Source organism: Lachnospiraceae bacterium KGMB03038 (assembly GCA_007361935.1).
In the GTDB taxonomy this organism is placed as follows: Bacteria; Bacillota; Clostridia; order Lachnospirales; family Lachnospiraceae; genus Massilistercora.
On the sequence record CP041667.1, the window covers coordinates 1313185 to 1543870 of the forward strand.

The 230686-nt window shown below is 48.4% G+C and carries 212 protein-coding genes, 2 tRNA genes, 1 other RNA gene and 4 pseudogenes (2 of these 219 running past the window's edge); 191 read left to right on the top strand and 28 right to left on the bottom strand.

Features of this window, described 5'->3' with window-relative positions:
- From FND36_06260 to FND36_06350, 19 genes are all read left to right on the top strand, one after another.
- Positions 1-817: the 3' portion of an MBOAT family protein gene (locus FND36_06260; protein ID QDW73671.1), read on the top strand. It extends 557 nt beyond the left edge of the window; the window shows 817 of its 1374 coding nt (coding positions 558-1374); its start codon lies beyond the left edge, outside the window; its stop codon occupies positions 815-817.
- Positions 818-825: 8 nt separating this feature from the next.
- On the top strand, positions 826-1920 hold the full coding sequence (locus tag FND36_06265) for a hypothetical protein (protein QDW73672.1): 1095 nt from the start codon (positions 826-828) through the stop codon (positions 1918-1920).
- A 14-nt stretch (positions 1921-1934) separates the two neighbouring features.
- The gene (locus FND36_06270) at positions 1935-2756 is read left to right on the top strand and encodes an aldo/keto reductase (protein QDW73673.1); all 822 of its coding nucleotides are present in this window, start codon (positions 1935-1937) and stop codon (positions 2754-2756) included.
- Positions 2757-2846: 90 nt separating this feature from the next.
- Positions 2847-3629: a transketolase gene (locus tag FND36_06275; protein QDW75558.1), complete on the top strand. Its 783-nt coding sequence runs from the start codon at positions 2847-2849 to the stop codon at positions 3627-3629.
- The gene (locus tag FND36_06280) at positions 3598-4515 is read left to right on the top strand and encodes a transketolase (protein ID QDW73674.1); all 918 of its coding nucleotides are present in this window, start codon (positions 3598-3600) and stop codon (positions 4513-4515) included. The genes FND36_06275 and FND36_06280 overlap by 32 nt, the downstream gene beginning before the upstream one ends.
- A 1-nt stretch (position 4516) precedes the next feature.
- Positions 4517-4930, top strand: a complete 414-nt coding sequence (locus FND36_06285) for a MaoC family dehydratase (GenBank protein QDW73675.1) — start codon at positions 4517-4519, stop codon at positions 4928-4930.
- A gap of 142 nt (positions 4931-5072) precedes the next feature.
- Entirely contained in the window at positions 5073-6302 is a 1230-nt protein-coding gene (locus FND36_06290) for a glycosyltransferase family 4 protein (GenBank protein ID QDW73676.1), read from the top strand.
- A complete protein-coding gene (locus FND36_06295; GenBank protein ID QDW75559.1) occupies positions 6302-7162 on the top strand; it encodes a 2-C-methyl-D-erythritol 4-phosphate cytidylyltransferase in 861 nt (286 codons plus the stop codon). Before FND36_06290 ends, FND36_06295 begins: the two co-directional genes overlap by 1 nt.
- A gap of 83 nt (positions 7163-7245) precedes the next feature.
- On the top strand, positions 7246-8670 hold the full coding sequence (locus FND36_06300; GenBank protein ID QDW73677.1) for a LytR family transcriptional regulator: 1425 nt from the start codon (positions 7246-7248) through the stop codon (positions 8668-8670).
- A gap of 163 nt (positions 8671-8833) precedes the next feature.
- The gene (glmS, locus tag FND36_06305; protein ID QDW73678.1) at positions 8834-10660 is read left to right on the top strand and encodes a glutamine--fructose-6-phosphate transaminase (isomerizing); all 1827 of its coding nucleotides are present in this window, start codon (positions 8834-8836) and stop codon (positions 10658-10660) included.
- 123 nt (positions 10661-10783) lie between these two features.
- A complete protein-coding gene (locus FND36_06310) occupies positions 10784-11500 on the top strand; it encodes a 2-C-methyl-D-erythritol 4-phosphate cytidylyltransferase (protein ID QDW73679.1) in 717 nt (238 codons plus the stop codon).
- Positions 11493-12506, top strand: coding sequence for a ribitol-5-phosphate dehydrogenase (locus FND36_06315; protein QDW73680.1), 1014 nt, complete (start codon positions 11493-11495; stop codon positions 12504-12506). Before FND36_06310 ends, FND36_06315 begins: the two co-directional genes overlap by 8 nt.
- Positions 12507-12516: 10 nt before the next feature.
- Positions 12517-13497 (top strand): glycosyltransferase, encoded by a 981-nt coding sequence (locus FND36_06320; protein QDW73681.1) that lies wholly within the window; start codon positions 12517-12519, stop codon positions 13495-13497.
- An 8-nt stretch (positions 13498-13505) separates the two neighbouring features.
- Complete coding sequence (locus FND36_06325) at positions 13506-14582, top strand: glycosyltransferase family 4 protein (GenBank protein ID QDW73682.1); 1077 nt, start codon at positions 13506-13508, stop codon at positions 14580-14582.
- A 1-nt stretch (position 14583) separates the two neighbouring features.
- On the top strand, positions 14584-16104 hold the full coding sequence (locus tag FND36_06330) for a hypothetical protein (GenBank protein ID QDW73683.1): 1521 nt from the start codon (positions 14584-14586) through the stop codon (positions 16102-16104).
- A 3-nt stretch (positions 16105-16107) separates the two neighbouring features.
- Positions 16108-17205 carry a UDP-galactopyranose mutase gene (gene glf, locus FND36_06335; GenBank protein QDW73684.1) on the top strand — a complete coding sequence of 366 codons (1098 nt, stop codon included), beginning with the start codon at positions 16108-16110 and terminating at the stop codon, positions 17203-17205.
- 72 nt (positions 17206-17277) lie between these two features.
- A complete protein-coding gene (locus FND36_06340; GenBank protein QDW73685.1) occupies positions 17278-18465 on the top strand; it encodes a LytR family transcriptional regulator in 1188 nt (395 codons plus the stop codon).
- Positions 18466-18550: 85 nt separating this feature from the next.
- Positions 18551-20125: a hypothetical protein gene (locus FND36_06345; GenBank protein QDW73686.1), complete on the top strand. Its 1575-nt coding sequence runs from the start codon at positions 18551-18553 to the stop codon at positions 20123-20125.
- 144 nt (positions 20126-20269) lie between these two features.
- Positions 20270-20863 (top strand): YdcF family protein, encoded by a 594-nt coding sequence (locus tag FND36_06350; GenBank protein QDW73687.1) that lies wholly within the window; start codon positions 20270-20272, stop codon positions 20861-20863.
- A gap of 66 nt (positions 20864-20929) precedes the next feature.
- On the opposite strand, the gene feoB is transcribed toward FND36_06350, so the two are convergent.
- Together feoB and FND36_06360 are read right to left on the bottom strand one after the other, a co-directional pair.
- Positions 20930-22972 carry a ferrous iron transport protein B gene (gene feoB, locus FND36_06355; GenBank protein ID QDW73688.1) on the bottom strand — a complete coding sequence of 681 codons (2043 nt, stop codon included), beginning with the start codon at positions 22970-22972 and terminating at the stop codon, positions 20930-20932.
- A 3-nt stretch (positions 22973-22975) separates the two neighbouring features.
- Complete coding sequence (locus FND36_06360) at positions 22976-23197, bottom strand: ferrous iron transport protein A (protein ID QDW73689.1); 222 nt, start codon at positions 23195-23197, stop codon at positions 22976-22978.
- Positions 23198-23340: 143 nt separating this feature from the next.
- Between FND36_06360 and FND36_06365 the strand changes: the two genes are divergently transcribed.
- The 9 genes from FND36_06365 to ssrS all read left to right on the top strand — a co-directional run bounded on the left by FND36_06365 (position 23341) and on the right by ssrS (position 32976).
- Complete coding sequence (locus FND36_06365; GenBank protein QDW73690.1) at positions 23341-24132, top strand: hypothetical protein; 792 nt, start codon at positions 23341-23343, stop codon at positions 24130-24132.
- Positions 24133-24400: 268 nt separating this feature from the next.
- Positions 24401-25924 carry an isopeptide-forming domain-containing fimbrial protein gene (locus tag FND36_06370; GenBank protein ID QDW73691.1) on the top strand — a complete coding sequence of 508 codons (1524 nt, stop codon included), beginning with the start codon at positions 24401-24403 and terminating at the stop codon, positions 25922-25924.
- A 20-nt stretch (positions 25925-25944) separates the two neighbouring features.
- Complete coding sequence (leuC, locus tag FND36_06375) at positions 25945-27222, top strand: 3-isopropylmalate dehydratase large subunit (protein ID QDW73692.1); 1278 nt, start codon at positions 25945-25947, stop codon at positions 27220-27222.
- A complete protein-coding gene (gene leuD / locus FND36_06380; GenBank protein QDW73693.1) occupies positions 27219-27707 on the top strand; it encodes a 3-isopropylmalate dehydratase small subunit in 489 nt (162 codons plus the stop codon). The genes leuC and leuD overlap by 4 nt, the downstream gene beginning before the upstream one ends.
- A gap of 12 nt (positions 27708-27719) precedes the next feature.
- The gene (locus FND36_06385; protein QDW73694.1) at positions 27720-29015 is read left to right on the top strand and encodes a Na+/H+ antiporter NhaC family protein; all 1296 of its coding nucleotides are present in this window, start codon (positions 27720-27722) and stop codon (positions 29013-29015) included.
- On the top strand, positions 29012-30511 hold the full coding sequence (locus tag FND36_06390) for a threonine synthase (GenBank protein ID QDW73695.1): 1500 nt from the start codon (positions 29012-29014) through the stop codon (positions 30509-30511). Before FND36_06385 ends, FND36_06390 begins: the two co-directional genes overlap by 4 nt.
- 42 nt (positions 30512-30553) lie before the next feature.
- Positions 30554-30895: a hypothetical protein gene (locus tag FND36_06395; protein ID QDW73696.1), complete on the top strand. Its 342-nt coding sequence runs from the start codon at positions 30554-30556 to the stop codon at positions 30893-30895.
- A 218-nt stretch (positions 30896-31113) separates the two neighbouring features.
- On the top strand, positions 31114-32718 hold the full coding sequence (pckA, locus tag FND36_06400; protein QDW73697.1) for a phosphoenolpyruvate carboxykinase (ATP): 1605 nt from the start codon (positions 31114-31116) through the stop codon (positions 32716-32718).
- Positions 32719-32796: 78 nt separating this feature from the next.
- Positions 32797-32976, top strand: a non-coding RNA gene (gene ssrS / locus FND36_06405) — 6S RNA.
- Between the two features lie 105 nt (positions 32977-33081).
- On the opposite strand, the gene FND36_06410 is transcribed toward ssrS, so the two are convergent.
- A complete protein-coding gene (locus FND36_06410; GenBank protein QDW73698.1) occupies positions 33082-34680 on the bottom strand; it encodes a hypothetical protein in 1599 nt (532 codons plus the stop codon).
- Positions 34681-34883: 203 nt separating this feature from the next.
- On the opposite strand from FND36_06410, the gene FND36_06415 reads away from it, so the two are divergent.
- The 9 genes from FND36_06415 (at position 34884) to FND36_06455 (ending at position 43914) form a co-directional block, all read left to right on the top strand.
- Positions 34884-36143, top strand: coding sequence for a cytosine permease (locus FND36_06415; protein QDW73699.1), 1260 nt, complete (start codon positions 34884-34886; stop codon positions 36141-36143).
- A gap of 5 nt (positions 36144-36148) precedes the next feature.
- Entirely contained in the window at positions 36149-36937 is a 789-nt protein-coding gene (locus tag FND36_06420) for a carbon-nitrogen hydrolase family protein (GenBank protein QDW73700.1), read from the top strand.
- Positions 36938-36996: 59 nt separating this feature from the next.
- The gene (locus tag FND36_06425; GenBank protein QDW73701.1) at positions 36997-37668 is read left to right on the top strand and encodes an AroM family protein; all 672 of its coding nucleotides are present in this window, start codon (positions 36997-36999) and stop codon (positions 37666-37668) included.
- Positions 37669-37695: 27 nt separating this feature from the next.
- A complete protein-coding gene (locus tag FND36_06430) occupies positions 37696-38475 on the top strand; it encodes a carbon-nitrogen hydrolase family protein (GenBank protein QDW75560.1) in 780 nt (259 codons plus the stop codon).
- A 46-nt stretch (positions 38476-38521) separates the two neighbouring features.
- Entirely contained in the window at positions 38522-39589 is a 1068-nt protein-coding gene (locus tag FND36_06435; GenBank protein QDW73702.1) for a hypothetical protein, read from the top strand.
- Between the two features lie 22 nt (positions 39590-39611).
- Positions 39612-40406 (top strand): hydantoin racemase, encoded by a 795-nt coding sequence (locus tag FND36_06440; protein QDW73703.1) that lies wholly within the window; start codon positions 39612-39614, stop codon positions 40404-40406.
- Positions 40407-40408: 2 nt separating this feature from the next.
- Positions 40409-41812, top strand: coding sequence for a dipeptidase PepV (gene pepV, locus FND36_06445; GenBank protein ID QDW73704.1), 1404 nt, complete (start codon positions 40409-40411; stop codon positions 41810-41812).
- A gap of 100 nt (positions 41813-41912) precedes the next feature.
- Positions 41913-42899: a hypothetical protein gene (locus tag FND36_06450; protein QDW73705.1), complete on the top strand. Its 987-nt coding sequence runs from the start codon at positions 41913-41915 to the stop codon at positions 42897-42899.
- 70 nt (positions 42900-42969) lie between these two features.
- Entirely contained in the window at positions 42970-43914 is a 945-nt protein-coding gene (locus tag FND36_06455) for an InlB B-repeat-containing protein (protein ID QDW73706.1), read from the top strand.
- Positions 43915-43980: 66 nt separating this feature from the next.
- On the opposite strand, the gene FND36_06460 is transcribed toward FND36_06455, so the two are convergent.
- Positions 43981-45981, bottom strand: a complete 2001-nt coding sequence (locus FND36_06460; GenBank protein QDW73707.1) for an FAD-dependent oxidoreductase — start codon at positions 45979-45981, stop codon at positions 43981-43983.
- Between the two features lie 189 nt (positions 45982-46170).
- Between FND36_06460 and FND36_06465 the strand changes: the two genes are divergently transcribed.
- Complete coding sequence (locus FND36_06465; GenBank protein ID QDW73708.1) at positions 46171-47055, top strand: LysR family transcriptional regulator; 885 nt, start codon at positions 46171-46173, stop codon at positions 47053-47055.
- Here FND36_06465 and FND36_06470 read toward each other — a convergent pair.
- Positions 47052-47933, bottom strand: a complete 882-nt coding sequence (locus FND36_06470; protein QDW73709.1) for a LysR family transcriptional regulator — start codon at positions 47931-47933, stop codon at positions 47052-47054. The genes FND36_06465 and FND36_06470 overlap by 4 nt on opposite strands.
- A 154-nt stretch (positions 47934-48087) precedes the next feature.
- Between FND36_06470 and FND36_06475 the strand changes: the two genes are divergently transcribed.
- The 17 genes from FND36_06475 (at position 48088) to thiI (ending at position 67329) form a co-directional block, all read left to right on the top strand.
- A complete protein-coding gene (locus tag FND36_06475) occupies positions 48088-48963 on the top strand; it encodes a shikimate dehydrogenase (GenBank protein ID QDW73710.1) in 876 nt (291 codons plus the stop codon).
- A gap of 15 nt (positions 48964-48978) precedes the next feature.
- On the top strand, positions 48979-50172 hold the full coding sequence (locus FND36_06480; GenBank protein ID QDW73711.1) for an MFS transporter: 1194 nt from the start codon (positions 48979-48981) through the stop codon (positions 50170-50172).
- 20 nt (positions 50173-50192) lie between these two features.
- Positions 50193-50954, top strand: coding sequence for a type I 3-dehydroquinate dehydratase (locus FND36_06485; GenBank protein QDW73712.1), 762 nt, complete (start codon positions 50193-50195; stop codon positions 50952-50954).
- A 28-nt stretch (positions 50955-50982) separates the two neighbouring features.
- Positions 50983-51468 carry a TRAP transporter small permease gene (locus FND36_06490; protein QDW73713.1) on the top strand — a complete coding sequence of 162 codons (486 nt, stop codon included), beginning with the start codon at positions 50983-50985 and terminating at the stop codon, positions 51466-51468.
- Between the two features lie 3 nt (positions 51469-51471).
- Entirely contained in the window at positions 51472-52749 is a 1278-nt protein-coding gene (locus tag FND36_06495) for a TRAP transporter large permease (protein QDW73714.1), read from the top strand.
- A 19-nt stretch (positions 52750-52768) separates the two neighbouring features.
- Entirely contained in the window at positions 52769-53758 is a 990-nt protein-coding gene (locus FND36_06500; protein QDW73715.1) for a TRAP transporter substrate-binding protein, read from the top strand.
- Positions 53759-53918: 160 nt separating this feature from the next.
- Positions 53919-55286, top strand: a complete 1368-nt coding sequence (locus FND36_06505) for a SpoIID/LytB domain-containing protein (protein ID QDW73716.1) — start codon at positions 53919-53921, stop codon at positions 55284-55286.
- 45 nt (positions 55287-55331) lie between these two features.
- Positions 55332-56288, top strand: coding sequence for a leucine-rich repeat protein (locus FND36_06510; GenBank protein QDW75561.1), 957 nt, complete (start codon positions 55332-55334; stop codon positions 56286-56288).
- Positions 56289-56319: 31 nt separating this feature from the next.
- A complete protein-coding gene (locus tag FND36_06515; protein ID QDW73717.1) occupies positions 56320-57669 on the top strand; it encodes a metallopeptidase in 1350 nt (449 codons plus the stop codon).
- Complete coding sequence (locus FND36_06520; protein QDW73718.1) at positions 57659-59176, top strand: AAA family ATPase; 1518 nt, start codon at positions 57659-57661, stop codon at positions 59174-59176. The genes FND36_06515 and FND36_06520 overlap by 11 nt, the downstream gene beginning before the upstream one ends.
- A gap of 21 nt (positions 59177-59197) precedes the next feature.
- On the top strand, positions 59198-60418 hold the full coding sequence (locus FND36_06525) for an N-acetylmuramoyl-L-alanine amidase (GenBank protein ID QDW73719.1): 1221 nt from the start codon (positions 59198-59200) through the stop codon (positions 60416-60418).
- Between the two features lie 19 nt (positions 60419-60437).
- Positions 60438-62297, top strand: coding sequence for a VWA domain-containing protein (locus tag FND36_06530; GenBank protein ID QDW75562.1), 1860 nt, complete (start codon positions 60438-60440; stop codon positions 62295-62297).
- 313 nt (positions 62298-62610) lie between these two features.
- The gene (locus FND36_06535) at positions 62611-63177 is read left to right on the top strand and encodes a manganese efflux pump (GenBank protein QDW73720.1); all 567 of its coding nucleotides are present in this window, start codon (positions 62611-62613) and stop codon (positions 63175-63177) included.
- Between the two features lie 30 nt (positions 63178-63207).
- Entirely contained in the window at positions 63208-64167 is a 960-nt protein-coding gene (locus tag FND36_06540; protein ID QDW73721.1) for a 50S ribosomal protein L11 methyltransferase, read from the top strand.
- A gap of 4 nt (positions 64168-64171) precedes the next feature.
- Positions 64172-64909: a 16S rRNA (uracil(1498)-N(3))-methyltransferase gene (locus FND36_06545; protein QDW73722.1), complete on the top strand. Its 738-nt coding sequence runs from the start codon at positions 64172-64174 to the stop codon at positions 64907-64909.
- A gap of 40 nt (positions 64910-64949) precedes the next feature.
- Positions 64950-66107, top strand: coding sequence for a cysteine desulfurase (locus FND36_06550; protein QDW73723.1), 1158 nt, complete (start codon positions 64950-64952; stop codon positions 66105-66107).
- Between the two features lie 40 nt (positions 66108-66147).
- On the top strand, positions 66148-67329 hold the full coding sequence (gene thiI / locus FND36_06555) for a tRNA 4-thiouridine(8) synthase ThiI (protein ID QDW73724.1): 1182 nt from the start codon (positions 66148-66150) through the stop codon (positions 67327-67329).
- A gap of 86 nt (positions 67330-67415) precedes the next feature.
- Here the strand turns inward: thiI and FND36_06560 are convergent, their stop codons facing one another.
- A complete protein-coding gene (locus tag FND36_06560) occupies positions 67416-67649 on the bottom strand; it encodes an HPr family phosphocarrier protein (protein QDW73725.1) in 234 nt (77 codons plus the stop codon).
- A 99-nt stretch (positions 67650-67748) separates the two neighbouring features.
- On the opposite strand from FND36_06560, the gene mtaB reads away from it, so the two are divergent.
- The 33 genes from mtaB to FND36_06725 all read left to right on the top strand — a co-directional run bounded on the left by mtaB (position 67749) and on the right by FND36_06725 (position 100724).
- Positions 67749-69044, top strand: a complete 1296-nt coding sequence (mtaB, locus tag FND36_06565) for a tRNA (N(6)-L-threonylcarbamoyladenosine(37)-C(2))-methylthiotransferase MtaB (GenBank protein QDW73726.1) — start codon at positions 67749-67751, stop codon at positions 69042-69044.
- Positions 69045-69101: 57 nt separating this feature from the next.
- Complete coding sequence (locus FND36_06570; GenBank protein QDW73727.1) at positions 69102-69365, top strand: IreB family regulatory phosphoprotein; 264 nt, start codon at positions 69102-69104, stop codon at positions 69363-69365.
- Entirely contained in the window at positions 69365-69832 is a 468-nt protein-coding gene (gene ruvX, locus FND36_06575) for a Holliday junction resolvase RuvX (protein QDW75563.1), read from the top strand. The genes FND36_06570 and ruvX overlap by 1 nt, the downstream gene beginning before the upstream one ends.
- A complete protein-coding gene (locus FND36_06580) occupies positions 69832-70092 on the top strand; it encodes a DUF1292 domain-containing protein (GenBank protein ID QDW75564.1) in 261 nt (86 codons plus the stop codon). The genes ruvX and FND36_06580 overlap by 1 nt, the downstream gene beginning before the upstream one ends.
- A gap of 6 nt (positions 70093-70098) precedes the next feature.
- A complete protein-coding gene (locus FND36_06585; GenBank protein ID QDW73728.1) occupies positions 70099-70584 on the top strand; it encodes a transcriptional repressor in 486 nt (161 codons plus the stop codon).
- Between the two features lie 2 nt (positions 70585-70586).
- Positions 70587-72254 carry a ribonuclease J gene (locus FND36_06590; protein ID QDW73729.1) on the top strand — a complete coding sequence of 556 codons (1668 nt, stop codon included), beginning with the start codon at positions 70587-70589 and terminating at the stop codon, positions 72252-72254.
- A gap of 93 nt (positions 72255-72347) precedes the next feature.
- Positions 72348-72995 (top strand): O-methyltransferase, encoded by a 648-nt coding sequence (locus FND36_06595; GenBank protein ID QDW73730.1) that lies wholly within the window; start codon positions 72348-72350, stop codon positions 72993-72995.
- Positions 72996-73011: 16 nt separating this feature from the next.
- Complete coding sequence (locus FND36_06600) at positions 73012-74259, top strand: U32 family peptidase (protein QDW73731.1); 1248 nt, start codon at positions 73012-73014, stop codon at positions 74257-74259.
- A gap of 79 nt (positions 74260-74338) precedes the next feature.
- A complete protein-coding gene (locus FND36_06605) occupies positions 74339-74962 on the top strand; it encodes a sigma-70 family RNA polymerase sigma factor (GenBank protein ID QDW73732.1) in 624 nt (207 codons plus the stop codon).
- 176 nt (positions 74963-75138) lie between these two features.
- Positions 75139-77091, top strand: a complete 1953-nt coding sequence (locus FND36_06610; GenBank protein QDW73733.1) for a DUF5107 domain-containing protein — start codon at positions 75139-75141, stop codon at positions 77089-77091.
- A 172-nt stretch (positions 77092-77263) separates the two neighbouring features.
- Positions 77264-78799, top strand: a complete 1536-nt coding sequence (locus FND36_06615; GenBank protein ID QDW73734.1) for a YifB family Mg chelatase-like AAA ATPase — start codon at positions 77264-77266, stop codon at positions 78797-78799.
- Positions 78800-78804: 5 nt separating this feature from the next.
- A complete protein-coding gene (dprA, locus tag FND36_06620; GenBank protein ID QDW73735.1) occupies positions 78805-79884 on the top strand; it encodes a DNA-protecting protein DprA in 1080 nt (359 codons plus the stop codon).
- Between the two features lie 38 nt (positions 79885-79922).
- A complete protein-coding gene (gene topA, locus FND36_06625) occupies positions 79923-82010 on the top strand; it encodes a type I DNA topoisomerase (GenBank protein ID QDW73736.1) in 2088 nt (695 codons plus the stop codon).
- A 67-nt stretch (positions 82011-82077) separates the two neighbouring features.
- Positions 82078-82860: a GTP-sensing pleiotropic transcriptional regulator CodY gene (gene codY / locus FND36_06630; GenBank protein ID QDW73737.1), complete on the top strand. Its 783-nt coding sequence runs from the start codon at positions 82078-82080 to the stop codon at positions 82858-82860.
- Between the two features lie 62 nt (positions 82861-82922).
- On the top strand, positions 82923-83228 hold the full coding sequence (locus FND36_06635) for a hypothetical protein (protein ID QDW73738.1): 306 nt from the start codon (positions 82923-82925) through the stop codon (positions 83226-83228).
- Positions 83229-83344: 116 nt separating this feature from the next.
- Positions 83345-83629, top strand: a complete 285-nt coding sequence (locus tag FND36_06640) for a co-chaperone GroES (GenBank protein ID QDW73739.1) — start codon at positions 83345-83347, stop codon at positions 83627-83629.
- Positions 83630-83665: 36 nt separating this feature from the next.
- The gene (groL, locus tag FND36_06645) at positions 83666-85291 is read left to right on the top strand and encodes a chaperonin GroEL (protein ID QDW73740.1); all 1626 of its coding nucleotides are present in this window, start codon (positions 83666-83668) and stop codon (positions 85289-85291) included.
- A gap of 112 nt (positions 85292-85403) precedes the next feature.
- Entirely contained in the window at positions 85404-85895 is a 492-nt protein-coding gene (locus tag FND36_06650) for a hypothetical protein (GenBank protein QDW73741.1), read from the top strand.
- A 76-nt stretch (positions 85896-85971) separates the two neighbouring features.
- A complete protein-coding gene (gene guaB, locus FND36_06655; GenBank protein ID QDW73742.1) occupies positions 85972-87426 on the top strand; it encodes an IMP dehydrogenase in 1455 nt (484 codons plus the stop codon).
- A 105-nt stretch (positions 87427-87531) separates the two neighbouring features.
- Complete coding sequence (locus tag FND36_06660) at positions 87532-90570, top strand: DUF4981 domain-containing protein (GenBank protein QDW73743.1); 3039 nt, start codon at positions 87532-87534, stop codon at positions 90568-90570.
- A gap of 19 nt (positions 90571-90589) precedes the next feature.
- The gene (locus FND36_06665; protein QDW73744.1) at positions 90590-91618 is read left to right on the top strand and encodes a galactose mutarotase; all 1029 of its coding nucleotides are present in this window, start codon (positions 90590-90592) and stop codon (positions 91616-91618) included.
- Between the two features lie 89 nt (positions 91619-91707).
- A complete protein-coding gene (locus FND36_06670) occupies positions 91708-92397 on the top strand; it encodes an N-acetylmuramoyl-L-alanine amidase (protein ID QDW73745.1) in 690 nt (229 codons plus the stop codon).
- A gap of 165 nt (positions 92398-92562) precedes the next feature.
- On the top strand, positions 92563-93348 hold the full coding sequence (locus FND36_06675) for an AAA family ATPase (GenBank protein QDW73746.1): 786 nt from the start codon (positions 92563-92565) through the stop codon (positions 93346-93348).
- The gene (locus FND36_06680) at positions 93348-93881 is read left to right on the top strand and encodes a YqeG family HAD IIIA-type phosphatase (protein ID QDW73747.1); all 534 of its coding nucleotides are present in this window, start codon (positions 93348-93350) and stop codon (positions 93879-93881) included. The genes FND36_06675 and FND36_06680 overlap by 1 nt, the downstream gene beginning before the upstream one ends.
- Positions 93882-93943: 62 nt before the next feature.
- Entirely contained in the window at positions 93944-94501 is a 558-nt protein-coding gene (efp, locus tag FND36_06685) for an elongation factor P (protein QDW73748.1), read from the top strand.
- 155 nt (positions 94502-94656) lie between these two features.
- Positions 94657-95541 carry a hypothetical protein gene (locus FND36_06690; protein ID QDW73749.1) on the top strand — a complete coding sequence of 295 codons (885 nt, stop codon included), beginning with the start codon at positions 94657-94659 and terminating at the stop codon, positions 95539-95541.
- An 89-nt stretch (positions 95542-95630) separates the two neighbouring features.
- Positions 95631-95702, top strand: a tRNA-Arg gene (locus FND36_06695).
- 39 nt (positions 95703-95741) lie between these two features.
- A complete protein-coding gene (locus FND36_06700; GenBank protein ID QDW73750.1) occupies positions 95742-96383 on the top strand; it encodes a hypothetical protein in 642 nt (213 codons plus the stop codon).
- Positions 96384-96479: 96 nt separating this feature from the next.
- Positions 96480-97184, top strand: coding sequence for a branched-chain amino acid ABC transporter permease (locus FND36_06705; GenBank protein ID QDW73751.1), 705 nt, complete (start codon positions 96480-96482; stop codon positions 97182-97184).
- Complete coding sequence (locus FND36_06710) at positions 97175-97507, top strand: branched-chain amino acid transporter AzlD (GenBank protein ID QDW73752.1); 333 nt, start codon at positions 97175-97177, stop codon at positions 97505-97507. The genes FND36_06705 and FND36_06710 overlap by 10 nt, the downstream gene beginning before the upstream one ends.
- A 134-nt stretch (positions 97508-97641) precedes the next feature.
- The gene (locus FND36_06715; protein QDW73753.1) at positions 97642-98895 is read left to right on the top strand and encodes a PDZ domain-containing protein; all 1254 of its coding nucleotides are present in this window, start codon (positions 97642-97644) and stop codon (positions 98893-98895) included.
- Positions 98896-99006: 111 nt separating this feature from the next.
- A complete protein-coding gene (locus FND36_06720) occupies positions 99007-100245 on the top strand; it encodes a serine hydroxymethyltransferase (GenBank protein ID QDW73754.1) in 1239 nt (412 codons plus the stop codon).
- A 74-nt stretch (positions 100246-100319) separates the two neighbouring features.
- A complete protein-coding gene (locus tag FND36_06725; GenBank protein ID QDW73755.1) occupies positions 100320-100724 on the top strand; it encodes a hypothetical protein in 405 nt (134 codons plus the stop codon).
- A gap of 61 nt (positions 100725-100785) precedes the next feature.
- Here the strand turns inward: FND36_06725 and FND36_06730 are convergent, their stop codons facing one another.
- From FND36_06730 to FND36_06740, 3 genes are read right to left on the bottom strand one after another with little or no spacing between them, the layout of a single operon-like run.
- A complete protein-coding gene (locus tag FND36_06730) occupies positions 100786-101394 on the bottom strand; it encodes a manganese catalase family protein (GenBank protein QDW73756.1) in 609 nt (202 codons plus the stop codon).
- A gap of 3 nt (positions 101395-101397) precedes the next feature.
- Positions 101398-101676 (bottom strand): spore coat protein CotJB, encoded by a 279-nt coding sequence (locus FND36_06735; protein ID QDW73757.1) that lies wholly within the window; start codon positions 101674-101676, stop codon positions 101398-101400.
- The gene (locus FND36_06740) at positions 101673-101951 is read right to left on the bottom strand and encodes a spore coat associated protein CotJA (GenBank protein QDW73758.1); all 279 of its coding nucleotides are present in this window, start codon (positions 101949-101951) and stop codon (positions 101673-101675) included. The genes FND36_06735 and FND36_06740 overlap by 4 nt, the downstream gene beginning before the upstream one ends.
- Before the next feature lie 139 nt (positions 101952-102090).
- On the opposite strand from FND36_06740, the gene FND36_06745 reads away from it, so the two are divergent.
- From FND36_06745 to FND36_06840, 20 genes and pseudogenes are all read left to right on the top strand, one after another.
- Complete coding sequence (locus tag FND36_06745; protein QDW73759.1) at positions 102091-103971, top strand: site-specific DNA-methyltransferase; 1881 nt, start codon at positions 102091-102093, stop codon at positions 103969-103971.
- A gap of 34 nt (positions 103972-104005) precedes the next feature.
- Entirely contained in the window at positions 104006-106630 is a 2625-nt protein-coding gene (locus FND36_06750; protein ID QDW73760.1) for a restriction endonuclease subunit R, read from the top strand.
- A 118-nt stretch (positions 106631-106748) separates the two neighbouring features.
- Complete coding sequence (gene fba, locus FND36_06755; protein QDW73761.1) at positions 106749-107684, top strand: class II fructose-1,6-bisphosphate aldolase; 936 nt, start codon at positions 106749-106751, stop codon at positions 107682-107684.
- Between the two features lie 190 nt (positions 107685-107874).
- Positions 107875-110106: a formate C-acetyltransferase gene (gene pflB / locus FND36_06760; protein QDW73762.1), complete on the top strand. Its 2232-nt coding sequence runs from the start codon at positions 107875-107877 to the stop codon at positions 110104-110106.
- Between the two features lie 56 nt (positions 110107-110162).
- The gene (locus FND36_06765; protein QDW73763.1) at positions 110163-111326 is read left to right on the top strand and encodes a cell division protein FtsW; all 1164 of its coding nucleotides are present in this window, start codon (positions 110163-110165) and stop codon (positions 111324-111326) included.
- Positions 111327-111442: 116 nt separating this feature from the next.
- Positions 111443-112282 (top strand): DegV family protein, encoded by an 840-nt coding sequence (locus tag FND36_06770; protein ID QDW73764.1) that lies wholly within the window; start codon positions 111443-111445, stop codon positions 112280-112282.
- A 57-nt stretch (positions 112283-112339) separates the two neighbouring features.
- Positions 112340-112621, top strand: coding sequence for a hypothetical protein (locus FND36_06775; GenBank protein QDW73765.1), 282 nt, complete (start codon positions 112340-112342; stop codon positions 112619-112621).
- A 246-nt stretch (positions 112622-112867) separates the two neighbouring features.
- Positions 112868-113308, top strand: a complete 441-nt coding sequence (gene mraZ, locus FND36_06780) for a division/cell wall cluster transcriptional repressor MraZ (GenBank protein ID QDW73766.1) — start codon at positions 112868-112870, stop codon at positions 113306-113308.
- An 11-nt stretch (positions 113309-113319) separates the two neighbouring features.
- Positions 113320-114255: a 16S rRNA (cytosine(1402)-N(4))-methyltransferase RsmH gene (gene rsmH, locus FND36_06785; protein QDW73767.1), complete on the top strand. Its 936-nt coding sequence runs from the start codon at positions 113320-113322 to the stop codon at positions 114253-114255.
- A gap of 23 nt (positions 114256-114278) precedes the next feature.
- On the top strand, positions 114279-114797 hold the full coding sequence (locus FND36_06790) for a hypothetical protein (GenBank protein QDW73768.1): 519 nt from the start codon (positions 114279-114281) through the stop codon (positions 114795-114797).
- Positions 114798-114808: 11 nt separating this feature from the next.
- Complete coding sequence (locus FND36_06795; GenBank protein ID QDW73769.1) at positions 114809-116641, top strand: penicillin-binding protein 2; 1833 nt, start codon at positions 114809-114811, stop codon at positions 116639-116641.
- 68 nt (positions 116642-116709) lie between these two features.
- The gene (locus FND36_06800; GenBank protein ID QDW73770.1) at positions 116710-118431 is read left to right on the top strand and encodes a peptidoglycan glycosyltransferase; all 1722 of its coding nucleotides are present in this window, start codon (positions 116710-116712) and stop codon (positions 118429-118431) included.
- A gap of 80 nt (positions 118432-118511) precedes the next feature.
- Positions 118512-119468, top strand: coding sequence for a phospho-N-acetylmuramoyl-pentapeptide-transferase (locus FND36_06805; GenBank protein ID QDW73771.1), 957 nt, complete (start codon positions 118512-118514; stop codon positions 119466-119468).
- 20 nt (positions 119469-119488) lie between these two features.
- The gene (locus FND36_06810) at positions 119489-120841 is read left to right on the top strand and encodes a UDP-N-acetylmuramoyl-L-alanine--D-glutamate ligase (protein QDW75565.1); all 1353 of its coding nucleotides are present in this window, start codon (positions 119489-119491) and stop codon (positions 120839-120841) included.
- A 15-nt stretch (positions 120842-120856) separates the two neighbouring features.
- Positions 120857-121939 (top strand): cell division protein FtsW, encoded by a 1083-nt coding sequence (locus FND36_06815; protein QDW73772.1) that lies wholly within the window; start codon positions 120857-120859, stop codon positions 121937-121939.
- A 75-nt stretch (positions 121940-122014) separates the two neighbouring features.
- The gene (locus FND36_06820; GenBank protein ID QDW73773.1) at positions 122015-122809 is read left to right on the top strand and encodes an FtsQ-type POTRA domain-containing protein; all 795 of its coding nucleotides are present in this window, start codon (positions 122015-122017) and stop codon (positions 122807-122809) included.
- Positions 122810-122938: 129 nt separating this feature from the next.
- Positions 122939-124171, top strand: coding sequence for a cell division protein FtsZ (gene ftsZ, locus FND36_06825; GenBank protein ID QDW73774.1), 1233 nt, complete (start codon positions 122939-122941; stop codon positions 124169-124171).
- Positions 124172-124344: 173 nt separating this feature from the next.
- Positions 124345-125167 (top strand): annotated as a pseudogene (locus FND36_06830) (sporulation factor SpoIIGA).
- On the top strand, positions 125133-125873 hold the full coding sequence (gene sigE / locus FND36_06835) for an RNA polymerase sporulation sigma factor SigE (GenBank protein ID QDW73775.1): 741 nt from the start codon (positions 125133-125135) through the stop codon (positions 125871-125873). Before FND36_06830 ends, sigE begins: the two are co-directional and overlap by 35 nt.
- 50 nt (positions 125874-125923) lie before the next feature.
- Positions 125924-127534: an MBL fold metallo-hydrolase gene (locus tag FND36_06840; GenBank protein ID QDW73776.1), complete on the top strand. Its 1611-nt coding sequence runs from the start codon at positions 125924-125926 to the stop codon at positions 127532-127534.
- 112 nt (positions 127535-127646) lie between these two features.
- Here FND36_06840 and FND36_06845 read toward each other — a convergent pair whose 3' ends face one another.
- The gene (locus tag FND36_06845) at positions 127647-129269 is read right to left on the bottom strand and encodes a Na/Pi cotransporter family protein (GenBank protein ID QDW73777.1); all 1623 of its coding nucleotides are present in this window, start codon (positions 129267-129269) and stop codon (positions 127647-127649) included.
- 202 nt (positions 129270-129471) lie between these two features.
- Between FND36_06845 and sigG the strand changes: the two genes are divergently transcribed.
- The 3 genes from sigG (at position 129472) to FND36_06860 (ending at position 131330) form a co-directional block, all read left to right on the top strand.
- Complete coding sequence (gene sigG, locus FND36_06850) at positions 129472-130248, top strand: RNA polymerase sporulation sigma factor SigG (GenBank protein ID QDW73778.1); 777 nt, start codon at positions 129472-129474, stop codon at positions 130246-130248.
- A 112-nt stretch (positions 130249-130360) separates the two neighbouring features.
- Complete coding sequence (locus tag FND36_06855) at positions 130361-131017, top strand: HAD family hydrolase (GenBank protein ID QDW73779.1); 657 nt, start codon at positions 130361-130363, stop codon at positions 131015-131017.
- Positions 131018-131066: 49 nt separating this feature from the next.
- Entirely contained in the window at positions 131067-131330 is a 264-nt protein-coding gene (locus FND36_06860; GenBank protein ID QDW73780.1) for a glyoxalase, read from the top strand.
- Positions 131331-131405: 75 nt separating this feature from the next.
- Here FND36_06860 and FND36_06865 read toward each other — a convergent pair whose 3' ends face one another.
- Positions 131406-131840, bottom strand: a complete 435-nt coding sequence (locus tag FND36_06865; GenBank protein ID QDW73781.1) for a hypothetical protein — start codon at positions 131838-131840, stop codon at positions 131406-131408.
- Between the two features lie 153 nt (positions 131841-131993).
- On the opposite strand from FND36_06865, the gene FND36_06870 reads away from it, so the two are divergent.
- From FND36_06870 to FND36_06880, 3 genes are read left to right on the top strand one after another with little or no spacing between them, the layout of a single operon-like run.
- Positions 131994-132578, top strand: a complete 585-nt coding sequence (locus FND36_06870) for an aminoacyl-tRNA hydrolase (GenBank protein QDW73782.1) — start codon at positions 131994-131996, stop codon at positions 132576-132578.
- Between the two features lies 1 nt (position 132579).
- Positions 132580-135924: a transcription-repair coupling factor gene (gene mfd / locus FND36_06875; GenBank protein QDW73783.1), complete on the top strand. Its 3345-nt coding sequence runs from the start codon at positions 132580-132582 to the stop codon at positions 135922-135924.
- A gap of 53 nt (positions 135925-135977) precedes the next feature.
- Positions 135978-137036, top strand: coding sequence for a peptidyl-prolyl cis-trans isomerase (locus FND36_06880; GenBank protein ID QDW73784.1), 1059 nt, complete (start codon positions 135978-135980; stop codon positions 137034-137036).
- Positions 137037-137122: 86 nt separating this feature from the next.
- Here FND36_06880 and FND36_06885 read toward each other — a convergent pair whose 3' ends face one another.
- Positions 137123-137569 (bottom strand): GatB/YqeY domain-containing protein, encoded by a 447-nt coding sequence (locus tag FND36_06885; GenBank protein QDW73785.1) that lies wholly within the window; start codon positions 137567-137569, stop codon positions 137123-137125.
- 137 nt (positions 137570-137706) lie between these two features.
- On the opposite strand from FND36_06885, the gene spoVT reads away from it, so the two are divergent.
- The 12 genes from spoVT to aspS all read left to right on the top strand — a co-directional run bounded on the left by spoVT (position 137707) and on the right by aspS (position 152818).
- Positions 137707-138255 carry a stage V sporulation protein T gene (spoVT, locus tag FND36_06890; GenBank protein ID QDW73786.1) on the top strand — a complete coding sequence of 183 codons (549 nt, stop codon included), beginning with the start codon at positions 137707-137709 and terminating at the stop codon, positions 138253-138255.
- Between the two features lie 62 nt (positions 138256-138317).
- Complete coding sequence (locus FND36_06895; GenBank protein ID QDW73787.1) at positions 138318-138692, top strand: TIGR04086 family membrane protein; 375 nt, start codon at positions 138318-138320, stop codon at positions 138690-138692.
- Positions 138693-138764: 72 nt separating this feature from the next.
- Positions 138765-138908, top strand: a complete 144-nt coding sequence (scfA, locus tag FND36_06900; protein QDW73788.1) for a six-cysteine peptide SCIFF — start codon at positions 138765-138767, stop codon at positions 138906-138908.
- A gap of 97 nt (positions 138909-139005) precedes the next feature.
- Complete coding sequence (gene scfB, locus FND36_06905) at positions 139006-140394, top strand: thioether cross-link-forming SCIFF peptide maturase (protein QDW73789.1); 1389 nt, start codon at positions 139006-139008, stop codon at positions 140392-140394.
- 35 nt (positions 140395-140429) lie between these two features.
- Positions 140430-142688, top strand: a complete 2259-nt coding sequence (gene secD / locus FND36_06910; GenBank protein ID QDW73790.1) for a protein translocase subunit SecD — start codon at positions 140430-140432, stop codon at positions 142686-142688.
- Between the two features lie 110 nt (positions 142689-142798).
- The gene (gene recJ / locus FND36_06915) at positions 142799-144559 is read left to right on the top strand and encodes a single-stranded-DNA-specific exonuclease RecJ (protein QDW73791.1); all 1761 of its coding nucleotides are present in this window, start codon (positions 142799-142801) and stop codon (positions 144557-144559) included.
- 95 nt (positions 144560-144654) lie between these two features.
- Positions 144655-145179 carry an adenine phosphoribosyltransferase gene (locus tag FND36_06920; protein QDW73792.1) on the top strand — a complete coding sequence of 175 codons (525 nt, stop codon included), beginning with the start codon at positions 144655-144657 and terminating at the stop codon, positions 145177-145179.
- 78 nt (positions 145180-145257) lie between these two features.
- The gene (locus FND36_06925; protein ID QDW73793.1) at positions 145258-147606 is read left to right on the top strand and encodes a bifunctional (p)ppGpp synthetase/guanosine-3',5'-bis(diphosphate) 3'-pyrophosphohydrolase; all 2349 of its coding nucleotides are present in this window, start codon (positions 145258-145260) and stop codon (positions 147604-147606) included.
- 22 nt (positions 147607-147628) lie between these two features.
- Complete coding sequence (locus FND36_06930; GenBank protein QDW75566.1) at positions 147629-148249, top strand: MBL fold metallo-hydrolase; 621 nt, start codon at positions 147629-147631, stop codon at positions 148247-148249.
- Between the two features lie 9 nt (positions 148250-148258).
- Positions 148259-149713 (top strand): coproporphyrinogen dehydrogenase HemZ, encoded by a 1455-nt coding sequence (gene hemZ / locus FND36_06935; GenBank protein ID QDW73794.1) that lies wholly within the window; start codon positions 148259-148261, stop codon positions 149711-149713.
- Positions 149698-150969, top strand: a complete 1272-nt coding sequence (gene hisS, locus FND36_06940; GenBank protein QDW73795.1) for a histidine--tRNA ligase — start codon at positions 149698-149700, stop codon at positions 150967-150969. The genes hemZ and hisS overlap by 16 nt, the downstream gene beginning before the upstream one ends.
- A gap of 49 nt (positions 150970-151018) precedes the next feature.
- Positions 151019-152818, top strand: a complete 1800-nt coding sequence (gene aspS / locus FND36_06945; GenBank protein ID QDW73796.1) for an aspartate--tRNA ligase — start codon at positions 151019-151021, stop codon at positions 152816-152818.
- A 94-nt stretch (positions 152819-152912) separates the two neighbouring features.
- Here aspS and FND36_06950 read toward each other — a convergent pair.
- Positions 152913-152985, bottom strand: a tRNA-Gly gene (locus tag FND36_06950).
- A gap of 531 nt (positions 152986-153516) precedes the next feature.
- On the opposite strand from FND36_06950, the gene FND36_06955 reads away from it, so the two are divergent.
- From FND36_06955 to FND36_07010, 12 genes are all read left to right on the top strand, one after another.
- Positions 153517-154803 (top strand): homoserine dehydrogenase, encoded by a 1287-nt coding sequence (locus FND36_06955; GenBank protein ID QDW73797.1) that lies wholly within the window; start codon positions 153517-153519, stop codon positions 154801-154803.
- Between the two features lie 260 nt (positions 154804-155063).
- The gene (locus FND36_06960) at positions 155064-155624 is read left to right on the top strand and encodes a folate family ECF transporter S component (protein ID QDW73798.1); all 561 of its coding nucleotides are present in this window, start codon (positions 155064-155066) and stop codon (positions 155622-155624) included.
- A gap of 39 nt (positions 155625-155663) precedes the next feature.
- Positions 155664-156095 (top strand): MarR family transcriptional regulator, encoded by a 432-nt coding sequence (locus FND36_06965; protein ID QDW73799.1) that lies wholly within the window; start codon positions 155664-155666, stop codon positions 156093-156095.
- A gap of 173 nt (positions 156096-156268) precedes the next feature.
- A complete protein-coding gene (locus FND36_06970; protein ID QDW73800.1) occupies positions 156269-156865 on the top strand; it encodes a DUF3793 family protein in 597 nt (198 codons plus the stop codon).
- 16 nt (positions 156866-156881) lie between these two features.
- Positions 156882-157310 (top strand): flavodoxin, encoded by a 429-nt coding sequence (locus FND36_06975; GenBank protein QDW73801.1) that lies wholly within the window; start codon positions 156882-156884, stop codon positions 157308-157310.
- Positions 157311-157314: 4 nt separating this feature from the next.
- Positions 157315-157596 carry a DUF2325 domain-containing protein gene (locus FND36_06980; GenBank protein ID QDW73802.1) on the top strand — a complete coding sequence of 94 codons (282 nt, stop codon included), beginning with the start codon at positions 157315-157317 and terminating at the stop codon, positions 157594-157596.
- Between the two features lie 107 nt (positions 157597-157703).
- Complete coding sequence (gene thyA / locus FND36_06985; GenBank protein QDW73803.1) at positions 157704-158552, top strand: thymidylate synthase; 849 nt, start codon at positions 157704-157706, stop codon at positions 158550-158552.
- An 11-nt stretch (positions 158553-158563) separates the two neighbouring features.
- Complete coding sequence (locus tag FND36_06990) at positions 158564-159055, top strand: dihydrofolate reductase (GenBank protein QDW73804.1); 492 nt, start codon at positions 158564-158566, stop codon at positions 159053-159055.
- Positions 159052-160302: a glycosyltransferase family 4 protein gene (locus FND36_06995; GenBank protein QDW73805.1), complete on the top strand. Its 1251-nt coding sequence runs from the start codon at positions 159052-159054 to the stop codon at positions 160300-160302. The genes FND36_06990 and FND36_06995 overlap by 4 nt, the downstream gene beginning before the upstream one ends.
- A 380-nt stretch (positions 160303-160682) precedes the next feature.
- Positions 160683-162404, top strand: coding sequence for a biosynthetic-type acetolactate synthase large subunit (gene ilvB / locus FND36_07000; protein ID QDW73806.1), 1722 nt, complete (start codon positions 160683-160685; stop codon positions 162402-162404).
- Between the two features lie 18 nt (positions 162405-162422).
- On the top strand, positions 162423-162935 hold the full coding sequence (gene ilvN / locus FND36_07005; protein QDW73807.1) for an acetolactate synthase small subunit: 513 nt from the start codon (positions 162423-162425) through the stop codon (positions 162933-162935).
- A 111-nt stretch (positions 162936-163046) separates the two neighbouring features.
- The gene (locus FND36_07010; protein QDW73808.1) at positions 163047-164072 is read left to right on the top strand and encodes a branched-chain amino acid aminotransferase; all 1026 of its coding nucleotides are present in this window, start codon (positions 163047-163049) and stop codon (positions 164070-164072) included.
- Positions 164073-164134: 62 nt separating this feature from the next.
- On the opposite strand, the gene FND36_07015 is transcribed toward FND36_07010, so the two are convergent.
- The 4 genes from FND36_07015 to FND36_07030 all read right to left on the bottom strand — a co-directional run bounded on the left by FND36_07015 (position 164135) and on the right by FND36_07030 (position 167454).
- Positions 164135-165211, bottom strand: coding sequence for a dipeptide epimerase (locus FND36_07015; GenBank protein ID QDW73809.1), 1077 nt, complete (start codon positions 165209-165211; stop codon positions 164135-164137).
- A 90-nt stretch (positions 165212-165301) separates the two neighbouring features.
- Positions 165302-165583 carry a hypothetical protein gene (locus FND36_07020; protein ID QDW73810.1) on the bottom strand — a complete coding sequence of 94 codons (282 nt, stop codon included), beginning with the start codon at positions 165581-165583 and terminating at the stop codon, positions 165302-165304.
- Between the two features lie 75 nt (positions 165584-165658).
- Entirely contained in the window at positions 165659-166522 is an 864-nt protein-coding gene (locus tag FND36_07025; protein QDW75567.1) for a sortase B protein-sorting domain-containing protein, read from the bottom strand.
- Entirely contained in the window at positions 166519-167454 is a 936-nt protein-coding gene (locus tag FND36_07030) for a hypothetical protein (GenBank protein QDW73811.1), read from the bottom strand. Before FND36_07030 ends, FND36_07025 begins: the two co-directional genes overlap by 4 nt.
- A gap of 664 nt (positions 167455-168118) precedes the next feature.
- Here FND36_07030 and FND36_07035 point away from each other — a divergent pair.
- Positions 168119-168379: a hypothetical protein gene (locus FND36_07035; GenBank protein QDW73812.1), complete on the top strand. Its 261-nt coding sequence runs from the start codon at positions 168119-168121 to the stop codon at positions 168377-168379.
- Entirely contained in the window at positions 168366-169265 is a 900-nt protein-coding gene (locus FND36_07040; GenBank protein ID QDW73813.1) for a CtkA family protein, read from the top strand. The genes FND36_07035 and FND36_07040 overlap by 14 nt, the downstream gene beginning before the upstream one ends.
- Before the next feature lie 119 nt (positions 169266-169384).
- On the opposite strand, the gene FND36_07045 is transcribed toward FND36_07040, so the two are convergent.
- From FND36_07045 to FND36_07055, 3 genes are read right to left on the bottom strand one after another with little or no spacing between them, the layout of a single operon-like run.
- Positions 169385-170038 (bottom strand): ABC-2 transporter permease, encoded by a 654-nt coding sequence (locus FND36_07045; GenBank protein QDW73814.1) that lies wholly within the window; start codon positions 170036-170038, stop codon positions 169385-169387.
- On the bottom strand, positions 170035-170886 hold the full coding sequence (locus FND36_07050; protein ID QDW73815.1) for an ABC transporter ATP-binding protein: 852 nt from the start codon (positions 170884-170886) through the stop codon (positions 170035-170037). The genes FND36_07045 and FND36_07050 overlap by 4 nt, the downstream gene beginning before the upstream one ends.
- Positions 170887-170889: 3 nt before the next feature.
- A complete protein-coding gene (locus FND36_07055) occupies positions 170890-171261 on the bottom strand; it encodes a GntR family transcriptional regulator (GenBank protein ID QDW73816.1) in 372 nt (123 codons plus the stop codon).
- A 218-nt stretch (positions 171262-171479) separates the two neighbouring features.
- On the opposite strand from FND36_07055, the gene FND36_07060 reads away from it, so the two are divergent.
- The 5 genes and pseudogenes from FND36_07060 (at position 171480) to thpR (ending at position 176152) form a co-directional block, all read left to right on the top strand.
- Positions 171480-172214 carry an RNA polymerase subunit sigma gene (locus tag FND36_07060; GenBank protein ID QDW73817.1) on the top strand — a complete coding sequence of 245 codons (735 nt, stop codon included), beginning with the start codon at positions 171480-171482 and terminating at the stop codon, positions 172212-172214.
- Positions 172215-172879: 665 nt separating this feature from the next.
- Positions 172880-173008, top strand: a pseudogene (locus FND36_07065) (ATPase).
- A 23-nt stretch (positions 173009-173031) separates the two neighbouring features.
- Positions 173032-173790, top strand: a pseudogene (locus tag FND36_07070) (hypothetical protein).
- 287 nt (positions 173791-174077) lie between these two features.
- Positions 174078-175565, top strand: coding sequence for an AAA family ATPase (locus tag FND36_07075; GenBank protein QDW73818.1), 1488 nt, complete (start codon positions 174078-174080; stop codon positions 175563-175565).
- 101 nt (positions 175566-175666) lie between these two features.
- A complete protein-coding gene (gene thpR, locus FND36_07080) occupies positions 175667-176152 on the top strand; it encodes an RNA 2',3'-cyclic phosphodiesterase (GenBank protein ID QDW73819.1) in 486 nt (161 codons plus the stop codon).
- 162 nt (positions 176153-176314) lie between these two features.
- Here the strand turns inward: thpR and FND36_07085 are convergent, their stop codons facing one another.
- Positions 176315-176929, bottom strand: coding sequence for a hypothetical protein (locus tag FND36_07085; protein ID QDW73820.1), 615 nt, complete (start codon positions 176927-176929; stop codon positions 176315-176317).
- 137 nt (positions 176930-177066) lie between these two features.
- Between FND36_07085 and FND36_07090 the strand changes: the two genes are divergently transcribed.
- Positions 177067-177276 carry an XRE family transcriptional regulator gene (locus tag FND36_07090; protein ID QDW73821.1) on the top strand — a complete coding sequence of 70 codons (210 nt, stop codon included), beginning with the start codon at positions 177067-177069 and terminating at the stop codon, positions 177274-177276.
- A 46-nt stretch (positions 177277-177322) separates the two neighbouring features.
- On the opposite strand, the gene FND36_07095 is transcribed toward FND36_07090, so the two are convergent.
- On the bottom strand, positions 177323-177547 hold the full coding sequence (locus tag FND36_07095; GenBank protein QDW73822.1) for a hypothetical protein: 225 nt from the start codon (positions 177545-177547) through the stop codon (positions 177323-177325).
- Positions 177548-177885: 338 nt separating this feature from the next.
- Here FND36_07095 and FND36_07100 point away from each other — a divergent pair, with 338 nt between their 5' ends.
- The 4 genes from FND36_07100 (at position 177886) to FND36_07115 (ending at position 181973) form a co-directional block, all read left to right on the top strand.
- Positions 177886-178644, top strand: coding sequence for a class I SAM-dependent methyltransferase (locus FND36_07100; protein QDW73823.1), 759 nt, complete (start codon positions 177886-177888; stop codon positions 178642-178644).
- 28 nt (positions 178645-178672) lie between these two features.
- On the top strand, positions 178673-179548 hold the full coding sequence (locus FND36_07105; GenBank protein ID QDW73824.1) for an Hsp33 family molecular chaperone HslO: 876 nt from the start codon (positions 178673-178675) through the stop codon (positions 179546-179548).
- A 14-nt stretch (positions 179549-179562) separates the two neighbouring features.
- Complete coding sequence (locus tag FND36_07110; GenBank protein ID QDW73825.1) at positions 179563-181473, top strand: NAD(+) synthase; 1911 nt, start codon at positions 179563-179565, stop codon at positions 181471-181473.
- Between the two features lie 80 nt (positions 181474-181553).
- On the top strand, positions 181554-181973 hold the full coding sequence (locus FND36_07115) for a C_GCAxxG_C_C family protein (GenBank protein ID QDW73826.1): 420 nt from the start codon (positions 181554-181556) through the stop codon (positions 181971-181973).
- Positions 181974-182011: 38 nt separating this feature from the next.
- On the opposite strand, the gene FND36_07120 is transcribed toward FND36_07115, so the two are convergent.
- A complete protein-coding gene (locus FND36_07120) occupies positions 182012-182749 on the bottom strand; it encodes a S1 RNA-binding domain-containing protein (GenBank protein QDW73827.1) in 738 nt (245 codons plus the stop codon).
- A 199-nt stretch (positions 182750-182948) separates the two neighbouring features.
- On the opposite strand from FND36_07120, the gene FND36_07125 reads away from it, so the two are divergent.
- A complete protein-coding gene (locus tag FND36_07125; protein QDW73828.1) occupies positions 182949-184595 on the top strand; it encodes a putative manganese-dependent inorganic diphosphatase in 1647 nt (548 codons plus the stop codon).
- A gap of 10 nt (positions 184596-184605) precedes the next feature.
- Positions 184606-185187 (top strand): flavin reductase family protein, encoded by a 582-nt coding sequence (locus tag FND36_07130; GenBank protein QDW73829.1) that lies wholly within the window; start codon positions 184606-184608, stop codon positions 185185-185187.
- A 92-nt stretch (positions 185188-185279) separates the two neighbouring features.
- Here FND36_07130 and FND36_07135 read toward each other — a convergent pair whose 3' ends face one another.
- Positions 185280-186662 (bottom strand): MATE family efflux transporter, encoded by a 1383-nt coding sequence (locus FND36_07135; protein QDW73830.1) that lies wholly within the window; start codon positions 186660-186662, stop codon positions 185280-185282.
- Between the two features lie 125 nt (positions 186663-186787).
- On the opposite strand from FND36_07135, the gene FND36_07140 reads away from it, so the two are divergent.
- Genes FND36_07140 through FND36_07150 form a run of 3 tightly spaced genes read left to right on the top strand, consistent with a single transcriptional unit; the run spans position 186788 to position 189600 of the window.
- Entirely contained in the window at positions 186788-187501 is a 714-nt protein-coding gene (locus FND36_07140; GenBank protein ID QDW73831.1) for a polysaccharide deacetylase family protein, read from the top strand.
- 11 nt (positions 187502-187512) lie between these two features.
- Entirely contained in the window at positions 187513-188229 is a 717-nt protein-coding gene (locus FND36_07145; protein QDW73832.1) for a tRNA threonylcarbamoyladenosine dehydratase, read from the top strand.
- Positions 188230-188283: 54 nt separating this feature from the next.
- Positions 188284-189600, top strand: a complete 1317-nt coding sequence (locus FND36_07150; protein ID QDW73833.1) for a replication-associated recombination protein A — start codon at positions 188284-188286, stop codon at positions 189598-189600.
- A gap of 15 nt (positions 189601-189615) precedes the next feature.
- On the opposite strand, the gene FND36_07155 is transcribed toward FND36_07150, so the two are convergent.
- Positions 189616-190344, bottom strand: coding sequence for a 4Fe-4S dicluster domain-containing protein (locus FND36_07155; protein ID QDW73834.1), 729 nt, complete (start codon positions 190342-190344; stop codon positions 189616-189618).
- Positions 190345-190460: 116 nt separating this feature from the next.
- Here FND36_07155 and FND36_07160 point away from each other — a divergent pair, with 116 nt between their 5' ends.
- The 31 genes and pseudogenes from FND36_07160 (at position 190461) to FND36_07310 (ending at position 224676) form a co-directional block, all read left to right on the top strand.
- Positions 190461-191126, top strand: coding sequence for a Crp/Fnr family transcriptional regulator (locus tag FND36_07160; GenBank protein ID QDW73835.1), 666 nt, complete (start codon positions 190461-190463; stop codon positions 191124-191126).
- Between the two features lie 125 nt (positions 191127-191251).
- Positions 191252-191545, top strand: coding sequence for a hypothetical protein (locus tag FND36_07165; GenBank protein ID QDW73836.1), 294 nt, complete (start codon positions 191252-191254; stop codon positions 191543-191545).
- A 255-nt stretch (positions 191546-191800) separates the two neighbouring features.
- Entirely contained in the window at positions 191801-192844 is a 1044-nt protein-coding gene (gene hrcA / locus FND36_07170; GenBank protein QDW73837.1) for a heat-inducible transcription repressor HrcA, read from the top strand.
- Positions 192845-192894: 50 nt separating this feature from the next.
- Positions 192895-193560: a nucleotide exchange factor GrpE gene (gene grpE / locus FND36_07175; protein ID QDW75568.1), complete on the top strand. Its 666-nt coding sequence runs from the start codon at positions 192895-192897 to the stop codon at positions 193558-193560.
- Between the two features lie 66 nt (positions 193561-193626).
- Positions 193627-195510, top strand: a complete 1884-nt coding sequence (dnaK, locus tag FND36_07180) for a molecular chaperone DnaK (protein ID QDW73838.1) — start codon at positions 193627-193629, stop codon at positions 195508-195510.
- A 115-nt stretch (positions 195511-195625) separates the two neighbouring features.
- Entirely contained in the window at positions 195626-196825 is a 1200-nt protein-coding gene (dnaJ, locus tag FND36_07185) for a molecular chaperone DnaJ (protein QDW73839.1), read from the top strand.
- A gap of 184 nt (positions 196826-197009) precedes the next feature.
- Positions 197010-197771: a sugar ABC transporter ATP-binding protein gene (locus FND36_07190; protein ID QDW73840.1), complete on the top strand. Its 762-nt coding sequence runs from the start codon at positions 197010-197012 to the stop codon at positions 197769-197771.
- Complete coding sequence (locus FND36_07195; protein QDW73841.1) at positions 197768-198718, top strand: ABC transporter permease; 951 nt, start codon at positions 197768-197770, stop codon at positions 198716-198718. Before FND36_07190 ends, FND36_07195 begins: the two co-directional genes overlap by 4 nt.
- A gap of 3 nt (positions 198719-198721) precedes the next feature.
- Entirely contained in the window at positions 198722-199666 is a 945-nt protein-coding gene (locus tag FND36_07200; protein QDW73842.1) for a carbohydrate kinase family protein, read from the top strand.
- Between the two features lie 41 nt (positions 199667-199707).
- Complete coding sequence (locus FND36_07205) at positions 199708-200796, top strand: substrate-binding domain-containing protein (GenBank protein ID QDW73843.1); 1089 nt, start codon at positions 199708-199710, stop codon at positions 200794-200796.
- Positions 200797-200820: 24 nt separating this feature from the next.
- Positions 200821-201858 carry a hypothetical protein gene (locus FND36_07210; protein QDW75569.1) on the top strand — a complete coding sequence of 346 codons (1038 nt, stop codon included), beginning with the start codon at positions 200821-200823 and terminating at the stop codon, positions 201856-201858.
- A gap of 1 nt (position 201859) precedes the next feature.
- Complete coding sequence (locus FND36_07215) at positions 201860-202900, top strand: hypothetical protein (GenBank protein ID QDW73844.1); 1041 nt, start codon at positions 201860-201862, stop codon at positions 202898-202900.
- On the top strand, positions 202882-203649 hold the full coding sequence (locus tag FND36_07220) for a hypothetical protein (protein ID QDW73845.1): 768 nt from the start codon (positions 202882-202884) through the stop codon (positions 203647-203649). The genes FND36_07215 and FND36_07220 overlap by 19 nt, the downstream gene beginning before the upstream one ends.
- 17 nt (positions 203650-203666) lie before the next feature.
- On the top strand, positions 203667-204437 hold the full coding sequence (locus tag FND36_07225; protein QDW73846.1) for a CoA activase: 771 nt from the start codon (positions 203667-203669) through the stop codon (positions 204435-204437).
- 16 nt (positions 204438-204453) lie between these two features.
- Positions 204454-205605, top strand: a complete 1152-nt coding sequence (locus FND36_07230; GenBank protein ID QDW73847.1) for a 2-hydroxyacyl-CoA dehydratase — start codon at positions 204454-204456, stop codon at positions 205603-205605.
- A 180-nt stretch (positions 205606-205785) separates the two neighbouring features.
- Complete coding sequence (gene glgX, locus FND36_07235) at positions 205786-207897, top strand: glycogen debranching protein GlgX (protein ID QDW75570.1); 2112 nt, start codon at positions 205786-205788, stop codon at positions 207895-207897.
- Between the two features lie 24 nt (positions 207898-207921).
- Complete coding sequence (locus tag FND36_07240) at positions 207922-209103, top strand: iron-containing alcohol dehydrogenase (protein QDW73848.1); 1182 nt, start codon at positions 207922-207924, stop codon at positions 209101-209103.
- A gap of 78 nt (positions 209104-209181) precedes the next feature.
- Positions 209182-210132 carry an ornithine cyclodeaminase family protein gene (locus FND36_07245; protein QDW73849.1) on the top strand — a complete coding sequence of 317 codons (951 nt, stop codon included), beginning with the start codon at positions 209182-209184 and terminating at the stop codon, positions 210130-210132.
- 3 nt (positions 210133-210135) lie between these two features.
- Entirely contained in the window at positions 210136-210510 is a 375-nt protein-coding gene (locus tag FND36_07250; protein ID QDW73850.1) for a regulator, read from the top strand.
- A gap of 56 nt (positions 210511-210566) precedes the next feature.
- The gene (locus tag FND36_07255) at positions 210567-211397 is read left to right on the top strand and encodes an Mrp/NBP35 family ATP-binding protein (protein QDW73851.1); all 831 of its coding nucleotides are present in this window, start codon (positions 210567-210569) and stop codon (positions 211395-211397) included.
- A 230-nt stretch (positions 211398-211627) separates the two neighbouring features.
- Positions 211628-212923, top strand: a complete 1296-nt coding sequence (locus FND36_07260; protein QDW73852.1) for a sugar ABC transporter substrate-binding protein — start codon at positions 211628-211630, stop codon at positions 212921-212923.
- Positions 212924-212986: 63 nt separating this feature from the next.
- The gene (locus tag FND36_07265) at positions 212987-213871 is read left to right on the top strand and encodes a sugar ABC transporter permease (protein QDW73853.1); all 885 of its coding nucleotides are present in this window, start codon (positions 212987-212989) and stop codon (positions 213869-213871) included.
- A gap of 12 nt (positions 213872-213883) precedes the next feature.
- Positions 213884-214687, top strand: a complete 804-nt coding sequence (locus FND36_07270; GenBank protein ID QDW73854.1) for a carbohydrate ABC transporter permease — start codon at positions 213884-213886, stop codon at positions 214685-214687.
- 6 nt (positions 214688-214693) lie between these two features.
- Entirely contained in the window at positions 214694-215770 is a 1077-nt protein-coding gene (locus tag FND36_07275; protein QDW73855.1) for an MtaA/CmuA family methyltransferase, read from the top strand.
- 1 nt (position 215771) lies between these two features.
- Positions 215772-216650: a methylcobamide--CoM methyltransferase gene (locus FND36_07280; GenBank protein QDW73856.1), complete on the top strand. Its 879-nt coding sequence runs from the start codon at positions 215772-215774 to the stop codon at positions 216648-216650.
- 30 nt (positions 216651-216680) lie between these two features.
- A complete protein-coding gene (locus tag FND36_07285) occupies positions 216681-217334 on the top strand; it encodes a cobalamin-binding protein (protein QDW73857.1) in 654 nt (217 codons plus the stop codon).
- Positions 217335-217358: 24 nt separating this feature from the next.
- Positions 217359-218378 (top strand): MtaA/CmuA family methyltransferase, encoded by a 1020-nt coding sequence (locus FND36_07290; protein QDW73858.1) that lies wholly within the window; start codon positions 217359-217361, stop codon positions 218376-218378.
- A 3-nt stretch (positions 218379-218381) separates the two neighbouring features.
- Positions 218382-219996, top strand: a pseudogene (locus tag FND36_07295) (DUF4445 domain-containing protein).
- A gap of 112 nt (positions 219997-220108) precedes the next feature.
- Complete coding sequence (locus FND36_07300) at positions 220109-221419, top strand: putative DNA modification/repair radical SAM protein (GenBank protein ID QDW73859.1); 1311 nt, start codon at positions 220109-220111, stop codon at positions 221417-221419.
- Positions 221416-222186, top strand: coding sequence for a DNA metabolism protein (locus FND36_07305; GenBank protein ID QDW73860.1), 771 nt, complete (start codon positions 221416-221418; stop codon positions 222184-222186). The genes FND36_07300 and FND36_07305 overlap by 4 nt, the downstream gene beginning before the upstream one ends.
- A 111-nt stretch (positions 222187-222297) precedes the next feature.
- Entirely contained in the window at positions 222298-224676 is a 2379-nt protein-coding gene (locus FND36_07310) for an ATP-dependent DNA helicase (GenBank protein QDW75571.1), read from the top strand.
- A 75-nt stretch (positions 224677-224751) separates the two neighbouring features.
- On the opposite strand, the gene FND36_07315 is transcribed toward FND36_07310, so the two are convergent.
- From FND36_07315 to FND36_07325, 3 genes are read right to left on the bottom strand one after another with little or no spacing between them, the layout of a single operon-like run.
- On the bottom strand, positions 224752-225579 hold the full coding sequence (locus FND36_07315; protein QDW73861.1) for a hypothetical protein: 828 nt from the start codon (positions 225577-225579) through the stop codon (positions 224752-224754).
- On the bottom strand, positions 225573-226274 hold the full coding sequence (locus tag FND36_07320; GenBank protein ID QDW73862.1) for an ABC transporter ATP-binding protein: 702 nt from the start codon (positions 226272-226274) through the stop codon (positions 225573-225575). Before FND36_07320 ends, FND36_07315 begins: the two co-directional genes overlap by 7 nt.
- Before the next feature lies 1 nt (position 226275).
- Entirely contained in the window at positions 226276-226644 is a 369-nt protein-coding gene (locus FND36_07325) for a GntR family transcriptional regulator (protein ID QDW73863.1), read from the bottom strand.
- Between the two features lie 156 nt (positions 226645-226800).
- On the opposite strand from FND36_07325, the gene FND36_07330 reads away from it, so the two are divergent.
- From FND36_07330 to FND36_07350, 5 genes are all read left to right on the top strand, one after another.
- Positions 226801-227649 (top strand): HAD-IIA family hydrolase, encoded by an 849-nt coding sequence (locus FND36_07330; protein ID QDW73864.1) that lies wholly within the window; start codon positions 226801-226803, stop codon positions 227647-227649.
- The gene (locus FND36_07335; protein QDW73865.1) at positions 227646-228587 is read left to right on the top strand and encodes a metallophosphoesterase; all 942 of its coding nucleotides are present in this window, start codon (positions 227646-227648) and stop codon (positions 228585-228587) included. The genes FND36_07330 and FND36_07335 overlap by 4 nt, the downstream gene beginning before the upstream one ends.
- Positions 228588-228624: 37 nt before the next feature.
- Entirely contained in the window at positions 228625-229374 is a 750-nt protein-coding gene (locus FND36_07340; GenBank protein ID QDW73866.1) for a segregation/condensation protein A, read from the top strand.
- Between the two features lie 27 nt (positions 229375-229401).
- Positions 229402-229971, top strand: coding sequence for an SMC-Scp complex subunit ScpB (gene scpB / locus FND36_07345; GenBank protein QDW75572.1), 570 nt, complete (start codon positions 229402-229404; stop codon positions 229969-229971).
- 73 nt (positions 229972-230044) lie between these two features.
- Positions 230045-230686: the 5' portion of a D-alanyl-D-alanine carboxypeptidase gene (locus FND36_07350; GenBank protein QDW73867.1), read on the top strand. The gene runs 594 nt beyond the window's last position; only the first 642 of its 1236 coding nucleotides appear in the window; it begins with the start codon at positions 230045-230047; its stop codon lies beyond the right edge, outside the window.

Below are 230686 nucleotides of genomic sequence, written 5' to 3' on the forward strand. Positions count from 1 at the left end.
GGCATATGCGTTTCAGTTATATGCTGATTTTTCGGGTTGCATGGATATTGTATTAGGAGCTTCACAAACTTTCGGGATTTATCTTCCCGAAAATTTTCAGTCGCCATTTTTTTCGGCAACACTTTCTGAATTCTGGCGCAGATGGCATATTACTTTAGGGTTATGGTTTAAAGACTATCTTTTTTATCCTATTTTAAAATGCAATTTTATGCAGAAAATTGGAAAAATCAGCAAGAAAACATTTGGAAAAAGAAGAGGGAAAAAGATACCTACTTATTTAGGGCTTATTTGTATATGGATGGCAATCGGGTTATGGCATGGAGGAACTGCTATGTATTTTCTTGCCTCTGGTATTATCCCTGGAATTTACCTGATTGGCAGTGAACTTTTTCAGCCGCTTTTTAAGTGGCTTATTTCAGCTTTGCGTATTAATACGAACTGTGCAAGCTATCGCTATTTTTGCCGCATTCGGACAATATTATTGATGTGTGTATGCTGGACTTTCGTATGTGCAGGGAGTGTGAGCGAAGGTGTTTTGGCAATTGAGAGAATGTTCGATGTGTTTAATCCTTGGATTTTGTTTGACGGTTCGTTATTAACTATCGGTTGGACAAGCACCATGCATGTCATCATAGTACTTTTAGGAATTCTTTTTATATTGTATTTGGATAAATTGAACTATAGTAATGAAAATCTTTATATAAAATTGGAAAAACAAAATATTGGATTTCAGTGTGTGTTTTGGTGGGGAATTATATTTGTGATTATGTATTTCGGAGTTTTTGGCCAATCTTCCTTTATTTATTTCCAATTTTGAGGTGAGAAATGAAAAGACTGATATGTTTTTTGCTTTTTTCGATTCCTGTTTTGAGTTGTTTGATTTTTGTAAATTATAAAGCCGATCCAGGAAATCTTTTTGGAACTGCATCTGAAAAAATGGTAGAATTATTTATGGATGGGAAAAGTGCGTATGTAAAATCCGGGAATGTGGAAGAAAGAGAAGTAGATAAAAAAATCATTGAAGCTCTTGAAGAGTCTCCAGAATGTATTGCGGTCGGGCCTAGCCTTGTGCGGTGGGTAAATTCTGATATGGTAGGAAGTGAAGATTTCTATAATTTAGGAATGTCTTCCGGAAATGGTTACGATGTTTTAGCCATATTTGGGCAACTTGAGCGGAATGACAAAATGCCAGATAAAGTGCTGTTTTGTGTAGATACCCTCTTTTTTGATAAAACTATTATGGAAAACAACAAATCATGGCTTTCTTATGAAGCAGATGTACAGTTAGCATTAGATATGATAGGAAGTTCAACAGAATTAAAGGCTTCTAAGCTGGAATTTATATCAACTAAAACCAAAAAACCAAGACAACTTATTTCTCTAACATATTTTCAAAGTAGTATGCAGTATATTAGTGAAAATGGTATTTCTAGTGAGGAGAAGATTGGGGAGCCAAAGTCTGATTACAAAGGTGCGTATTACCTAAAGGATAATGCAAGGGTATCTGCCTATTCGCAAGAGAATATATCTAAAAAAGACGTAGAAGAAGCGATGAAGAAGTATGTTTCTGGAGAATCAAATTCAAATTTGGAGGCCGCAATTACACCTAATGTTCATTTGGATTCTGAGCAAATGGATAATTTTAAGAAATTAGTTACGTATCTTCAGAGTAATAATATTGAAATAAAATTTTTCCTTCATCCTTTTCCGCCTATTGTTTGGGATTATATTGTTGAGAGTGAGAAATTCCCTATGGTGACAGAATTGGATACTTTTATTCATGAATATTCTCGTGAAAATAATATTCCTATTACGGGATCTTATAATCCATATGATATTGGGTGTAAAAATGAAGATTTTCAGGACTATAGACATATGAAAGCAGAGAAACTGTATGAATATTTTGATTTTACATTTTAAAGAAGGACGCTATAATGGAACAAAAGGAACATACAATTGGTTTTGGAACTTGGAAGATTACAGAGGCGGATACGGACATTGCGATTGAGACTGCACTTGAATGTGGATATCGTCATTTTGATACAGCCGCAGCTTATGGGAATGAAAGGGCTATAGGAGAGGCTTTAAGAAAAAGCGGTGTGGACAGGGAGAAGATTTATATTTCAGGAAAACTCTGGACAACAGAACGTGATTATGAAAAAGTTTTGGTAGCATGTCAAAACACTATGAAAAATCTAAAAGTAGATTATCTTGATTCTTATCTGGTACACTGGCCGGCAGCCGCACATATGCATGACGATTGGGATAAAATTAATTCGGAAACATGGAAGGCGTTTGAAAAGCTCTATGATGACGGATATGTTCGTAAAATTGGAGTGTGTAATTGCAAACCGCATCATATAGAATCTTTTGCTAAATATGCGAATGTAAAACCTATGGTTAATCAGATAGAGTTCCATCCTGGCTATAATCAGTTGGAAATTGTTGATTATTGTTATAGTGAAAAGATCGATTTGGAGGGATGGAGCCCTTTGGGAAACGGGAAAATGATGAAAAGAGAACCTTTGCGAAAGATGGCGAGGCACTATGATAAAACAGTAGCTCAGCTTTGTTTGAGATATTGTATTCAGAAAAAAATTATACCTCTTCCTAAATCGGTGAATCCAGAAAGAATAAAGGAAAATATTGATATTTTCGATTTTGAAATTACCAAAGAGGATATCGACGAATTGGATAAGATGCCTTATATGGGCGGATCAGGTCTGGATGCAGATACAGTTACTATTTTTGGATAGGTTATGGAGGAAGCTTTTATGAAACAAGAAGACATAAACAATCTGAAGCAGTTGAGAAAAGAGATATTTTTAGCAGCATATGCGGGAGGAATGGGACATCTTGCATCCGCATACTCGAGTCTTGAGATTTTGTATACCTTATATGCAAAAGATATTTTGAGATACGAAAAGGACAGGTTTGATGAAGATATTCATGATCATCTTGTACTTAGCAAAGGACATGCGAGTTTAGCGTTGTATAGTGTGCTATATCAATCGGGATTTTTTGGAAAAGATGTTTTGTATAGCTTTTCTCAACCGGGATCGATTCTTGGTGGGGAGCCGGAGCGAGGGAAAATACCGGGAATAGAAACATCTACGGGTTCTCTTGGACATGGAATGTCTATCGGTGAAGGAATTGCTCTTGCTGATAAGATTAAAAAGCGAGGGACGAGAACTTATGTTTTAATTGGAGATGGAGAGTGCCAGGAGGGAAGTATATGGGAAAGCGCATTGTCTTGCGCAGGATTAGGGTTAGATAATATTATTGTTGTTTTAGACTGCAATCATATACAAAAAATGGGAAAAGTCTCAGAGGTTATTGGGAATGAAAACTGGAAAGAGAAGTGGGAAGCTTTTGGATGGCAGGTAGATGAAGTGGATGGACATGATGTAGATGAGCTTGAAAACTGTTTGAAGAAGGAGTCTCAAAGGGGACCGAGAATTATACTGGCAGAAACAGTAAAAGGTAAAGGGATTAGTCTGATGGAAAACAATCCGGCTTGGCATTGGCGTATGCCGGGAAAAAGAGAACGCAAAGTTTTCATGGAAGAATTGGGAATTGCGGAGGAGGAACTCAAATATGCAAAAGGCTTATATAATGGCACTATATGAACTTGTGAAAAAGGATAAGAACATTATTTCTTTGCTATCAGATAGCGGAACAGAATATGATGAACTTTTAAAAAGAGAGTTCCCGGAGCAGTGTGTGAATCTAGGTATTGCAGAAGAGAATCTTGTGGGAGTGGCTTCTGGAATGGCAATTGGAGGGTTAATTCCTTTTGTATATACATCTGGAGCATTTCTGGCCTATCGAGCATTTGAATTTATACGAGACGATGTTTGCTTTCAGAATTTGAATGTAAAAATAGTAGGTATGGGTAGCGGGCTTGCTTGGAGTACATTAGGCCCTTCGCACCATACAACAGAAGATATTAGTGCCTTGCGTGCGTTGCCTAATTTGACTATTTTTTCTCCGGCATCTCCTAAGGAGGTCGAAAAAGCTGTGGCAGCAGCTTACGCACTTGAGGGCCCTGTTTATATCCGATTAGGTATGAGTAAAGAAAAGGAGATTTATACAGATGATATCAGTTTTATTCCAGGAGATAGTATTGACCTTTTTAGCGGAACGGATTATGCGGTTTGTGCGACAGGGAGTATTATAGAAGAAGCGGTAGAAGCGGTTGGCAGATTGCAGGATGAAGGGAAGTCTGTAAAGCTTATTAATATCCATACATTAAAACCTTTAAATAAAGAAAATCTTGTTTTGAAATTAAAAAATGTAAAGAAAATAGCTACAATAGAAGAGCACAATATTATAGGTGGTCTTGGAGGAATTTTGGCAGAGATTATTTCTGAGGAAAATCTGCAGATACCTTTGATTCGTTTAGGACTGAACGACTGTTTTGCTTCGGGATTTGGGACTCAAAGGAATGTGCGCGCAGAGAACAATTTAGATAGTGGAAGTATCTATCGAATATTGAAGAAGGAGTTCCAATAGGATGAATCATTATCGATATGACGAGATTATAGTTGGAATGGAAGAAAAGTTTTGTGTTCAAATAACAAAAGAAATGTTGGACCTGTTCGGAGAAATAACTGGTGACAACAATCCATTGCACTGTGACGAAGAGTATGCAAAAGCAAAAGGGAAAAAAGGGCGAGTTGTGTATGGTATGCTTACAGCCTCTTTTTTGTCTACTTTAGCAGGAATGTATCTGCCAGGAGAAAAAAGTTTGGTACAAGGTGTAGACGTAAAGTTTCTAAAACCTGTGTATATAGGAGATGTATTAGAAATAAAAGGTATTGTGCAAGAAAAGCATGACATTTTTCAGAGAATAGATTTAAAAGTGATAATAACTAGAGAGGATACGGAGAAAGTTTTAAAGGGAAAAATGAAGATAGGACTTGAGTAGAAGCAGATAAGATAACAGGGGATTTAGAAATTAACTAATAGTTGCTTAAAGAATGTAATGATTATATTATTGTGTAAAAACTAAGTAAATGGTATAATCCTTTCAGTAATTCTATAAAACAATAATGGGAAGTATATATTTTATGAAAAGAATCGCAATTATTACTATGGGAGTAAAATTAAATAACGAGAACGGCTACACTCGTTTCCGTTTTCTTTCTGAATTTCTGGCTTCAAAGGGGTATCAGGTGGATTTGATCACAACTTCATTTCAGCATTGGGCGAAAGCCCAGCGTGATCTTCAGCAAGTGAAACAGGATGAGTATTCGTTTTCCCTTCGATTCATAGAAGAACCGGGATATAAGAAAAATATCGATCTGCGCCGGATTTGGAGTCATCATATTGCGGCTAAGAATTTGACTAAAATGCTTGAACAGGATGGAGATTACGATTTGATCTACTGCGAGATCCCTCCTAATGATGTTGCTCTTGCGGCGGCGGAGTTTGCGAAAGCGAAGGGAATCCCCTTCGTAGCGGATGTAAACGATCTTTGGCCAGAGGCTATGCGGATGGTATTGGATGTTCCCGTGATCAGTAATATTTTGTTCCATCCTTTTTTGAGAGATGCCAAAAGAGTTTATGATCTTTGCTCCGGCGTAGTAGGAACCTCGGATGAATATGCGGACAGGCCGTTTAAGCATAGGATCCAGGATATTCCAAAGATCACGGTGTATGTGGGCAATGAGCTGTCTGTTTTTGATAAAGGAGCGGCGGACCATATAAAAGAAATCGACAAGCCTGAGGGAGAATTCTGGGTTACCTATGCGGGAACTATTGGTACCAGCTATGATATTCGGACTATGATTTTGGCGGCAGATGTATTGAAAGCAAGAGGGTATTCGGATATCCACATCAAGATTCTGGGCGGCGGTCCCCTGAAAGAAGAATTGGAAGAACTGGCAGGGACTCTGAATGGCAACGTAGAATTTGTGGGATATGCTCCTTATGAGAAAATGGCGGCTTATCTGAAGAAATCAGATATTCTGGTCAATTCATTTGTAAAGAAGGCGCCCCAGAGTATTGTGACCAAGATCGGAGACTATCTGGCGGCGGGAAAGCCAATGATCAATACCTGCAGCAGCCCGGAGTTCCGGAAAAAAGTGGAAGCTGACGGGTTTGGTATGAATATTGAGGCGGAGGACAAACTAATACTGGCAGATGCGATCCAGATGCTTTATCAGGATGAGCAGAAGAGACGGACAATGGGAGAGAAAGCAAGAAAGATTGCCAAGGAGCAGTTTGATCGGCCCAATTCCTATGAAAAGATCGTGGAATTGATGGAAAAGCTGATGGGGGAGTCAAAAAGAGTATGATGCATTATAGCCAGGAAGAACTTGAGAGAATCCAGGCGAAAAGCCTGGAGATGGCTTTATATTTTAAGAAAATCTGTGAAGAAAATAATCTGATGTTTTATTTCTGCGGAGGCTGCTGTATTGGAGCGGTGCGCCATGGAGGATTTATTCCTTGGGATGATGATGTGGACGTGTTTATGCCAAGGAAAGACTATGAGATCCTAAAACGCATCTGGAAAAAACGGGCAGATACCGACCGCTATGCTATTGAGAACTCGGATGCCTACCATATTGACCACAATCTGTTTTTGAATATCCGAGATAATACGACTACATTTATCCGACCGTATCAGACGGATCTGGATATCAGTCATGGGCTGATTTTGGACGTGCTTCCGCTGGATGGCTGTCCTTCCGGGAAGATTCGCAGAAAACTGCAGTTGATATGGGCGGTCATATATTCGGTCTATCGGTCGCAATTGGTTCCGGAAAATCATGGGAAATTAATGAAACTGGCAGGAAAGCTGGCGTTAGGGATTGTTCCTTCGCAGAAAACGCGATACCGGATCTGGCGGTTTGCGGAGCGGCAGATGACGAAATACAAGATGGAAGATTGTGAATATGTGACGGAACTGTGCGCAGGCCCCCATTATATGAAAAACCGTTATCCAAGAGAAGCTTTTGAAAAGGCTGTTTACCGGCAGTTTGAGGGATACTCTATGCCAATCCCCCAGGGATACGATGCATATCTGAAGACCGCATTTGGGGATTATATGAAACTGCCTCCTAAGGAAAAGCAAGTTGCCCATCATGACGTGGTGCTCTGTGATTTGGACAATAGTTACAAAAAGTATAAAGGCACCTATTATTGTGCCCAATAATACTTGATGAAATGCGTGATTTGGTGTATTATATATCGGAATATGGTAAATTAATGTACCTGAGATAAATTAAGAGGTGTATTATGGCGAAAAGAAGACACAGGAGAGGCAGAAGAAAGAAAAACTGGTTTCTCAGACTGAGCGGACCTAAGAAAGCGGCTGTCTGTCTGGGAGCGATGGTGTTAGCTCTTCTGGCATCGGGCGTTGTTTACGCGGCGTCTAAGCTGAACCAGATTGATACCCAGGAAATCCCGCAGGAAAATATCGTGATCAATCAAGAGGCGGAAGCCGCAGGAGAGGGCTACACGAATGTGGCGTTATTTGGCGGGGATTCCAGAACTGGAGAATTGGAAAAAGGAGTTCGGACGGACACGATCATCGTGGCAAGCTTGAATAATAAGACGAAAGAGATCAGAATGGTCTCGGTCTACCGGGATACACTTCTTGATATCGGGGACGGGACTTTGCAGAAATGCAACGCGGCGTATAGTTTTGGAGGGCCGGAGCAGGCCATCAATATGCTGAACCGGAATCTGGATCTGGATATCCAGAAATATGTTACGGTCGATTTTGGAATTGTCGCTGATGTGATCGATCTTCTGGGCGGCGTTGAGATTGATGTGAAAGAAGAAGAAGTTCAATATATTAATGAATTTATTGACGAAACAGGGCAGGTGGCCGGAAAGGAAGTAAACTACGTCCAGAGCGGCGGAACCCAAGTTCTGGACGGAGTCCAGGCGACTACTTATGCCAGGATCCGTTCTACAGCCGGAGGGGATTTTACTCGTACAGAACGGCAGAGAACGGTGATCGAGAAAATGGTAGAGAAAATCAAGCAGAGTGATCTGGGGACGATCAACAGTATTATTGATGAAGTCCTTCCGACAATTTCAACGAATTTTACTTCTGCGGAAATTCTTTCTTACGCCAAGGATTTTGCCAAATATACGTTAGGTGAAAACGCTGGATTTCCTTTTGACAAGACCACAGATACAGTATCTGGGCTGGGGAGTATCGTCATCCCTGTATCTTTGACTTCGAATGTCCAGCAGCTTCACGAGTTTTTATATGGAACGACAGATTATACAGTTTCCTCGGAAGTATCCAGCATCAGCGGCGCGATCGTGTCCAGAGTAGGAGAGAGGGAAGCTACGGACGATGAAACCCTGCGGAGTCAGACCTATACCGTAGCACCGGAAGATGAGGCTCAGGAATCGGGCAGCTATACCGGCGGAGGAAACAGCGGAACAGGTAATAACAGCGGCAATAGTGACGCAAACACCGGCGGCGGAAGTGGCGGTGGTAACGGCGGAGCGAATACCGGCGGCGGAGACAATAGTGGAACCGGCGGCGGAGACAATAGCGGAACCGGCGGCGGAGACAGCAGCGGAACCGGCGGCGGAGACAATAGCGGTGCCGGCGGAGGCGAAAGCGGCGGCGACAATGGCGGAACTGGCGGCGGAGATGGAGAAACCACGGAGCCTCCCGTAGATGAAACGGTACAATAGATGAAGGTAAAGAGAACAAGGCCAGGCATTGCCTGGTCTTGTTTTTGTTCAAAGAGAGGTTTACAAATTATTACAAATTTGTTACAATAACTTCGTTAGTGCAAAAAAAATCTCATTTTGTGCAAATAAGACTTAAAATGATTATAAACTGGAGGTATGACATATGTGTGGAATCGTGGGATATATTGGGACTAATCAGGCGGCGCCGATTCTTTTAGACGGTTTGTCAAAATTGGAGTATCGAGGATATGACTCGGCGGGAATTGCGGTGTACAACGGCGAAAAGATCGATGTAGTCAAATCAAAAGGAAGATTGAAGGTTTTAAATGAGCTGACCCATGGCGGGGAAACTATGCCGGGCACACTGGGAATCGGACATACCCGCTGGGCTACGCATGGCGCGCCTTCAGATACCAATGCCCATCCTCATTTAAATGGAGATGAAAGCATTGTGGTAGTCCACAATGGCATTATTGAGAATTATATAAAATTGAAAAAGAAACTTGAGAAAAAAGGATACCAGTTTGTCTCGGATACAGATACAGAAGTGATCGCTCACTTGCTGGATTATTATTATCATGGCAATCCTTTGCAGGCAGTCACAAAAATCATGCATAGAATGGAAGGCTCTTATGCGCTGGGGATTATTTTTAAGGACCATCCGGATGAGCTTTACGCAGTCCGCAAAGACAGCCCCCTGATCGTGGGAAAGACGAAGGACGGAAATATTATTGCTTCTGATGTGCCGGCGGTATTGAAATATACCAGAGATGTCTTTTTTATTGAAAACGAAGAAATCGTGCGGATGACCAGAGATACCATGGAATTCTTTAATGTGGATGAGGAGCCCATCGAGAAGGAGTCCGTACGGATTGAGTGGGACGTAAACGCCGCGGAAAAAGGCGGCTATGAGCATTTTATGCTGAAAGAAATGTATGAGCAGCCCAAAGCGATCACAGATACATTTTCCCCCAGGATCAAAGACGGGAAGATTATGATCGATGAGCTGAATATGACGGATGAAGAGATTCAAAAAATCCAGAAGATTACCATTGTGGCCTGTGGATCCGCGTATCATACGGGGGTTACCAGTAAATATGTGTTTGAAGGACTGGCAAGAATTCCTGTGGAAGTAGACCTGGCTTCTGAGTTTCGCTATAGAGATCCAATCTTGGACGAAGGAAGCTTGGTCATTGTGATCAGCCAGTCAGGGGAGACGGCAGATACGTTGGCGGCCCTCCGTGAATCTAAGGCCAAAGGCGCCAGAGTGCTCGGCATCGTGAACGTAGTGGGGAGTTCCATTGCCCGTGAAGCGGATAATGTAATGTATACTTGGGCGGGACCTGAGATTGCGGTGGCCACTACCAAAGCTTACTCTGCTCAGCTGATTGCGCTCTATCTGCTGGCAATGAAATTCGCGTACGTGAGAGGAAAATTAAACGATGCCGGCTTGGCGGATATGCTGGAGGATATGAAGAGTCTGCCGGCGCAGGTAGAAATGCTGTTAAATAATAAAGAGCGGATCCAGAAATTCGCCAACCGGTACCTGGCGGCGAAAGATATTTTCTTTATCGGCCGAGGTATTGATTATGCGATTTCCATGGAGGGGTCTTTGAAACTGAAAGAGATTTCTTATATCCATTCGGAAGCATACGCGGCGGGAGAGCTGAAGCACGGAACAATTTCCCTGGTTGAGGAAGGAACTCTGGTGGCTTCAGTACTGACCCAGAAGGATCTTTACAAAAAGATGATCAGCAATATGGTGGAAGTGAGCACGAGAGGAGCTTTTGTTCTGGCTGTTACTATGGAAGGCAATGTAGAGGTGGAAAAAGCGGCTGATTACGTGATCTACATTCCAGAGACAAACAAATACTTTACCAATTCGCTGGCGATCATCCCGCTTCAATTATTCGGCTATTATGTGGCTGTGGGAAGAGGCTGTGATGTGGATAAGCCGAGAAATCTGGCGAAATCTGTCACGGTGGAATAAAAAAGGAGATAGATGAGGCATGGGAGACCATGCCTTATGCTTTGGCCTGGGTTGTAGGAAAACGGGAAATTTGGTATAATAGCAAAAGATATGTAAACCTTTTGTAAAATAGGAGAGAAAATCATGATATTTGGCGGTATTTTGGCAGGAGGGACAGGCACCCGGATGAATATGGCGGACATGCCCAAACAGTTCCTGGAATTGGGAAGCAAACCAATGGTGATCCATACATTGGAAAAATTTTTGCTTTGTCCCAGGATGGATCAGGTCTACATTGGGGTCCATCCCAATTGGGTGCTTCATATGGAAGATCTGGTAGAGAAATATATTGGTATACGGAAAGAGAATGTGCATATTGTAGAAGGCGGACATGACAGAAATGAAACGATCATGAATATTGTCGCCGCTATTGAAAAAGACTATGGAGAAAGTGAAGAGCATTATATCATCACGCATGATTCGGTCAGGCCTTTTGTAACCTCCAGAATCCTGGAAGACAATATAGAAGCCGTTCAAAAATTTCAGGTGTGCGATACGGTGATCCCGGCTACGGATACTATTGTGGTTTCAGAGGATGGAGAGAGTATTGCTGAAATTCCAGTAAGAGACCGGATGTATCAGGGCCAGACGCCTCAGAGTTTTCAGATCCGTCTTTTGAAGGAGTTGTACGAATCCCTGGGAGAGAATGAAAAGGCAATCTTGACAGATGCATGTAAGATGGCCGTTGTGCGGAATCACAAGGTGAGCTTGGTAAAGGGGGAACCGTCAAATCTGAAGATAACCACAGTAAGCGACTACAAGATCGCTCAAGCTATGGTCGGAGGAAAGATCATTGATTAACTATGTTTACCAATTGGCTGCGCCAAGAACCTTTTCTGTAAAATATGAGGAATTCCCGTTTAAGGAAGAAGTGATTATAAAGCCAAGATACATGTCGATCTGTCATGCGGACCAAAGATATTACACCGGCCAGCGCCAAAGAGAAGTTATGGAACGGAAACTTCCCATGGCATTGATCCATGAATGCTGCGGAGAGGTTTTGTCAGATGCGACCGGGGTATATAGACCGGGACAGAAAGTGGTAATGATTCCAAATGTTCCTGGCGAGGAAAACAGCGAAATCATGGAAAACTATGCCAGGGGGGCGCAGTTTTTGTCCAGTGGAAGAGATGGTTTTATGCGGGAGTATATTGGCCTGCCGGCGGACAGAGTGGTTTCCTGTGAAGGGATTGCGGAACGAGTAGCCGCGGTGATGGAATTTGTCAGTGTGGCGGCCCACAGCATCCGTCGATTTAAGGGGATGGCTCACAGCCAAAGAAACCGGATTGGAATCTGGGGAGACGGGAGTCTTGCGTTTGTTGTGGCGAATCTTCTAAAACGAGAATTCCCTCAGAGCAAACTGGTAGTGATTGGGAAAAATCCTTCAAAACTTTCCTATTTTTCTTTCGCGGATGAAGCCTACCTTAGAGAAAATCTTCCGAAGACACTATCGGTGGATCATGCTTTTGAGTGCTGCGGCGGTGACGGAAGTTATTATGCGATCGATGATATCATCCGTTTGATCAATCCCCAAGGGACAGTTATGCTGATGGGAGTTAGTGAGAATAAGATTGCCATAAATACAAGAGATGTGTTGGAAAAAGGATTGATCGTGGTGGGAAGCAGCCGGTCGGGAAGGAAAGATTTTGAAACGGCGGCGGGCTATATGCGGGAAGCAAGGTTTCAGAGACGGCTGGAGTTGATCATCTATCAAGATAGAAAGGTGGCTTCCATCGAAGATATCCATAGAGTATTCCAAACGGATTTAAGTACACCGTTCAAGACCGTCTTTGAATGGGGATTATAAGGAGTAAATCATGCCTTTGATAAGTGTGATCGTCCCGGTTTATAATGTAGAGAAATATTTGGAGAAATGCCTGGATTCTATTTTGAGCCAGACATTCCGGGATTTTGAGGTTATTCTGATCGATGATGGATCGGGAGACGGAAGCGGAGAAATCTGCAGGCGATATGCACAAGAGGATAAACGAGTGCGCTATGTACGGCAGGAAAATGGTGGGGCTGGACAGGCTAGAAACTATGGAGTTAATCTTGCTCAAGGGAAATACATAGCATTTGTCGACAGCGATGACTATATTGACGCCCGCATGCTGGAAGTGCTTTATGAAAATATAACGCGAAGCGGAGCTGACGTGGCATCCTGCGGGGTATATAATGTTTTCCAGCAGAAACAAACCCCTCAGTATGATAGAATAGAGACTTTTCTCGCGCCGGCGGAAGAGGCATTTGGTCTGCTCCTTCTGGGAGAAAAGATTCCTGGAAGTCCATGTAACAAATTGTATTGTTCTTGGATTTTTCAAAAAGTTCGATTTCCAGTAGGGATTTTCTATGAAGATGTAGTCTTTCATACAGAGCTTATGCAGGAAATAAAAAATGTCTGCGTAGACACAACGCCGTTATATTATTATGTGCATCGCCAGAACAGCATTACGACTCAAAAATTTGATTCCAGAGCAATGATGTTTATTCATACGTATGAAGAAACATTGAAAGTGGTTCGGGATAAATATCCTTCGATTCTCCCGCAAGCGGAGTTTAAGCTGACATGGGCGTATTTTTCGATTTTGGACCGAATGCTGCAGGAAGAAGATTATAGAAAGATCCGAGAGTTTCCAAAGGTAAGAACCTTTTTAAAACGAAACACATTTCGGATCCTCCGGAGTCCTTATTTCCACAAGGCAAGAAAAATCGGAGCGGCGGCATTATTATTGAATGTAAGGCTGTACCGCTGGATGATCCGGATGAATGAGCGGAAGAATAAGAGTATATTTTCGTAGGTGAAAGAATGAAACGAATTTGTCTGGTAGATTTTGATATGGCAGTTACCGGCGGCGTAGAGTGTGTGACCGCATCCCTGGCGAATGCTTTTTGTGAAGATCATGCCGTATACATTTTTGAAATCAATCACACCGGACCCTGTGCGTACACATTGGATAAGAGGGTTCGTTTTACGGAAGGGGTACAAGGGGAAAACAGGCTTAGGGGAATGATAAAGAGCTGTGTGCCTGCCTTTATCCGCTTTGTGAAGAAAGAAAAAATAGATGTGATCCTTCTGATGGGAAATTACCCTGCGCTGGTGGTTTCTTTTGCCCGTTTTTTTACGAAAGCAAAGTATGTTTACTGTGACCATGGAGGATTGATGAATCAATGGCGCCAGAAGGATATAACGGCGATACGGTTCTGGGATGCGTTTTGCGCTCATAAAGTCGTGGTTTTGACTGATAAGACTCAGAAGGATTATGTGGAGAAATTTCATCTGAAGCCTGAGAAAGTACAGAGGATCTATAACTGGGTGGAAGACGAAATCATCAGTCAAAGGCAAGAATATCGTCCGCAGAGCCGCAAAATCTTGTCGGTAGGACGATTTGGAAAAGAAAAGGGATATGACTTGCTGGTGAAGGTGGCGGAAGAAATACTCCCTAAATATCCTCAGTGGAGCTGGGATATCTATGGAACGGGAGAGACGTTTGATGAGATTTCGGAAAAAATTCAAGAGGCAGGTTTGGAAAATCAGGTTTGTCTGAAAGGGAATGTAAAAAATGCCTATCAACTGTATCCGGAATATGCGTTTCTCGTCCTGACTTCTTACCGTGAAGGCTTGCCCATCGTGCTGCTGGAGGCTCTTGCTCTGGGGATACCAATGGTTAGTTTTGATATCGAGACGGGGCCAAATGAGATCATCGAAGATGGGAAAAACGGATTCTTGATTCCACCCTATGATCTGCAGGTTATGGGGAAACGGATTGAGGAATTGATCCAGAATGAAGAACTGCGGAGAACATTTGCCCAGTATGGGGGGCGGAGAGAAAAATTCAGTAAGAAAGAGATTCTGAAAGAATGGATAAAGGTGATAGAAGAATAGTATGAGAAGCAGACAGGCAGCAAAAAATATGATCGCCAGTATTTTTCTGCAGGGCGTCGTTTTTTTGTCGGGAATTATTCTTCCCAGGTTTTTCCTGCAGGAATATGGTTCAAATATAAACGGAATGGTGACATCCATCAATCAGTTTCTGGTCTATCTTGGCCTTGCGGAGGCCGGGATTGGAACCGCGTCCCTGGTGGCGCTGTATACTCCTCTGGCGAATCATGACCAGGAAGAAATCAATGGCGTTTTGTCGGCGTCCCGCAGATTTTATAATCGTTCTGGTTATCTGTTTGGCGCGCTGACAGCAGGACTGGCCCTGATCTATCCATATCTGATCACCCAGCAGTTAAGCGCCTCCCTGGTAAGGACAATGATCCTGATTCTGGCCAGCAGTACGCTGGTGGACTATTTCTGCCTTGGCAAATACAAAGTTTTGCTGACGGCAGACCAGAGAGGATATGTTGTCTCTTATATCCAGGCGTTTGGAACGATTTTGAATATGCTGGTGACGATCCTTTTGATCGCTCAGCACGCAAATGTATTGATCGTAAAAGCGGCGGCGACTCTGGTATATATTCTGCGGTTTTTCTTTGTGAGAGCTTATGTAAGAAAGCATTATAAAGAAGTTGACTATCATGTGCCGGCCAAGATGGACAGACTGAAGCAGAAAAATGCCGCGTTGCTCCACCAGGTAGTAGGAGTGATCGTAAATAACACGGACGTAGCGCTTCTGACGATCTGTCTGGGAAGCAGATCCCTTTTAGAGGTCAGTGTATATGGAACTTACAATATGGTGGTTTACGCGGTCAATCTCTTCCTGAACTCTTTCTCCAACGGATTGACAGCAGGTTTTGGCGAAGTAATCTCCAAAAAAGAGAAAGAAGTGCTAAAGCAGAGCTTTTCCAGTTATGAATATGTGTATATGATGGTGGTCTTCGGTATTTTTATCTGTGTGTGGATACTTATCCTTCCGTTTATCGCGGTATACACGTTAAACGTTACAGATACAGACTATATCAGACCTGTTTCAGCAGTGCTGTTTACATTGATCGTACTGCTTCAGAATATCAGGATCCCTGGATTGACGATCATCTGCGCCGCGGGACATTTCCGTGAAACCAGACATCAGGCGGTGCTGGAGGCGGTGATCAATATTGTTGTTTCGCTGGCGTTGATTTGGAAATATGGGATGAATGGCGTGCTTTTTGGGACGGTGTGTTCTTATGGTTATCGGTCGGTGGAAATTATGATCTATAACAGCCGATATTTGGTGGGAGGCACCGGAAAGACTACCCTTTACAGAATACTTAGAAATGGGTGTGTATCTGCGGTTTTGATCGGAATCGGAATACATTTTGTTCCGCGGCAGATGACTTCCTTCTGGATATGGGGATTATATGGCGCTGCTGTATTTGCGGCAGCGGCAGTCAGTCTGGGTGTGATCAACTATTTGTGCGAACCAAAAGAATTTCAAAAATTATTTCAGCGTTTTCAAAATATAATTCAGAAAGGAAAGTAAAAAATGTTTGATTATTTGATCGTAGGATCGGGATTGTTTGGCGCTGTGTTTGCTTATGAGGCAAAGAAGGCAGGGAAAAAATGTCTGGTGGTAGAGAAGCGGGGCCATATCGGAGGAAATATCTACACAAGAGAGGTCGAAGGAATCCAGGTGCATCAATACGGCGCCCATATTTTCCATACCAGCAATAAGCGGGTATGGGAGTATATGCAGAATTTTGCGGAATTTAACCGTTATACCAACAGCCCGGTGGCATATTATAAAGGGGAGATCTATAATATGCCGTTTAATATGAATACATTTAATAAAATGTGGGGGGTTGTCACGCCAAAAGAAGCGAAAGCGAAGATAGAAGAACAGATTCGGATGTATGGAGTGGAGACGCCAAAGAACTTGGAAGAGCAGGCGATCAATCTGGTAGGAAAAGATATTTATGAAAAATTAGTAAAAGGTTATACGGAGAAACAGTGGGGACGCAGAGCGACGGAACTTCCGCCGGAGATTATAAAAAGACTGCCGGTCCGTTTGATCTATGACAACAATTATTTTAACGATCTGTACCAGGGAATTCCGATCGGAGGATATACGAAGATCATTGAAAAAATGCTGGACGGCATTGAGGTAAGACTGAATACGGATTATCTTGAAAACAAAGCGGAATTGGACAGCCTGTGTGAGAAAGTGGTATATACCGGTCCGGTGGACGCCTATTTTGATTATAAATTTGGCGAGCTGGAATACCGGTCGGTAAGGTTTGAGACGGAAATTCTGGATGAAGACAATTATCAGGGCAATGCGGTCGTGAATTATACAGAACATGAAGTCCCTTACACACGTATCATAGAACATAAGCATTTTGAGTTTGGAACCCAGGAAAAGACGGTAATCTCCAGAGAGTATTCCGCGGCCTGGAAAAAGGGCGATGAGCCTTATTATCCGGTAAATGACGCGAAAAACAACCTGCTTTATCAGAAATACGAGAAAGAGACTGCCAAAGAAAAGAATGTGATCTTCGGCGGAAGATTAGGGAAATATAAGTACTATGACATGCATCATGTAGTGGCGGAAGCATTGGAGTGCGTCGAAAAAGAGCTGAAATAAGTTGCTTTTTTCGACAGAGTATAGTAAGATGTTGTAGATATTTTTTAGACCATAGAAAAAGTGAGGCTGATCATGGCGAAAAAAAAGAAGCAGCTAAAATCCGTGCAGGCGGCAAAAATGAGGAAAAAGCGAAGAAACAGAAGGCGGAAAAGAGCTATTCTTCTTGCTTTTGAAGTCATTATTTTGGTAATGCTGCTGGGAACAGCATATGTGATGGCTAAATACGATAAATTCCAAACGGTGGCGATAGACACAGAAGATATCGAGATCAACGAAGGGGCAGAGAAAGAGGGATATACAACGATCGCCCTGTTTGGAGGAGACTCCAGAGACGGACAGCTGGAAGAAGGAACCCATGCGGATACTATGATCATTGTATCGATTGATAACCAGACAAAAGAGATACGGATGGCATCCATTTACCGGGATACGCTTTTGCAGCAGATGGATCAAAAATATAATAAAGCGAATTATGCGTACTTTCACGGCGGTCCTAAGGAAGCGATCAATATGCTGAATAAAAATCTGGATCTGGATATTGAAGATTATGTGACCGTTGATTTTAAAGCTCTTGTCGATACCATCGATCTGCTGGGCGGAATAGATATTGAGATCAAAGAAGAAGAAGTAGATGAGATCAATGAATATATGTGGGAAACCGCTGAGGTGGCAGGTACAGAACAGGATCTTATCAGTCATGCGGGAGAACAGCATCTGGACGGTACGCAAGCTGTAACTTACGCCAGAATACGTTCCACGGCGGGAGGCGATTACACCAGGACGGAAAGACAGCGTCTGGTGGTCGAGAAGCTGTTTGAAAGGGTCATCCATACAAATCTGGGAACGATCAACGAGATCATTGACACGGTATTCCCGCAGGTGTCTACCAGCTTTGGATTGAATGAGATCATAGGGCTGGCCGCCGGCATGACGGAGTATGAGCTTGGAGACAGTACAGGATTTCCTTTTGATAAAACAGACGGAATTACATACGAAAAGGCAGGCAGTGTAGTGGTTCCGGTCGGGCTGAAGGAAAATGTAGAGCAGCTGCATGAATTTTTGTATCCGAAAGAGACGAAAACGGGAGTCTCTGATACAATCGAGCAGATTTCGAATGATATCTCTTATTTGACAGGTGTGGTCCGTACAGCTGATTATGATCAGACGGAAGAGGAAGGGACAGAAGAGACAGAGGATGGGGAGACGGATACCTCCGATACGCCGGTTATTACAGAGAAGTCTGAAGAAGGATCGGAGTAAGACGAGTAAAATTTTGTAAAATTCCGTCATATATGGTAAAATAACGTATTATGTAAAAGATTCACGGAAGAAAGAGGAAAAAACCATGAAGATAATCAAAAAAATCGGTATTATGTTTATGAGCCTATGTCTGTGTATCCCATGCTTTTCTATGGTGGCTCACGCGGAAGACGGACGGATCTCTTTTACAGATCCGCAGACAACGGTAGGCGCTATGGTAGAGGTGACCTGCGCGGTAAGGTCTACTTCCGGAAATGTAGGAGATGTAGAAATCAGTCTGACCTATGACAGTTCATATCTAAGGTTTGATTCGGGAGACGGCGTGACCGCGGACGGTGATGGAGCCTTAACATACAGTGGATCTGGAAGTTCATCGGAGCTTACATTTACTATGACCTTCCAGGCCCTGCAGGAAGGAACGACAGAGATCGGGATTTCCAGCGCGACGGTTTCTTCTGATGACGGCTCCACATTGACCATGACTGAGGGGCAGTCTGCGGTGGAGATCGGGGAAGGAGATCCGTCCCTGATCACAGAAGGTTCATCCACATCGTCTTCCAGCGCGGAGGATGTCCAGGTGGAAGTAAACGGGACAACCTATACGCTGACAGATGAGTTTGCAGATGCGGACATTCCAAGCGGCTATGCCAGGACTCAGGTGGAACTGGACGGGCAGCAGCGTCAGATGGTGACAAATGAGACCAGCGGGGCGACTCTTGGGTATCTGCTGGATTCCGAGGGAACAGGAGACTTCTTCCTGTACTCGCAGGACAACGCGACTTTTTCTCCTTATGAAGAGATTACGATATCTGATACGACTTCGATCATCGTGTTGAGCGATACTTCTCAGGTGAATCTTCCTTCTACCTATCAGGAGGCAAATCTGACTCTGAATGGGAAGGATTTCCCGGTGTGGCAGGATACCACACGGGATGGTTTTTATGTATTGTACGCTATGAACAGCAATGGCGAGACCGGATATTACCAGTATGATCAGCCGGAGAATACTTATCAGCGGTTCCAGGTGTCAGACGGGGCGGACAGCTCCCAGGATCAGGGCGACTCTTCTTCACTGCTGGGCAGACTGAGAAATTTTGTAAATGATCATTTTAGTCTGCTGTTTATTCTTGGCGGCCTGGCGGCGCTGATCATTTTGATCATTTTGATCGTGATTGCTGTAAAACTGCATAATCGGAACGCGGAAATCGATGAGCTGTATGATGAGTACGGCATTGATCTGGAAGAGGAAGAGCCGGCCAAACCAGCGGTGAAAGAAAAAAAATCCAGATTCGGACGGCGGGCCAAGGAAGATGAAGACGACTTTGATGACTTTGGCGAGGAGGATTTTGAAGAAGCGGATTTTGAAGAAGATGATTTTGCAGAGTCGGATTACGCGGAAACCGATTTCGATGAAGATGATTATGATGAATTTGATGAAGATGACTTTGGCGAGCCAGATCTGGATGACGATCTGTCGGATCTGGACTATGATGAAGGAGCCGGAGCATACGAAGACGAGATGGGTTATACGGGCAAAGGACTTGCGGATGAACTTCCAATTGATGATCTGGATGAACTGCTTGGAGAGAGGCCAAGAAAGAAACGGGGTCATATGGAAGACGATGATACCTTTAAAGTAGATTTTGTGGATCTTGATTAGGCGGCTTATAGGTATGAGAATCAGAGAAATATGAGGAAAGCGTGTGCGGGAGGCCGGAAAATACTGGCGTCCCGCATATATTTTTTGCAGAGCTTCCTTTATGGAAAGGGAGTTCTAAAAAATAGCCTGGAAGCGGAGGGAAAAATGAAAGAGCAAAAGAGAGCGAAAAGGATTTTGAAAATCACTGCCGCCTTTTTCCTTTTTTTTCACTGGACAGTTTTTTCACTGGTATTTCGCTGGCCTGTAACCAAGTGGAAAAAATCGGAATATGACTGCGCGGTGGTCTGCGGATATCCTGCTGATCGAGACGGAAAGCCCTCGAAGATCATGCGGACTCGTGTAGAGAAAGCGGCAGAACTGTGGAAGGATGGAAAAGTAAAAAAATTGTTGTTCTCAGGAGGAGCAGTATTTAATTCTTTCAAAGAAGCAGAAGTAATGAAAAAATACGCGGAAGAATTAGGAGTGAAAGAGGCGTATATCCTGACGGAAGACCAGGCGGTCAGCACTTATCATAACATGATGTACGCCAGAGAAATCATGGAACAAAATGGTCTGAGAAGCTGTGCGGTGGTGACAAACCGATGGCATCTGCGCAAGGCCGATCATTACGCAAGAAAATTTGGAATGGATTATGTAATGTGTCCGGCCAGGAATGGAGAGCGGTGGATAAACGCGCTGTATCGCTGGATCAGTACGAATGTGCATATGTATATGAATCTGTATCGGGGGTATTACTGATTAAATTGGGGACGTAGTAAAATTCAATTTTACTACGTCCCCAATTTAATAATGCCCTGTACCCAATTAGAACAAAAGCCCGATATGATACACAATGCAGCTCATTCCCCAGGCTGCCAGCAGCTGGAATGAGATGATGCCGATGGTCTGTTTCCAGCTCCCCAATTCCCGGTGAATAGTTGCGATGGTAGCTGTGCACGGAATGTACAGCAGGCAGAAGACCATCAGCGCATAGGCGTTTGCGGGTCCAAAGCCCATGGTGGCAAGTATGGCGGACAGCGCTCCCATGCCCTGGTCGGTGGCGATGTTTTGGATACCGAATAAGACGCCGCAGCTGGATACTACCACTTCTTTGGCGGCTATGCCGGCGATGAGAGCTACAATGATCTGCCAGTAGCCAAGACCCGCCGGGCGGAACAGGGGAACTGCCACCCGTCCGATCACAGCGCCAAAGCTTTCGCTGATATCGGTGACATATCCCTGCGGACCAAAGTTTAGGATGATCCACATGATGACGGAGGCGACAAAAATGACGGTTCCGGCGCGGGTCAGATAATCTTTTACTTTCTCCCAAACATAGATGCCGATGGTCCTGGCATTGGGAGATTTGTATTCGGGCAGTTCGATCAGAAGGGCGTGTTCTGCCCGGCTTCCATCTATCTTTGAGATGATAAAAGCTGTGGTGATCGCCACGACAATTCCAAGCAGGTACATAGAATAACATACGATCATGGCATATTTTCCAAAAAACATAGAGGAAAACAGTACATAGATCGGAAGTCTGGCGCTGCAGGACATAAACGGGGTGATCAAAATAGTCTTGAACCGGTCTTTGTTATGTTCCAGGGTCCGTGAGGCCATGACAGCCGGCACGGAACAGCCAAATCCTACCAGCAGGGGAAGGAAGGCGCGGCCTGAAAGCCCCAGGCGACTCATGATATCATCCATGACGAAAGCGACTCTGGCCATGTATCCGCTGTCTTCCAATAAGGCGAGAGCCAGAAATAAGATGAAAATGTTGGGCAGGAAGGTTAAGATTCCGCCTACGCCGGCGATCACGCCGTCCACCACCAGAGAAGTTAGAAGAGGACTTGTGTGAACGGCGGCAAGGCCGTCTGCCGCGGCGCCTGAGAACAGCTCCAGCACAGTCTCGAAATATCCCTTCAGCCAGTCTCCGACAGTAAAGGTAAAGAAAAACACCAGCGCCATGATAAGCAGAAAAATTGGCAGGCCCAGCCAGCGGCTGGTCAGATACCGGTCGATCTTGTCGGTGGAAGCTTCTTTTTTGCTTTTGTTTACCAGGACTTCTCCGATCACTTCTTCGATAAAGTCATATTTCTGATTGATAATGTCTTTCTCATAGCTGCGGTCAATGATTCCGGACAGTTCCAAAGGATAGGCCTGGGAAATGTTTTTGTCGCCCTCCAATAATTTGATGGCGTACCAGCGCTTGTTTTCCAGGCTGGGATACTGATCTTCCAGCAGATGCATGAGCTGGTCGATCTTATCCTCAATGTAGTCTTCATAGACCATGGCATATTCTTCGTGATGATTATGCGGATGGGAAGAATGTTTGTCCTTGTGATGATGGATGAAGGGGCCCTGGCTCTGATATTCTGTATGATGAGCAACAGCGTGCATCAGAATAGAAAGACCGGTCTTCTTCCGGGCGGAGACTGGAATGGCCGGAACTCCCAGCATCTCCGGAAGCCGGTGAAGATCGATCTCCATTCCCCGTTCCTCTACAATATCCATCATATTTAAAGCGAGGACCACAGGTTTCCCCAGTTCGATCAATTGGAGCGTCAAGTACAGGCTGCGCTCCAGGCAGGAGGCGTCTGCCACATTGACGATCACGTCTACCTCTCCGCTCATGATACATTCTCTGGCCACCGTTTCCTCCATAGTGTAAGAGGTCAGGCTGTAGGTGCCGGGAAGGTCGATCAGTTTAAATCCCTGTCCCTGGTAAGTGGTCCGCCCCTCCTTTTTCTCTACGGTGACGCCAGGCCAGTTTCCCACTTTTAGATTGGCCCCGGTAAATGCGTTAAATAATGTGGTTTTTCCGCAGTTTGGATTACCGATAAATCCAACGGTGATTTCCTTTCCCATTGTCTAAACCTCCCCAACTTCAATATGATCCGCGATCCGTTTCCCGAGAGCGAACCGGGCGCCCCGGAATTTGGCGGTTAGAGAGCCTTTTTTATCATTGTTTAATATGGTGACCAGAGTCCCTTCCGTAAGGCCAAGGGCCTCCAGCCGGCGTTCCACTTTCAGATCAATATCAATGGAAAGAACGCGGTAGGTTTTATTGTTTTGTCCTTCTTTTAGCGTCATGTCATACACCTCTGTCCATTTTTCTCTTGTGTTTTCGATAATAATTCTCTATAATAATAGCATTATTTGACACATCTGACAATGTGAAGTATCCTTGACAATGCGATCTGTTAATGGAAGGATGCCGAGGTGGAGATATGAAGATGGAAATCTACTATTTTTTACTGTCGTTTTTCGTATATGGATTTCTTGGATGGTGTACAGAAGTAGCGTTTGCGGCTGTTAAGACAGGAAGATTTGTAAACAGGGGATTCCTAAACGGGCCCATCTGTCCAGTCTATGGGGTCGGAGTCGGGATGGTGGTATGGATTCTCGCCCCGCTGGAAGATTATCTGATCCCGCTGTATATGGCTTCTGCGCTCCTGGTGACTTTGCTGGAGTGGATGACAGGCGTGATCCTGGATCGGATCTTTCATCATAAATGGTGGGATTATTCCGATCAGCCATTGAATATCGGCGGCTATGTATGTCTTCCATTTTCGCTGGTCTGGGGAGTCGGATGTGTAGTGATCATGAAGATCATCCATCCAGTGGTTCGGAAAGGGATGGAATTTCTGCCCGTCCCTCTGGGGATCGCGCTTCTGGTTCTTTTAGGAGCGGCGCTGGCGGCTGATCTGTCTGTGACAGTCTCCGCGATCCTGAAGCTGAACCGCCAGCTGGAAGCTATGGAAAAGGTGGCGGAAGAACTGAGGGAGCTGTCAGATAAAGTGGGAAGCAATATCTACGAAAATGTGACCGATGCGATAGAAAAGCAGGAAGAAGGGCGGAAACGCCTGGAAGAAGCGATGCGCAAACTTCGGATCAGATACGAGGAGCTGTCTCTTCCTAAGACCAGAGTCAGCGCCAGACTTTTAAAGGCATTCCCGAAAATGGAGTCCAGAAACCACAAAGATATGCTGGAAGAAATCCGAAGACGGATGAAAAACAAAAGATAGAATCAATCCAAAGAGGGGACTTTCCAAAAGAAAGCCCCCTCTTCTATTGACAAACGTTTGAAATCCATTTATGATAATAGCACTCGTCTAAGAAATTTATTCAATTCTTTTTTTCACGGGGTATCCCCAGAGGGAGTCGTCATCCCTGATTTCCAAAGCGAGCAGTCAGAGAAAGAAAGGGGGCATAGTTTTTCGTCAGTAACTATCAGGTCATGAGAAGAGACTGACGGCAGGATCCGTCTGTCTCAAAATGGAGAAAGGAGAACATATGAAGAAGAAATGGTCGTTATTTGCAGGCGCCCTGCTGGCTTTATGCATCTGGAGCGGATTAGGAGAGATGTTTCAGATGGAAGCCCAGGCTCAGACGGTGTCGCTGGAGCGGGGCGAAGAGGTTTTTTACGAAGGATATTCCACGTTTTACTATTATATTGATGGAGAATTGGGGTATTGCCTGGAGCCGGACAAAGATTCCCCTCACGGCGGGTCTTTTCCGGCGGATCTTTTGGACAATGATTCGCTTCTTGCCAAGGGATTGTATTATGTCTACGGCGGGCCAGGATATCAAGAGTATCTGGCCAAGGAATATCCAAGCGGGTGGACGGGAAAGGAAGGGGCTTACTGCTTTTCCCACTGCCTGCTGTCCTACATCTATGGAGGATGCACCGGCGGAAGCGATGTGTTCCTGGGATTGAGCAAGGAGACACAGGCGGAGATTATCAGGTGTGCCAATGTGATCAAACAACTGCCGGAGATTCCAGAACCGGATCTGAGCTTTTCAAAGTCAAAATTGACCGCGTATTTCAGCCCGGAAGAGAAGGTACAGCGGACGGAGCTGGTCCTTTGCGGCGGTGATCCGGGCAATCAGGTGGAGATTCCCCTGCCGGAAGGGGTAACGCTGGTCAATGTGACCAAAGGTACGAAGAGTCAGGGTAAAGCGGCGGTCAGCGGCGGCGACCAGTTTTATCTGAGCGCCGATGCCGGATATTGCAATGGCGGCAGCTTCCGGACAGGTAACTTGTACGGGAAGAACCGGCAGAAATGGAGGGCTTTGGTCTTTGAGACCGGAAGCGGGGGACAGCATATTGGGACAGGAACATTGGTAACGGCCCAGGTGAAGCCGGTTTCCCTGGAGACGGCCTGGATTCCGGCCCCGGAGTTGGAAATTCTAAAAGAGGCAGACAAATCCGGGAAAAAATACGAGCTGGGAGATCTGATCACGTATTCCATTGACGTGACTCAGCGGATCCAGGATGCAGTGGCCAAAAATGTAGTTATTACAGATACCATTCTTACAGACGGAGTAAAGCTTCAGAAAAATTCCGTCGTCTTATTAGATCAGGATCAGCGCGTCATATCCGGCGCGAAAATCACAGTCCAGGGAAATTCATATACCATCCGGCCGGGGGAATTCTTAAGAGGCCCTGAAAGCGGAGAAAAGTATACGGTGGAATACCAGGTGGCCATTACCAATGAATCGGTTATCGGGCGGGAAATTGAAAATGAGGTGGTCGTGCGGGCAGATAACGCGGAAGAGGAAAGAGACCGGGAAATCGTAGAAGTGGAAGAACCAGAGCCGGAACCGGAAATAGAAAGAACGCAGCCAGAGCCGGAAGAACCAGAAGCGGAAGAGCCGCGTCCAGAACCAGAGGCGGAGAAACCGGCCGCTCCAGAAGAACCCTCCCAGGCCCCGGAGACGGGAGATGAAGGGAACTTGATGGTTCTTGCCCTATTGTGCATCTTTTCTTGCGCCCTCTTGATTATCTGTGTTAAAATATCCTGTAAGACTAAGTAGAAGAACAGGAGGTTGTCGTGATGGGAATGACAATGACGCAGAAGATCCTGGCTGCTCACGCGGGCCTGGACTGTGTGGAAGCCGGCCAGTTGATCGAGGCAAAGCTGGACGTGGTTATGGCAAATGATATCACCGGGCCAATGGCGCTGCCGATTTTTAGTCAAATGGCGGAACAGGTATTTGATAAGGATAAGGTAGTCCTGGTACCGGATCATTTTACTCCGAATAAGGATATTAAATCAGCGGAGAATTCAAAAGCGATCCGCGAGTTCGCGAAAGAGCAGGGATTGACCTGGTATTTTGAGCAGGGCAAATCCGGCGTAGAGCACGCGATCCTTCCTGAGGCGGGCGTGGTGGCCGCCGGGGAGTGCATCATCGGCGCAGACTCTCATACATGTACTTATGGAGCTCTGGGAGCATTTTCGACAGGTGTGGGAACGACGGATATCGCTACTGGAATGGCAACGGGAGAACTGTGGTTCAAGGTTCCCAGCGCCCTGAAATTTGTGCTGACAGGAAAACCAAGCCCTTATGTAAGCGGCAAGGATATCATCATCCATATCATTGGAAAGATCGGAGTGGATGGGGCCCTTTATAAATCTATGGAATTTACCGGAGACGGAATCGCGAATCTTTCTATGGACGACCGTTTTACCATGGCCAATATGGCGATCGAGGCGGGAGCGAAGAACGGGATTTTCCCGGTGGATGAAAAAGCGCAGGCTTATTTGCAGGAACATACCAAGAAAGAATATAAGATCTACGAAGCAGACGCGGACGCCAAGTATGATGAGGTGATCGAGATCGATCTTGCAAAGGTCCGTCCAACGGTGGCTTTCCCTCATCTGCCGGGCAATGCTAAGACTATCGATGAGATCGAGGCGATGGATCCGATCAAGATCGATCAGGTAGTGATCGGCTCCTGTACCAATGGCCGGATGGATGACATGCGCAAAGCCGCGGCGATCCTGAAAGGACATACGGTCCATAGAGACGTGCGCGTCATGGTCATTCCCGCCACACAGAAGATTTATAAACAGTGTATGAAGGAAGGACTTCTGGATATTTTTGTAGATGCGGGATGCGCGGTCAACACTCCAAGCTGCGGCCCTTGTATGGGCGGCCATATGGGCGTGATGGCGGCAGGAGAGAAATGTGTGTCCACCACAAACCGGAATTTTGTGGGCAGAATGGGACATGTAGACTCCTTGATCTATCTGGCGTCCCCGGAAGTGGCGGCGGCCAGCGCGATCGCGGGCTATATTGCCAATCCAGAGAAAGTAGGTGACAGAGCATGAGAGCAAAAGGACATGTATTTAAATATGGAGACAATGTAGATACGGATGTGATCATCCCGGCCAGATATCTGAATTCTTTTGACGCAGAAGAGCTGGCGAGCCACGCAATGGCAGACATCGATCCGGAGTTTGTCAATAAAGTGCAAAAAGGAGACATGATCGTGGCCAATAAAAACTTTGGCTGCGGTTCTTCCAGGGAACACGCGCCGCTGTGCCTGAAAACGGCCGGGGTAAGCTGTGTCATCGCAGAGACCTTCGCCAGGATCTTCTATCGGAACGCCATCAATATCGGACTGCCGATCATTGAATGTCCGGAAGCGGCACAAGAGATCGAAGCAGGAGATGAGGTGGAAGTAGATTTCGATACGGGTACGATCTATGACCATACCAAGGGAACCCAGTACAAGGGACAGCCCTTCCCGGAATTTATGCAGAAGCTGATCGCGGCCGGAGGCCTGGTCAAATATACCAACAGTAAGAAATAAAGGAGAAAAGACGTGGGGAATGAGAGAGGGAATGGAGCAGCATTGCTGCCCATAGGTGTATTTCTGATAATATTTCTGGGATCTGGGATCCTGACAGGGGATTTCTACGCAATGCCCGCGATCGTAGCGTTTTTGATCGCTCTGGCGGTAGCGTTTCTGCAGAACAGGAATCTGGACTTTGCCCAGAAGATCACGATTATCTCGAAAGGCGTAGGGGATGAGAATATTATTACAATGTGTCTGATCTTTCTGTGCGCCGGCGCTTTTTCCGGCGCGGTGACCGCGGCAGGCGGCGTGGACAGTACGGTTAATCTGGGACTGTCCATACTTCCGGCAAAGGTTGCGGTAGCAGGCCTTTTTGTGATCGGGTGCTTTATCTCCGTTTCTATGGGAACATCTATGGGGACGATCGCGGCTCTTGCGCCGATCGCCGCGGGGATCAGTGAGAAGACAGGATTTGACCTGGCCATTTGTATCGGAGCGGTGGTATGCGGCGCTATGTTTGGCGATAATTTGTCTATGATCTCGGATACCACCATTGCGGCGGTAAAAACTCAGGGATGTGAGATGAAGGATAAATTCAGGGAGAACTTTCTGATCGTTCTTCCGGCGGCTCTGATCACGATCGTCTTGTTTTTTGTCACTACCATGCATGGGGATTTTGAACTGACAGAGGAATTGACCTACAATATCTGGAGAGTCGTTCCATACATCCTGGTGCTGGTAGGAGCGCTGATCGGGATCAATGTGTTTGTAGTATTGCTGGGAGGCACTGTGGTGTCCCTGGCAGTCGGCGTTGCCACGGGAAGCTTAAGCCCGGCTACGATGTTTTCAGCGGTGGGAGAGGGAGTAACGGGAATGTATGACATTACGGTAATTTCTATCGTAGTGGCCTGCATTGTATCCCTGGTGAAAGAAGCGGGAGGGATCCATTTTATCCTGAATCTGATCCGAAAGCGGATCAAAGGGACTAAAGGAGCGGAGGCCGGAATCGCGGGACTTGCCCTTTTGGTGGATCTTTGCACGGCTAACAATACAGTGGCTATTGTTATGTCAGGGCCTATCGCGAAAGAGATCAGCGAAGAATTTGGAGTATCGTCAAGGCGTTCCGCTTCCCTGTTGGATATTTTTACCTCTGTAGGGCAGGGACTGATCCCTTATGGAGCCCAATTGTTATCGGCGGCCAGCCTTACCGGGCTTACACCTTTTGAAATCCTGCCGCATCTGTATTACCCCATATTGATGGCAGTGAGCGCGGCCCTATTTATTGTGTTTCGAAGGACAGGCAAAGAAAAGGAGAAAGCATGAGTCTGTATTATCAAAGTACAAGAAATTCTAAGGTCAAAGTAACAGCATCGGAGGCGATCCTTACCGGCCTTGCGGCGGATGGAGGATTGTTTGTGCCGGAAGAGATTCCAAAGCTGGATGTGAGCTTGGAACGCCTGAAGGGTATGGACTACCAGGAGACAGCTCTGGAAGTCTTGAAGCGGTTCCTGACGGACTTTACAGAAGAGGAGTTAAAAGACTGTATTCAGAAAGCTTATGACGAAAAGTTTGATACAGAGGTGATCGCTCCCCTTGCCAAGGCGGGAGATGTGTATTATCTGGAACTCTTCCATGGGGCGACGATCGCCTTTAAAGATATGGCTCTTTCAATCCTGCCCCATTTGATGACGGCGGCGGCGAGGAAAAATCAGGTGGACAAGGAGATCGTAATTCTGGCGGCTACTTCCGGTGACACGGGGAAGGCTGCCATGGCGGGATTCGCGGATGTAGAAGGAACTCGGATCATCGTCTTTTATCCAAGGGATGGCGTCAGCCAGGTCCAGAAGCTGCAGATGATCACCCAGAAGGGGAAAAATGTGGATGTGGCCGCGGTGACAGGTAATTTTGATGATGCCCAGAGTGGAGTAAAGGCTTTGTTTGAAGATAGAGATCTGGCTAAAGAACTGGCAGAAAGAGGCTATCAGTTTTCTTCTGCCAACTCGATCAATATCGGCCGGCTGGTGCCTCAGATCGTATATTATGTCTATGCTTACGCAAAACTTCTGGAAAATGAAGAAATTGCTTCGGGAGAAAAAATAAACGTGGTGGTGCCGACAGGAAACTTTGGGAATATTCTGGCGGCCTGGTACGCGAAACAGATGGGGCTGCCCATTGATAAGCTTGTCTGCGCTTCCAATGACAATAAGGTCCTGTTTGATTTTTTTCAGACCGGAGTCTACGATAAGAATCGGAAGTTTCAGGTGACCATATCGCCATCTATGGATATTTTGATTTCCAGCAACTTGGAGAGGCTGATCTATGAGATTTCTGGAAGAGACAGCGAGAAGACCCGGAGATGGATGGAAGAGTTAAAAGTATGCGGACATTATGAGATTCCAGAAGAAATGCGCGGAAAACTGGGAGATTTTCTGGCTGGATACGCCACAGAGAAGGAGACAGCCTCCTGGATCCGTCAGGTCTATAAAAAAACAGGATATCTCATAGATCCTCATACGGCCGTGGCGGCAAAAGTATGCGAAGAAGTGAAGGCGCAGGATAGAACGGTTGGGAAATATGTAGTCATTTCCACCGCAAGTCCCTATAAGTTCGCAAAGACAGTACTGACGGCAGTTGCTGAGCAATACAAAGATGTGGATGAGATAGAGCTTTTGCCTGAATTAGAGAAGGTGTCGGGAATTCCTGTGCCAAAGGCTGTCCGGGAAATCTTAGGCGCGAAGATCCGGCATAAAACAGAGTGCGGGCCAAAAGAGATGAAGGAAACAGTAAAGCAGATCCTGGGACTGCAGAAATTGGGCTAAAAAGATTGTAAGAATTATTTCAAAAAAAGGAGTAAACATAAGATGGAAGGTTTGTTTGGCATTGTTGGTGTTGGATGTGGACTGTACTGTTTATATGGATATTATCTTCTGAAATTTAAGGGAGAGATCAGTACGTCGATCCTGCTCCCAAAAGATGTGAATCCGAAAAAGTGCAAAGATTTTAAGGGATATTGCAAAGAGGTCCAGTGGCCTCTTCTGATCCTCGGGATCATCGCCACACTTTACGGAGCGGTAGACCTGTATAACGTGTATATTGGAGGAGCAGATCAGCTGTTTTTGATCATGATGATACTTCTTTTCGCTGCCCTGGTGATCTATGTGATCATGATCCGTAAAATCAACCAGAAGTATTTCGGGATCTAAAATGCAAGTTTTTTGGAATGGACTTGCATTTTAATAGATTTTTTGCGGCTATTTTTCGAGGGAATAAAATATAAATGAATAATGGAAAAGAAAAACTTTCGAAAAAAGATTGTTAAAGTATTGACTTTTTTGCGAAGCAATGCGATAATAATAAAGAATGTTGCCCGCATACAAAGTGCAGGGGAATGAAAAATAAAAGAAAAGAGGTTGAGTGTAAGATGGCGAACATTGATTTGAGCAAGTATGGTATTACCGGAACTACAGAAATTGTGCACAATCCTTCTTATGAACTGTTGTTTGAGGAAGAAACAAAGCCGGAATTGGAAGGTTATGAAAAAGGTCAGGTGACAGAGCTTGGCGCAGTCAATGTCATGACAGGTATTTATACGGGACGTTCTCCAAAAGATAAGTTCATTGTCATGGATGAGAATTCCAAAGATACTGTTTGGTGGACTTCCGATGAATACAAGAATGACAATCATCCGGCTTCCCAGGAAGCATGGGATACAGTAAAAGATATTGCGATCAAAGAGCTTTCCAATAAGAGACTTTTTGTAGTGGACGCATTCTGCGGCACCAATAAAGATACCCGTATGGCAATCCGGTTCATCATGGAAGTGGCCTGGCAGGCACACTTTGTAACGAATATGTTTATCCGTCCCAGCGCGGAAGAACTGGAAAACTTCGAGCCGGATTTCGTAGTTTATAATGCTTCCAAGGCAAAAGTAGAGAACTACAAAGAGCTTGGACTGAATTCTGAGACGGCAGCAATGTTCAATATCACGAGCCGGGAGCAGGTAATCGTGAACACCTGGTATGGCGGAGAGATGAAAAAGGGTATGTTCTCTATGATGAACTACTACCTGCCGCTGAAAGGCATCGCATCTATGCACTGCTCTGCAAATACAGATATGAACGGAGAGAACACCGCAATCTTCTTCGGACTTTCCGGAACTGGCAAAACAACGTTGTCTACAGATCCAAAGCGACTCCTGATCGGCGATGATGAGCACGGCTGGGATGACAATGGCATCTTCAATTTTGAAGGCGGCTGCTACGCTAAGGTCATCAACCTGGACAAAGAGTCTGAGCCAGATATTTATAACGCCATCAAGCGCAACGCGCTTCTTGAAAATGTAACGGTAGATGAAAACGGAAAGATTGATTTCAATGATAAGAGTGTGACAGAGAATACTCGTGTGTCTTATCCGATCGATCATATTGAGAAGATCGTGCGTCCGGTTTCCGCCGCTCCGGCAGCGAAAGAGGTCATCTTCCTGTCCGCGGACGCGTTTGGCGTGCTGCCTCCGGTTTCCATCCTGACTCCAGAGCAGACACAGTACTACTTCTTGTCAGGATTTACCGCAAAACTTGCGGGAACAGAGCGTGGGATCACAGAACCTACACCTACCTTCTCCGCATGTTTCGGACAGGCGTTCCTGGAGCTGCATCCGACCAAATATGCGGAAGAACTTGTGAAGAGAATGGAGGAAAGCGGAGCGAAAGCTTATCTGGTAAATACGGGATGGAACGGAACCGGCAAGCGTATCTCTATTAAGGATACTCGTGGAATCATCGATGCGATTCTGAACGGAGATATCCTGAAGGCGCCTACAAAGAAGATTCCATACTTCAACATCGAAGTCCCGACAGAGCTTCCCGGCGTTGACGCTAATATCCTGGATCCTCGCGATACTTACGAAGATGCGTCTCAGTGGGAAGAAAAGGCAAAAGACCTGGCTGGAAGATTTATCAAGAACTTTAAGAAATATGAAGGAAATGAAGCTGGAAAAGCTTTGGTTCCTGCAGGCCCGCAGGTTTAGGAAAGAAATTTCCCAAAATCTGAATTTCCTGCAAATGAGTTGTAAAATCTATGTAAATGCGTTATAATACTTTCAGATGGAAACCTGGGATGTACGACAACTCCTGTAATTTTGAACCTACAAAACTTTAAACGGGACTCTTATATCTCTGTAATATGTCAAGCCTCCAAAGGCAGAGGAAGACAAAAAAGCAGATGCGGACACCCACCTGGCTGCGGCTAGGAGTCAAAATACAGGAACCGGCATTTTGGGCTATACAAAAGAGAAGTTGGTGTCGCGGATCAGCGGCACCTCTTTTTTATTTTCTGAAATACTTAGTCCATTTTTGGCTTTTCAAAGGATATTGCAACTTGTGAGAGGCTCTTATTCTAATATCTTGTGAAGTTTTAGGGCAATTTGCAAAATAAGTCGGTTTTCAGAGTTGTCAATATCGAAATCTAGCAGTAAATTCAGTTTGTTTATCCGTTTGTATAAAGTATTGCGATGAATATAAAGCCGGTCAGAAGTTTGTGAAATACTGAAGTCACAGTCAACTAACATTTCTAAAGTTTTAAGAAGCGCTGTGTTGTTTTCGAGATCATATTTTTGAATCCGTTCTATTGTATTTTTATGAATTTTAGACAAAGTAGGATGGTCTGAAATTTCATATAACAAGTGGTAAATCATAAAATTATCATAGAAATAGATACCGTCCTGTTGTGCGTAGAGTTTTTTGCCTATTTTTATTGCGAATAAAGCCTCCTCATGCGCGTAATTCAAATATTTTAAAGATTGACAGGCTTTTCCAATTCCAATTGAAAAATGTTCTGCTGGGAATCTTTTTTTGAGATTCCCCAAGATACTTTGAAAACAAGATTCATATGTTTTTTGGATATTCTGAGAATTTTTTAGCTCAAAAATTAAGGTGGTTTGATTTCCATGCTTTTGACCAATGAAGTGGTAAGTATATGCTGCTAGAGCAGATGTGATTTTTTCTCTAAAAGTATGAAATTCATCATCTGTTTTTATCGTTGTATCTATTACACAAACAAAGCGAGAAGCTCGAAAATCTATGTTCAAATAAGAAGCATCTTCCTTTAGTCTGAGTTCATTTCCGGTATATGTTCCGTCTAAGATATTTAGGAAAAAATCATCTGCAGACTTATAGTATTTTGCAGATGTGTGCAAATTTGTCAGCAAATAGATGCAAACAGTTGGGAGGACCTCATTAATAAGGATTTCATTAACAGGAGTTAATAATTGCCCGTATTCCATGCGTATACAGAGAAAAGCCAGAACTTCTGCCAGACTTTCTACTTTAAATACTGCATAAGAGACCGTATCTGATGAAATCTCAAAAGGACGCTCTGCTACATATATTTGAGATATGTTATCAAGGATACTCTTTTTAAGTGCAGTATTATCTACGTTATCAGTATTATTAATAAGACTTAAATTACTTGCCCAGTATAAGAAGATTTTTTGGTTTGTATAGTCTTCAATTAATCGGATTAGAGAGGTGATGTTGAAATTTGTCCTTTTTAATAAATTTAATTCTTCGCGGAGTTTTTTGACAATATAATATTGATAACTGTCCTCGCCTTTTAATTTGTTAAGAATGGGAAATACCATACTGTTATAGGTAAAGGCGAGAGGAATACTGATGATTGGGAAATTGTGCTCATTTGCATAATCTATTATTTTCTCGGGAAGTTTCTCAATATATTTCCCAATTTTAATGCCCAATGCAGCGGCTTTGCGTGATATCATGATTTGAATCATGTTTTCGATAGATATTTCTTTTGTCATTAGGGAATATCCGGTTGTAATAACAAAATTATCCGGATTAATCCAATAGATACCGTCAGGAACTTCCATAATGACGACATCCTTTATTTCATTATCCAGTCCTTTGGCGCCGGCTAAAAGTCGAAATTCTTTAAAGACTTCGGCGTTTAAACTAAATAAATCTCGTACCGTCATACTTTCTGTAACTCCTTTAAATATTATGGTATTTAATAAATTTTACCAAAAATATACGAATAATTCAAATTGCAATTTGGAATGGTGTATGATTTGTATATTTATATTCGATATTTGTGTAAACATATACACCATGATTGTGGATTTGTTCATGATATAATACAAAAAAAGAAAATCAAACGGAAAAGAAAGGAGTTGCGAAAATGGAGAAAGCTATTCAAAAGGAAAACATTGATAAAGAACGGATTCCGGATGAAGAACGGCAAGGGTTATCAGGACCGCTTTTTGCGATGTTGGGTATGAATGTAGCAGTTTCTACACTTATGGTAGGCGGAGGGTTAATCGAGAAACTGACTCTACAGGAATCAATATTTGTGATCATTGTAGGAAATTTGATACTAGTGGCTATTTTTTACATTCAAGGAATTATTGGAATGAGAGAGGGGTTGACCACTTACAAACTAACAGAGATGGCATTTGGGAAATATGCAAATAAGTTTCTTGTATCAGGTGTTATGTGTATTTCATTGTTTGGGTGGTTTGGTATTCAGACAAGTTTGGCTGCTTTGTCTGTTCAGAAAATTTTTCCTCAGATGGACAACTATAAATTGATTGTAGTTATCGCTGGAATTATTATGACGATTTTTGCGGCAAAAGGGTTTAATTCAGTTGCGTGGGCCAATTACATTTTGATACCGCCAATACTGATTCTTATTGTATGGGGATTAATAAAGACATCCAACACATATGGCCTTGCGGATATATGGAGTTATGTTCCTAAAGAGAATATGGGGATCATGAGTGGATTAAATATGGTTGTGGGGTTGATTATGTGTGGGTCGATAATTTCCTGTGATTATACCAGATTTTGTAAGAAAAAGAAAAGTCACATTGCAATTATCAGTTTGATTGGCATCGGAGGGATTGCGGCAATTCAGGAGATTGGAACGGCAATTATAGCAATGACTGCGCCGTCATATAATATTGTCGATGTTCTATATGAGCTCGGGTTTAATTGGATAGCATTTGTTATCCTAATAGGTGCCGCATGGTCAACGAATCTAAGTGGGGCGTATTCTGGCGGATTAGCATTGAATAATATTTTTCCAAATCAAAAGAGGAGTACATTGACTTTTGTAGCAGGCATGATTGGAACAGTTCTTGCTATGTTCAATGTAATCCAGTATTTCCAGAGTTTTCTTAATTTGATCAGTGTGATTTACGGTCCGATTGCAGGTGTACTTTGGGTTGAGTACTATCTTATACATAAGAAGAAATATGTGGTTGAAAGAAATTTTAATACAGCAGGGGTTATCTGCTTTCTAATTGGAGCAGTTACGTGTTATATAACTTCATTTGTCATTGTGATAGGAGTATCCGCGGTGAACGGTCTTATTGTAGCGGGAGTAACTTATTATGGATATTATGTTTTAACAAAAAAGAGTCATGAAGCGGGAGAGTGATTACTGTGGAAAATAAAAAAATCAAATTGGTCATGGTACAAATGGGAGTAGCAGAAGGAAACGCAGAGTATAATATGGAAAAAATCCGTTCTATTATGCAGACTCAAAAAGGAAAAGGCGCGGACATTATTTGTTTTCCCGAACTTTGTGTAAGAGGATATGACTTTGAAAAAACAGCGGCTACTTCAATAGATGAGAAAGCTTTTTTTAGTGAATTAGCGATAGAAAACAAAGTGGCGATTGTTGCGGGAATTGCAGATGAAAGAAAAGGAAAGCATTTTGATACGGTCTGCTTTTGGGATGAGAACGGGCAAATGCTGCACTGTTTTGACAAAATACATCTTTGGGGAGAGGAACGGGAATTTTTTGAGCCGGGTTCCACAGTAGAAATTTTTACATATAAAGGATGGAAGATTGGTCTGCTGGTGTGCGGAGATCTGGGATTCCCAGAATTGAGCAGGATACTTGCGGCAAAAGGTGCACAGCTTCTTATTTATTCAAGCGCATGGCCGCATCCATATCAGAAATTTTGGTCAACGATGCTTGCATCAAGGGCAGCAGAAAATCAATTATATGTGGCGGGTGTAAACAGGGCAAAATACGAAAGCGATCGCTGTGGATTCTCCACAGTTGCAGACCCATCTGGGCAGATAATAAGTTGTCTTGATAGCGATGAAGAAGGGATAAAAGAAATAGAACTTTCCACATGCGTTGTAGAACAAAGAAGAGAAGAGATACCTTATCTTAAATATAGGCTGCCAGAGCTTTACAGCGATATTTGTAAAGTGTTCTGAGGTCAGAGAAAAGATTTTTGGATGTATTTAGAATTTGATACGAGAAAGCAGGTGTGATTATGAAAATAGGAGCAGTAACAATAGGACAATCTCCGAGAACTGACGTTATGGGCGATATGAAGAGAATTTTGGGAGAAGAAGTCGAAGTTTTGGAAGCAGGAGCTTTAGATGGACTTTCAATGGAAGAAATTAAAGAAATGGAGCCCCAAAAGGATGATTATGTGCTTGTGTCCCGTTTGCGAGACGGCGGATTTGCAAAATTTGGTGAACGGTTTATCCTAGAGCGGTTACAGGAATGTATTACTCAGTTAGAGAACGCTGGAGCAGAATTGATAGTCTTTTTATGCGCCGGATCTTTTCCAGATATATTTAAAGCACAGGTACCATTGATCTATCCGTCTAAGATTTTGAACGGAATAGCAAAAGCGGTCAGCGAACGCTCGAATATGATATTGATTACACCTGAGGCAGAACAGATACAGCAGGCATATGATCAATGGGGAACCATTATGGAGCAGGTTACTCCAATAGCCGCGAATCCTTATGGTGATCAGGAAGAATTGGTCAAGGCTGCGCAGAAGGCAAAAGAAATTGATTCTGACTTAATTGTGATGGATTGTATTGGATATACAGAAGAGGCAAAAAAGATGGTGAAAAAGATTTCCGGAAAGCCTGTAATTTTATGCAGAACCATACTGGCGCGGGTTATTAGCGAATGGCTAGATGTATAGCAGACAGGAGGGAGCAGAATGTTAAAGATTGGGCTTGTTCAGCTTTCTGTAATAGAAGGAGATATAAAAAGGAATTGCGCACATTTAAGAAAATTAACGGAAGCATATGCAAAAGATGACATTGATCTTTTGTGCTTTCCGGAATTATGTATCAGTGGATATGAATTTGACAGTGCTAGTAGGTCAAAAGAAGAAGAAAAGTTTTTTGAGGCGTTAGCAAAGGAATACGGTATTGCGATAATGGCGGGAATTAATATTTATCGAGAGGGAAAATTCTATGATGCTGCATGCCTTTGGGATGAGACGGGAAAACTTTTAGGTGAATTTAAAAAAATCCATTTGTGGGATAAAGAGTGTGATTTTTTTAATAAAGGGACCGAGCTTGCAGTAATTCCGTTTAAAGGATGGAATATTGGATTGCTGATTTGTCAAGATATGCGATTTTTTGAAGTATCGACGCCTTTGGTTAATATGGGCGCAGATGTAATTCTGTATCCAAGTGCGTGGATCAAAGGATGGAAAGAACTTTTTCTATTATGTGCCAGAATGCGTGCTGCCGAAAATCAGGTTTATGTAGTGGCCTTAAACCGCGCTTCTGGAGATGTTGATTATTGTGGTGCGACTTCTGTTGTAGACCCATATGGGAATATTGTCCAGGGAGCTATGGGAGATGGAGAAACATACATAAGAGCTGTGATACGGAAAGATAAGATTCGGGAGACAAGAGAAAAATTAGAATGGGAAAGTTTAAAGCTTCCTGATATTTATGAAAAGTACGAGCAATACAGATTTAGAAATGCAAAATAAATAAAAAGTTACAGAAAAAATTTGAATTGAATAAGGAGATATTTTTATGGAATGGAATATTGGCGTAGAAATGAGAGATGAGTATCGCCGGCTGGAATTAGCGAAAGGAGCGATGAAACTGGTACATGATATTATGTTATGCAGACCAGGGGAGAACTTGGTAATTACTTACGATACTTGTGTGGATGAGAGGGTTGTTCATGCATTGACAGAAGCGGCATATGCAACAGATGTTATACCTACGGTTCTCTACTACCCGACGGCTGACGGATTCTATGCAGATCCGCCGCAGCCAGTGGCAGAGGCCATTGCCTGTGCTGATGTGTGGATTGAACTGGCGTATGCTTCTATCATGCATGGGCCAGCCTATCGAAAAGCGGTAGACCAAAACGGAGCCAGGTACATTTGTGCGACAGGACTTGATACTCAGATGTTGGTAAATTGTATCGCCAAAGTAGATGTAGATAAAGTAATCGAGCTTGGAGAATATTTTAAAAAACGTTTGGAAGCAGCTGATGAAATTCATGTGATGACCAAAAAGGGAATGGATCTCAAAGGACGATTGGGAGGACGAAAGATTCGGCATTCTGGAATTAAGGCCACGCAGAAGGGATATCCGGTTATGCTTAGTGGACAAACGAGTTTTTGTCCGTTGGAAGAAACTATTGAAGGAATACTTGTATTTGACGGAGCAGTATTTCCGCCAGATACTTTGGGCATTCTGAAAGAACAGATTAATATTGAATTTAAAGAAGGGCGAATTGTAGATGTGACTGGAGGAGAAGAGGCTCGAATTTATAAAGATTGGCTGTATTCTTTTGATGATCCAAACATGCTGCGGCTGGCACATTATTCTCAGGGGTTTAATCCGGGGGTACGTGCGGTAACGGGCCGGATTGTAGAGGATGAAAGAGTGTTTGGATGTATGGAATTTGGAATTGGAAGCCAGGGGATCACTATTGGCGGCAAACATTGGAGTGCTGCTTCTCATACGGATGGCATTGTCCTGAATCCGACTATCATTTTAGACGGAGAAGTATTGGAGGAAGATGGAGTTTACAAAGATCCAGAAGTGAGGAAAATCTGTTCAGAACTGGGAATTGCGGGATATTAATAAATTAGTGGAGGAATGACTGATGAAAAGACGAAGACTGCTGTATTTGAAATCAGTGGCTTATGACTCTATGAATCAGGAGATTTTAGATTATCTACGGCCATTTCTTGATGAGAAGACCGACCTTGAGGTAAAGAGTATTATCAAAGGAACTAGCCATATGGAATACCATTTTTATCAGGCCGTTAATCAAAGAGAGATATTGAAGGAAATTCTTCAGGCAGAAAAGGATGGGTTTGATGCCTGTATCATTAGCTGCTTTGATGACCCTAGTCTTTATGAAGCCAGGGAAATCTCAAAAGATATCATTGTGACAGCACCGGGAGAAGCAAGCGCGTATCTGGCGGCTGTTTTAGGGGATAAATTTTCTGTGATTGTAGGAAGGAAGAAATGGATTCCTCAGATGGAAGAAAATATACATAAATATGGCCTGGGGCGGAAGCTTGCTTCTTTTCGAAGTCTTGATCTTGGAGTGCTGGAGTTTCATGAAAATGAAGCTGAAACTCGAAGTCGGATGGAGGAGGAGATCTGTAGAGCGGTAGAGGAAGACCGAGCAGAGGTGATTATTCTTGGTTGTACTATGCAGTTTGGATTTTACCAAGAGATGCAAGAAAAGTTTCATATTCCAGTTATAGATTCGATGGTAGCGGCGGTGAAGCAAGCGGAGTATCTTGTCGAGATGAAAGAAAAGACAGGATGGACATTCAGCCGAATCGGACTGTATGAACGACCTCCGGAAGAAGAAATGAAAGCCTGGAATTTGGAACAGGTGTGTGATCTGGAAGGGCTGCTTTATAGAGAAGGAGAAAGAAGTTAAAAATGGAGGAAAGAATTGATGCGCTTATAAAGTCTTATCAGAACGATATGATTGAGTCATTGGAATCACTAGTTAAAATTCCAAGTGTGCTCAGTCCAGAGAATGCGGAAGAGGGGGCTCCATTTGGACAGGAGATCAGGAACGCGCTAAACGAACTTATAAAATTAGCTGAGAAACTAGGTTTTGAAGTCAGGGACTATGATGGTTACGCTACTGTTGTAGATTTTGGAATAAAGGGAAAGGAGATAGGAATTTTATCTCACATCGATGTGGTCCCGCCGGGGAACGGCTGGTCAAAGCAGCCTTTTGTTCCAGAAATTGAGAACGGGAAAATGTACGGAAGGGGCACGATTGATGACAAGGGCCCGTTGGTTGCCGCACTCTATGCAATGAAAGCTGTGAAGGAAAGCGGCCTGCCTATTAAGAATCATGTACGACACATCATTGGCTGTGATGAGGAGACAGGCCACCGTTGTATCAAGTATTATCTGACAAAGGAAAAAGGCCCGGATCTTGGGTTCTCCCCAGATGGGATGTTTTCTGTCATCCATGCGGAGAAAGGGATCTTGCGATTCCAGATCGAGACGGAACGTGAGTTGCCAAATCCGAAGGAACTTTGCGTGACTCGAATCACAGGCGGAACAGTTGTAAACGCAGTACCCAATATTGCGGAGGTATGGATTGGCGGTCCCAGGGAGCAGCTGGAAGAGATTCATAAGAAGTTCCAGGAAAAGATTCCCGGAGGGACTGCGAAGATAGGCGAGGGAAATCTTTATCTTGCGTTTCCTGGTGTCAGTGCCCACGCTATGCAGCCATGGCTAGGAGAAAACGCAATTCTGTCCATGCTCCGGTTTCTAAAGGATCTGCCGTTTGCGGATTATAAGACTAGGGGGTATTTCAAAAATCTAGATGCCCTGTTTGGAGACGGCTGGGAGGGAAGAAATCTGGGAATTGCCTGTGAGGATCAGCTTTCAGGAAAACTTAGTATGAATCTGGGAATCCTGAATGTGGAAGAAAAGCACAGTGAACTGAAGGTAGATATCCGTTGTCCTGTCCATGTTGATTTGGATACAGTCTGGAAGACTATCTGTTTGACCTGCGAGAAGTATGGATTTCGCCCGGAATACTGGCAGAAACGGCCGCCGCTTTATGTGCCAAAAGATGCTCAGCTTGTACAGATTCTTCTGGATGTTTACGAAGATGTGACCGGGACGAGAGAAGAGGCGATCACTATCGGCGGCGGAACCTACTGCCGTGATGTGGAGAATTTTGTTTCTTTTGGGCCGGTATTTCCGGGCGAACCGGAATTGGCTCACCAGGCAGATGAATTTATTGATTTGAATGAACTGATGCAGTGCGCAAGACTATATGCGCAGGCACTGTATCAGTTGCTGCAGGTCGACTAGAATTGTAAAATTTCAAGAAAGTGGTGTTTTGATGTGTCAAAATGCCACTTTTTTTCTTGTTAGTCAAAAGATATAATGAAAGTATAAGGCAGGTGATGAAATGGAGATTGCGGCAGAAAGAGGAGAAAATTGGGCGGAAAGAACCAGTGGTCGGCAGAACAGAAAGAAAGACTGGAATCTGGCGTTTCTGGGTTTTGGAGCTGTCTTGTTCTTGCTGACAGTCAGTTATGGCATGATAAGACAGACGGAGCAGCTGATACCTTTGGATATGGGAAGGACAGGAGGAAAACAGACACAGTTGGAAACCGATTGCCTGACAGTTATTGGAACGGCCGTACCTGACGGGAAAAGCATTGTGGAAAAGGCGGCAGTAGATAGGAGCGTATTCTTTGCGGCGCTTGGGAGTGCAGAAGAGGAAGGAAAGGGTGTTCCAGGGACTGGAAGGGCAAATATGGAGCCGGAAGGGCGCACAGAAGGCCAGACCATAAACAGGGGCTCTTCGCTGGTGGAATCCACAGCAGAAGAGAAAGAGGAGTCCCCTCCGGTTCCGGCGGAAATAGCATTGATTCTATACGGAAACGGCGGATTGCCAGAACGTGCGGATTATATGTTTGAACCGGGAACTTTCAATTTGGAAGAGGTAGAGGGGCCAAAGCGCCTGGGTAAAATCTTTGACGGATGGTATCTGGATCCAGAGTGTACAATGCCTTTTTCCGGAAGGATGGAGGAGGGGACGGCGATAGAATTGTACGCTGGATGGAAGGAATTTCCGGGGTATATCTGTGATGAGATGGGATATGTGATCGGCTGTTCCGATATAGGATTCGTATTAACGGATGGCTTGGTGGCGCTTCCTACCCATGAAAGCTGTGTGGGGCTCAGGGCAGGAGCGTACGCCGGGGTTGAGGAAGAAATTTTCGAGGTGTATGTGCCGGCCAATATCACAGAGATTGAAAAGGGCGCCTTTTCTTCCATGCCAAATCTACTGTTTATCCAGGTGGCGGAAGGGAATCCTGCTTATTACAGCGAGGATGGGATTTTGTATCGGAAAGATGGAAGTTTGGAAGCCATACCGCCGGGGAGATAAGACGAGCGGGAGAAGGAAGTTTCGGAAAAAACGGAATATGTGTTATATTGAGTGAGAGGTAGGGATGGATATGGAAATAGTACTGGAACGTTGGAAAGTGCTGCAGGAATCGAAAAGAGCAGAAACGTATTGGAACCGGCTGGTCTTGTGGCTGGAAATAGGGCTGTTCTGTCTTTTGGCTCATTGTATGACAGGATTTCAGACGTTTGCCCTGGAGCTTCAGCTTCCTGTATATGACCAGTGGGAGACAAAGACCGATCAAATAAATGTGCTGTCAAAGCTCCCTGAAAAGGAGAGTTTTGGAAGAAATAAGGAGTGGATTGAGAAGGCGGTCAATTTGCCTTTGGCGGAAACGGCTGCTCCAACAGCGCGGGAAGAGGCCAGGGAACGAGCCGGCGGCCGGAAGGTTCCAGCTTCTGTGTCCGCGCTTTCAGACAGAACAATGGAAAAAGTGTCAGAGGAGCCGGCGGCTGTCACGGATATCCAGGTGATTATCCACGGAAACGGAGGACAGCCGGAGCGAACGGAACAGATTTTTGAAATTGGCACATTCAGCCTGGAAGCGTTAGAGGAGCCCAAGCGTTTGGGAAAAGCGTTTGACGGATGGTATTTGGATCCGGAGTGCGAGATGCCGTTTTCGGGGGCTGTGCAAGAGGAAAAGGCTGTGGAATTGTATGCGGGGTGGAAGGAATTCCCCGGATATTTTTGTGACGGTACGGGGTACGTGAGCGGTTATTCGGATAGGGCGCTGGTATTGACAGATGGCTTAGTAGCGCTCCCTGCCCATGAAAGTTGTGTAGGACTGAGAGAAGGAGCATATGCGGGAATCGAGGAAGAAATATTTGAAGTGTATATTCCAGCCAATATTACAGAAATTGAGGCGGACGCGTTTTCAGCGATGCCAAATCTGCTGTTTATCCAGGCGGCGGAAGGAAATCCTTCATACTATAGTGAAAATGGGATATTGTACCATAAAGACGGAAGCTTGGCGGCGATGCCGATGGGGAGAGGTTGATCTGAGAAAGTGTTTCAAAGGGGCTGGAGCGGCTGGCGCTCCAGCCCCTTTCTGTTAGAAAATGTTTTACAGGTATCCGTGCTTTTCCAAGGTGTTCAGGATATTGCGGCCTTCGTCAGTACCTTCAATGATCCTTCTGGCGCGGACGCTGTCGCCTATATTAACGATCTCTACCTTATTATCATCCTCGAATGTCTTTTTAAGATCAGCCAGCACCGGGGCGTTGGCTTTCATGCCCAGACAGACGAAGCCATAGTCGAAGTCCAGTACTTCCTGCCCTTCTTTGGTCTCTACCAGGAAAGAGTCCGGGCGTACTTCCTTGAGCGCGGTATTTGGCATCTGGCGTACACCATATTTCTCCATTAAGGTGAAAGTACCTACCTTTGAGATTGGATCGATGCCGTTCCCAATGGCGGGGAGCATCTCTACAATAGAGACCTGGGCTCCTTTAGGGGCAAAGAATTCCACTACATCAAGGCCAACGGCTCCGCCGCCGATCACAACAACTTTCTTTCCCTTCATGTCTTTCGGGTAATCCTTGATCTGAGAGATCATATCAAAGATGGAGTATACATGGCTTCCTTCTTTGCCCAGGTTTTCATGGAGACCGGGAATCGGGGGCAGCAGGGGTAGGGAACCAGTGGAGTTGACGATAATGTCAGGCTTCAGGTTTTTTACAAAGTCGGCTGTGGCATCTGTTTCGGTAAATACAAATAGATTTTTGAGTTTTTGCGCTCGATGGATCAAATAGTTGGGGAAGTCTGCCAGCCGTTTTTTGTCCGGGATTTTGGAAATTTCTGCCGCAAGTCCGCCAAGATAAGGTTTCTTTTCAATAAGGAAGGTGGTGCAGCCTACTTCCGCGGCAGTACAGGCGGCTTCCAGTCCGGCGGTCCCTCCGCCGATGACGGCTACATTGCACGGCTTGGAGATCTTTTGCTTTTTATATCCTTCTCCAGTGGGCACGGCTGGGTTTACCGTACAGCGGATGGGACGGTTGATGCCGATGCGGTTTCCGGCGCAGCCGATGTTGCAGGAAATGCATTTCCGGATATCGCAGATATCTCCAAATTCCACTTTATTTACCCAGTCTGGATCCGCGATAAGACCGCGGCCCATTCCAATGATGTCCGCATCCCCTTGGGCCAGGATGCGTTCCGCGACGTGGGGATCCCGGATATTTCCGGTAGTGACGCAGAGCTTTCCATATTTTTCTTTTACGGCTTTCGCCATGTAGGAACGCCAGCCATCCGGCAGATAGTTGGCATCGATCTGGTACTGGAGGGAACCATTCAGACCCGCGGATACGTCGATCACATCCGCCTCTTCCTGGAAATACTGGAGATAGTCCAGGGTGTCCTCCAGAGAGTTGCCGCCTTCTAGAAATTCATCCGCGCTGATCCGCACAAAAACAGGAAAGAAAGGCCCTACCTGCGCCCGGACTTCCTCCAGGACCATACGGGCGAAACGCGCCCGGTTTTCTGGAGTTCCTCCGAATTCATCAGTCCTGTGGTTTGTGAGAGGAGAGAGAAACTGACTAAGAAGGTAGGAGTGGCCGGCATGGACCTCTACCGTGTCAAAACCCGCGATCTGCGCCCTTTTGGCCGCTTCACCGTATTTTTTGACGATGCGCAGGATCTCTTCCTTCTTCAGAGGACGGGGAACATCGCCGCCTTCTTTGGAAGGAATATCGGAAGCGGATACTGGCTGCATGTTGGTTCGTACGGATTGGGCAGAGGCGCCCGCGTGGTTGATCTGGATCCCAATGCAGGCGCCGTGTTTGTGCACCGTCTCCGTCAATTTAAACAAACGGGGGATGTAGTTGTCGTGGTCGATTCGAAGATGTGTCGTTCCGTTGGAACCCTCCGGGGAATCTACACTGGCGTTTTCTACCATAATGAGACCGGTTCCGCCTTTGGCTCTTTGTTCGTAGTAATTAATATGGAGAAAACTCATTTCTCCGCTCTGCTCCCCATAATTGGTTCCCATGGGGGTCATCATGATCCGGTTTTTCATTGTCATCCGCCGGATAGTCAATGGTTCAAAGATATGTTTATACTCGTTTTTCATAAGAATCCTCCTAAATATGTGAATAAAAAGGGAAAGAGGTTGTTTACTGACAGATTTGATATTTGATTAACAATCTGTTTTCTGCTCACATTATAGGAGAAAAGAAACCAGAGGACAAATATATATATCATGGGAAATCTATAGAAATGGACTATGAATTGTGCTATTTTATATAAAAGGAGGGATTCGATGAATTTAAGTCAGTTGAAATATTTTGTTACGCTGGCCCGATTGGAGCATTATACAAAGGCGGCGGAAGAATTGGAGATCTCCCAGCCGTCTCTGAGTTATGCTATGACGATGCTGGAGCAGGAACTGGGCACAAAACTCTTTCAGAAAAAAGGGAGGAATATTGTGCTGACAAAATATGGAAAGTTTTTCCTGGACTATGTGGAGCAGTCTCTTCAGACGCTGGAACTGGGAGTCCGCAAGACAAAAAGTATGACCGGGCAGACGAAGGGACGTATCGATCTGGCATACATCTATACTCTGGGGAGCGAGTTTGTCCCAAGGATCGTGGGGGATTTTCTTCGGAGCCATGAAGAACTGGATATCCAGTTTCATTTCACAGTGGGAAATACTTCTGAATTGCTGAAAGGATTGAAAGAAGAAACCTTTGATCTTGCTTTTTGTTCGATGCCGGAGAAAGAAGCGGGGATCGAGTTCTTTCCGGTTGCAAGGGAAACCCTGGCGGTGGTGGTGCCAAAGGGGCATCCTCTTTCCGGCCGGGGGGAAGTGGATCTGGAAGAGACGGCCCCCTATCCTCAGATCTTTTTTACCCAGAGCAGCGGACTTAGGCCGGTGGTGGAAAGTTTATTTGAGACAGCAAAGATCAAACCCAAGATTGCTTATGAGATTGAAGAGGACGGTTCCATGGCCGGACTTGTGGCGCAGAATTTTGGGATCGCCGTCATGCCGGACATTCCGATCTTAAAGACGCTGAATGTGGACGTGCTGGCACTGCGGTCGCCGCGGTACCGGAGATATGTCTATATGGCCAGGTCCAAAGATAACTATGAGACGCCGGTAGTAAAGAAATTCGCGGAGTACGTAAAGAGAGTGTGCCATTGTTAGGGCATAGATTCTTTTCGGATAAACTGGATGAAATTTTTAACAGCAGGGATCAGATACCGGTCCTTCATATGCGCCAGGTACACGGTATGGACTAACGTGACATCAGACAGAGACAGGATCTGGACATTCCTTTCGCGGATGGCATCTACATCGGCCACCAGAGCAATGCCAAAATTCTCCTCGACCAGAGCGGATATGGCATTCTCGTCAGGAGACTCACAGATGATATCCGGCGTCAGATGATGGGAGGCATAAAGACGGTTTGTAAATTTTCCAAGACCGGAGGTCTTGTCGTATCCGATCAACGGGTAATCGTTAAGATCGCGGAGGATCAGGTTCTCTTTTTGCGTGATCGGATGGCCTTGGGGGGCGATGACGACCATTTTTTGGCGGATAATAGGAATAAATTGGATATCCGGCTCGTTCTCTACATAAGAACAGAAGATCAGGTCAAACCGTTCCTTTTTCAGACCCTCGATCAGCGCGTCGGTGTGCAGCTGGTGAAAGCCAAAAGAGATGTCCTGATAAGACCGCTGGCTGAGAAAACGGCGGACCATGTGGGGAATATAGCGTCCGGCCAGCGGGAACACATAGGCAATATCAATCCGGCCTTCGCCGCCGGCGAGCTGGCGCATCTGGGATTTGGCGGTTTCTACATCCTGGAGGATCTTGTCAACATGCTCCAGAAATATGCGGCCATATTTGGTAAGGCGGACGTTCCTGCCCTGCCGTTCAAATAGGATAATGCCCAGTTCTTCCTCTAAAGCGGAGATAGAACGGCTGAGGGAAGGCTGGGAGAGATTCAGCTTGGCCGCCGCCTGGCGGAAGTGGGAGAGCTTGGCGATGGTCTGAAAATATATGAGTTGGTTTAAAGTCATGGTATGCGCCTCCTTTGTGCAAAGTATAACATAAATGATAATAAAAAACTATCAAAAATAATTAAAAGATATATTAGAACTATCATAGCGGATAGGATATAATGACGGTAAGAGGTTGTTTATTAATTAACAAACAAAAATGGAGGACAAAACGATGTCAGAGAGAATTACAGGTCACACAGAGTTGATCGGGCTGATGGCGTATCCTATCCGTCATTCCAGCTCGCCGGCGATGCAGAATGAAGCGTTTGCGAAATTAGGGCTTGATTACGCCTATCTTGCGTTTGAGGTAGATAATGAAACCCTGGAGGATGCGATCACAGGGCTTCGCGCGTTAAAAATGAGAGGTTCTAATGTATCTATGCCGAATAAAACAGTAGTCCATAAATATCTGGACAAGCTTTCCCCGGCAGCCCAGATGTGCGGAGCGGTCAACACGATCGTCAATGACGATGGCGTACTGACCGGCCATATTACAGATGGAGTTGGATATATGAAGGCTCTTCAGGATAATCAGATTGATGTGATCGGAAAAAAGATGACGATCGTGGGCGCGGGGGGAGCCGCCACAGCGATCGAGATCCAGGCGGCCTTGGATGGAGTGAAAGAGATATCTATCTTTAATCAGAAGGATAAGTTCTGGGAAAACGCGAAGGAGACGGTCCGCAAGATCAACGAAAAGACAGAATGTAAAGCGGCTTTGTACGATCTGGAGGACCTTGGAAAGTTGAAGGAAGAGATCGAGGATAGTTATCTGTTTGCCAACGCTACAGGGGTAGGGATGAAGCCTCTGGAAGGTCAGACCTATATCCCGGACAAATCTTTCCTAAGACCAGACCTGATCGTGACGGACGTGGTTTATTTCCCAAGAGAGACGGCGCTTCTTAAGATGGCGAAAGAAGTGGGATGTAAAACGATGAACGGCCTTGGCATGATGCTGTTCCAGGGCTCAGCGGCCTTCGAGCTGTGGACAGGCCAGCCTATGCCCATTGACTATATGAAGGAAATCCTAGACATCAGATACGAATAGAAAAGGAGAGTAAGTGTGGAAAAGAAATACATACCAAGCGCGTTGATCTTATATCTGAATTATTTTATCCACGGGATCGGGTGCTCCATCTTAAGCCAGCAGGTGGTGAAGGAAGAGCTGGTAAGTCAGTGGGGGCTCTCGGATGTTATGACGGTCACTTCTGTGGCGGCGGCCCTGGGTCTTGGCCGATTGATCTCTCTTCCCTTTGCCGGCCCGGTCTCAGACAAATTGGGGAGGAAGCTCTCCGTGCTGATCGGTGTGGCCTCCTATGTGATCTTCTTTGCAGGGATCACATTTTCCCCCAATATGCAGTTTGCCTATGTGGCGGCAGTCCTGGGAGGGATCGCTAATTCGTTCCTGGATACGGCGACCTATCCGGCAGTCACAGAGATCATTTACCGCTATACCGGAATCGCGACTATGGGGATCAAATTCTTTATCTCGATCGCCCAGCTTCTGATGCCATTTTTCTTGGGAGTGGCGGCAGGGACACAGATGTCTTATCTGGCGCTTCCGCTGGTGTCGGGGATCGCCATCGCGGTACTGGGGATCCTGGCTCTTTTTGCCCCATTGCCCGCCAAGCCAGAAAATGAGAAGTCGGAGTCCTTTATCGATAATCTCAAGAACGCGCATTTCTCCCTGGAAAGCGCGGCGCTGATCCTGATCGGGTTTACCAGTACGGCTACCTTCCAGCTCTGGCTGAACTGCGCCCAGACCTTCGGGACGGAAGTGGCTGGTATTCCTTCCGCCTCGGTTTCTATCATGCAGACGTATTATTCAGCCGGGACTATGGCGGCTCTGGTGATCACCAGCATTCTGATCGTCAAATTCCGGCAGGTAAGATTCCTGGTAATCTATCCGGCGATCTCCCTGGTCATGCTGATCTTAGTGTATCTGATACGGACACCGATGATCTGCAATATAGGGGCGTTTGTGATCGGCTACTCTGCGGCGGGAGGCGTACTTCAGATGGCAACAGCCACAGTCAATGATCTGTTCCCCAAGATCAAAGGGACGATCACCAGCCTTGTCATGATCGCGTCCAGTTTGTGCAACTACACCATTCTGAGCGCGGCTTCCAAGATGTCCGCGGAGAATGTGATCGTGATGAATCTGGCGATCACTGTGATCGGTGTGCTTCTTGCTTTATTTGTAAACCTGAGATATGAAAAATTGCTGGCTGCCGTGGAAAGTCCCGGACGGCAGTAAGAAAAAGGAGGAAATAAAAAATGAGACCAGTAGTGGTGAGAAATGTAAAAATCGGGGAGGGTATCCCGAAAGTCTGCGTACCTATCGTAGGGACAACAAGGGAGGAAATCTTGGAAGCGGGGGAAAAAATCCTGGATCTTGGCGCGGATGTGGCAGAATGGCGCGTAGATTGGTATGCGGATATTTTTGACGCGGATCAGACAGAAGAGACGGCAAAGGGGCTTCGGAAGGCTTTGGGAGACATCCCCCTTCTCTTTACCTTTCGGACCGCTAAGGAAGGCGGGGAGAAGGAAATCGAGACGGCTGCCTATGCGGAACTGAATAAGAACGCCATCAAAACAGGATTGATCGACCTGGTAGATGTGGAACTGTTTACTGGGGAAAAGGAAGTTCAGGAGATTATTGAAACAGCCCATGCCTGTGGAGTGAAGGTGGTGGCTTCCAATCATGATTTCCAGAAAACCCCGGATAAAGAGGAGATCCTATCCCGCCTTTGCAAGATGCAGCAGCTGGGAGCGGATATTCCTAAGATCGCTGTCATGCCCCGGAATAAGAAAGATGTCCTGACACTGCTTGCCGCTACCCGGGAAATGGCTGAAGAATACGCGGACCGGCCGATCATCACCATGTCTATGGGAGGAACCGGCGTTATCAGCCGACTGTGCGGCGAGGTGTTTGGCTCAGCGCTGACGTTTGGGGCGGCAGGAAAAGCTTCCGCCCCAGGACAGATGGGAGTGGAGGAATTAAAGACAGTGCTTGGACTTCTGCATGAAAGCTTATAGTTGAGGCAGCGGAAAAGTGAGGTGCTCTATGAAAAAAGGATTGCGGTGGCTGGACCAGAACCTGGAGGAATGTCTGATGGTGTTCCTCCTGGCGGCTATGACGGTGATCATGGGGATCCAGGTGTTTTCCAGATATGCGCTTGGCATGTCTCTTACCTGGTCTGAGGAACTGACCAGATATCTCTTTATCTGGGCCGGCTTCTTAAGCGTCAGCTATTGTACGAAGAAGTGTATCTCGATCAAGATCGAACAATTTGTGGCATTGTTTCCAAAGAGGGGGAAAGCCCTCTTTAAAGTGGTGAATCACACGCTGGAACTGATCCTGTTTTTCTATCTGATCCCCTGCGCGTGGAAGTATTTCCATACGGCCATCGCAAGCGGGCAGACGAGCCCGGCCCTGGGACTTCCTATGTACGCGGTGCAGGCGGCGCCGCTTTTGGGGTTCCTTCTTGCCGCTGTCCGGGTGCTGCAGAGATGGATCGTGGAGTTCCGGGCTGTGCGGGGAAAGGAGTAGATCATGCCGACTGTTATTGTATTTCTTGTATTTATAGTCTGTCTGGTCATTGCGATTCCGGTTTCCATTTCCCTTTCGGCGGCATCCGTCCTGCCGGGGATACTGGATTCTTCCTTTGCGGCAAGCGGGACGTTTGTCGTCCGCTCCATGCTGGGAGGACTGGACAGCTTTCCGCTGCTGGCGGTACCGATGTTCGCGCTGTCGGGGATCCTTATGGCAAAAGGAGGGATTTCGGAGAAATTATTTCATGTATTTGCGTATTTCATGGGGAAGCGGACGGCTGGGCTGCCCTGCGCGGTGATCGTTACCTGTCTGTTTTACAGGGCTATTTCCGGTTCCGGTCCAGCCACGGTGGCGGCGGTGGGAAGTATGACGATCCCGATCCTGATCCGTATGGGTTATGATAAGACCTTTTCCACGGCGATCGTGGCGGTGGCGGGAGGGCTGGGTGTGATCATCCCGCCCAGTATTCCCTTTATCATGTACGGAATTGCCTCCGGCGCATCTGTAAGCGACCTGTTTGTGGCGGGGATCGTCCCGGGTATTTTTATCAGCCTCTTATTGATGATGTATGCGGTGTTTTACTGTAAAAAGCATGGGGAGGATGAGAAGAAAAAGCAGGAGTTGGTAGGCGCTCTCAGAGAGAAAGGGTTCCTCTGTGTCCTGAGGGAAAGCGCGTTGGCGCTGCTAAGTCCGGTGATCATCCTGGGATGCATCTACGCAGGCATCGCCTCCCCTACGGAAGCGGCGGTGATCTCTGTATTCTATGCGCTGTTCATCAGTCTGTTTGTGTATAAAAGCATTTCCGTGGGAGATATCTGGGGGATCCTGGTGGAAGGGATCCGTACTTATACGCCGATTCTGTTTATCCTGGCGGCATCGGTGGCCTTTTCCAGGGTGCTTACGCTCCTGCAGGTGCCCCAGGGAGTCAGCGACTGGATTTTAAGCCATGTTGCAGACCCGGTGATTCTTCTGCTGGTCATCAACGGGTTCCTTCTGGCGGTAGGGATGATCATGGATACGACCCCGGCGATCCTGATCCTGCTTCCGATCGTGACGGAAGTGGGAGTAGATCCTATCCATTTTGGGATCATCATGGTGGTGAATCTGGCCATTGGTTTTGTGACACCGCCTATTGGGGTCAATCTGTTCGTGGCGTCTTCGCTGTCAGATATTCCGGTGATGGAGATTGCCGGAAAGGCAGTGCCGATGATCGGATATTTTCTGCTGGCGCTTCTGGTGATCACGTTTGTGCCGGCTGTCAGCCTGATACTATTGTAGTTTCAACTTTGGAGGAAATATGAAGAGATGGAAATACGCGCTTCTGGTCTCTTTGTCCGCCGGAATCCTGGCGGGATGCGCGGCAGACCAGGAAGAACAGACATACGCGTACCCTTTGGCCACCGCAAGTCCGGAGGATACGGTGACGCAGATCTACGCGGAGAAATTTGCGGAAGAAGTAGACCGTTTAAGCGGCGGGCGGATTGAGATCCAGATCTATCCCAACAGTGTGCTGGGCGGAGACCGGGAACTCTTAGAGAGCTGTTACGACGGGGATATCCCCTTTGTCGTGCAGAATACGGCCCCTCAGGTCAACTTCATTCCGGATACGGCAGTTTTCGACAGCCCCTGTGTGTTTGACAGCCTGGAGGAAGTAAGAGAGACGATCGATGAGCCGGAATTCCTGGATCTCATCCGCCGGTCCTACCGGGAAGCCGGATATGAGCTCCTTGGCTTCGCGGACCAGGGCTTTCGCGTGATGTCGACGAATCAGAAGGCGGAATCCTTCGAGGACTTTGCGGGGCAGAAGATACGGACGATGGAGAACCAGTATCATCTGGAATTCTGGAAGGCGCTGGGGGCCAATCCTACTCCGATGAATTTCAGCGAGGTTTACATCGGCCTGCAGCAGAATACGATCGATGCCCAGGAGAACCCGTATGAAGTTATTGTGTCCAATCGGCTTTATGAACAGCAGGACTATGTGGTAGAGACGAACCATCTTCCACATCTGATCTCGCTGATCGTCAATGAGGGATTCTACGCCAGTCTTTCCGACGAGGACCAGGAGATCCTGCGAAAAGCGCAGGAGTCTGCGCAGTCATACGCGCGAGAGGCTTCCGATGAAAGGATCGCGGAACGTATCCGGGAGATCGAGGAAAGCGGGACTCAGATCTTAAGCCTGGACGAGGAAACAAAAGCGGCGATGATCGAGGCATGCGAACCTGTCTATGAGGAGATACGCGAGGTGGTTTCAGAAGAAATCGCGGCCGCTTATATGGGAGAGTAGAATAGAGTGGGGACAGCCGCGGGGCACAGGAAAATCCTGTGCCCCTATTTCTTTTTTAAAGAAAAATGGTATAATCAAAAAGAGTTGGCAAAGAGCGGGCCAAGTTCTTTTTTTACCACAGGAGGAATATAGATTTAGAAAAGCGGACAAGGATTTTACTATGAAAAGAAAACGTACTTCATATAGATACTCTAGAAAACCCCAGAGGCGCAGAGGGTACATAAGCGGCGCCAGAAGACAGACCAAGCGGCGGAAGCTCTGGTTGTGCGGCTCTATTCTGGCCAGTGTGTTTCTGATCGTTCTGGCGGCGCGCTGGCTGCCTCAGACGGCGGAAGAACTGGGGAAAGAAAGGGAAAAAAATAAGACTCCCCAGACAAGAGAAGAGACAGGGAATGAAAATCCAAATATCCGGGTGCTGCTTATGACGGACGGATATCAAAATGAAACTCATCCAAAGGCAGTACTGTCTTCAGACAGCGGGCTGGTGGTCTTCTGGGGAGACCAGGAGGAGGAAGCGGAGGGGAAACTTACGATCGAACCGGATGATGAGCGGTTTCAAAAAGGAGCGGTCCGGGTTTGGGCAAAGGAGGGAAAGGTTACGGTAGAGACCTTGAACCGGGGATATGGGACTCCTTCTTACGCGGGAGTGATCGAACTTCGGACGACGGCGGAAGGCCTGGTGCTGATCAACGAGCTTCCTGTAGAAACCTATCTGTGCGGCGTGGTGCCAAGTGAGATGCCATCCTCCTATGAACTGGAAGCTTTGAAAGCCCAGGCGGTGTGCGCCAGAAGCTATGCCTACCGCCAGATAGAAAGTTACGGATACCCGGAATATGAGGCTCATGTCAATGACAGTACGGCTTATCAGGTGTATGGAAATTCAGCGCCGGCAGAAAGCGCCCAGGAGGCGGTGGAGGCCACGGCAGGAGAGACAGTGCGTTATGAGGGAAAAGTGGTGACCACCTATTATTATTCTACCTCCTGCGGTCATACAACCAGCGCAGAAGCGTGGGGGACCGCGCCAAGCAAAGAAAATGCTTATCTGCAGTCTGTGGAGGTCTGCGGGGAAAATGGCGACTATGAAAAGGATCTTCCCTGGTACCGGTGGGAAGCCAGGATTCCTGTACAGACCTTATCGAATCTGATCGGGCTGAATACAGGCACGGATATTGGAACGGTAAGTGAGATCCAGGTGACAAGACGAGGACCGGGAAATGTGGCGCTGGAGATCCAGGTGTCAGGCGAGAAAGGACGCGTCACTGTAGAGACGGAAAATAAGATCCGCAGGGCTCTTGGGGGAGAAGGCTATGAGATCACAAAGCAAGACGGATCTGTGGCCGCGAGTTCGGAACTTCTGCCCAGCGCTTTTTTTACGATTGAGAAATCCGGGGATCTGTTTGTGATTCAAGGCGGAGGTTTTGGACATGGTATTGGGATGAGCCAGAACGGGGCGAATGAGATGGCGAAACAGGGGATGGACTATCGAAAGATCCTGACCTTGTTTTACCAGGGCGTGACCATTGAATAAATGTACAAAAAGGATGAAGGAACTGTGATCGAAAGAAAGACAGACATGATCATTTCTTACCCAGAGATCCATTATCAGAAAGAGAACGGCGGGATACGGATCACCGCTTGTTATGGGGAAGATGGCCGCGTATTCCTTCCAGAGCGGATCGAAGGACAGCCGGTGACCGCTATTGGGGCGTACGCGTTTTCAGAGGGCGGGGAATCCCCGGAAGATCTGGTGTGGGGACAAGAAGGAAAGCAAGAGAAGCTGAAGGCTGAAAGGATACAGGAGCTCCATCTGCCGGACGGCGTATGCAGGATTGGCCGGTACGCCTTCTACCGCTGCCGGAATCTTGCGAAACTGACGCTGTCAGATGGGATTTTAGAAATCGGCGGCGGAGCTTTGACAGGCTGCAGGCCGGGGCAGATTGAAATCCACCTGAGGCGGGGAGAACAGTCGGCTTTAAAATCGATTTTGGACGAAGTGCGGTTCGCGATTCGGGCGACTCTTTATTATCACCGGGCAGAGGGGAAGATAGAAGTGGCGAAGGTGTTGTTCCCGGAGCACTATGAAGAGGCGGTGGAGAATACGCCGGCCCGGCTTTTATACACCAGCCACCACGGAGCGGGGGGATACTACCGTCAGTGCTTCTATGACCGGAAACTGGATTTCCCCAAATATGATGCCCTGCTTCCAAGGGCGGTAGCGGAAGAGACGCCGGAAACGGTGACGGAGCTTGCCATTCAAAGACTTTTGTTCCCGGTAGGGCTTTCTAAGAAGGCAAAGGAAGAGTACGAGACCTTTTTAAGAGAGCATGGAGGGCAGGCGGCCGCGTTTTTGGTGGACAAGGAAGAACTGGACGGGCTGCGTCTTTTAATGGATGGAGGCCTGCTGGAGGAAGCGGCTTTTGAGATCGGGATAGAGACCGCTTTAAAACAGGGGAAGACGGCGCTTGTCAGTCTTTTGATGGAGGAGAGGAGCCGCAGGTTTCCGCGGAAGAAGAAAACCTTTGAGTTTTGAGCAAAAAGAATAGAAATTGGAGAAGATCAGCATGAGAGACAGAGAGAACGATATAGTGGAACAATTGGAGCAGATCGGACGTCAGATCCTTATCGTTTCCAGAAATGAACTGTATCTTTCGATGCGATTTTTGGACGTGGCTTTAAGCAGCTTTACTTTTGTGCTGGATGAAGGGATAGGCACCATTGGAACAGACGGCTTTTCCATCTTTTACGGGCCTGCCTGGCTGGGCGGGATGTTCCGGGAGAATCCCGTCTTCGTAAACCGGGCGTATCTGCACATGGCGCTGCATGGAATCTTCCGGCATATGACCGGGAGAGGGGGAAGGCAGAAGAGATACTATGATCTGGCCTGTGATATCGCGGTGGAATCTGTGATCGATGGAATGACCTGCCGCTGTGTGCGCCAGCCCCGGTCGTTCCTTCGCAGGGAGACGTACCGGAAGCTGGAAGAGGCTATGAAGGTACTGACAGCCGGAAAGATCTGTCAATGCCTGTTGTCCTGGGATCTGTCGGAAACAAAGCTGGAACGGCTGGAAGCGGAGTTCCAGGTGGACAGCCACCTATACTGGCCGGAAGATGATCCAAAGAAGCGTCAGCAGATTGAGAATCAATGGCAGGATATCAGCGAGAAGACCGAGATGGAAATGGAAGGGTTTTCCAGTGAAGCGTCCTCCCAGTCAGGCAATCTGGCCAAACAGATCAAGGTGGAGAACCGGCAGCGGTTTGACTATCGGAAGTTCCTGCGTAAATTCGCGGTCCTCAGGGAAGAGATGGCGGTGGATCCGGACTCCTTTGATTATGTATTCTACAGCTATGGACTGCGGCTGTATGGAAATCTTCCATTGATCGAGCCCCAGGAGTGGAAAGAAGAAAAGAAGATCGAAGAGTTTGCGGTAGTCATCGATACTTCCATGTCCTGTTCCGGAGAACTGGTGCGCAAATTTCTGGAAGAGACTTATACCGTTCTAAGTGAAGAGAATAGTTTCTTTCGAAAGGTTAACATCCATATCATTCAGTGCGACGAAGAGATCCAGACTGATGTGACGATCACGAAGGCGAAAGATCTGGCCGCGTATATGGAGCAGTTGGAATTAAAGGGAGAAGGCGGAACAGATTTCCGGCCGGCTTTTGCCTATGTGGACAGGCTTCGTGAGGAGCAGGCATTTTCGAACCTGAAAGGCCTTATATATTTTACAGACGGGAAAGGAATCTATCCGGAGAAAATGCCGCCCTATGAAACGGCCTTTGTATTCCTGGAGGAAGATTATGAGGACAGAGAAGTTCCTCCCTGGGCGATGAAGCTGATCTTGGAGGAGGAGGATCTAGACAGAAAAGATCTGGAAGAACGAAGAAGAAAAGGAGAAGATTATGCATATTAAACGAGCCAAGCAGGAAATCAAAGATTCGATAGAGGCATATCTGAAAAAGGATGCTTACGGGGAGTATGTGATCCCATCCATCCGCCAGAGACCGCTGCTCTTGATGGGGCCTCCGGGGATCGGGAAGACCCAGATCATGGAGCAGGTTGCAAGAGAATGCGGCATTGCCCTGGTTTCTTACACCATCACCCATCATACCCGGCAGAGCGCCATTGGCCTGCCGTTTATCAAGGAGCGGATGTTTGGGGGGACCGCTTATCAGATCACTGAGTATACCATGAGCGAGATCATCGCTTCTGTATATGAGAAAATGGAGAAGACAGGATTGAAAGAGGGGATCCTGTTCATCGACGAGATCAACTGTGTGTCGGAAACACTGGCCCCGGCTATGCTGCAGTTCCTGCAGTGCAAGACCTTTGGAAACCAGAAAGTGCCGGAAGGATGGATCATCGCGGCGGCGGGAAATCCACCGGAGTATAACCGGTCGGTCCGGGAGTTCGATGTGGTGACTCTGGACCGGATCAAGCGCATCGATGTGGAAGAAAATTATGACGTGTGGAAGGAGTACGCCTATAAGGTCGGTATCCATCCAGCCATCCTTTCTTATCTGGATCTGAAGAGAGAGCATTTCTACCGGATGGAGACGACACCGGATGGAAAAGCGTTTGCTACGGCAAGAGGCTGGGAGGATCTTTCTGAGCTTTTGAAGGTCTATGAGTCTCTGGGAAAGAAGGTGGACCGGGAGGTGGTCCATCAGTATATCCAGCACTGGAAGATCGCCAAGGATTTCGCGGTATACCTGGAACTTTATGAGAAATACCAGAAGGATTACGGTCTGGAAGATATTTTCAAAGGCCAGTGGGAGAAAGGAACTTTGGAGAAGCTTTCTTACGCCGCTTTTGATGAACGGCTCAGCGTGGTGGGAATGCTGTCCGGGAGACTCCAGGAATTCTTCCGCCGGTATGGGTTCCTGGACGCCTATGTGACCCGGCTTTACGAGACGGTAAAACGGGCGCAGAAAGAGATGAAACATATGGAGCAGATATGCAGGGAGGAAGAGGAAACTTACGAGAAGCTGCGCGCGGCAGAGCAGCTTACCAGAGAAGAAGACCATCTCTGGCGGAAGGTACTGGATACCCTGGAAGACTGGAAACGGCTGGTAAAAGAGGAACATTTGTCAGGGGAAGACGCTTTGGGGCTGGTCAGGGAACGGTTTCAAAGGGAAGCATCCCGCCGCCAGGAGGCTGTGGATGAGACGGAGGAAGCGCTGGACCATGTGTTTGATTTCCTGGAAGCGGCCTTTGGAGACAGCCAGGAGATGGTGGTGTTCGTGACAGATCTGAATACGAATGCTTACAGTATCCAGTATTTGAAAGAAAATGACTGCCCAAAGTATTACCGCTATAATAAACGGCTTCTGTTTGATGAGCAAAGAGAAGAAATACTTTCCCAGATGGATGGGGTGGAAGACAGGCTGATTGACTTAGATAGGAAGAGGGGAGTATAATGGGGGAGTGAGGAATGAAACATGAAGACAAGAACCAAAATACTGCTCCTGGCGGGAGCCGGTATCCTGCTCCTTGGGATCGGGATTTTCGCGGGCTGGCATTTGAGCCGTCAGCAAAATAGCGGAGAATGGAAAGAAGAGGCAAAGAAGCAGGTAAAAGAAGAAACGGATATGACAGAGAAGCAGAAAGTCCGGGTGGAAGAGATCGGATTTTCCAGGATCTCCGGCCAGGAGATCCAGATCCAGTGGCCGGACCGGTGGGAGCCTTACGTAGAGGAATATCAGATCCAGCGGCGGAAGAGCGGAGAGGATACCTGGCAGCAGGTAGGGACTCTGGCCTCTGATCAGAGGGTAGAGGATACGGCGCTTGCCTGGGTGGACACTCTTGAGGAAAGCGCCGTCCAGCAATATGAATACCGCGTGGATGTAAAAGTGACGGATCCAGAGAAGTATCAGGCGGAAGAAGGGAAAACGGTAATGGCCAGCAATCTTCTGGTGTGTATCGATCCGGGACATTACAGCGGGAAGAATACGGTGGAAAGTGGAACTGCCTATGCGGAAGGGGATTTCACCCTGCAGCTTGCAAAAGAACTTTCGGGAGTTTTGAAGGAAGACTATGGGGTGACTTCTATATTGACGAGAGACTCCGGAAGCATTTCTATAGACGGGTATACAGATAATGCTTTGGATTCTGGCCACATCAGTCTGAGAGGGGAATACGCGGAAGGGACAGACTTGTTTCTTTCGATCCATACCAACGCAAATTTGGAAGGGGCCAATGGCTGTGAGACGGAAGAGCAGCCCATTTCTATCAATAAGCCGATTCTGATCCTGAATGAAATTGCCTGTGAGCAGGAGCAGGCGGTGAAAGTCGCAAATGGGATCGGAAGTCATCTGGCGGAAACCAGTTATCAACTGGGGATCGCGGCGGTGGGTACGTTCTGTGCCGTCGAGGAAAGCGGGCAGATCCGGGAGTGGACGGATGCTTACAATGACCAGACGGATGTGGAAGGAACGGTATGCCGCAGGAGCGGAGAACACGGAGATTATTACGGAGTGCTCAGAGGAGCCGCGAATGTGGGGGTGCCGGGGATGATCATCGAGCATGGATTCCATACAGTACCGGAAATGCGCCAGATGGCGGCGGCAGGAGAACTGGCGGGAGCCTGGGCGAGAGCAGACGCGGAAGGAATCGCGGAAGGATTTGGATTCGAGAAATATCTGGAAACAAAACAGGAATAAAGGAATGGAGGAATGAGAGATGTTTTGTGGGAATTGTGGACATAAGCTGCAGGATGACTCGATCTTTTGTCCCAATTGCGGGGCAAGGGTAGACGGGGAGGAAACGCCCGTCGGCGCGGGCCAGCCGGAAAAGGCTGTTTTGCCGAAGGCGGAGAGGAAACCGGCGGCAAAGAACAAGAATAAGAAACATTCGAAAAAGCCGGTGATCGCAGCAGTGATCGCAGCGGCGCTTCTGGTGCTTGCGCTGGGAGGAGGAACGGTTTACGCAACGGCAGGACTGAGTATGCAAAAAGACCGGGCGCTGGACAAGATTAAGGACTGTGGATTCCCGGAATATGAAGAAGAGGCCAAAAGCGCGGCCGAGCAGTGGGATGGTTTGGGAATCTTGGATATAGGAGAGAAACAGGATGTGATCCAGGAGTTAAAGTCTGTGCAAAAAGATCTGGACAGCTTTATTGAAGACCAGATCAAATTCTACGAAAGTGTGGACATGTCTGAGGCGGAAGAAGCGGAAGTTTCGTCTTATGAATCAGAGATGAAGACCATCGGGCAGCTGACCAAGAGCGATGACCGGGACTATGGGGCGATCAAAGAGGCGTTTGATAAAGTGGATGACGCCGTCTACATGTACATAGAATCGGAAAATGAATTGAACGTGGAGGTACAGCAGGTGGACGCTTCCGAATTTCCGAAGGTCCGACTGTATGTGAACGTGGAAGATCCTTCTACGGGAGAAGTGCCGGAGAATCTGGACGAAGCAATGTTCTATATCCGAAAGGAAGACGCCAACGCGAAATTTGTCAGACAGACGGTGACAGAAGTGAACCAGCTGAACGAGGCGGAAGCCTTGAAGGTGGATATGGTGGCAGATGTGAGCGGAAGCATGAGCGGAAGCCCGCTGGACGAAGCGAAATCCATTATGAATAATTTTATTAATAGTGTGCAGTTTGATGCGGGAGACTTGGTAGAACTGACTTCCTTTGCCACGGGAGTCCGCCTGGAACAGGAATTCTGCGATGACCCCGCCCTTTTGACCCAGAAGGTGAACCAACTGGATACAGGAGATATGACCAGTCTGTACGATGCTCTTTACACAGCGGTAGAACGGGTGGCGGCCCAGACAGGAGCCAGATGTGTGATCGCCTTTACCGATGGAAACGACAACTACAGCAACTGTACTCAGGAAGACGTGATCCAGGTAGCCAACCGCTATCATGTGCCGGTGTTTATCATTGGTATCGGGTCCATTGATGCCTCTGAGATCAATTATATCGCGGAGCAGACGGGAGGCGCATACTACAGCGTCAATGATGTCTACTCTATGGAGAGTATTTACCAGGAGATCTATGAGATGGAGAAAGAACTCTATCTGCTGGAATTTGAGGACAGCACTGGAGCGACGGTAGATGACGAAGCGAATATCCAGGTGGGATATCACACTCAGGAATACGGCGGAGAATGTGATTACACCTATCAGCCGAATGTACTGCTGAGCGCGAAAAGCGCGGATATCTACACAGACGGGCCGGAAGCCGTGGTAGAGCAGTATCTGAAGAACTTCCCTGCCGCAGTGACCAACAGCGACTTCTCTCTGATCGCGGATTATATGAAGGCGGGGAGCGATATCTATAATGAACAGGAGAAATACGTTCAGAGAGATATCACAGAGCAATTGGATACCTATGAGCTTACAGACGTAACTTACAGCGATGAAAACAACTGTGTGATATCCACAAGAGAGACTTACTATGTACAAGTGGAAGGAAAAGCCCTGCAGCTGATGACACAAGAGTGTCAGTACGCGTTGGAGAAGACGGGAGACAAATGGGAAATGACGGCTTTCGTAGATTTGAAAGTGGTGTCCAGGATTAAACAATAGTCAAATGGGGCCGGGGGATTTTTAAAAATCCCCCGGCCCAAATAAAAAATGCCCTGTCCCCAATTGACATCTATCTCCAAAATCTTTATAATAGCACTTAATGATAAGGGAGTAGTTGGCGCAAAAAGCGTAGTTTTGTCAACATACTGGCACGAAAGAAGAGCCTGGCATTACTTTAAATGATGAGACTTATTCATGGGATACCATGAATAGGTCTTTTTTTGGGCGATTATTCAAAAAGGGACAGGGCTTTTTCAATCTGGTCCGGGGGATTTTTAAAAATCCCCCGACCCCAACTACAAAGGAGGTACAAATGGGAATTCTTGAGCTTTTTCTGATCGCGGTAGGTTTATCTATGGACGCCTTTGCGGTGTCCGTCTGTAAGGGCCTTGCGATGAAGCGGTGTACGTGGAGCAAGGCAGGGATCGTGGGATTGTATTTTGGTGTGTTTCAGGCGCTGATGCCGGCCATCGGGTATCTTTTGGGCGTGCAGTTTAAGGATGTGATCACATCGGTGGATCACTGGATCGCGTTTGTTTTGCTGGGGGTCATCGGAGGAAATATGGTCCGGGAAGCGGTGAAGGGAGACGACTCCTGTGATTCTTCCGGAGCTTCTCTTGACGTGCGGACTATGCTGGCTCTTGCGGTAGCCACCAGCATTGACGCCCTGGCGGTTGGAGTGACCTTTGCGTTTCTGTCTGTACAGATTGTTCCGGCGGTCAGTTTTATCGGCGTGACTACATTTACAATCTCGGTGATCGGTGTTAAAATAGGCAATATATTTGGAACCAGATACAAATCAAAAGCAGAGCTGGCAGGAGGTGTGATCCTCATACTGATCGGCTGCAAGATCCTGCTGGAACATCTGGGGATCCTGTAAGAGAGAACCGGAAGAAAAGGAGAAACGATTATGAAATGGAACCAGTTTCGTCTGAAAACGACTACACAGGCGGAAGATATTGTCAGCAGCATGCTGGCGGATCTTGGCATTGAAGGGGTGCAGATCGAGGATAAGATCCCTTTGACCGCCCAGGACAAAGAGCAGATGTTTGTAGATATCCTGCCGGATATTCCAGAAGACGACGGCACCGCCTATCTGACCTTTTATTTGGAGGAAGAGCAGGATAAAGGAAGCATCTTACAGCAGGTGCGCCGGGAATTGGAGGAGCTGCGCGCATTTATAGATGTGGGAGAAGGCAGGATCGAAGAGTCTGTGACGGAAGACGTAGACTGGGTGAATAACTGGAAGCAGTACTTTCATCAATTTACCATTGATGATATCCTGATCATTCCTTCCTGGGAGCAGGTAGAAGAAAAGGACAGCGGGAAAATGGTCATCCACATTGATCCGGGAACTGCCTTTGGGACAGGTATGCATGAGACGACCCAGCTATGCATCCGGGCCTTGAAGAAATATGTCCGCAAAGGAGACCTGGTGCTGGATGTGGGATGCGGCAGCGGGATCTTAGGGATGCTGGCGCTGAAATTTGGAGCGGCCCACAGTGTGGGCACGGACCTGGATCCCTGCGCCATTGACGCCACCCATGAAAATATGCAGGCAAACGGCATTGATGGGGGCCAGTATGAAGTGATGATCGGCAATATCATTGACGACCCGGCCGTCCAGGAGCAGGTGGGATATGAAAAATATGATATTGTGGCGGCCAATATCCTGGCGGATGTGCTGGTTCCGCTGACGCCAGTGATCGTCCATCAGATGAAACCAGGCGGCATCTATATCACCAGCGGCATCATTGAAGGAAAAGAAAACTTGGTGGCCCATGCGGTGGAAGAGGCGGGACTGGAGCTTGTCAGCATTGAGCACCAGGGCGAGTGGGCTTCTGTGGTAGCAAGGAAGAAGGGAAACTAGAGGTATGCAGCATTTTTTTGTACCGCCCTCTCAGGTAGGAGAAGGCGGGATCCGGGTTGAGGGACCGGATGTGAATCATATGAAAAATGTCCTGCGGATGCGTCCGGGAGAGGAACTGATGGTCAGTGACGGCGACAACCGGAAATACCGCTGCGCGGTAGAACGGTATGAGGAAGGCGCCGCTTATCTTAAGATCCTGGAGGAAGAAATGGCAGATACTGAACTTCCCTCTAAGATTTATCTTTTTCAGGGGCTGCCCAAACAGGAGAAGATGGAGTGGATCGTCCAGAAGTCGGTGGAACTTGGCGTCTGCCAGGTGGTTCCGGTGCTGGTCCGCCGCTGTGTGGTGAAGCTGGACGAAAAGAAGGCGCAGAAGAAGGTAAGCCGCTGGCAGCAGATTGCTGAAAGTGCGGCAAAGCAGGCGGGAAGGGGTTATATTCCCAAGGTAGAGCAGGTTCTGCCGTATCAGGAAGCACTGAAAATGGCAGACGGGCTGGATGTACTGCTGATCCCCTACGAGTTGGAGCGAGACGTGGAAGGGTCAAAGGAAATCATCCAGGCGATCCGGCCGGGCCAGTCGGTAGGCATCTTCATTGGCCCGGAGGGCGGATTTGAGAAAGAAGAAGTGGAAGCCGCCATTGCGGCAGGCGCCACGCCGATTTCTCTGGGCAGGCGCATCCTGCGCACAGAGACGGCAGGGCTGACGGCTTTATCGTTGTTGATGTTCCACTTGGAAGCGTAAGCACATAATCTAGTAGTAAGAAAAATCAGGAAGTGAATTTATGAAAGAAGTATATTTGGATAATTCCGCCACAACCAAAGCCTACGACAGCGTGGGAGACCTAGTGCGCAAAGTACTGTGTGAGGATTATGGGAACCCCTCATCCATGCATGCCAAAGGCGTGGCGGCGGAACACTATATAAAAGAAGCCAAAGAGACATTGGCAAAGCTTTTAAAAGTACAGGAGAAAGAAATCTATTTTACCTCCGGCGGAACCGAAAGTGATAACCTGGCGATCATGGGGGCGGCAAGAGCCAATCGGCGCAGGGGGAATCACCTGATCACCTCAGCGATCGAGCATCCGGCTGTGATCAATACTATGCGGCATCTGGAGGAAGAAGGGTATAGGATCACCTTCCTTCCGGTGGACCGGTACGGGAGGATTCGGCTGGATGCTTTGAAAGAAGCCCTTTGTGACGAGACTATCCTGGTTTCTGTCATGTATGTAAATAATGAGGTGGGATCCGTGCAGCCCATTGCTGAAGCGGCCAGTATGGTGAAGGCATATAATAAGGAGATCTTGTTCCATGTGGATGCGGTGCAGGGATTTGGCAAATACCGGATTTATCCAAAGAAATTAAATGTGGATATGTGCGCCGTCAGCGGCCATAAGATCCATGGGCCGAAAGGCACGGGCGCTCTCTATGTGGGAAGCCATGTGAAGATCCAGCCCATTTTATTTGGGGGAGAGCAGCAGAAAAATGTCCGGTCAGGCACGGAAAATGTCCCGGGCATTGCGGGACTGTCCCTGGCGGCGCGGACTATTTACCAGGACCTGGATAAGAAAGTAGCGGCTATGCGGGAATTGAAAGAGCGGTTTATCCAAGGCGTGCAAAAGATCGAGAATACCACGATCCACGGTCTGTATGATGAAACGTCGGCGCCTCATATCATCAGTGTTGGGTTTGCCGGGATCCGCAGCGAGGTATTGCTCCATGCGCTGGAAGAAAAAGGAATCTACGTATCTTCTGGGTCCGCGTGCGCTTCCAATCATCCCCAGGTCAGCGGGGTGTTAAAGGGCATCGGCGCGGAACAGGAATATCTGGATGCTACTTTGCGGTTCAGTTTGTCTGAGTTTACGACCCAGGAAGAGATTGACTATACTTTGGATACGCTCTATAATATAGTACCAGTACTTCGGAAATATACCCGGCATTAGCAGACGCTGCCGGAAGTTGCAGGACGGGAGAAAGTAAAGGATGAGATTTCATACATTTTTATTAAAATACGGAGAGATCGGGATCAAAGGGAAAAATCGGTATCTTTTTGAAGATGCCCTGGTGCGCCGGGTGAAAAAGGCGCTGGAGGATGTGGACGGAACGTTCCAGGTCTATAAATCCCAGGCAAGGATTTATGTGGACTGCGGGGAAGAGTATGACTATGAGGAAGCGGTAGAGCATTTAAAGAGAGTATTTGGCTTGGTTGGAATCTGTCCGGTAGTCCGCATGGAGGATCGGGGCTTTGATCAGCTGAAAAAAGATGTAGTAGCCTATATGGATGAAGTGTATCCAGATAAGGATCTGACTTTCAAGGTGGAAGCCCGGCGGGCTAAGAAAACCTATCCAAAGACTTCTATGGAGATCAACTGTGATCTGGGAGAGGCCATTCTTGAGGCGTTTCCGCAGACCAGAGTAGATGTGCACCGCCCAGATGTAATGCTCCATGTGGAAATTCGGAATGAAATCTATGTGTATTCTCAGATCATACCGGGAGCAGGCGGGATGCCGGTGGGTACCAACGGGAAAGCGACCCTTCTTCTGTCCGGCGGCATCGACAGCCCGGTTGCGGGATATATGATCGCCAAGCGGGGCGTTGAGATCGAGGCGGTTTACTTCCATGCGCCGCCGTATACCAGCGAACGGGCTAAGGAGAAGGTGGTGGATCTGGCAAAACTAGTAGCCAGATACGCAGGACCGATCAAGCTTTATGTGGTAAACTTTACAGATATCCAGCTGTACATTTATGACCAGTGCCCGCATGACGAGCTGACGATCATCATGCGCAGATATATGATGCGGATCGCGGAACATTTTGCCAAACAAGACGGCTGCCTGGGGCTGATCACCGGGGAGAGTATCGGGCAGGTAGCCAGCCAGACCATGCAGAGCCTGGCGGCTACCAACGATGTTTGTACACTGCCGGTATACCGGCCGCTGATCGGTTATGACAAGCGGGAAATCGTGGAGATCGCGGAGAAGATCGATACTTTTGAGACCTCCATCCAGCCCTATGAAGACTGCTGCACTATTTTTGTGGCAAAACATCCTGTGACAAAACCCAATGTGGAAGTGATCCGGCGTTCGGAAGAGCGGCTGAAGGAGAAAATTGAAGAGCTTGTCCAGAAAGCGGTGGATACAGTCCAGATCATTGAGGCGGAATAAGAAAATAAAAAAAGATTGCGCGGAATACGCGCAATCTTTTCCTGCAAGGATTTGCCGCTTAAGTATACGAAATAGAGATATGTGTTTTACACAAGATAAGGCTCTAATACTTTCATTACATCAGTGAGCTCTTCTTCGCTGGCGTGAATGGCCAGTTCGATAGGGCTGTTCAGGTCGAGACTGAAGATTCCCATGATGGATTTTGCATCGATTACATATCTTCCGGATATCAGATCAAAATCATAGTCAAATTTCGAGATTTCGTAAACAAAAGATTTCACTTTATCAATCGTATTTAAAGAGATTTTTACGGTTTTCATTAAAATGACCTCCCTGATTTCTTTAATATTTCTATAAATATCTTAAGAGCAGGCGGGGGAAAAGTCAAGGAATAAATTGCCAGAGAAAGGAACAATCATATGAGAAAAGCTGCGCTGCATAATCTGGGCTGTAAGGTAAACGCTTACGAGACGGAAGCAATGCAGGAAATTTTAGAACAGGCGGGGTATGAGATCGTACCCTTTGAGGAGCAGGCGGACGTATATGTCGTCAATACCTGTACGGTTACCAATATGGCGGACCGCAAATCCAGGCAGATGCTGCACCGGGCCAAGAAAAGAAATCCCTCTGCCGTAGTAGTGGCCGCAGGCTGCTATGTCCAGACGAAAGAGCCGGAAGAAAGCTTGGATGCAAGTATTGACATCGTGATAGGAAACAATAAGAAGAAAGAAATCGCCCATATCCTGGAAGGGTATTTCCAGAATAGAGGACAGGCGGGAGCCCGGATAGAGCGGCTGGATATCAACCTTGAAAGAGAGTATGAAACCTTGGAAGTCAGCCATACGGCCGGTCATACCAGGGCCTTTATCAAAGTGCAGGACGGGTGCAACCAGTTCTGTTCTTATTGTATCATTCCTTATGCCAGAGGGCGGGTGCGCAGCAGAAAGCAGACAGAAGTTGCGGCGGAAGTAGAACGGCTGGCCGGCCAGGGCTACCAGGAAGTAGTACTGACCGGGATCCATTTAAGCTCTTACGGAACAGATACGGGAGAGGATCTGCTTTCTTTGATCCGGCAGGTCCATAATACAGCAGGGATCCGGCGGATCCGGCTAGGTTCTCTGGAACCGGGGATCATTACGGAGGAATTTGCCCGGAGTTTGGCAGAACTTCCGAAATTCTGCCCGCATTTCCATCTGTCCCTGCAAAGCGGCTGCGATGCGACACTGCGCCGTATGAACCGGAAGTATGATACGGCCCAGTATTACGAAAAATGTCAGATTTTGCGCCGGTTTTTCCAGAATCCCGCGCTGACTACGGATGTGATCGTCGGTTTTCCGGGAGAGACAGAAGAAGAGTTTCAGGCTTCTTTTGCTTTTATCGACCGGGTGGATTTCTATGAAACCCATATCTTTAAGTATTCCAAACGGGAAGGAACAAAGGCGGCCGCAATGAAAGACCAGGTGCCGGAACCGGTAAAAACACAGCGAAGCGGGGTCCTTCAGGAACTGGATCATAGAAAACGGGAAGCGTATGAGAAACGGCTGATCGGTACAGTACAGGAGGTCCTGATGGAGGAAGCCGCAGTTATAGATGGAGAGACCTACCAGGTGGGACATACTAGAGAATATGTAAAAATTGGACGAAAAACCCAGGAAGATCTGTCAAATCAACTCATAAATGTAGAAATTGAGAGTCGTTCACAAATAATACATTGAATTTTGGACGGCTTTAAGGTAGAATAATCATGAAGTATTTTTGGAGGACGTGAGTATATGAAGGATTTAAGCAGCACCCAGTTTTTTCAGGTAGAAAGCGGCCCGCAGATTCAGGCAAAAGATATCCTTGAGATTGTGTATAAGGCATTGAGCGAAAAAGGTTATAATCCGGTCAATCAGATCGTTGGATATATTATGTCGGGAGACCCGACTTATATTACCAGTCATAATGGGGCGAGAAGCCTGATCATGAAAGTGGAACGGGATGAACTGGTAGAAGAACTGCTCAAAACGTATATTGAGCACAATGGATGGGCATAATGTCTGTCAGGATCATGGGGCTGGATTATGGTTCCAAAACAGTAGGAGTGGCGGTCAGCGATGCCCTTGGCATTACAGCTCAGGCGGTAGAAACAATCTGCCGCAAGGACGAGAACAAGCTTCGAAAGACGTGCGCCAGGATTGAAGAGCTGATCAAAGAGTATGAAGTGGGGAAGATTGTCCTCGGCCTTCCAAAGCATATGAACAATGATATCGGAGAACGGGCAGAGCAAACCATAGAGTTTGGTGAGATGCTGCATCGGCGGACCGGCCTTGAGGTCGTGATGTGGGATGAGCGGCTCACTACAGTAGAAGCGGAACGGACATTAATGGAAAATGGGATCCGGCGTGAGGATCGAAAAAAATATGTAGACCAGATCGCGGCAGTTTTTATTCTGCAGGGATATCTGGATTCTGTCCAGATGCGAAAAGCGGGATCGTCCATGCCTGAAAGAGGTGTTGAATGATGGAGAAAATTACATTCATGTCTGGAGAAATGCAGGAAGAAGTTGAGTTTTTTGTACTGGAACAGACAAAAGTAGGCGGGGTGTCTTACATTCTGGTCACAGATTCGCAGGAAGATGAGGCGGAATGTTTTATTTTAAAAGATACAGCATCAGAGGAAGCATTGGAAAGTCTCTATGAATTTGTAGAGGACGAGGAAGAACTGAACGCGGTTTCCAGAGTATTCGAGGAACTTCTGGAAGATGTGGAGATTGAAAGGTAAGAGTCTATGTCGATCAGTCAGGAAAAATTCAAGAAGATGCTTAAAGAAAAAGGTCTTAAGGTAACCAATCAAAGGTTGCTTGTATTAGAGGTACTCGCAGAAAATCGTGACAAACATATGACTGCGGAAGACATCTATGAACTGGTAAAGGAAGACTATCCGGAGATCGGACTGGCTACTATTTACCGGACAGTGCAATTGTTGCTGGAAATGCAATTGGTGGATCGTATCAATTTGGACGAGGGATGCGTGCGTTATGAAATCGGGGAACTCTTCGACGGAGAAGGGAAGCACCATCACCATCATTTGATATGTAAGACTTGTGGGAAAGTCCTGCCTTTCCGGGATGACCTCCTGGACGGGCTGGAGCGTCATATTGAGGAGAAGACGGGTTTCCACGTGTTAGACCACGAATTAAAGTTCTATGGACAATGCCGGGAATGCCTGGGGAAGGCAGAAGAAAACAGTACGGAAAAACACGTGGAGGTGTAAGTTTGAAAAAAGAAAACAATGGAAAATTGCGAATCATTCCGCTCGGAGGTCTGGAGAAGATCGGAATGAACATTACTGCCTTTGAATATGAAGACAGTATTATTGTCGTGGACTGCGGTCTGGCCTTTCCGGAGGACGACATGCTTGGAATCGATCTGGTGATCCCTGACATTACCTACCTGAAGGAAAACAGTCAGAAAGTCAAGGGATTTGTGATCACCCACGGCCATGAAGACCATATCGGCGCTCTTTCTTATGTGCTGCGGGAGATGAATCTTCCGATCTATGCGACTAAGCTTACGATGGGTATCATTGAGAGGAAACTTGGCGAACACAATCTTCTGCGCAGCACCCGGAGGAAAGTGGTGCGCCACGGACAATCCATCAATCTGGGCCAGTTCCGGATTGAATTTATCAAGACGAACCACAGTATTCAGGATGCGGCGGCTCTGGCGATCTATTCGCCGGCGGGGATCGTGGTGCACACAGGTGATTTTAAGGTGGATTATACGCCGGTATTCGGGGATGCCATTGATCTTCAGCGGTTTGCGGAGATTGGAAAGAAAGGGGTACTGGCGCTGATGTCCGACAGTACCAATGCGGAACGGCCGGGATTTACCCAGTCGGAACGGACGGTGGGAATTACCTTCGACCACATTTTCGCGGAACATCAGAATACCCGGATCATTATCGCCACCTTTGCGTCCAATGTGGACCGGGTGCAGCAGATCATCAACTCTGCCTGCAAATATGGCCGGAAAGTAGTGGTGGAAGGACGGAGTATGGTCAATATCATCCAGGTGGCTCAGGAGCTGGGATATCTGAATGTACCGGATAAGACCCTGGTAGAGATCGACCAGTTGAAGAATTATCCGCCGGAGAAAACGGTATTGATCACTACAGGAAGTCAGGGCGAGTCTATGGCGGCTCTGTCCCGAATGGCGGCGGATGTGCATAAAAAAGTAACGATCATGCCCGGAGATACGGTCATTTTCAGCTCTAACCCAATCCCCGGAAATGAGAAATCTGTATCCAAGGTGATCAATGAGCTGTCCTCCAAAGGCGCGAACGTGATCTTCCAGGATGCCCATGTATCCGGCCATGCCTGCCAGGAAGAACTGAAACTGATCTACTCCCTGGTAAAACCTAAGTATGCCATTCCGGTGCATGGAGAATACCGGCACTTAAAGGCGAACGCGGGAATTGCAAAATCCCTGGGGATTCCAAAAGAGAATATCTTTATCCTTCAGTCCGGCGATGTGCTGGAAGTAAGCGGCGAGGAAGCCAAGGTCGTAGATAAAGTCCATACAGGAGAAATCCTGGTAGACGGTCTGGGCGTCGGAGATGTGGGAAATATCGTTCTTCGAGACCGGCAGCATCTGGCGGAAGACGGAATCTTGATCGTAGTGCTGACTTTGGAAAAACGCAGCAATCGGCTGTTGGCCGGACCGGATATTGTGTCCCGTGGATTTGTCTATGTGCGTGAGTCAGAAGGATTGATGGAAGAGGCGCGGCAAGTGGTGACAGAGGCAGTGGAGAATTGTCTGACCCACCAGAGAAACGCGGACTGGAGCAAGATCAAGCTGGTGATACGGGATACCATGAACGAATTCATTTGGAAGCGGACCAAGCGCCGGCCGATGATATTGCCGATTATTATGGATGTGTAAATAATTTTAATTTAGGACGTAGCATTTTGCAAAAGGGCTACGTCCTAAATTGCAGTTTGCGGTGTACCAAAATGAAAAAAGGGGTGTACCAAAATGATTGTTGATGAGAGATTTACCACTTATGTACATTCACTGGAAGTGCCGGAAGATCCGCTTTTGGAGCGGATCGAGCAGGAGGCGCTGGATGGAAGGGTGCCGATCATCCGCAAGGAGACGCAGAGCTTTCTGAAAACCCTGCTTTTGATCCACAGACCCAGAAGGGTTTTGGAAATCGGGACGGCGGTTGGCTTTTCCGCACTTTTGATGAGTGCGTATCTGCCCAAAGAAGGGCATATTACTACGGTTGAAAACTATGAAAAGCGGATTCCTATTGCCAGAGAGAATTTCCGGCGCTGCGGAAAGGAAGAAAAGATCCGGCTGATCCAGGGAGATGCCCTTGCGGTCATGAAGGAGCTGGAGGGGCCCTTTGATTTTATTTTCATGGATGCGGCGAAGGGGCAGTATATTTACTATCTGCCGGAAGCGGTGCGTTTGTTGACGCCCGGCGGTGTGCTGATGTCTGATAATGTGCTGCAGGATGGAGACGTGCTGGAGTCCAGGTTTGCGGTAGAGCGGAGAAACCGGACGATCCACAGCCGGATGCGGGAGTATCTTTATGAGTTAAAGCATCACCAGCTTCTCCAGACTTCCATTCTCCCCTTGGGAGACGGAGTGGCCCTCAGCGTAAAACAGATAGAGTAAAAAGGAGAAAATTAGGATGAAAAGAAGAGGTCCAGAGCTTTTGATCCCGGCCAGCAGCCTGGAAGTGCTGAAGACGGCGGTAATCTTTGGCGCTGATGCGGTATATATCGGCGGGGAAGTCTTTGGCCTGCGGGCTAAGGCAAAGAATTTTTCCATGGAAGAGATGAAAGAAGGGATCGCGTTTGCCCATGAACATGGAGCGCGGGTCCATGTGACGGTGAATATCCTGGCCCACAATAGAGATCTTCCGGGAGTGGAGGAATATTTAAAAGAATTAAGGGAATTAAAGCCAGATGCCCTGATCATTGCGGATCCGGCTATTTTTGAACTGGCCAAAGAGATCTGCCCCCAGATTGAACGGCATATCAGCACCCAGGCTAATAACACCAACTACGGAACGTACCGGTTCTGGTGGAACCAGGGAGCAAAGCGTGTGGTGTCGGCAAGGGAATTATCTCTTGCTGAGATCCGGGAGATCCGGGAGAAGATTCCGGAGGAAATGGAGATTGAAAGCTTTATCCACGGCGCTATGTGCATTTCCTATTCGGGACGGTGTCTTCTGAGCAATTATTTTACCGGAAGAGATGCCAACCAGGGAGCCTGCACCCACCCCTGCCGCTGGAAATACGCGGTGGTGGAGGAAACCAGACCGGGAGAATATATGCCGGTCTATGAAAATGAGAGAGGGACTTTTATTTTCAACTCTAAGGATCTGTGCATGATCGAGCATATCCCGGAGATGATCGAAGCCGGCATTGACAGCTTTAAGATCGAAGGCAGGATGAAGACCGCCTTATATGTGGCGACGGTGGCAAGAACTTACCGGAAAGCCATTGATGATTATCTGGAAAGTCCTAAGAAATATGAGGAAAACATGGACTGGTATCTGGAGCAGATCGGAAGCTGCACTCACCGGGAGTTTACCACCGGATTCTATTTTGGCAAACCAGGAGAGGAAAGCCAGATCTATGACGCCAGTACTTATGTAAAAGAATATACTTACCTCGGAATGATCGGCGATGAGCGGGATGGCCTGTGTCGGATCGAGCAGAAAAACAAGTTTTCTGTTGGAGAGAAGATTGAGATCATGAAGCCGGACGGCCGCAATGTGGACGTGACGGTAAAACGGATCGTAAATGAAGAAGGACAGGAGCAGGAAAGCGCCCCCCACGCAAGACAGATCGTATATGTGGAACTGGATGAAAAAGCAGAGCGCTATGATCTTCTAAGGAGAGCGGAAGAAGCCGACACCTTTATCCCATAAATGCGGGACAAGGGGAATTTTGTATGGAAAAGCACAAAAGAGTCGTATTTTACATAGAATATATTAAATACGCTTAGAGGTGCTTTTCTTGAAATCTTTTCCCCAACCCCTCACTGCTGCGGAAGAAAGGTATTATTTGCAAAGATATACGGAGGGTGATCTCGAAGCAAAGCATATCCTGATCGAACGGAACCTGCGCCTCGTTGCACATATCGTAAAGAAATACCAGTCTTATGAAGACGATACGGAAGATCTTCTGTCCATCGGGACGATCGGGCTGATCAAAGCGGTGGTCACATTTAACCCCGATAAATGTGTCCGGCTTGGAACCTACGCGGCCCGATGCATCGAAAATGAAGTGCTGATGCATCTGCGGGCAAAGAAGAAATCCTCGCGGGAAATCTCTTTATACGAACCTATCGGAACTGACCGGGAAGGCAATGAGATCCAGCTGTTTGACATCATCGAGACGGAAGATGATGCCCACCGGAAAGCAGAACTGAAAGAAGACATTAAAACACTGTACTCGCGGGTGGAATCAGAACTGTCTCCCAGGGAGAGGCTGGTCTTGAAAATGCGCTACGGACTGTATCATGAAGAAGAATATACCCAGCGGGAGATTGCCGGAATCCTGGGCATCTCTCGTTCTTACGTTTCCAGGATCGAAAAAAGCGCTATCGAAAAACTGCGGGAATTTTTTTGAAATTGGTAGTTTTTTCAAAAAGGGACAGGGCATTTTCAATTGGGGCCGGGGGCTTTTTAAAAAGCCCCCGGCCCCAATTGAAAATACCCCTCCAATATGATAAAATGGCTTTGCGATTGTCAGAGGAAATGTCTGTCTGGCACCGCCAATTCATATGAGAATGTGGAGGAGCTTTTATGAGACCAGAATTGAGATTTGAGACACAAGTTATGAAAGCGGGAAGATTCGGAGAATCCACCAGCGTGCCTGATCTTGCGGGAAAGGCGGCGCTTCAGAACAGTTTGGAATTTTTCCTGGAAGAAGATGATGAGATTTACGAAGGATTTGGCCAGAGAAGGAATTCCTTCCCTTACCGTCAGGTCCAGGCTTATGATAGAGAGTTGAAAGATGTGGAGGTAAAAACAGCAGTACTGGAAAATGATTTCCTAAAGGCTGTATTTCTTCCGGAACTGGGAGGCCGCTTGTGGGAGCTTACGGATAAGAAGACGGGCAGGAACCTTTTGTATACAAATGATGTGATCCGTTTCAGCAATCTTGCTATATGCAACGCCTGGTTCAGCGGAGGCGTGGAGTGGAATATCAGCATGATCGGCCATACGCCGTTTACCACCCGGCCTTTGTACACGGCCAGTCTGGAGAAAGAAGATCAGACTCCCGTGCTCAGAATGTATGAGTATGAGAGAGTCCGGGGCGTAGAGTACCAGATGGATTTCTGGCTGGATGAGGGAGACCGGAATCTGAACTGCCGGATGCGGATCGTAAATTCTGGGGACAAAGTGGTGCCCATGTATTGGTGGAGCAATATGGCTGTGCCGGAATACGAAGAAGGACGGCTGATCGTTCCGGCAAAGGAAGCCTATACCGGAGATTATCAGAAGGTATATAAGGCGAAGATCCCGGAAGTAGACGGGGTGGACGTGACTCGGTACGAAAGGATCCCGGCTCAGGTAGATTACTTCTTCAATATTCCGGAAGAGAAACCTAAATATATCGCGAATATTGGAAAAGACGGTTATGGTCTGCTTCAGTATTCTACGAAGAGACTGCGGGGAAGAAAGCTGTTTTCCTGGGGACATAAAAAGGGCGGCGACCACTGGCAGGAGTTCCTGACGGAAGAAGCGGGACCTTACGTAGAGATCCAGGCGGGCCTTGGAAAAACCCAGTACGGCTGTATCCCTATGCCGCCTCACAGCGCCTGGGAATGGCTGGAACAGTACGGAAGCGTACAGCTTTCCGAGGAAGAACTGGCGCTTCCTTTCGAAGAACTGCGGGACGAGTTTACAGAGAAAATGGCGGAGAGGATCCGAGAGGAAAAACTAGAAGAAAGACTGGCGGAAACCAAAGAAATGGCGAAAAGCAGCGCCAAACTTGTCTATGAAGGCTGCGGTTACGGAGCACTGAAAAGAGAAGAGCGGCAGATCGCTGGAGACCGCCCCCTTTCCGAACATCTGGAATATCACTTTACCAAACCGCATCAAAAAGCGTGGGCAGATTTCTTAAAGACCGGAAATCTGGAGACGCCGGATCCAAAGACCAGACCGGACGGATTCATGTATGGCCAGATGTTCTATGAGAAACTGCGGGAAGGGGTACAGGGACAGAACCGGGGAAACTGGTACGCCCATTACCAACTGGGACTTCTGCATCTGGAATACCAGGAAATGGACCTGGCCAAGCAGGAACTTCTGGCTTCCTGGAATCTGGAAAAGACAGCCTGGGCCTGCCATGCCCTTGGATCTTTGTATACACTGACAGGAAACAAGGAAGAAGCGGCCTCGTGGCTGGCAAAAGGAATCGAAAAACAGCCGGAAGACCTGTCTTATGTAAAAGAAGGATTCCGTCTGCTCCTTTCTCTGGAAGCTTATGGAGAGGTCGTAAGATTGTATCCGATTCTGTCTGACCAGGTTCAGCGGGAAAGCAGAGTACTTTTCGATTATTATGCGGCTCTTGGTGAAACGGGAGAATGGCAGCAGGTGTATGACTTCCTGAGCAGCCGCCCGGACTTTGTCTTGGAAGACCTGCGGGAATGTGAGGATAATCTGGCAGAGCTGTGGGGAAAAGCCTGCCGGGCCCTGAACGGGAAAGATCTGGTGAAAATGCCGGAACAATGGGATTTCGAAGCTTTATAAAATTCAAGTTGACAAACGGAGAAGATTTAAGATAAGATGTGTTTACATCGAAATCGGAAATCTTCTCCGATTTTTGTATCTGGCCGGTTCGGCCTTTATTTCCTAACCATTATCTATGTAAAATTCAGCTGCGTTTTCATCACAGAAAGCGATCAGAGAAAGGAGTGACGCAATGGCATTTTGTACTATTTTGTCCGCGGCTCTGCGGGGACTGGCGGCGGAGCCGGTGCAGGTGGAGGCGGATATGAGCAATGGCCTGCCGGTTTTCCTTATGGTGGGCTATCTTTCGTCCGAAGTAAAGGAAGCCGCGGCGCGGGTAAGAACAGCTGTGAAAAACTCCGGCATCCAGCTTCCGCCGCGAAGAATCGTGGTGAATCTGGCGCCCGCCACTTTGCGAAAGAGAGGAGCGTCTTTTGACCTGCCTATTGCTCTGGCGGTTATGGGGGCTATGGGACTGTATGATCCGGCAAAGCTTGACGGGACGCTGGTCATCGGTGAACTGAGCCTTGACGGGAGCGTCAGAGAAGTGCCGGGCATACTTCCTATTATGCTGGCGGCAAAAGAATATGGCTGCCATACCTGTATCCTGCCAAAAGGAAACGGGGCGGAAGGGACGTTGGCAAAAGGGATCCGGATCCTGGGAGTAGAAAGTCTGGAAGAAGCAGGCCGGTATCTGCGGGGAGAGACAAAGATCCGTCCGGCAGAACAGGGAAAGACAGTACCATCTAAGTGCCTCCAGGAAGCGGGGCTGGACTATAGAGACGTCCAAGGGCAGGAACATGTCAAACGGGCTGCGGAGGTGGCAGTGGCGGGAGGCCATAACCTTCTGATGATCGGTCCGCCAGGAAGCGGCAAATCGATGATCGCCAAGCGGCTGCCGACCATCCTTCCGCCGCCCAGCCTGGAGGAAAGCATGGAGATCACTAAGATCTACAGTGTGCTGGGGATGGTAGACGAAGAACGGCCGCTGGTCACCGGCCGCCCTTTTCGGAGTGTTCACCATACGATCACCAGAAGCGCGCTGGCAGGGGGCGGCAATATTCCTATGCCGGGGGAGATCAGTCTGGCCCATGGAGGTGTCTTATTCCTGGATGAACTGGCAGAGTTTTCGAGAAATGTGCTGGAGGCGCTGCGCCAGCCTTTGGAAGAAGGACAGGTCCGCATCACAAGAAGTCATGGGAATTACCTGTTTCCGGCGGACTTTATCCTGGCCGCGGCCATGAACCCATGTCCCTGTGGGAATTACCCAAATATAGAAAAATGTACCTGCACGCCGTCTCAGGTCCAGCAGTATCTTGGCCGGATCAGCCAGCCGCTGCTGGATCGGATTGATATCTGCGCTGAGACGGCAAAAGTCCCTTATCAGACATTAAGAGGAAAGGGAGAGAGGGAAAGTTCAGAAGCGATCCGAAAACGAGTGATGGCGGCAAGAAAGATCCAGGAAGAACGCTATAAGAGCGGACCTACCAGAACAAATGCCGGACAGACGCTAGGCGAACTGAAGCGTTTCTGCGCTTTGGGACCTAAGGAGGAAGTCCTGATGCAGCAGGTGTTTGACCGCATGGGACTGACCGCCAGGACCTGCCATAAGATCCTGAAAGTGGCTCGGACGATCGCGGACTTGGAAGGAGAAGAGAAAATCCGGGAGTCTCATCTGCTGGAAGCCATAGGATACCGGACAATGGATAAAAAATACTGGGGGAGGTAGCGGATATGCTTTATGAACATTGGCTGTCAGGAATTCCAGGAATCTCCGGGGCAAAAAAACGCAGATTGCGGGAATATTATGAAAATGGAAAGAACATATATTATATAGAAGAAAAGAAGTTGGGACAGGAAGGAATCCTGACTGAGAAGGAAAAGGCTTCGCTGATCCAGGCAAGAAAGGACCAGAATCTGGAAGAGGATTATAGGAAAGATCAGGCGGCGGGAATCCGATTCATTCCGTATTTTCAAAAAGATTATCCAAAACGGCTGAGTGAGATTCCGGATCCGCCGTTTGCGCTGTATGTGAAAGGAAAACTTCCCAGAGATGACCGGCCCTCGGCGGCGATCGTGGGAGCCAGAAAATGTACGCCTTATGGGGAACAGGCGGCTTTGGAGTTTGGTTATGAGCTGGCCCGTGCCGGTGTGCAGGTGGTAAGCGGCCTGGCAAGGGGAATCGATGGGGCCGCCCAAAGGGGAGCCCTGAATGGGGGAGGAGAGGTGTTCGCTGTGCTGGGCTGCGGAGTTGACATCTGTTATCCCAGAGAACACATTGGATTGTACACGGATATCCAACGGACCGGAGGAATTCTTTCAGAACTAAAAAGAGATAGTCCGCCCCTTCCGGCGCATTTTCCCGTCAGAAACCGTATTATCAGCGGTCTGGCAGATCACATTCTGGTCATGGAGGCCAGAATAAAAAGCGGTTCCCTGATCACGGCGGATCTGGCGCTAGAGCAGGGGAAAGACGTGTACGCTCTTCCGGGCCCGTTTTCCAGCTCTCTAAGCCGTGGATGCCATCTGTTGATCCAGCAGGGGGCGGGTATCCTGGTGTCGCCCTCTGATTTTTTGGAAGGAATTGGAAGACCGGCGGTAAGAAATGGACAAAAATCTGACAAAAATAAAAAAATACTTGAAAGTCCCGAAAATATGTTGTATAGTTGTCTCGATTTCTTCCCAAAGAGCATAGATCAGCTTCTGGATGAGACCTCATTCGCCCCCGGAGAACTCCTGGGGCTTTTGACGGCGCTGGAACTGAAAGGATACGCAAGGGAAGTTTCCAAGAACTATTATGTAAGGGTCCGCTGAATAAAAGCGGCGGGTCCTAAATGGAGGATACAAGTTTTATGGCACGTTATCTTGTAATCGTGGAGTCTCCGGCAAAAGTAAAGACAATCAAAAAATTTTTGGGAAAGAATTATGTTGTCACCGCCTCCAACGGCCATGTGCGCGATCTGCCTAAAAGTCAGCTAGGTATTGATGTGGAACATGATTTTGAACCCAAATACATTACCATCAGAGGGAAAGGCGAACTGCTGGCAGGACTGCGAAAAGAAGTAAAAAAAGCAGACCGGGTCTATCTTGCTACGGACCCGGACCGGGAAGGGGAGGCTATCTCCTGGCATTTGAGCAAAGCGCTGAACCTGGAGGATAAAAAGACTTATCGGATCAGTTTTAATGAGATCACAAAAAACGCGGTAAAAGAATCTTTGAAAAATGCCAGAGATATTGATATGGATCTGGTTGACGCTCAGCAGGCCCGCCGTATACTGGACCGGATTGTGGGCTATAAGATCAGCCCCCTGCTGTGGGCCAAGGTAAAACGCGGACTTTCCGCCGGCCGTGTTCAGTCGGTGGCCTTAAGGATCATCGCGGACCGGGAGGAGGAGATCAGCGCGTTTATCCCGGAGGAATACTGGACTTTGGACGCCCAGCTAAAAGTTCCCGGCGAGCGTAAAAGCGTCACTGCCAAATTCTACGGGACCGGGGATAAGAAGAAGACCATCTCTTCCAAAGAGGAACTGGACCAGATCCTGCAGGAGATCCAGGATGCCCGCTATTACGTAGAGGATGTGAGAAAAGGAGAACGGATCAAAAAGACTCCGGTGCCTTTTACCACCAGTACTTTGCAGCAGGAAGCCTCCAAAGCTTTAAATTTTGCTACGGCAAAGACCATGAGGATTGCCCAGCAGCTTTATGAAGGTGTGGATATCAAGGGGAATGGGACGGTAGGTGTGATCACTTACCTGCGTACCGATTCTACCCGGATATCCGATGAGGCGGACGCCAATGTAAGAAGCTATATCGCGCAGCAATATGGAGAGAAGTTTGTTGCTCCCGGAAGTAAAAGCGGTGGGAGCGGCAAGAATATCCAGGATGCTCATGAGGCGATCCGGCCAACGGATGTGGCCAGAACGCCGGCGCAGATGAAAGAGTCCCTTACCAGAGATCAGTTCAGGCTGTATCAGTTGATCTGGAAACGGTTTGTGGCAAGCCGGATGCAGCCGGCCAGATATGAGACTACTTCCGTGCGGATCGGAGCGGGAGACTACCGATTTACGGTGGCGGCTTCCAAGATTGTATTTGAAGGTTTCCGAACGGTATACACGGAAGCGGGAGAAGAGAAGGAAGAGAAGAATGTTCTGCTTAATGGTCTGGAGAAAGGGATGGAGCTCACCAGAGAAAGTTTTGAGACCAAACAGCATTTCACCCAGCCGCCGGCTCACTATACAGAAGCGGCCCTGGTTAAAACATTGGAAGAGCTGGGCATTGGACGGCCAAGCACTTACGCGCCCACGATTTCCACTATCATTGCCAGGCGCTATGTGGCTAAAGAAAATAAAAACCTTTATCTGACTGAGATCGGAGAGGTTGTGAACAATATTATGAAGCAGTCCTTCCCAAGTATCGTGGATGTGAATTTTACCGCTAATATGGAAGGGCTTTTGGACGCCGTAGCAGAAGGAAAAGTGGGATGGAAGACGATCATCGAGAACTTCTATCCGGATCTGGAGGCGGCGGTAGAAAAGGCGGAAAAGGAGCTGCAGGCGGTCAAAATCGAGGATGAAGTAACAGACGTGATCTGTGACCAGTGCGGCCGGAATATGGTGGTCAAATACGGCCCTCACGGGAAATTTTTGGCCTGTCCCGGATTCCCGGAATGCCGCAACACCAAGCCTTATCTTGAGAAGATCGGCGTAAAATGTCCGATCTGCGGCAAAGACGTAGTCTTGCGCAAGACGAAGAAAGGCCGGAAATATTACGGATGTGAAGGAAACCCGGAATGTGAATTCATGTCCTGGCAGAAACCTTCCAAAGAGCGCTGCCCAAGGTGCGGCTCTTACATGGTAGAGAAAGGGAACAAACTTTGCTGCAGCAATGAACAGTGCGGGTTTGTGGAAAATAAAGAAAATTCCGAAAAAGAAGAAAAATAATCGATAAATTCATTGAATGTTTGAGAAATGTATGATAATATAACATTCAAAGGATGGAGGAATGCAGATGAGCGTACAATTATTGGATAAAACCAGAAAAATCAACAAATTACTGCATAATAATAATTCGAGTAAAGTAGTGTTTAATGACATCTGTGCGGTTTTGGCTGAAATATTGAACTCAAATGTATTTGTAGTAAGCAAGAAGGGAAAGGTCCTCGGAGGAAGCAAATACGATACAGTTCCATATATTGAGGAACTGATCGAAAAGGATGTGGGAAAACATATCGATGAAATGTTGAACGAACGTCTTCTGAGCATTCTTTCCACGAAAGAAAATGTCAATCTGGAAACCCTGGGATTCTCGGAAGAGGCGGTGAAAGGCTACCAGGCGATCATAACCCCCATTGAGATCGCGGGAGAGCGGCTGGGCACCTTGTTTATTTACAAGCAGGGAGAGATGTATGAGATTGACGATATTATCTTAAGTGAATATGGAACTACGGTTGTAGGTTTGGAGATGCTCCGGTCTGTGAATGAAGAAAACGCTGAAGAAACCAGAAAAGAACACATTGTACAGTCGGCGATCAGCACGTTGTCTTATTCGGAGCTGGAAGCCATCATCCATATCTTTGATGAACTGGATGGGACAGAAGGAATCCTGGTGGCGAGCAAAATTGCCGACCGGGTGGGGATTACCCGGTCGGTGATCGTAAATGCCTTGCGCAAGTTTGAGAGCGCCGGGGTTATCGAATCCCGCTCTTCCGGAATGAAGGGTACATACATCAAAGTAGTAAACGATTATGTATTTACAGAGCTGGAGCGGATCAAGAAAGAAAAAAACAACTAAGGAAAAGGGTATCGGGAAACTGATACCCTTCCTTGTGAATACGGGAAGGGAGCGAAAACGATATGTATGAGGACTGCCCTGCAAAACTAAAGATGGAACGGATGATTTTAAAAGACGGCTTTTTCGATGAGACAGTCCACCACTGCAAGGTGATCTCGTATCATCCGGAGAGGGAAATGGTCTACTTACTGACGGGAAAGACAGAGCTTCCCGTTTTTTCTCTGGACGCTTTATATACTTGTATAATAGAGACTGAGGAAGAGGCAATCTGCTGCGAGGGACAGATCCGGGAACGCTATTGGAGCAAACTGGGAAGAGTGATCGTGTTCCATATCCAGAATGGATTTTATAAAAATCTCGTAAAGTGAATAAAGGCTGTTGACAAACGAATCAGAGAGTGCTATTTTATATCTAGAGTCTTTTAGCACTCTCTTTTTATGAGTGCTAACAACCCTGAAGATAGATGTTTAAGGAGGCATAAATTATGAAATTAGTACCATTGGGAGACAGAGTCGTATTGAAACAGCTTGTCGCGGAAGAGACAACAAAGTCAGGGATCGTGATTCCTGGACAGTCTAAAGAGAAACCACAGCAGGCAGAAGTGATCGCCGTTGGACCTGGCGGAGTGGTTGATGGAAAAGAAGTAGCGATGAACATCTCAGTCGGACAGACAGTTATCTATTCTAAATACGCGGGAACAACCGTAGAGATTGAAGATGAAGAATATATTATTGTAAAGCAGGATGATATCCTGGCAGTAGTTGAATAAAGCAAAACAGATTATTTATTTAGGAGGCATGCAGCTATGGCAAAAGAAATCAAATATGGGGCTGATTCAAGAGCAGCACTGGAAGTAGGAGTAAATAAACTGGCAGATACCGTAAGAGTAACCCTGGGACCAAAAGGAAGAAATGTGGTTCTGGACAAATCTTTTGGCGCTCCGCTGATCACCAATGATGGTGTGACTATCGCAAAAGAGATCGAACTGGAAGACGCTTTCGAGAACATGGGAGCTCAGTTGATCAAGGAAGTGGCTTCCAAGACTAACGACGTGGCAGGAGACGGCACAACCACAGCTACCGTTTTGGCGCAGGCAATGGTACATGAAGGAATCAAGAATCTGGCGGCGGGAGCAAATCCGATCATCCTCAGAAAGGGAATGAAGAAAGCTACAGATACAGCGGTAGAAGCGATCGCTAAGATGTCCAGCAAGGTTACCGGCAAGGAGCAGATCGCGAGAGTCGCGGCGATCTCCGCTGGTGATGAGGAAGTAGGCGAGATGGTAGCGGATGCTATGGAAAAAGTTTCTAACGACGGCGTGATCACCATCGAAGAATCTAAGACGATGAAGACAGAACTGGACCTGGTAGAAGGTATGCAGTTTGACAGGGGCTATGTTTCCGCGTATATGGCTACCGATATGGATAAGATGGAAGCAAATCTGGAAGATCCATATATCCTGATCACAGACAAGAAGATCTCCAACATCCAGGATATCCTTCCGCTGCTGGAGCAGATCGTACAGTCCGGCGCAAGACTTTTGATCATTGCTGAAGATATCGAGGGAGAGGCTTTGACCACTCTGATCGTCAACAAACTTCGCGGAACCTTTAACGTAGTGGCTGTAAAAGCTCCCGGATATGGAGACAGAAGAAAAGAAATGCTCAAAGATATCGCCACACTGACAGGCGGACAGGTAATCTCCGATGAGCTTGGCATGGATCTGAAAGAGACTACTATGGATCAGCTTGGACGGGCGAAATCTGTAAAAGTCCAGAAAGAGAACACAGTGATCGTAGACGGACTGGGAGACAAAAAGGCAATTTCTGACCGGATCGCTCAGATCAAAGCTCAGATCGAGGAAACAACTTCTGATTTTGATCGGGAGAAACTGCAGGAAAGACTTGCGAAACTGGCAGGCGGCGTTGCTGTGATCCGCGTAGGCGCGGCTACCGAGACAGAGATGAAGGAAGCAAAACTTCGTATGGAAGACGCTCTGGCAGCAACGAGAGCGGCGGTTGAGGAAGGAATCATCGCCGGCGGCGGTTCCGCGTATATCCACGCGGCAAAAGAAGTGGCGAAACTGGCGGAGAATTTGGAAGGCGATGAGAAGACGGGCGCAAGAGTCGTTCTGAAAGCGCTGGAAGCGCCTCTGTTCCATATCGCGGCAAACGCGGGACTGGAAGGCTCCGTGATCATCAATAAGGTGGCAGAGTCTGAGGCAGGCATCGGATTCGATGCTTTGACGGAAGAATATGTAGATATGGTAAAACAGGGAATCCTGGATCCTGCAAAGGTTACAAGAAGCGCGCTGCAGAACGCTACCAGCGTTGCCTCTACACTGCTTACGACAGAATCTGTTGTGGCAAATATCAAAGAAGAGACTCCTGCAATGCCGGCAGGCGGCGGAGCAGGAATGGGTATGATGTAATCCGCTCTGCGCAGATGAAATTTTTGAAAACTCCCCTTCAGGGGAGTTTTCTTTTTGTGCCAAAATGTGCTACAATGGTCTAAATCAATAGTTTGGTTTGGAGGAAATAATAATGAGTGACTATTATACAGAACAGCTGATCAAAAAGCAGACAACCATGAAGGATATATGTATCAAAGCGCTGCTGGTATCATTGGCGATCGTATCCGTTCTGGTGATATTCCTGTTCCCGCTGGGGATCATTGTTCCGGTGGCGGTAATTGCCGGAGTGGTTTTCCTGTTTAGGAGATTGGATGTGGAGTACGAATATCTCTATGTGAATGGAGATTTGGACATTGACAAGATCATGCATAAGGCAAAAAGAAAACGGATCTTCTCTATGAATGTGAACGATCTGGAGGTTCTTGCTCCGGCGGACTCCGGAGATCTTCGGCAGTATCAGAGGGCCAAAACCTATGATTACACTTCTGGTTCCGGCCAGGGACGGATCTACGCTCTGGTAGTGACGGAACGAGGACAGACGAAGAAAATTCTTTTTGAGCCAAACGATACGATCATTGAGGGATTCTATCTTCTGGCGCCCAGGAAAGTGGTCCGTGGATAAAGAAGTGGTTGACAGACTAAGATGGAATTCGTTATTATAGCATTTATAGTACGAACAGAGAAAGAGAGGGAATATCATGGGAAAGATTATCGGAGAGGGAATTACTTTTGACGATGTGCTGCTGGTTCCGGCTTATTCAGAGGTGATTCCTAATCAGGTAGATCTGTCTACCAATCTGACAAAAGCGATCAAGCTCAATATTCCGATGATGAGCGCTGGAATGGATACGGTGACGGAGCATAGAATGGCCATAGCTATGGCGCGCCAGGGAGGAATCGGAATTATCCATAAAAACATGTCCATCGAGGCCCAGGCGGAAGAAGTAGATAAAGTAAAACGTTCTGAGAATGGAGTTATTACAGACCCCTTCTATCTTTCGCCAGAGCATACATTGGAGGATGCCAATAATCTGATGGCGAAATTCCGGATTTCTGGCGTGCCGATCACAGAAGGAAAGAAACTGGTGGGGATCATTACCAACCGTGACCTGAAGTTTGAAGAGGACTTCTCTAAGAAGATCAAAGAGTCTATGACTTCAGAAGGGCTGATCACAGCGCCGGAGGGAATCACTTTAGAGGAAGCAAAACGGATTCTGGCGAAAGCAAGAAAAGAAAAGCTTCCGATCGTAGATAAGGATTTCAACTTGAAAGGACTTATCACCATCAAGGATATTGAGAAACAGATCAAATATCCTCTTTCTGCTAAGGATGGACAGGGAAGACTTCTGTGCGGAGCCGCGCTTGGAATTACCGCTAACTGCCTGGAGCGGGCGGCGGCCCTGGTAGAAGCGAAGGTGGATGTGGTAGTCATGGATTCCGCTCACGGACATTCTGCCAATGTACTGCGTACGGTGGATATGGTGAAATCCAAATTCCCAGAGCTTCAGGTGATCGCGGGGAATGTGGCTACCGGAGCAGGCACAGAGGCACTTATCAAAGCAGGCGCGGATGCGGTCAAAGTCGGGATCGGGCCAGGGTCTATCTGTACGACCAGAGTCATCGCCGGTATTGGCGTTCCTCAGATCACGGCCGTTATGGATTGCTATGAGGCGGCAGATAAGTATGGCGTTCCGATCATTGCCGATGGCGGGATCAAGTATTCCGGAGACATGACAAAGGCTATTGCCGCGGGAGCCAATGTATGCATGATGGGAAGTATGTTTGCCGGATGCGATGAGAGCCCGGGGACCTTTGAACTGTATCAGGGAAGAAAATATAAAGTCTACCGTGGAATGGGCTCCATCGCCGCTATGGAGAATGGAAGTAAAGATCGGTATTTCCAGACCGACGCAAAGAAACTGGTGCCAGAAGGCGTAGAAGGCCGGGTGGCTTACAAAGGCAGCGTGGAAGATACGGTTTTCCAATTGATGGGAGGCTTACGTTCTGGTATGGGCTACTGCGGCGCGGCAACGATCGAGGATCTGAAGACAAAGGGACAGTTTGTGAAGATTTCCTCCGCATCGCTGAAAGAAAGCCATCCTCATGATATCCATATTACAAAAGAGGCGCCAAATTACAGTATCGAAGAATAGATCAAAGACAGTCGATCAAAACGGGACCGTCAGGACAGATGAACCAGCCCGAAAGGGGATCTTGTCCGGGGTCCCGTTTTTTCTGCGGGAGGAGGAAGTGTGAAGATGAAAGCGGAAAAAGCGGAAACCGCCTGGCTGGAAGACCCGGAAGTGTTTGAAGTAAATAGGATCCCAGCTCATTCAGATCATAGATTTTATGAACAGACAGAAGAAGCTAAGAAGGAAATCCCGATGCCTCTGAAGCAGAGTTTGAATGGAGAATGGAGGTTTGCCTGGGCGTCAGATCCAAAGAAAAGGCCGGGAGACTTTTACAAGATGGACTTTGACCACAGCGGTTTTTCTAAGATCCAGGTACCGGGCCATATAGAGACCCAGGGATTTGGGCGGAACCAATATGTGAATTCTATGTATCCCTGGGACGGCGTGGAGGAACTGCGGCCTCCTAAGGTGCCGGAGAAAGCCTGTGCGGTGGGGTGTTATCTGCGCTGTTTTACCCTCAAAGAAGATCTGAAAGGGAAGAGAGTGTTTGTGTCGTTTCAGGGAGTTGAGACGGCTTTCTACGTATGGCTGAATGGAGAATTCATCGGATACAGCGAGGACAGCTTTACACCGGCGGAATTTGAATTGACGGATAAGCTGGCGGAAGGCGAGAATAAGCTGGCTGTGGAAGTTCATCAAAGGAGCAGCGCAAGCTGGCTGGAAGATCAGGATTTCTTCCGGTTCTCTGGGATCTTCCGGGAAGTGTTCTTGTACGCGGTGCCCAGGACGCATATCCGGGATCTCTTTGTGAAGGCGGGGCTTCAAGAAGACAATCGGACGGGGATCTTGCGCGCGGCCGTAAGTCTGGAAGGAGAACCCGGCTGTCAGATCAGGCTGCGGCTTTGCGATGAGACGGGGAAGACACTTTTTGAAACAAAGAAAAAAGGAAAAGAAAAATTGGAGTTTTGGACAGAGGTAAGCGGGATACAGCCTTGGAGCGGCGAGATCCCATGTCTGTACCGGCTTTTCCTGGAAGTTGAGGGAGAAGAAGGAGGAGGTATTGAGACGGTGTCCCAGCGCATCGGGTTCCGGCGGTTTGAGATGAAAGAAGGGGTGATGTGCCTGAATGGAAAGAGGATCATTTTCCGGGGAATCAACAGGCATGAGTTTCACGCCCGGAGAGGCCGGGCGATCACAAAGGAAGATATGCTCTGGGATATCAGGTTTTTGAAATCCCATAACATTAACGCGGTAAGGACTTCCCATTATCCCAACCAGAGCTTTTGGTATGAGCTGTGCGATGAGTATGGCATATATCTGATCGACGAGGCAAATCTGGAAAGCCATGGTTCCTGGCAGAAGCTGGGGAACTGTGATCCGTCCTGGAATGTGCCGGGAGACTGTCTCAAATGGCGGGGAGCGGCGCTGGACCGGGCCGCTTCCATGTTCCACAGGGATAAAAATCATCCGTCTGTTTTGATCTGGTCCTGCGGAAATGAATCCTACGCGGGGAAAAATCTGGAAGCAATGTCAGAGTATCTGCACAGACAGGACGATACCCGTCTGGTTCATTATGAAGGGGTGTTCTGGAACCGGAAATACAGCCATATCAGCGATATGGAAAGCAGGATGTACGCAAAGCCGGAAGAGATTGAGAAATATTTAAAGTCTGATCCTAAGAAATCCTATATCAGTTGTGAGTACGCACATTCCATGGGCAATTCCACTGGCGGTCTGTGTCTTTATACAGCGCTGGAGGACCGGTACGACAAGTATCAGGGAGGGTTCCTCTGGGATTATATGGATCAGGCTCTGTACCGGATCAATGATCAGGGAGAAGAAGTGCTGTCCTATGGAGGCGATTTTGACGACCGCCCTACAGATTATGAATTCTGCGGAAATGGCATCTTGTTCGCGGACCGCGGACTTTCGCCTAAGGTTCAGGAAGTAAAGGCCCTTTATGCCCCTCTTAGGATCTATCCTGGAGAGAAGGAGGTAAAGATCCAGAATCGGAATCTGTTCCAGGATACTTCCGGATACTATTTTGACTGCCGGCTGATGCGGGAAGAGAAATGCCTGTATCAGACTACTGTTTGGGCAGTGATCGCGCCAGGGCAGACTCAAAGGGTTCCCGTGGACGTTCCATGGCCGGAGGCTCCGGGAGAGTACGTGTTCCAGGTAAGCGCAAAGCTTGCGGAGGATACCCTCTGGGGGAAAAAGGGAGAGGAATGCTGTTTTGGGCAGAAGATCTGGAAGAAAAAAGCTGGAAATGAAAAGGGGAGCAGAGGCGGCGGCCCCATCGAAGTGATCCGGGGAGACGTAAATATTGGGGTAAAAGGGAAGGGATTTTCCGCTCTTTTCTCTAAGGCTCAAGGAGGAATCGTCTCTTTGTGTTATCAGGGAAAGGAGTATCTGGCCGGGCCGCCGGAATTAACGTTCTGGCGGGCGCTTACGGACAACGACAGAGGCGCGGGGCTGGGATTTGACTGCGCGCCCTGGATGACGGCGGGAAGATTTGCGAAACACAGCAAGACCCAAATAAAGGAAGAAGAAGGAAAAGTCACGCTTACATTTGTATTTTTACTACCCCGGCCTCTTGAGACGGAAGCGGAGGTGGAGTACCAGGTGGAAACAGGCGGCAGAATCCGAGTAAAGGCTGTTTATCACGGACGGCAGGGTCTTCCCTGTCTTCCGGCTTTTGGAATGGAGTGGAAATGCAAGCGGGACACCAGATGGTTCCGATACTATGGGTATGGACCGGAGGAAAATTATAGAGATCGCAGAGAAGGAGCAAGACTGGGAGTCTTTGCAGGCAGCGCCGATGGGAACCTGTCTCCCTATCTAAGACCGCAAGAGTGTGGGAATCGAACGGGAGTCAGATGGTTGGAACTGGCGGGAAGAGAGGGGGCAGGAATACGATTTTCCGCGGCGGACGCCCCCTTCGAGTCCAGCGTCCTGCCCCATTACACCCTGGAACTGGAGACAGCCTCCCATCAGGAAGAGCTGCCCATTCCTCATTATACCTGGCTGCGGATCCTGGCAGGCCAGATGGGAGTGGGAGGCGACGACAGCTGGGGAGCCCCTGTGCATAGCCAATATCTTCTGTCTTCCGAGAAAGACTGGAAGACAGAGTTTGTAATAGAACAAAAAGGAATCCATAATTGATGAAAAAGGAGGAAAGGCAATGGCACAACTGTTCGGAACAACGAAAAAGGGAGAAAAAAGCTGGATTTACAGGATGAAGAATCAAAAAGGGATGGAAGTCCTGGTCAGCGATTACGGAGCTTCTATCGTAAGTCTGTACGTGCCGGACCGGCAGGGGCATCCCGTTGACGTGGTGCTGGGATATGACAGTGTGGAAGGTTATGAACAGGGGACATTGTTTTTTGGCGGTGTGATCGGAAGAGTCGCCAATCGGATCGGAGGGGCCCGGTTTTTGTTAAATGGGAATACCTATCCGTTAACGGCAAATGATCACGGAAATACGCTCCATGGAGGCCGGGATTTTACCAATCAGAGAATCTGGGAAACTTTGGAAGCAAAGGAACAGGAAGTGACTTTTTCCCTGGTGAGCCCAAATGGAGACCAGGGATTCCCAGGAGAGGTCCAGATCCAGGTGATCTATGCGCTGACAGACGACAATGAACTAAGGATCCGCTATCAGGGAAAGGCCAGGGAAGATACGGTTTTGAATCTGACCAATCACAGCTATTTTAATCTGGCGGGGCATGCAAGCGGCAGTGTAGAGGATCAGGAAGTCCAGATCCAGGCGCAGGCATTTACCCGGACAGATGCCTGTTCGATTCCTACAGGAGAGTTTGTTCCTGTGGATGGGACACCTATGGATTTTCGCAGGAGAAAGAAGATTGGAAAAGAGATAGAGGAAGATTATGAAGCCCTCAGCCTGGCGGGAGGTTATGATCACAATTATGTATTAGACGGCGTTGGATTGCGCAAGGTGGCGCTGATGTATGCCCAAGAGACGGGGATTGCCATGGAGGTTTCTACAGATCTTCCGGGGATGCAGTTTTATACCGCCAACTTTGTCGCGGGAGAGCGGGGCAAAGAAGGGGCTGTTTATGAAAAGAGAAGCGGAGCCTGTTTTGAGACTCAGTATTTCCCGGATTCTGTGAACCAGCATTCTTTTGAGACACCGTTGGTTCGGGGAGGGGAAATGTATGATACGGTGACGGTATACCGGTTCGTATCATGAAATTCTTACAGAATCTTAAGTAACTCTTCAGATTTTAGGGGGAAAATTGTGATAGAATAGTTCCAGAAATACGAACGGAGCGGGTATGAATGAAAAAGAAGGGGTACAAAAGAATCAGCTTGGCGCAGCAAAAGAGAAGAATGCGGCGAAATATCCATCTGGGCATCATGATCCTGATTTTTGTGTTATTGGCTGTGGGAGTCCTTAAAATAGCGAAACCAGACTGGTTTGGCCGTGGATATTTTGAACTGACGGGAGAAAAGATCGATGCGTCAAAGCCGGAAATTGATGTGGAACTTTTGACGGTGAATCCTTATTCCAGACCAGGAACGGAAACCGACCGGATCACAGGGATCGTGATTCACTATACAGCGAATCCGGGAGCGACAGCTATGGAAAACAGGAATTATTTTGAAGGACTGAAAGACAGCCACACAACCAGGACCAGCAGTAATTTTATTGTGGGCCTGGACGGGGAGATCGTTCAGTGCGTGCCTACCTGGGAAGTGGCTTACGCTTCTAATGACCGGAATCATGACACGGTATCTATCGAGTGCTGTCATCCGGATGAAAGCGGAAAGTTCAATGAAGCTACTTATCGTTCCATGGTACAGCTTAGCGCCTGGCTCTGCCTGAAGTTCGATCTGGGACCGGAAGATGTGATCCGCCACTACGATGTAACCGGGAAGAACTGTCCGAAATACTTCGTAGAAAACGAGGATGCCTGGAAGCGGTTCCGAAGCGATATCCAGAGCGCCCTGGACGAGAGCGCGGAGTGATCAGGCAAAAGAGAAAGCGGGGAACAGGTTTTGAGAAAGAGATAGACAAGTACCTTGCGCAGTCTGCGGAATACTGGTATAATACACAGGCGGCGCTCAATGGATCAGGCGCTGTCCCCTTTGCGGAAAGAGCGAGAGAGTAAGAGCAGGAAATGGGAGAAAAACATGAATGATTTAGAAATGTATAGGGAACAGCTGGCGCTTTGCGATGATAAGGTCATCGACGCGCTGGTGGAGAGAAACGCGATCGTAGAAAAGATCATGTCTTACAAGGAAGAATACGGAATGTCGATCCTGCAGCCCCAGCAGGAAGAAAAGCAAAAGCGGCGGCTGGAGGAAAAATTAACGGATAACAAATATAAAGAAGAGATTTATGACGTTTTCCGCTGTATCTTAAAAAACAGTAAGCGGATACAGGCTAGGAAGCTGTTTGATTATAATATTGTTTTGATCGGATTTATGGGAGCTGGAAAGTCTACCGTATCCGATTATCTGAGCACCATGTTCGCTATGGATATTGTGGAAATGGACCAGGTGATCGCGGAACGGGAAGAGATGAGCATTACCGATATTTTTGAGACTTATGGAGAAGAATATTTTCGAAATCTTGAGACAGAGCTTCTCAAAGAGATGCAGAACGGGAAGAATACCGTTATCTCCTGCGGGGGCGGCGCGGCGCTGAGAAGCCAGAATGTGGAAGAAATGAAGAAAAACGGAAGAGTAGTGCTCTTGACCGCAAGTCCGGAGGTAATCTTCGAGCGGGTAAAAGATAATGATGAAAGGCCGATTCTGGAAGGAAGGAAAGGTGTGCGGGAGATCGCGCAGCTTATGGAAGAGCGCCGGGAAAAATACGAAGCGGCGGCAGATATCGTGGTGAATACAGACAATAAAACGGTGCTTCAGGTCTGTGAAGAACTGGTACGGCGCCTGATGGAAATGGATGGAGAATAATGTTTGAGAGATTTTTCCCTGACCGGTATGTGGCATCTACTTATGTTATTGATTTTGAGAAACTTTATGAAAAAGGGTTCCGGGGCCTGATTTTTGATATTGATAATACGCTGGTCCCCCATGGGGCGCCGGCGGATGATCGGGCAGTAAAACTGTTTGCGGGACTTAAAAGGATCGGTTTTTGCTGCTGTCTGATCTCCAATAACCAGGAGCCCAGGGTAAAGATGTTTAATGAGAAGATCCAGGTGGACTACATTTATAACGCGCACAAACCTTCTGTGAAAAATTACCGGAAGGCAATGGAGATCATGGGAACAGACACAAGCAATACAGTTTTTATCGGAGACCAGCTTTTTACCGATGTCTGGGGGGCAAAGCGGGCCGGGATACCCAGTATCCTGGTAAAACCGATCCATCCAAAGGAAGAGATCCAGATTGTGCTGAAGCGCTTTCTGGAAAGGATTGTCCTGCGCTCTTATGAGAAAAGCCAGAAGAAAGAAAAAAAGGTTGAAAAAAGCCGAAATCTATTATAGAATGAAAAGAGTGAGTAAGAACGTAAAATGTGCGGTGTTCCGCACGATTAAGGAGGATTATAATGGTATCAGCAGGTGATTTTAAAAATGGTCTTACCGTAGAGATTGAGGGAACGGTATATCAGATTCTGGAATTTCAGCACGTAAAGCCAGGGAAAGGCGCGGCTTTTGTTCGTACAAAGCTGAAAAATATCATCAACGGAGGTGTGGTTGAGAAAACCTTCCGTCCGACAGAAAAGTTTGAGAACGCTCATATCGACCGGAAAGAGATGCAGTATCTCTATAATGATGGAGATCTGTATTATTTCATGGATACAGAGACGTTTGACCAGATTGCGGTCAATGCGGATACAGTCGGAGATTCTCTGAAGTTTGTGAAAGAGAATGAGAATGTAAAAGTAAGCTCTTACCAGGGAAGCGTATTCGCGATCGAGCCGCCGCTCAACGTAGAATTGGTGATCACAGAGACAGAGCCGGGATTCAAGGGCGATACAGCTCAGGGAGCCACAAAGCCGGCGATCGTAGAGACAGGGGCTCAGGTAATGGTTCCGCTGTTTGTTGAGCAGGATGATAAGATTAAGATTGATACCCGTACCGGAGAGTATCTGTCAAGGGTATAGAGAAAATGTCAAAAAAGCCTTGCATTTTATGCAGGGCTTTTTTATAATCAAAACTACCATAATATTCTTGTTTTGATTTCAAAATATCTCAGGCAGAATTCCTGCAATATTCCTAAGAAAGCAAAAGACGCGCCGCCTATTAAGAAAGGAGATCTATGACTTATTATCAGTTTGTACGGGCGGTAGAAAAGAAAGTAAAGTCACAGGTAAAAGAAAGCCACGCGGTCCATATCCATACAGCGCAGAAAAATAACGGGGTATGGAGAAAAGGGCTGACCATTGAGGAGAAGGGGATCAATATCGCGCCGACGATCTATCTGGAAGAGTATTACCAGCAGTTTCAGCGGGGAAGCTCTCTGGAAAGCATTGCGGCTGATATTATGAATCTTTATAGCGAACTGCGCTTTCAAACACCCTGGAAGAGTGAGAAATTAAAGACCTATGAGGAGGTCAGAGAGAAAATCGTCTATCGCCTGATCAGCAGGGAAAGAAACCAGGAATTATTGACAAGGGTTCCCTATGTGCCTTACCTGGATCTTGCCGTTGTGTTTGCGGTTATCCTGGAGATCAGCCAGCATGGGATCGCAACCATGTTGATCCAGGAAGAACACTTAAAAGAATGGGGCATTGACCGGGAAGAAATATACCGGAGGGCCAGTGAAAATACCTGCCGGCTGCTTCCTGTGGATTTTCAGACCATGGGCGCGGTGATCGAGGAATTGACGGCGGTTCCCCAAATAGAGGACGAACTGAACATGTGCGTGCTGACGAACCGGATGAAGAATTACGGGGCGGCCGTTGTGCTTTACAAGGGAGAGCTTGAAGCGGTGGGCCGGATGCTGGAAGAAAATTATTATCTTCTGCCAAGCAGCGTACATGAGATGCTGATCCTGCCGGAGTCCTGCGCGCCAGAGGCGGAAGAACTGAACCAGTTGATCGTGGAGATCAATGAGGCGGTGGTAGACCCGGAAGAAGTCCTTGGGGATCACGCGTATTATTATGACAGAGAGAAAAATGAGGTTTGCTGGGAAACAATATAAAGACTATAAAAAATTCTCTCCAGGATTTTCTTTACTTTATGTAAAATTTGTGGTAGTATAACTAAGGCGGTTTTAGAAAGCCGCCATACGCACCCGTAGCTCAGGGGATAGAGCACCGCCCTCCGGAGGCGGGAGCGGCGGTTCGAATCCGCCCGGGTGTGTACCTTTAAAAAAGTGCATAGTACGCGGAGGTAGTCTTTATGAAAGGAAGACAGAAGGGCTGCCGTAAACGCCGGACAAGTATTCAAAGAAGCCGTGTAACAACGGCTCTTGTGATTCTTGCGCTGGCGGTTGGGGTGGCAGGTTTTTGTCTTACCGAAGAGAAAGAGCAGAAGATACGCAGGACAGGCAGTATCGAAGCGGTCAAGATCAAGATTTCCGGGCGGGAGAGTATGGCGCTGAATCCATTGCGCCAGGAAGAGGAAGATTCCAAGATCCGTACTGCTGTAAAGAACTACTACCAGGAAGAAAAAGCAAAAGAAGATTTTGTGGAGGCTTATGAAGATATCCAGGTCTATACAAAATACGGAGCGTACAAAGATACATATGTGGCGTTTGTCAGATATGGAATGAAGATCAAAGATATTTATACAAAGGTACCGGGACTGGAAACACTGTATGTAGAGAAGAAAATGGACAGTGGAGATTACCAGGTCTTGACGGAGAATCTGGACGAGGATACCAAAGATTATATACAGACGGTGGCTGAGCATGAAGATGTAAGAGATCTGTTTGCTCAGATGGAGGAAGAGTATCAGAAGGCGCTGCGGTCCGATGCCCTGCTCAGGGAAGCGCTGATGGATCTGCAGAATGCTTATGAAGGTTCCGCCGGAAATGAATGAGAAATGAAAGAGGATCAGGTCCTGCAAAGGGTCTGATCCTTTTCGCGGTTTTTGGATGCTGTTGAGATATGGAGAGGAAGGGAAGAGAAGAGACAGATGGGTTATAAACAGGCGTTTAAAAAAGCGTTCCCCTATACCATACCGGTTCTGACCGGATACTTATTTATTGGGATCGCATTCGGCGTGATGTTCGCGGAAAAGGGATATTCTTTTCTTTGGGCGGTTTTGATGAGTGTTTTGGTCTACGCCGGATCGGGGCAGTATCTGGCGGTGAATTTTTTCGCGCCAGGCGTGTCGCTTCTGCAGGTGTTTTTCCTTACGCTGATGGTCAATGTACGCCATATTTTCTACGGGATCTCCCTGCTTGAGAAATTTCACAGTATGGGTGGGAAACGCTGGTACATGATCTTTGGATTGACGGACGAGACCTATTCTCTTTTGTGTACTACAAAAGTACCGGAGGGAGTGGAAGAGGATAAATTTTTATTTGCGATCTCGCTCATGAATCAGTCCTACTGGGTCATTGGGTCTGCCATTGGAGGCTTAGCGGGGGCTATGCTTCCGGTCAACTCGGAAGGAATTGATTTTGCCATGACGGCGTTGTTTGTGGTGATCTTTGTGGAACAGTGGTTTGAGAAAAAGAACCGTCTTCCGGAGATGATCGGAGTGGCGGCGGCTTTTGTATGTTTACAGATCTTTGGAGCGGACGGGTTTGTGCTCCCTTCCATGCTTCTGATCGTGCTGGTTCTTTTTGTTGGAAAGACCAGAATGGAAAGGCAGGTGGATGAAGCATGCCAGTAAGTGTGGGAATGTCTCTTTTGATCATTCTGGTTGTGGCGCTTACCACTTTTGGCACCAGAGTAGTCCCTTTTTTGATCTTCCCCAAGGGGAAAGAAGTGCCGCCGGTGATCCAATATCTGGGAAAAGTGCTGACTCCCGCGGTCATCGGGCTTTTGGTGGTCTATTGTCTGAGAGAAACGCCGGTGCTCGCGGCGCCTTACGGGATTCCGGAAGCCTCCGCGGTAGCGGTCACGGCGATCCTGCATGTATGGAAGAGGAATAATCTTTTGAGTATTGGTGTGGGAACCGTGCTCTATATGTTTTTGATCCAGGTTGTTTTTTGAGTTTTAAAATCTGATTTAATTGTTTTGTCATGGTTTCATCACAATTTGAACACAATTGAAAGTTAAACTACTCTATGTAAACGGAAAAGGATAACTGTCCAAAGCAGGACAGATCATGAAGGGAGATAGAGTTTATGGATAACCAATATACGTATTATACACAGAATCAGGGGAATTCCCAGAATTATAGCGAACCAGAGAAGAAACCGGAGAAAAAGAAGAAAGGTGCTCCCAGGTGGCTGAAAGTAGTCTGCCTGGCATTGATCTTTGGCGTGGTAGCAAGCGCCGCCTTCCAGACCAGCAATATCGTGGCGGGCAAGATCCTTGGAACGTCCGGAAGATCTTCCGGTGGAAAAACCGTGGAAAGCGCTCAGCTGACCACAAGCTCCGGCGGCACGACGGATTCCAATGTGGCAGAGATCGCGCAGAACGCAATGCCCTCGGTCGTTTCTATTACGAATATGAGCGTACAGCAGGTGCAGAATTTCTTTGGCGGAGTGCAGGAACAGGAAAGTACCAGCGCAGGTTCTGGAATCATTATCTCGCAGACGGATACAGAGCTTCTGATGGTGACCAATAACCATGTGGTAGAGGGGAGCGATACGCTGACGGTAACATTCGCGGATGGAGAAAGCGTGGAGGCAAACATCAAAGGAACCGACTCGGCGAAAGACCTTGCTGTGATCGCGGTCAATCTGGACAACATCAAAGATTCTACCATGGAATCGATCGCGGTGGCTCAACTGGGAGATTCCAGCAAGATCCAGGTAGGCGAGCAGGCGATTGCCATTGGAAACGCGCTTGGGTACGGACAATCTGTGACGACAGGGATTATTTCAGCAACGGGCAGAGAGCTGGAAGGGTTTGATATCGGCCTTCTTCAGACAGATGCGGCTATCAATCCCGGCAACAGCGGCGGCGCCCTTCTGAACGCCAACGGTGAAGTGATCGGAATCAATACGGCAAAAGCGGCCAGCACGGAAGTAGAAGGTATGGGATACGCCATCCCGATTTCTGAGGTCAGCGATGTCATCACCAACCTGATGAACCAGGAAACGAAAGAGAAGGTGGCGGAAGACGAGAGAGGTTATCTTGGAATTGAAGGCGTGGACGTAACCGCGGACAGCGCCCAGATGTATAATATGCCGGAAGGCGTTTATATCGCGGGTGTGAGCGATGGAGGCGGCGCGCAGAAGGCGGGCCTTACGCAGGGGTCTGTGATCACCGGGCTGAATGGGACCACCATTGACAGTATGGAGACTCTGCAGGAACAGCTCCAGTATTATGCCGCGGGGACTACGGTAGAAGTGACAGTCCAGGTTCCGGCAGACGGCGGAAGCTATGAAGAGCAGACAGTGGAAGTTACACTTGGAACAAGCGCGCAGTAGTGTTATAATACAATTACACGAAAATGCTGTGTGTGAGCAGAAAGAAAGGACGGCGGCCAGCAGGCGTGCTGTCCTTTCTCTTTGCGCAGGATAACAGGAGGTGGAGCTAATATGTATGATCTGGATATGATCAGGGAAACAGACCCGGAAGTGGCGGATGCGGTGCAGGCAGAATTTGAGAGGCAGAATTCTCATATTGAACTGATCGCCTCGGAAAACTGGGTGAGCAAAGCGGTGATGGCGGCGATGGGAAGCATCCTTACTAATAAATACGCGGAAGGATATCCGGGAAAGCGGTATTATGGCGGATGTCAGTGTGTGGATGTGACAGAAGATCTGGCAAGAGAAAGAGCGAAACAATTATTTGGCTGCGATTATGCCAATGTACAGCCTCATTCCGGCGCGCAGGCTAATCTGGCCGCTTTTTTCGCGATGCTGGAACCGGGCGACAAGATCCTGGGGATGAACCTGGATCAGGGAGGGCATCTGACCCACGGATCTCCGGTCAACATTTCCGGGAAATATTTCCAGACTTCTTTTTATGGAGTGGATGACAGAGGATTTCTGGATTATGACCAGATCAGAGAGACGGCTCTGCGGGAGAAGCCTAAAATGATCATCGCGGGAGCCAGCGCCTACGCAAGAATCATTGATTTTGAGAAGTTCCGCAAGATCGCGGATGAGGCAGGCGCTTATCTGATGGTGGACATGGCTCATATTGCGGGGCTGGTAGCGGCGGGGCTTCATCCAAGCCCGATTCCTTATGCCGATGTGGTGACTACAACTACTCATAAAACGCTGAGAGGGCCAAGGGGAGGAATGATCCTGGCAAATAAAGAGGCGGCTCTGAAATTCAAGTTTGACAAGGCGGTATTCCCGGGAATCCAGGGGGGACCTTTGGAGCATGTGATCGCGGGGAAGGCCGTCTGTTTCAAAGAAGCGCTTCAGCCAGAGTTTAAAGAATACCAGAAGCAGATTCTGAAGAATGCCCAGGCGCTGTGCGAAGGGCTGTTAAAAAGAGGGGTAGACCTTGTGTCCGGCGGCACAGATAACCATCTGATGCTGGTTGACTTAAGCAGAAGAGAAGTAACAGGGAAGGATTTGGAGAAACGTTTGGACGAAGCCCACATTACCTGCAATAAAAACACGATTCCAAATGAAAAGCGTTCCCCATTTGTCACCAGCGGAGTGCGTCTTGGAACACCGGCGGTGACTACGAGAGGCATGAAAGAGGAAGACATGGATGTGATCGCGGAAGGGATCGCCCTGGTCATCCAGAGTGAGGATAATGTGGAGAAAGTCAGAGGGCTGGTGAAAACACTGACAGAGAAATACCCACTTTTTTCGTAGAAATTTTGCCATTTTTATCTGTGTGTAGTATAATCGACATATAAATTACGTTGAGGAGGAGGCATAAGATACCAATGAAGTGTCCGATATGCGGTCAGCAGTTAAGACCAGGGAAAAAGGATCCCAACTATCTGTTGTGCTATCACTGCAAGAAAAAGTTTAAAGCACCATCCGGCGCCCAGGAGAATGAGAGGCGCGGTGAGCAGAAGTATTCCAACATCCCGCCCAAGCACGTCCGCCAGAAGAGAGAGGACGAAATGAGAAAAGCATATGATGATATGCTTTCCATTGACGATGGCCGGGGGAAAAAGAAGAAATCTCAGCCGCAGCCTAAGAAGACCAGGCGCAGGCAGGAGATTGAAGATGATTATTACGATGATTACTATGAGGAGGAGAAACTATCAAAGGCGCCGGTGATCATCCTTGGGATCGCCATCGTTGTTGTGGCTGCCGTGATCGTATATCTGTTGATCCGGTAAAACGAGAAAATAAAAAAGCAGGAGACGGACATGTCGCTGTCTGTCTCCTGCTTTCCTTGGGTTACCGGCAGTTTTTGTTATCAAACGCCGGATTAAAGGCGTAGAAGTTCCTGCTGTCCAGCTTATCCTGGACGATCCGGAGACCTTCTCCAAAACGCTGGTAATGGACGATCTCCCGTTCCCTTAAGAAGCGGATAGGATCGCAGATCTCCGGATCTTTGACCAGCCGGAGGATATTGTCGTAAGTTGTGCGGGCTTTTTGCTCCGCGGCCATATCCTCATGCAGGTCGGTGATGGGATCTCCCTTGGACTGGAAATAAGTGGCGGTCCAGGGCGTGCCGGAGGCGGCTTGGGGCCACAGGGCCAGGGTATGGTCCACATAATATTTTTCAAAGCCGTATTTCTCGATTTCTTCCGGGGTTAAATCTTTGGTGAGCTGATAGACGATAGCGCAGATCATCTCCATGTGGGCCAGCTCTTCGGTCCCGATATCTGTCAGAAGCCCGGTCACTTCTTTATAAGGCATAGTATACCGCTGGGACAGATAGCGCATAGAGGCAGCCAGTTCTCCATCCGGCCCGCCAAACTGGCTGATGATCACCTGGGCGATCTTGGGATTGGTCTGGGAGATTTTTACAGGATACTGCAGCCGTTTCTCATAATTCCACATAAATCAACATCCCCCTTCCTGCCATGGCCACGGCTCGTTGATCCACATCCATTGGGCCTCGGGCATACATGTGGTATCTGCGGTGTCTATGGTCAGAGGACCGTAACATTTCGCGAATTCTTTCAAAGCCTGGACCCGCTGATCCTTCATGTCCTGGAAATAATCCAGGGCCTCCCGGCAGTCCGGGTGAGAGTCCAAAAAGAGCCTGGCATCGTCAACGGCAAAGCTGACTACATTGATCCAGTCTAACATTTCTTTCCTGCTTCTTCTTGCTTCATTCATCTGCGGCAGCCTCCCATCCCCTGAAATGGTTTGTTTAAATCTTCAAATATGGTACCGCGGCAAAATCCCTGCCTCGCATCGCAGAGACTGCCCCACTCCTGCCAGGGAACATAAGCCATGGCAAGGGGCATCCCGGCGATCGGGTCTCTTGGGGAGCAGCCCGCATTTTCCGCTCTGTGATTGCGGTTGGGATAAACGGAAGAGGAGGCGGACTGGTTTCGCCCGCATCCGCCCCGCCTTATATAATCCTGCGAATGATAGCGGCAATTTGGCATATCTATTCTCCTTTTAAAAATATTTGCACTACTATAGTATGGAAACTGACGGAAATTGTGCCGAACTGACCGGGATTTTGCGATTGTATTTCAAAAGATTTTGTAATATACTGAAACAATATGGAGGGCGAAAGAAAAGATGTTGAGTAAGGCAGAGAAGGATTATCTGATCGAATTGATCGAAAAAGGAGAACAGATCCCGGAAGATTTCCGCTATAAATTATTTCCGGTGAAACACGAAGAATATGAGCTGGCCTATGCAGGCAAGATGCGAAGAGAAGATCTGTTTGCCAACGACGACGGTTCTTTTCCGGTCCCGCTCCAGGCAGAGCAGATGTTTGGCGGCGCTTGGGAAGAGGAATGGAGAAACCTGATCGTTTCCGGGGATAATCTGCATTTTTTGAAAACCATATATAAAGACGAAGATCCATTGATCCGCGGGAAAGTAAAAGGAAAGGTGAAATTGATCTATATTGATCCTCCCTTTGCTACCACCGATGAATTTCAGAACAAAGAAGGGGCCAAAGCCTACAACGATAAGAAAAAAGGGGCCCAGTTTGTAGAATTCTTAAGAAGGCGTCTGCTGCTGGCGCGGGAGATCCTGTCCCCGGACGGCAGCATCTATGTCCATCTGGATCAGAAGATGAGCCACTATATCAAGGTGCTTATGGATGAAATTTTTGGAAAGAATCATTTCCGCAATGAGATCGCCTGGTGTTATACCGGTCCTTCCCAGGCGGGGAATTATTTTCCAAGGAAGCATGATACCATCTTGTTTTACAGCAGGACCGCCAATAATGAATTCTTTCCTCCCAGGATCAGCCACAAAAGCGGGGTGCATAATAGCGGGCAGCTGTTTGGGGCTTCCGCTGAGGGGGAAGGAAAGAAAGAAGAGATGGAAAAGCAGGGGAAAAAGGTAGAGGACTGGTGGGTGGATATCTGGTCCTGCGACCGGTACCGCGGCGAGCTGGCAGGGTACCCTACCCAGAAGCCGGAAGAATTATTGAAGCGGATCATCCAGGCTTCCACCAAAGAAGGAGATCTGGTGATGGATTTCTTTGCGGGTTCCGGAACCACCGCGGTGGTGGCGGAGAAACTTTCCCGCCGCTGGATCTTATGCGATGTGGGGAAACTGTCTTACTATGTCTGCCAGAAGCGGCTCTTAAAAATCGCGGAGGGCAGGAATCTTCTCAGCAAGGCCAAGAATCCCCCAAAATACAAGAAAGATGCCCGGCCGTTCATGACCTGCACATTGGGGACCTATGACCTGAAGGCGGCTTTGGATCAGGAATTTGAGAAATATAAGAAATTTGTCTCCGGTCTGTTTGACATTGATCTGGAAGAATACAAGATCGGAGGATATGTGTTTGACGGCCGTAAAGACGGCTGCCCGGTAATCATTTTCGATTACCAGAGATTCCAGGACGCAGATGTGGACGAAGTCTTTCTGGAGAGTGTGAGCCGCCATGTGGGCCGGCGGATGGCCGGCGGACGGGTTTATATCGTAGCGCCCAAAAACCGGTTTGATTTTATGACGAATTATGAGGACATAGGCGGGGTCCGTTATTATTTCCTGGATATTCCCTACAGTGTGATCCGGGAACTGCACCGGGAGGAGTTCCACAGGTTCCGACAGCCAAGGTCCAAAAGCAAGGTCAACGAGATGGAGGACGTGGTAGGGTTTTCCTTCCAGCGGCGTCCGGAAGTGGAGAGTACTGTGGAAACAGAGAATGGAAAGATCCTGCTTACAGTCACAGACTTCCGCTCGAAAGAGCCCCGGTCAGAGAAGACGGCGGAAGAGAAAAAGATGTCTGGATTTGATTTCCTGGCGGGAATTTTTATTGATGCGGATTATAATGGGAAAGAATTTATCCTTTCAGACGCTTTCTTTGCGGACGATCTTAAGACAGAGGATGGGACTGTCAGGATCGAGCTGGAGAAACCAAGGGAAGCGAAAGAGATCATGGTGATCTACACAGATATCTTCGGAAACGATACAAAGGGAAGGTATGTGCTGTAAGGAGCAGAAACAAAAAAGGAGCGTAGCAGGCAGGATGGAAGAAAAGAAGCGGTTCCGGCAGTCAGAGCTTGTGCTGGAAGTAAGTATGGCTTATGACGGAGCAAAACTGGATTACGAAGCCTGGCAGCCATTTGTAGACCGGCTGTGCGGGAACAGGACTTATCAGAAAGAAGCGATCCGGCGGGCAGTGGTCTACCTGGCTTCAGGAAACGATCAGAATCTGGAAGAGCTGGCTTTGAAAAATTACGGGAGAAATCCCAGGCTGGAAGAAAAATATGGCTCCAGAGAGGAATTTCTGGAGATTCTGCAGATGCGGGATAAATTATACGCGGATCTGGACCTTGCCACGGGAACCGGCAAATCCTATGTGATCTATGGCATCGCCCAGATCGCGCTTGGGATTGGCCTGGTGGAGCGGGTGCTGGTGCTGGTGCCTTCTCTGACGATCGAGGCGGGGCTGATGGAGAAATTTGAGGCGTTAAGCTCTGATCCAGGGCTGAAGGAGCTGATCCCGGAGGAAGCAAAGATCCGCAATCCCTCTATCGTGACCGCCAACGAGACGGTAAAGAAGGGGGATCTGTGTGTGGAAAATATCCACGCGGTCTATCAAAACACAGGGTCTTCCATCGAAGACAGTTTCAGGGAGACGGGCGGAAACACGCTGGTTCTAAACGACGAGGCTCATCATATTTTCAATCGGCCTTCCGGGAACACCTCAGAGGATCGGAATATGAAGAAATGGAAGGAATTTCTGCTGGATGAGAAGTATGGATTCCGGTATATGCTGGGCTTTACCGGGACGGCTTATCTTGAGAATGAGTATTTCCCGGATGTGATCTTCCGCTATTCCCTCCGGCAGGCCATCGAAGACAAGGTGGTCAAGAACGTAGACTATGTGCGGGAGGACGACAGCGGGGACGACCGGGAGCGGCTTCAGAAGATTTATCAGAACCATCAGAAGAATATCCGGGATTACCCGAAGGTAAAACCTTTGAGCATTTTGGTGACAAGAGATATCAGAAGCGCCAAAAATTTATATGAAGAATTGATCCATTTCCTGATGGAATGGGAAGGAAAAGAGCGGGAAGAGGCAGAAAAGAAAGTGCTGATCGTTACTTCTTCCAGAGAACATAAAGCAAATGTGGCAAAGCTAAGGTATGTGGACGACCGGGAAGACGAGACCCAGTGGATTGTTTCCGTATCCATGCTGACGGAAGGGTGGGATGTGAAGAATGTATTTCAGATCGTACCCTGGAAGGAACGGGCGTTTAATTCCCGGCTTTTGATCGCCCAGGTGCTGGGGCGGGGGTTAAGGGTCCCGGCGGAATATACCCTTCCCCAGCCCAAGGTCACGGTGTTTAACCACAGCGCATGGAGCAGTAAGATCAAAGATCTGGTGGAGGAAGTGCTGGAGATCGAAGCTAGGATCTACAGCAAGCCTATGGAAGAAGGGGAACGGTCCAAATATCATTTTACCCTGCGCAATATTGACTATACCACGACCCAGAGAGAGGAAGAGAAGAAATCCCAGACAGGGACGGTGGATTTCTCCCGGATGATGCGAGAAGGGATCGTGCTGGAATCCCAGTCCATACAGGAAGAGCAGGAGACGGTCTATGAATCGGTCCTTGGTCAGGGCAGCCAGAAGCGGGAGTACGAGATCCGTAATGTGACCTACACCATTGACGAGGTGGTGGACAAGATCTTCGATGAATTTGAACAGCGAGAGTGGGAAGGAAGGACGCTGAAGCTGGGAGAAGAGGAATATACTAAGAATCAGCTTCCTCCGCGGAGGCAGATTGAGGATATGATCCGGCTTTCCATGGAGAAGCGGGGCAATCAGGGAGAAGAGATCGTGGAGAAAAATGTCCATAAGATCCTGACGGCTTTCGCTCCTCTTCTCAGGAAGAAAACGAAGTCTGTGGTGGCAGTGGAAAAGGCAGGGGATACCTATGAGATATCCACCAGGAATCTCTCCCGGCAGTCGGTGAGCGTCAGCCTTCTGCGCCAAGACCACACGGTTTACTTTACCAACAATTGGGAAGCGGAGATCCAGGATGAAGACCAAAGAAGGATCACGGAAGCGCTTTTTGAAGACGAGAGTTTCCCAAGATCCGCATACCGCGATCAGATCAATTATGGCTGGTTTAAGACGCCTGTGACCACAGTCATCACAGCCTCAAAGCCGGAGCGCAAGTTTGCGGACCTGCTCTGCAGGCGGGAAAACGCGGAGGCGCTGGAAGCCTGGATCAAGTCGGGAGACAAGGGATTCTATGAGATCAGCTATAGCTGCCGGTATGGCTCCGGCAGGTCCAAGACCCGGAAATATTACCACACCACGTTTAACCCGGACTTTTTCCTCAAGGTCCGCAAAGACGGATACCAGTATTTCGTGGTGGTGGAGATCAAAGAGGATGGAGATGCAAGCGAGGAGAACCGGGCGAAAAACCGGTACGCGCGGGAGCATTTTAAGGAACTGAACCGCCGGCTGGAAGCAGAGGGCGAAAAAGAGAGGTATCTGTTCCATTTTCTGTCTCCCAACGGTTACCATACATTCTTCGACTATCTCAGAGACGGGAAGCTTCTGGAAAGCCAGGATACTTTTAAGTGTGAGCTGGAGCTTCTGCTGGAGGCGGCGGGAGACCAGGAAGAGGGATAAGAAATAAAAAGGACAGATTAGCTGAAATGGCGGAGATTAATTTGACGGAAGTCTTTCCATTTGGTACAATCTATTACAGTGGTAAAAATTATATTTTATAGAAAGAAGGGATTAAGAGATGCCATTGGTAACAACAAAAGAAATGTTTAAAAAGGCATATGAGGGAGGATACGCGATCGGCGCGTTCAACGTGAACAATATGGAGATTGTCCAGGGAATCACAGAAGCGGCCGGAGAACTGAATTCTCCATTGATCCTGCAGGTTTCCGCGGGGGCAAGAAAGTATGCGAAGCACGCCTATCTGACCAAGCTTGTGGAGGCGGCTCTCTTGGAAAATGATATTCCGATCGCCCTGCACCTGGATCACGGCGCTGATTTTGAGATCTGTAAATCCTGCATCGACGGCGGATTTACCTCTGTTATGATCGATGGATCTAAATATTCTTTTGAGGAGAATATCGCTCTGACTAAGAAGGTTGTGGAATACGCTCATGAGAAAGGCGTAGTGGTAGAAGGAGAACTTGGAAAGCTTGCGGGAATCGAAGACGATGTAAACGTAAACGCGGAAGACGCTTCCTATACACGTCCGGAAGAAGTAGAAGAATTTGTAAGCCGCACAGGAGTAGATTCTCTTGCCATCGCCATCGGTACGAGCCACGGGGCGTTTAAATTCAAACCAGGCCAGAAGCCGCAGCTTCGGTTTGATATCCTGGAGGAGATCGAGAAACGTCTTCCAAACTTCCCGATCGTACTTCACGGAGCTTCCTCTGTATCTCAGGAGTATGTGAAGATCATTCAGGCAAACGGCGGAAATCTGGCCGACGCTATTGGAATTCCGGAGGATATGCTGAGACAGGCGGCAAAATCCGCTGTATGTAAGATCAACATTGATTCTGACCTGCGTCTTGCCATGACGGCAGGCGTCAGAGAAGTCCTGCATCAGAAACCGGAAGTATTTGATCCGCGTGAATATCTGAAGGTTGGACGGGCATATGTCAAAGAAGTCGTAGCTCACAAGATCGTCAACGTTCTGGGAAGCGACGGAAAAGCGTAAAGAAAAAGATTGACGAATGGTTCTGGGGAATGGTATACTTTCTCTGTAAACTTAGAAGGGCTCTATTACTGACGGATAATGTGGATTACCACAGGGGAATAGAGTACCGTGATCAGCCGACCGTCTGGGCAGCATCGAAAATGGGTGCTGCCCTTTTTTGATGCCATATACAGAAAACAGGAGGAAACAGATGTTTACACAGTGGGAAGGATTTAAAGGTGGAAGCTGGCGGGAGCATATTGACGTAAGGGACTTTATCCAGAAAAATTACCGGCCTTACGAGGGGGATGAAAGTTTTCTCGCGCCGCCTACACAGCGGACAGAAAAACTGCTGCGCAAGCTGGAGAACCTGATGGCTCTGGAGCGGGAATTTGGCGGGGTGCTGGATATCGATACCCAGACAGTCACCTCTCTTTTGAACTATAAGCCTGGATACCTGGATAAAGACCAGGAGATCATTGTGGGACTGCAGACAGACCGTCCTTTGAAGAGGGGAGTAAATCCTTTTGGAGGTCTTAGGATGACGCGGGAAGCCTGCCGGGCCTATGGATATGAACTGTCCCAGAAGGTGGAAGATGAATTCCAGTACCGGACTACTCACAACGATGGGGTATTCCGAGTGTACAACAAGGCTACCAAAGCGGCCCGGCACTGCGGACTGATCACCGGTCTGCCAGACGCCTATGGAAGAGGCAGGATCATTGGAGATTACCGGAGGGCGGCTCTCTACGGGATTGATTTTCTGATCCAGGAGAAGCAGAAAGACAAAGACCGGATCGGTATGGAAGATATGGATGTAGATCATATCCGGCAGCTGGAAGAGTTGTACCAGCAGATCAATTTCCTGGGAAAACTGAAAGAGATGGCGGCGATGTACGGCTATGACATCAGCGGCCCGGCCGGAAATGCCAAAGAAGCGGTCCAGTGGCTTTATTTCGCTTACCTTGGGGCGATCAAGGAGCAGAACGGGGCGGCCATGAGTTTGGGAAGAACAGCTACATTTCTGGATATTTATTTTGAGAGAGATCTAAAGCGTGGGATCCTGACGGAAGAAGAAGCGCAGGAGATCATCGATGATTTTGTGATGAAGCTTCGTATGGCAAGGCATCTGCGGACGCCGGAGTACAACGAGCTGTTTGCCGGAGATCCTATGTGGATCACGGAATCTCTGGGAGGCATGGGAGAAGACGGAAGATGCCTGGTAACAAAGAATACCTACCGGATGCTGCATACACTGTACAATCTGAAGCCTTCCGCGGAGCCGAATCTGACCATCCTGTGGTCGGAGAAGCTGCCGGAGAATTTCAAACGGTACTGCGCCAAGGTTTCCTGTGATACCGATGCCATCCAGTACGAAAATGACGATCTGATGCGGCCAAGATACGGGGATGATTACGGAATTGCCTGCTGTGTCTCCGCCATGCGGATCGGCAAGGAGATGCAGTTCTTTGGCGCCAGGGCAAACCTGGCTAAGATGCTTTTGATGGCCTTAAACGGCGGAAAAGACGAGAAGCAGAATATACAGGTGGGACCGGAGCATGAGCCTTACCAAGGAGAGTACCTGGAATATGATAAGGTAATGGAACTGCTTGATATCTACCGGCCCTGGCTGGCGAAGATGTACGCCAACACCATGAATGTGATCCATTATATGCATGACAAATACGCCTATGAGAAGACTCAGATGGCCCTCCATGATACAGAGGTCCACCGCTATATGGCTTTTGGCGTAGCTGGCATGAGCGTGCTGGCGGATTCGCTTTCCGCGATCCGTTACGCAAAGGTCCGCTGTGTGAGAGACCCGGAGACAGGGCTTATTACCGACTACCAGGTGGAAGGAGAGTATCCGGCCTTTGGAAACGACGATGACCGGGTGGATGAACTGGCAAAAGAACAGGTAAGGCTGTTCTGCGAAGAATTGAAAAAGCAGAAATTATACCGGAACGCGGAACCTACGCTGTCGATCCTGACCATTACTTCAAATGTAGTGTACGGCAAGAAAACAGGATCTACTCCGGATGGAAGAAAAGCGGGAGAGCCGTTTGCTCCAGGAGCGAATCCCATGCATGGACGGGATAAGAGCGGGGCGCTGGCATCTTTGAATTCCGTGGCGAAGCTTTCCTATGACTGGTGCAGGGACGGCATCTCGAACACCTTTTCCATTGTGCCGGAGGCGATGGGAAAGACAGAGGAGGAACGGCTGCGCAACCTGACGGCGGTGCTGGATGGATATTTCCAGCAGATGGCCCATCACCTGAACGTAAATGTACTGAACCGCAGTACCCTTCTTGATGCTTACGAACATCCGGAGCGATATCCTAATCTTACGATCCGGGTGTCCGGATATGCGGTGAATTTTGTGAAGCTTTCGAAAGAACAGCAAAGGGAAGTGATCTCAAGGACGTTCCATGAGCGAATTTAACGGTTGTTTTTCTGCGCGTAACTGAGTATAATGAAAACGATTGGAGTGTAGATATTATGGCAGGGACGCGCAGAAAGAAAAAAGAGAATAAAGGACCAGTCCCGGTCAGATATTATGATTATAGTCTGATGGCGGTACTGGTCTTTCTTGTTTGTTTCGGACTGGTGATGTTATACAGCACCAGCGCTTACAGCGCAATGATCGAATATAATGACAGCATGTACTATTTTAAGCGGCAGATCATATTCTGTATCTTGGGATTTGTCATTATTTATGTAGTGTCCAAGATCAATTATCATTGGTATATCCGCAGGGCGAAAGCTTTCTACATTATTTCTTTGGCCGCGATGGCTTTGGTACAGACGCCTCTTGGCAAGGAAGTTAATGGCGCCAGACGGTGGATCCAGCTTCCGCTGGGGCAGCAGTTCCAGCCTTCTGAGCTTACGAAGATCGCGGTGATCCTGTTTATCCCGGTGGTGATCTGTAAGATGGGGAAAGAATTTAAAACTATGGTGGGAGCCGCGAAAGCTCTGGCTTGGGGAGCTGTGGCGGCCGCCGGAGTGCTGTTTTTGACAGAGAACTTAAGTACGGCGCTTATTGTGCTTGGAATCAGCTGCGCTATTATTTTCGTTGCCCATCCAAGGACGAAGCCGTTTGTTATTTTGTTTGCCGCCGGCATTGCTAGTTTTGTGATACTGGTGCTGACACTGGGGAATCAGCTTGCTTCCAGCAGTAATTTCCGGTTCCGGAGGCTTGCTGTGTGGCTCAACCTGGAAGAATACGCGGAAACCGGCGGCTACCAGACTCTTCAGGGACTTTACGCAATCGGGTCTGGCGGGTTCTTCGGCAAGGGGCTGGGGAACAGCGCTCAGAAAATGGTGATCCCGGAGGTGCAGAATGATATGATTCTTACGGTGATCTGTGAGGAATTGGGAGTCTTTGGAGTGATCGTGCTGCTGGTGCTTTTTGGTATGCTGCTGTATCGGATCTTGGTGATCGCCCAGAACGCGCCGGATCTCTATGGCTCCCTGATCGTGACGGGGATTTTTGCCCATATTGCGCTTCAGGTTTTCCTGAATGTGGCGGTAGTGACAAATATTCTTCCGAATACTGGAGTCACGCTTCCTTTCATCAGTTATGGGGGAACGTCGGTGCTGTTTTTGATGGCGGAGATGGGAATTGTTCTGGGAGTGTCAAGAACGATCAAATTTAGTGAATAATTTCCTTTTCTTTCCACAGGTTCTATGTTATGATATTATACGTGGTATTTAATACTATGTGTAATAGAAATGAATGACGGGCAAAAGACGGCGGCCTGTATGCAGGGAGGATGACTATGAGTTATAAGATTGTTGTGGACAGCTGTGGAGAATTGACGAAAGAAATGAAGGAATCTGGACATTTTGAGACGGCGTCTCTGGAGATTGATGTCAATGGACATCATATTATTGATGACGAGACCTTTGATCAGGCGAGATTTTTGCAGCTGGTATCTGAGTCGCCGGAATGTCCCAAATCCTCCTGCCCTTCTCCGGAAAGATACATGGAAGCGTTTCACTGCGAAGAAGAACATGTTTACGCGGTAACGCTTTCCGCGGAACTGAGCGGATCATACAACAGCGCTCAGCTGGGAAAAAAGCTGTATCATGAGGAATATGGGGAAAAGGACATCTATATATTCAATTCCCGCTCCGCTTCGGTAGGCGAGACTTTGATCGCCAAGAAGGCGGCGGAATGTGAAGAAAAGGGGATGAGCTTCCAGGAGACCATTGATGCGGTGGAAGCATATATTCAAGAACAAGATACGTATTTTGTGCTGGAGACCCTGGAGACGCTCCGTAAAAACGGGAGACTGACTGGATTGAAAGCAATCGTGGCCTCCGCGCTGAATATTAAACCGGTAATGGGGGCGACGCCTAATGGAACCATCTGTCAGCTTGGACAGGCCAGAGGGATCAAAAAGGCCTTGAGTAAGATGGTGGATGAGATTATCAAAAATCTGAAAAATCCTACAGAAAAGATTCTGGCGATTTCTCACTGCAACTGTCCAAAGCGGGCGGAAGATGTGGCGGATATGTTAAAAGAGCGGGCTTCATTTAAGGATGTCATTATTCTTGACACGGCAGGGATCAGCAGTATGTACGCATCCGACGGCGGTGTGATCGTGGTTGTATAATCAGAAAGATTGTGGTAGAATATCCCTATTGGAGCGGATAGGAGGAACACAGTTGTTATGAGTCAGGAAAAAGTAGACAAATATAAAAAAGAAAAGGCCAACCGTAAGCAGATCATGCGCAAAGAGAAAGCCGCAAACGTGATTCGCAAGTGCGTTGTTGGAGTGGTAGGAATTCTTCTGATAGGCTGGATCGGCTATTCCGCATATGGGACCTATGAGAGCAGCAAGGCCACAGAAGAAGTACAGATCGACTATACGGCAGTAAATGAACTGCAGGACCGACTGGCTACCGTGCAGGCGGAAGAAGCAGAAGCCGCAGAAGCGGAAACCGCAGAATAGCCGGGAAAAACTGAAGAAAAATCCAAAAGGACAAGAACGGAAACGGTTCTTGTCTTTTTTTTGATTTGGGACAGGGCTTTTTTAATTTGGGCCGGGGGATTTTTAAAAATCCCCCGGCCCAAATTAAAAAAAGGGGTTGAAATCAGCAAAAATATGGTTTACAATGAGGTCAAGTGGTAGGAAGTGGTGAAAAGTGGAACGAAGTGGAGACTAAGTGGCAGACCGCTTCGAAAGAAGGTGAGTTTCATGTTGAAAGGAGAGTACAGTCATAATATTGACCCGAAAGGCAGATTGATCATTCCCGCTAAGTTTCGTGACGATCTTGGGGAGAATTTCGTCATTACAAAAGGAATGGAACACTGCTTGTACGTATATCCGGAAAACGAATGGAACGCCTTTGAAGAGAAACTGAACGCCTTACCCACCACCACAGACAAAAAAGCCCGTGCTTTCGCGTATTTCTTTCAGGGAAGCGCGGCGGACGGGGACCTTGATAAGCAAGGGAGAACCTTGATCCCATCGGTTCTCAGGGACTATGCCAAATTAGAAAAGGAAGTAGTCTTTATCGGTATGGGGAAGCGTGCCGAGATCTGGGACAAAGCAAGATGGGATGAAAAGAATGCTGAAGTGGAACTCAACATTGAGGATATCGCATCCGATATGGAAGAGAGCGGATTCAGTATCTAGAGGGAGAAGATATGGAGTTCGAACACACATCGGTATTACTTGAAGAAACTGTAAACGGCCTGAATATCAAACCTGACGGGATCTATGTGGATGGAACGCTGGGGGGCGGAGGACATGCCTATGAGATCTGCAAAAGGTTAGGGCCTAAGGGGAGTATTGTAGGAATAGACCAGGATGGGGCAGCCATCGAGGCTGCGGGCATCCGACTGAAAGACTTCGGGGAGAAAGTCACGATCGTACGGAGCAACTATCGTGATATGAAGTCGCAGCTCCAACAGCTTGGCATTGACAAGGTCGATGGGATCGTGCTCGATCTGGGCGTATCCTCTTATCAGTTAGATACGGCAGAGCGGGGATTCTCCTATCGCGAAGATGCGCCTCTGGATATGCGGATGGATACTCGTCAGAATATGACGGCCAGGGACATCGTCAATGGCTACGGCGAACAAGAACTCTATCATATGATTCGGGATTACGGGGAGGACAAGTTCGCCAAAAATATCGCAAAACATATTGTTGAAGCGAGAGAGAAAGCGCCTGTAGAGACGACAGGGCAGCTGGTAGAGATCATACGCCAGTCCATTCCCATGAAATTTCAAAAGAAATCAGGACATCCCGCCAAACGGACGTTTCAGGCGATCCGTATTGAACTCAACAGAGAGTTGGATGTACTTAGGGATTCGCTGGATGATATGATCGAATTATTGAATCCAGGCGGGCGGATCTGTATTATTACGTTCCACTCGTTAGAGGACAGGATTGTGAAAGCGGCTTTTCGGAAAAATGAGAATCCCTGCACCTGTCCCAGTGACTTTCCCGTATGTGTATGCGGAAACGTCCCAAAGGGGAGTATAGTAACCAGAAAACCAATTCTGCCAAGTAAAGAAGAAATGGAAAGAAACAGCCGTTCTAAGAGCGCCAAGCTTCGGATATTTGAACGGTGTTAGCTGGATAAAGGGGTGATACGTACATGGCAGCAAGAACAACAGCGAGAAGATATAGCTCTGTCCGGACACAGGGACAGGCTTATGTATACGGAAATGCTGCGCCAAAACCGGTTCGGGAGTCGGAAAGGCGGGAGAGAACACCGCAGAGAAAAGTCAGCCGCCAGGTACGGAATAATCGTAGAAAAGCCCTTCGAATGAACGCGGGATATGTAGTATTTCTGACGGCGGCAGCACTGCTGACACTAGTAGTCTGCGTGGGATACGTACGTCTTCAGGCCAGGATCACGGACAGCTCTAAAAATGTGACCGCAATGCAGGAGGAACTGGCCCAGCTTCGGGAAGAAAATGACACCAGATACAACACGGTCATGGACTCTGTAGACGTAGAAGAGATAAAAAAAACAGCCCAGGAAGATCTGGGGATGGTCTACGCATCACCAGAGCAGGTAGTAGAATATGAGAGCCCATCCGCGGACTATGTAAAGCAGTATGAAAGCATTCCGGAAGACGGGGTACTGGCCCGGTCAGATCATAACAATTGACAGGTGAAAGCATGACAAGAAAGAAAAGGAATCCTCTTCGGAGAAAAATGAATAAACTAATGCAGAAAAAGCTGGTAGGAATCTTTGGGATCGTCGTACTGGCTTTTGCGCTTTTGGTGGGAAGAGTTACTTATATTAACGCTTCTAATGGAGAAGAATACACCAAAGTGGTCTTGGACCAGCAGCAGTATGACAGCAGGGTCATTCCCTTCAAGCGGGGAGACATTGTGGACCGTAACGGCACAAAACTGGCGACCAGCGAGCGGGTCTACAATGTGATCCTGGATGTGAAAGCGATGCTTGAGGACGAGGACAGTGTGGACCCCACGATCCAGGTTCTCAAAGACTGTTTTGAAATTGAGGAAGAAACGGTCCGGAACCTGATCGAAGAAAAGCCCTCCAGCAGATATGAGGTGCTGAAAAAAAGTATAGACTACAATACGGCGCGGGAGTTTGAGGAGATTGACGAAGACGATGAAAACTATCCCAATATAAAAGGAATCTGGCTGGAAGAGGATTATATAAGAACCTATCCTTACGAAACGCTCGCCTGCGATGTGATCGGTTTTACCGCTGATGGCAATGTGGGAAATAATGGGATTGAAGCGTCCTATAACTCTATTTTAAATGGAACAGACGGACGGGAGTACGGTTACCAGGACGAAAGCGCTTCTTTGGAGAGGACAGTAAAAGAACCGGAAAACGGAAGCACAGTCGTTTCGACCATAGACCTGCAGATCCAAAGCGTTGTGGAAGAACATGTTCTGGCTTTCAACGAAGCCCATAAAAATGAAGCCAGGACCGGAGAGGGAAGCGCCAATACCGGCGTGATCGTAATGAATCCGCAAAACGGAGAGATCCTGGCAGAAGCTTCTTATCCGAATTACGATCTTAACAACCCAAGAGATCTGACAAGATATTATTCGAAAGAGGAAATTCAGTCTATGGGAGACGAAGAAAAGGTGGAGGCTTTGACTTCTCTTTGGAATAACTTTTGTGTAAATGAAGTGTATGAGCCGGGATCCACCTTCAAGCCGTTCACAGTGGCGGCGGGATTGGAACTTGGGAATCTGACGGGAGACGAGACCTATTATTGCGGAGGAAAACTCCATGTAGGAGATTACGATATCCATTGCAATAATCGGAGCGGCCATGGGACTCAGACTTTGAGGCAGGCCATAGAAAATTCCTGTAATGTGGCTTTGATGGAAATCGGGGCGGATCTGGGCGTGGAGGAATTTACCCGGTATCAGGAACAGTTTGGGTTTGGAAAACAGACAGGCATCGATCTTCCGGGAGAGCAGGAAGGCGTTCTGTATACCGCGGAAAACATGGACTCAGCCAGCCTGGCCACCAATGCTTTTGGACAGAACTTTGACGTGACAATGACGCAGATGGCGGCAGGGTTCTGCTCTTTGATCAACGGCGGAGAGTATTATCAGCCCCATGTGGTCAAACAGATCCAAGATGAAAATGGAAACGTGACAGAGAACAAAGATTCTGTTTTGATCGGCCGGACAGTTTCGGAAGAGACCAGCCAGATCATCAAAGATTATATGTATAGTGTAGTAGAAGAAGGAACCGGTTCTTCCGCGGCGGTGGAAGGATACGATATTGGAGGAAAGACTGGAACCGCGGAGAAACATCCGAGAGGACAAGGCAATTATCTGGTTTCTTTTATTGGATACGCGCCCCAGGAGGATCCGCAGGTAATGATCTATGTGGTCATCGATGAACCCAACGTCGCCGTCCAGTCAGACAGCAAGCTGGCCACTACTCTGGCGGCGGATATCATGAAAGAAATACTGCCTTATCTTGGAGTAGAGAAGGCGGCGGCAGAATAAATAGAATTTGCAGAATAACCTCGCAGAAGTCTTAATAAATTATAGAAACGGCTTTTGCGAGGTTTTTTATGAAGAATAAAACTTATAATAGGAAGAAACTTTTGGTGGTGTTTCTATGCGCTGTGGGAATCGCTCTGGTGCTGGCGGGAAGACTGATCTATCTGATGGTATTTGAAGCGGAATATTATCAGGAAAAGGCGGAAGCTCTCCACGAAAGGGAGCGGGAGATCAAGGCGGCAAGAGGGGAGATCGTAGATACAAATGGTACGGTCTTGGCAACGAATCGGACGGTATGTACGATTTCCGTCATTCACAGCCAGATAAAAGAACCAGAGAAGATTATCCAGGTATTGTCCAGGGAATTAGAACTTACGGAAGAAGAAGTCAGGGGAAAGGTAGAGAAAGTTTCATCTATGGAACGGATCAAGACAAATGTGGATAAAGAGACGGGAGACAAGATCCGGAATCTGGAACTGGATGGGGTAAAAGTGGATGAAGATTTTAAGCGGTATTATCCCTATGGGGAGCTGGCATCAAAAGTCCTGGGATTTACCGGGGGAGACAACCAGGGCATCATAGGGCTGGAAGTGAAGTATGAAGAATATCTGAAAGGGGAGAATGGGACCATCCTGACAACAACAGATGCCAGGGGCGTAGAACTGGACGGAGTGGCGGAAGACCGGATCGAGCCGGTCCCAGGGCATACCCTGCAGATCAGTATGGACTACAACATCCAGATGTACGCACAGCAGATGGCGGAAAAAGTGATGGAAGAAAAGCAGGCGGACAAAGTGGGAATCCTCCTGATGAATCCTGAGAACGGCGAGATCCTGGCCATGGTAAATGTACCGGAATTTAATCTCAATGAGCCTTTTGAGCTAAATACAGGAACGGCGGAAGGGATGACAGACGAGGAACTGCAGGAAGCGCTGAACCAGATGTGGCGGAACGGCTGTATCAATGATACTTATGAGCCGGGATCTACGTTTAAGATCATTACAGCCTCCGCCTGTCTGGAAGAGGGAGTGGTAGAATTGGACGATACCTTTAGCTGTCCGGGGTACAAGATGGTAGAAGACCGGAAGATCCGATGCCATAAGGTGGGAGGACATGGGGCGGAGACATTTGTGGAAGGGATCCAGAACTCCTGCAACCCTGTGTTTATCGAGATCGGCCTGCGGCTGGGAACAGAAAATTTCTATAAGTATTTCAACCAATTCGGACTGATGGGAATGACAGGAGTAGATCTGCCGGGAGAAGCGGCCACCATCATGCATAAGCAGGAAAATGTGGGACAGGTGGAGCTTGCGACCATGAGTTTTGGACAGTCCTTTCAGGTAACGCCCATTCAGCTTGCGGCTACCGTCAGTTCCCTGGTCAATGGAGGAAACCGGGTAACGCCTCATTTTGGAGTGCGCATTTTAGATAAGGACGGAAAAGAAATCAAAGAATTTGCTTATGAAGAGGGAGAACGGATCGTTTCAGAAGAAACGTCCGAGACTATGCAGGCCCTTCTGGAGGGAGTGGTCAGAGAAGGGTCGGGGAAAAACGCTTATATTGAAGGATACCATATAGGAGGAAAGACAGCTACCTCTCAGACGCTTCCCAGAAGCGCCAACAAATACATTTCTTCCTTTATTGGATTTGCGCCTGCGGACGATCCCCGGATCCTGGGCATGTGTGTGATCTATGATCCTCAGGGGATCTATTATGGAGGGACGATCGCGGCGCCGGTCATGGGGGATATCTTCCAGAATATATTCCCCTATCTTGGCATTGAAAAAGAATAGAAAATGAAGTATACTATGTAAGATTGAAGGTATGACAGACATTTTTCAGGAAAAGAAACAAAAGAAGTAAGAGGTGTATTATGGATTATACGGTATTTATCCCGGTGCTGATCGCGTTTGCGTTAAGCGTGGTCATGGGTCCGGTGATCATTCCAATCTTAAGAAGGCTGAAAATGGGGCAGACAGAGAGGGAGGATGGCGTAAAATCGCATTTAAAAAAAGCGGGGACCCCTACCATGGGAGGAGTGATCATCCTTCTCAGTGTGGTGATCACATCGCTGTTTTACATCCGGGATTACCCGAAGATCATACCAATCCTTTTTGTAACGCTGGGATTTGGTCTGATCGGATTCTTGGATGATTATCTGAAGGTGGTCATGAAGCGCTCAGACGGGTTATTTCCCAAACAAAAGATGGCCCTGCAGATTGTAGTGACAGCCGTATTTGCTTTCTATATGGTCCGGTTTACCGATGTTTCCCTTGCTATGCTGATCCCATTTACCGGCGGGAAATATCTGGATATCGGATGGCTTGCCATTCCGCTTATGTTCTTCGCGGTGATCGGAACGGTAAATGGAGTAAACTTTACTGATGGATTGGATGGCCTGGCTTCCAGTGTGACTGTTTTGGTCGCTACTTTCTTTACCGTGGTAGCTATCGGGACCGGAAGCGGGATCGAGCCTGTTACCTGCGCGGTAGTGGGGGCGCTCCTTGGATTTCTTCTGTTTAATGTGTATCCGGCAAGTGTGTTTATGGGAGATACCGGTTCTCTGGCGCTGGGAGGATTTGTGGCCTCCACGGCGTATATGCTCCAGATGCCTATTTTCATCCTGATCGTAGGCTTGATCTATCTGGTGGAGGTTCTCTCGGTCATGATCCAGGTGACATATTTTAAGAAGACGGGAGGAAAGCGGATCTTTAAGATGGCGCCGATCCATCATCATTTCGAACTGTGCGGATGGTCAGAGACCAGAGTGGTGGCGGTATTTTCTATTATCACAGCCCTTCTTTGTCTGGTGGCTCTGATGGCGATGTAAGAGAAAGGATAGAAGCTATGATAGATACAAAGGGAAAGAACGTGCTGGTATTTGGGTCTGGCATCAGCGGAACGGCGGCGGCAGGACTTCTGGAAGAAACAGGAGCGTCTGTGACGCTCTACGATGGGAATCAGGATCTGGATATCCAGAAGTTAAAAAGCCAGCTTGGGACGGATACATCGGTGAGGATCGTACTTGGGACATTTCCGGAAGAAATCCTGGACTGTCTGGATCTGGCTGTCTTAAGTCCGGGCGTGCCCACGGATCTGCCGGCAGTAAAAGAAATGGTGTCCCGGAAGATCCAGGTGATCGGGGAGGTGGAGCTTGCGTACGCCTTTGGGAAAGGAGATGTCCTGGCGATCACAGGAACCAACGGAAAGACTACGACCACAACTCTTCTGGGGCAGATCATGAAGCGCTTCCAGGAGGATGTATTCGTGGTCGGCAATATCGGAAACCCCTATACCCTGGCGGCGAAAGAGATGACGGAACACTCCATCACGGTGGCGGAAATGAGCAGTTTCCAGCTGGAGACGATCCGGGAATTCCACCCGAAAGTCAGCGCCATCTTAAACTTCACGCCGGACCATCTGAACCGGCATCATACGATGGAAGCTTATGTGAACGCAAAGAAGAATATCGCGAAAAATCAAACCGAAGAAGATTACTGCATCCTGAACTATGAGGACGCAAGGACGAGAGAATTTGGGGAGAATGTAAAAGCACAGGTTCTATATTTCAGCAGTCAGCGTAAACTAGAAAGAGGAATCTATTTAGACCAGGGTTCTATTATTTACAAAAACCCAGACGAAGTGGAGATCTGTAAGGTCGATGAGCTTCAGATCCTGGGGACCCACAACTATGAAAATGTAATGGCGGCGGCTGGAATGGCGGCTGTTTACGGGGTCCCGGTCCAGGTGATCCGGGAGGCGGTGCTTGCCTTTAAAGGAGTGGAGCATAGGATTGAATTTGTGGCGGAAAAGAATGGAGTCGTCTATTACAATGATTCCAAGGGGACGAATCCGGATGCCGCTATCAAGGCCATTCAGGCAATGAACCGTCCGACGGTGCTGCTGGGCGGCGGGTATGATAAGGATTCGGAATACACGGAGTGGATTCGGGCTTTTGGCGGGAAAGTAAGGAAGCTGATCCTGCTGGGAGAGACAAGGGAGAAGATCGCCCAGGCCGCGGAAAGCTGCGGGTTCCATGATTATGTGATGGCAGACGGCTTTGAGGAAGCGGTGCGTCTGGCGGCAGATGCGGCAAAGAAAGGAGAAGCGGTGCTGCTGTCTCCGGCCTGCGCAAGCTGGGATATGTTTCCAAACTATGAGGTACGAGGAGAGAAATTCAAAGAGATTGTAAATTCCTTATAAGGAGTGCATAGAAGATTGACACAGCCAAAAAAGAGGAAGTATGATCTGACTCTTCTGGCCGCTCTGGGGGTGCTGGTCGTCTTTGGGCTGGTGATCCTTTACAGTACCAGCGCCTATAATGGAGAGGTCAAGTTTCACGACTCTTTTTATTATCTGAAAAAACAGGTGTTTGCCACACTGCTGGGAATCTTGGGGATGTTTCTGGTAGCGAATATGGATTATCATGTGTGGAAGCATGCGGCCGTTCTTGGATATCTGACGGCGTTGGTCCTCTCAGTGGCGGTCCTGTTTATAGGGGAAGAATACAATGGGTCCAAAAGATGGCTTTCTTTGGGCCCTTTTTCTTTTCAGCCGTCAGAGTTCGCTAAAGTGGCGGTAGTTCTTTTCCTGTCCTGGATCGTGACGAACAATATCAAAAACATGGGGAAAATGGGAACCCTTCTAAAAATTATGATATCGATCCTTCCCATCGTGGGGCTGGTGGGAGCCAGTAATTTGAGTACGGCTGTCATTATCCTGGGGATCGGGGTGATCCTGGTATTCGTGGCAAGCCCTAAATACAGTCCTTTTCTCTTAATGGGCGCGGCGGGGACCGGATTCATGGCGGTTTTTCTAGCCTTGGAAAGCTATCGTCTGGAGAGACTGGCCATCTGGCGCAACCCAGAAGCCTACGAGAAAGGCTACCAGACGCTTCAGGGCCTTTACGCCATTGGTTCTGGCGGCCTGTTTGGCCGGGGGTTGGGAGAGAGTGTCCAGAAGCTGGGATTTGTGCCGGAAGCTCAGAACGATATGATCTTTTCCATAATCTGCGAAGAATTGGGGTTGTTTGGCGCGGGATTTGTGCTGCTGTTATTTCTGATCCTGATCTGGAGGTTCTTTGTGATCGCCTCCAGGGCCCCGGACTTGTTTGGCGCTCTGATCGCGGCCGGAGCTATGGCACATATGATGATCCAGGTGATCTTAAATATAGCGGTGGTCACAAACACCATACCCAATACCGGGATCACCCTGCCCTTCATCAGCTACGGGGGAACCTCAGTCGTCTTCTTGCTGCTGGAAATGGGGCTTGTGCTGAGCGTATCAACGGTGATACAATGAACGCAAGCCGTGAAGCTAAAGGAGCGAAGCGCGGTGTTAGATATAAGATAAGGGGCAGCAAAGAGAGGAGTATATATGGAAACAAAAGAACATTTGGAAGAGCGGCCCAGGAAAAGGAGGAAGAAAAAGAGCCATAGAGTATATGCCTTTTTTGTGATCCTTTTTGGGCTTGCCATTATTATACTGACGATTTTACTGCTTTTTCACGTGCAGAAGATTGAAATACGAGGAAACCAGTACTGCACGGATAAGGAGATATCAGAAGCGGTACAAAATGACAAGTTTTCCCGCAATTCTCTGTATGTGATCGGCAAGTATCTTCTGGGAAAAGGAGAACAGCCGGCCTGCCTGGAGAGCATGAAGGTTGGGCTGAGCACGCCCTGGACTTTGCGGGTGACGGTGAAAGAAAAAGAAATCGTAGGGTATATCTACGATAACCAGGATTACGCTTATTTTGACAAGGAAGGCCTGGTGGTGAAAAAGGACACTTCTTATATTGAGGGAGTTCCGCTTGTGAAGGGCATTGAAGTGAAAGAAGTAAAATTGTATCAGTCTTTGGAGAGTGAGAATTCTCAGATTTTTGAAGAAATTTTAGAAGCGTCCAATGAATTGAAGAAAAATGATCTCTCCACGGAAAAGATCATCTGTCAGGACAGCAGGATCTATCTTTTTATCGGAAAGGTCTGTATCAGTCTGGGAAATCATGTGACCCCGGAGAAGGTGGCGCAGATTGCTCCGATCTTGGAAAAACTGGAGGGAAAAGAAGGAACCCTGCATTTGGAAAGCTATTCGGAGGGACAGGAGACGATCACCTTTGATGTGGGGGAATTTCCGGAAGGAATTTCTGAGGAAATTTCGGAAGAAAATTAAGAAAAATCCTGGAATTCTATTGATATTTTGTACAAAAGTCTATATTATAGATTATATATGGCAAAGTGTATTTTTACACTTTGTCTATGGGATGTATAAATAATAAGGATAACGAAGGAGGAGAAACCCTTGCTAGAGATTAAGACAAACGAATCGGAAGCGGCGGCAAAAATAATTGTTTGTGGAGTCGGCGGCGGCGGGAACAACGCAGTGAACCGTATGATCGATGAGCAGATTGCCGGTGTGGAATTTATAGCGATTAATACAGATAAACAGGCACTGCAGTTATGTAAAGCTCCGACGCTTATGCAGATCGGGGACAAGATCACCAAAGGGCTTGGAGCTGGAGCCAGGCCGGAAGTAGGAGAGAAAGCGGCGGAAGAAAGCGCGGAAGAGATATCAGCGGCGCTCAAAGGAGCGGATATGGTATTCGTTACCTGCGGTATGGGCGGCGGAACCGGAACAGGGGCTACGCCTGTAGTGGCGCGTATCGCCAAAGAACAGGGCGCCTTGACGGTAGGCGTTGTGACAAAACCCTTCCGTTTTGAATCTAAGACACGTATGAACAACGCGCTTCAAGGGATTGAAAAGCTGAAAGAAAATGTAGACACTCTGATTGTTATCCCGAATGATAAACTTCTTGAGGTGGTGGACAGGCGTACCACCATGCCGGAAGCCCTGAAGAAAGCGGATGAAGTGCTTCAGCAGGGTATCCAGGGCATCACAGACCTGATCAATGTACCGTCTCTGATCAATCTGGATTTCGCGGATGTTCAGACGGTTATGACGGATAAAGGAATCGCACATATTGGTATCGGACAGGGACGAGGCGATGATAAAGCGCTTGAGGCAGTGAAACAGGCGGTTGCCAGCCCGCTCCTTGAGACCACCATCGCTGGCGCATCTCATGTGATCATCAATGTATCCGGTGATATTACCCTGATGGATGCATCCGATGCGGCAGAGTACGTACAGGATCTTGCGGGAGAAGATGCAAATATTATCTTCGGCGCGATGTATGATGATTCCAGAGCGGATGAGGCTACGATCACAGTGATCGCCACAGGTCTTCACAATGTGGGAGGAAGCGCCTCTAAACTGAAATCCAGATTGGAACATCCAAGAACAGGCTCCACAGTTTCTCAGGGAAGTTTTGAGAAACATTCGGCTTCCAGCCAGCGTCCGGCGGCTGCGCGTTCTCCGCAGCTGGATATCGGACTGGCTTCTGGAAAGAGCGCGTCGGGGAGCAATGTGACCAGGAGAGCGCCGGGCGGAACCGCGCCTTCACTGGAGACGCCGAGAACCCCAACCAGTAAAGTAAAGGAACAGTCCATCAAGATTCCAGATTTCTTTAAAAAGTAATATTGTTCTTCTTAAGAGACCAGACCTTGTGAGAGGCTCTGGTCTCTTTTTCTGTCGAAAAAAATCTTTTCCCTGCTCCCATCATATGACAAAATCTTTTTTTCCACCCTCGTATAATAAGTCTTGCCCACATACCAAATCGATTTAGTATCAAAGGAGAAAGAAGGTAAAGCGTGTACTATGAATTATACATAGACGTGTTTTTTCTTGTGAATTTCATGATGGATGCGATTTTGCTAGAGATTGTCAGGAAGGTCCTGAAATGTCCTGCCACACATGGAAGGGTTTTCCTGGGAGCCGCGGTGGGAGCGCTGGGCACCTGTATTGTTGTGTTGCTTCCAATCCCATATGCTGTTATTAAATTCATCATGTTTCATGGGCTGGTTAATATTATCATGCTGAAAACGGGACTCAGGACAAAGTGGGACAGAAACTTCTGGAAAGCCTTAGTTTTGCTATATATCAGCGGTTTCCTTGTGGGAGGGATCTTGGAAAGCCTGTGGCCTTATACCAGAACGACAGGAATTTTCTTTGGCTTCGCGGTGTTGAGTTACTATGGAGCGATGGGAATCTGGAATCTTCTGAAATATCTGGCAAGACAGGAGCATTATCGCTGTGAAGTTATACTCTGCCGGGGAGACAGAACCTGCAGAGTAAGGGCTGTTATCGATACAGGAAACAGCCTGCGTGATGGGCAAAGCGGAAAGCCGGTGAGCATCATTGACCAGGAGACGGCGGATCGTCTGGGAGAATGGAGACAGACAATAGGAATTCGATTTATTCCTTATCACGCGATCGGAACCAAAGAAGGGGCGCTGCCCGTATTCCAATTAGACAAAATGGAGATATTGGGAGAGCGGGAGATCTGTGTTGAGAAGCCTTTGGTAGCCGTATATGAGGAAATCTCGTCGGATGATTATGGGATGATCCTGAATCCTGATGTTTTATAGGAGGAATAAAAATGATCATAAAAGTAGCTGTACCACATCAATTTAAGCTGAAAGTAATTCCGGATTTTCGTACGCTGTTTTTTTCAGATAAAAAGGATATCCACTATATCGGAGGCTCAGAGATCCTCCCGGCGCCTCTGGAGACGGAGGAAGAGGCCAGACAGATCCGGAGGCTTGGAACAGAGGAAGAAGAACAGGCAAAGAAGATCCTGATCGAACATAATCTGAGGCTGGTGGTATACATAGCGAAGAAATTCGATAATACGGGCGTGGGAGTGGAAGATCTGATCTCCATCGGGACCATTGGACTGATCAAGGCGATCAACACCTTTAATCCAGGGAAGAAGATCAAGCTTGCCACCTACGCGTCCCGCTGTATTGAAAACGAGATCCTCATGTATCTCCGGAGAAATAATAAGACGCGGATGGAAGTCTCCATCGATGAACCGCTGAATGTGGATTGGGATGGAAATGAACTGCTGCTGTCCGACATTCTGGGTACGGAGGAAGACACCATTTACAAAGATCTGGAAAACGAAGCGGAGAGAAAGCTTCTGGTGCGGGCGATCGGGCGGCTGACTGGAAGAGAGCGGACCATTATCCAGATGCGGTTTGGCCTTGGGACGCCTGACGGAGAAGAAAAGACCCAGAAGGAAGTGGCGGATATGCTGGGAATCTCCCAGTCTTACATTTCCAGACTGGAGAAAAAGATCATGCAGAGGCTGCGCAGAGAGATGGTAAAGTATTCGTAGCCATCCGCCAAAAAAGGTGCTACAATAAAAGAAAGAAAGGGGCTTTGCGTATGAAACTTTTTTTTATTGGAGCAGACCATGAGGTTACCGGAAGCTGCCATATGATCGAGGCCTGCGGAAAACATATCCTGGTTGACTGCGGCATGGAACAGGGACCGGATCTGTACGAAAACCAGGAGATACCGGTCCAGGCGTCAGACATAGACTATATCCTTCTGACACACGCCCATATCGATCATTCCGGAAAGATTCCGATGCTGTGCAAGGAAGGTTTTCGCGGAGATATTGTTTCTACTTTTGCGACGGCAGATCTGTGCAGCATCATGTTACGTGACAGCGCCCATATCCAAGAGTTTGAGGCTCAGTGGAGGAATCGGAAAGCCAAAAGAAGCGGAGCGGCTCTTTATGAACCTCTCTATACCATGGAACATGCGGAGGCGGCGATCCAGCTTTTGAATCCCTGTGACTATGGGCAGAAGATCAAGCTGTGTGAAGGCGTGGAAGTACGGTTTACCGATGTGGGCCATCTCCTAGGTTCCGCCGCGGTGGAAGTGTGGATCACGGAAGATGGGATCACGAAGAAGATCGTATTCTCCGGAGACGTGGGGAATCTGTCCCAACCAATCATCAAGGATCCCAAGCCAGTCAGGGAAGCGGATTATATCGTGATCGAATCCACCTATGGAGACCGGCTTCATGGGACGGAGCGGCCGGATTATGTGGGGAATCTTACCAGGATATTAAAGGAGACCTTCGACCGGGGAGGAAACGTGGTGATTCCTTCCTTTGCTGTAGGACGGACCCAGGAGCTCCTCTATTTCTTCCGTGAGATCAAGGAAAAGGGCCTGCTTCCTCAGTATCAGAATTTTGAAGTATATGTAGACAGTCCGCTGGCGATCGAGGCTACCAATGTATTTAATAAGAACGTAAAATCCTGTTTTGATGCGGAGGCTATGGAACTGGTGGAAAAAGGGATCAATCCTTTGATCTTCCAGGGACTGCGTACAACCATCACATCGGACGAGTCTAAGATGATCAATTTTAATGAGCGCCCCAAAGTGATCTTGTCAGCTTCGGGAATGTGCGAGGCGGGACGGATTCGGCATCATCTCAAGCATAATCTGTGGAGGAAGGAAAGCACGATATGCTTTGTCGGTTACCAGGCGGCAGGGACCCTTGGACGGAAGCTGCTGGAAGGAGCGGATTTGGTCAAACTTTTTGGCGAGACGGTGGAAGTAAACGCTCACATTGAGAGTCTGCAGGGGATCAGCGGTCATGCGGATAAAAACGGACTTTTGGGATGGCTGGAAGGTTTCCAGAAAACTCCGGAGCATGTGTTTGTTGTACATGGAGAAGATGAAGTGACAGACCGGTTTGCCCAGACGATAGAAGAGCGATTTGGCTGGTCCGCGTTTGCGCCTTATTCCGGAGGATGTGTTGATCTTGCGACAGGAGAGATCTTGTCAGAAGGTGTAAGGGAACCGAAGAAGGAGATGAAGCCTGCAAGAGTCAAAAGCAGGGATATCTTTGAGCGGGTTGTGGCCGCGGCAAAACGGCTGTTGGAAGTGGTTTACAAGAACGAGGGACTGGCAAATAAGGAGCTGGTCAAATTTGAGTCCCAGATCCAGAATCTTGCGGATAAGTGGGACAGGGAGGATTAAGAGCGCGGCTGGTTTTGATCGTGAAAGAGCGCTTTAGGACAAAGAAAGAGACAGGCGCAAGCCATACCACCATGGCTTGCGCCTGTCTCTTTTTAGTAAGAACTAAATGGTCTTACATCTGCGCGTGAAGTTCCCCCACGTTCAGAGCGTAGTCGCCAATTCTCTCGAAATCGGTCAGAAGCTCGGAGAAAAGGATGCCGGATTCTGCTTTGCAGTCTCCTTTTTTGGCTCTCTTGATCTGGCGTTTCAGATACTTTTTCTCCATGTCATCCATCAAGGACTCGTATTTGGAGATAGTCTCCAACTGAGAAGATGGGGAAGTAGCATCTGTAAAGTCGATCACTTCCAGAATCTTCATGCTGACCTGTTTCATCTTCTTGATCTCTGTACGTGCGTTGTCCGAGAAAGAAATGTTCCATTTTTTCATATTTTTGGTATATTCAGCAATATTCATGGCGTGATCGCCGATCCGCTCAATATTGCTGATGATCATATAATAATTATTGATCCGGCGGCTGTCGGCCTCTGACATTTCCACAGACATCAGATGTACGATATATTTTGAGATTTCTGTGTTCAGGAAGTCGATATAATCTTCTGTTTCCTCAATCTCTTCAATAGAGACGTCCTCCCCTTTTAGCAGAGCGTTGTAGCTGGTTTCAACGTTTTCTTTTACCTTATCCAGCATCCTGGATACTTCCCGCTGGATCTGAGAAATGACCAGAGCGGCATGTCCAACCGGATAATTGCTTTCAAACGGAACAATGTATTTGAGCCGCTTGACCTGTTCGATTTCTTCTTCGCTTTCCGGAAGGATCCTGGTGGCCAGTTTGGCCATGTATGTTCCGAAAGGAAGGAGGATCAAAGTTGTAACAATGTTGAACGTTGTGTGTACGTTGGCAATCTGGGCCACTGGGTCAGAAGTCAGGCCCTCCATAAAGGAGACGAACGGAGTGACCAGAGTGATGATGGTAAAAATGATGGTCCCGATGATATTGAACATCAGGTGGATAATGGTCGTCCGTTTTGCGTTGGGGCGTGTACCAATGGAGGCCAGGACGGCAGTGATGCAAGTACCGATATTTTGGCCAAATAAGATGAAGACCGCGCTGGACAGAGGGATCGTTCCTGTGGCTGCCAATGCCTGCAGGATACCAACTGATGCGGAAGATGATTGGATCAGGGCAGTAAATACCGCGCCGATGGCGATTCCAACCAGCGGATTGCTGAAGGTAGTCATAAAGTGGATAAAAGTTTCAGAATCCTGCAGAGGCGCCATGGCGTCTCCCATCATCTCCATTCCGATGAATAGCACGCCTAAGCCGGCAAAAATAGAACTGATATGCCGGACTTTTTCATTTTTCACAAACATAATGCAGGCAACGCCTAAAAATGCGATCAAAGGAGCAATCGCGCCAATATCCAGAGCGATCAGCTGTCCGGTGATAGTGGTTCCAATATTGGCTCCCATGATGACCCATACCGCCTGATTCAAAGTCATCAGACCTGTGTTTACAAAGCCTACGACCATTACTGTGGTAGCAGAAGAAGACTGGATCACAGCGGTGATAATGGCGCCTACCAGAACCCCCTTGATCCGGTTAGAAGTCAATTTTTCTAAGATCTGTTTCATTTTGTTTCCCGCTGCTGTCTCAAGACCGTTGCTCATCATCTGCATTCCATAGAGGAAAAGAGCGAGCCCTCCAAGCAGCATCAGGATATCACTTGTTTTCATGATCATTCTCCTTTAGATTTTGGATTTAACATATTCTTTACGAAACCTTAACAATTATAGCATGGAGGATAGAAGGTTGCAATCATTTGTCAAGGGCTAAAACTTTTTTTATTTTTCCGGGGCGGGAATAACCAATGTCCATCTGGAGAAGAATTCTACTAGACATAAAATTTGGATCAGATCCAGCAAGGAGGTTCTTTGGATGGCACAGGGAAAAGTGGAGATATGCGGAGTCAACACAGCCAGGCTTCCGGTTTTGAGAGAGGAAGAAAAGGAAGCGCTGTTTGAACGGATAAAAGAGGGGGACCAGGAGGCGAAAGAGGAATATATCAAAGGAAATCTGCGGTTGGTGCTCAGTGTGATCAAACGGTTTGGAGCCAGCGGCGAAAACCCGGACGACCTTTTCCAGATTGGCTGTATCGGGCTCATTAAAGCGGTAAATAACTTTAATACAGAATTAGATGTGAAATTCAGCACCTACGCAGTGCCGATGATCATTGGAGAGATCCGCCGCTATATGAGGGACAATAATTCTATCCGGGTAAGCCGTTCTTTAAGAGATACGGCCTATAAGGCGATCTACGCGAAAGAAAATTTTGTACGGCAGCATCTGAAAGAGCCAACTGTGCAGGAAATTGCCGAGGAGATCGGAATCTCCAAAGAAGATATCGTATTTGCCCTGGACGCCATCCAAGTCCCTATGAGCCTTCAGGAGCCGGTCTACAACGATGGAGGCGATGCTCTCTATGTAATGGACCAGATCAGCGATACAAAAAATAAGGAAGAAAAATGGGTGGAGAACCTATCCCTGGAAGCGGCTATGGAACATCTGGACGAGCGGGAGAGACATATCATAAAACTGCGGTTCTTTGGCGGAAAGACGCAGATGGAAGTGGCGGAAGAGATCAAGATCTCACAGGCTCAAGTCAGCAGACTGGAGAAAAACGCCTTGAAGACCATGCGCCAGTATCTCAATTAGGGACAGGGCATTTTTAATTGGGGCCGGGGGATTTTTAAAAATCCCCCGGCCCCAATTGATGCTTGAAATTTAATACCATTCATACTATCATGGGGTCATGGAGGATTTAGACATGAGGACAGCTTACATTTTTGATTTAGATGGAACTCTTGCGAACACAATGGAATCGTTGATATATTCGGTAAAGGCAACTCTGCGGGAGATGGGGCTTGCCAAGATCACGGATGAGCAGTGCAGGCGGTTTGTTGGAAATGGCGCCAGGTATCTTATGGATCACGCGATCCGGGCAGCCGGGGATGAAAAGGGAGAGCGGCTGGAGGAGGCCATGCAGGTATACGGGCGCATATTTGACGCCAACTGTACATATCATGTAACACCTTATGAAGGTATGGAGGAAGTGCTGAAGGAGTTAAAGGGAAAGGGAATCAAACTTGCGGTGCTTTCCAACAAGCCTCATAGGCAGACGGTAAAGGTTGCTCATGGAGTGTTTGGCGAAGCGCTTTTTGACTATATCCAGGGACAGAGAGACGATATTCCAAGAAAGCCAGATCCGGCAGGAATCTATCGGATTCTGGAGAAGCTTCAGGTGCCTGCGGAACAGTGCGTGTATGTAGGGGACTCTGAGGTGGACCTGGAAACAGGGAAGCGGGCAGGCGTTCTTACTATCCCTGTTGGATGGGGATTTCGGACCCGGCAGGAATTGGAAGAGGCGGGAGCCGCAGGAATCCTGGAACGGACAGAGGAACTGCTGCGGTTTGCGGAAAAATAGGAAAAAAAGGTTCAAAGAATAAAAAGACCAGAAAGGAGGGGAAGCAGCTATGTATGAATATGATGAGGAGTGTCTGAATACGTTTCTGAGGCTTCAGTCCCAGCTCTTCGATGAGCCGGTGGCAGAGACGCCGGAGGAAGCGGAAGCTTTCCTTGAGGACTGTATGGCGGTGGTGGCAGACAGCCTGGAAGAGGTCTGTCAGTTTTTTGAAGAGGAAGGATTGGACACAGAAGGAATGTCTCCGGAAGAAATCGAAGATGCGGCGGAAGTGTTTGCGCTGTCGGACGGAAGATATCTGATCGTGGAAGGCTGAGAAGACAAGGCCGAAGGAAGAAAAAGGAGGCGCGGCCGCCGGTTGCAGGCAGGACGCAGGCCTCCTTTCTTGTTCTTATTCTTGAATCTTTCCCTTTTCCAGCGCTTCTGCGATGGCGTTGACGATCACTTGGGAGGTGTAGGGATTTTCCTGGGAAAGCTGGACTCCTTCCAAAGATTGATTTTCGTAGACTTGTTCCGCGATGTTTTCAATCTCCGGCTGGATCAGAGGATACATGGCGGCCACCGTTTCATCCAGGTTGGAAAACCGGATGGAGTTGATATGAGATTCATCCACGGTGACTTCCACCTCGAGCGCTGTGTTATTCAGCGATACGGTGGAAGTGTAGACGCCAGGCGCGTATTTTGCTTCTTCCGTCTGGGCCCCTTTATTCTTTGGAAGAAACATAAACAAAAGCAGTAAGATCAGCAAGACCGCCAGGACGGCAAATACTGCGGTGTAAATGATTTCTTTCATATGAAGTACGATGATTTTGGTTTTGGAACTCATAAAGACCTCCTATGTCCTAATAATATCCTGGAATCCAAGTTCGCTTTCTATAATGTATGAGAAAAGGATGAAAATTATTCATACAGGTTTTTGCGTGACAAATGGGAGCGGTTCCTGTAGAATGTATAAGAGAAAAAATGAAAGGTGAGAGATATGTTTATAATAGCGGGACTTGGCAATCCCACCCTTAAGTATGAAGGAACCCGGCATAACGCGGGATTTGATGTCATAGATGTTCTTGCGGACAAATATAATATTTCTGTAGACGGAAGAAAAGCAAGAGCCTATATTGGAAAGGGAATCATTGGAGGAAGCAAGGTGATCCTGGCAAAACCCCAGACTTATATGAATTTAAGCGGAGAGAGTATCCGGGGGCTGGTGGATTATTATAAGATCGACGCAGAGCAGCAGCTTCTCGTGATCTACGATGATATCAGCCTGGCGCCTGGTCAGCTCAGGATCCGGAAGAAGGGGAGCGCGGGCGGCCATAATGGGATCAAGAATATCATTGCCCATCTGGGAACCCAAATATTCCCTCGGATCAAGATGGGAGTGGGAGAAAAGCCCAAAGAATTTGATCTGGCGGACTATGTGCTGAGCCGTTTCTCGAAGGAGGAACGGGCGCAGATGGAAGAAGGGTATGAAAAGGCGGTAAACGCGGTGGAGATGATCCTGCAGGGAGAAATCGAGGCGGCGATGAATGAATATAATAGAAAAGTAAAACCGGGGGAGAATTGATATGCAGGCCTTGACCGGGCCGCTTAGGGAACTGGCGGAATTTGAAGAGATTGAAAAAAAGAAAAGAGAGGGAGCCGGAATGCTGCGCATTACTGGCTGTGTCCCGTCTCAAAAGACTCATATGATGTATGCGCTTAGCGATGGCTGTCCTTATAAAGTCATCGCTTGTTCCAGTGAGTCAAAGGCAAAGCAGGTCTACGAAGAATATCGGTTTGTAGATGGAGATACCTGGCTGTATCCGGCGAAGGACCTTCTGTTTTATCAGGCAGACTTAAGGAATAAAGCGTTGGTAAAACAGCGGATGGAAGTGCTTCAGGCAGTCTTGACCCGGAAGTCTTTGACGGTGGTGACCAGTTTTGACGCTTTCATGGATGTGCTGCTCCCAAGAGAAGTGCTGGCAGGCCAGGCAGTGTACATCGGGGCGGAGAGCGTGGTGGACATGGAAGAATTGGAGCGGGAATTGTCCAGGATCGGCTACGACCGGGAGAGTCAGATCGAGGGTTCTGGACAGTTTGCCGTGCGGGGAGGGATCCTGGATATCTATCCCCTGACAGAAGAACTTCCTGTGCGTATTGAATTGTGGGGCGATGAAGTGGATTCCATCCGCTCTTTTGATGTGGAGACTCAGCGGTCTATTGAGAATCTCCAGGAAGTCTGGATCTATCCGGCCAGAGAATTCCCAGAAGAAGGGGAGCGGGGAGTGTCCTTCCTGGATTATTTTCCTGTGGAAGAAACCCTGCTTTTCCTAGATGAGCCGGCTCGGCTTTTGGAAAAGGGGCAGGGTGTAGAGGAAGAGTTTATAGAGGCCCAAAAACGACGGGTGGAAAATGGAATGGAGGTTTCCAACGAGGAAGCCAGGCTGTATACGACCAAAGAACTGACAGAGAAGATCAACGGTTACAGCAGCATAGGGATGTGCGCGTTGGATATGAAGGCAAAAGGCCTTGCCCAGCGGGATTCTTATTTGATACAGGCTAAAAGTGTGAATCCCTATAACAGCAGCTTCGACCTTCTGACCAGGGATTTAAAGAGGCTGAAGCGGAATGGATACCGGGTAGTGCTGCTGTCCGGTTCCCGGACCAGGGCCAGACGTCTGGCGGAAGACTTAAGAGATTATAATCTAAGCAGTTTTTACAGCGACGATATGGAACGTCAGGTCCTTCCAGGTGAGATCATGACGGCCTATGGACATGTAGGGGAAGGGTATGAGTATCCTCTGCTTAAATTTACGGTGATCTCAGAGACGGACATTTTCGGAAAAGTTAAGAAGAAGCGGAAGCGGAAAATTTATGAAGGGCGGAAAATCCAAGATTTTGCCCAGCTAAAGCCGGGAGACTATGTGGTCCACGAGAATCATGGTCTTGGAATCTATCAGGGGATTGAGAAGATCCAGGTAGATAAAGTAGCAAAAGACTACATGAAGATCTCCTACGCGCAGGGCGGGAATCTGTATATTCCCGCTACCCAGTTAGACTTGATCCAGAAATACGCCGGATCTGACGCGAAGAAGCCCAGGCTGAACCGGCTGGGGACTCAGGAGTGGACCAAGACCAAAAGCCGGGTCCGCGGGGCGGTCCGGGAGATCGCCAAAGACTTGGTGGAACTCTATGCGGCGCGGCAGAATCAGGAAGGGTACGCTTACGGAGAGGACACCGTCTGGCAGAAAGAATTTGAGGAAATGTTTCCATTTGAGGAGACTGAAGATCAGCTGTTGGCTATTGAAGCGGTGAAACGGGACATGCAGAGCCATCGGATCATGGACCGGCTGATATGCGGAGACGTGGGATACGGAAAGACGGAGATCGCCATCCGGGCCGCTTTCAAGGCGGTCCAGGAGAATAAGCAGGTGGTCTATCTGGTCCCCACCACTATTTTGGCTCAGCAGCATTATAATACGTTCCTTCAGCGGATGAAAGATTTTCCGGTCCGGGTGGATCTTCTGTGCCGGTTCCGGACCAGCGCTCAGCAGAAGAAGACCATTGAAGATCTAAAGAGGGGGCTTGTGGATATCGTTATCGGTACCCACCGGGTTTTAAGCAATGATGTGAAATTTAAAGATCTGGGGCTGCTGGTGATCGATGAAGAACAGCGATTTGGAGTGCAGCATAAAGAAAAGATCAAGAAATTAAAAGAAAATATAGACGTGATGACGCTGACTGCCACGCCTATTCCAAGGACACTCCATATGAGTCTGATCGGAATCCGGGATATGAGCGTGCTGGAAGAAGCGCCCGAGGACCGGCTCCCGATCCAGACCTATGTAATGGAGTACAATCCGGAGATGGTCCGGGAGGCTATTGAGAGAGAGTGCGCAAGGCAGGGACAAGTGTATTATGTATACAATCGGGTAGAGGATATTGATGAGGTGACGGCTAATATCCAGAAACTGGTGCCGGAATATACGGTAGCTTTTGCCCATGGTCAGATGAAAGAGCATGAGCTGGAGCGGATCATGTATGATTTTATCGGCGGTGAGATCGATGTGCTGGTATCCACTACTATTATTGAGACAGGACTGGATATTTCCAATGTGAATACCATGATCATCCATGACGCGGACCGCTTAGGCCTGTCCCAGCTCTATCAGCTGAGAGGGCGGGTAGGGCGTTCCGGGCGGATGGCGTATGCGTTCCTGTTGTACCGGAGAGATAAGCTGCTGCGGGAAGTGGCGGAAAAGCGCCTTGCCGCCATTCGGGAATTTACCGATCTGGGTTCTGGATTTAAGATCGCCATGCGGGATCTGGAGATCCGGGGAGCGGGCAATCTTCTTGGGGCGGAGCAGCACGGACATATGGAAGCGGTAGGATATGATCTGTACTGCAAGATGTTAAACGAAGCGGTCAAGCATTTAAAAGGCGAGATGGAAGAGGAAACCTACGCCACCACTATTGATCTGGATGTAGACGCGTATATTCCGGATTCTTATATTCCCAATGAATATCAGAAGCTGGATATCTACAAACGGATCGCCGCCATCGAGTCCCAGGATGAGATCGAAGATATGAGGGATGAACTTTTAGACCGGTTTGGAGACGTCCCCAAGAAGGTGGAAACACTGCTGGAGATCTCCGGGCTGAAAGCCCTGGCCCATGCCGCGTATGTGACAGAGGTGGAACAAAAGGGAGACGTCTACACCTTTGCCATGTATGAGAAAGCCAAGGCGGCCCCGCAGCGGATTCCGGCGCTGATCGAGTCGTTCAAAGGGGAATTGTCTTTCAAGGCGGACGCGGAGCATCCTGTCTTCTGTTATCAGAGAAAACGCAAGAGCGGCCGGGAGAAGGAAGCGGGCAGTCTGGAAATCGTGAAAAATGTGTTAATTGGGATAAAAGGATTGATTGCCCGCTGAAAACAGGCTATAATAAACAGGTTAGCAGGGTACTAAGGAGGTTTTATATTATTATGAAAAGGAAAGCGGTAATACTGCTTATGTCGGCTGTACTGGCAGCTGGAAGTCTGGCGGGCTGCGGTTCGCTAAATGAAGATGCGGTGGCGGTCAGTGTAAATGGAAATGAACTGACGGCAGACGTAGCGAATTTCTATGCCAGGTATATGCAGGCAGAGTATGAGACCTATTACGGAGCATATCTGGGAGAGGATATGTGGAATACAGAAGCGGAAGAAGGAGAGACTTATGAGGAGTCTGTAAAGAACGCGGCCAGGGAATCTCTGGAGGTTATGCTGCTGTGTGAGGAGCATATGAGCGATTATGATGTATCCTTAAGCGATGGGGAGAAAGAAGAGATCAGTAAGTTGGCGAAAGAATTTTCGGAAGCCAATTCTTTGGAAGATAAAGAGAAGGTATCTGGAAACGCGGATACGGTAGAACGGTTATTGACGCTGATGGCAGTTCAGAATAAGGTGCAGACAGCGATCGAGGCTCAGGCAGATACGGAAGTTTCTGACGATGAGGCCGCGCAGAAAGCGATGCAGTATGTATATTTTGCTTATACCACCACGGATGAAAGCGGAGCTGTCCAGGATCTTTCCGATGAGGAGAAGGAGACGGCGAAAGCAAATGCGGAAGCTTTTGTTCAAAGTGTGGCAGATGGAGCGGATTTTGTGGAAGCGGCGGAAGAATACAGCGGTGAACTAACAGAAGATACGTTTGATTCTGAATCCAATGTGCCTTCAGAAGAGGTTGTTGCTGAGGCGGATAAACTGGATGAAGGAGAGAATACCGGAGTGATCGAGACGGATGCGGGCTGCTACGTAGCCAAGGTGACCAGCCTCTTTGATGAAGAGGCTACGGAGACTAAGAAACAGCAGATCGTAGAAGAGCGTCAGACAAAACTCTATGAAGACACCTGCCAGGAATGGCGGGATGAGGCGGACATTGACGATCATGACGGTGTGTGGAAGAAGATTGATTTTGATAATCTAAGCGTTACGATCAAACAGTCTTCCGAAGAACCTTACGCGGACGAGGTTCAGACAGACGATCAGGTGGAGCAGGAATAAAACAGAAGCAGTATAAAAAGGGAACGTGGCGGAGCACGTTCCCTTTTGGTATGCGGCTTTTAAGCTAAAATCTACATTGGAACTCTCTATTGAAAGAAGGTTCCCAGCGTCTCGCTGACCAGCTTCCCGTCTGCTTTCCCTTTTACTTTTGGCATCAGGACTTTCATGATCTTGCCTTTATCCTTAGGAGTCGGAGCGGCGATGCCAAGTTCGTTCAAGGTGGTGGTGATCACTGCTTTGATCTCTTCCTCATTCATCATTTTAGGGGCGTACTGCTCCAAAACAGCCAGACGGCGGCTGCATTCCTCGATGATCTCAGTCCGATCCGCGGGGGTCATTTCCAGAGTTTCTTTGGTCTGTTTGATTTCCTTTAATACTACTTGTACTTCCTCTTCTTCTGTCAGATCAGAACGCTTGTCAATGGCTTTATTCTTCAGAGCGGCAAGGAGCATAGACAAGGTTTCTTTCCGCTCTTTTTCGCCGGCTTTCATGGCTTTGACCATATCGCTTCTTACTTCTTCGATTTTACTCATGATGGTATCCCTCCCATTCGATTTTCCTGTTTAAAGTTTAACAGAACAAGAAGGTATTTTCAATACTGTATAAATTTCCCTTCTTTCACAGATAATATACTTAGTCTGCCAAATATGACAAATGGAGGAAATGATCTATGAAAGCAACGGGAATCGTCAGGAGGATCGACGACCTTGGAAGGGTTGTGATCCCAAAAGAAATCAGAAGGACACTCAGGATTCGGGAAGGAGATCCTTTGGAAATCTTTACGGACCGGGAAGGAGAGATCATACTGAAGAAGTATTCTCCTATCGGCGAATTGTCTACATTTGCAAAACAGTATGCGGAAAGTCTGTCCCAGACCATGGGCTGCCTGGTGTGTGTCTGCGATATGGATCAGGTGATCGCGGCTTCCGGTTCCGGCAAAAAGGAACTGCAGGACCGGCTGATCAGCAGACAGATGGAGAAAATTCTGGGAGAAAGGAATTCCCTGCTGGCCGCCGCTGGAGACAAAAAGTATACCCCAGTAATAAAAGACCAGGAAGAAGAATACGCATATGAGGTGATCAGTCCCATTCTCTGTGAAGGAGACGTGATAGGAGGAGTGATTCTTCTTACGAAAGAAGGCAGGAAGAAATTCAGCGAACTGGAACAGAAAATGGCCTCCTGCGCGGCCGCCTTCCTGGGAAGGCAGATGGAACAGTAGGATAACAGGAATATTTGCGTCTTTGCGCTCATACCTTGTGGTAGTAGACAAGGAGGGATGAGATGGAAAGACAAATCCGCAGAGACTCACCGGTTATGTGGATCTTAAAAGCGCTGCTGGCTTCCTATATCATTACAGGAGCGCTCCTGGCTCTTTTGACGGTGCTTCTGTATAAACTGGAATTAAATGAAAAGGCGGTGTCAGCGGCTATCGTGGCGGTTTATGTGATCTCTACACTGATCGGAGGGATCGCCATTGGAAAGATGGCAAAACGCAAAAGATTTCTATGGGGGATCGGACTGGGAATCCTGTATTTCGCTCTTTTGATGGCGATCACTCTGGGGGTATACCACACGCTGAATACAGACGGGGTGAACCTGGTGACAACTTTGATCCTTTGCGCGGGAGGAGGAATGGCCGGAGGAATGATTTCGTGATAAAAGGATTGCGAAAACCCTGACAGGATGGTATAATAGCATAAGTTAAGCGAAACTAAGGAGGAGAAACCGATGAAACATGTAAAAACCTTAAATACACAGACACTGAACAACACAGTAAAAAAAGGCGGATGCGGAGAATGTCAGACATCCTGCCAGTCTGCCTGCAAGACATCCTGTACAGTAGGAAACCAGACCTGCGAGAACAGGAAGTAAACAAGTTTTATTTGTGGATAGGAAATACCGGGGACAGCGGTCTTAAAGGTCGCTGTTTCTTGTCGTATAAAAGAGAAAAAGAAAGGGGTATCAAACCTTGATTCACCAGTATCAGAACAATGGATACCGCATTGTGCTGGATGTTTACAGCGGCGCGGTCCACGTTGTAGACGAGCTGTGCTATGATCTGATCGCATGGCTGACGCAGCAGAAAGAGTCCTATACCGCCCAGGAGCTTGGAGAAGACGAGCTGGGGCAGTCCGCCGTCCAGGCGTTGAGCGGAAAATATAAAGAAGAAGAGATTCGGGAAGGGCTTGCCGATATACAGGAGCTTACAGAAGCCGGACAGTTATTTACAGAAGATACATATGAGAGCCTGATCGGAGAAGTGAAGCAGAGGAAAACGGTGGTAAAAGCTCTGTGCCTCCACATTGCCCATGACTGCAACCTTGCCTGCAGGTACTGTTTTGCCGAGGAAGGAGAGTACCATGGAAGAAGAGCCTTGATGAGCTTTGAGGTAGGGAAAAAGGCGCTGGATTTCCTGATCCAGAATTCCGGGAACCGGCGGAACCTGGAAGTGGATTTCTTTGGAGGAGAACCTCTGATGAACTGGCAGGTGGTCAAAGACCTGGTGGCTTACGGAAGGGAGCAGGAGAAGCTCTATAATAAACATTTCCGTTTTACCGTGACCACCAACGGAGTGCTCTTAAATGACGAGATCCAGGAATTCATTAACCGGGAGATGGACAATGTGGTGCTCAGCCTGGATGGCCGGAAAGAAGTCAACGATGCGATGCGTCCATTCCGCAGCGGGAAGGGGAGCTACGACCTGATCGTGCCAAAATTCCAGAAACTGGCGGAAAGCCGGAACCAGGAGAAATACTATGTACGGGGAACCTTTACCCGGAATAATCTGGACTTTTCGAAGGATATCCTCCATTTTGCGGATCTGGGATTTAAACAGGTTTCAGTAGAACCGGTGGTGGGAGATGAGACAGATCCCTACGCCATCCGGGAAGAAGACCTGCCGGTGATCTTAGAAGAGTATGACAAGCTGGCGAAGATTATGATCCAAAGAGAAAAAGAGGGAAAAGGTTTTAATTTCTTCCATTTTATGATAGACTTAGACGGTGGTCCTTGTGTGGCGAAGCGCTTGTCAGGCTGTGGTTCGGGTACCGAATACCTGGCGGTAACGCCCTGGGGAGATCTCTATCCCTGCCATCAGTTCGTGGGACAGGAAGAGTTCAAGATGGGGACCGTTGAGGAGGGGGTCACACGGCCGCAGATCGCGGATGAATTCCGCAGCTGCAGCGTTTACTCCAAAGAAAAGTGCAGGAAGTGTTTTGCGAAATTCTACTGCAGCGGAGGATGTATGGCCAATTCACACCATTTCCATGGAACCATCCACGATACCTATGATGTTGGATGCGAGATGGAACGCAAACGGGTGGAATGTGCAATCATGATAAAAGCGGCGTTGTCCTAAAGTCGAAGGATGAGAGCGCGGAAAGGAAGTTGAACATGAAGAAAAGCAGAGGCATCATAAGCCTTTTGGTGACGGCGGTGCTCATTGTGCTGCTGGGTTACACTGCCATTTGGGGGTTTGGAGAAGGCGGAACCGGTTCGGCGAAGAACATCAAGCTGGGTCTGGATCTGGCGGGAGGCGTGAGTATCACCTACCAGGTCAAAGATGACAATCCATCCAGCGAAGACATGGCGGATACGATCTACAAGCTTCAAAGACGTGTGGAAGAGTACAGTACAGAGGCGGTAGTATACCAGGAGGGAGACGACCGGATCAATATCGAGATCCCCGGAGTATCTGACGCCAATCAGATTCTGGAGGAACTTGGTCAGCCGGGTTCTCTTTATTTCATTGCCCAGACTGGAAGCGATGGATCAGAAAACTATTCGATGATCAACAATACTGGTGATCCGGCCCAGGACTACCAGCTGAATAAAACTATTGAAGAACTGGAAGCAGACGGATCCATCGTCGTTACCGGTGATGAAGTTCAGGACGCGCGGGCCGGCGTGGTGGAAAATCAGACGACACAGCGGGATGAAAACGTTGTATCTTTGACCTTTACGGATGAAGGAACGGAAAAATTTGCCGCGGCCACGGAAAAAGCCTATGAAAATGGGGAGAGCATCGCGATCTACTACGATGGGACCTTTGTGAGCGTACCCAACGTGAACAACGCTATCGAAAATGGAGAGGCTCAGATTACGGGAAATATGACTTATGACGAAGCGGACACGCTGGCTTCCACTATCCGGATCGGAGGATTGCAGCTTGAGCTGGAAGAACTGCGGTCAAATGTAGTCGGCGCCCAGCTTGGAGAGGAAGCCATCAGTACCAGCCTGATGGCCGGAGTGATCGGGCTTTTGATCATTTTCATTTTTATGATCTTCGTTTATTATCTGCCGGGGTTGGCTTCCAGCCTTGCGCTGATCATCTATACAGAGATCGTTCTGCTGATCTTAAATGCTTTTGATGTGACGCTGACTCTGCAGGGAATCGCGGGTATCATTCTGAGTATTGGAATGGCGGTAGATGCCAACGTGATCATTTTTGCCAGAGTAAAAGAAGAGATGTCCAAAGGAAAAAGCGTGCGCAATTCCCTGAAAGCGGGATTTGATAAAGCTCTTTCCGCGATCGTAGACGGAAACGTGACGACCCTTATTGCGGCGGCAGTCCTGTGGTTCCTTGGTTCTGGAACGGTAAAGGGATTCGCTCAGACGCTGGCGATCGGTATTGTGGTTTCGATGTTTACGGCGCTTGTGATCACCCGGATGATCGTGTTCGCTTTCTATGAAGTGGGAATCCGCAATCCTAAGGTTTATTACCGCCCTAAGAAAGAGCGTGAACCTATCAATTTCCTGGGTAAAAGGAAATGGTTCTTTTCCGCTTCCATTGGAGTGATCCTGCTTGGATTCGTGATCATGGGAGTCAATGGGGGCAGAGGCGCGGGAGCTTTCTCCTACAGCCTGGATTTCCAGGGAGGAACTTCTACCAATGTTACCTTTAATGAAGATTATACCATCAATGAAATTGATCAGGAGATCGTGCCGGTGGTAGAAGAGGTGACCGGAGACGCTAATGTACAGACCCAGAAAGTAGATGGCACCAACCAGGTGATCATCAAGACGGTCACGCTTGATCTGGATCAGAGAGAGGCTCTTAACCAGGCTTTGGTGGATAACTTTGGCGTGGATGAGAGCAAGATCACAGCAGAGAATATCAGCTCTACGGTAAGTAATGAAATGCGTCAGGATGCGGTGATTGCGGTGATCGTGGCAAGTATCTTCATGCTGCTGTATATTTGGTTCCGGTTTAAAGATATCCGGTTCGCTACCAGCGCGGTTGCGGCTCTGCTCCATGACGTGCTGGTGGTGCTGGGATTCTACGCGGTTTCCAGGATCGCGGTGGGCAGTACCTTTATCGCGTGTATGCTGACCCTTGTGGGTTATTCTATTAACGCCACCATTGTGATCTTCGACCGGATCAGGGAAGAACTGCATTACCGGACCAAGACTACGGACCTTGCGTATATTGTCAATAAGAGTATCACCCAGACGCTGACCAGAAGTATCTACACTTCTCTTACTACCTTTATTTCGATCGCTGTGCTCTATGTCCTGGGCGTCAGCTCGATCAAAGAATTCGCCCTGCCGCTGATGGTGGGAATCGTAGTCGGCGCATACTCATCTGTCTGCATTACGGGAGCTTTGTGGTATGTGATGCGGACACGGGCGGATAAGAGGAAACAGAAATAATCACAGGCTAAGAAGAAAGCAGCCACAGCCATTTTCCGGCCATGGCTGTTTTCTGATGCAAGAATGGAAAAACAGTGTAGGAGCAGGGAAAAGTCTGATGGAGGAAGAAAATGGAACGATGGGTTCTGCTTAGAAAAGGCGGGGATTTCCAGGCCGCGAGTGAAAAATTTCAGATCAGTCCCAGACTGGCCTGTCTGATCCGGAACCGGGAAGTACAGGGAGAGGATCAGATAGAACAGTATCTGAACGGATCTCTCCTAGATCTGCATGATGGGATGCTGATGCGGGATATGGACCGGGCGGTAGATATCCTGCGGGAGAAGATAGAAGAAGGAAAGAAGATCCGGATCATAGGAGATTATGATATTGATGGGGTGAACGCCGCGTATATCCTTCTGGAAGGCCTGGAAAGAATGGGAGCGGACGTGGACAGCGACATTCCGGACCGGATCAGAGACGGCTACGGATTAAATATAGAACTGGTGGAGCGGGCTTATCAGGAAGGGGTGGATACGGTCTTGACCTGTGATAACGGCATCGCTGCCGCGGAAGAGATCGCTTATGGAAAACGGCTTGGCATGACAATGCTGGTAACCGACCATCATGAGGTCCCTTATGAGGAAATAGACGGGGAGAAGCAGTACCGTCTTCCTCCGGGAGACGCGGTCATTGACCCGAAACGGGAAGACTGCGGATATCCCTTTCAGGGACTTTGCGGCGCGGCAGTGGCCTATAAGCTGATGGAAGCCTTATACGAGGCTTCCGGCAGGGATTCGGAAGACCTGGACGACCTGATCGTCAATGTGGCCATCGCTACCGTGGGAGATGTGATGGATCTGACAGATGAGAACCGGATCTTTGTCAAAGAAGGACTAGCCATGCTTGGCAGGACTCAGAATCCGGGATTGAATGCTCTGATCGAATGTACAGGACTGGATAAGAAGCATATCAGCGCCTATCATATTGGATTTGTGCTGGGTCCCTGCCTGAACGCAGGAGGCCGGCTGGATACGGCCAAACGGTCTTTGGCGCTTCTTAGAGCCAAAACCCGCAAAGAGGCCGCGATCTTGGCGGGAGACCTGAAGGCTCTTAATGACAGCCGGAAAGAGATGACGGAAAAGGCGGTTGAGGAAGCCTGCCGTCAGATTGAAGATACGGACCTTTTGAAAGATAAAGTGCTGGTGGTCTATCTGCCGGACTGCCATGAGAGCCTGGCGGGAATCGTGGCGGGAAGACTGCGGGAGAGGTATTGGCGTCCGGTGTTTGTGCTGACAGACGGGGAAGAAGGAGTAAAAGGATCGGGACGTTCCATCGAAGCGTATTCCATGTATGAAGAGCTGAACCGCTGCGGGGATCTTTTGGAACGGTACGGAGGCCACAGACTGGCGGCGGGCCTGTCCCTGAAAAAGGAAAACGCAGGTCGGCTCCGCCAGGCGCTGAATAGTAATTGTACTCTGGAAGAGGCGGATCTGATGGAAAAAGTTGTTATCGATATGGAACTTCCCCTTTCCTGTGTGACGGAGAAGTTTATTGAAGAATTGAAAATTCTGGAACCCTTTGGGAAAGGGAATACAAAACCAGTGTTTGCCATAAGAGAGGCGGCGCTTTCCAAGCTGAGGATACTGGGGAAAAACAGGAATGTGCTGAAAATGCAGGCGGAAGATGGCGGGGGCGTAAAAATAGACGCGCTATATTTCGGCGGTATTGAGAAATTTAAAACATGCCTGGAGGAAAAATACGGGCATGGCTTTGCTGAGAGATTCCTGGATGGAAAAGAACCGGAAGCCAGGATGATGATCGCTTATTATCCGGGAATCAATGAATATATGGGGAGGAAAAGCCTGCAGATCGTGATCACCCATTGTCAGTAAGCGCTATAAATGTTATACTAAAAGGTATCATGTGGGTAAAATAGCTTTTTTGCCCCGGTATTTAGGATTATGGAGAGAAAATTGGAGAGGATACCATGAAATCAATCGAGGAATATGTAAGAAGTATCCCGGATTTCCCGGAGCCGGGGATTATTTTCCGGGATGTTACCAGTGTGCTCCAGGATGCGGACGGACTGCGCCTGGCCATCGACCTGATGCAGAAAAAGCTGGAAGGAGTAGATTTTGATTTGATCGTAGGGCCGGAGTCCAGAGGATTTATCTTTGGCGTGCCTATCGCCTATAATCTGCATAAACCGTTTATTCCGATCCGCAAGAAGGGCAAACTGCCGTGCGAGACCGTATCTATCCAGTATGATCTGGAGTATGGGACAGCAGAGCTGGAGATGCACAGAGACTCTGTGAAAGAAGGTCAGAAAGTAGTGATCATTGATGATCTTATCGCTACAGGCGGTACCAATGAGGCAATGATCAAACTGATCGAGGGACTGGGAGGAAAAGTAGTAAAGACCGTGTTCCTGATGGAACTTGCGGGGTTGGAAGGAAGAAAGAGACTGCAGGGATATGACGTGGACTCTGTGATCATTTATCCTGGGAAATAGTCTCCTGTCAATTCCGGGAAAGTGTTGTTGTGCCGGAAGCGGCAGGGAAAGTCATGAAAGAAGAAAGGAGGCATTAATATGTCAGGGAGAATCACGACTTATGAATCTCTGGATGACCGCATCGCGCCGGAATCCGTGATGAAAGACATGTCAGAAGGACTTGAGATCGTGGACGGACACGCGGTAAAAGCGCCAGGCGATTATGAAGATCCAGACCAGCTTTATGACATGTTAATCGCCCGTATTCGGAAATACCATCCGTCCACTGACGTCAGCATGATCAAAAAGGCGTATGAGACGGCAAAGAAGGCCCACGGGGATCAGTGCAGGAAATCGGGAGAGCCATATATCATCCATCCTTTATGGGTAGCGATCATCCTGGCTGATCTGGAGATGGATAAAGAGACCATTGCCGCGGGGATGCTCCACGATGTGGTGGAAGATACCCAGGTAAGTGAAGAGGAGATCAAAGAAGTATTCGGAGAAGAAGTGGCGCTTTTGGTAGATGGCGTTACAAAACTGGGCAGGCTGTCCTATTCCTCTGATAAGCTGGAAGTGCAGGCGGAGAATCTAAGGAAGATGTTCCTGGCCATGGCCAAAGATATCCGGGTCATCATCATCAAACTGGCAGACCGGCTCCATAATATGCGGACTTTGCAGTTTATGACGCCGGAGAAGCAGAAAGAAAAAGCGAAAGAGACAATGGATATCTATGCGCCTATCGCCCAGAGGCTTGGTATCTCTAAAATCAAAACGGAACTGGACGATCTGGCTTTGAAATACTCCCAGCCAGAGGTGTTCTTTGATCTGGTACGGCAGATCAACGCGCGGAAGACGGAGAGAGAGGAGTTTGTCGAACAGATCGTCAAAGAAGTATCCGATCATATGAAAAACGCCAATATTAAGGCGGAAGTCAACGGACGGGTCAAACACTTTTTCAGCATCTATCGGAAGATGGTGAATCAGGATAAAACGGTAGATCAGATCTATGATCTGTTTGCGGTGCGGATCATTGTGGATTCGGTAAAGGACTGCTACGCGGCGTTGGGCGTTATCCATGAGCTCTATACCCCGATCCCGGGGCGGTTCAAGGATTATATCGCTATGCCGAAACCCAATATGTACCAGTCGCTGCACACCACATTGATGAGCTCCGTGGGACAGCCTTTTGAAATCCAGATCCGGACGCAGGAGATGCATAAAACCGCGGAATATGGTATCGCGGCCCACTGGAAATATAAGGAATCCAATGACGGCAAGAAGAGCGTGGAGGCTCAGGAAGAAGAAAAACTAAGCTGGCTCAGGCAGATTCTGGAGTGGCAGAGAGACATGTCGGACAACCGGGAATTTCTTAACCTGATCAAAGGAGATTTAGATCTTTTCGCAGAAGACGTGTATTGCTTTACCCCGCAGGGCGATGTGAAGAACCTGCCCAACGGCTCTACCCCGATCGACTTTGCCTATGCCATCCACAGCGCGGTGGGAAATAAAATGGTGGGAGCCAGAGTCAATGGGAAACTGGTCAATATCGACTACAAGATCCAGAACGGAGACCGCATTGAGATCCTGACGTCCCAGAATTCCAGAGGACCAAGCAGGGACTGGCTTGGGATCGTGAAAAGTACCCAGGCAAAAAACAAGATCAACCAGTGGTTTAAAAAGGAATTTAAAGAAAGTAATATTGTAAAAGGAAAAGAACTGATCGGCGCTTATTGCAAAGCCAAAGGAATCAACGCCTCGGATATCCTGCAGACGAGATATCAGGAGATCGTCCAGAAGAAATATGGTTTTCGGGACTGGGATTCTGTCCTTGCCGCGGTCGGCCACGGCGGATTGAAGGAAGGCCAGGTGGTCAACCGTCTGGTGGAAGAGTACGGCAAGGAACATAAACAGGAGATCACCGATGAGGTAGTATTGGAGCGAGTAGCGGAAGCTTCCAAGCACAAGGTCCACATTGCCAAGTCCAAGAGCGGTATCGTGGTCAAGGGCATCGATGATATGGCGGTACGCTTCTCACGGTGCTGCAACCCGGTACCGGGAGATGAGATCGTAGGTTTTGTCACCAGAGGCCGGGGACTGTCTATCCATCGGACGGATTGTGTGAACATGCTGCACCTGACAGAGGCGGAAAGGGCCAGGCTGATCGATGCGGAGTGGGAGAGCGAAGTGGCGGAAGAATCAGGAGGCCAGTACCTGGCGGAGATCAAAATGTACGCCAATGACCGGCAGGGGCTTCTGATGGAAATGTCCCGTATCTTTACAGAGGCGGATGTAGACGTGAAGTCTATGAATGTACGCACCAGTAAGCAGGGGACGGCCACGATCGAGACCGGTTTCATCGTCCATAACAGAGAAGAACTGGGCCGGGTAGTGAAAAAACTCCGGCAGCTGGAAGGCGTGATCGATATTACCCGGACAACGGGATAAAGGAGAGATTATGGGAAAGACAATGAAGATCGAGAAATTTGTGACAGGAATCATCAGCACCAACTGTTACCTGGTGAGCAATGTAGAAACCCATCAAGCTGTGATCGTAGATCCGGCCGCGGTCCCAAAGGCGCTGACAGAAGCGGTGGAAAGAGACGGCCTTACCGTGGAGGCAGTGCTCCTTACCCATGGGCATTTCGACCATACGATGGGGCTGGATGCGCTGTTAAAGCTGTGGGATGTTCCGGTATATGTGGAGGAAGAAGACCAGGAGATCCTGACAGATCCGAAATTGAATCTGTCTTCTGCATATACGGCGGGCTTTACTTTCTCAGACGCTCAGAGTGTAGAAGACGGACAGATCCTGTCTTTGGCCGGCTTTCAGTTTCAGGTGCTCCATACTCCGGGTCACACCAGAGGCGGATGCTGCTATTACGCGGCGTCCGAACAGGTGTTGTTCAGCGGAGACACCCTGTTCCAGGCTTCTGTGGGAAGGACGGACTTCCCAAACAGCAGTACGCTGGATCTGCTCCGTTCCATCCGGGAGAAATTGCTGCCGCTTCCCGATGAGACGGTGGTATATCCAGGGCATATGGGAGAGACTACCATTGGCTATGAGCGGGATCATAATCCATATCTGTAGGGGGAGCCTATGTTTAAGATCCTTTGTCGGAAAGAGACTTATGTTTATAACGCGTATCATATAGGGAAGGCTTTTTATCCATCGGAGACGGTCGAAGCTTCGGTAGAGGAAAAAGCCTCTCATTATGTTATCCTTTTTCTGCCGTCGGGGAAAAGGCTGGAACTGGATCAGGAAGAACAGGAGCGGTTCTTGGATCGAAAAACCCAGAAACACCTGATGGACCAGCGGCTTTACAGAGTATTATCGGCGGAGACGGGAAGGACGCTGGCCTGGGGCATATTGACGGGAGTGCGGCCTACAAAGCTGGCGATGGGAAAACTGGAGGAAGGCATGGAACGCCAGGATTTTCTGTCCTGGTTCACAGGGGAATACCTGGTGAGCAGAAAGAAGGCGGAAGTATCCTGGGATATTGTCCGGCGGGAAAAGGAACTGCTGGACCGGCTGGATTATCAGGACGGGTACAGTCTGTATGTGGGGATTCCATTTTGTCCCACCGTTTGTACTTACTGCTCTTTTAGTTCCGGTTCTCTGGATCAGTGGGGAAACTTTGTGGAACCTTATCTGGAAGCGCTCCGCAGGGAATTGGAATTTATTGGGAGCGCTTCAGATGGAAAGAAGCTGAATACCATTTATTTTGGGGGAGGCACGCCCACCAGCCTGAATGAAGATCAGTTGGAGCGGCTGCTGTCCTGGATCGATGAAATCTTTCCCAGGGACCATCTGCTGGAATATACGGTAGAGGCGGGACGGCCGGACAGCATTACAAAAGAGAAACTCAGAGTGATACGGAGCCATGGAGTGACCCGGATTTCGATCAATCCTCAGAGCATGCAGCAAAAGACTCTGGATCGGATCGGAAGGCGCCATCAGGTGGAGGAGATCCTTTCTGCATATCATATGGCGCGGGAAGAAGGATTTGACAATATCAACATGGACGTGATCGCCGGACTGCCTGGAGAGAGGCTGGCGGATATGGAGGATACTCTGGCGAAGCTGGAAGCGCTTGGCCCGGACAGCCTGACGGTCCATTCTCTCGCGGTGAAGCGGGCGGCCAAGATGGGGCAGGACGGTTACGTTCCCGGCAGGGAAAGCCAGGACGCGGGACCGGCGGAGATCTCAGCTATGCTGGAAGCGGCAGAAAAAAGCGCCGGCAGGATGGGGATGACGCCCTATTACCTCTACCGGCAGAAGAATATTGCCGGGAATTTTGAGAACACGGGCTATGCAAAGGTTGACAAAGCGGGAATATACAATATACTTATTATGGAGGAAAAGCAATCCATCATTGCCGCCGGAGCAGGGGCTTCTACGAAACTGGTATTCAAGGAGCCTGTAGTAAATCCGGAGGGAAAGAAGCAAAAGAAGACGAACCTGATCCGCCTGGAGAATGTGAAGGCCATTGATGCCTATATCCGGCGGGTGAGGGAGATGATAGAACGAAAAGGAGAATGGTTATGGCGCTGAAAAAGAAGCCGGTCACAGGGATGAAGGATATTATGCCGGAAGAAATGGAAATCCGGGATTACGTGATCGGACTGATCAAAGATACTTACAAAACTTACGGGTTTCAATCTATGGAGACTCCCTGTGTGGAGCATATCGAGAATCTGTGCAGCAAGCAGGGGGGAGACAATGAAAAGCTGATCTTTAAGATCATGAAGCGGGGAGAAAAGCTGAAGATCCAGGAAGCCAAAGAGGAGAACGATCTGGCGGACTCTGGCCTCCGGTATGATCTGACGGTTCCTCTGGCCCGATACTACGCGGGCCATGCCAATGAGCTGCCGGCTCCTTTTAAAGCGATGCAGATCGGCAGTGTGTGGCGGGCAGACCGTCCCCAGAGGGGAAGGTTCCGCCAGTTTACCCAGTGTGATATCGACATTTTGGGAGAACCTGGGGAACTGGCAGAGATTGAACTGATCCTGGCCACTACCGCTATGCTGGGCAAACTGGACTTCAAGAATTTTACCGTGTGTATCAACGACCGGGGGATCTTGAGAGCCATGGCGGCTTACAGCGGCTTCCAGGAGGAAGATTATGATGAGGTCTTTGTATGTCTGGACAAGATGGACAAGATTGGCAAAGACGGCGTGGCGGCAGAAATGCAGGAATTGGGATATACGGCGGAACAGGTAGATACTTATCTGGGATTGTTCGACCAGGTGGCGGAAGATGTAAACGGCGTGAAGAGCCTCAAGGAGATCCTGGGAGACTGCCTGCCGGATGAGGTGGCGAATAGCCTGGAGCGCATTATGTCCTGTGTGGAGGCGGCCAAGGAGTGTGAGTTCCGGCTGAAATTTACGCCTACCCTGGTGCGGGGCCAGTCCTATTATACGGGGACGATCTTTGAAGTGGTGATGGATGATTTTGGGGGTTCTGTAGCAGGAGGCGGGCGCTACGATAAGATGATCGGAAAGTTTACCGGACAGGATACGCCGGCCTGCGGTTTCTCTATCGGATTTGAGCGGATTGTCATGCTTTTGCTGGAACAAGGCTACCAGGTTCCAAAGAAACGGCCTAAGAAAGCCTATCTGCTGGATAAAAACCTGCCGTCAGAGGGCCTGCTGAAGGTGCTGGCGAAGGCCAAAGAAGAGCGGGAGCAGGGATATCAGGTGCTGATCGCCAAGATGAAGAAGAATAAGAAATTCCAGAAGGAGCAGCTGCTGGAGGAAGGCTATGAGGAGATCACAGACTGTTACAGCGATTCTGTGGACAGAATATAGCAAAGAGTCGGTGAGACCATAGAGAAGGGAAAGAGAGAGGAATAAAGATATGGCAGAGTCAATGCAAGGATTAAAACGGACACACCGCTGCGGAGAACTGGGAAGCGGCGATATCGGAAAGACTGTGACCATCATGGGATGGGTCCAGAAGAACAGAAATAAAGGCGGACTGGTGTTTACCGATGTGCGGGACCGCTCCGGTATCATCCAGGTGGTGTGCGAAGAAGGAAAGACAGACGCGGCGCTCATTGAGAAGGCGGCAAGATTAAGAGCAGAATATGTGGTGGCGGTTGTCGGAACTGTGGAGAAACGTTCCGGCGCTGTCAATGAGAATCTGAAAACGGGAGAGATCGAGGTGATCCCGGAAGAACTGAGGGTTCTTTCTGAATCAGAGACACCTCCTTTTCCGATTGAGGAGAACTCTAAGACGAAAGAGGAAGTGCGCTTGAAATACCGCTATCTGGATCTGAGGAGACCGGATCTTCAGCGCAATCTCCTGATGCGCAGCCAGGTTGCTACCCTGACCCGGCAGTTCCTGGCAGAGGAAGGGTTCCTGGAAATCGAGACTCCGATACTCATTGGAAGTACTCCGGAAGGAGCCAGGGATTATCTGGTACCCAGCCGGATCCATCAGGGAAGTTTCTATGCCCTGCCCCAGTCGCCCCAGATTTTTAAGCAGCTTCTGATGTGTTCCGGATGCGACCGGTATTTTCAGCTTGCCAAATGTTTCCGGGACGAAGATTTGAGAGCGGACCGTCAGCCGGAGTTTACCCAGATCGATATGGAGATGTCTTTCGTAGACGTGGACGATGTGATCGATGTCAATGAGCGGCTTCTGGCATATCTTTTTGAGAAAGTGCTGGGTGTGAAGGTGGAACTTCCTATTCCCCGGATGACATGGCAGGAGGCCATGGACCGGTTTGGATCTGATAAACCGGATATCCGGTTTGGCATGGAACTGCGCGATGTGACAGAAGTGGTAAGAGACTGTGAGTTCGGGGTATTTAAAGGCGCCATTGAGGACGGCGGAACTGTACGGGGCATCAACGCCAAAGGACAGGGCGGGATGCCAAGAAAGAAAATCGATAAGCTGGTAAGCTTTGTGAAGGATTACGGGGCAAAGGGGCTGGCTTATATTGCCATCCAGGAAGACGGGACGGTGAAATCCTCTTTTGCGAAATTCATGAAAGAGGAAGAAATGAGCGCTCTGATCCAGGCTATGGAAGGAGAGAGCGGAGACCTTCTCCTGTTTGCGGCGGATAAGAAAAAGATCGTCTGGGATTCACTGGGCGCCCTGCGTCTGGAGCTGGCGCGCCAGATGGAGCTTTTGGACAAGAGCGAGTATAAGTTCCTGTGGATCACAGAATTCCCGCTTCTTGAGTGGAGCGAGGAACAGAACCGGTTTACAGCTATGCATCATCCATTTACCATGCCTATGGAGGAAGATCTGCAGTATATCGACAGTGATCCGGGAAGAGTCCGGGCAAAGGCCTACGATATCGTGCTGAATGGAAATGAGATCGGAGGCGGAAGCGTCAGGATCTTCAATCCGGAGGTACAGAATAAGATGTTTGAGGTCCTTGGATTTACAGAAGAGCAGGCCCAGGCTCAGTTTGGCTTCCTTTTGACCGCATTCAAATACGGAGTGCCGCCTCACGCGGGATTGGCTTACGGACTGGACCGTCTGGTCATGCTGATGGCCAAGGAGGACAGCATCCGGGACGTGATCGCCTTCCCGAAGGTAAAAGATGCCTCCGACTTAATGACCGAGGCGCCGGCCAGAGTCACCAAAGAGCAGTTGGATGAACTGGGGATCACGGTAGTAGAAGAAGAAAGCGCTGAAGAATAAGAATAAAAGCCCGCAGGGAAGAATTCCCCGCGGGCTTTTATATTTGTCTAGACGATAAAATAAAACCGGAAGCAAAACGCTTCCGGTTTTTAAGAGCGACAGACGGGGCTCGAACCCGCGACCCCGACCTTGGCAAGGTCGTACTCTACCAACTGAGCCACTGTCGCATTTATTTGTCTTGTGCTCCTCAGCACAATAAATAATATACTATACGGAAAAAGATTTGTCAACAACTATTTTTCTTTTTTTGAAAACAGATAAAGATTGGGAATATCCCCATAAATACAGTCTGCTTATCCTAATAATAACTTTTCAAAAAAACAAAAGAAATGACGATATTAGGGTGTCGTGCTATAATATCATAAAATCCAATTTTATGGAGATGAGGGTAACATGGTTAAGAAGAGTCCGCGGTATAAAAAGAGAGAAAGTCTTCTGAAAGCTTGGAACATGATTGTTTCGGATGTGTTGGCGGGAAAGATATTCATCGTCGCGATATGCGAATGTTTTGCTGTTTTTATTGGAAGCAGAGGAATTATAATGTTAAAAGAGGCTTTAAAGAAAGAGTAAATGAACGAGCCCCGCTTGAGGCGCTGTAAAAAGATATGGAAAAATGTAAGCGGTCTGTGTTACAATGTTGACTTAATAAAGGAACTGGATGTAGAAAGTAAACGGAAAAGGCAGACAGGAGGAAACCTATGGCGAAAGTGGTAAAAGCAGCCCTTCTTGGTCTTGGGACTGTGGGAAGCGGCGTGTATAAATTGATTCAGGAGCAGCAGGAAGAGATGGCCAATAAGGCGGGAGCGCCCATAGAAATAGAGGCAGTCCTGGTCCATGATATCCATAAGAAGAGGGAAGGGATCGATCCGGCCCTCTTGACAGACCGCTGGGAAGATATCATCAATAATGAAGAGATTGAAATCGTGATCGAAGTGATGGGCGGCATCGAACCGGCGAAGACGATGATCCTGGAAGCCTTGAATTCCGGCAAAAGTGTAGTGACTGCCAACAAAGACCTGGTGGCGGAGTATGGCGGCGGACTCTTGGATGCGGCAGACAATAACGGAGTAGATTTCTTGTTTGAAGCAGCGGTAGGGGGAGGAATCCCCATCATCCGTCCTCTGAAGCAATGTCTGGCTGCCAATGAGATCGATGAGGTAGTGGGCATTGTCAATGGCACGACCAATTATATCCTGACGAAGATGGCGGAAGAGGGAATGGATTTTGAAGAAGCCCTGGCCAAAGCCACGGAGCTTGGATATGCGGAGGCAGATCCTACGGCAGATATTGAAGGACTGGATGCGGGGCGCAAGATTGCCATCCTGGCTTCCATCGCGTTTCATTCCAGAGTGGTGTTTTCCGATGTCTATACAGAAGGGATCACTAAGATCACGTCGAAAGACATTACATACGCAAAGGAGCTGGGATACGCGATCAAACTGCTTGCGGCAGCCAGGAATACTCCGGAAGGCATCGAGGCGGCGGTGTACCCTATGCTTCTTCCCAAACAGCACCCGCTGGCCGCGGTAAGAGATTCTTTTAACGCGGTGTTTGTACACGGAGACGCAGTGGACGATGCCATGTTCTATGGAAGAGGGGCGGGGCAGATGCCTACGGCGAGCGCAGTTATGGGGGACGTGATCGACGTGGTGCGGAACATCCAGTTCCACTGTACCGGAAGGATCAACTGTACCTGTTACCGGCAGACTCCGGTGAAAGCTTTTGACCAGGTGAAGAATCCATTCTTCCTGCGGATGCAGGTGGAAAATAAACCTGGGGTCCTGGCTTCGATCGCCAGCGTATTTGGCGTTCACAAGGTAAGCATTTCCAGAGTCGTCCAGAACATTACCGCAGACGGCGTGGCAGAGCTGGTCATTGTGACGGAAGCGGTGAAGGAATTCCATATGAAGGATGCCCTGCGGCATTTGGAGGAGATGGAGACGATCCGGGAGATCAGCAGCGTGATCCGGGAATATGAAAAGTAATTGTCTTTTGGCGAGAAGTATGCTAGAATGGGACACAGGCGGGAGCTGAAAAGAAATCTGCTCCTGCCAGAGATCAAGAAGAAGCAGAGTAGGAATATGTGCGTTAAGTGCCGTGCGGACGGGGAGTTGCCGCATGGACGAAGGAAGAGCCGGAAAAGCCTTCCGCGGTATATGTTCCGCATCCCGCTGCTACACATAGACAGATAAAAACTACCTGCTTATGCGTAGCTTTAAGGACTACTGCGAAGGAGGTATTTTTTATGAAACGATGGAGAACATCATTTACAGATTCCTTCCAGGAATTGAAGAACGTAAGAAATCTGGCGGCAGTATCCATGCTGCTGGCGATCACTGTGATACTGGGGTTCTATCGGCTGCAGATCACAGATTATCTGAGGATCGGATTCGACTCTCTGGCAAAGGAACTGACGGGAATGCTGTTTGGACCAGTGGCTGCCTGTGTGGTGGCGGGGCTGGCAGACCTTATTTCCTTTATCCTTAAGCCGGTGGGGGCGTTTTTCCCAGGCTTGACTCTGAGCGCCATGCTCGCCGGCGTGATCTACGGAGTTGTGCTTTACCGGAGGCCTTTGACATTGAAGCGAGTGATCCTGGCCAACGTGCTGGTCACAGTTTTTGTCAACCTTTTGCTGAACACGTATTGGATGAGTGTCCTGTATGGGAACGCGTTTCTGGCCATGCTCCCAGCCAGAGCGGTGAAACAGGCGCTTATGCTCCCCATCGATGTGATCCTGTTCTATACAGTGGCCAGGATTCTTGGGAAAGCGAATGTTTTGGAAATGATCAAGAAAACAGCCGGTTAAGGCTGGAATGTGGGAGAGTGTGCGGACAAAGGAGAATCTATGCAGAAAAGAAGGACTATTGGATTCCGGATCAAACAGATCAACAACGGATACGAAAAGGAATTTAATAAGCGCCTGAAAACGCTTGGGATCACAGCCTCTCAATGTGAGGTGCTGGACTATCTTCTTGGCTGCAGTAAAGAAGAAGTGACCCAGCGTGATATTGAGAAAGCCTTAAATCTCCGGAATCCTACTGTAACAGGGCTGCTCAAGCGGTTGGATGAGAAAGGGTTCATCCTGTCTGTGCCCAGCAACAAAGACAAGCGCTGCAAGAATATCTATCCCACAGAGAAAGCCTATGATATCCAGCGGAGGATGGAGGCAGACCGAAAGAAGCTGGACAAACTGCTGACCTTGGGCCTTTCAAAGAAAGAAACCGCAGCACTGGAACGGATGCTGGATAAGGTATTGTATAACATAGCCGAGCCATAGAGCTCGGCTTTTTTAATTGGGGCCGGGGGATTTTTAAAAATCCCCCGGCCCCAATTAGAATAATCAGACTCAATTGAGAAAATCCTATCATTTATCAACTTGCTTTCTAAACGGATGTATGATATATTTTAAATGCAAATGATAATCATAATCAAAAAAGAAGGGAGAAAGATATGCCGGTTGAAGTGATATCTTACATGATGGCTGAAAGAAACGCAAGCAGAAGGCTGCAGTTTCAATTAGCTCTGCAATGCGGCCCCTTCTTGAAAGGGATGAAAAAAGGAAGTATCACGAATATTGAAAGACAGGATCTGAAAGAACTCTGGAAGATCCTGGCAGGAACTGGAATCGCGTTTCGAGTGCTGGCGGCCCATAAGGGAAAATACCTGATCCTTTTTTACCGCAGGCGGGAAATGGAGGAGCACCTCAACAGGCCGGATATTCTGGAATTTTTGGAGGGTTATGATTATAAGAGCGGAAGATTTGAGGAGCTTCTCGCCCATCTGGCGCTGCGCGTCCGGCAGCACTCCTGCGAGGGAATAGGGTTTCCCCATGAAATCGGAGTGTTCCTGGATTATCCGCTGGAGGATGTGACAAGCTTTATCCAGATGGGAGGAAAGCACAGTCTTCTGACCGGGTACTGGAAAGTATACCATAACCCGGAACAGGCGCGGATGACATTTTTGGCCTATGATAAGGCCAGATACAGCGCGGTCAATGAATTCCTGGCCGGGAGGACAATACAAGACATTGCTGGAAGAACAGCATAAAAAGGAGGAGCAGACCATGAGTATCTCAGTTGTTTATTGGAGCGGGACCGGAAACACAAAGGCGATGGCTGGTGCGGTGGCGGAAGGGATCGAGGAAGCTGGCGCCGGAGCGGAGGTCAGGAGCGTAGATCAGGCCGATGCGGATGCGTTGGCTGCGGAAAGCGCATTTGCCCTTGGCTGCCCATCTATGGGAGCGGAAGAACTGGAGGAGACCGAGATGGAGCCTTTTGTACAGGCGCTGGAGGGAAAAATATCCGGGAAAAGGATTCTGCTTTTCGGTTCCTATGGATGGGGAGACGGCGAATGGATGCGGACATGGTGTCAGCGGATGGCGGATATGGGAGCGGTGCTGACAGAAGCGGATGGTGTGATCGCCAACGAATCACCCGGAGAGACAGAATTGGAAAAATGCAGAGAGGCGGGAAAGAAACTGGCAGGAGGTTAAGAACATGAGTGTTGTGATCATAGGCGGAAACGAGCGGATGGAACAGCAGTATAAAGAGATCTGCAAACGCTATCGCTGCAAGGCAAAGGTATTTACCCGGATGTCAGGAAATCTGAAGACAAAAATCGGCCAGCCGGATCTGATCATTCTATTTACCTCTACGGTGGCACACAAAATGGTCCACTGCGCTTTGAGAGAGGCGGAACGTCACAATATCCGCGTAGAGCGGGCTCACAGCAGCAGCGCCAACGCGCTTGACAGTGTATTAAAAGATTGCTGCTGTTAAAAAGAAAGGCCGGAAGAATCCAGAGGCTTCTAAATTGCATCTGGATTCTTTTTTTTCGGCCTGTTTCGTGATACAATGGGAGAAGTGAACATACGGAGGTAGCAAACATGAGTTATGCAGATCAAGTTTTTATAGCCATGTGCAGAGACATTATAGACAACGGGACGGACACCAAGGGGGAAAAAGTCCGGCCGATATGGGAGGATGGAACGCCGGCCTATACGGTAAAAAAGTTCGGGGTAGTAAACCGGTACGATCTGTCGAAAGAATTTCCGGCACTGACGCTGCGGCGGACAGCTATTAAAAGCTGTACCGATGAACTTCTCTGGATCTGGCAGAGGAAATCCAATAATATCCATGATCTAAAGCCTCATATCTGGGACAGCTGGGCGGATGAGGACGGTTCCATCGGCAAAGCTTATGGTTATCAGATGGGGGTAAAACATCAGTATAAAGAAGGAATGTTTGATCAGGCAGACAGGGTGATCTACGATCTAAAGAATAATCCTTACAGCAGGAGAATCCTGACCAATCTCTATGTGCATCAGGATCTTCATGAGATGAATCTGTATCCCTGCGCCTACAGCATGACTTTTAACGTGACGAAACGGCCAGGCAGTGAGAAACTGACGTTAAACGGGATCCTGAACCAGAGATCCAATGATGTACTGGCCGCAAATAACTGGAATGTGTGCCAGTATGCGGTACTCCTGCATATGCTGGCTCAAGTGTGTGATATGGAGGTGGGAGAATTTGTCCATGTGATCGCGGATGCCCATATTTATGATCGGCACATCCCGATGATCGAAGAACTGATCTCAAGAGAACCGCTTCCGGCGCCGAAGTTCTGGCTGAATCCAGAGGTGAAGGATTTCTACCAGTTTACGCCGGATGATGTGAAATTGATCGACTATGAGACCCACGAGCAGATCCGGGATATCCCGGTAGCCATATAAGGAGGAGGAAAATGAATCTGATCGTAAATGTAGATAAAAACTGGGCCATCGGCCATGGAAACAAGCTGTTGGTACGGATTCCCCAGGATATGAAATACTTTCGTGCCATGACCAAAGGACACGTAGTGGTTATGGGGCGAAAGACGCTGGAGAGCTTCCCGGAGAGCAAGCCATTGCCGGACCGGGTAAATATTGTACTGACCAGAGACCAGAACTACCAGGCGGCGGGAGCGGCAGTCGTCCATTCTGTGGAAGAACTGAAGGAAGAATTAACGAAATATGAGCCGGAGGATGTGTTTGTGATCGGAGGAGGACAGATCTACCGGGAGCTTCTGCCTCTGTGCCGGAAGGCTTATGTAACGAAGGTGGATCGCGCGTTTGATGCGGATACGTATTTCCCGGATTTGGACAAAGATCCCAAGTGGCGGATGACGAAAGTCAGCGAAGAAGAGACCTATTTTGATCTGGAATATGTCTTCGCGGTGTATGAGAGGATAGCATGAAGATTTTAAGTATCACAGCCCAGAAACCAAGCAGCACCGGAAGCGGAGTCTATCTGACAGAACTGGTGAAGAGCTTCTGGAATATAGGAGAAGAACAGGCGGTTGTGGCCGGGATCTATCAGGAGGATCAGGTGGAACTGCCTTCGGGAGTCCGCTTTTTTCCCGTCTATTTTGAGTCAAAAAAACTGCCCTGGCCCATTGCGGGAATGTCGGATGAGATGCCATATAGAAGTACCCGCTACTGTGATATGACAGAAGAAATGGCAGAAGCGTTCAGAAAGTCTTTTCTGGAAGTGATCACTCAGGCGGTAGAAGAACTGGACCCGGATCTGATCCTTTGCCATCATCTGTACCTTTTGACCGCTTTTGTCCGGGAACAGTTTCCAGAACAGAGGATCTACGGATTCTGTCATAATACGGATATCCGACAGATGGAAAAAACGGATCTAAGGCGGGATTATATTGCCGGACAGATTCGGGCGCTGGACCGCATCTTTGTCCCTCAGAAGGCCCAGCGAGACAAAGTAATAGAGATTTATCAGGCGGATCCAGGGAAGATCCAGGAAGTGGGAGTGGGATACAACCACCATATCTTCTGTCCCAATAGAAGAGAGGCGGAAGACGGAGTCACCCGGATAGTCTATGCGGGAAAGATCGCAAAGAAAAAAGGAGTCATGAGTCTTCTCAGCGCTCTGTCTCATCTGAAACTGCCGGCAGAATCCCTTTCTCTTTTCCTTGCGGGCGGCGCGGGAAATGAAGAAGAGTATCAGGAAATCCGGGAAGCGGCAAAAGCCTGTCCTTATCCGGTGGAATTCCTGGGGAGGCTTCCTCAGAAAAAGCTGGCTGAAGTATACAACTTCTGTGATGTTTTTGTGCTGCCATCCTTTTTCGACGGTCTTCCGCTTACCGTCATTGAGGCGCTTGCCTGTCGGGACCGGGTTGTGATGACGGATCTTCCGGGAATCCGGGAATGGCTGGAAACACATGCGCCGGGAGGCGACGTGCGGTATGTGGAGCCGCCTCGGATGCGGGATACGGATGAACCTTTGGAGGAGGACCTTCCAGATTTTGAGGAGCGGCTTGCGGAAGCATTGAAAGAAAGTATAGAAAAGAAGAAAAGCGGCGGATCAGAGAAGGCGGCCGCAGATGTCAGCGGCATTTCCTGGGAAGCCATTGGCAGAAGTGTTTTAGACTCCGCTGAGGCGGACAAAGCAAAAGATTTGACAAAGAAAGGTCAAGGATGTTAAAAAAGATCGGTTGACAAAGGGATCAGCCTTCCACTATAATAAGAATAATTTATCAGAGAAATGCTATGACAGGGAGGAGTACATAGATTCTGGAAGCAAAGAGAGAAGATGGCCGGTGGGAATCTTCGTGAAAGATTTATGGAAGTAGCCCTTGAGCAGTGAATCGAACGGACGAGATTGTCTAAGTAGACTTCAACGTGTGTCCCAGCGTTAGAAGGGAACGGTATCGGAGATGATAAGAAGATCTTCCCGTACCGGCAGAGCGCAGAGAGAGTTCTCTGAAATTAGGTGGTAACACGGATGCAGCATTCGCCCTAAGCCGGAAGGCTTGGGGCGTTTTCTTTGCCGCAGATGGGGAATAGGTATAGGAGGTTGAAACAATGAAAAAGATCAGTGGAAACAAGTTATTGGTAAAAGCGCTGAAAGAGGAAGGAGTAGATACCGTATTTGGCTATCCGGGGGCCTGTACGATCGATATCAGTGATGAACTTTATAAACAGGATCAGATCCAAGTGATCCTTCCCAGACAGGAGATCGCTCTGGTCCATGAGGCAGACGCTTATGCCCGTTCGACGGGAAAGACGGGGGTATGTCTGGTGACCAGCGGACCTGGGGCTACGAATCTGGTGACAGGGCTCGCCACCGCCTACTATGACAGTGTTCCTCTGGTCTGCTTTACTGGACAGGTGGCAAGACATCTGATCGGGAATGATGCGTTCCAGGAAGTAGACATCGTGGGAATCACCCGGAGCATTACCAAGTATGGCGTAACGGTGCGCAGAAGAGAGGATCTGGGAAGGATTCTAAAAGAAGCGTTTTATATTGCCCGGACAGGAAGGCCCGGTCCGGTACTGATCGATCTTCCCAAAGATGTAATGGCGGAACTAGGGGATGGGGAGTATCCGAAGGAAGTCAATATCCGCGGCTATAAGCCGAATACTCATGTACATATCGGACAGCTGAAAAGAGCCATTAAGATGCTTGGAAAAGCGAAGAGACCCTTGTTTTTGGCAGGCGGCGGAGTGAATATTTCCCATGCGGGAAGCGAGTTTACAGAACTGGCAGAGAAAACGGGAGTTCCTGTTGTTACAACGGTCATGGGACGGGGAGCGATCCCGACAGATCATCCGCTGTATATCGGAAATCTAGGGATGCACGGCGCCTACGCCTCGAATATGGCGGTAGACAACTGTGATCTTCTGTTCTCCATTGGTACCCGGTTCAATGACCGGATCACAGGGAAACTGCATTCCTTTGCCTCAAAAGCTCAGATTGTCCATATCGATATTGATACGGCGGCAATTTCCAAAAATGTCCAGGTAGATGTGCCGATCGTGGCGGATGCGAAAGAGGCAGTCGCCAAGATGCTGGAATATGTGACCCCTTGTGATACAAAAGAGTGGAGAGGACAGGTGGAGGCATGGAAAGAAGCGCATCCTCTGCGGATGAAACCCCGCCCGATCATGACGCCCCAGGACATCCTGGAAGTGATCAACCGGATTTTCGACCGAGCGATCGTGATCACGGATGTAGGGCAGCATCAGATGTTTACAGCTCAGTTCCTGGAGGTCAATGAAAAGAAGCGGCTGTTTATGTCGGGAGGCCTTGGAACAATGGGATACGGCCTTCCGGGAGCCATTGGCGCGAAGATCGGAAATCCGGACACACCTGTCATCTCCATTTCCGGGGACGGCGGGATGCAGATGAATATCCAGGAACTTGCGACAGCGGTGCTGGAAGAGCTCCCCATTATATCCTGTATCTTTAATAACAGCAATCTGGGAATGGTCCGTCAGTGGCAGAAATTATTTTATGGCAAGCGCTACTCCATGACCTGCCTCCGGTCCGGGGCGGCCTGCAGAGGCAAATGCGGCGAGGTGGAATGTCCCAAGTATACGCCGGATTTTGTGAAACTGGCGGAGAGTTATGGGGCAAAAGGATTAAGGATCACGAAGAAAGAAGAGATCGAGCCGGCCTTCCGGGAGGCTATGGCGAGCAAAAAGACTCCCTATATCCTGGAATTTACCATTGATCCAGAAGATCTGGTCTATCCGATGATCGAACCAGGCGGAACTTTAAAAGATATGATCATGGACTGCTAGGGAAAGGAGAAAAAGGAAATGAACGGAAATGGAATGAAGAAACGATGGATATCACTGTATGTAGAAAATCAGGTGGGAGTTCTGTCGAAGATCTCCGGGCTTTTTGCTGGAAAATCTTATAACATGGACAGTCTGACGGTAGGAACCACAGAAGATCCAACGGTATCCCGGATGACCATCGCCACCGTCAGCGACGACGAGACTTTTGAGCAGATCAAGAAGCAGCTGAACCGTCTGGTTGAAGTGATCAAAGTGATCGATTTTACCGATATTTTTGTAAGGATGAAGGAGATCTTATATGTGAAAGTGCGCAGATGTACGCCGGAAGACAAGGTAGAACTGTTCCAGATCGCAGAAACCTTCAAGGCGAAGGTGATCGATTACGGGAAGGACAGTCTGCTTTTGGAGTTTGTCCAGACGGCCACCAAAAACGATGCGGTGATCAAACTGATGAAGGAAGAATTCAAGAGTATAGAGGTAGTCCGGGGCGGAAGCGTAGGAATCGAATCCATTAGTATGATGGAACGATAAAGAAGAGCTCATCGCCATTGCTTTTGTAAAAACAGAGCGCACTCTTGAATTTTCAATATGAACGTATTATAATGAGACTCATGGAAAGCCATTACGAATGGAGGAGTTAAGATGGAGAAGAAAAATATTGACTGGGCAAATCTAGGCTTTGATTATGTGGAAACGGATCAGAGATATGTTTCCAATTATAAAAATGGGGCCTGGGATGCGGGAACTATGACGGCTGACTCAAATGTTGTGATCAACGAATGTGCCTGTGTCCTTCAGTACGCGCAGACCTGCTTCGAGGGACTAAAGGCTTATACAGCGGAGGATGGGAGCATTGTGATGTTCCGGCCGGACTTAAACGCGGCTCGTATGGCAGAGACAGCCAAGCGTTTGGAAATGCCGGTGTTCCCGGAAGAGCGGTTTGTAGAAGCAGTGCATAAGACGGTGGAGGCGAACGCGGCTTATGTTCCGCCCTATGGATCAGGCGCTACCCTGTACGTGCGCCCCTATATGTTTGGCTCTAACGCGGTCATCGGCGTAAAACCAGCGGATGAGTATCAGTTCCGGGTGTTTACCACACCGGTAGGTCCTTATTTTAAAGGCGGCGCAAAACCGATCACCATCCGGGTATGTGATTATGACCGAGCAGCCCCGCACGGAACAGGTCATGTAAAGGCGGGATTGAATTATGCTATGAGCCTTTATGCCATTGTCGAGGCGCATGCTCAGGGATACGATGAAAATATGTATCTGGATGCGGCTACCAGGACAAAAGTGGAAGAGACCGGAGGCGCCAACTTTATTTTCGTGACAAAGGACGGCAAGGTTGTAACGCCAAAGTCCAGCACTATCCTTCCCTCCATCACCAGACGTTCTCTTATGTATGTGGCTGAGAAATACCTTGGACTGGAAGTAGAAGAGCGGGAGATCTACTTTGACGAAGTGAAAGATTTCGCGGAGTGTGGTCTGTGCGGAACGGCAGCGGTCATCTCTCCGGTAGGAAAGGTGGTAGACCACGGAAAGGAGATCTGCTTCCCAAGCGGAATGGATGAGATGGGACCGATCACCAAGAAGTTATATGACACATTGACAGGCATCCAGATGGGCCATATTGAAGCGCCGGAAGGATGGATTCATAAGGTGTGCTAAAGACGATACAGAAAAAGCGGGCGCCGCGGGGGGATGATCCTCTGCGGCGTCCGCTTTTAAAATCAGAAAGAGATGTCAAGACCAAGTCCTGGTCTGTCCAGGAGACGGAACCGGTCCCCGTGTATCTCAAAGCCTCCCGGCATTCCTGTATCCCCGTCCTTATAGAACAGGAAGGTGTCACAGTCAGATTCTGTAATGTTTTTCTTCGCGGCTACCAGACTTAAGCCCGCTGTGATGGAGATCTTGGTCTCGATCATGCAGCCGACCATGCAGGGAACGCCAAAACTCTCGCCGATGGCGTTGATCTGGGACGCCCGGTAGAGCCCGCCGCATTTCATAAGCTTGATATTCATGATATCCGCGGCCTCCGCTTTGCAGATCTTGGCCGCGTCCCGGATAGTATGCAGGGATTCGTCTAACATGAGCTTTATGCCATTGGACTGTCTGCGGAGTCTGGCCGCTCCGTCCAGATCCCAGTCGGGCAGGCATTGTTCCGCGGCCTCCACTTTGTATTTCTTCATTTCTTCCAGCATGAAAAGAGCCTGGCTGTAGTCATAGCCCTGGTTCGCGTCGATCCGCAGCCGGATATCCGGGCCGACTGCCTCGCGGATGAGAGAGAGGGCCAGCAGGTCATCTTCCGGGCAGATCCCGGTCTTGACCTTAAGAATGTGATAGCCCAGATCCTTGACGAAATGTTCCGCCTGGGCCGCCATTTTCTCAGGCGGATTGATGACAACGGTAATATCGTTCTGCACCTCATCGTCATAGCCGCCCAGCACCCGGTACAGGGGCTGTCCCATAAACTTGCCCTTTAGGTCATAGAGGGCAATGTCGATGGCGCATTTGGCGGAGCCGTTTCCGTGGGCCACTCCATCCATCATGGCGTGGGCCTTCTCAATATCCAGAGGGTCCATGCCGATCAGACCCTGGCGGAAGAGCCGGAGGATCTCCAGACAGCCCTCCACCGTCTCCCCTGTGACAGGGGCGAAGGGCGCCGCCTCTCCATAGCCGGTATATCCTTCATCCGTCTCGATTTTTACGATAATGCTGACGGTGTGTGTGATTTCCGCAAATGCCACGTTGAATGGCTCTTCCAGTTCGATGGAGAATTTCTCCATTTTAACATCTGTGATCTTCATGGTTTCCTCCTGTCTCCTGTTATAATCTCTCGAAATCTTATGTCCATGGATGTGACTGCCGCCTTAACAGTCCGCAAAGATATGAAAATCCTATCTGGCCAGCTCATCCAGAGTGTATTTCGCTTGGCACCGTGGACATGTATAGGTGTAATAGTAGTATTTTACCTTTGTGTCATCTACATTTGCCAGATCCATGGTAAAAGTTCCGGGGAGCTGACCCTTTGTGTAAAAAGCTTCTTTCCTGCGGATCAGCTTCTCCCCACATCTGGGGCATTTCGGCTTCTTAAACAGGAAATGGAAGAATTGTTTTGGTGTAAAGGAATAACTGAACGCCGTTGGCTTCATAGAATCCCAATTCTCATCGCGCTTCATAGGCGGCCCCCTTTCTTTACGCTGAAAATAGCATCGGTTTTCTTAAAAAAAGTGTACCGTTTTCGCAAGGCTTTGTCAATGAGGGGTGTGTCGCTTTTCGCGGTAGAACGCGGTCATGGACAGACCGGCGCCGGAAATCAGCAGCAGAACGATCCACAGGGCGATAGGGTTGTTGTCACTCGTCTGCGGAGACGGTGTATCGCCATCAGCGGCGGAAGCCGCCTGGATCGTAAACTCCGTTGTGGCCGTACCCGTGTTGGAGACGATGGCAAGCGTGTGTTTCCCAACGGAAAGGGTCTCCAGATAGGAAGCCTTTAAGGTGACAATTGTACTGCCTTCTCTGACTTCATAATCGGAAGCGGCAAGGTCTCTGCCGTCCACCTGTACCTTCACAAAATCCGCGAATGCCGCGTTGGATGTAAAGGAAAGACCGTCTTCTGTGCCTTTCTGCCAGATGCCGCCGGCTCCGGCGATAATGGCCGGTTCAAAGCCGCTGTCGATCACACTGGGGACGGTGGAGATGGCGGCGCCATCGCTGGGACTGGATGGGTGATAGAAGTCGTTCCCGGCATAGCGTGCGTAAAAGGTATAGTTTGTGCCGGACTGCAGTCCAGTGAATTCAGGGCTGGTCTGCCAGCGATCTTCCGGCACGGAAGTTTCCGCGCCTACGGTGTAGCCGTACTGAACATCACCATAGCCGGTGGTTGTGATCGCGGCCAGTGTGATGGTGTCCGCTGTGGCCGTTCCGCTCTGCGTGGGCGCGGCGGGCGCGCCCTGATTGCCCTTGTTGACGGTGCCGTGATTGGCAAAGACGCCGGCGCCTGTCACCGTACCGTTAGTATTGTCCAAAGTGCCAGAGTTATTGATGGTACCGTTGTTGGTCAGTGTGCCGCTGTTGGTCAGTGTGCCGTTGTTGGTCAGTGCGCCGCTGTTGGTCACGGTCCCTCATTGGTCAATCTTGCGCCACTGGGGATTGTCAGGCTCGCGCCATTGGGTATATCCAGGCTCTCACCGTTGTCGATAGTCAAATTCTCCTGTAATTCCACACTGCCGTACACGGTGCCCGTTTTGCCGTCAAAGACGATGCCGGTGCTGCCACTAGCAGAGGTTACTTCCTGGGCATAACTGCCGTCTCCGGCCCGAATCCCGCCGTCTCTTGCGTCTACCAAGGCGTTATTGCTGACGGTCAGGCCAGGCGTTCCGGTAACGGTATCGCCGCCAAAACTAAACCGTATCCCCACACCAGAACTTCTTCCGGCAGCCGCAGTCAGACCGCCGCCATCCACAGTCAGAGAGGCGGACGAAGTTTCTCTGGCCTGCACGAAGACGCCATCGCCGTAGGCAGTGGTTGCAGTGACCTCAGCATTCTGGATGGTCAGGGCGGCATTGCTACTTATGCTCACAACGCAGACTCCATTAGAAATACCGCTGACATTCAGACGGCCTGCACCCTCAATGGTCAGGCTGGCGACACCGGCAGAAGAATAAACATAAATCCCTGTGGAGGTCTCCGACAATGTGTTTTGGCCCTCTAATTGGATGGTCAATTCCGTATCCCCACTCTGATTGACCACGCCAATAGCAGCGCCGCTAACATTAGTGTCATTATTAGAAGTTTTGATGGTGGCGTTGTGCAGTGTCAGGGTGTTGCTGCTTTCGTCATAATGGATATAGTTGTCTGTCGGTGTCCCTGCCTCTGAATACGCGGTGACATTTCCATCGTTGTCCGTCGTCCAGTAGCTGTCACCAGAAATTATCTGTGTGCCCACATAGATAATCATTCCGCTCGGCGCGGCCGCCAGCGCCGTGGCGGGCAGCAGCCCTAGGCACAGGGCCAAGATCATACACAGGCTTAAAATTCGTTTTTTCATCTCGTTTCCTCCTTATGTGCTCCGAGAGCTGCCGGATTTCCCGTGCCGGAGCGTAGTTTCTTGTTGCGCAAAAAAGGAGCGCGCCGTCCCACGGAATGACCGTGGACGCGGCGCGCCCCTTGAATGGCGTTGTAAAATTGTATGCAGGAAAAAAGGACAGACTTACCTTACCTTATCTGTCTGTCTGTCTGTCTGTCTGTCTGTCTGTCTGTCTGTCTGTCTGTCTGTCTGTCTGTCTGTCTGTCTGTCTGTCTGTCGAGAGCGTAGCAGTTTTCAAGCATGTTTGTCAACACTTTTTTGCAAATCAGCTCCATCTTTTTCTCCCTGCATTCTACGGTATACTTTGCCTCCTATCTGGGAGGCGGTCCTATGATTATGCCTCTATTATACAGGAAAAAAAGAAGAAATACTATCACCCATTTTGACCCCCAAAATGGGTGACCCCTGGGAGGATTACTGCGGTGGGTTCCGTCTCTAAAAGTATAGAGTATTTCAGGGCTTTTCGGTTCTTCACGCTCCGTTTCCGCATGGCCGGCGGGGGGTATAAATTCTACGTCATTCGGAAGAGAAGCGCTATCTGGCGCTTTGCTTGACGCTGTTTTTCTGTGTTGATATAATAAAAACAATTAGAATCGGAGGCAGAAAAGGAGTGTCTTAAGGCAGTATGAGAAGAAAAGAAGAGGAATCAACAAAAAGGGACAGAGAACGTTCCTATGAATACGGTCTTCCAGAGTATCTCCAGCAGGACCTGGATGCATATAAAAATGGTTTGAAAAACGGTTCTGGTCTGCTGGATTGCCTATGGGGAGAACTATACGGAAGTATTAATGTGGCGCAGATTAACGATGGCGCGATCACTCCGGAGCACGCGGATTATCTCAGAGAAAAATTCCTGTGGGGAAGGGGCGGCAATGAAGAAGATTGATTTTACAGACTGCGGGAAAATCTTTGGAAGGGCTTATAATGGAGCCAATGGGAAGAAGATTGCGGTAGAATACAATGGAAGGGTTTATATGTTAAAATTTCCACCTTCCGCAGAGGGAAAGCAGACTGAACTTTCGTACACGAGTAGCTGTATCAGCGAACATATTGCAAGCAGCGTTTTTGGGCTGTTAGAAATTCCGGCGCAGAAGACGATGCTTGGAACCTTTCGGGTGGCGGGAAAGGAGAAAGTCGTCGGTGCCTGCCTGGATTTTACGGATGGAGGAAAAGTGTTGTATGATTTTTGTTCCATCAAAAATACAGTGATTGATTCTGAGCATGGAGGTACGGGAACAGAACTTTCAGATTTGATAGAAACCTTTGAAAAACAGGAGTTTGTAAATCCGAAAGAACTGGAAATATATTTTTGGGATATGTTCGTAGTCGATGCCCTGCTTGGAAATTTTGACCGGCATAATGGAAACTGGGGATTCCTTGTGGATCATAGTTTGCAAACGGCGGAAATCGCGCCTGTTTTCGACTGTGGAAGTTGTCTGCTCCCGCAGGCAGATGACAAGGTTATGGACAAGGTTCTGAAAAATGAGGACGAACTTAACGCGCGGATTTTTCAGTTTCCGGCATCAGCAATCCGGGAACATGGAAGAAAAATTTGTTATTATGACTTCTTAATGGCCGGAGAATACCCAGAATGTAACAAAGCGCTTCTGCGGATCGTACCAAGGATCAATATAAAAGAAATCCAAGATTTTATAGATACCGTGCCATATCTTTCCGAGTTGCAGAATCGATTTTATAAAACATATATAAGGGCACGGCTGGAGAGATTACTCCTGCCTGCTTATAAAAAAGTTGAAGGGACAGCGTTTTAAATCTATGAACGCCGTCCCTTCTTGATTGTTCTATTTTTTATTCCGTTTTATAAAGAGCCAGTAGGCAAATACGATCAGAGAAAGAATACAGATTATACTGTTTATCATTCGGACACCTCCTAAAATTCTTTCCGGTTCACGATACCGATGCTGATCCTTAAGGACAGCAAAAGGAGAAGAAATGTGATTAAGATGGAAACGGCGGCCACAGCGCCCACACTTGGCGCAGGCAGCCGGTTGAGCAGCAGGAGCAGGTCGATGCCGCAGGCCTGGGCGATCTGAATGACCAGGAAGGCTGCCAGGAAGATGGCGCCAATGGCGCCGATCAGCGCGATCCGTCCTTTTTCGCCGCCAAACTTCAACTGGATGGGCAGCATGATGGATAAGAGCAGGAACAAAAAGGGCAGGATCAATAGGGCGGTCAGGAGAAGATCCGTAAGGGGCACGCTCCCTCTGGCGGCTGCGGCGATCAGGACCAGAAGGGTGGAGCACAGCCAGGCGCCAAAAGCCAGGATCAGTCCAAACGCGTATTTTTCTGCCGCATAATCCGCCCTTGTGATCGGAAGAGAGAACAGGAACGGACTTCCGTTGTCGAACTCGTCATAGCTGATGGAGCTTAAGGAGAACAAGGAAAATACAAATGTGGAAAATCCGATCGGGAAGGACAGATCCTCGGAAAACAGCGCGAGCCCCACGCTGATGACGATCATGACCACAAAAAAGTTTTTCTGCATTTTCAAGAGTTTAAAATCTTTGATCAATAAGCCTTTCATAACTCGTTCCCCCTTACCATCATGGTGATCACTTGGTCGATGCCGCCTCTTTCAACGGCGATCTTCGGAAAATTCTCCAGATAATACCGTTTCTGGCTGGTGAGACAGCTATAGCCGTAAGCTTCTTTCCTGACCCGCAGAAGGAACTGTTTATCCAGAGTCTGATATTGTCTGTCGTCCATTTTCAAAACAGCGTAATCGCTGAGCAGTACGTCCGTGTCCTCGTGCAGGATGATCCTTCCTTCATGGATCATATAAAGGTCATCGCATAGCGTCTCCAGATCGCTGGATATGTGAGAGCTGATGAGGATGGACCGCTCTTCATCGGTTTCCATATATTCCCGCAGGATGTCTAAAAGTTCATCCCTGGCGATCACGTCCAGGCCGGCGGTAGGCTCATCCAGGATCAGAAGCCTGGAATCATGGCTGACCGCGGATAATACTTTCAGCTTCGCCCTCATGCCGGTGGAGAAATCTTTGATCCGCTTATGGAGAGGAAGCTGGAAGCGACTTGCCCGCTCCAGAAAAAAAGCCTGGTCAAAGGTGGGGTAGAAGCTCTTAAGGACGGGCAGGATATCCTGGATGGTCAGATATCCGCTAAAACCAGAATCTGACAGGACTACGCCCAGTTTTTCTTTATCTTTCGGGGTGAAATCATGGAAATCCTTTCCCAGGATGGAGATATCACCGCCGTCTCTTGAGATCAGTCCCAAGACCGCTTTAAAGGCAGTGCTTTTTCCGGCGCCGTTCTGGCCGATCAGGCCAGTCACACATCCGGGACGGACGTTTAGGGAGCAGTCCAGAGAGAAGTTTGGATAGTGTTTTTGCAGATGCTCAATGTTCAACATGTGTCAGCCCTCCATGATCAATTCAAATAATTTTCGGATGTCCTCATCGGAGATTCCGTAACGTCTGCCTTTCTGGATGGCCAGTTCCAGATCGGCTTCCAGGTCTTTCTTCTGTTCTTCCAGAAGAAGCTGGGGATTTGCCGCCGCCACATAGCTGCCTTTTCCATGGACGGTCACTGTGAAGCCTTCGGCTTCCAGCGTGTCATACGCCTTTTTGACAGTTAAGGCGCTGATCTTCAATTCCCTGGATAAAGCCCGGACGGACGGCAGACTGTCATTTTCCTTCAGCTCCCCGCCGCGGATGAGCGTTTTGATCTGATCCACGATCTGCTCATAGATGGGAACCATCAGGGAAGTGTTTATGATGATCTTCATAGGTTCTCCCTCCTTGATATAAACAGTATATAACAGTGCAGAACTGATGTCAAGTGTTATATACTGTTTATCAATATGTTTTTCGAGGATTTAAAACAAAATATACATAGATTTAACAATCCCATGATAAAATTTGCCAAACTATCTAAAATTTTCTCTATCAGACCCCGAAAGCATCAAAAGACATACGTAAACTACAGATAGACAGGAGTGCCCCTATGAATCAGGAACATGAGATCGTGAGGCGGATCGCTGAGGCAAAAACGAATACAGAGGCGGCGGACCGGCTGGTCCGGGATTATCTTCCATTTATCAAGGCGGAGACGGCGAAGTTTCTCCATCGCCCGCCGGTGGAGGGACAGGATGACGAACTTAGTATCGCTATGTTCGCCTTCTATGAAGCAGTATTGAATTATGAGAAAGCAAAAGGCGCGTTTTTTCCATTTGCCGCCAGAGGAATCCACAACCGGCTGATCGATCATTACCGGAAGGAAAGCAGGCATGGGAATGTGATCTCTCTGCACATGCCGGATTCTCAGGATGAGGACAGGACGATACTGGAGACACTGGGCGGCGGAACGAGCAATATCGAAGAACGGCAGATCCGGCTGGCGGCGAAAGAAGAAATCGAAGAGTACGCAAGACAGCTTCGCGCATTGGGCCTTTCTCTTTCCGATGTGGCGGATAACTGTCCAAAGCAGGAACGGACACTGGAAGCCTGCCACAACGCTCTTTCCTGCGCGAAAAGCAATCAAGAACTGTTGGAGAGATTCCTGACGATAGGGAAACTCCCTCTCACAGAGTTGTCGAAATTGTCTGGGACAGCGAAGAAGACATTGGAGCGGCACAGAAAATATATGGCGGCGCTGCTGCTGGCGTATACCAATGGATATGAGATCATCCGGGGACATTTGTGTCAGATTTCTTCAGGGAAAGGAGGCGGGAGAAGATGAAATATCTTGTGATGGAATGTGGGATCAGCTATGCCGTTGTGCTGGACCAGCAGGGGAAATTTCTGAAAGTGGCGAATCTGGGATATGATGTGGGCCAGCTGGTGGAAGATGTGATTCCTTTTAAAGAGGAACGCGGGAAAGTAAGAAAAGGGCGTAAAGTTATCTCGATCCTGGCCGCGGCCGCCTGCTTTTGTCTGGTCCTCCTTGGCGCTTTCCAATTTCTTCTCTCCCCGTATGGGACTGTCCGGATGCAGATCAACCCAGATGTAATGATCTCCGTCAACCGCTGGGATTATGTCATAGACGTGGAAGGAATCAATGAGGACGGCGAGGAACTTACAGAAGACTATCATTTTATAGGGAAAAAGGTAGACCAGGTGTCTGATGAACTGGCAGATCTGGCGGCGGACCGGGGATTCCTGGAAGACGGGGACAGGATTACTTTGACGGTGGAATCGGAGCATGAAAACTGGAAAACCGCTACGGAAGATATGCTGATCACAGAGCTGACGATTCATTTTGATTCCCAGATCGAGATCCGGACTTATGAGGATATGGATGACAGGGAGACAGAGCATGACGGCGGAGGACGGACCAGCGCAGCTCCAGATGAGGACGGCGGCAGCGCGGGAGATGGCGGCCAGGGAAAGAATGTCAGCAGCGGAGATGATGACAGCAATGGTGACGATGACGGCGATGATGACGATGGCGATGACAGCGATGATGACGATGACAGCGATGATGACGACGATGGCGATGACGGCGATGACGGCGATGATGACGGCGACGACTAAAGAGCATAGATAAAAATAAAAAAATGATCCATCGACCCCGGTTTGGGAAATACCCTTTCGTATTCTATCAATACAACCTTAAAAAACAAAAAGGAGAAAAGGATATGATGAAGAAAAATTTATTCAAAGGAAAAGCAGCAGCGATGGCGGTATGTGGAATGATGCTCTTTGCCGGATGCGGCGCGCAGGAGACGGCGGAAAATGGAGAAGAGGCCAATCTCCAAAAGGCGGATGAGATTATGGGGACAGTTCTTCTCAGCGTAAATCCAGAAGTAGAGATCGCTTACGATGGAGAAGGAAAGGTAAAAACAGTCGAGGGGGCCAATGAGGAAGGAACGGCGATTTTGGAAACTTATGATGACTATGAGGGAAAAGACTGTAAAGAAGTTGTAGGCGAGCTGGTAGAATCTATTTACGAATCCGGATATTTCACGGAGACTGTAGGAGGGAATACGAAAAATGTTGTTTTAAAATTGGAAGAAGGCTCCAGATATCCAGATGATGATTTCATCACAGAAATGGCCGATGAAGTAAAGGTTACGGCGGAACACTGTGGGATCGCATCTTCGCCGATGACGGTAGACAGCGATGATTATGGTGAAAATGGATACATCACTTTAGAAAAAGCGCAGGAGATCGTGCTTGCCCAGCTGCATCTGGATTCCGCGGAGTTCGCGGACAAAGAATATGAATTGGATGACGGAATCTATGAGCTGGAGTTTACAGCAGACGGAGTGGAGTATGAATTTGAAGTAAACGCGGTAAATGGCAAAGTGTTGGAAGCGGATTATGATCATAACGATGACTGGGGCGGCGTGCCGGAAGCCGGACAGGATGACAACCGGGACGATGACCGGGACGATGACCGAGATGATGACCGGGACGATGATCGAGATGACGATCGGGACGATGATCGAGATGATGACTGGGACGATGACCGGGACGATGACCGGGATGACGATCGGGATGACGATTAATGAGAGAAGCTTTTGGGACGGAGGATTTCTTTTCCTCCGTCCCTTTTTATGGTAGAATAAGGAAAACTGTTGTTAGGAAGAAGGAGTATTGTATGCCAGTATTTGATTTTAAAAACACGCCGGAAACATCGAAGGAGCCAGAGTGTACCTATGAAATCTATTATTCCAGCGAGCCGGAGGCATCCCCGGAGCATCCCATGCTGGTGCTGGATAACAGCGAGGGGAAATTAAAGCATCATTCCGCGGGGGTCTTTACCAATCCTATGCGGAAGACGGCCTTTGAATTTAAAGAAGGAGAGGGCAGTATGATCAGTGTGGATATCCTTCGGATCGATGCCCGCTTTGTAAGTCTTTTGAAATGGCTGGGAGAGAATCATATCAATGTGCGGCTCTCCGGGGCAGATACAGAAGGCGGTTACGCGGTCTATAAGATCCGGGAGATCTCTTTTGGCTGGGGAGGCAAGCTTTCAGCGGAAGACGGTTTCCTTCAGTTTATGATCGAGCGGCTTTTGTCCAGTGACGCCCCATCCCAGGAGATCCCAGACGAGGATGCGGAGGAGACTGGGGACAGTATGAAGCTGACCAGCATCCAGAGCATCACGGACTTTATGAACTGCGCGGGAAAGACCCTGCCGGATAATATCCGCCTCTGGGCCAGAAGGAATCTGGCAGTGGCCCGTTCCAATGAAGTATCCGCGGAAGAGCGGCGCCACGCCCAGCGCGCCCTCTCGATCATGATGAACATCCAGTGGAAGAATAATTATTTCCCATCCATAGATCCGGTGGAGGCGCGGCGGATCCTGGATGAAGAACTCTATGGGATGGAGCAGGTGAAACAGCGGATCATCGAGACGATCATCCAGATCAACCGGACCCATACGCTGCCAGCCTATGGAATCCTGCTGATCGGGCCGGCTGGAACCGGAAAGTCTCAGATTGCTTACGCGGTTGCGAGAATTTTGAAACTGCCCTGGACTACTTTGGATATGAGTTCCATCAATGACCCGGAGCAGCTGACCGGAAGTTCCCGGATCTATGCCAACGCCAAGCCTGGGATCATTATGGAAGCTTTCTCCATGGCGGGAGAATCCAACCTGGTCTTCATCATCAATGAATTAGATAAGGCGGCGGCGGGAAAGGGAAACGGCAATCCCGCGGATGTTCTGCTGACCCTTTTGGACAACCTTGGATTTACCGACAACTATATCGAGTGTATGATCCCTACATCAGGCGTTTACCCTATTGCCACGGCGAATGATAAGGATCAGATCAGCGCGCCGCTCATGTCCCGGTTTGCGGTGATCGAAATCCCGGATTATACCCCGGAGGAAAAGAAAGTGATCTTCGCTGAGTACGCCCTGCCGAAAGTCCGCAGAAGGATCGGCATACAGGAACAGGAGTGTACGCTGACGCCAGACGGGCTTAACGCGGTCATTGAACTGCATAAAGATACCAGCGGCATCCGGGACCTGGAGCAGGCGGCTGAACATCTTGCGGCCAATGCTTTATACCAGATTGAAGTAGACCATGTAAAATCAGTGGCCTTTGACGCGGAAATGGTCCGGGCGCTGCTGGGATAATGGAGGATCAAAGAAGAACCGCTTCCGAGTAGGAATCCCTATGATCCTGGCACTGCGGGCGGCAGTATGGGCGGTCAGGCGGGAAAAGGAAGGTGTGGAAAATGAGGCTGTTTATTGCGATCCGGCTTTCTGATGAGATGAGGAAAGCGCTGGTCACTTGTATGCATGATCTGAAAAAACAGGGGGTGGAGGGCAACTATGTCCCGGCCCAGAACCTGCATTTGACGCTGGCCTTTATTGGAGAATACAAAGATCCGGGAGAAGTAAAACAAGTGCTGGAAACAGTCCCTCTTCCGTCTTTCAGACTGGCGCTCTCGGAAAAGGGGAATTTCGGAAATATCCTATGGGCAGGAGTAAAAGGAAACCAGAAACTGAAAACTTACGTAAGAGAATTAAGAAAGGCTTTGAAAGCTGCCGGAATCCCTTTCAGTGAGGATTCCTTTGTCCCTCATATCACTCTGATCCGTAAGGTTTCCGCTAAAAAGCCATACCAGGTCCATCTGCCAAAAGCGGAGATGACGGTGAAACGGGCGTCTCTTATGAAATCGGAGATAAAAAGCGGCAAAGTATCATACCTGGAATTGTAGAGAGCAGGCAGTGATGGAGGAGAAAAATGGAACACGAAAAGATAATTCAGCGGCCTTAGCGCCGCTGAATTCTTTAGTAAGATTTACTGCCCGTATTTTGAAACGGTGTCTTTTTGTTTTCGTCAGTTAGGGGAACGGTATCTGATGATTTCATCCGCTGCTTTATTTTTCCTTTACAACAAGTGTATATCCAGAATCCTTTCTGAAAGATGCCAATTTTACGCCCAAATAATAGGTAGTATTGGCTTCTGCTCTCTCGATAGTGATTGTTATTGCGGAGCCGCCGGCATCCACGAAATGATAGCCGCCGCCAACTTCCTCGCCAAACTCATTTCTGACCATACCCTCTACCGTATGGTCTCCCGGCTCGTCTCCCGGCGTGGTATTGACAAATATAACGCCGTAATCTACACCGGATTCTTCACCGGTCGTGAAAGAATACCAATGTGTCTGATCGCTGTAAATCTCATTTTCCACTTTGGTATTTAAGGGAAGGTCTGGAGCGTCGGACATATTCTCTGCGGGTTCGATTTCCGCGGTTGTTTCTTCCTGTTTCGGTTCGGATCCTTCTTCTGCCGTACTGGACTGGGTGTCGATTTCTTCTGCTTCATTTGCGGTGTCTTCCTGTACGGGCGCAGAATCGGTTTCCTGCTCTTGCGACTCCTGGGTCTCTTCCGTATCGTTTCCGCTGTCAGATGCAGGTATCATTCCACAACCGGCAGCCATTGTGCCAGTGATGCATGATATAAGCAGGATCGTAAGGATTTTTCTTCTCATTTTTCTTTTTCACTCCTTTTGTGTTTTTTTCTGTTGATAAATGAACAGATTTTTCGACTAAAATTATACTCAATATATTAGTCATAGTCAAGGAATTGGGGATGATATCATGTGGAAAAGAAAAGAGGGATTCGGACATGATTTCATACCAACCGTTTTATGAGACTCTTTTCCGGCGTGGGATTACAGAATATGCTTTGATTTTTAAACATGGGATTCCGGCGAATACGATTCATCGGATGAAACACGGGAAGCCGATTACTACAACTACACTTGATACGCTGTGCAGTATTTTGGAGTGCCGGGTAGAAGATATTTTAGAATACATTCCGCCGGAAGATATTTAAGGACAGGGTAATTCCCCTATGTATGGAGAAATACCCTGTTTCTTCTTTATTCAATTATTTTGGATTCAAAAAATTTCACAATATCTGTATCTCCGGTTTCAAGAAAATCTGCTGTCCAATTCTGGATTTTGCAGAGGAATTTTTCGTTGTCCAGATACTCCCACGGGTGGAGTGTTTCCGCTATCCCGTACATACGGGCAAGGGTAATTGCTGTTTCTAGGTATCCCTTATCCATAGAATGTCCTTTCTGCTGTAATGTTGTTCTGTACATTTTTCTGTACCTCCTTTCACACTTGCACCCGTAATTTTTTTATAATTTTCATGCTGCGTTAAAAGAAACGCTTCGTCGGTTCTGTAAAGTAGGCGACGTATTTTGCGCATGTAGGAAGATCATCCTGTAAAGATTCCGTGTCCGCGGCCGTCTCAGCGGGGAGTCAAGAGGGGCTTTGCCCCTCTTGTCCGGTTTTGGCGTGAATTGAAAAGATGGTTCGGGTTTTGTATGCTGGGGACGGCGATTGCCTTTTCCAGTTTCCCATCTATTTTTCAATACCCTAATCCTCAGCTCTGTGCTATAATATCCCCAGTATATTTTTTATGAAAGGAGACACCATGCAGCCATATACCAGTTTTGCCCAAGTTTACGACACTTTTATGGATAATGTCCCATATGAGGACTGGTCCGCGCGAATCCAGTCTATTCTCAAACAGTATGATATTACCAGCGGCCTTGCTCTGGATCTGGGCTGCGGTACCGGGAAAATGACAGAGCTTCTGGCAACTGCTGGATACGATATGATCGGTGTGGACAATTCGGAAGATATGCTGGAGCTTGCCATGGAGAAGCGCCTAAAGAGCGGCCATGATATTCTCTATCTGCTGCAGAATATGCAGGAGTTTGAGCTTTACGGCACTGTGGGGGCTATTGTGAGCGTGTGTGATTCCGTAAATTATATGGTCGAGGAAGAGGAGCTTTTGGAAGTCTTCCGGCTGGCCAATAATTATCTGGACCCGGAAGGTATTTTTCTCTTTGATTTCAATACAGAATACAAGTATCGTGAGATTTTGGGGGACAATACCTTTGCGGAAGAGCGGGAGACCTGCAGTTTTATCTGGGAGAATTATTATGCTCCGGAAGAAAAGATCAACGAGTATGAACTGACTCTGTTCGTCCAGGAGCAGGATGATCCTATGCTTTACCGCAGATACCAGGAGACACATTTTCAGCGGGCCTATACATTGGAGAGGATCAAACAGATGATCCAGCGCTCCGGCATGAAATATGTACAGGCGTTTGACGGTTATACCGACCGGGCGCCAACTTATACCAGTGAGAGGATTCTGGTGGTGGCCCAGGAATGTGGAAAATAGAACATAAAAGAGATATAAGGAGGAATCGATGGAAGATTATATAGTAAGAGCTACGGCGGCACAGGGTCAGGTGAGGGCCTTTGCCGCTTTGACAACCAAGACGGTGGAAGAGGCAAGAGTCCATCATGGAACAAGCCCAGTAGCCACAGCTGCGCTGGGGCGCCTTTTGACGGCCGGAGCCATGATGGGCAGTATGATGAAGAACGAGACAGATTTGTTGACCCTGCAGATCCGTGGAGACGGCCCGATCAACGGGATCACGGTAACGGCGGACAGCAAAGCTAATGTCAAAGGTTATGTGGGGAATCCAGATGTGATGCTGCCGCCTAAGAATGGAAAGCTGGATGTGGGCGGAGCCGTTGGGATCGGCCTTTTGCAGGTGATCAAGGATATGGGACTGAAAGAGCCATACAGTGGGCAGACGATTCTGGTGACCAGCGAGATCGCGGAAGATCTGACTTATTATTTCGCTAATTCTGAGCAGGTTCCTTCCTCTGTAGGACTTGGAGTCCTGATGGAGAAGGACAATACCGTGCGCTGCGCGGGTGGATTTATCATCCAGATGATGCCTTTTGCGACGGAAGAGACCATCCGGCAGATTGAAGAGAATCTCAAGAATGTGACTTCTGTGACCGCCTTCTTAAAGGAAGGAGGAACGCCGGAAGAATTGTTAGAGACTTTGCTTGGGAATGTGGGATTGGAGATCACGGACCGGCTTCCTGCAAGATTTTACTGCAGCTGCTCTAAGGAGCGTGTAGAACGGGCGGTAGCAAGCATTGGAAAGAAAGAGATCCAGGAAATGATCGAAGAAGGAAAGGATATAGAAGTGAAATGTCATTTCTGTAATACTGCCTATCAGTATACGGTAGAGGATCTGAAACGGATCATAAAACAGAGCAGATAGAGGGAGATCAGATTATGAAAGATGGATTTATCAAAGTGGCGGCCGCGACTCCGCAGATCCAGGTGGCGAATGTGGCCTACAATACGGAGCAGATCCGGAGCATGATCGAGGAAGCGGCAGAGGAAGGAGCAAAGATCATTGTATTTCCAGAACTTTGTATTACCGGTTATACCTGCGGTGACTTGTTTACCCAGGAGATTTTGCTAAGACAGGCAAAGAACGCTCTTGGCAGGCTGGCGGAAGCGACGAGAGAGAAAGAAGCTTTGATTTTTGTAGGACTTCCTTTTGAGAAAGACGGAGAACTTTATAATGTGGCGGCGGCTTTGCATCGAGGAAAAGTTCTTGGAATGACTACCAAAAGCTTTCTTCCTAATTATGGCGAATTCTATGAGATGCGTCAGTTCCGTCAGGGACCTTCCCAAGCGGAGGCGGTATTATTTGAGGGGGAGAAGATTCCGTTTGGGCCAGGACTTCTCTACCAGGCGGAAGATCTGCCGTCTCTGATCGTGTCGGCGGAGATCTGCGAGGATGTATGGTCTCCGGTGCCGCCCAGCATCCAGGCCGCAAGAGAAGGGGCTTTGATCATTGTCAACTGTTCTGCCAGTGATGAGACCATTGGGAAAGCGGCTTACCGCAGAAGCCTTATCGCGGGCCAGTCTGCCCGGCTGATCTGCGGCTATGTGTACGCCAATGCGGGAGAGGGAGAGTCTACAACAGACCTGGTGTTTGGAGGACATAATATCATTGCGGAAAACGGAGCCGTTCTGAAGGAAGCAGAGCGTTTCCAGGGAGGCGTAATTTATACAGAAATTGATATCCAGAGACTGGAAAGTGAGCGGCGGAAGAATACCACATTCCAGAATTCAAAAGGACATACGCTGCCTAGAATTCCATTTGCCGCGGGATATGGGGAGACAAAATTGACCCGGTTCTTTGATTCACGCCCGTTTGTCCCCTCGGAAGAGACGGAGCGCAGTCAGCGTTGTGAGGAAATCTTGACGATCCAGGCGATGGGGCTGAAAAAAAGGCTGGCTCATACCCATGCGAAAAGCGCGGTCGTGGGGATTTCTGGCGGGCTGGACTCAACCCTTGCTCTTCTGGTGACGGCAAAGGCTTTCGATGCGCTGGGATTGGACAGGAATCAGATTACGGCAGTTACAATGCCCTGTTTTGGGACTACAGACCGGACTTATCAGAATGCCTGCCAGATGGCCAGAAAACTGGGAGCGGCATTGAGAGAAGTGCCGATCGCCAAATCGGTGGAACAGCATTTTAAAGATATTGGCCACGACCCGGAAGATCACAGTGTGACCTATGAGAATGCCCAGGCCAGGGAGAGGACTCAAGTGCTGATGGATATTGCCAATGAAAACGGGGGAATGGTCATTGGCACTGGAGATATGTCGGAACTGGCGTTGGGATGGGCTACTTATAATGGGGACCACATGTCTATGTATGGGGTGAACGCTTCTGTGCCAAAGACGCTGGTGCGCCATCTGGTCCATTATTACGCGGACACCTGCGGTGACGATACATTAAAAGAGGTGCTGTATGATGTGCTGGACACACCGGTAAGCCCGGAACTCCTTCCTCCAAAGGATGGGGAGATCGCTCAGAGGACAGAAGATCTGGTAGGACCATATGAGCTGCATGACTTTTTCCTGTATTATCTGCTTCGCTTTGGATACCCTCCCAGAAAGATCTACCGGATCGCCAGACGGGCATTTGCCGGCGAGTATGCTGATGAAACTATCCTAAAGTGGCTCAAAACATTCATCCGGCGCTTTTTTACCCAGCAGTTTAAGCGTTCCTGTCTGCCAGACGGCCCGAAGGTGGGAACGGTGGCCCTGTCGCCGAGAGGAGATTGGCGGATGCCAAGCGATGCCTGCGCGGATCTGTGGCTGGCAGATTTGGAAGAAGGATAAGAGCTTGAGAAGGCTGTCGCGAAATAACGCGGCATGAGAGAATGGAAAAAGATGCGTTCCGCGGGAAGGGAGAGAAGAGGATGGAAGCAAAAAAAGAACAGGCGGTAGAGAATTTTCGGAAAAATTATAACTGCTGTCAGGCGGTAGCCTGCGCATACTGCGAGGCTCTGGGAGTCAGTGAGCGCGATATGTTCCGCATGACGGAAGGCTTTGGATCGGGAATGGGAGGACTGAAAGATACCTGCGGCGCGGTGATGGGAATGTTTCTGACGATCAGCCTGGCCAATAGCGCGGGAGATCTGGAAGACCCTTACGCGACAAAGATGGATACCTATGCCAAATTCCTGAAAGCGGCGGAAGCGTTCCGGGAGCGGCTCGGCTCCCTGTACTGCAGAGACCTGAAAACAGAAGAAGGACCTCAGCCGCTGGACTGCTGCGTACGGTGCGTAGAGACTGCGGCAGAGCTGACAGATGAACTATTAGGGCCGGGGGATTTTTAAAAATCCCCCGGCCCTAATGAAAAATGCCCTGTCCCTTTTTACAATTTGATGTTTTTGAACAGATCGCCAAGGCTGGTCCCGATGCTCTCAGACTTGGGAATTTCTACCTTTTCTTCAGGCTCTTCTTTTACCTCTTCCAAAGCCTTCATGCTCAGACTGATCTTGCCGTCTTTGATTCCAATGACTTTGACATTCACTTCATCTCCTACGCTCAGTACGTCTTTAGGAAGTTTGACCCGTTTCTGGCTGATCTGAGATACATGGACCAGACCGGAAAGGCCGTCTTCGAAGCGTACGAATGCTCCGTAGTTCTGAAGACTCTCAACCTTGCCTGTCAGGACGGTCCCCACCTTCAGATTAGCGATTTTTTCTTCTCTGGCTTTTTTCTCTTTCTCTTTTAAGATTTCCCGGGCGGATAGAACCAGACGGTTATTTGCCTGATCCACGTCAATGACCTGCACTTCGATATCTTTCAACAGATAGGTTTCCAAATCTTCAATATAAGATAAAGAAAGTTTGGAGGCCGGGATAAATCCACGGATTCCTTCCACCATAGCGATGGCTCCGCCATTTACGATTCCCTCTACCTTAACGGGAAGAACCGTTCCTTTTTCCATGTAAGAGGATACTACATTCCATGGATTGGCGTCGTCAAAATGCGCTTCCAGATCTGCCATGGTCTGAGGCTCGTCTGCTGGAGGATTGGCTGCTTCGACGGCATCTTCCGCAGCGGCTTCTGTGTTTTTCGTTTCTTCCTGCAATAATTCTTCGTTCATAGTATAAAACATCCCTTCTTCGATACTCGCGGCGTCAGTGTATCCTGATGCCATCCATACATTTTGTATGCTTCTTCCAGTATAGCATAAAACATCCGGTTTGTTCAAAGAAAATATGCGGGGGAAGAAAAAATATGGTTGACGAAACGGGAAAAAGATGGCAAGCTAGTTGCAGGACTAGAAACGAGGGAGTGAAATCATGGGAAAGAAAACAGGGAAGATTTATGTGGTAGGACATAAAAATCCAGATACGGACTCCATTTGTTCCGCGATCGCCTATGCGGAATTAAAAAAGAAGATCACAGGAGATGAATATACAGCCAGGAGAGCCGGGCAGATCAATGAAGAAACTCATTATGTGCTGAAGAAATTTGGCGTGGAGGCGCCGTCTCTCTTACAGAATGTAAAACTGCAGGTCAAGGATATCGACATCCATAAGATAGAAGGAGTGGCGCCCAATGTGTCCATCAGAGATACTTGGGCGAAGATGAAGGAAGAAAATATCAAAACAGTACCAGTGTTAAAAGATGATGAGCTGGTAGGAGTGATTTCTACGGGAGATATCGCCACTTCTTATATGGGGGTATATGACAGCAGGATTCTTTCGACAGCCCGGACACAATACAAGAATATCATTAAAACGCTGGATGGGAAACTGATAACGGGAAATGAGCACGGATACTTTACAAAAGGGAAAGTTGCCATCGGCGCTTCCAATCCGGACATGATGGAAGAATTCATTGAGAAGGATGATCTGGTGATCTTGGGAAATCGGTATGAGGCGCAGGCCTGCGCGGTGGATATCGATGCCAGCTGTCTGATCCTTTGTCAAAATGCGGAAGTGCCGCCGGAACTGCTAAAGAAGGCGGAAGAGCAGAGCATCGTGATCATCCAGACGCCTCACGATACATTTACGGTGGCCAGGCTGATCAATCAGAGTATCCCAGTAAAGCATTTTATGAGCAAAGGGCCGCTGACGACTTTCCGAATGACAGATTATGTGGAAGATATCAAAGATGTGATGACCAAGAAAAAATTCAGAGATTTCCCGATTCTGGACCGGCATGGAAGATTCAAAGGATTTATTTCCAGACGGCGGTTCATGGATGTGAGCAAAAAGAGGGTCATCCTGGTGGATCATAACGAGAAATCTCAAGCGGTGGACGGCATCGAGGAAGCGGATATCATTGAGATCATCGACCACCATAGACTTGGGAATATTGAGACCATGGGACCGGTATTTTTCCGAAACCAGCCGGTGGGCTGTACCGCTACCATTATCTGGCAGATGTATGAGGAGGCGGGAGTCAAGATCAATCCGGTGATCGCGGGACTTCTTTGTTCCGCTATCATTTCAGACACCTTATTATTCCGATCTCCCACCTGCACGGCTATTGACGAGAAAGCGGCCAGGAAGCTGTCCAAGATTGCCCAGATCAATCTGGAAGAGATGGCGCGCGAGATGTTCAATGCGGGAAGCAGCTTAAAGGGAAAGACGGCGGAAGAAATCTGCTTCCAGGATTTCAAGCAGTTTACCGTCAACGAAAGTGTATTTGGCGTGGGCCAGATCAATTCAATGAACCAAGAAGAACTTCAGGAGATGCGGGAACTGCTGGAAGACTATCTGCCAAAAGCCATGGAGCAGAACCAGCTTCAGATGGTCTATTTTATGCTGACCGATATCCTGGATGAATCCACGGAGCTTTTGTGCTATGGAAAAGGAGCAAGAGAGTATATCCTGGATGCGTTTGATCTCCCTGCGGATACCGGAAAGATCGTGTTAAAAGGCGTAGTGTCCAGGAAGAAACAGTTGATTCCAACGCTGGTGGCCGCGCTGCAGCAGTAGGAGGAGGATCATGGGGAAACAAATCTGGAAACCGGGGAATATGCTCTATCCTCTTCCAGCGGTCATGGTAAGTACCGCTGACAAGAAAGGGAACGATAATATCCTGACGGTGGCATGGGCGGGAACAGTGTGTACCAATCCGGCAATGCTTTCTATTTCTGTCCGTCCAGAGCGGTATTCTTATCCAATGATCTGTGAAAGCGGAGAATTTGTGGTCAATCTGACCAACGAACGGCTGGCGCGGGCGGCCGACTGGTGCGGAGTGCGCTCTGGAAGAGATGTAGATAAATGGAAAGAAATGAAACTGACCAGAGGAAAGGCGGAGACGCTGGATTATGCGCCTCTGATCCAGGAAAGCCCGGTAAATATTGAGTGTAAAGTGAAAGAAATCCTGGAACTGGGCTCTCATCATATGTTTCTGGCGGAAGTATCCGCAGTGCAGGTGGACGACAGATACATGGAAGAGAGCGGCAAGTTTCAGCTGAACGACAGCGGGCTCATTACTTATTCTCATGGGGAATATTTCTCGATGGGAAAATCATTGGGCAGGTTTGGATGGAGCGTAAAGAAAAAGCGGAAAATAAAGAAATAAGAAAGCTGTGAGCGGGGCGCCGAATTGATATGGGCCGCGTCTCACAGCTTTTTTAGTTCACGGAAAGCGTTTCTTTCTATTCGGATCGGACATTAGCCCGGAAGCGGTTTGATGATCTTGCGGTAGATCCGTCTGAGCAGCAGTGTGGAAAGAGTCACCGATACTAATTCCGCGATCGGGATGGCCCACCATACCATGGAAAGACCAAAAAGGCGGGCAAACAGATAGGCAACAGGCAGGATCACGACCAGCTGGCGGGCCGCGGAAACAATCAGACTGTACACCCCATTTCCAAGAGCCTGGAAAATGGAACCTACAATGATACAGTACCCCGCAAGCAGGAAGCTTAAGCTGATGATCCGAAGGGCGGGAACCCCAATGGAGAGCATATTTGAGGAAGCGTCAAAAAGCGTGGTCAGGAAAAAGGCGGGAAAGATCTGGAAGAGCAGGAATCCTATGATCATGATGCACACCGCGATCAAGATACTTTTCTTGGCTGTCTCTATGATCCGCTTTTTGTTCTGCGCCCCGTAGTTGTACGCGATGATCGGGATCATCCCGTTGTTTAATCCGAATACCGGCATGAAAATGAAACTTTGCAGTTTGTAATACACCCCAAATACAGCCGCGGCTGTGGAAGAAAACATCAGAAGGATCTTATTCATTCCAAAGGTCATGACAGAGCCGATGGACTGCATGATGATGGAAGGGATGCCTACCTTATAAATGAAGGCGATGGTCCGGCCGTGGGGACGGAATCCACGCAGACTCAGGTTGATCTCCTCATTTTTAAAGTGGTTAAAGAAAAAGGACATGATTACCGCCACGATCTGGCCGACTACAGTGGCGATAGCAGCTCCCGCTACCTCCAGTCTTGGAAAACCAAAAAGCCCAAAGATCATGATCGGATCCAGGATGATGTTGATGATGGCGCCGGTGCCTTGGGTAATCATATTGTAGATGGTCCTTCCGGTAGACTGCAGGAGCCGTTCAAAAGTGATCTGCAGGAAAATACCCACAGAAAATATGGTAATGATAGAAAGATACTGGGTACCGTACTCCAAGATGACAGGATCTTCCGTTTGGAGTTCAAAAAAAAGCCGAGAGCCTGCGGCGCCTAAAACGGCAAAGACAATGCAGCTCATAATAGCAAGGAAAATGCCGTTTTTAGCAGCATTATTGGCCCCTTCAAAGTCTTTTTCCCCCAAGTTTCTGGAGAGCAGGGCATTGATGCCGACTCCGGTTCCGGCCGCCACAGCGATCATCAAAGTCTGGATTGGGAATGCCAAAGATACGGCGGTCAGCGCTTCTTCATTCAGCTGGGCCACAAACATGCTGTCCACGATATTATAGAGAGCCTGGACCAGCATGGACAGCATCATGGGAAGCGACATGGTGATCAAAAGCCGGGAGATGGGCATAACCCCCATCTTATTTTCTTGTGCGGGTATCTTTTGTTCTTCTGTATTTGTCATAAGTGAAACCTCCTATAAGCGCAAGGGCTATTATAACATTGACGGGCCAGGATTACAATGGAATTACATACTGTTTTCTGTTCTTTCATATGATAAAAGTGAAAAAAGTCAAAGAGTACAGCAGAATGACAAAAAGAAATAGAAAAATCGGAATTGTATGTATGTTCCTGTATCTGATCTGCCTAACGGGAAGCGCAAGGATGACGGAACTTTCAGAAAAGGGAACAGCGGAGGAAACGGCGGATGGAAGCAGGACGGAGGCGCGGGGAGAGAATAGCGGGAAAGAAATGCTCAAGATCGCCATGACCTTTGACGATGGTCCCAGTGTGTATACGGAACAGCTTCTGGACGGACTGAAAGAAAGGGAAGTCAAAGCCGCATTTTTCCTCATTGGCAGGTCGGCGGAGGAATATCCGGAAGTGGTCAGGAGGATCGACAGGGAAGGACACCTGATCGGGAATCACACCTATAACCATGTGCAGATCAAAGGGCTGCCTGCCGGGGAGGCTAAAGAAGAGATTGAGAAAACCGATCGTGCGGTATATGAACTGACCGGGAAACATACCGCGTATATACGGCCTCCTTTTGGGGCGTGGGAAGAGGACCTGGAGCTGGATTACGAAGTGCTTCCGGCTATGTGGACCATTGATCCTCTGGACTGGACGACAGAAAACATAGATGAAATTGTAGATCGGGTAGTGACGCAGGCGGGGGAAAATGATATTATTCTATTGCACGATTGCTACGAATCCTCCGTGGAAGCGGCCCTGCGGATCATAGATATCCTGCAGGGGGAAGGATTCGAATTCGTAAGAGTGGATGAATTGATCATAGAGTAGGAGATAAAAGCATGAACAGTGAATTTTCCAGAACAATACAGCTCCTGGGGGAAGAAACCTTTCAGATCCTGCGGAGATCTTCCGTGATGGTGCTGGGAGTGGGAGGCGTGGGCTCCCACTGTATCGAGGCCCTGGCAAGGAGCGGAGTGGGGAAACTGACCCTGGTAGATGGGGACCAGGTCGCGCTGTCTAATATTAACCGCCAGTCCATTGCCTTTCACAGTACCGTAGGAAGGGATAAGACAGAAGTAATGAAGGAAAAGATACAGGATATCAGCCCCCAGATCCAGGTGGACTGCAGGAAGATCTTTGTGCTCCCGGAGAATGTAGAAGCCTTGTTTGACCAGCGGCCGGATTATATCGTGGACGCTATCGACACGGTCTCGGCCAAGATCGCGGTGGCGGAAAAGGCGGCGGCAGAGGGGATTCCGATCATCAGCAGCATGGGAACAGGAAATAAGCTGCACGGGGAACTTTTTGAGATCGCGGATCTAAGTGAAACTTCCGTGTGTCCTCTGTGCCGGGTGATGCGCCGGGAGCTGCGGGCAAGAGGGATTGAACATTTGAAGGTGCTGTATTCAAAAGAAAAGCCGATTCCGCCAAAACGGCAGGAAGAAGAGCAGGGCCGCCGGATCGCGCCGGGGAGTATTTCCTTTGTGCCGCCGGTAGCGGGACTTCTGATCGCCGGGGAAGTGATCCGGGATCTGATCGCTTTGGGAGAGAAATAGGAGAGAAAAAGGTATTGGAAACCGGAAGCAATAGAGAAAATGGAGGAGATACATATGGACCTGTTTGAATACGCGAGGGAGAAAAATAGAGACCGGGAATCGCCCTTGGCCTCCCGGATGCGGCCGGAGACTTTGGAGGAAATGGTGGGGCAGCGGCACATCATTGGGAAGGACAAGCTGCTGTACCGGGCCATCAAGGCGGATAAATTAAGTTCTGTCATTTTCTATGGGCCTCCGGGGACCGGCAAGACGACTTTGGCCAAAGTGATCGCCAACACGACCAGCGCGGAGTTTACCCAGATCAATGCCACGGTGGCCGGCAAGAAAGACATGGAGGCAGTGGTGGAAAAGGCGAAAGAGACTTTGGGCATGTACCAGAGGAAGACGATCCTTTTTGTGGATGAGATCCATCGGTTTAATAAAGGACAGCAGGATTATCTGCTTCCGTTTGTGGAGGACGGCACCGTTATCCTGATCGGGGCCACCACAGAAAATCCCTATTTTGAGGTGAACGGGGCGCTTTTGTCCCGGTCGGTGATCTTTGAGCTGTTTCCCCTGCAGAAGGAAGACATTAAGGAACTGATCCGCCGGGCGGTCTATGATGAGAAAAAGGGAATGGGAAGCTATCAGGCCCAGATTGATGAGGAGGCGGCAGATTTCCTGGCGGATCTGGCGGGCGGGGACGCGAGAAACGCGCTGAACGCGGTGGAATTGGCAGTTTTGACAACAGCGCCTTCCGCGGACGGGCGAATCCATATCACGTTGGATGTGGCTTCTGAGTGTATCCAGAAGCGGGTCGTGCGGTACGATAAGGGGGGAGATGAGCATTACGATACCATTTCCGCGTTTATCAAGAGCATGCGGGGGTCCGACCCGGATGCGGCAGTCTATTATCTGGCCAAGATGCTGTATGCTGGAGAGGATATTAAATTTATTGCCCGCAGGATCATGATCTGCGCTTCTGAGGATGTGGGAAACGCAGATCCTCAGGCCCTTACGGTGGCGGTATCGGCGGCCCAGGCCGTAGAGCGGGTAGGAATGCCGGAGGCCCAGATCATTCTATCCCAGGCGGTACTCTATGTGGCTGCGGCGCCAAAGAGTAATTCCGCGGTAAAGGCCATCAGCGCCGCCATGGAAACTGTGAAGGATCATAAAACCACGGTGCCTGCTCATTTGCGGGACGGGCATTACCAGGGGGCAAAAAAGCTGGGCCGCAGCATCGGATATCAGTATGCCCACGATTATCCCAATCACTATGTCCGGCAGCAGTATCTTCCGGATGAGATCCTGGGAACCAGATTTTACGAACCGGGAGATAACGGGAAAGAAAAAGAGATCAAAGAATGGATGAAATTTTTGAAAGGGGAGTAAAAACTCCCCTGCTTTCTATATATAAGGTGTTTTTTGCTCGTCAGATGCATTCAGGATCCGGCCCTGGATGCCGATGGTGACTACCTGCAGAGGGATGGAGCGCCCGCTGGCCTTTAAGGCTTCTGTGACCGCGTGTTCTATACCGCCGCAGCAGGGGACTTCCATCCGTGCGACGGTTACGCTCATGATCTGGTTCTGGGTTAAGATCTGGGTCAGCTTTTCTGTATAGTTTATACTGTCCAGCTTAGGGCAGCCGATCAATGTGATCCGTCCCTGGATGAAATCCTGGTGGAAAGGGGCATAGGCGTAAGCGGTGCAGTCCGCGGCGATAAGCAGATGAGCATTGTCAAAATAGGGCGCGGTCACCGGAGCCAGCTTGATCTGTACCGGCCACTGGGAAAGCTGGCTGGCAGATGTTTGATCTGCGGACGGCTGAATGGCCTGTGCTTTTTGGCCTGGACAGCCGCCGGCCGGAGCGCCGCTGCGGGTATGGCCAGCGTTTCCAAGAGAGGCTAAATGTTTTTGTACGGCGGCGTGGTCGTAGGCGGCCGCCTCCCGCTCTTCAAAAGTGATGGCTCCGGTGGGACAGGCAGGAAGGCAGTCCCCCAGTCCGTCGCAGTAATCCTCACGGATAAGCTGGGCTTTGCCCTCGATCATCTGGATCGCGCCTTCGTGGCAGGCTTTTGCGCAGGCGCCGCAGCCGTTGCATTTCTCCTGGTCTATGTGAATAATTTTTCGGATCATTTTCCTTCCTCCTTGATCTATGGTTGATTTACAGGACATATTCTACTACAATGATAAGAAAAAATATGTTGTTTTTCCAACAAAAATCATATTTTGTCATAGAAAAGGAGAAAGGCATGAAAAAGAACCAGGATCTGTCGGGGCTGGCCCAGTGTTTCTTATTTCAGGGAATTGGAAAAGAAGAGCAGGAACAGCTGCTGGTTTGTATGGAAGGGATAGAAAAGGAATGTGGGAAACAGGAGATCCTGCTGAGAGAGGAGGAGCCGGCGGGACACATAGGGATTGTGCTGGAAGGCTGCGTGCAGGTGGTGGAAGAAGACGTGTGGGGGAACCGAAGTATTCTGGAACAGATCGAGGAGGGAGGATTGTACGGCGCCGCCTTTGCCTGCGCGGGCATAAAGAAAAGCCCGGTCAGCGTCGTGGCGGTCACCCCAGTCCGGATCCTTCAGATCAAAATAGAGAAAGTGATGCATGTGTGCCCCAATGCCTGCCCCTGCCATCAGCAGGTCATCCAGAATCTGGTGTATCTGCTGGCAAGGAAAAATGTAGCGCTCAGTGAGAAGATCCAGCACATCTCCAAAAGAAGCACCAGAGAAAAACTGCTGGCTTACCTGGCGGATGAGATAAAAAAGACCGGACGGAAACATTTTCAGATACCCTTCAGCAGACAGGAACTGGCAGACTATCTGTGCGTGGACAGAAGCGCGATGTCTGCGGAATTAGGAAAATTAAAGCGGGAGGGGATCATAGAGTTTCGGAAAAATGAATTCTGGGTTTTGTAAAGAATAAAGCGGCCAGGAGCGCCATTTTGACTCCTTTGGAGAAAGAAAGAGCGGGCGCCGCTTGAGTTTTCGGACATCAGAGCGTATAATGAAGCCATATCAAGCAATACCAGGAGGAACTTATCATGAAAATCTATGATTCCGTAAACAAAACCGAAGTAGAAGTAGACGGCACCAAAGGCCTGATCGAGAAAATGAAGGAAGGTCGCCAGGTGGATCTGTACCTGAGCGAGAAGAAGACTGACGCCGATGGATACATGAGCTGGGATGTGGAACACTGGTCCAGCGTAGACGGCAGAAGATTCATTCGCTGCTATTCCCTGGAAGGCAGGGTGTTGAGCGAATCCACCGGACATAACATTTACGATTTGGAGAATGAATTCAAACCGGAAGAGGCAGTCAAAGTAGAATTAAGCTAGAGAAGCAAGAACCGGCAGCCCTGTACCCGTTCATTTTGGTACAGGGCTGCCGGCGTTTTGGTACAGGGCAAAAGTGAATTTGGGACGTAGTAAAATGTAAAAAAGCTACGTCCCCAATTTACTTTTTCATAAATTTCCATAAATACTGTTGACAAACAAAATGGGGAGTGCTAAATTAATAGTCGAAGGAATTAGCACTCGAAACTAATGAGTGCTAACAGACCTAAAACTATAATCAGGAAGGAGGACGCCGTTGTGGTAGCAGATCATGGGTTAAGCGACCGGAAGCTTAAAATTCTCCATGCGATCATTCAGACTTATCTGGAGACAGGAGAGCCGGTAGGATCCAGGACTATTTCCAAATATACGGATATGAACTTAAGTTCTGCTACGATCCGTAACGAGATGGCGGATCTGGAAGAAATGGGGTATATTATTCAGCCTCATACTTCTGCGGGACGGATTCCTTCAGATAAGGGTTACAGATTATATGTAGATATGTTGATGGAGCAGAAAGAGCAGGAGCTGAATGAGCTGCGGGAGCAGATGCTTGATAAGGCAGATAAGATGGATCAGCTTCTGAAACAGGCGGCAAGGGTTCTGGCAAATAACACGAACTATGCTACCATGGTTTCTACCCCTATGAATAATGCCAATAAACTAAAGTTCATCCAATTATCCATGGTGGACCCGGAGCAGGTGATCGCGGTGATCGTGCTGGGGGGCAACGTGATCAAGAATAAGATCATTCCCATTGATGAACCGATCAGCAATGAGAATCTGCTGAAGCTGAATATGCTCCTGAATACAACTTTAAATGGAATGTCCATCGAGGAGATCAACCTTGGATTGATCGCAAGGCTGAAAGAGCAGGCGGGAATCCACAGCGTTGTGATCGGAAACGTGCTGGATGCCGTGGCAGACGCGATCCAGATTGATGAGGATATGCAGATCTATACCAGCGGCGCCACCAACATTTTTAAGTATCCGGAACTCAGTGATAAGCAGAGCGCCCAGGAGATCATCAGCGCTTTTGAAGAAAAACAGCAGCTGACGGAACTTGTGACACAGACCTTGTCCCGTGATGACAATACCGGGATTCAGGTTTACATTGGAGATGAGACCCCGGTGCAGACGATGAAGGACTGCAGTGTGGTGACCGCCACTTATGAATTGGGAGAAGGGATGAAGGGAACCATAGGTATTATCGGTCCCAAGCGGATGGATTACGAACATGTCCTGAAATCCATGAAACGGCTGCAAAGCGAGTTGGATCAGATGTTTCACAAAAAAGAGTAGGAAAGGTGGAATGACCCTTGGAAAATAAACAGGAAAAAAGCCAGGAAGAAATGGTAAAGGAAGCGGTGGAGGAAGCGAAAGCGGCAGCTGGGGATACGGCGGAGAGCCAAACGGAACCGCCTGCCGATGAGAAAGAAGCTGGAGCAGAATCCCAAGTGGAAGACAGCGCAGCGGGACCGCAGGAAGAAACCAAAGAAAAAGAAGATCCTGAACAGGAAGAAGAAAATTGCGGTGAAAAATCATCCGGAAAGAAGTTGTTTGGCAAGAAGAACAAAAAGGATAAAAAGGATGAAAAAATCGAGGAACTGACGGATAAACTTACCCGCCAGATGGCTGAGTTTGATAACTTCCGCAAACGTACAGATAAGGAGAAGTCCCAAATGTACGAGATTGGAGCGAAAGATATCATAGATAAGATTCTTCCGATCGTTGACAACTTTGAGCGTGGACTTGAAGCAGTGACGGAAGAAGAAAAGCAAAGTCCCTTTGTACAGGGAATGGAGAAGGTGTATAAGCAGTTAATGACGACACTGGAAGGGATTGGAGTGAAACCGATCGAAGCGGTCGGCAAAGAATTCAATCCGGATTTCCACAATGCGGTCATGCATGTGGAGGATGAGGAACTGGGTGAGAATATTATCGCGGAAGAGTTCCAGAAAGGTTATATGTACCGTGACTCTGTTGTAAGACACAGCATGGTAAAAGTAGCTAACTAACCATTATTTATTTAAAACGCAGTATATCTATCAAGATAGTAGAAAGAAAATAGGAGGAAGAGCATTATGGGCAAAATCATAGGAATTGACTTAGGAACAACCAACAGCTGTGTCGCTGTTATGGAAGGCGGGCAGCCCACCGTTATCGCGAATACAGAAGGCGCCAGGACTACACCGTCTGTAGTAGCATTTACAAAAACAGGGGAACGTCTGGTAGGAGAGCCGGCAAAGCGTCAGGCAGTGACCAACGCAGAGCGGACCATTTCTTCTATTAAAAGAGAGATGGGCTCTGATTACAGAGTGACTATCGATGGAAAGAAGTATTCTCCACAGGAGATTTCCGCAATGATCCTGCAGAAGCTGAAAGCGGATGCGGAAGGATATCTGGGAGAGAAAGTAACAGAAGCAGTCATTACCGTTCCTGCTTACTTCAATGATGCACAGCGTCAGGCCACCAAAGATGCCGGAAAGATCGCCGGACTGGATGTAAAACGTATCATCAACGAACCTACAGCCGCTGCCCTTGCTTATGGGCTGGACAATGAAAAAGAGCAGAAGATCATGGTTTACGACTTGGGAGGCGGTACATTTGATGTGTCTGTGATCGAGATTGGAGACGGCGTGATCGAAGTACTGTCCACAGCCGGAAATAACCGTCTGGGCGGTGATGACTTTGACCAGAAGATCACCGATTACATGATCGCTGAGTTTAAGAAACAGGAAGGAGTGGATCTGTCCACAGATAAAATGGCTCTTCAGAGACTGAAGGAAGCCGCGGAGAAAGCGAAGAAAGAGCTGTCTTCCGCAACGACAACCAATATCAACCTTCCATTCATTACAGCAACATCCGAAGGACCAAAACATTTCGATATGAATTTGACAAGGGCAAAATTCGATGAATTGACCCATGACCTTGTAGAAAAAACCTCAGAACCGGTGAAAAGAGCCCTTTCCGATGCGGGGATCACAGCTTCTGATTTAGGCCAGGTACTTCTGGTAGGAGGATCTACCCGTATCCCGGCAGTGCAGGAAGAGGTAAAACGTCTGACCGGCAAAGAACCAAGCAAATCACTGAATCCAGATGAATGTGTTGCTCTTGGAGCTTCCGTTCAGGGAGGAAAACTGGCAGGAGACGCGGGCGCAGGGGACGTACTTCTTCTGGATGTAACTCCACTGTCTCTGTCCATTGAGACTATGGGCGGTGTAGCGACCAGGCTGATCGAGAGAAATACGACTATTCCTACGAAGAAGAGCCAGATCTTCTCTACAGCGGCGGATAACCAGACCGCGGTAGACATCAACGTAGTACAGGGTGAACGGCAGTTCGCGAGAGACAATAAGTCTCTGGGCCAGTTCAGACTGGATGGAATCCCGCCGGCTCCGCGTGGAGTACCGCAGATCGAGGTTACGTTCGATATCGATGCAAACGGTATCGTAAATGTTTCCGCGAAAGATCTTGGAACGGGAAAAGAGCAGCATATCACCATTACCGCCGGCTCCAATATGTCGGATGAAGATATTGACAAGGCAGTCAAAGAAGCAGCTGAATTTGAAGCTCAGGATAAGAAGCGCAAAGAGGGTATTGACGCGAAGAATGACGCGGATGCCTTAGTATTCCAGACAGAGAAAGCTTTAAGTGAAGTGGGCGATAAGATTGACGCTGCTGATAAAGCTTCTGTGGAAGCAGACTGCAAGGCTTTGAAGGAAGTTCTTGAAAAAGTTGACATGGATAATATGACGGATGCTCAGGTCGCGGAGATCAAAGCTGGGAAAGAAAAGCTGATGGAGAGCGCCCAGAAGCTGTTTACGAAAATGTATGAACAGGCAGGAGCGGCCGCTGGAGCGAACCAGGGAGCAGGCTCAAATCCAGGAGCAGATCAAGGAGCAGGCCCGGCGCCAGACGGATTCCAGGGAGACGATGTGGTAGACGGAGATTATAAAGAAGTTTAAGAGCAGTTGAAATCAGGACTGTTCCGGGGAATCGGCAAAGGGATACCCCTCTGCCGGAATTTCCCGGAACTTCCTTGTGTAAAACGCTTTTTGGAGAGAGAAAGGAACAGTTGCGATGGCGGAATCAAAGAGAGATTACTATGAGGTCCTCGGCGTCAGCAAAGATGCGGATGAGGCGACATTAAAGAAAGCATATCGTCAGGTCGCGAAGAAATACCATCCAGATATGAATCCGGGAGATGCGGAGGCGGAGAAGAAATTCAAAGAGGCTTCAGAGGCATATGCGGTTTTGAGTGATCCGGAGAAACGCCGTCAATATGACCAGTTCGGACACGCCGCTTTTGAAGGCGGCGCCGGTGGTGCTGGCGGCTTTGGCGGCTTTGACTTCAGTGGAGCGGATTTCAGTGATATTTTCGGTGATATTTTTGGCGATCTGTTTGGCGGCGGAAGAAGAGGCCGCGGAAGCCAGGAACCAATGAAGGGAATGAACATCCGCAAGAGCGTGCGCATCACCTTTGAAGAAGCGGTATTCGGATGCGAAAAAGAACTGGATGTGGTCCTGAAAGATCCATGTCCGAAATGCGGCGGTACCGGGGCAAAACCGGGGACTTCGCCGGTGACTTGTCCGAAATGCGGCGGAAAGGGGCAGGTCGTATTTACCCAGCAGTCCTTCTTTGGAACTGTTCAGAATGTGCAGACTTGTCCGGATTGCCATGGTACGGGAAAGATCATCAAAGAGAAGTGCGCGGACTGTGGAGGGACCGGCTATGTATCCAGCCGGAAGACTATTTCCGTATCTATTCCGGCGGGAATTGACAACGGTCAGAGTGTGCGTATCCGGGAGAAAGGAGAGCCGGGAGTAAACGGTGGTCCAAGAGGCGATCTGTTGGTGGAAGTGTCTGTTTCCAGGCATCCGATTTTCCAGAGACAGGATATGCACATTTTCTCTACCGTGCCGATTTCTTTTGCTCAGGCGGCGCTGGGAGCTGATATCCGGATTAAAACGGTAGACGGCGAAGTGATTTATACAGTAAAACCGGGAACCAAAACGGATACCAAGGTACGGCTGAAAGGGAAAGGCGTTCCTTCTGTGCGGAATCCACAAGTGCGGGGCGATCACTACGTGACTCTAGTGATCCAGACACCGGAACGGCTGAGCCCGGAAGCCAAGGAAGCGCTGCGCCGGTTTGATGAACTGGCGGGAAATACCCTGGGGACGCCAGAAGGCGCGGCTGGAAAAAGCGGAAGCGGCGCAAAAGGCGGAAAAAAGAAAAAAGGGTTTATGGATAAAATGAAAGAAGTGCTGGAGGATTAATCTTCAATTTGGGACGTAGTAAAATGTAAAAATACTACGTCCCAAATTGCGTTTTACCCTGTACCTTTTTGCTCATAGAAACCATCTATAGCTATATAAGGATTATCAATTTCCTTTCTTTTCTGTGCGGTGCTAACATGGATATGTCAAAGACGTATCAAAACAGCAGGATGGAGATGTTTGCATGGCGGCAGAAAAAATTCCGTTTTTAAGGACGGAAGATCTACATAAGAATTTTAATCATGTCCAGGCGCTCCGTGGAGTGTCTGTCCAGGCATTTGCCGGCGAGGTGCTGGCGGTGGTGGGCGACAACGGGGCGGGAAAGTCTACCTTGATCAAGATCCTGTCAGGGGTGCTCTGCCCAGACAGTGGTTCCATTCAGATTGGTGAAAATGTATATCAGAAGCTGACGCCCAAAAAGGCGGCAGAGCTTGGAGTGTCTACGGTGTATCAGGATCTTGCCCTGGGAAATACCATGGATGTAACGGCAAATCTTTTTCTGGGGCAGGAAAAGACGAAAGCAGGCTTTTTAAAGAAACGAAAAATGGATGAGGAAGCAAGACGTCTCCTGAGAGATCTGGATATCCAGATTCCTGACGTAACGGTACCGGTCGGGAATTTGAGCGGAGGTCAGCGCCAGGGTGTAGCGGTAGCAAGACTGGTCCATAGGGGCGGGAAACTATTGATCTTCGATGAACCGACAGCGGCTATGGGGCTGAATGAGTCAACCGCTGTACTGAAACTGATCCGAAGACTGGCGGCGGATGGGCTGACGGTAATTGTGATCAGCCATAATCTTCCTCAAATTTTCCATATAGCGGACCGAATCTGCGTGATGCGGCAGGGAAAGGCAGTGGCACAGCTGAAACGGGAAGAAACATCTATGGATGAGATTGTGGCGCTGATCACAGGCGCGGCAAGAGAATCGGAGGGAGGGATCGCATGAAACGAAAAAGCTTACAGGATTATTCCTATCTTCTGATCTTACTGGCGGTACTGGCCGCATTGACAGTATTGATGGCAGTGGCTTCTCCCTACTTTTTTTCCTGGAAGAACTGCAGAAATATTTTGAACCAGTCGGCTATTTATCTGATTTTATCTGTGGGTATGACCTTTGTTATCTGCGCGGGACAGATTGATCTTTCTGTGGGAGCGGTGATCGGATTCGCGGGAGTGAGCATGGGACTTTTCTATCACGCGGGCCTGCCAGCGGGCGCCGCGATCTTGACAGGACTTTTGATCTCAGCGGCGGTCGGACTGGTAAATGGCATTTTTGTCGCTTATGGGAAGATTAATTCTTTTATTGTAACCTTGAGTACCATGACAATCTTACGCGGGATCGTATTGATCCTGACCAATTCCAGCTCCGTATTTGGATTTGGTCCAGTGTTTACCTTTATCGGAAGCGGCAGCATAGGGCCGGTGAACATGCCGATCCTTATCTCGCTTGCAACGGCGGCGGCCGGGGCGGTGCTCCTTCATAAGACCAAATTCGGGAATTACTGTCTGTTTCTCGGCTCCAATGAGATTGCGCTTCATCGCAGCGGAGTAAACGTGAAAAAGTATAAGTTGATCATATTTTCGCTCTGCGGTCTCTGCGCCGGAGCAGCGGGACTGGTCGTAACGGCTCGGCTCAACTCTGCGGAACCGCTGGCTGGGCAAGGATATGAGATGGATGCCATCGCTGCCACAATCCTGGGAGGAACGAGTATGCAGGGAGGGAAAGGCTCCTTGATCGGAACGGTCATTGCCTGCCTGATTCTGAATGTATTAAAGAACGGGCTGACTTTGCTGGCTATTTCTTCCCATTACCAAGAGATTTTAACCGGCATGATCCTTTTGCTTTCTGTACTGATCTCGGAGAGTAAAGACCGGAAGAAAAGGGAGGTATAAAAATTGAGAAAAAACCTATTATCACTTGGCGCGATCGCAATGGATATGGTGATCAACAGTCATGAACTTCCAAAAGACGATGGATTTTCTTTCATCCATCAGGAACAGATGCTTCCGGGAGGAAGCGCATCCAATGTGTCAGTCTGCGCTGCGCATCTGGGCCTTGCGGCATATCAGACCGGAAAGATCGGAGATGACAATATGGGCAGGGAATTTCTAAGGACCCTGGAAGAAGATGGAGTAGATGGGCGTTATGTGGTGACGAAGGAAAACGGTACGACACTCCATACTTATATCTTGACGGCGCCGGAAGGCCGCCACTGTATTTACGCAAATGTAGGGGATGCAGTATGCACATTGACGCCGGAAGAACTTCCTGAAAATCTGATGGATAGAATGGACATTTTCTATAATGATATGTTTTCCCCAAGAGCCGCTTTGTTTCTGGCAAAGCAGGCCAGGGAACAGGGGAAACCGGTTCTCTATAATATGCAGTGTACTCCTTCTTTTATGGAACAGTGCGGGACCTCGGCAGCAGATATCGAAGAAATGATGAGACTTTGCACGGTCTTTGTCAGCGGAAGGGATGGATATTATGAGATGACGGGAGAAAAGGATTACCGCAGAGCGATGCGGATCGTGCAGGAAAGATATCAGGCCCCGGAAGGGGTAATCTGTACAGCAGGCAGTGAGGGGGCGGTATGGCTGGCGGACAAGGAATACACAGCTCCGGCTTTTCACATTACCCCTGTGGATACAACAGGCGCCGGGGATTGTTTCCTGGGCGGTTTATTATACGCTTATTTTTCAGAATGTCAGGAAAAAGAAGAGGCGCTTGCTTTTGCCAATGCGTGCGCGGCGGTAAAATGCACTCAGCCGGGCCCCAGGAGCAGAGCGGGCGTAAGCGAGATCCGTAAGTTTAAAGATTCCGCTAAAAGGAATTTTTAATAGACAAAATAATGATGGATGTACAAGAAGGAGGATGTATCATGAAAAAGAAATTAGTGAGCGTATTACTCTGCGCGGCAATGGTGGCGGCGATGGCGGCAGGCTGTGGAGGTTCACAGGAAGATACTCAAGAAAGCAAAGACGAGAAAGAAAGCGGCAGTTCTAAGACAGAAGCAGTGTCAGAGGATACTATGTTCGGCCAGGCTTTGGCCCAGGTTGATGAGGACCTGGCTCCTCTTCCAGAGAAAGATACCGGAAAGAAACTGGCGGCGATCGAGAGCACTCTTTCTAATTCCTTTTGGGTGACTATGCAGGAAGGATATGAAGATGCCGCAGAGGAATTCGGAGTGACGATCGACATTCAGGCTACAGATTCAGACACAGATACGGCGGGACAATTAGATATCATGAATAATATGCTGGTGAAGGACTATGAGGCGATCGCGGTATCCCCGCTGACAGAGGATTGTCTGATCTCCGGCATTGTGGCGGCGAATCAAAGTGATATCAAGGTTATTACCACTGGAAATGAAGTGAATGAAGAAGCGCTGGAGGAAGCAGGCGGCTATCTGGATGCGAAGATCACAGTGGATTTCCATAATCAAGGTGTACTGGGAGCGCAGTATATCATCGATCAGACCGGCGGAGAGGGCAAGGTGGCCATCATTGCCGGAAATGAAGGGGCAACTCAGTCAGATGCCAGAAGAGACGGCGCCAAAGAGACCTTTGAGGCGGCCGGTATGGAAGTAGTTTCTGTAGAACAGTGTGATTTTGACGCGCAGAAGGCTTATGACGCGGCGTCTGCCCTGATTGAAGCAAATCCGGATCTGGTGGGCATTACTTGTGGAAATGATGATATGGCTCTGGGTGTAGTGCGGGCACTGGAAGAAAAAGGCGTTAAAGACCAGGTGATGGTAGTGGGCGTAGACTTTACAGAAGAAGCGAAAGCAGCGATCGAAGAGGGTACTTATGACGCTACGGTGGCTATGAGTCCTTATCTGATGGGAAGAGAAGGAGTCATCATTATGCTGAAAGCGCTGGAAGGTCAGGATGTGTCTGAAGTAGGAGATGGAACTCCGATGGTGGTAGTAGATGCGGACAATGTAGATCAGATGTCTGATTGGCGTTAATGGAGGGAAAAACCAATGTATGATCTGTATGACAGAATCCTTGGCGGACTGATCGGCGCTGGAGCCGGAGATGCGATGGGAGCGGCAACAGAGGCACGGACAACAGAACAGATCTTGGAATATTTTGGGCATCAAGTGACGGATTTTGAGACACCGCCTATGGATACTTTCGGAGCGGGAAATGTGCCGGGACAGTTGACCGATGATTTCAGTTCTGCTTATTTTGTGGCAAAACATATTCTGGAACATGAAGGGGAAGTCAGTGAGAAGATCATCCAGCAGGCATTGATCGACTGGTCGGAGCACCCGGTGTTCTTCGATCGGTTCGCCGGCCCTACTACACGCCTTGCGATCCGCAGATATAAAGGCGAGAAGATCGAGCGTTCCGGCGGGGTGGAATTGGTGACTCGGCAGGCCACAAATGGGGCGGCCATGAAGATTTCTCCGATCGGGCTTTTTAATGTGGGAGATGTGGACCGGGCCATCCAGGAAGCGGTGACAGTGACCATGGTGACCCACGACAATTATCTGGCGCTTTCCGGAGCCTGCGCGGTAGCGGCGGCGGTCAGTGAGGCTGCCTCGGAGGGAGCAGATGTCTATCGGGTTCTGCAGGCAGGGCTTTATGGAGCGAGAGAAGGAGAACGGATCGGACGGGAGGTTGCCCGGGACGTGGCAGGCCCGTCAGTGGTAAAGCGTATGGAGATGGCGATCGACATTGGCCTGGGATCAGGAACGCCCTGGGAGAAAATGATAGAGCTGGGACACCGCATCGGCGCCGGCCTGCACGTGTCAGAGGCGATTCCTTGTGCCTTTGGATTTTTCGCGGCAAATGAAGGCGATGCGCTTGGTTCTATCGTGGGAGCGGTAAATGTAGGATATGACACAGATACCATTGCCACCATGTCGGGCGCGCTGGCAGGAGCGCTTAAAGGGGGCAAAGCCTATCCAGAACATTTTCTTCCCACCTTGGAGAAAGCGAATGGCCTGAATATTCAGGAACTGGCAGAAGGGATCCGGAAAGTCGTAGAAGAAAGATGGGCAAAAAAGGAGGGCAGAGCATAAAATGAAAGAGAAGATTTTAGGCTGCCTTCTGGGGGCCGCTGCAGGAGACGCCATGGGAGCGGCCACAGAGACCAAATCACCAAGGCAGATTCGAGAGACATTCGGGGGACGGGTAGAAGAATTCCGGGAACCGCCGATGGATACTTTGGCAAGAGGAAGAAGAGCGGGACAAGTGACAGATGCTTTTAGTATTCCGTATATCCTGACGCAGCATTTGATCGCGGCAGAAGGAAAGGCTTCGAAAGAACTGGCGGAAAGAGCTCTGCTGGAATGGGGAGAGACCGAATATTTCGAGCCCTTTGCCGGGATGACGACACGGAACGTAGTAAAACGTCTGAAGGCAGATGACACGATGGGGACTTGGGCATATGCGGGAAGATTAGGGACAAAACTCTATAAGAGCCACTATTATGCGCTTTCCTCAAATGGGGCGGCCAGTAAGGCATATCCGGCAGGATTGTTCAGTAAAGGAGATGTGGACAAGGCAATCCAAGACACACTGGAACTGACCATGGCTTCTCATGATGACCCTTACAGCATTTCTGGCGCCTGCGCTGTTGCGGCCGCGGTAAGCCGCGGTCTGGGAGAGAACGTTTCTCTTTATGAGGTGGTCAGGGCCGCCCAGTACGGAAGCGTGTGGGGTGAAAAGCTGGCCAGAGAACGGAAGGATATCTGGACTTATCCGGGCCCTTCTGTGACAAAGCGTATGGAGATGGCAGTTTCAATCGCCCTTCATGGCGGGAGCGGGACGGATATTGCTGTGGAACTTGGAAGCCGTATCGGCAGCGGTCCGGCGATCGCGGAGACTGTGCCGGCTGCTTTCGGGATCCTGGTAGCAGAGCAGGGCGATACTATGGAAAGCATTTTTGACGGAGTAAATATTGGGGATGAGACCAGCGCGATCGCAAGCATTATTGGGGCGGTTGCAGGAACTTGGAATGGGGCCGGCAGCATCCGGAAAGGTTACCAGGAGATTCTGGAGAGAGAAAATCAAATGGATCTCGGCCGTCAGGCGGAAGAGATATGGCAGATTATCTCGTAGAGTCGGCCTTATTGTCTCAGGGCCTGGGAAGCATTACAGAACAGGAGATGCTGGCCTCCTGGCCAGCATCTAACGGACGGATCGCATGGATGTGGAAGGGCAGTATCATGACGGGGATATTGGAGGAATTTTGCCAGATCAGAAAGACCGGTATCTTGAAAGAACGGATTCATTTCCGGAATTTTGAGCGGGCTGTGATAGAAAGAAAAACAGGCGCCTTTACTGCTTCTGGGACTATGAAAGCCTGTGAGAAGCTTGGGATTCCCTTGACAGTCAGCGGAGGAATCGGCGGTCTGAATGAGCGGGAGGGATTTAAAAGCTGTCATGATCTGGAGGCGCTCATATGTACGCATACCGCTCTTTTAGCTACTGCCCCGAAGGATATGTTTGATTTGACGGAAACTGTAGAGACGATGAAAGAAGCGGGCATCCAGGTGATCGGCCATGAACGGGACCGCTGTGACGGATATCTGTTCCGGCAAAGACCGGCGCGGCTGTCTGGACGTTGGATGGGAGAAAGAGCAGGAGAAAAGCGTTTGTTCTTCCAGGAAATCCCGTTAGAAAAAAGACTTGCCGATCCAGACTGGCTTCGGCAGGCGTGTGAGTACGGGACGAAGGAGCGGAAAGAAGGGAGAGAATACCATCCAGCGGTCAATAAAAAGCTGGAGCAGCTGTCAGGGGGAAAGAGCGCCTGGCTCCAGTTCCGGTCTTTGACCGCCAATCTGCTTTGGGCGGAGGAAATGACGTAAGAGAGGAAAAAGAAAACATGAATTATGTAGGAATCGATATTGGCTCTACTGCTTCTAAGGTTGTAGCCAGAGGAGATATAGGGCTGGAATTTGTGCTGCCGACTGGATGGAACAGCAGGGAGACCACCCTTACAATCCAGGAAAGGCTGAAGGAACAGGGCATCGATGTTCTGGACGAATCTACGAAGGTGGTGGCTACAGGTTATGGACGGATCGCGGTAGATTTTGCGGATTACGTGATCACGGAGATTACCTGCCATGCCAGGGGTGGCAGAGAATTGGGAAGTGACGACTGCGCCATCATCGATGTGGGCGGACAGGACACAAAGGTGATCCTGGTCCAGCAGGGAATGGTGCAGGACTTCCTGATGAATGACAAGTGTTCCGCGGGAACCGGCAAATTCCTGGAAGTTATGGCAAACCGGCTGGGCGTTACCCTGCAGGAGTTGTTTGAATTGGCGGGAAAAGGGACTGTCCTTCCAATCAGCTCTCTTTGCACCGTGTTCGCGGAATCAGAGGTCATCAATTATATCGGAGAAGGAAGAAAACGAGAAGATATCGCTGCCGGCGTGGTGGATTCTGTTGCGGCAAAAGTGGCCCAGTTAGCCAATCGGAAGAATCTTCCCTCCCAGGTGATCTTAACAGGAGGGTTAAGCCACAGCAGATATTTTTCAGGAATTCTGTCTGAGAAATTAGGCCAGACAGTGACGCCCACAGATTACGGAAGATATGCGGGAGCGCTGGGGGCTGCTATTTTGGCAGAAGAGAAAACAAGAAGAAAGAAATAAAAAATGAGGTGTATTTATGGAACTGATCAAAGATTTGCCGGAGGTATTTGAAGAATTTGCGGAGCAAAGGAAGAATTCTTTCCTGGGGATCAAGAAAGTAAAGGAGCAGGGGATCCCGGTGATCGGATCTTATTGTACCTATTTCCCGCAGGAATTAGCTATGGCTATGGGAGCCGCCAGTGTCAGCCTGTGTTCTACGTCAGATGAGACGATCGCGGATGCCGAGCGGGAACTTCCTAAGAACTTATGTCCTCTGATCAAATCCAGTTATGGATTTGCCCGGACGGATAAATGTCCGTTTTTCTATTTTTCTGATGTGGTGGTGGGAGAGACTACCTGCGATGGGAAGAAGAAAATGTACGAGTATATGGGGAATTTTAAGGATGTATTTATTCTGGAGCTTCCCAATACTCAGGGAGAAGAAGCGCTGAAACTGTGGAAGAGTGAGATCATCCGTTTCAAAGAGTACTTGGAAAAGAAGTTTGAAGTGACCATCACAGAGGAGGATATCAGGGAGGCTATCCGCATCAATAACGCGGGAAGAAGGTCTTTGAAACATTTGTATGAAGTTATGCAAAATGACCCGGCGCCCATTACCGGGCAGGAACTCTTCAAAGTCCTGTACGGCAGTACTTTCAAGCTTGACCGCAAAGAGATTCCCGGCGAGGTGGACGCTTTGGTGGAGAAGATCAAAGAAGAGTACGCGGCAGGAAAGATGCAGGAGAAAAAGCCAAGAATCCTGATCACAGGCTGTCCTATCGGCGGAGCTACAGAAAAAGTGATCCGGGCGGTAGAAGATAATGGCGGGATTGTTGTGACCTATGAAAACTGCGCAGGAGCCAAAGCAATCGATAAACTGGTAGACGAGGATGATCCGGATGTCTACAGCGCTCTGGCGCGCCGATATCTCAACATCGGCTGTTCTGTCATGACACCGAATCCTAATCGTTTGGAGCTTTTAGGGAGACTGATCGACGAGTACAAGGTGGACGGAGTGGTAGAGATGACCTTGCAGGCTTGTCATACTTATAATGTAGAAGCATTCGGAATCCGCAAATTCGTAAATGAAGAAAAAGGAATACCATATATCAGCGTAGAGACAGACTATTCTCAGGCAGATATCGGACAGTTGAACACCAGGATCGCGGCGTTCATCGAGATGCTGTAATCAAAAGGGACAGGGCATTTTTCATCGGGGCCGAGGGATTTTTAAAAATCCCCCGGCCCCGATTACTATTGCCCAGAAGTCATAAATTTGATAATATTTATTGCAGAGATAACATTTTGTTTGCCGCATGTCTATGACTGATCTTAGGGAGGGATGTCTATGCCGCAGGAATCAAAGAATATGCCAGAAGAACTGACCACAGCCAGTCTGTTTGGCACCCAGATCCAGCATATGGAGCCTTTGGACCGGGTGAATGGGTTTGACGTGCGCCCGGGTTTTTATATGTTTTTAGGCGCCACACCAATCCCCAAAGGCGTGAATTTTACAGTACAGTCTAAAGGCGCTGTGTCCTGTGAACTACTGCTCTATCACAGAGAGGCGGCGGAACCTTACGCAGTCCTGCCATTTCCGGAAAATTACCGGATCGGGGATGTGTATTCTATGATCGTGTTTGGGCTGAATGTGGAGGAATTTGAGTATGCTTACCGGCTGGACGGTCCCTGGGACCCAGAGAAGGGCCTTTTGTTTGATAAAAGTCACGTGCTGTTGGATCCTTACGCGAAAGCAGTTACTGGTCAGAGCGTATGGGGGAGGAAGGTGCGTGAAGAAGGCTACCGGGCCAGAGTGGTGAGGAACAATTTCTATTGGGGTACGGAACCTCAGCCGAAAATACCCATGGAGGAACTGGTCATCTATGAGATGCATGTCCGGGGATTTACAAAACTGTCCCGGCAGACAACAGCTCCTGGAACATTTAAAGGAATCCGGGAAAAGATCCCATATCTTAAGGATCTGGGGATTAACGCCATTGAACTTATGCCCATCTTTGAATTTGACGAATTGAGCGGCCGCCGCGAGGTGGGAGGGAGAGAACTGGTAAACTACTGGGGATATAATACGGTCAGCTTCTTTGCTCCTAATACCAGCTATGCATCGGCGGCAGAATATAACCGGGAAGGAATGGAGTTTAAGCAGCTTGTCAAGTCTCTCCATGAAAATGATATAGAAGTGATCTTGGACGTGGTCTTCAACCATACGGCGGAAGGGAACGAGAAAGGCCCTTTCATCTCGTTTAAAGGATTTGATAACAACATTTACTATCTCCTGACCCCAGATGGCCATTACTATAATTTCAGCGGCTGCGGCAACACGATGAACTGCAATCATCCGGTAGTACAGCAGTTGATCCTGGACTGTCTGAGGTATTGGGTCACCACCTACAGGGTGGACGGCTTCCGGTTTGACCTGGCATCGATCCTGGGAAGAAATGACGATGGTTCTCCTATGCAGAATCCGCCGCTTTTGCGGGCGATCGCCCAAGACCCTATCCTGGGAGATACCAAGCTTATCGCGGAAGCCTGGGATGCGGGCGGATTGTATCAGGTAGGGAATTTCCCGGCGTTCCGGCGCTGGAGTGAATGGAATGGCCGCTACCGGGATGATCTGCGGGAGTTTTTAAAAGGAGGCCTGTGGGCGGCGTCTGCGGCGGCCCAGCGGATCATTGGATCTCCTGACATTTATGATACAGATATACGGGGAAAGGATGCTTCTGTTAATTTCCTTACCTGTCACGATGGATTTACGCTGTATGATCTGTACGCCTATAATGAAAAGCATAATGAAGCAAACGGATGGAATAATACGGATGGAAGCAATGACAATCACAGCTGGAACTGCGGGGCAGAAGGAGAGACGAAGGATCCAGAGGTTCTTTCTCTTCGGCGCCGGATGATCAAGAACGCCTGCGCGGTCCTTCTGACCAGCCGGGGAACCCCGATGTTTTTATCTGGAGATGAATTCTGCAATACCCAGTTTGGAAATAACAATGCATATTGTCAGGACAATGAAATCTCCTGGCTGGATTGGGAAAACCTTAAAAAATACGAGGATATCCACGGATTTTTCCGATATCTCATTCATTTCCGGAAGAGACATCCCGCTATTATGGGCTTATGCGGCCCCGCCAAGTGCGGGCTGCCGGAAGTAAGTCTTCATTCGCAGAGAGCCTGGGAGGCGGCTTACGATGACGGAACCCGGATGATCGGCGTACTATTTGCTGGATATGATGAGAAAAAGGGGAAAGACGATATTGTCTACCTGGGAGTGAATGTATACTGGGAGGCGCTGGGATGTGAACTTCCAGGGCTTCCGGAAGGATTTCGATGGAAGATTGCCGTTAATACTGGCGCAGAGGGAAGCGGATGCTACCAGGAACCGGCTGAACTATCCGAAACGGGACTTTTGATGGGGCCCCGCTCTGTGGTGGTGCTGACCGGAGAGAAGATTTATTGATACAAAGCAAAGGAGTGTTATAAAATGCAGAGTTTTACACAGTATAGCCCAACGGAGATCGTATTTGGCAGAGAAGCTCAAAAGGAAGCGGGAAAGATGGCGAAAAAATGGGGAGCCAGCCGAGCGCTTCTGGTCTACGGAGGCGGGAGCGCTGTAAAAAGCGGACTGTTGAAAGAGATTGAAGAATTGCTTGCGGCGGAAGAGATTGCCTATGACGAGCTTGGAGGGGTAAAACCGAATCCACGTTTATCTCTTGCCAGAGAAGGAGTAGAGAAAGCAATCGCGTTCCAGGCGGATTTGATCCTGGCGGTAGGCGGAGGAAGTGTGATCGATACGGCCAAAGCGATCGCGGTTGGGGCATACGTGCCGGGAACAGACATCTGGGATATTTGGATGGGGAAAGTGCCTTTGGTGGGAGCTTTACCGGTGGGAGCTGTGCTGACCATTTCAGCGGCAGGAAGTGAAACCAGTGATTCGGCGGTGATCACCAATCAGGAAACAGGGAAAAAGGCGGGAGTCAATAGTGATCTGGTGCGGCCAAAGTTTGCGCTGATGAATCCAGAATTGACTTATACACTGCCCAAATACCAGCTTGCCTGCGGCATTACAGATATTCTGATGCATACGCTGGAGCGGTATTTTACTCCGGTCACAGGAAATGAACTGACTGATGAGATCGCGGAGGGGCTGATGCGCACGGTGATTCGAAACGGGAGAAAAGCGTATGAAAACCAGATGGATTATCAGGCTATGAGTGAATTGATGTGGTGCGGGAGTCTGTCTCATAATGGACTCACCGGATTAGGAAGGCCCAAGGATTTCGCCTGCCACAAGCTGGGCCATGAGATCAGCGGTATGTTTGACGAGGCCCACGGCGCTACGCTTTCCGCTGTATGGGGAAGCTGGGCCAAGTATGTGTATCAGCTGGACGTGCCCCGGTTTGCGCGGTACGGCAGAATGGTATGGGGCATTACGCAGGAGGATGAGGAAATGGCGGCCAAGGAGGCGATCAGGTGTACGGAAGAGTTTTTCCGAGAATTAGCCATGCCGGTATCCATAGGAGAACTGTCCATTGGCGTACAGCCGGAAGAAGTGCTGCGGAAACTGGCGGACAGCGCGACCAAAGGCGATACTGTGAAGCTGGGCTGCTTCAAAAAGCTGGGAGCCCGGGAGATGTTCGAGATTTACCAGGCTGCTAACCACTAGCAAGCAGCTCCTGCGCAGGAAGCGGCCGGATAAGAAGGACGTATGTAAAAAAAGAATCAGAGAAAGGAAGAAAGACTCATGATTTTACTTGGAAAAGAAGAAATTGAAAAACTGGCGGACCGGAATCAGATGATGGATGAGATCGAACATGCCTATCAGATCATTCGGAGTGGAGAATACTATGTCCCCAACCGGCCTACCGTGGAACACGAGAACAAGACCCTGATGTATATGCCCTGTTATACGAAAGAGGCCATTGGGACCAAGATCCTGACTATTTTCCCGGATAACGCGAAGCTAGGGCTCCCTTCTATTGATGGGGTAGTATTGCTGAATGACCCAGTGACTGGGGCGCCGCAGGCGATTTTAGACGGTCAGGCGGTGACGGCCTGGAGAACCGGAGCGGTAGGAGGCGTGGGAATCCGGCATCTTGCCCGCAAAGACTGTCATACGGTAGGAATTGTGGGAGCCGGGGTGCAGGGGTTCTATCAGGCTCTTTATGCCTGCGCGGCCAGAGAGATCCATACTGTTTACTTATTCAGCCACAGCGGCAGAGATCTGACGGAATATATGGACAGATTGGAAAAAGCTATTGCGGATCCCAAGGTAAAGGTAGTACAATGTAGTACAGCGGAAGAGTTAGCGGCAAACAGCGATATTATCTGCACGACCACCCCTTCCGCTGCGCCAGTGCTCCCTAATGACCGGGAGCTTCTAAGAGGAAAATGCATCATTGCCATTGGTTCCTATACGCCGGATATGCGGGAAATCCCGGATGCGGTGTGGGACCTGGTAGACCGGGTCTATGTGGAGCTTCCTTACGCCTGTGAGGAAAGCGGAGACTTAAGTCAGCCTCTGAAAGAGGGAAGGCTTCGGAAGGAGCAGGTGGTATTGATGAGCGATTATCTGGCGTCAGGGGAAACAATAGAAGAAGCCGCCAAAGAGACTACCTATTTTAAATCTGTAGGGATGGGTCTTTTTGATATCTGTATCGCGCAAATTTTATTAAATCAAGCAAAGGAGAGGTAGATCATGAAAGTAGTAGCGACAGAAAAAGCGCCGGCAGCACTTGGCCCTTACTCACAGGGATATGTAAGCGGAGGAGTTTTCTATAGCGCGGGACAGCTTGGAGCAGATCCGGCCACCGGAAATCTGGCGGAAGGCATCGAAGGTCAGGCGGACCAGGCATGCCGGAATGTGGGAGCTGTGCTGGAGGCAGCAGGGACATCCTTTGACAAGGTTGTAAAGACCACCTGCTTCCTGGCGGACATGGGAGATTTTGCGGCATTTAATGAAGTGTACGCAAAATATTTTACTTCAAAGCCAGCCAGAAGCTGTGTGGCAGTAAAAACACTTCCGAAAAACGCGCTCTGTGAGATCGAAGTGATCGCGGCGGCGGAAGAGTAAGAGAAGAAATAGGGGCCGGAGATGCTCCGGCTATAGACAGAAAAGAGGTAAGAAATATGGCAGAGCAGCAAAACGGGTGCTCACCCTCCGACTGTGCCGGGTGCGCCCATGCGGATACCTGCAGCAGCAAGCCCCAGGACCTTAGGAAACCGGCGAACGCGTTTTCTCATATCAATAAGGTGATCGCAGTGGTCAGCGGGAAGGGCGGTGTTGGAAAATCTATGGTAACCGCTTCTCTGGCAAGGATGATGCGGGAACAGGGATTCTCCGTAGGAATCCTGGACGCGGATATCACTGGACCTTCCATCCCCAAGATGTATGGTATTCATGAGACCGCGCAGGGGACGGAGGACGGCATTTTTCCAAGCGAGGCAAAAGACGGCACCAAGATCATGTCGGTGAACCTTCTGCTTCCTCATGAATCCGATCCGGTGATCTGGAGAGGTCCTATTATCGCAAACGTAGTAACGCAGTTCTGGACCGATGTAATGTGGGGAGAATTAGACTATCTGTTTGTAGATATGCCTCCAGGAACCGGAGATGTACCGTTGACGGTGTTCCAGTCTCTTCCGGTAGACGGCGTGGTGATTGTTACATCTCCACAGGATCTGGTACAGATGATTGTTAAGAAAGCCTATAATATGGCGAAACAGATGAACATTCCGGTATTAGGCGTGGTAGAAAATTACAGTTATCTGATCTGTCCTGACTGTGGAAAGAAGATTTCTGTTTTTGGAGAAAGCCACATTGAAGAGGCGGCGAAAGAACTGGATCTTCCAGTGCTTGGAAAGATGCCTATTGATACAAAGCTTGCGGAGGCTGTAGAACAAGAGCGTTTTTACGAAATCAGCAATGAGTATCTTGCGGCGGCAGTGAATAAATTGTAGGAAATGTTTTTTAATATAATCTTTTCATAAAAGATTGGAAAAGTGTGTAGGTTAGTAATTCAAAAACTTACACACTTTTTTTGTCGAAAGTTTGATTTGTTTCAAAAAAATTTATAGACATTTTGTATAAGCCATATCTATTTATGAATATTTTCGATTTGCCCTTTTTCTATCTCGCATACTATAATAAGCTAGATTCGTGAATTTTTACTAAATAAAGGAGAAAAAGTATGAAAAAGAAATTGATTAGCGCCCTCCTTTGCGCCGCTTTGGTTGCCGGGATGGCTGCTGGCTGTGGGAGCGGCGGTGATGAGGAGGAAAATGGAGGGAAAGAAACCTTATCCGTATGGATTCCGCCATTGGATGATGAAACGGAGAAAAACTATGTTCCTCTTCTTGACAAGTTTGAGGAAGAAAACAACTGTGAATTAGAATTCCAGATCATTCCCTGGGATACGTATGAGGAAAAATATATGACAGCGATCAACGCGGATAAAGGGCCTGATGTTGGATATATGTATGTAGAAATGTTTCCTACATATATTGATTCCGGAGCAGTTGTGGATATGGAAGAATATCTGACAGAAGAGGATTATGAGAAATATATTTATTTGGAGAAGGGACAGATGATGGGAGGTACCTACGGTTTCCCATTTAGTACCGGAAATCCTTTTATCCTGTATTATAATGAAGATATTCTTGAGAGTCTTGGCGAAGAGCCGCCGGAAACCTGGGAGGACTTCAAACGAATCTGTGAGAAAGCGACTCAGGACACCGATGGAGATGGTAAGATCGATCAATATGGATATGCGGCAGGATTTAATAATGGAGATATGAGTCCTTTATATCTTTTGAACTCTTATTATTATAGTCTTATCTGGCAGAATGGAACAGATATTTACAATGATGACCTGAAATCTGTGCGATTTAATGATGAAGCGGGTGTAGAAGCAGTAGAGTTTCTGCAGAGTCTGACACCTTATATGCCGGAAGACTATATGTCACTTGCCGCGACCGATGCGTTCTCTAGTGTGTTTGGCGGCGGACATGCTGCTTTTGCCTGCGCACGGGCGATGCAGGCGCAGACAGAATCTTTTGAGGAGACTTATCCAGATCTGCACTGGAATTATGTAACTTCTTTGAAAAATAAGCAGTATGGGACCTTTGGAGCTGCGGACTGTTTAACACTGATGTCGTCCTGCGAGAACAAAGAACTGGCCATGGATTTGATTCGTTATATGGCAGGCACGGAGGTTATGAGCGAATATCATAAGATTCATTTTGGGGCGCCTACGACTGTAGATGAGCCATATCAAGGGGATGAAAAACTGGAGCGGATTCTGACAGAAGACCGCGATAAATGGCGTCCTCTGCAGGCCGGCCCCTGTGGCTCTGATATCCTTTTGAATCTTACCTCCCAGCTGCAGGCTGTTATGGGCGGTGATAAAGATGCCCAGACCGCTATGGATGAGGCGGCGGATTATGCAAATGATCTTTTGGATGAATACTGGGCTGACAAGGAATAGAATATCATAGCAAAGGTGCCTGTGGGATACCGCAGGCGTCTTTGCGTAATCCAGGAGGTAACGATGGCAGGAAAGAAAACCAAATATTCACCCGCAGCATATGGATATATTGCGCCGATCTCGATCATCCTGATCGTGTTTGTCGGGATATCCTTAATATTATCTGTGGTGTTGAGCTTTTCGAAATACAATATTTTGCTTCCCCCAGAATTTAACGGAATAGAAAATTATCATCGCCTGCTTACAGATCAAAAGTTTTTGACAGCCTTGACCAATACATTAAAGCTTTTGGTATATATCGTCCCGCTCCAGACGGTGTTGGCGTTGGTGGTCTCCGCTGTGATTACTTCCAGAAGACATACTTTTCTTGGAAAACTGGCAAATATTGTAATCTTTATCCCCGTATTGTCTTCGAACGCGGTGGTGGGCACAATATGGAAAGCTATTTTAAACGGACATGTAGAGGCGGTAGAAAATTTGTTTTCTTTTTTTGGAATTAACTGCTCTATGCTCCTAGGTGATGCGGACAGCGCGCTTCTTACGGTCGCTATGGTGTCTGTCTGGAAATCTTTAGGATATTATTCCGTATTATATATATCGGCTTTGATCAGTATCCCGGATAACTATTATGAGGCGGCAAAGGTTGACGGGGCTGGCCGGCTGGCCCGTTTTTTCTACATCACGCTTCCGATGCTCAAACCAACTACTATCCTGGTTGTGTTCCTTGGGGTTACATCTTCCCTGCAGTGTTTCGATATCATTTATAATCTGACCGGCGGCGGACCAGCCATGGGAACGACAACGCTGGTTTTTTATGCTTATGATCTTTGTTATAAGTCTGCAAGAGCCGGATATGCTATGACAGTCTCAAATATGCTGTTTTTGCTGATCCTGATTACGGTCATCGCACAAAGAAGATTTATGCGGCGGGATGTTTCAGAAATATAGGAGGAAAATGGGATGAAATATGTAGAAAAGTATGTCGGAGGCTTGATCCTCCTGATTGTGATCGCAGTCAGCATCCTGCCATTTATTTATATGCTCATTATGTCTTTTAAGGATACATTGAGCGCATATAACTTTAATCTAGATGGGCTGACCCCAGAAAATTATGTAAAAATTTTTCATACGGCAGAATTTGGTCGCTATTTTTTTAACAGTGCATTTGTAGCACTGGCCGGGGTTGTGCTGGCTGTTGTTGTAAGCTGTCTTGCGGGCTATGCTTTTGCAAAGCTAAAGTTTCCGGGGAATGATCTGATTTTTTTCTTGTTGATCATGACGCTGATTATTCCCTCGGAAGTTATCATTGTTCCGCTGTATCTGATCATGAAGAATCTGGATTGGCTGAATACCTATCAGGCATTGATACTTCCGCTGCCTACAGCGCTTGGGACTTTTATTATGCGGCAGGCGATTCTCGCAGTGCCTAATGAACTATTGGATGCCGCGAAGATAGAAGGCTGTTCCAATACCAGAATACTCTGGAAAATCATTATTCCATTGATCAAACCGTCTATTTTGACTCTTTCCATATTTACATTTGTGGGCGCGTGGAATAATTTCTTATGGCCTTTGGTAGTAAGCACAGAAAGTGAGATGATGACGCTTCCTTTGATCTTAAGCACGACGAAGACACAGTTTGAACCTAATATTGGTCTGACGATGGCGTGTGCCGCGGTCAACTTTCTGCCGCCTTTTATCTTCTATATTCTGCTTCAGAGTAAGTTCAAAGAAGGCGTTGTATTAACCGGCATGAAAGGATAAAAAAGTATGATAGAAAAGCATCTATTAGACGAAATGACGCCTGTAGAGCGAAGAAAAGCTATCCAAAGCGGGAAACCTTTCGATCGGTTCCCCTGTATTCCAGCTATGGGCGAATTTAAAACACAGATCAGCCATGTTTCTATCTATGATATGTGGCACGATTCTGAAAAGTTAGCCACGATGGAGCTGGCCGCTTTTCAGCGTTTTGGACATGATCAACTGATGATAGGCCCAAACTCCTACGGCATTGCTGATGCTCTCGGCGCTGAGGTGAAATATCCGCTTCAGCAGCTCCCTTATATTCAGCGGCCTTCCTTGGATACTTTGGACAAGGTTCGCGCATTGGAGCCAGTGGATCTGCGAAAACATCCGCGTATCCAGATGTTTTTTCAAGCGGCCGCGATATTAGAAAAAGAAGCGGTTTCAGTCGTACCTGTCGTTGCAAGTGCTGGAGGTCCTATGACAATCGCATCATATCTGCGTGGAGTAGAGGCATTGCTTCGGGATTGTTACAAAGCGCCGAAAGAAGTCCATCATCTTCTGCGTGTAGTTACGGAAACAGAAAAGAGCAGTATTCGCGCGATGGCAGAATATGGACTGGGGACTGCTTTTGCGGATCCTGTCGCTAACCCAGAACTTCTGGGGCCGAGATATTATAAAGAATTTGCCTTTCCTTATATGAAAGAACTGACGGATTACGCTTATGAAGTAAGCGGTAGGAAGCCAACACTCCACATGTGTGGGAAAACTTATCGTATCTGGGAATATTTCCGTCAGTTCCAGATTGATAGTATAAGCCTGGACAATCTGATCGACCTGTCCAGAGCAAGAGACGAGCTTTCAGATGTGCTCCGCATCGCAGGGAATGTCCCTCCTGTGGATGTGATTATGTGCGGAGACAAAGAGGATATTTTTGAGTCTGTTAAACAATGTTTTGCGATAGGAAGGCAGATGAAAAAGGGATATGTACTGTGTTCGGGCTGTGAAATCCCTTATGGAACTGATCCGCAGAAAGTAGATTGGTTCATGGAGGCGGCAAGGATCTACGGGAGATGGGAAGAGAAAGACAGAGAAAGGAATTAAAATGGGAGAGATCAAAGATTTTCATTGTACCTATGACAATTCAGCCGGAATCAACGGGGATGTGACAACGGGGCTTGGCCTGACTTTCCCGGACGCCTATCTGCGCCATGAGACGATGGCCCGGCTTTCAAAGGCGTTAAAAGCCCATGATAAGGCGGTGTTCTGCGAACTGCCTTTCTGCCATACCGTTGAGGCGGAGGCACTGGGAGGGATCGTGAATTACGGTGATGAGAAAACTGGGCCAAGAGCCGGAGCATATATCTGTAATTCTTTGGAAGAAGTTCTGAAACTGCCTTCCATGGATCTGACTCAGGGAAGGATCCGCGAGGTCCTGCTGGCCTGCAGGGAACTGAGCGGCCAGGGAGAGCATGTGGTGCTGCAGGTGTCCGGTCCGTTTACGATTTTAAATGGACTGTTGGATGCGAAATATGTATTTAAGGGATGGAGAAAAGAACCGGAGCTTATGAAAGAAATCTTTTGGAAGCTTGGAGGGGAGTGCTTAAGATTTATGGAGGAGGCAAAAGGGCACGGAGTGGAATTTATCAGCTATGCGGATTCCGCCGGGGGAGTCTCGATTCTGGGGCCTAAAATGACAGCCCAGGTAATGGAGGCATTTACTTATGGTTTCCTCAAAGAGGCAGAAAAGCTTGCTGACGAACGGACGATGATCCTTTTGTGCCCAAAGACTACATTAGCCCTTCTTGGCACAGGGAGAGGCAAATTTGTGGATCGGCTTTTGAGCGGTCCAATGAGCTATGGAGAAGGATGCATCGAGATGCTTGGGAAATCGGCTATGGCAGGCCAGATGTGCATCAAAAATATCGGATACCGATTGGAAAATGCGGTCTTTAAAGAAGTAAAACTGATCGAAGGAGCATGATCGGGCAAAAGAGAAAGGAAAGAGGAGAAAATGGGAACCCAAAAAGAAGAATTACTGAAGCGCCTTTCCGATGATGTGTTGGAAATGGAAGAAGAGGATGTGGCGGAAGCGGCCAGAGAATATCTGGAAGCAGGATATCCGGCTCTGGACGCGATCATGGAAGGTCTGGTGGATGGAATGGATCGGGCAGGTCAGCTTTATGAAGAGGAGGAATACTTTGTCACCGACCTGCTGTTGTGTTCGGATGCGATGTATGCCGGCCTGGAGATTTTAAAACCATACCTGCCGGATCATTCAGGGGATCAAAAGATCAAAGGAGTCATTGGCGTAGTGGAAGGAGATACCCACGATATTGGAAAGAATTTGGTAAAGATCATGATGGAGACGGCAGGATTTGAGATGATCGACCTGGGCAGGGACGTGCCTTTGCAGAAATTTGTTGATACAGCCAGAGAGGAGAAGGCGAAACTGGTGTGTTTGTCTACACTGATGACCACTACGATGGGGGGAATGGAGACGGTGATCCGTCTGCTGGAGGAAGCCGGAATCCGGGATCAGGTAAAGGTGATGATCGGAGGAGGGCCTATTTCTCAGAAATACGCGGATAAGATCGGAGCGGACGGTTATTCCCAGAACGCCGCTGAAGCGGTGAAGCTGGCAAAAAGTCTTCTGGATATCGCCTGATCAGTCATAGATAGGAGAAGAAAAATGTTGACACCAAAAGAACGACTGAGCCGGATAGTTGCGGGAGAAAAGGCAGATCGTCCCGCCTGTATCTGTCCTGGCGGTATGATGAACATGGTTACGACTGATCTGATGGAAGCAGTCAGGACCTATCTGCCAGAAGCTCACACCGATGCCCGGAAGATGGCGGATCTGGCTAAAGCAGTGTTTGAGGAAGGCTGTTTTGAAAACTGCGGAGTGCCATTTTGCATGACGGTAGAGGCGGAAGAGATGGGCGCCAGAGTGGATCTGGGGTCCCAAATCCATGAGCCGCACGTGATTGGCTATATCATGAGCACCGTCAGCGATTATAAAAGGCTGAAGCCGATAAATCTTCATAAGGGAAGAGTTAAAGTGGCGCTGGAGGCAATCCGTATTTTGAAAAAGGAGACAACGGATGTGCCCATTGTTGGCAACCTGACCGGACCGATCAGTGTTGCCAGTTCTTTGATGGAGCCAGTGGTCTTTTATAAAGAACTGAGGAAAAAGCGGGAAGAGGCCCATGCGTTTCTTTCTTTTGTCACAGACCAGCTTATTTCTTTTGGAAGAGCGCAGGTGGCGGCCGGGGCGGATGTGATCGCGATCTCTGACCCAAGCGGAACAGGAGAGATCCTGGGCCCGAAGTATTTTGAGGAATTTGCGGTGACGTATATTAATCGCCTGCTGGAAGGACTTCCAAAAGAGAAAATGGGGACGATCGTCCATATCTGCGGTCAGATGCAGCCGGTATATCGGGAAGTAGATAAGATTCGAAGCAATGCTCTGAGTTTTGATTCTATCGTATCCATGAAAGAGGCAAAGAAAAGGCTTCCGGGCCGTGTGCTGATGGGAAATGTAAGTACTTACGCCTTAGAGTTTGGAACGCCGGAACGGGTGGGAATATTGACAAAAAGCTGTATCGAGGCCGGATCTGATATCCTTTCACCAGCCTGCGGGCTGGGAATGCGCTCACCCCTCGCTAATGTGAAGGCGATTCTGGCGGCCCTGGAACAGAAGGGAGTTTGAACCATGGCCAAGATCAGGATCGCGCAAAGCGAACAGACCATTTTCTGCCGGGAGGGGGAGAACCTTATGGAAGTCCTTCTTGGGGCGGGGGTTTTTGTAGATAATCCGTGCAACGGTAAGGGGATTTGCGGAAAATGTAAAGTAAAGATATCAGAAGGAAGAGTTTCCCCCTGCACACAGACAGAGATGGAGCATATCGGCAAGGAGGAGAGAGAGGGAGGCATCCGCCTCTCCTGCATGACCCAGATCTTTGGAGACCTGGAGGTGGAACTGGTCCGTCAGGAGAGGGACTGTCACATCCTGGATCAAGGCTTTCTGCCGGAATTTCATCGGGACAGGGTCGAAGAAGGATACGGGATGGCGGTAGATATTGGAACAACTACCGTGGTAACATCTCTGATAGATTTGAAGACGGGAGAGGAAATCGGAACCGCTTCCCGGATCAATGCGCAAAAGCAGTATGGATTGGATGTGCTTACCAGGATCACTTATGAACAGGAACACGGGGAGGCGGGAATCCAAGACTTACAGAACGCCATTGTAGGAGCATTGAATGAAATGATCCTGGAGATGTGCCGGAAGGCGGCGATCACCCCGGCGCAGATCCGGGAGATTGATATCAGCGCTAACTGTACGATGATGCACATGCTTCTGGGAGTGGATGCAAGATCCATTGGGCGAGCGCCGTATCAGCCCGGGTTCCTGGATGCAAAGACCCTGAAGGCTGCCGATATCGGCCTGAAAGCTGGGAAAGATACAGTTCTCTATTGTCTGCCCCAGGTTTCCGCCTATATTGGCGCGGATATCGTAGCGGGAGCTTATGTCTGTCAGCTTTCCAAGGCCTCCGGCAATGTGCTGTTTATCGATATCGGCACAAACGGGGAAATAGTCCTGGCCAGCGGGGGCAGGCTTTTGTGCTGTTCCTGCGCGGCCGGTCCCGCATTGGAAGGGATGAATATCAGCGCCGGGATGCGGGCGGAGGAAGGCGCTGTTGAAGAAGTGGAAATTACAGAAGCTGGCGTCCGGCTTACGACCATTGGGAACGCTTCCCCAAGAGGGATCTGCGGCAGCGGGATATTGGCGGTGCTGCGTGAACTTCTTAGGACTGGCTTGGTAAAAAAGTCAGGAGTTTTCATAAAGATGGAGAGTGTTCCAGAAGAGGACTGCCGAAAAAAAACTGCTGCGGGCGAAAGGAACAAAGCGAGAATTTGTTCTTTGCCAAGAGCCGGAACTTGTTGTGACTCAGAGGGATATCCGGCAGGTCCAGCTTGCGAAGGGAGCGATCCTGTCTGGTTTCACAGCTTTGCTCGACCAGGCGGGCCTTCGAATGGAAGAGCTAGATCTGGTGCTGGTGGCTGGTCAGTTCGGCGCCCATCTTCCGGCAGAGTCTCTGGCAGGCACAGGGATTCTGCCGCGGGAAGTGCGGGAGAAGATTGTTTATGTAGGAAACTCTTCGAAAAACGGGGCTTATATGGCGCTTTTGTCGCAGAAGGCCAAGACGGATATGGAAGAATTGGCTAAGACAATGGAATATCAGGAATTAGCGGAGCTCCCAGGATATGAGAGGATTTTCGCAGAGTGCATGATGTTTCCGGAGTGGTTAGAAACAGGAACGTAAAAAAAGATTGACGAAGAGAACGTATGTTTGTATAATGATTATATCGAACATATGTTCTTTTTTAGTGGAAATTTAGTTGGAAATATTCTGTGATACTGGGAAGGGGAAGAGTATGCGGATCCAGAAAGAAAAGACCTTATATGAAAAATTGACGATCCTGACGGATGCTGCCAAATACGATGTGGCCTGCACCTCCAGCGGCACTTCCAGAAAAGGAGACGGAACAGGTATGGGAAATTGTGAGCAGGCGGGCATCTGCCACAGCTTTTCAGCAGATGGACGCTGTATTTCCCTTCTTAAGATTTTATTTACGAATGAGTGTATCTATGACTGCAAATACTGCATTAACCGCAGGACCAATGATGTGGAGCGGGTTTCTTTCACACCGGATGAAATCTGCCGGCTCACCATGGAATTCTACCGGAGAAATTATATTGAAGGCTTATTCTTAAGTTCCGGAGTCCTGATAAGTCCTGATTATACAATGGAACTGATCTATGCCGCTTTGTATAAACTGCGGAAAGAATACCATTTCCAAGGATATATCCATGTGAAGGCAATCCCTGGAGCCAGCCAGGAGCTGATCCAGAGGACTGGGTTCCTGGCGGACCGGATGAGCGTCAATTTAGAACTGCCTACGGCGGAGGGCCTGCGGCTGCTGGCGCCCCACAAGACCAGAGAGAAGATTTTGACCCCAATGCGTCTCATTCAGGACCGCAGCCGGGAAAATAAGCAAGAACTGCAGATTTACCGCAGCGCGCCTCGGTTTGTTCCGGCGGGGCAGAGCACTCAGATGATCATCGGGGCTACACCGGAGACGGATTATCAGATCATCCAGGTGGCGGAGAGCCTTTATAAGAAATTTGAATTAAAGCGGGTTTTTTACTCCGCCTTTATCCATGTCAATGAGGATAAAGACCTTCCCGCCAGGACAGATGGAGGCCCTCCTCTCCTGAGGGAGCACAGGCTGTATCAGGCGGATTGGCTGCTGCGTTATTATCATTTTCAGGCGGAAGAACTGCTCTCGGAAGAGACCCCTAATTTCAACGTCCTGTTTGATCCAAAGTGCAACTGGGCCTTAAAGCATTTGGACTGTTTCCCGGTGGAAGTCAACCGGGCGGATTACCGGACGCTGCTGCGGGTCCCAGGCATCGGATATAAGTCGGCCCAGCGCATTGTGAAAGCAAGGCGGCTTGGGAATTTGGATTTCCCGGATATTAAGAAGATGGGAGTTGTGTTGAAAAGAGCGCAGTATTTCATTACCTGCGCAGGCCGGATGCTTTATCCGGTGAAGATGGAAGAGGACAGCATCACTCGGAATCTCCTTTCGGCAGGAGAAAAACTTCCCAGAGAAGTGAGGGAAATGGGGTACCGGCAGCTTTCGCTTTTTGACGATGTACGGTTTTTGGGAGGAATTTCATGAAGACGGTTTATATATGTACAGACACGGTAACGGGTATTTTTTCCGCTGTCTACGATGCCTGGAATCCCGCAAGAAAGGGACAGGAATGTGGGATTGCGCTGAATGGGCAGGTGGAAGCCTGTCTGTTTTGCGAATATACAGAGGTAGAGGAGACCGCTCATAAGGCGGAAGCCGTGGCCAGATTGATCCGATGCCATCTGGGAAGTACCGCTTATCAGGAGATTTCCCAGGCGGTCCTGTCCTATGACGGGCGGAAAGGAGACGCGATCCTCCAGACTATGCTGGAGGCAAGGAAGCTTCCAGACAGCGGCAGGATCATGGAGCATTTGAGCAATCCATGGGTAGGACAGGTTTTTGAGATGAGCCGTCAGGTGGGATGCGAAGCCCATCATCTGAAGGGGTTTCTCCGGTTCCGTGAGTTGGATAACGGGATTCTTTACGGGGAGATCGCGCCCAGATCACAAGTGCTGTCCTGCCTGGCGCCTCATTTTGCCGACCGGCTTCCAAAAGAGAACTGGATGATCCGCGATCTGAATTATCAGATGCTGGCTGTTCATGAAGCGGGAAAGCAATGGGTGCTGGTATGGGATCAGGAAATGGAAGAGGAGAAACTGAGCGTTCTGTCCGGAGAGGAGGAGAAATACGCCAGACTGTGGAAGGATTTTTGTCAGGCAATTTCTATTGCTTCCAGAGAGAATCCCAAGTGCCAGCTTCATAATCTGCCTCTAAGGTTCCGGCCCTATATGACAGAGTTTGAAAGGCGGTGACGGAAGGTTTCTTGTGCCTTTTGGCGTCCGGGTGTATAATGTGGTATCATGATCTGCAGAACGAAGGAGCGGAAGAGACGGAGCCGCAGAAACCGCGGGGAGAGGAAAACGATAGACATGGAACAGCCACATGTAAGAATATCCGTGCGCGCACTGGTAGAATTTATCCTGCGCGGCGGTGATATCGACAATCGAATGGGCGGAATGGATAAAGAGGCCATGCTGCTGGGAGCAAAGCTGCACCGAAAGATCCAAAGGAGTATGGGAGCAGGATATCACCCGGAAGTCTCTCTGCGATTTGAGGTTCCCTGTAAGGAATTTGTGCTGGAGATCGAAGGCAGGGCAGATGGCGTATGGAAAACCCCAAAAGGAGTGGTGATCGATGAAATCAAAGGGAGCTTCAAAGAACTTTCCCTTTTGGAAGAACCGGTGGAGGTCCATTTAGCCCAGGCCCGATGTTATGCGTATATCTATGCTCAGCAGAATGGTTTGTCGGAGATCGGCGTTCAGATGACCTACTGTCATTTGGAGACTGAGGAATTGAAACGGTTTCAAAGCGTGTACGCCATACAGGAGCTGAAGACCTGGTTTTATGAGTTGGCGGGGAAGTATGAAAAATGGGCCCGGTACCGAATTCAATGGGAGAAGAAGCGGAATCAGTCTATCCAGAAGGTGGAGTTTCCTTTCCCATACCGGGAAGGCCAGCGCAAACTGGTCGCTTCTGTTTACCGCACGATCCAGCAGAAAAAGGAATTATTCATCCAAGCGCCTACAGGAGTAGGAAAGACTATGGCTTGTGTTTTCCCGGCGGTGCGTGCAGTAGGAGAAGGGCTGGGAGAGAAGATCTTCTATCTGACGGCAAAGACCATCACCCGCACGGTGGCATGGCAGGCTTTTGAGATCTTGAAGGAACAGGCATTGCGGATGAAAGTACTGGTGCTGACTGCTAAGGAGAAGATCTGCTTTTGTGAAAAACAAGAGTGTAATCCAGAGGCATGCCCGTATGCTAAGGGACATTTTGACCGGGTCAATGACGCGGTCTATGAGTTGTTGACTTCCTCTGATGAGATGAGTCGGGAGATTGTAGAAGAGCAGGCAAGGAAATGGAAAGTCTGCCCGCATGAGATGAGCTTGGATGTGGCCGAGTGGGTGGATGCGGTCATTTGTGACTATAATTACGTATTTGATCCCAATGCCCATCTTCGGCGTTTCTTTGGAGATGGAATGAAAGGGGAGTATCTGTTTCTCATTGATGAGGCCCATAATCTGGTAGAGCGCGGAAGGGAGATGTACAGCGCCGGGATTTACAAGGAAGATGTGCTGAAGATCAAACGGACGGTGAAAGAAGAAGACGGGAAACTGGCGAAAAGACTGGAAGACTGCAACCGTCAGATGCTGTCTCTTAAACGGGAGTGCGAGGGATGTCAGATCCTGGAAAGCGTATCTTCCCTGTATCTTAAGCTTTTGAATCTGACAGGAGAACTGGAGAGATATTTGGAGGAACACAAAAAGCCAGATGAGAAAAGAGAAGAAGTGCTGGAATTTTATTTTGAGGTGTGCCGGTTCATCAACACTTATGACCGGCTGGACGAAAACTATCTGATCTATTCTGAACTGGAAGAATCGGGAAGATTTCTGATAAGACTTTTCTGCGTCAATCCTTCCAGAAATCTGCAGAGTTTCTTGGAAAAGGGAAGCAGCGCGGTCTTTTTTTCCGCCACTCTGCTTCCAATCCGTTATTATAAGAACCTTTTGAGTACAGAAGAAGAGGTGTACGCCATCTATGCAGAGTCTCCCTTTGATCCGGCGAATCGACTGCTGCTTTTGGGGAAAGACGTCAGCACCAGATATACCCGCAGAGGAGAAGGGATGTATCGCAGATATGCCAGATATCTTCTGGCCGCGGCGGAAGGAAAGCAGGGAAATTATATCGCGTTCTTCCCTTCCTACCGGTTTATGGAAGCGGTCTATGAGGAATTTCAGAAACTTTTGGAAGAATTAAGAGAGGGCGGAACAGGAGAGCGCCAGATTGACTGCGTGATGCAGTCGCAGCATATGACCGAAGAAGCCAGGGAGATCTTCCTGGAGAATTTTGAGGAAGAACGGGACAGGAGTCTGATGGGATTCTGTGTGATGGGAGGCATCTTCGCGGAAGGCATCGATCTTACAGAAGACCGATTGATCGGGGCGGTCATTGTAGGAACGGGACTGCCCCAAGTCTGCCGAGAGAGAGAACTTTTGAAAACTTACTTTGAGGGAAAAGGGCAGAGAGGGTTCGATTATGCTTATCTGTATCCGGGAATGAACAAGGTGCTCCAGTCCGCGGGCAGAGTGATCCGTACCGACGAAGACCGGGGAGTGATCCTGCTTTTGGACGACCGGTTTGGAGATGCGAGATATCAGGAGACCTTTCCGAGAGAGTGGGAGAAGATTGTTCCCTGCAGTCTGTCCGGCGTGAAAGAGAAGTTAAGAGAGTTTTGGGAGACTTGATCCTGTGCGTGGATCTGGATTTTGAACGGTATATAGAAAAGCGGAGCCCGTTGGTCAGGCTCCGCTTTGGTCTTTCTAGGAAAGATTTATTTTCCGGCTGAAGATTTTCCAAGTGATAAGATATAGGATGATCCCTGTAATGACCGACCATACGACTGAAAATTGAATTGTTTTCCCCAGGTATTCGCCCAGATACATAGAAGAAGAGCCGTCTGAAGGCACCAGTGCCTGGGAAGATAATCCAATGACCAGCATGATGGCATAGGAGATCATGGAAAATATCGTGGAAATGGCAAAATAGCACGCCACTGCCCCGATTACACGGTGACTGGAAAAAAGCTGTCCCAGGACAACAGACGCATAGATCATGGCTACCGAAGAAAAGCCTGAGAGAAGACTCAAGATCAGCAGGAAACCAACGATAGCCGGAACAGAAGGAAGGGTGTAAGATCCTGTAAATCCCATGGCTTCCATTACAGCCTCCTTATTATCCTGGAAAAGCTCCATTACATTTGGCGGAAACGCCACAATGTAGATGGAAAGAAGCAAAAGAGCCATATCCACGGCGGTCCAGATACCGCCGGAAATGGTTTTGGCCAGAAGAAGGATTCCCCGGCTCACCGGCAGGGTGTTGGTCAGATATCCTTCATCTGAGAAAAGATTCTTGTAAAACCGGACCGCAACGATGATGGAGGTGGCAAAGCTTGCCCCCATTACGATCAAGGAATAAAGAAGGATGGTAAGAGCCATAAGGATATTGGAACTGTCTTCTACATCCTCTAATTGAATCTGGCCAGTCATAAATATCCGCATCAGAAAAGCGGAAAGCAGCAAGAAAGCATGGACCAGAATCAGCACCTTGCTTGTGGATTTTAAGTCATATTTGATCAGTTTCCCTAACATCTGAACACCTCCCGGAACATTGCATCTACCGATTTTCCCTGCTCGGTGCGGATCTCGTCTACTTCCGCGTTGAGCACGATCTGTCCCTGCCGGATGAAGAGAACCCGGTCCAGAATGTTTTCTACATCGTAAATGAGATGGGTAGAGAGAAGGACGGTTGCTTCATCGTTGTAATTTGCAAGGATCGTACGCAGAATATAATCTCTGGCGGCAGGGTCTACTCCGCCGATGGGTTCATCCAGGATGTAAAGCTTGGCGTCCCGACTCATGACCAACACAAGCTGTACCTTCTCCCGGCTTCCTTTGGAGAGGGTCTTCAGACGGACATTTGGTTCGATTCCCAGATCTTTTAACATCGCATTGGCCCGGTCGGTAGAAAAATCCTCATAAAAATCCGCAAAAAGTCGAATGATCTCCTGGATTTTCATAGAATCATCCAGATACGTACGTTCTGGAAGATAGGAAACGATCTTTTTTGTCTCCGTACCGGGTTCCTTTCCATCGATCAAGATCCTTCCGCTGGTAGGCGCCAAAAGGTCGTTGATCATCTTGATCAAAGTTGTTTTTCCGCTTCCGTTTGGCCCCAGAAGTCCTACGATCTGCCCCCGCTCAAGAGTCAGATTCAGATTGTTCAGGGCATAATATGAACTATGATACTGTTTGGAAAGCCCCTGACATTCTAAAATCGGATTCATGTTATTGTTCCTCCTTTATTGCTTCCTGGATCAGCGCAAGAGTTTCCTCCTTTGGGAAACCAAGCTGTCTCATTTTCTCAAAAAAATCACGGACATGTTCCTGCGCAAGCCGGTTTTTTAATTCCTTTAGCATATGTTTATCCTCCGTAATAAATCTCCCGCTGGTCCGCTGTGAATATACAAGACCGCTCCGTTCCAGCTCGGAGAGCGCTTTCTGCATGGTGTTGGGATTGACAGCGGCGTCAAGAGCCAGTTCCCGTACGGACGGCAGCCGGTCTCCGGGTTTATATGCACCGGAGATGATATCCTGTTGGATCCTTTCCATAAGCTGCAGATAGATCGGTCGGTCGTTTGATAAATCCCATGGCATCGATTTCACCTCGCTTCCGGGTTTTGTATTATCTATATAATACAATAATACGTTAAAATAAGAATGTCAAGAGAAATCAGAAAGATGTATATAGAGTCCTAACATGGATTTTATCAGATTCCTGTAGAAAAGAATAGAAGATATCTGTTATACTGGATGGAAGACGGTAGGAGAAGGAGAAAAGCAGTGCTTCAGGAAAAGAAATATTTTTTGTTTGATATAGACGGCACTTTGGCGGTGGATGATACTTTGTTTGACGGAAGCAGAGAATTGATCGAGTATATCAATGCGGTCGGAGGCAAGTCTTTTTATATTACCAACAATTCTATGAAAAGCAGAAAAGATTATGTGAAGAAATTTGCCAGGTGGGGGATCGAGACAGAGGAGAGCCAGTTTATGACGGCATCTTATGCCGCGTGCCGATATCTGGCCCAGAATTACCAAGGGAAGAAGCTTTTCGTTTTGGGAACGCCTTCTTTTGTGGAGGAAGTAAAAAGCTTTGGCTTGAAAGTGACTGATCAGGCGGAAGAGGATGTGGCCTGTGTGGTAGTGGGTTTTGACAGTACGCTGGATTATCCAAAGGTGGAGAAGGCCTGCCAGCTTTTGTTCCGGCCGGAAGTAGACTACATCGGGACCAATCCGGACCTGCGCTGTCCCACTGCTTATGGTTTTATGCCGGACTGCGGCGGAATCTGTCAGATGCTGAATGTGACCACAGACCGGGAGCCTTTATATATTGGGAAGCCTAATAAAGAAATTGTTTTTATGTGCATGGAACAAGTGGGGGCGGATAAGCGGGAAATATTGGTTGCGGGAGACCGTCTGTATACGGATATTGCCTGTGGGATCAACGCTGGAGTGGAGACTGCTCTGGTATATACAGGAGAGGCAAAAGCAGAAGATCTTGCCAAGACTTCCTATCAGCCCGACTATATTTACCGGAACATTCGGGAATTATATGAAGCTTTTCGCGCGGAACTTGAGAATTCTAAGGCGAGGGAATGAAGGAGGAATACATGAAACGGTTTAAAATATTGGCGGGGAGCTTAGCTTTGCTGGCCTTTTTTGAGAATCTCCGGGAACTTCATGGATTTCAGGTCACAGAGTACGCGATTGCCTCAGAAAAGCTGGCGGATCTGAAGGAAGAAGCAAAGATTTTGTTTTTAAGCGATCTGCACAATCATAGATATGGAAAGGAAAATGAATGGCTGCTGGCGGCAGTCAGAAAGACAGCGCCAGATCTGATCTTGATCGGCGGGGATATGCTGGTAGGGAAAAATGGACATCCTGTTGGACCTGCTCTGGAATTTGTGAAAAAACTTCCTTCCATTGCCCCGGTCTATTATGCCAATGGGAATCATGAACAGCGGATGAAGGAGCATCCAGACAGGTATGAGGAATCTTATTTTGAGTATAAGGAAGCGTTAGAAGATGCCGGGGCAGTATTTCTGGAGAATCAGACGGTGGAGTGCCCTTTGAAAGGAGCCGGCCTTCGCCTTACGGGATTGGAAATCCCGATGGACGGCTATACACGTTTTCATAAGAGGGAATTGGAACAAAGCGAGATCAAAGAGCGGATCGGAGCCTGTGACACAAAAGAATTTTCTATCCTGCTGGCCCATAATCCATCTTATATAGAGGAATATGCGCGGTGGGGAGCGGATCTTATCTTGTCCGGGCATTTTCACGGAGGACTGGTGCGGCTGCCAGGAATCGGCGCGGTACTGTCCCCCAGCTTTCAATTATTCCCTCCGTATTCCGGCGGCAGATATCGGGAAGGAAATCAGGAGATCATTGTGAGCAGGGGCCTAGGAACCCATACGTTTCACATTCGTTTGGGCAATCCGGCGGAAGCTGTTTTGCTCCGGCTGAGAGGAACATCCCGGGATTGTGACGGGAAAGCTTCCGGGAATACTTGTGCAAAAGGAGAAAATCCTGTATAATAATAAAGTTGCCATTAGGAAAGTATGAGGAAGACAGATGGGAATTCCGGTAAAACTGCAGGTGTTTGAAGGTCCGCTGGATCTTCTTCTGCATTTGATCGATAAGAATAAAATTGATATCTATGACATCCCGATCGTGGAGATCACCAACCAATATATGGAGTATATCCGGGCCATGGAGAAGGAAGATCTGAATGTGATGAGTGAGTTCCTGGTCATGGCGGCCACCCTGCTGGATATTAAGTGCCGGATGCTCCTTCCCAAGGAGGTCAAAGAGGACGGAGAGGAAGAGGATCCAAGGCAGGAGCTGGTGGAACAGCTCTTGGAATACAAGATGTATAAGTATATGTCTTACGAGCTGCGGGATCGGGAAGTGGACGGACAAAGAGCCTTGTACCGGGCGCCTTCCATTCCGGAAGAGGTGCAGGAATATGTGGAACCGATAGATATGGATGCGCTGCTGGGGGATCTGACGCTGAGCCGGTTAAATCATATTTTTCAGGATGTGATCCGCAGACAGGCGGATAAGATCGATCCAGTGCGCAGTAAGTTTGGCAGGATCGAAAAGGAGACGGTAACACTCTCTCAGAAGATGGAAGATATCCGAGAATTCGCCCGTAAGAGCAAGACTTTTCGTTTTCGGCAGCTTTTGAGCAGCCAAAGCTCCAGAACGCAGATCGTAGTTACATTTCTGGCGATTCTGCAGCTCATGAAAGAAGGGGCGATGCAAACCCGGCAGGAACAGCCTTTTGATGATATTTTAATCACATGGAAGGCGGCGGATTAGAGATTTAGGAAAGGTTGTATGGATAGAGTGGAGATTAAAAAACTGGAAGGCGCGATCGAAGCGATCCTTTTTACCATGGGAGATTCAGTAGAACTGAGCAAGATTGCCGCCGCCGTGGAGCATGATGAGAACACGGTACGAAAGATCATCCATCAGATGATGGACAAGTATGAGGCGGAGGACAGGGGAATACGGATCGTAGAATTGGAAGATTCTTTCCAAATGTGCACCAAGACGGAAATGTACGAATATCTGATCCGGGTAGCCAAACAGCCGCGGAAATATGTTCTGACAGACGTGCTTCTGGAAACTTTGTCGATCATTGCTTACAAACAGCCGGTAACAAAGCTGGAAGTCGAGAAGATCCGGGGAGTGAAATCAGATCATGCGGTCAATAAGCTGGTGGAATATAATCTGGTCTGTGAGGCCGGAAGGCTGGATGCGCCGGGACGTCCGCTTTTATTTCAGACGACGGAAGAATTTCTGCGAAGATTCAGCATCCATTCCATTGATGATCTGCCGGGCCTGAACCCGGAACAGATGGAGAGTTTCAAGACGGAAGCGGAGGAAGAAGTCCAATTGAAATTGGATATCTGACGAAAGGAAAAAGCATAGACGGACCGCCTGGGTCATACACTGAACTGAACGGGATGAAATGACGGGATGGTTTATGGCGGATCGAATAAAAAAAGCGATAGGGATCGGAGTGCTTTTGATATGCCTTGCGGCCGCGCAGGTTTTTGCGCCCGCGCAGCCAGTCTGTATTCCGGCATATGCCAGGGAAAGCCAAGACGAGCCTTCAAATCTTTACGCCCAGTGCGCAGTCCTGATGGACGGCGGCAGCGGGCGTATTTTATTTGGGAAAAATGAGACTCAGGTTCGGCCCATGGCCAGTACCACTAAGATCATGACCTGTATCCTGGCGCTGGAACAGATGGAAGAGGGCCAGACAGCTGTCGTATCGGACTACGCCGCCAGTCAGCCAAAGGTTCGGCTTGGGGTGAAAGGAAAAGAAGAGTATGCCATCTGGGATCTTCTCTATGCCCTGATGCTGGAATCGTACAATGACAGCGCGGTTGTGATCGCGGAAGGCATCAGTGGGAGCGTGGAGGAATTTGCCGGGCTGATGAATGAAAAGGCCAGGGAATTGGGGTGTAAGGATACTCATTTTGTGACGCCCAACGGTCTGGACGGAGAAGACGAAGGAGGCGTACACGCCACTACGGCCGCGGATCTTGCAAGGATCATGCGTTATTGCATCAGCCAGTCGCCAAAGAAGGAGGAGTTTCTTCAGATCACCCGAACGAAGACG

Bases quoted from the DNA above. Each gene is read 5' to 3' on its own strand.
- FND36_06515 (QDW73717.1), top strand. From the start codon at position 56,320: ATGAGAGACAGAGAGAACGATATAGTGGAACAATTGGAGCAGATCGGA.
- FND36_07245 (QDW73849.1), top strand. From the start codon at position 209,182: ATGATTTTACTTGGAAAAGAAGAAATTGAAAAACTGGCGGACCGGAAT.
- FND36_07250 (QDW73850.1), top strand. From the start codon at position 210,136: ATGAAAGTAGTAGCGACAGAAAAAGCGCCGGCAGCACTTGGCCCTTAC.
- grpE (QDW75568.1), top strand. From the start codon at position 192,895: ATGGTAAAGGAAGCGGTGGAGGAAGCGAAAGCGGCAGCTGGGGATACG.
- FND36_06535 (QDW73720.1), top strand. From the start codon at position 62,611: ATGGGAATTCTTGAGCTTTTTCTGATCGCGGTAGGTTTATCTATGGAC.
- FND36_07330 (QDW73864.1), top strand. From the start codon at position 226,801: ATGGAAGACGGTAGGAGAAGGAGAAAAGCAGTGCTTCAGGAAAAGAAA.
- FND36_07055 (QDW73816.1), bottom strand. From the start codon at position 171,261: ATGAAGATCATCATAAACACTTCCCTGATGGTTCCCATCTATGAGCAG.
- ilvB (QDW73806.1), top strand. From the start codon at position 160,683: ATGAAAAAGATCAGTGGAAACAAGTTATTGGTAAAAGCGCTGAAAGAG.
- FND36_07140 (QDW73831.1), top strand. From the start codon at position 186,788: ATGACAAAAAGAAATAGAAAAATCGGAATTGTATGTATGTTCCTGTAT.
- FND36_07010 (QDW73808.1), top strand. From the start codon at position 163,047: ATGGAGAAGAAAAATATTGACTGGGCAAATCTAGGCTTTGATTATGTG.
- FND36_06635 (QDW73738.1), top strand. From the start codon at position 82,923: ATGTATGAGGACTGCCCTGCAAAACTAAAGATGGAACGGATGATTTTA.
- FND36_06285 (QDW73675.1), top strand. From the start codon at position 4,517: ATGAATCATTATCGATATGACGAGATTATAGTTGGAATGGAAGAAAAG.
- FND36_06330 (QDW73683.1), top strand. From the start codon at position 14,584: ATGAGAAGCAGACAGGCAGCAAAAAATATGATCGCCAGTATTTTTCTG.
- FND36_06795 (QDW73769.1), top strand. From the start codon at position 114,809: ATGACAAGAAAGAAAAGGAATCCTCTTCGGAGAAAAATGAATAAACTA.
- FND36_06365 (QDW73690.1), top strand. From the start codon at position 23,341: ATGGAAATCTACTATTTTTTACTGTCGTTTTTCGTATATGGATTTCTT.
- spoVT (QDW73786.1), top strand. From the start codon at position 137,707: ATGAAAGCAACGGGAATCGTCAGGAGGATCGACGACCTTGGAAGGGTT.
- FND36_06965 (QDW73799.1), top strand. From the start codon at position 155,664: ATGCAGAAAAGAAGGACTATTGGATTCCGGATCAAACAGATCAACAAC.
- FND36_06295 (QDW75559.1), top strand. From the start codon at position 6,302: ATGCATTATAGCCAGGAAGAACTTGAGAGAATCCAGGCGAAAAGCCTG.
- dnaK (QDW73838.1), top strand. From the start codon at position 193,627: ATGGGCAAAATCATAGGAATTGACTTAGGAACAACCAACAGCTGTGTC.
- FND36_06845 (QDW73777.1), bottom strand. From the start codon at position 129,269: ATGAAAACAAGTGATATCCTGATGCTGCTTGGAGGGCTCGCTCTTTTC.
- FND36_06920 (QDW73792.1), top strand. From the start codon at position 144,655: ATGAAATCAATCGAGGAATATGTAAGAAGTATCCCGGATTTCCCGGAG.
- FND36_07220 (QDW73845.1), top strand. From the start codon at position 202,882: ATGGCAGATTATCTCGTAGAGTCGGCCTTATTGTCTCAGGGCCTGGGA.
- FND36_06615 (QDW73734.1), top strand. From the start codon at position 77,264: ATGGCATTTTGTACTATTTTGTCCGCGGCTCTGCGGGGACTGGCGGCG.
- glf (QDW73684.1), top strand. From the start codon at position 16,108: ATGTTTGATTATTTGATCGTAGGATCGGGATTGTTTGGCGCTGTGTTT.
- FND36_06700 (QDW73750.1), top strand. From the start codon at position 95,742: ATGAAAGGAAGACAGAAGGGCTGCCGTAAACGCCGGACAAGTATTCAA.
- FND36_06540 (QDW73721.1), top strand. From the start codon at position 63,208: ATGAAATGGAACCAGTTTCGTCTGAAAACGACTACACAGGCGGAAGAT.
- FND36_06525 (QDW73719.1), top strand. From the start codon at position 59,198: ATGAAGACAAGAACCAAAATACTGCTCCTGGCGGGAGCCGGTATCCTG.
- FND36_06435 (QDW73702.1), top strand. From the start codon at position 38,522: ATGGAATGGAATATTGGCGTAGAAATGAGAGATGAGTATCGCCGGCTG.
- thiI (QDW73724.1), top strand. From the start codon at position 66,148: ATGAGATTTCATACATTTTTATTAAAATACGGAGAGATCGGGATCAAA.
- FND36_07090 (QDW73821.1), top strand. From the start codon at position 177,067: ATGATTTCATACCAACCGTTTTATGAGACTCTTTTCCGGCGTGGGATT.
- FND36_06520 (QDW73718.1), top strand. From the start codon at position 57,659: ATGCATATTAAACGAGCCAAGCAGGAAATCAAAGATTCGATAGAGGCA.
- FND36_07045 (QDW73814.1), bottom strand. From the start codon at position 170,038: ATGAAAGGCTTATTGATCAAAGATTTTAAACTCTTGAAAATGCAGAAA.
- FND36_06715 (QDW73753.1), top strand. From the start codon at position 97,642: ATGGATAACCAATATACGTATTATACACAGAATCAGGGGAATTCCCAG.
- FND36_06660 (QDW73743.1), top strand. From the start codon at position 87,532: ATGAAAGCGGAAAAAGCGGAAACCGCCTGGCTGGAAGACCCGGAAGTG.
- FND36_06895 (QDW73787.1), top strand. From the start codon at position 138,318: ATGGAAAGACAAATCCGCAGAGACTCACCGGTTATGTGGATCTTAAAA.
- FND36_07280 (QDW73856.1), top strand. From the start codon at position 215,772: ATGGGAGAGATCAAAGATTTTCATTGTACCTATGACAATTCAGCCGGA.
- FND36_06265 (QDW73672.1), top strand. From the start codon at position 826: ATGAAAAGACTGATATGTTTTTTGCTTTTTTCGATTCCTGTTTTGAGT.
- FND36_06390 (QDW73695.1), top strand. From the start codon at position 29,012: ATGAGTCTGTATTATCAAAGTACAAGAAATTCTAAGGTCAAAGTAACA.
- FND36_06475 (QDW73710.1), top strand. From the start codon at position 48,088: ATGTCAGAGAGAATTACAGGTCACACAGAGTTGATCGGGCTGATGGCG.
- FND36_06560 (QDW73725.1), bottom strand. From the start codon at position 67,649: ATGAAAACCGTAAAAATCTCTTTAAATACGATTGATAAAGTGAAATCT.
- FND36_07105 (QDW73824.1), top strand. From the start codon at position 178,673: ATGGAAGATTATATAGTAAGAGCTACGGCGGCACAGGGTCAGGTGAGG.
- FND36_06955 (QDW73797.1), top strand. From the start codon at position 153,517: ATGGCGAAAGTGGTAAAAGCAGCCCTTCTTGGTCTTGGGACTGTGGGA.
- FND36_07215 (QDW73844.1), top strand. From the start codon at position 201,860: ATGAAAGAGAAGATTTTAGGCTGCCTTCTGGGGGCCGCTGCAGGAGAC.
- fba (QDW73761.1), top strand. From the start codon at position 106,749: ATGCCATTGGTAACAACAAAAGAAATGTTTAAAAAGGCATATGAGGGA.
- FND36_07315 (QDW73861.1), bottom strand. From the start codon at position 225,579: ATGTTAGGGAAACTGATCAAATATGACTTAAAATCCACAAGCAAGGTG.
- FND36_06300 (QDW73677.1), top strand. From the start codon at position 7,246: ATGGCGAAAAGAAGACACAGGAGAGGCAGAAGAAAGAAAAACTGGTTT.
- FND36_06885 (QDW73785.1), bottom strand. From the start codon at position 137,569: ATGAGTAAAATCGAAGAAGTAAGAAGCGATATGGTCAAAGCCATGAAA.
- FND36_06360 (QDW73689.1), bottom strand. From the start codon at position 23,197: ATGACGCTAAAAGAAGGACAAAACAATAAAACCTACCGCGTTCTTTCC.
- FND36_06870 (QDW73782.1), top strand. From the start codon at position 131,994: ATGTTTATAATAGCGGGACTTGGCAATCCCACCCTTAAGTATGAAGGA.
- FND36_07040 (QDW73813.1), top strand. From the start codon at position 168,366: ATGAAGAAGATTGATTTTACAGACTGCGGGAAAATCTTTGGAAGGGCT.
- FND36_07115 (QDW73826.1), top strand. From the start codon at position 181,554: ATGGAAGCAAAAAAAGAACAGGCGGTAGAGAATTTTCGGAAAAATTAT.
- FND36_07305 (QDW73860.1), top strand. From the start codon at position 221,416: ATGAAGACGGTTTATATATGTACAGACACGGTAACGGGTATTTTTTCC.
- FND36_06410 (QDW73698.1), bottom strand. From the start codon at position 34,680: ATGACGGTACGAGATTTATTTAGTTTAAACGCCGAAGTCTTTAAAGAA.
- FND36_07125 (QDW73828.1), top strand. From the start codon at position 182,949: ATGGGAAAGAAAACAGGGAAGATTTATGTGGTAGGACATAAAAATCCA.
- FND36_06545 (QDW73722.1), top strand. From the start codon at position 64,172: ATGCAGCATTTTTTTGTACCGCCCTCTCAGGTAGGAGAAGGCGGGATC.
- FND36_06500 (QDW73715.1), top strand. From the start codon at position 52,769: ATGAAGAGATGGAAATACGCGCTTCTGGTCTCTTTGTCCGCCGGAATC.
- FND36_07100 (QDW73823.1), top strand. From the start codon at position 177,886: ATGCAGCCATATACCAGTTTTGCCCAAGTTTACGACACTTTTATGGAT.
- guaB (QDW73742.1), top strand. From the start codon at position 85,972: ATGGGAAAGATTATCGGAGAGGGAATTACTTTTGACGATGTGCTGCTG.
- thyA (QDW73803.1), top strand. From the start codon at position 157,704: ATGAGTTATGCAGATCAAGTTTTTATAGCCATGTGCAGAGACATTATA.
- codY (QDW73737.1), top strand. From the start codon at position 82,078: ATGAGCGTACAATTATTGGATAAAACCAGAAAAATCAACAAATTACTG.
- FND36_06570 (QDW73727.1), top strand. From the start codon at position 69,102: ATGAAGGATTTAAGCAGCACCCAGTTTTTTCAGGTAGAAAGCGGCCCG.
- FND36_07255 (QDW73851.1), top strand. From the start codon at position 210,567: ATGGCAGAGCAGCAAAACGGGTGCTCACCCTCCGACTGTGCCGGGTGC.
- FND36_07145 (QDW73832.1), top strand. From the start codon at position 187,513: ATGAACAGTGAATTTTCCAGAACAATACAGCTCCTGGGGGAAGAAACC.
- FND36_06765 (QDW73763.1), top strand. From the start codon at position 110,163: ATGGCAGGGACGCGCAGAAAGAAAAAAGAGAATAAAGGACCAGTCCCG.
- FND36_06730 (QDW73756.1), bottom strand. From the start codon at position 101,394: ATGTGGAATTATGAGAAACGGCTGCAGTATCCTGTAAAAATCTCCCAG.
- FND36_07190 (QDW73840.1), top strand. From the start codon at position 197,010: ATGGCGGCAGAAAAAATTCCGTTTTTAAGGACGGAAGATCTACATAAG.
- FND36_06495 (QDW73714.1), top strand. From the start codon at position 51,472: ATGCCGACTGTTATTGTATTTCTTGTATTTATAGTCTGTCTGGTCATT.
- FND36_06310 (QDW73679.1), top strand. From the start codon at position 10,784: ATGATATTTGGCGGTATTTTGGCAGGAGGGACAGGCACCCGGATGAAT.
- FND36_06610 (QDW73733.1), top strand. From the start codon at position 75,139: ATGAGACCAGAATTGAGATTTGAGACACAAGTTATGAAAGCGGGAAGA.
- FND36_06370 (QDW73691.1), top strand. From the start codon at position 24,401: ATGAAGAAGAAATGGTCGTTATTTGCAGGCGCCCTGCTGGCTTTATGC.
- FND36_07240 (QDW73848.1), top strand. From the start codon at position 207,922: ATGCAGAGTTTTACACAGTATAGCCCAACGGAGATCGTATTTGGCAGA.
- FND36_06320 (QDW73681.1), top strand. From the start codon at position 12,517: ATGCCTTTGATAAGTGTGATCGTCCCGGTTTATAATGTAGAGAAATAT.
- glmS (QDW73678.1), top strand. From the start codon at position 8,834: ATGTGTGGAATCGTGGGATATATTGGGACTAATCAGGCGGCGCCGATT.
- FND36_07020 (QDW73810.1), bottom strand. From the start codon at position 165,583: ATGAAGCGCGATGAGAATTGGGATTCTATGAAGCCAACGGCGTTCAGT.
- pckA (QDW73697.1), top strand. From the start codon at position 31,114: ATGGCGAACATTGATTTGAGCAAGTATGGTATTACCGGAACTACAGAA.
- aspS (QDW73796.1), top strand. From the start codon at position 151,019: ATGGCAGAGTCAATGCAAGGATTAAAACGGACACACCGCTGCGGAGAA.
- groL (QDW73740.1), top strand. From the start codon at position 83,666: ATGGCAAAAGAAATCAAATATGGGGCTGATTCAAGAGCAGCACTGGAA.
- FND36_06595 (QDW73730.1), top strand. From the start codon at position 72,348: ATGATTGTTGATGAGAGATTTACCACTTATGTACATTCACTGGAAGTG.
- efp (QDW73748.1), top strand. From the start codon at position 93,944: ATGGTATCAGCAGGTGATTTTAAAAATGGTCTTACCGTAGAGATTGAG.
- secD (QDW73790.1), top strand. From the start codon at position 140,430: ATGAAGAAAAGCAGAGGCATCATAAGCCTTTTGGTGACGGCGGTGCTC.
- FND36_06455 (QDW73706.1), top strand. From the start codon at position 42,970: ATGGAAATAGTACTGGAACGTTGGAAAGTGCTGCAGGAATCGAAAAGA.
- FND36_06580 (QDW75564.1), top strand. From the start codon at position 69,832: ATGGAGAAAATTACATTCATGTCTGGAGAAATGCAGGAAGAAGTTGAG.
- FND36_07260 (QDW73852.1), top strand. From the start codon at position 211,628: ATGAAAAAGAAATTGATTAGCGCCCTCCTTTGCGCCGCTTTGGTTGCC.
- FND36_07265 (QDW73853.1), top strand. From the start codon at position 212,987: ATGGCAGGAAAGAAAACCAAATATTCACCCGCAGCATATGGATATATT.
- leuD (QDW73693.1), top strand. From the start codon at position 27,219: ATGAGAGCAAAAGGACATGTATTTAAATATGGAGACAATGTAGATACG.
- mraZ (QDW73766.1), top strand. From the start codon at position 112,868: ATGTTGAAAGGAGAGTACAGTCATAATATTGACCCGAAAGGCAGATTG.
- FND36_07160 (QDW73835.1), top strand. From the start codon at position 190,461: ATGAAAAAGAACCAGGATCTGTCGGGGCTGGCCCAGTGTTTCTTATTT.
- FND36_06960 (QDW73798.1), top strand. From the start codon at position 155,064: ATGAAACGATGGAGAACATCATTTACAGATTCCTTCCAGGAATTGAAG.
- FND36_07325 (QDW73863.1), bottom strand. From the start codon at position 226,644: ATGCCATGGGATTTATCAAACGACCGACCGATCTATCTGCAGCTTATG.
- hisS (QDW73795.1), top strand. From the start codon at position 149,698: ATGGTTATGGCGCTGAAAAAGAAGCCGGTCACAGGGATGAAGGATATT.
- FND36_06750 (QDW73760.1), top strand. From the start codon at position 104,006: ATGGAAGAAAAGAAGCGGTTCCGGCAGTCAGAGCTTGTGCTGGAAGTA.
- FND36_06415 (QDW73699.1), top strand. From the start codon at position 34,884: ATGGAGAAAGCTATTCAAAAGGAAAACATTGATAAAGAACGGATTCCG.
- FND36_06880 (QDW73784.1), top strand. From the start codon at position 135,978: ATGAAAAGGAAAGCGGTAATACTGCTTATGTCGGCTGTACTGGCAGCT.
- FND36_07095 (QDW73822.1), bottom strand. From the start codon at position 177,547: ATGTACAGAACAACATTACAGCAGAAAGGACATTCTATGGATAAGGGA.
- FND36_06450 (QDW73705.1), top strand. From the start codon at position 41,913: ATGGAGATTGCGGCAGAAAGAGGAGAAAATTGGGCGGAAAGAACCAGT.
- FND36_06790 (QDW73768.1), top strand. From the start codon at position 114,279: ATGGCAGCAAGAACAACAGCGAGAAGATATAGCTCTGTCCGGACACAG.
- FND36_07110 (QDW73825.1), top strand. From the start codon at position 179,563: ATGAAAGATGGATTTATCAAAGTGGCGGCCGCGACTCCGCAGATCCAG.
- FND36_06925 (QDW73793.1), top strand. From the start codon at position 145,258: ATGTCAGGGAGAATCACGACTTATGAATCTCTGGATGACCGCATCGCG.
- FND36_06485 (QDW73712.1), top strand. From the start codon at position 50,193: ATGAGACCAGTAGTGGTGAGAAATGTAAAAATCGGGGAGGGTATCCCG.
- sigE (QDW73775.1), top strand. From the start codon at position 125,133: ATGATCATAAAAGTAGCTGTACCACATCAATTTAAGCTGAAAGTAATT.
- FND36_07035 (QDW73812.1), top strand. From the start codon at position 168,119: ATGAGAAGAAAAGAAGAGGAATCAACAAAAAGGGACAGAGAACGTTCC.
- FND36_07225 (QDW73846.1), top strand. From the start codon at position 203,667: ATGAATTATGTAGGAATCGATATTGGCTCTACTGCTTCTAAGGTTGTA.
- FND36_06345 (QDW73686.1), top strand. From the start codon at position 18,551: ATGAAGATAATCAAAAAAATCGGTATTATGTTTATGAGCCTATGTCTG.
- FND36_06275 (QDW75558.1), top strand. From the start codon at position 2,847: ATGGGACATCTTGCATCCGCATACTCGAGTCTTGAGATTTTGTATACC.
- FND36_06735 (QDW73757.1), bottom strand. From the start codon at position 101,676: ATGAATGAAGCAAGAAGAAGCAGGAAAGAAATGTTAGACTGGATCAAT.
- FND36_06665 (QDW73744.1), top strand. From the start codon at position 90,590: ATGGCACAACTGTTCGGAACAACGAAAAAGGGAGAAAAAAGCTGGATT.
- FND36_06350 (QDW73687.1), top strand. From the start codon at position 20,270: ATGAAAGAGCAAAAGAGAGCGAAAAGGATTTTGAAAATCACTGCCGCC.
- FND36_07050 (QDW73815.1), bottom strand. From the start codon at position 170,886: ATGTTGAACATTGAGCATCTGCAAAAACACTATCCAAACTTCTCTCTG.
- FND36_07285 (QDW73857.1), top strand. From the start codon at position 216,681: ATGGGAACCCAAAAAGAAGAATTACTGAAGCGCCTTTCCGATGATGTG.
- FND36_07135 (QDW73830.1), bottom strand. From the start codon at position 186,662: ATGACAAATACAGAAGAACAAAAGATACCCGCACAAGAAAATAAGATG.
- FND36_06800 (QDW73770.1), top strand. From the start codon at position 116,710: ATGAAGAATAAAACTTATAATAGGAAGAAACTTTTGGTGGTGTTTCTA.
- pflB (QDW73762.1), top strand. From the start codon at position 107,875: ATGTTTACACAGTGGGAAGGATTTAAAGGTGGAAGCTGGCGGGAGCAT.
- FND36_06340 (QDW73685.1), top strand. From the start codon at position 17,278: ATGGCGAAAAAAAAGAAGCAGCTAAAATCCGTGCAGGCGGCAAAAATG.
- FND36_06995 (QDW73805.1), top strand. From the start codon at position 159,052: ATGAAGATTTTAAGTATCACAGCCCAGAAACCAAGCAGCACCGGAAGC.
- FND36_06505 (QDW73716.1), top strand. From the start codon at position 53,919: ATGAAAAGAAAACGTACTTCATATAGATACTCTAGAAAACCCCAGAGG.
- FND36_06395 (QDW73696.1), top strand. From the start codon at position 30,554: ATGGAAGGTTTGTTTGGCATTGTTGGTGTTGGATGTGGACTGTACTGT.
- scfA (QDW73788.1), top strand. From the start codon at position 138,765: ATGAAACATGTAAAAACCTTAAATACACAGACACTGAACAACACAGTA.
- FND36_06670 (QDW73745.1), top strand. From the start codon at position 91,708: ATGAAAAAGAAGGGGTACAAAAGAATCAGCTTGGCGCAGCAAAAGAGA.
- dprA (QDW73735.1), top strand. From the start codon at position 78,805: ATGCTTTATGAACATTGGCTGTCAGGAATTCCAGGAATCTCCGGGGCA.
- FND36_06465 (QDW73708.1), top strand. From the start codon at position 46,171: ATGAATTTAAGTCAGTTGAAATATTTTGTTACGCTGGCCCGATTGGAG.
- FND36_07335 (QDW73865.1), top strand. From the start codon at position 227,646: ATGAAGGAGGAATACATGAAACGGTTTAAAATATTGGCGGGGAGCTTA.
- FND36_06675 (QDW73746.1), top strand. From the start codon at position 92,563: ATGAATGATTTAGAAATGTATAGGGAACAGCTGGCGCTTTGCGATGAT.
- FND36_06840 (QDW73776.1), top strand. From the start codon at position 125,924: ATGAAACTTTTTTTTATTGGAGCAGACCATGAGGTTACCGGAAGCTGC.
- FND36_06745 (QDW73759.1), top strand. From the start codon at position 102,091: ATGTTGAGTAAGGCAGAGAAGGATTATCTGATCGAATTGATCGAAAAA.
- FND36_06550 (QDW73723.1), top strand. From the start codon at position 64,950: ATGAAAGAAGTATATTTGGATAATTCCGCCACAACCAAAGCCTACGAC.
- FND36_06705 (QDW73751.1), top strand. From the start codon at position 96,480: ATGGGTTATAAACAGGCGTTTAAAAAAGCGTTCCCCTATACCATACCG.
- FND36_07120 (QDW73827.1), bottom strand. From the start codon at position 182,749: ATGAACGAAGAATTATTGCAGGAAGAAACGAAAAACACAGAAGCCGCT.
- FND36_06325 (QDW73682.1), top strand. From the start codon at position 13,506: ATGAAACGAATTTGTCTGGTAGATTTTGATATGGCAGTTACCGGCGGC.
- ilvN (QDW73807.1), top strand. From the start codon at position 162,423: ATGAACGGAAATGGAATGAAGAAACGATGGATATCACTGTATGTAGAA.
- FND36_07270 (QDW73854.1), top strand. From the start codon at position 213,884: ATGAAATATGTAGAAAAGTATGTCGGAGGCTTGATCCTCCTGATTGTG.
- FND36_07030 (QDW73811.1), bottom strand. From the start codon at position 167,454: ATGAAAAAACGAATTTTAAGCCTGTGTATGATCTTGGCCCTGTGCCTA.
- FND36_07085 (QDW73820.1), bottom strand. From the start codon at position 176,929: ATGAGAAGAAAAATCCTTACGATCCTGCTTATATCATGCATCACTGGC.
- rsmH (QDW73767.1), top strand. From the start codon at position 113,320: ATGGAGTTCGAACACACATCGGTATTACTTGAAGAAACTGTAAACGGC.
- FND36_06270 (QDW73673.1), top strand. From the start codon at position 1,935: ATGGAACAAAAGGAACATACAATTGGTTTTGGAACTTGGAAGATTACA.
- FND36_07290 (QDW73858.1), top strand. From the start codon at position 217,359: ATGTTGACACCAAAAGAACGACTGAGCCGGATAGTTGCGGGAGAAAAG.
- FND36_06440 (QDW73703.1), top strand. From the start codon at position 39,612: ATGAAAAGACGAAGACTGCTGTATTTGAAATCAGTGGCTTATGACTCT.
- FND36_07205 (QDW73843.1), top strand. From the start codon at position 199,708: ATGAAAAAGAAATTAGTGAGCGTATTACTCTGCGCGGCAATGGTGGCG.
- FND36_07130 (QDW73829.1), top strand. From the start codon at position 184,606: ATGGGGAAACAAATCTGGAAACCGGGGAATATGCTCTATCCTCTTCCA.
- FND36_06650 (QDW73741.1), top strand. From the start codon at position 85,404: ATGAGTGACTATTATACAGAACAGCTGATCAAAAAGCAGACAACCATG.
- leuC (QDW73692.1), top strand. From the start codon at position 25,945: ATGGGAATGACAATGACGCAGAAGATCCTGGCTGCTCACGCGGGCCTG.
- FND36_06680 (QDW73747.1), top strand. From the start codon at position 93,348: ATGTTTGAGAGATTTTTCCCTGACCGGTATGTGGCATCTACTTATGTT.
- FND36_06510 (QDW75561.1), top strand. From the start codon at position 55,332: ATGATCATTTCTTACCCAGAGATCCATTATCAGAAAGAGAACGGCGGG.
- FND36_06820 (QDW73773.1), top strand. From the start codon at position 122,015: ATGGAAACAAAAGAACATTTGGAAGAGCGGCCCAGGAAAAGGAGGAAG.
- hemZ (QDW73794.1), top strand. From the start codon at position 148,259: ATGTTTAAGATCCTTTGTCGGAAAGAGACTTATGTTTATAACGCGTAT.
- FND36_07150 (QDW73833.1), top strand. From the start codon at position 188,284: ATGGACCTGTTTGAATACGCGAGGGAGAAAAATAGAGACCGGGAATCG.
- FND36_07320 (QDW73862.1), bottom strand. From the start codon at position 226,274: ATGAATCCGATTTTAGAATGTCAGGGGCTTTCCAAACAGTATCATAGT.
- FND36_07300 (QDW73859.1), top strand. From the start codon at position 220,109: ATGCGGATCCAGAAAGAAAAGACCTTATATGAAAAATTGACGATCCTG.
- FND36_07075 (QDW73818.1), top strand. From the start codon at position 174,078: ATGCCAGTATTTGATTTTAAAAACACGCCGGAAACATCGAAGGAGCCA.
- FND36_06280 (QDW73674.1), top strand. From the start codon at position 3,598: ATGCAAAAGGCTTATATAATGGCACTATATGAACTTGTGAAAAAGGAT.
- FND36_06740 (QDW73758.1), bottom strand. From the start codon at position 101,951: ATGCCAAATTGCCGCTATCATTCGCAGGATTATATAAGGCGGGGCGGA.
- thpR (QDW73819.1), top strand. From the start codon at position 175,667: ATGAGGCTGTTTATTGCGATCCGGCTTTCTGATGAGATGAGGAAAGCG.
- FND36_06975 (QDW73801.1), top strand. From the start codon at position 156,882: ATGAGTATCTCAGTTGTTTATTGGAGCGGGACCGGAAACACAAAGGCG.
- FND36_06600 (QDW73731.1), top strand. From the start codon at position 73,012: ATGAAAAGAAGAGGTCCAGAGCTTTTGATCCCGGCCAGCAGCCTGGAA.
- FND36_06720 (QDW73754.1), top strand. From the start codon at position 99,007: ATGTATGATCTGGATATGATCAGGGAAACAGACCCGGAAGTGGCGGAT.
- pepV (QDW73704.1), top strand. From the start codon at position 40,409: ATGGAGGAAAGAATTGATGCGCTTATAAAGTCTTATCAGAACGATATG.
- feoB (QDW73688.1), bottom strand. From the start codon at position 22,972: ATGGGAAAGGAAATCACCGTTGGATTTATCGGTAATCCAAACTGCGGA.
- FND36_06460 (QDW73707.1), bottom strand. From the start codon at position 45,981: ATGAAAAACGAGTATAAACATATCTTTGAACCATTGACTATCCGGCGG.
- FND36_06710 (QDW73752.1), top strand. From the start codon at position 97,175: ATGCCAGTAAGTGTGGGAATGTCTCTTTTGATCATTCTGGTTGTGGCG.
- FND36_06425 (QDW73701.1), top strand. From the start codon at position 36,997: ATGAAAATAGGAGCAGTAACAATAGGACAATCTCCGAGAACTGACGTT.
- FND36_06855 (QDW73779.1), top strand. From the start codon at position 130,361: ATGAGGACAGCTTACATTTTTGATTTAGATGGAACTCTTGCGAACACA.
- FND36_06860 (QDW73780.1), top strand. From the start codon at position 131,067: ATGTATGAATATGATGAGGAGTGTCTGAATACGTTTCTGAGGCTTCAG.
- FND36_06770 (QDW73764.1), top strand. From the start codon at position 111,443: ATGAGTTATAAGATTGTTGTGGACAGCTGTGGAGAATTGACGAAAGAA.
- FND36_06530 (QDW75562.1), top strand. From the start codon at position 60,438: ATGTTTTGTGGGAATTGTGGACATAAGCTGCAGGATGACTCGATCTTT.
- FND36_06990 (QDW73804.1), top strand. From the start codon at position 158,564: ATGAATCTGATCGTAAATGTAGATAAAAACTGGGCCATCGGCCATGGA.
- mtaB (QDW73726.1), top strand. From the start codon at position 67,749: ATGAGAAAAGCTGCGCTGCATAATCTGGGCTGTAAGGTAAACGCTTAC.
- FND36_06980 (QDW73802.1), top strand. From the start codon at position 157,315: ATGAGTGTTGTGATCATAGGCGGAAACGAGCGGATGGAACAGCAGTAT.
- FND36_06775 (QDW73765.1), top strand. From the start codon at position 112,340: ATGAGTCAGGAAAAAGTAGACAAATATAAAAAAGAAAAGGCCAACCGT.
- FND36_06805 (QDW73771.1), top strand. From the start codon at position 118,512: ATGGATTATACGGTATTTATCCCGGTGCTGATCGCGTTTGCGTTAAGC.
- topA (QDW73736.1), top strand. From the start codon at position 79,923: ATGGCACGTTATCTTGTAATCGTGGAGTCTCCGGCAAAAGTAAAGACA.
- ruvX (QDW75563.1), top strand. From the start codon at position 69,365: ATGTCTGTCAGGATCATGGGGCTGGATTATGGTTCCAAAACAGTAGGA.
- FND36_06725 (QDW73755.1), top strand. From the start codon at position 100,320: ATGAAGTGTCCGATATGCGGTCAGCAGTTAAGACCAGGGAAAAAGGAT.
- FND36_07275 (QDW73855.1), top strand. From the start codon at position 214,694: ATGATAGAAAAGCATCTATTAGACGAAATGACGCCTGTAGAGCGAAGA.
- FND36_07230 (QDW73847.1), top strand. From the start codon at position 204,454: ATGGAACTGATCAAAGATTTGCCGGAGGTATTTGAAGAATTTGCGGAG.
- FND36_06470 (QDW73709.1), bottom strand. From the start codon at position 47,933: ATGACTTTAAACCAACTCATATATTTTCAGACCATCGCCAAGCTCTCC.
- dnaJ (QDW73839.1), top strand. From the start codon at position 195,626: ATGGCGGAATCAAAGAGAGATTACTATGAGGTCCTCGGCGTCAGCAAA.
- FND36_06490 (QDW73713.1), top strand. From the start codon at position 50,983: ATGAAAAAAGGATTGCGGTGGCTGGACCAGAACCTGGAGGAATGTCTG.
- FND36_06865 (QDW73781.1), bottom strand. From the start codon at position 131,840: ATGAGTTCCAAAACCAAAATCATCGTACTTCATATGAAAGAAATCATT.
- FND36_07015 (QDW73809.1), bottom strand. From the start codon at position 165,211: ATGAAGATCACAGATGTTAAAATGGAGAAATTCTCCATCGAACTGGAA.
- recJ (QDW73791.1), top strand. From the start codon at position 142,799: ATGGAACGATGGGTTCTGCTTAGAAAAGGCGGGGATTTCCAGGCCGCG.
- sigG (QDW73778.1), top strand. From the start codon at position 129,472: ATGGCACAGGGAAAAGTGGAGATATGCGGAGTCAACACAGCCAGGCTT.
- glgX (QDW75570.1), top strand. From the start codon at position 205,786: ATGCCAGAAGAACTGACCACAGCCAGTCTGTTTGGCACCCAGATCCAG.
- FND36_06690 (QDW73749.1), top strand. From the start codon at position 94,657: ATGACTTATTATCAGTTTGTACGGGCGGTAGAAAAGAAAGTAAAGTCA.
- mfd (QDW73783.1), top strand. From the start codon at position 132,580: ATGCAGGCCTTGACCGGGCCGCTTAGGGAACTGGCGGAATTTGAAGAG.
- FND36_07195 (QDW73841.1), top strand. From the start codon at position 197,768: ATGAAACGAAAAAGCTTACAGGATTATTCCTATCTTCTGATCTTACTG.
- FND36_06930 (QDW75566.1), top strand. From the start codon at position 147,629: ATGAAGATCGAGAAATTTGTGACAGGAATCATCAGCACCAACTGTTAC.
- FND36_07060 (QDW73817.1), top strand. From the start codon at position 171,480: ATGAATCAGGAACATGAGATCGTGAGGCGGATCGCTGAGGCAAAAACG.
- FND36_06640 (QDW73739.1), top strand. From the start codon at position 83,345: ATGAAATTAGTACCATTGGGAGACAGAGTCGTATTGAAACAGCTTGTC.
- FND36_06585 (QDW73728.1), top strand. From the start codon at position 70,099: ATGTCGATCAGTCAGGAAAAATTCAAGAAGATGCTTAAAGAAAAAGGT.
- FND36_06290 (QDW73676.1), top strand. From the start codon at position 5,073: ATGAAAAGAATCGCAATTATTACTATGGGAGTAAAATTAAATAACGAG.
- FND36_07165 (QDW73836.1), top strand. From the start codon at position 191,252: ATGAAAATCTATGATTCCGTAAACAAAACCGAAGTAGAAGTAGACGGC.
- FND36_06970 (QDW73800.1), top strand. From the start codon at position 156,269: ATGCCGGTTGAAGTGATATCTTACATGATGGCTGAAAGAAACGCAAGC.
- FND36_07340 (QDW73866.1), top strand. From the start codon at position 228,625: ATGGGAATTCCGGTAAAACTGCAGGTGTTTGAAGGTCCGCTGGATCTT.
- FND36_07155 (QDW73834.1), bottom strand. From the start codon at position 190,344: ATGATCCGAAAAATTATTCACATAGACCAGGAGAAATGCAACGGCTGC.